General features: G+C 70.9%; 195 protein-coding genes, 10 tRNA genes, 3 pseudogenes and 2 riboswitches (1 of these 210 cut by a window edge). Of the genes and pseudogenes, 114 read left to right on the top strand and 94 right to left on the bottom strand.

The genetic code is table 11. The annotated features are described in order from the left end of the window. Positions 1-827, bottom strand: partial view of a protein kinase domain-containing protein gene (locus JK363_RS05705; protein WP_201872063.1) — the 5' portion only. Its footprint begins 826 nt before the window's first position; 827 of the gene's 1653 nt are visible here — the first part of the coding sequence; it begins with the start codon at positions 825-827; its stop codon lies off the left edge, out of view. A 311-nt stretch (positions 828-1138) separates the two neighbouring features. Between JK363_RS05705 and JK363_RS05700 the strand changes: the two genes are divergently transcribed. Further along, positions 1139-2725 (top strand): protein kinase domain-containing protein, encoded by a 1587-nt coding sequence (locus tag JK363_RS05700; RefSeq protein ID WP_201872061.1) that lies wholly within the window; start codon positions 1139-1141, stop codon positions 2723-2725. Positions 2726-2845: 120 nt separating this feature from the next. Here the strand turns inward: JK363_RS05700 and JK363_RS05695 are convergent, their stop codons facing one another. Next, a complete protein-coding gene (locus JK363_RS05695; RefSeq protein WP_201872060.1) occupies positions 2846-3886 on the bottom strand; it encodes a phosphotransferase in 1041 nt (346 codons plus the stop codon). A 108-nt stretch (positions 3887-3994) separates the two neighbouring features. Then, complete coding sequence (locus JK363_RS05690; protein WP_201872058.1) at positions 3995-4657, bottom strand: response regulator; 663 nt, start codon at positions 4655-4657, stop codon at positions 3995-3997. Between the two features lie 324 nt (positions 4658-4981). Here JK363_RS05690 and pdhA point away from each other — a divergent pair, with 324 nt between their 5' ends. From pdhA to JK363_RS05665, 5 genes are all read left to right on the top strand, one after another. Further along, positions 4982-6145, top strand: coding sequence for a pyruvate dehydrogenase (acetyl-transferring) E1 component subunit alpha (gene pdhA / locus JK363_RS05685; RefSeq protein WP_201872056.1), 1164 nt, complete (start codon positions 4982-4984; stop codon positions 6143-6145). 1 nt (position 6146) lies between these two features. Next, positions 6147-7127 carry an alpha-ketoacid dehydrogenase subunit beta gene (locus tag JK363_RS05680; protein WP_201872055.1) on the top strand — a complete coding sequence of 327 codons (981 nt, stop codon included), beginning with the start codon at positions 6147-6149 and terminating at the stop codon, positions 7125-7127. A 22-nt stretch (positions 7128-7149) separates the two neighbouring features. Continuing rightward, the gene (locus tag JK363_RS05675; protein WP_201872054.1) at positions 7150-8568 is read left to right on the top strand and encodes a dihydrolipoamide acetyltransferase family protein; all 1419 of its coding nucleotides are present in this window, start codon (positions 7150-7152) and stop codon (positions 8566-8568) included. Between the two features lie 111 nt (positions 8569-8679). Beyond that, on the top strand, positions 8680-9339 hold the full coding sequence (locus JK363_RS05670; RefSeq protein WP_201872053.1) for a GntR family transcriptional regulator: 660 nt from the start codon (positions 8680-8682) through the stop codon (positions 9337-9339). After that, positions 9336-10631 (top strand): MFS transporter, encoded by a 1296-nt coding sequence (locus tag JK363_RS05665; RefSeq protein ID WP_201872052.1) that lies wholly within the window; start codon positions 9336-9338, stop codon positions 10629-10631. Before JK363_RS05670 ends, JK363_RS05665 begins: the two co-directional genes overlap by 4 nt. 67 nt (positions 10632-10698) lie before the next feature. On the opposite strand, the gene JK363_RS05660 is transcribed toward JK363_RS05665, so the two are convergent. Further along, complete coding sequence (locus JK363_RS05660; protein ID WP_201872050.1) at positions 10699-11523, bottom strand: maleylpyruvate isomerase family mycothiol-dependent enzyme; 825 nt, start codon at positions 11521-11523, stop codon at positions 10699-10701. A gap of 140 nt (positions 11524-11663) precedes the next feature. On the opposite strand from JK363_RS05660, the gene JK363_RS05655 reads away from it, so the two are divergent. Both JK363_RS05655 and JK363_RS05650 read left to right on the top strand, forming a co-directional pair. After that, a complete protein-coding gene (locus JK363_RS05655; RefSeq protein WP_201872048.1) occupies positions 11664-12488 on the top strand; it encodes a carbon-nitrogen family hydrolase in 825 nt (274 codons plus the stop codon). Between the two features lie 14 nt (positions 12489-12502). Continuing rightward, positions 12503-14323, top strand: coding sequence for an NHL domain-containing thioredoxin family protein (locus JK363_RS05650; protein ID WP_201872046.1), 1821 nt, complete (start codon positions 12503-12505; stop codon positions 14321-14323). Positions 14324-14360: 37 nt separating this feature from the next. On the opposite strand, the gene JK363_RS05645 is transcribed toward JK363_RS05650, so the two are convergent. The 5 genes from JK363_RS05645 to JK363_RS05625 form a co-directional block, all read right to left on the bottom strand. Continuing rightward, positions 14361-15143 carry an XRE family transcriptional regulator gene (locus tag JK363_RS05645; RefSeq protein ID WP_307821622.1) on the bottom strand — a complete coding sequence of 261 codons (783 nt, stop codon included), beginning with the start codon at positions 15141-15143 and terminating at the stop codon, positions 14361-14363. Positions 15144-15355: 212 nt separating this feature from the next. Then, the gene (locus tag JK363_RS05640) at positions 15356-15943 is read right to left on the bottom strand and encodes a hypothetical protein (RefSeq protein WP_201872041.1); all 588 of its coding nucleotides are present in this window, start codon (positions 15941-15943) and stop codon (positions 15356-15358) included. A 317-nt stretch (positions 15944-16260) separates the two neighbouring features. Beyond that, positions 16261-16974 (bottom strand): DUF4232 domain-containing protein, encoded by a 714-nt coding sequence (locus JK363_RS05635; protein ID WP_201872038.1) that lies wholly within the window; start codon positions 16972-16974, stop codon positions 16261-16263. Between the two features lie 174 nt (positions 16975-17148). Continuing rightward, the gene (locus JK363_RS05630; protein ID WP_201872036.1) at positions 17149-19095 is read right to left on the bottom strand and encodes an AfsR/SARP family transcriptional regulator; all 1947 of its coding nucleotides are present in this window, start codon (positions 19093-19095) and stop codon (positions 17149-17151) included. A 1-nt stretch (position 19096) separates the two neighbouring features. After that, on the bottom strand, positions 19097-20389 hold the full coding sequence (locus JK363_RS05625; protein ID WP_201872029.1) for a M18 family aminopeptidase: 1293 nt from the start codon (positions 20387-20389) through the stop codon (positions 19097-19099). Between the two features lie 180 nt (positions 20390-20569). Between JK363_RS05625 and JK363_RS05620 the strand changes: the two genes are divergently transcribed. Both JK363_RS05620 and JK363_RS05615 read left to right on the top strand, forming a co-directional pair. After that, positions 20570-21319: a TNT domain-containing protein gene (locus JK363_RS05620; protein WP_201872027.1), complete on the top strand. Its 750-nt coding sequence runs from the start codon at positions 20570-20572 to the stop codon at positions 21317-21319. Positions 21320-21337: 18 nt separating this feature from the next. After that, positions 21338-21700 (top strand): hypothetical protein, encoded by a 363-nt coding sequence (locus JK363_RS05615; RefSeq protein WP_201872026.1) that lies wholly within the window; start codon positions 21338-21340, stop codon positions 21698-21700. 142 nt (positions 21701-21842) lie between these two features. On the opposite strand, the gene JK363_RS05610 is transcribed toward JK363_RS05615, so the two are convergent. Further along, positions 21843-23669: an acyl-CoA dehydrogenase gene (locus JK363_RS05610; RefSeq protein ID WP_201872025.1), complete on the bottom strand. Its 1827-nt coding sequence runs from the start codon at positions 23667-23669 to the stop codon at positions 21843-21845. A gap of 140 nt (positions 23670-23809) precedes the next feature. Here JK363_RS05610 and JK363_RS05605 point away from each other — a divergent pair, with 140 nt between their 5' ends. Then, positions 23810-24307: an SseB family protein gene (locus tag JK363_RS05605; RefSeq protein WP_176181725.1), complete on the top strand. Its 498-nt coding sequence runs from the start codon at positions 23810-23812 to the stop codon at positions 24305-24307. Between the two features lie 94 nt (positions 24308-24401). Further along, complete coding sequence (locus JK363_RS05600; RefSeq protein WP_201872024.1) at positions 24402-25355, top strand: pirin family protein; 954 nt, start codon at positions 24402-24404, stop codon at positions 25353-25355. 32 nt (positions 25356-25387) lie between these two features. Here the strand turns inward: JK363_RS05600 and JK363_RS05595 are convergent, their stop codons facing one another. Continuing rightward, entirely contained in the window at positions 25388-27541 is a 2154-nt protein-coding gene (locus JK363_RS05595; protein WP_201872023.1) for an ATP-binding SpoIIE family protein phosphatase, read from the bottom strand. Between the two features lie 117 nt (positions 27542-27658). Between JK363_RS05595 and aspS the strand changes: the two genes are divergently transcribed. Beyond that, positions 27659-29479, top strand: coding sequence for an aspartate--tRNA ligase (gene aspS, locus JK363_RS05590; RefSeq protein ID WP_201872562.1), 1821 nt, complete (start codon positions 27659-27661; stop codon positions 29477-29479). Between the two features lie 51 nt (positions 29480-29530). Next, complete coding sequence (locus tag JK363_RS05585) at positions 29531-30430, top strand: hypothetical protein (protein ID WP_307821621.1); 900 nt, start codon at positions 29531-29533, stop codon at positions 30428-30430. Between the two features lie 156 nt (positions 30431-30586). Here JK363_RS05585 and JK363_RS05580 read toward each other — a convergent pair whose 3' ends face one another. From JK363_RS05580 to JK363_RS05570, 3 genes are all read right to left on the bottom strand, one after another. Continuing rightward, entirely contained in the window at positions 30587-30991 is a 405-nt protein-coding gene (locus JK363_RS05580) for a DNA-binding response regulator (RefSeq protein ID WP_201872021.1), read from the bottom strand. Between the two features lie 116 nt (positions 30992-31107). Further along, complete coding sequence (metG, locus tag JK363_RS05575) at positions 31108-32844, bottom strand: methionine--tRNA ligase (protein ID WP_201872020.1); 1737 nt, start codon at positions 32842-32844, stop codon at positions 31108-31110. A 141-nt stretch (positions 32845-32985) separates the two neighbouring features. Then, the gene (locus JK363_RS05570; RefSeq protein WP_201872019.1) at positions 32986-34932 is read right to left on the bottom strand and encodes a VWA domain-containing protein; all 1947 of its coding nucleotides are present in this window, start codon (positions 34930-34932) and stop codon (positions 32986-32988) included. Between the two features lie 258 nt (positions 34933-35190). Here JK363_RS05570 and JK363_RS05565 point away from each other — a divergent pair, with 258 nt between their 5' ends. Next, positions 35191-37266, top strand: a complete 2076-nt coding sequence (locus JK363_RS05565; RefSeq protein ID WP_201872018.1) for a PhoX family protein — start codon at positions 35191-35193, stop codon at positions 37264-37266. Between the two features lie 142 nt (positions 37267-37408). Here the strand turns inward: JK363_RS05565 and JK363_RS05560 are convergent, their stop codons facing one another. Further along, a complete protein-coding gene (locus JK363_RS05560; RefSeq protein ID WP_201872016.1) occupies positions 37409-37804 on the bottom strand; it encodes a hypothetical protein in 396 nt (131 codons plus the stop codon). Between the two features lie 310 nt (positions 37805-38114). Between JK363_RS05560 and JK363_RS05555 the strand changes: the two genes are divergently transcribed. Then, the gene (locus tag JK363_RS05555; protein WP_236075582.1) at positions 38115-39164 is read left to right on the top strand and encodes a LysR family transcriptional regulator; all 1050 of its coding nucleotides are present in this window, start codon (positions 38115-38117) and stop codon (positions 39162-39164) included. Positions 39165-39178: 14 nt separating this feature from the next. Here the strand turns inward: JK363_RS05555 and JK363_RS05550 are convergent, their stop codons facing one another. Beyond that, positions 39179-40216 carry an endonuclease/exonuclease/phosphatase family protein gene (locus JK363_RS05550; RefSeq protein ID WP_201872014.1) on the bottom strand — a complete coding sequence of 346 codons (1038 nt, stop codon included), beginning with the start codon at positions 40214-40216 and terminating at the stop codon, positions 39179-39181. Between the two features lie 207 nt (positions 40217-40423). Continuing rightward, a riboswitch (FMN riboswitch) is annotated at positions 40424-40554 on the top strand. A gap of 128 nt (positions 40555-40682) precedes the next feature. Here JK363_RS05550 and JK363_RS05545 point away from each other — a divergent pair. Then, complete coding sequence (locus JK363_RS05545) at positions 40683-41336, top strand: 3,4-dihydroxy-2-butanone-4-phosphate synthase (protein WP_215910546.1); 654 nt, start codon at positions 40683-40685, stop codon at positions 41334-41336. Between the two features lie 20 nt (positions 41337-41356). Here the strand turns inward: JK363_RS05545 and JK363_RS05540 are convergent, their stop codons facing one another. Beyond that, on the bottom strand, positions 41357-42904 hold the full coding sequence (locus JK363_RS05540; RefSeq protein WP_201872012.1) for an ATP-dependent DNA ligase: 1548 nt from the start codon (positions 42902-42904) through the stop codon (positions 41357-41359). A gap of 106 nt (positions 42905-43010) precedes the next feature. Between JK363_RS05540 and JK363_RS05535 the strand changes: the two genes are divergently transcribed. Further along, positions 43011-44270: a PP2C family protein-serine/threonine phosphatase gene (locus tag JK363_RS05535; protein ID WP_307821620.1), complete on the top strand. Its 1260-nt coding sequence runs from the start codon at positions 43011-43013 to the stop codon at positions 44268-44270. A 42-nt stretch (positions 44271-44312) separates the two neighbouring features. Here the strand turns inward: JK363_RS05535 and JK363_RS05530 are convergent, their stop codons facing one another. After that, entirely contained in the window at positions 44313-44735 is a 423-nt protein-coding gene (locus JK363_RS05530) for a DUF7144 family membrane protein (RefSeq protein WP_201872008.1), read from the bottom strand. Positions 44736-44965: 230 nt separating this feature from the next. Here JK363_RS05530 and JK363_RS05525 point away from each other — a divergent pair, with 230 nt between their 5' ends. The 6 genes from JK363_RS05525 (at position 44966) to JK363_RS05500 (ending at position 52298) form a co-directional block, all read left to right on the top strand. Beyond that, complete coding sequence (locus tag JK363_RS05525) at positions 44966-47719, top strand: SpoIIE family protein phosphatase (RefSeq protein WP_372444715.1); 2754 nt, start codon at positions 44966-44968, stop codon at positions 47717-47719. A gap of 324 nt (positions 47720-48043) precedes the next feature. Further along, positions 48044-49609 carry an ATP-binding protein gene (locus tag JK363_RS05520; protein ID WP_201872004.1) on the top strand — a complete coding sequence of 522 codons (1566 nt, stop codon included), beginning with the start codon at positions 48044-48046 and terminating at the stop codon, positions 49607-49609. Positions 49610-49623: 14 nt separating this feature from the next. Continuing rightward, a complete protein-coding gene (locus JK363_RS05515; RefSeq protein ID WP_201872003.1) occupies positions 49624-50049 on the top strand; it encodes a roadblock/LC7 domain-containing protein in 426 nt (141 codons plus the stop codon). After that, positions 50046-50405: a DUF742 domain-containing protein gene (locus JK363_RS05510; protein ID WP_201872001.1), complete on the top strand. Its 360-nt coding sequence runs from the start codon at positions 50046-50048 to the stop codon at positions 50403-50405. Before JK363_RS05515 ends, JK363_RS05510 begins: the two co-directional genes overlap by 4 nt. Further along, positions 50386-51000 carry a GTP-binding protein gene (locus tag JK363_RS05505; RefSeq protein ID WP_201871999.1) on the top strand — a complete coding sequence of 205 codons (615 nt, stop codon included), beginning with the start codon at positions 50386-50388 and terminating at the stop codon, positions 50998-51000. The genes JK363_RS05510 and JK363_RS05505 overlap by 20 nt, the downstream gene beginning before the upstream one ends. Continuing rightward, positions 50997-52298, top strand: coding sequence for a cytochrome P450 (locus JK363_RS05500; RefSeq protein ID WP_201871997.1), 1302 nt, complete (start codon positions 50997-50999; stop codon positions 52296-52298). Before JK363_RS05505 ends, JK363_RS05500 begins: the two co-directional genes overlap by 4 nt. An 83-nt stretch (positions 52299-52381) precedes the next feature. Here JK363_RS05500 and JK363_RS05495 read toward each other — a convergent pair whose 3' ends face one another. The 4 genes from JK363_RS05495 to JK363_RS05480 form a co-directional block, all read right to left on the bottom strand. Then, positions 52382-53113, bottom strand: coding sequence for a DUF305 domain-containing protein (locus JK363_RS05495; RefSeq protein WP_201871995.1), 732 nt, complete (start codon positions 53111-53113; stop codon positions 52382-52384). Then, positions 53110-53778 (bottom strand): thioredoxin-like domain-containing protein, encoded by a 669-nt coding sequence (locus JK363_RS05490; protein WP_201871993.1) that lies wholly within the window; start codon positions 53776-53778, stop codon positions 53110-53112. The genes JK363_RS05495 and JK363_RS05490 overlap by 4 nt, the downstream gene beginning before the upstream one ends. A gap of 66 nt (positions 53779-53844) precedes the next feature. After that, positions 53845-54321, bottom strand: a complete 477-nt coding sequence (locus tag JK363_RS05485; RefSeq protein WP_201871991.1) for a hypothetical protein — start codon at positions 54319-54321, stop codon at positions 53845-53847. A 70-nt stretch (positions 54322-54391) separates the two neighbouring features. Next, positions 54392-54751 carry an ArsR/SmtB family transcription factor gene (locus tag JK363_RS05480; RefSeq protein ID WP_201871989.1) on the bottom strand — a complete coding sequence of 120 codons (360 nt, stop codon included), beginning with the start codon at positions 54749-54751 and terminating at the stop codon, positions 54392-54394. Between the two features lie 73 nt (positions 54752-54824). On the opposite strand from JK363_RS05480, the gene JK363_RS05475 reads away from it, so the two are divergent. From JK363_RS05475 to JK363_RS05455, 5 genes are all read left to right on the top strand, one after another. Beyond that, positions 54825-55937, top strand: coding sequence for a cation diffusion facilitator family transporter (locus tag JK363_RS05475; RefSeq protein ID WP_201871987.1), 1113 nt, complete (start codon positions 54825-54827; stop codon positions 55935-55937). A 44-nt stretch (positions 55938-55981) separates the two neighbouring features. Further along, positions 55982-56704 carry a response regulator transcription factor gene (locus tag JK363_RS05470; RefSeq protein WP_201871985.1) on the top strand — a complete coding sequence of 241 codons (723 nt, stop codon included), beginning with the start codon at positions 55982-55984 and terminating at the stop codon, positions 56702-56704. Beyond that, the gene (locus tag JK363_RS05465; RefSeq protein ID WP_201871983.1) at positions 56701-58239 is read left to right on the top strand and encodes a sensor histidine kinase; all 1539 of its coding nucleotides are present in this window, start codon (positions 56701-56703) and stop codon (positions 58237-58239) included. The genes JK363_RS05470 and JK363_RS05465 overlap by 4 nt, the downstream gene beginning before the upstream one ends. A gap of 207 nt (positions 58240-58446) precedes the next feature. Continuing rightward, positions 58447-58959 carry a hypothetical protein gene (locus JK363_RS05460; RefSeq protein WP_201871981.1) on the top strand — a complete coding sequence of 171 codons (513 nt, stop codon included), beginning with the start codon at positions 58447-58449 and terminating at the stop codon, positions 58957-58959. Continuing rightward, positions 58956-59186 carry a hypothetical protein gene (locus tag JK363_RS05455; protein ID WP_201871980.1) on the top strand — a complete coding sequence of 77 codons (231 nt, stop codon included), beginning with the start codon at positions 58956-58958 and terminating at the stop codon, positions 59184-59186. The genes JK363_RS05460 and JK363_RS05455 overlap by 4 nt, the downstream gene beginning before the upstream one ends. Before the next feature lie 75 nt (positions 59187-59261). Here the strand turns inward: JK363_RS05455 and JK363_RS05450 are convergent, their stop codons facing one another. The 3 genes from JK363_RS05450 to JK363_RS05440 all read right to left on the bottom strand — a co-directional run bounded on the left by JK363_RS05450 (position 59262) and on the right by JK363_RS05440 (position 62376). Then, the gene (locus JK363_RS05450) at positions 59262-59606 is read right to left on the bottom strand and encodes a hypothetical protein (RefSeq protein WP_201871978.1); all 345 of its coding nucleotides are present in this window, start codon (positions 59604-59606) and stop codon (positions 59262-59264) included. A 161-nt stretch (positions 59607-59767) separates the two neighbouring features. Beyond that, positions 59768-61390 carry a cellulose-binding domain-containing protein gene (locus JK363_RS05445; protein WP_201871976.1) on the bottom strand — a complete coding sequence of 541 codons (1623 nt, stop codon included), beginning with the start codon at positions 61388-61390 and terminating at the stop codon, positions 59768-59770. A gap of 494 nt (positions 61391-61884) precedes the next feature. Then, positions 61885-62376: a hypothetical protein gene (locus JK363_RS05440; RefSeq protein ID WP_201871974.1), complete on the bottom strand. Its 492-nt coding sequence runs from the start codon at positions 62374-62376 to the stop codon at positions 61885-61887. Between the two features lie 262 nt (positions 62377-62638). Here JK363_RS05440 and JK363_RS05435 point away from each other — a divergent pair, with 262 nt between their 5' ends. From JK363_RS05435 to JK363_RS42145, 4 genes are all read left to right on the top strand, one after another. Beyond that, complete coding sequence (locus JK363_RS05435; protein ID WP_201871972.1) at positions 62639-63028, top strand: TOBE domain-containing protein; 390 nt, start codon at positions 62639-62641, stop codon at positions 63026-63028. 63 nt (positions 63029-63091) lie between these two features. Beyond that, complete coding sequence (gene modA / locus JK363_RS05430) at positions 63092-63910, top strand: molybdate ABC transporter substrate-binding protein (RefSeq protein ID WP_201871970.1); 819 nt, start codon at positions 63092-63094, stop codon at positions 63908-63910. After that, the gene (locus JK363_RS42150; RefSeq protein WP_201871969.1) at positions 63907-64767 is read left to right on the top strand and encodes an ABC transporter permease; all 861 of its coding nucleotides are present in this window, start codon (positions 63907-63909) and stop codon (positions 64765-64767) included. Before modA ends, JK363_RS42150 begins: the two co-directional genes overlap by 4 nt. After that, positions 64764-65867 (top strand): ABC transporter ATP-binding protein, encoded by a 1104-nt coding sequence (locus tag JK363_RS42145; RefSeq protein WP_201871967.1) that lies wholly within the window; start codon positions 64764-64766, stop codon positions 65865-65867. Before JK363_RS42150 ends, JK363_RS42145 begins: the two co-directional genes overlap by 4 nt. Before the next feature lie 327 nt (positions 65868-66194). Here the strand turns inward: JK363_RS42145 and JK363_RS05415 are convergent, their stop codons facing one another. Continuing rightward, a complete protein-coding gene (locus JK363_RS05415) occupies positions 66195-67079 on the bottom strand; it encodes a PhzF family phenazine biosynthesis protein (protein ID WP_201871966.1) in 885 nt (294 codons plus the stop codon). Positions 67080-67154: 75 nt separating this feature from the next. On the opposite strand from JK363_RS05415, the pseudogene JK363_RS05410 reads away from it, so the two are divergent. Next, a pseudogene (locus JK363_RS05410) lies at positions 67155-68055 on the top strand (LysR family transcriptional regulator). Between the two features lie 33 nt (positions 68056-68088). On the opposite strand, the gene JK363_RS05405 reads toward JK363_RS05410, so the two are convergent. The 6 genes from JK363_RS05405 to JK363_RS05380 form a co-directional block, all read right to left on the bottom strand. Further along, positions 68089-69681 (bottom strand): sensor histidine kinase, encoded by a 1593-nt coding sequence (locus JK363_RS05405; RefSeq protein ID WP_201871958.1) that lies wholly within the window; start codon positions 69679-69681, stop codon positions 68089-68091. Between the two features lie 154 nt (positions 69682-69835). Continuing rightward, positions 69836-70492 (bottom strand): response regulator, encoded by a 657-nt coding sequence (locus JK363_RS05400; RefSeq protein ID WP_201872554.1) that lies wholly within the window; start codon positions 70490-70492, stop codon positions 69836-69838. Between the two features lie 63 nt (positions 70493-70555). Beyond that, entirely contained in the window at positions 70556-71137 is a 582-nt protein-coding gene (locus JK363_RS05395) for a sigma-70 family RNA polymerase sigma factor (protein ID WP_201871957.1), read from the bottom strand. A gap of 246 nt (positions 71138-71383) precedes the next feature. Next, a complete protein-coding gene (locus JK363_RS05390) occupies positions 71384-72049 on the bottom strand; it encodes a hypothetical protein (RefSeq protein ID WP_236075580.1) in 666 nt (221 codons plus the stop codon). Positions 72050-72251: 202 nt separating this feature from the next. Next, entirely contained in the window at positions 72252-72884 is a 633-nt protein-coding gene (locus tag JK363_RS05385) for a hypothetical protein (RefSeq protein ID WP_307821619.1), read from the bottom strand. 93 nt (positions 72885-72977) lie between these two features. Further along, entirely contained in the window at positions 72978-73427 is a 450-nt protein-coding gene (locus JK363_RS05380) for a hypothetical protein (RefSeq protein ID WP_201871956.1), read from the bottom strand. Between the two features lie 61 nt (positions 73428-73488). On the opposite strand from JK363_RS05380, the gene JK363_RS05375 reads away from it, so the two are divergent. Both JK363_RS05375 and JK363_RS05370 read left to right on the top strand, forming a co-directional pair. Further along, the gene (locus JK363_RS05375) at positions 73489-74937 is read left to right on the top strand and encodes an FG-GAP-like repeat-containing protein (RefSeq protein WP_201871955.1); all 1449 of its coding nucleotides are present in this window, start codon (positions 73489-73491) and stop codon (positions 74935-74937) included. 131 nt (positions 74938-75068) lie between these two features. Continuing rightward, a complete protein-coding gene (locus tag JK363_RS05370; RefSeq protein ID WP_201871952.1) occupies positions 75069-75512 on the top strand; it encodes a hypothetical protein in 444 nt (147 codons plus the stop codon). A gap of 82 nt (positions 75513-75594) precedes the next feature. On the opposite strand, the gene JK363_RS05365 is transcribed toward JK363_RS05370, so the two are convergent. Further along, a complete protein-coding gene (locus JK363_RS05365) occupies positions 75595-76986 on the bottom strand; it encodes a DUF1996 domain-containing protein (RefSeq protein WP_236075579.1) in 1392 nt (463 codons plus the stop codon). Positions 76987-77256: 270 nt separating this feature from the next. Continuing rightward, on the bottom strand, positions 77257-77745 hold the full coding sequence (locus JK363_RS05360; RefSeq protein ID WP_201871950.1) for a hypothetical protein: 489 nt from the start codon (positions 77743-77745) through the stop codon (positions 77257-77259). Positions 77746-77926: 181 nt separating this feature from the next. Here JK363_RS05360 and JK363_RS05355 point away from each other — a divergent pair, with 181 nt between their 5' ends. After that, positions 77927-79054 (top strand): PP2C family protein-serine/threonine phosphatase, encoded by a 1128-nt coding sequence (locus tag JK363_RS05355; RefSeq protein ID WP_201871949.1) that lies wholly within the window; start codon positions 77927-77929, stop codon positions 79052-79054. A 38-nt stretch (positions 79055-79092) separates the two neighbouring features. Here the strand turns inward: JK363_RS05355 and JK363_RS05350 are convergent, their stop codons facing one another. After that, positions 79093-79770, bottom strand: a complete 678-nt coding sequence (locus JK363_RS05350; RefSeq protein WP_201871947.1) for an SgcJ/EcaC family oxidoreductase — start codon at positions 79768-79770, stop codon at positions 79093-79095. A gap of 92 nt (positions 79771-79862) precedes the next feature. On the opposite strand from JK363_RS05350, the gene JK363_RS05345 reads away from it, so the two are divergent. The 3 genes from JK363_RS05345 (at position 79863) to JK363_RS05335 (ending at position 81721) form a co-directional block, all read left to right on the top strand. Further along, entirely contained in the window at positions 79863-80312 is a 450-nt protein-coding gene (locus JK363_RS05345; protein WP_201871939.1) for a MarR family winged helix-turn-helix transcriptional regulator, read from the top strand. 122 nt (positions 80313-80434) lie between these two features. Further along, positions 80435-81160 carry a DUF899 domain-containing protein gene (locus JK363_RS05340; RefSeq protein ID WP_201871937.1) on the top strand — a complete coding sequence of 242 codons (726 nt, stop codon included), beginning with the start codon at positions 80435-80437 and terminating at the stop codon, positions 81158-81160. A gap of 93 nt (positions 81161-81253) precedes the next feature. Further along, positions 81254-81721 (top strand): hypothetical protein, encoded by a 468-nt coding sequence (locus tag JK363_RS05335; RefSeq protein ID WP_201871934.1) that lies wholly within the window; start codon positions 81254-81256, stop codon positions 81719-81721. Between the two features lie 34 nt (positions 81722-81755). Here the strand turns inward: JK363_RS05335 and JK363_RS05330 are convergent, their stop codons facing one another. After that, on the bottom strand, positions 81756-82805 hold the full coding sequence (locus JK363_RS05330; protein ID WP_201871932.1) for a right-handed parallel beta-helix repeat-containing protein: 1050 nt from the start codon (positions 82803-82805) through the stop codon (positions 81756-81758). A gap of 371 nt (positions 82806-83176) precedes the next feature. Between JK363_RS05330 and JK363_RS05325 the strand changes: the two genes are divergently transcribed. From JK363_RS05325 to JK363_RS05310, 4 genes are read left to right on the top strand one after another with little or no spacing between them, the layout of a single operon-like run. Continuing rightward, positions 83177-84307: a hypothetical protein gene (locus tag JK363_RS05325; protein WP_201871930.1), complete on the top strand. Its 1131-nt coding sequence runs from the start codon at positions 83177-83179 to the stop codon at positions 84305-84307. A 22-nt stretch (positions 84308-84329) separates the two neighbouring features. Continuing rightward, positions 84330-85358, top strand: a complete 1029-nt coding sequence (locus JK363_RS05320; protein ID WP_201871928.1) for a polyphosphate kinase 2 family protein — start codon at positions 84330-84332, stop codon at positions 85356-85358. A gap of 44 nt (positions 85359-85402) precedes the next feature. Next, entirely contained in the window at positions 85403-85636 is a 234-nt protein-coding gene (locus tag JK363_RS05315; RefSeq protein ID WP_236075578.1) for a hypothetical protein, read from the top strand. After that, complete coding sequence (locus tag JK363_RS05310; protein WP_201871926.1) at positions 85633-87357, top strand: SulP family inorganic anion transporter; 1725 nt, start codon at positions 85633-85635, stop codon at positions 87355-87357. Before JK363_RS05315 ends, JK363_RS05310 begins: the two co-directional genes overlap by 4 nt. A 28-nt stretch (positions 87358-87385) precedes the next feature. Here the strand turns inward: JK363_RS05310 and JK363_RS05305 are convergent, their stop codons facing one another. The 3 genes from JK363_RS05305 to JK363_RS05295 all read right to left on the bottom strand — a co-directional run bounded on the left by JK363_RS05305 (position 87386) and on the right by JK363_RS05295 (position 90053). Further along, positions 87386-88081 (bottom strand): response regulator, encoded by a 696-nt coding sequence (locus tag JK363_RS05305; protein WP_201871924.1) that lies wholly within the window; start codon positions 88079-88081, stop codon positions 87386-87388. A gap of 2 nt (positions 88082-88083) precedes the next feature. Beyond that, the gene (locus tag JK363_RS05300; RefSeq protein ID WP_201872538.1) at positions 88084-89334 is read right to left on the bottom strand and encodes a sensor histidine kinase; all 1251 of its coding nucleotides are present in this window, start codon (positions 89332-89334) and stop codon (positions 88084-88086) included. A 74-nt stretch (positions 89335-89408) separates the two neighbouring features. Then, a complete protein-coding gene (locus tag JK363_RS05295; RefSeq protein WP_307821618.1) occupies positions 89409-90053 on the bottom strand; it encodes a DUF3159 domain-containing protein in 645 nt (214 codons plus the stop codon). Positions 90054-90783: 730 nt separating this feature from the next. Here JK363_RS05295 and JK363_RS05290 point away from each other — a divergent pair. Then, positions 90784-91194, top strand: a complete 411-nt coding sequence (locus JK363_RS05290; RefSeq protein WP_201871923.1) for a YbbD-related protein — start codon at positions 90784-90786, stop codon at positions 91192-91194. Between the two features lie 12 nt (positions 91195-91206). Here the strand turns inward: JK363_RS05290 and JK363_RS44585 are convergent, their stop codons facing one another. The 4 genes from JK363_RS44585 to JK363_RS05270 form a co-directional block, all read right to left on the bottom strand. After that, positions 91207-91464 carry a hypothetical protein gene (locus tag JK363_RS44585; protein ID WP_372444723.1) on the bottom strand — a complete coding sequence of 86 codons (258 nt, stop codon included), beginning with the start codon at positions 91462-91464 and terminating at the stop codon, positions 91207-91209. 179 nt (positions 91465-91643) lie between these two features. Continuing rightward, the gene (locus JK363_RS05280) at positions 91644-91865 is read right to left on the bottom strand and encodes a hypothetical protein (RefSeq protein ID WP_201871922.1); all 222 of its coding nucleotides are present in this window, start codon (positions 91863-91865) and stop codon (positions 91644-91646) included. Between the two features lie 625 nt (positions 91866-92490). Next, positions 92491-93237 (bottom strand): FG-GAP repeat domain-containing protein, encoded by a 747-nt coding sequence (locus tag JK363_RS05275; RefSeq protein ID WP_201871921.1) that lies wholly within the window; start codon positions 93235-93237, stop codon positions 92491-92493. Between the two features lie 319 nt (positions 93238-93556). After that, positions 93557-94252, bottom strand: coding sequence for a DUF4232 domain-containing protein (locus JK363_RS05270; protein ID WP_372444713.1), 696 nt, complete (start codon positions 94250-94252; stop codon positions 93557-93559). 887 nt (positions 94253-95139) lie between these two features. Here JK363_RS05270 and JK363_RS05265 point away from each other — a divergent pair. After that, positions 95140-95643, top strand: coding sequence for a hypothetical protein (locus JK363_RS05265; RefSeq protein ID WP_201871920.1), 504 nt, complete (start codon positions 95140-95142; stop codon positions 95641-95643). Between the two features lie 257 nt (positions 95644-95900). Here the strand turns inward: JK363_RS05265 and JK363_RS05260 are convergent, their stop codons facing one another. Both JK363_RS05260 and JK363_RS05255 read right to left on the bottom strand, forming a co-directional pair. Beyond that, entirely contained in the window at positions 95901-96191 is a 291-nt protein-coding gene (locus JK363_RS05260) for a hypothetical protein (protein ID WP_201871918.1), read from the bottom strand. Beyond that, positions 96188-96616 carry an ATP-binding protein gene (locus JK363_RS05255; protein WP_201871916.1) on the bottom strand — a complete coding sequence of 143 codons (429 nt, stop codon included), beginning with the start codon at positions 96614-96616 and terminating at the stop codon, positions 96188-96190. The genes JK363_RS05260 and JK363_RS05255 overlap by 4 nt, the downstream gene beginning before the upstream one ends. A 331-nt stretch (positions 96617-96947) precedes the next feature. Between JK363_RS05255 and JK363_RS05250 the strand changes: the two genes are divergently transcribed. Genes JK363_RS05250 through JK363_RS05240 form a run of 3 tightly spaced genes read left to right on the top strand, consistent with a single transcriptional unit; the run spans position 96948 to position 99291 of the window. Then, positions 96948-98228, top strand: coding sequence for a helix-turn-helix domain-containing protein (locus JK363_RS05250; protein ID WP_201871915.1), 1281 nt, complete (start codon positions 96948-96950; stop codon positions 98226-98228). After that, positions 98225-98758, top strand: a complete 534-nt coding sequence (locus tag JK363_RS05245; protein WP_201871914.1) for a flavoprotein — start codon at positions 98225-98227, stop codon at positions 98756-98758. The genes JK363_RS05250 and JK363_RS05245 overlap by 4 nt, the downstream gene beginning before the upstream one ends. Beyond that, on the top strand, positions 98755-99291 hold the full coding sequence (locus tag JK363_RS05240) for a GNAT family N-acetyltransferase (protein WP_201871913.1): 537 nt from the start codon (positions 98755-98757) through the stop codon (positions 99289-99291). Before JK363_RS05245 ends, JK363_RS05240 begins: the two co-directional genes overlap by 4 nt. A gap of 52 nt (positions 99292-99343) precedes the next feature. Here JK363_RS05240 and JK363_RS05235 read toward each other — a convergent pair whose 3' ends face one another. The 3 genes from JK363_RS05235 to JK363_RS05225 all read right to left on the bottom strand — a co-directional run bounded on the left by JK363_RS05235 (position 99344) and on the right by JK363_RS05225 (position 100265). Beyond that, positions 99344-99607: a hypothetical protein gene (locus JK363_RS05235; protein ID WP_201871911.1), complete on the bottom strand. Its 264-nt coding sequence runs from the start codon at positions 99605-99607 to the stop codon at positions 99344-99346. Continuing rightward, positions 99604-99957 (bottom strand): DUF6247 family protein, encoded by a 354-nt coding sequence (locus JK363_RS05230; RefSeq protein WP_201871910.1) that lies wholly within the window; start codon positions 99955-99957, stop codon positions 99604-99606. Before JK363_RS05230 ends, JK363_RS05235 begins: the two co-directional genes overlap by 4 nt. A gap of 234 nt (positions 99958-100191) precedes the next feature. Beyond that, positions 100192-100265, bottom strand: a tRNA-Gly gene (locus JK363_RS05225). 279 nt (positions 100266-100544) lie between these two features. On the opposite strand from JK363_RS05225, the gene JK363_RS43700 reads away from it, so the two are divergent. The 3 genes from JK363_RS43700 to JK363_RS05215 all read left to right on the top strand — a co-directional run bounded on the left by JK363_RS43700 (position 100545) and on the right by JK363_RS05215 (position 101894). After that, positions 100545-100673, top strand: coding sequence for a hypothetical protein (locus JK363_RS43700; RefSeq protein ID WP_268981012.1), 129 nt, complete (start codon positions 100545-100547; stop codon positions 100671-100673). A gap of 124 nt (positions 100674-100797) precedes the next feature. After that, the gene (gene dcd, locus JK363_RS05220; protein ID WP_201871908.1) at positions 100798-101373 is read left to right on the top strand and encodes a dCTP deaminase; all 576 of its coding nucleotides are present in this window, start codon (positions 100798-100800) and stop codon (positions 101371-101373) included. Positions 101374-101390: 17 nt separating this feature from the next. Further along, positions 101391-101894, top strand: coding sequence for a phosphoribosyltransferase (locus JK363_RS05215; RefSeq protein WP_201871906.1), 504 nt, complete (start codon positions 101391-101393; stop codon positions 101892-101894). Between the two features lie 81 nt (positions 101895-101975). Here JK363_RS05215 and JK363_RS05210 read toward each other — a convergent pair whose 3' ends face one another. The 3 genes from JK363_RS05210 to JK363_RS05200 all read right to left on the bottom strand — a co-directional run bounded on the left by JK363_RS05210 (position 101976) and on the right by JK363_RS05200 (position 106295). Then, positions 101976-102926 (bottom strand): Yip1 family protein, encoded by a 951-nt coding sequence (locus tag JK363_RS05210; RefSeq protein WP_201871904.1) that lies wholly within the window; start codon positions 102924-102926, stop codon positions 101976-101978. 154 nt (positions 102927-103080) lie between these two features. Then, a complete protein-coding gene (locus JK363_RS43695; protein ID WP_201871902.1) occupies positions 103081-104595 on the bottom strand; it encodes an FG-GAP repeat protein in 1515 nt (504 codons plus the stop codon). Positions 104596-104780: 185 nt separating this feature from the next. Continuing rightward, on the bottom strand, positions 104781-106295 hold the full coding sequence (locus JK363_RS05200) for an FG-GAP and VCBS repeat-containing protein (RefSeq protein ID WP_307821617.1): 1515 nt from the start codon (positions 106293-106295) through the stop codon (positions 104781-104783). 1225 nt (positions 106296-107520) lie between these two features. Here JK363_RS05200 and JK363_RS42130 point away from each other — a divergent pair. Beyond that, entirely contained in the window at positions 107521-110412 is a 2892-nt protein-coding gene (locus tag JK363_RS42130; protein ID WP_372444712.1) for a SpoIIE family protein phosphatase, read from the top strand. Between the two features lie 90 nt (positions 110413-110502). Here the strand turns inward: JK363_RS42130 and JK363_RS05185 are convergent, their stop codons facing one another. Further along, positions 110503-112767, bottom strand: a complete 2265-nt coding sequence (locus JK363_RS05185; RefSeq protein WP_201871900.1) for a (Fe-S)-binding protein — start codon at positions 112765-112767, stop codon at positions 110503-110505. Between the two features lie 306 nt (positions 112768-113073). Here JK363_RS05185 and dnaK point away from each other — a divergent pair, with 306 nt between their 5' ends. The 6 genes from dnaK to JK363_RS05155 all read left to right on the top strand — a co-directional run bounded on the left by dnaK (position 113074) and on the right by JK363_RS05155 (position 118692). Next, entirely contained in the window at positions 113074-114936 is a 1863-nt protein-coding gene (gene dnaK, locus JK363_RS05180; protein WP_201871898.1) for a molecular chaperone DnaK, read from the top strand. Beyond that, positions 114933-115589 carry a nucleotide exchange factor GrpE gene (grpE, locus tag JK363_RS05175; RefSeq protein WP_201871896.1) on the top strand — a complete coding sequence of 219 codons (657 nt, stop codon included), beginning with the start codon at positions 114933-114935 and terminating at the stop codon, positions 115587-115589. The genes dnaK and grpE overlap by 4 nt, the downstream gene beginning before the upstream one ends. A gap of 45 nt (positions 115590-115634) precedes the next feature. Continuing rightward, the gene (dnaJ, locus tag JK363_RS05170; RefSeq protein ID WP_201871894.1) at positions 115635-116816 is read left to right on the top strand and encodes a molecular chaperone DnaJ; all 1182 of its coding nucleotides are present in this window, start codon (positions 115635-115637) and stop codon (positions 116814-116816) included. 5 nt (positions 116817-116821) lie between these two features. Next, positions 116822-117301: a heat shock protein transcriptional repressor HspR gene (locus tag JK363_RS05165; protein ID WP_201871892.1), complete on the top strand. Its 480-nt coding sequence runs from the start codon at positions 116822-116824 to the stop codon at positions 117299-117301. Positions 117302-117528: 227 nt separating this feature from the next. Then, positions 117529-118086, top strand: a complete 558-nt coding sequence (locus JK363_RS05160) for a hypothetical protein (RefSeq protein WP_201871891.1) — start codon at positions 117529-117531, stop codon at positions 118084-118086. A 228-nt stretch (positions 118087-118314) separates the two neighbouring features. After that, entirely contained in the window at positions 118315-118692 is a 378-nt protein-coding gene (locus JK363_RS05155; protein ID WP_201871889.1) for a cupin domain-containing protein, read from the top strand. A gap of 68 nt (positions 118693-118760) precedes the next feature. Here JK363_RS05155 and JK363_RS05150 read toward each other — a convergent pair whose 3' ends face one another. Then, on the bottom strand, positions 118761-119165 hold the full coding sequence (locus JK363_RS05150) for a pyridoxamine 5'-phosphate oxidase family protein (protein ID WP_201871887.1): 405 nt from the start codon (positions 119163-119165) through the stop codon (positions 118761-118763). Between the two features lie 155 nt (positions 119166-119320). On the opposite strand from JK363_RS05150, the gene clpB reads away from it, so the two are divergent. Further along, entirely contained in the window at positions 119321-121915 is a 2595-nt protein-coding gene (clpB, locus tag JK363_RS05145; protein ID WP_201871885.1) for an ATP-dependent chaperone ClpB, read from the top strand. A 116-nt stretch (positions 121916-122031) separates the two neighbouring features. Continuing rightward, positions 122032-122568: a YbjN domain-containing protein gene (locus tag JK363_RS05140; RefSeq protein WP_176181634.1), complete on the top strand. Its 537-nt coding sequence runs from the start codon at positions 122032-122034 to the stop codon at positions 122566-122568. A 142-nt stretch (positions 122569-122710) separates the two neighbouring features. On the opposite strand, the gene JK363_RS05135 is transcribed toward JK363_RS05140, so the two are convergent. After that, the gene (locus JK363_RS05135) at positions 122711-123880 is read right to left on the bottom strand and encodes a pyridoxal phosphate-dependent aminotransferase (protein WP_201871883.1); all 1170 of its coding nucleotides are present in this window, start codon (positions 123878-123880) and stop codon (positions 122711-122713) included. Positions 123881-124009: 129 nt separating this feature from the next. Here JK363_RS05135 and JK363_RS05130 point away from each other — a divergent pair, with 129 nt between their 5' ends. The 15 genes from JK363_RS05130 (at position 124010) to JK363_RS05060 (ending at position 139760) form a co-directional block, all read left to right on the top strand. After that, a complete protein-coding gene (locus JK363_RS05130; RefSeq protein WP_201871881.1) occupies positions 124010-124276 on the top strand; it encodes a hypothetical protein in 267 nt (88 codons plus the stop codon). A gap of 345 nt (positions 124277-124621) precedes the next feature. Then, positions 124622-125185: a DUF2617 family protein gene (locus JK363_RS05125; RefSeq protein WP_201871879.1), complete on the top strand. Its 564-nt coding sequence runs from the start codon at positions 124622-124624 to the stop codon at positions 125183-125185. Between the two features lie 107 nt (positions 125186-125292). Continuing rightward, entirely contained in the window at positions 125293-126903 is a 1611-nt protein-coding gene (locus JK363_RS05120) for a polyamine aminopropyltransferase (protein ID WP_201871877.1), read from the top strand. 232 nt (positions 126904-127135) lie between these two features. Further along, on the top strand, positions 127136-128083 hold the full coding sequence (locus tag JK363_RS05115; protein WP_201871876.1) for an SRPBCC family protein: 948 nt from the start codon (positions 127136-127138) through the stop codon (positions 128081-128083). 66 nt (positions 128084-128149) lie between these two features. Beyond that, positions 128150-128965, top strand: coding sequence for an aldose epimerase family protein (locus tag JK363_RS05110; protein ID WP_201871875.1), 816 nt, complete (start codon positions 128150-128152; stop codon positions 128963-128965). 55 nt (positions 128966-129020) lie between these two features. Continuing rightward, positions 129021-129560 carry an orotate phosphoribosyltransferase gene (pyrE, locus tag JK363_RS05105; protein WP_201871874.1) on the top strand — a complete coding sequence of 180 codons (540 nt, stop codon included), beginning with the start codon at positions 129021-129023 and terminating at the stop codon, positions 129558-129560. Between the two features lie 209 nt (positions 129561-129769). Then, positions 129770-130795: a class II fructose-bisphosphate aldolase gene (gene fbaA, locus JK363_RS05100; RefSeq protein ID WP_201871873.1), complete on the top strand. Its 1026-nt coding sequence runs from the start codon at positions 129770-129772 to the stop codon at positions 130793-130795. A gap of 137 nt (positions 130796-130932) precedes the next feature. Continuing rightward, the gene (locus tag JK363_RS05095) at positions 130933-132552 is read left to right on the top strand and encodes an MFS transporter (RefSeq protein WP_201871872.1); all 1620 of its coding nucleotides are present in this window, start codon (positions 130933-130935) and stop codon (positions 132550-132552) included. Positions 132553-132726: 174 nt separating this feature from the next. Next, a complete protein-coding gene (locus JK363_RS05090) occupies positions 132727-133140 on the top strand; it encodes a DUF3151 domain-containing protein (RefSeq protein ID WP_078642619.1) in 414 nt (137 codons plus the stop codon). A gap of 213 nt (positions 133141-133353) precedes the next feature. Continuing rightward, positions 133354-134247, top strand: coding sequence for a tryptophan 2,3-dioxygenase family protein (locus JK363_RS05085; RefSeq protein ID WP_201871870.1), 894 nt, complete (start codon positions 133354-133356; stop codon positions 134245-134247). Further along, positions 134240-135511: a kynureninase gene (gene kynU, locus JK363_RS05080; RefSeq protein ID WP_201871868.1), complete on the top strand. Its 1272-nt coding sequence runs from the start codon at positions 134240-134242 to the stop codon at positions 135509-135511. The genes JK363_RS05085 and kynU overlap by 8 nt, the downstream gene beginning before the upstream one ends. Beyond that, positions 135508-136413: an alpha/beta hydrolase family protein gene (locus tag JK363_RS05075; RefSeq protein ID WP_201871867.1), complete on the top strand. Its 906-nt coding sequence runs from the start codon at positions 135508-135510 to the stop codon at positions 136411-136413. The genes kynU and JK363_RS05075 overlap by 4 nt, the downstream gene beginning before the upstream one ends. A 92-nt stretch (positions 136414-136505) precedes the next feature. Then, entirely contained in the window at positions 136506-137822 is a 1317-nt protein-coding gene (locus tag JK363_RS05070) for a sensor histidine kinase (RefSeq protein ID WP_201871866.1), read from the top strand. Further along, on the top strand, positions 137819-138511 hold the full coding sequence (locus tag JK363_RS05065; RefSeq protein ID WP_201871865.1) for a response regulator: 693 nt from the start codon (positions 137819-137821) through the stop codon (positions 138509-138511). Before JK363_RS05070 ends, JK363_RS05065 begins: the two co-directional genes overlap by 4 nt. Before the next feature lie 25 nt (positions 138512-138536). Beyond that, positions 138537-139760, top strand: a complete 1224-nt coding sequence (locus JK363_RS05060) for a cytochrome P450 (protein ID WP_201871864.1) — start codon at positions 138537-138539, stop codon at positions 139758-139760. Between the two features lie 120 nt (positions 139761-139880). Here the strand turns inward: JK363_RS05060 and JK363_RS05055 are convergent, their stop codons facing one another. Further along, positions 139881-141530, bottom strand: a complete 1650-nt coding sequence (locus JK363_RS05055; RefSeq protein WP_201871863.1) for an ABC transporter permease — start codon at positions 141528-141530, stop codon at positions 139881-139883. Further along, positions 141527-142444, bottom strand: coding sequence for an ABC transporter ATP-binding protein (locus tag JK363_RS05050; RefSeq protein WP_201871861.1), 918 nt, complete (start codon positions 142442-142444; stop codon positions 141527-141529). Before JK363_RS05050 ends, JK363_RS05055 begins: the two co-directional genes overlap by 4 nt. Positions 142445-142563: 119 nt before the next feature. On the opposite strand from JK363_RS05050, the gene JK363_RS05045 reads away from it, so the two are divergent. Beyond that, positions 142564-143058 (top strand): GbsR/MarR family transcriptional regulator, encoded by a 495-nt coding sequence (locus JK363_RS05045; RefSeq protein WP_201872528.1) that lies wholly within the window; start codon positions 142564-142566, stop codon positions 143056-143058. A gap of 432 nt (positions 143059-143490) precedes the next feature. Here the strand turns inward: JK363_RS05045 and JK363_RS05040 are convergent, their stop codons facing one another. Continuing rightward, entirely contained in the window at positions 143491-144564 is a 1074-nt protein-coding gene (locus JK363_RS05040) for a diacylglycerol kinase family protein (protein WP_307821616.1), read from the bottom strand. Between the two features lie 154 nt (positions 144565-144718). Between JK363_RS05040 and JK363_RS05035 the strand changes: the two genes are divergently transcribed. Next, on the top strand, positions 144719-146002 hold the full coding sequence (locus JK363_RS05035; protein WP_201871860.1) for an adenylosuccinate synthase: 1284 nt from the start codon (positions 144719-144721) through the stop codon (positions 146000-146002). Positions 146003-146093: 91 nt separating this feature from the next. Here JK363_RS05035 and JK363_RS05030 read toward each other — a convergent pair whose 3' ends face one another. The 4 genes from JK363_RS05030 to JK363_RS05015 all read right to left on the bottom strand — a co-directional run bounded on the left by JK363_RS05030 (position 146094) and on the right by JK363_RS05015 (position 151771). Next, positions 146094-147929, bottom strand: a complete 1836-nt coding sequence (locus JK363_RS05030) for a protein kinase domain-containing protein (RefSeq protein WP_201871858.1) — start codon at positions 147927-147929, stop codon at positions 146094-146096. A 51-nt stretch (positions 147930-147980) separates the two neighbouring features. Then, positions 147981-150518: a serine/threonine protein kinase gene (locus JK363_RS43690; RefSeq protein ID WP_268981008.1), complete on the bottom strand. Its 2538-nt coding sequence runs from the start codon at positions 150516-150518 to the stop codon at positions 147981-147983. A gap of 135 nt (positions 150519-150653) precedes the next feature. Then, a complete protein-coding gene (locus JK363_RS05020) occupies positions 150654-151142 on the bottom strand; it encodes a MarR family winged helix-turn-helix transcriptional regulator (protein WP_201871856.1) in 489 nt (162 codons plus the stop codon). After that, a complete protein-coding gene (locus JK363_RS05015) occupies positions 151139-151771 on the bottom strand; it encodes a DJ-1/PfpI family protein (RefSeq protein ID WP_201871854.1) in 633 nt (210 codons plus the stop codon). The genes JK363_RS05020 and JK363_RS05015 overlap by 4 nt, the downstream gene beginning before the upstream one ends. Before the next feature lie 236 nt (positions 151772-152007). On the opposite strand from JK363_RS05015, the gene JK363_RS05010 reads away from it, so the two are divergent. The 4 genes and pseudogenes from JK363_RS05010 (at position 152008) to JK363_RS04995 (ending at position 157084) form a co-directional block, all read left to right on the top strand. Beyond that, entirely contained in the window at positions 152008-153369 is a 1362-nt protein-coding gene (locus JK363_RS05010; protein WP_201871846.1) for an aspartate aminotransferase family protein, read from the top strand. Between the two features lie 232 nt (positions 153370-153601). After that, positions 153602-154294 (top strand): GntR family transcriptional regulator, encoded by a 693-nt coding sequence (locus JK363_RS05005; RefSeq protein WP_201871844.1) that lies wholly within the window; start codon positions 153602-153604, stop codon positions 154292-154294. A 157-nt stretch (positions 154295-154451) separates the two neighbouring features. Then, a pseudogene (locus JK363_RS05000) lies at positions 154452-156065 on the top strand (glycosyltransferase); the annotation flags it as partial. A gap of 368 nt (positions 156066-156433) precedes the next feature. Then, positions 156434-157084, top strand: a complete 651-nt coding sequence (locus tag JK363_RS04995) for a putative DNA-mimic protein (protein WP_201871835.1) — start codon at positions 156434-156436, stop codon at positions 157082-157084. A gap of 181 nt (positions 157085-157265) precedes the next feature. On the opposite strand, the gene JK363_RS04990 is transcribed toward JK363_RS04995, so the two are convergent. Further along, on the bottom strand, positions 157266-157997 hold the full coding sequence (locus tag JK363_RS04990) for an SLATT domain-containing protein (protein ID WP_307821615.1): 732 nt from the start codon (positions 157995-157997) through the stop codon (positions 157266-157268). Between the two features lie 420 nt (positions 157998-158417). Between JK363_RS04990 and purD the strand changes: the two genes are divergently transcribed. The 4 genes from purD (at position 158418) to JK363_RS04970 (ending at position 164729) form a co-directional block, all read left to right on the top strand. Continuing rightward, positions 158418-159686 (top strand): phosphoribosylamine--glycine ligase, encoded by a 1269-nt coding sequence (gene purD, locus JK363_RS04985; protein WP_201871833.1) that lies wholly within the window; start codon positions 158418-158420, stop codon positions 159684-159686. A gap of 331 nt (positions 159687-160017) precedes the next feature. Beyond that, positions 160018-161946, top strand: coding sequence for a hypothetical protein (locus tag JK363_RS04980; RefSeq protein WP_201871831.1), 1929 nt, complete (start codon positions 160018-160020; stop codon positions 161944-161946). 273 nt (positions 161947-162219) lie between these two features. Further along, entirely contained in the window at positions 162220-163731 is a 1512-nt protein-coding gene (locus JK363_RS04975) for a N,N-dimethylformamidase beta subunit family domain-containing protein (protein ID WP_201871827.1), read from the top strand. Between the two features lie 77 nt (positions 163732-163808). Next, positions 163809-164729, top strand: a complete 921-nt coding sequence (locus JK363_RS04970; protein ID WP_201871826.1) for a phosphoribosylaminoimidazolesuccinocarboxamide synthase — start codon at positions 163809-163811, stop codon at positions 164727-164729. 109 nt (positions 164730-164838) lie between these two features. On the opposite strand, the gene JK363_RS04965 is transcribed toward JK363_RS04970, so the two are convergent. The 5 genes from JK363_RS04965 to JK363_RS04945 all read right to left on the bottom strand — a co-directional run bounded on the left by JK363_RS04965 (position 164839) and on the right by JK363_RS04945 (position 165939). After that, positions 164839-164911 (bottom strand) — tRNA-Gly (locus tag JK363_RS04965). 78 nt (positions 164912-164989) lie between these two features. Beyond that, positions 164990-165133: a hypothetical protein gene (locus tag JK363_RS04960; RefSeq protein ID WP_201871825.1), complete on the bottom strand. Its 144-nt coding sequence runs from the start codon at positions 165131-165133 to the stop codon at positions 164990-164992. A gap of 159 nt (positions 165134-165292) precedes the next feature. Next, positions 165293-165368, bottom strand: a tRNA-Gly gene (locus tag JK363_RS04955). 78 nt (positions 165369-165446) lie between these two features. Continuing rightward, positions 165447-165518: transfer RNA gene (locus JK363_RS04950), tRNA-Gly, on the bottom strand. A 103-nt stretch (positions 165519-165621) separates the two neighbouring features. Next, the gene (locus JK363_RS04945; protein ID WP_201871823.1) at positions 165622-165939 is read right to left on the bottom strand and encodes a histone-like nucleoid-structuring protein Lsr2; all 318 of its coding nucleotides are present in this window, start codon (positions 165937-165939) and stop codon (positions 165622-165624) included. A 315-nt stretch (positions 165940-166254) separates the two neighbouring features. On the opposite strand from JK363_RS04945, the gene purS reads away from it, so the two are divergent. From purS to purL, 3 genes are read left to right on the top strand one after another with little or no spacing between them, the layout of a single operon-like run. Beyond that, the gene (purS, locus tag JK363_RS04940; RefSeq protein ID WP_201871821.1) at positions 166255-166539 is read left to right on the top strand and encodes a phosphoribosylformylglycinamidine synthase subunit PurS; all 285 of its coding nucleotides are present in this window, start codon (positions 166255-166257) and stop codon (positions 166537-166539) included. Then, entirely contained in the window at positions 166536-167216 is a 681-nt protein-coding gene (purQ, locus tag JK363_RS04935) for a phosphoribosylformylglycinamidine synthase subunit PurQ (RefSeq protein WP_201871815.1), read from the top strand. The genes purS and purQ overlap by 4 nt, the downstream gene beginning before the upstream one ends. Beyond that, entirely contained in the window at positions 167213-169462 is a 2250-nt protein-coding gene (gene purL / locus JK363_RS04930) for a phosphoribosylformylglycinamidine synthase subunit PurL (RefSeq protein WP_201871813.1), read from the top strand. The genes purQ and purL overlap by 4 nt, the downstream gene beginning before the upstream one ends. Before the next feature lie 78 nt (positions 169463-169540). Here purL and JK363_RS04925 read toward each other — a convergent pair whose 3' ends face one another. Then, entirely contained in the window at positions 169541-169945 is a 405-nt protein-coding gene (locus JK363_RS04925; RefSeq protein WP_201871811.1) for a nuclear transport factor 2 family protein, read from the bottom strand. A gap of 103 nt (positions 169946-170048) precedes the next feature. Here JK363_RS04925 and JK363_RS04920 point away from each other — a divergent pair, with 103 nt between their 5' ends. From JK363_RS04920 to purM, 3 genes are all read left to right on the top strand, one after another. After that, complete coding sequence (locus JK363_RS04920) at positions 170049-170843, top strand: maleylpyruvate isomerase family mycothiol-dependent enzyme (RefSeq protein ID WP_201871809.1); 795 nt, start codon at positions 170049-170051, stop codon at positions 170841-170843. 205 nt (positions 170844-171048) lie between these two features. Continuing rightward, positions 171049-172608 carry an amidophosphoribosyltransferase gene (purF, locus tag JK363_RS04915; protein WP_201871807.1) on the top strand — a complete coding sequence of 520 codons (1560 nt, stop codon included), beginning with the start codon at positions 171049-171051 and terminating at the stop codon, positions 172606-172608. Positions 172609-172650: 42 nt separating this feature from the next. Further along, positions 172651-173718, top strand: a complete 1068-nt coding sequence (gene purM, locus JK363_RS04910; protein ID WP_201871805.1) for a phosphoribosylformylglycinamidine cyclo-ligase — start codon at positions 172651-172653, stop codon at positions 173716-173718. Between the two features lie 102 nt (positions 173719-173820). Here purM and JK363_RS04905 read toward each other — a convergent pair whose 3' ends face one another. Both JK363_RS04905 and JK363_RS04900 read right to left on the bottom strand, forming a co-directional pair. Beyond that, on the bottom strand, positions 173821-174075 hold the full coding sequence (locus JK363_RS04905; RefSeq protein ID WP_176181587.1) for a DUF3073 domain-containing protein: 255 nt from the start codon (positions 174073-174075) through the stop codon (positions 173821-173823). Positions 174076-174440: 365 nt separating this feature from the next. After that, entirely contained in the window at positions 174441-175598 is a 1158-nt protein-coding gene (locus JK363_RS04900; RefSeq protein WP_236075575.1) for a Leu/Phe/Val dehydrogenase, read from the bottom strand. Between the two features lie 175 nt (positions 175599-175773). Between JK363_RS04900 and JK363_RS04895 the strand changes: the two genes are divergently transcribed. Together JK363_RS04895 and bldC are read left to right on the top strand one after the other, a co-directional pair. Further along, the gene (locus JK363_RS04895; protein ID WP_201871800.1) at positions 175774-176610 is read left to right on the top strand and encodes a DUF8083 family protein; all 837 of its coding nucleotides are present in this window, start codon (positions 175774-175776) and stop codon (positions 176608-176610) included. A 459-nt stretch (positions 176611-177069) separates the two neighbouring features. Beyond that, on the top strand, positions 177070-177276 hold the full coding sequence (gene bldC / locus JK363_RS04890) for a developmental transcriptional regulator BldC (protein WP_003949541.1): 207 nt from the start codon (positions 177070-177072) through the stop codon (positions 177274-177276). Positions 177277-177728: 452 nt separating this feature from the next. On the opposite strand, the gene JK363_RS04885 is transcribed toward bldC, so the two are convergent. From JK363_RS04885 to hrpA, 3 genes are all read right to left on the bottom strand, one after another. Next, positions 177729-177974 carry a DUF6274 family protein gene (locus tag JK363_RS04885; RefSeq protein ID WP_201871798.1) on the bottom strand — a complete coding sequence of 82 codons (246 nt, stop codon included), beginning with the start codon at positions 177972-177974 and terminating at the stop codon, positions 177729-177731. A gap of 118 nt (positions 177975-178092) precedes the next feature. After that, positions 178093-178167, bottom strand: a tRNA-Asp gene (locus JK363_RS04880). A gap of 159 nt (positions 178168-178326) precedes the next feature. Next, entirely contained in the window at positions 178327-182262 is a 3936-nt protein-coding gene (hrpA, locus tag JK363_RS04875; RefSeq protein ID WP_201871796.1) for an ATP-dependent RNA helicase HrpA, read from the bottom strand. Positions 182263-182362: 100 nt separating this feature from the next. Here hrpA and JK363_RS04870 point away from each other — a divergent pair, with 100 nt between their 5' ends. Beyond that, on the top strand, positions 182363-183415 hold the full coding sequence (locus JK363_RS04870; RefSeq protein ID WP_201871788.1) for an ABC-2 transporter permease: 1053 nt from the start codon (positions 182363-182365) through the stop codon (positions 183413-183415). Positions 183416-183470: 55 nt separating this feature from the next. On the opposite strand, the gene JK363_RS04865 is transcribed toward JK363_RS04870, so the two are convergent. Beyond that, a tRNA-OTHER gene (locus JK363_RS04865) sits at positions 183471-183542 on the bottom strand. A 93-nt stretch (positions 183543-183635) separates the two neighbouring features. Beyond that, the gene (locus JK363_RS04860) at positions 183636-184742 is read right to left on the bottom strand and encodes a DUF1152 domain-containing protein (protein WP_307821614.1); all 1107 of its coding nucleotides are present in this window, start codon (positions 184740-184742) and stop codon (positions 183636-183638) included. 41 nt (positions 184743-184783) lie between these two features. Between JK363_RS04860 and JK363_RS43685 the strand changes: the two genes are divergently transcribed. Next, positions 184784-184915: a hypothetical protein gene (locus tag JK363_RS43685; RefSeq protein ID WP_268981007.1), complete on the top strand. Its 132-nt coding sequence runs from the start codon at positions 184784-184786 to the stop codon at positions 184913-184915. A gap of 218 nt (positions 184916-185133) precedes the next feature. Beyond that, the gene (locus JK363_RS04855; protein ID WP_201871786.1) at positions 185134-185526 is read left to right on the top strand and encodes a hypothetical protein; all 393 of its coding nucleotides are present in this window, start codon (positions 185134-185136) and stop codon (positions 185524-185526) included. A gap of 195 nt (positions 185527-185721) precedes the next feature. Here JK363_RS04855 and JK363_RS04850 read toward each other — a convergent pair. The 4 genes from JK363_RS04850 to JK363_RS04835 all read right to left on the bottom strand — a co-directional run bounded on the left by JK363_RS04850 (position 185722) and on the right by JK363_RS04835 (position 188014). Continuing rightward, positions 185722-185795 (bottom strand) — tRNA-Phe (locus JK363_RS04850). A 4-nt stretch (positions 185796-185799) separates the two neighbouring features. After that, positions 185800-185874 (bottom strand) — tRNA-Asp (locus JK363_RS04845). Between the two features lie 354 nt (positions 185875-186228). Next, positions 186229-186301: transfer RNA gene (locus JK363_RS04840), tRNA-Glu, on the bottom strand. A gap of 81 nt (positions 186302-186382) precedes the next feature. Next, positions 186383-188014 carry a metallophosphoesterase family protein gene (locus JK363_RS04835; RefSeq protein ID WP_201871785.1) on the bottom strand — a complete coding sequence of 544 codons (1632 nt, stop codon included), beginning with the start codon at positions 188012-188014 and terminating at the stop codon, positions 186383-186385. Positions 188015-188176: 162 nt separating this feature from the next. On the opposite strand from JK363_RS04835, the gene JK363_RS04830 reads away from it, so the two are divergent. From JK363_RS04830 to JK363_RS04805, 6 genes are all read left to right on the top strand, one after another. Beyond that, entirely contained in the window at positions 188177-188527 is a 351-nt protein-coding gene (locus tag JK363_RS04830) for a metallopeptidase family protein (RefSeq protein WP_201871784.1), read from the top strand. A gap of 328 nt (positions 188528-188855) precedes the next feature. After that, the gene (locus JK363_RS04825; RefSeq protein WP_236075574.1) at positions 188856-189290 is read left to right on the top strand and encodes a hypothetical protein; all 435 of its coding nucleotides are present in this window, start codon (positions 188856-188858) and stop codon (positions 189288-189290) included. 301 nt (positions 189291-189591) lie between these two features. Beyond that, positions 189592-191760 carry a DEAD/DEAH box helicase gene (locus JK363_RS04820; RefSeq protein ID WP_201871782.1) on the top strand — a complete coding sequence of 723 codons (2169 nt, stop codon included), beginning with the start codon at positions 189592-189594 and terminating at the stop codon, positions 191758-191760. 133 nt (positions 191761-191893) lie between these two features. Continuing rightward, positions 191894-191966: transfer RNA gene (locus JK363_RS04815), tRNA-Lys, on the top strand. 91 nt (positions 191967-192057) lie between these two features. Continuing rightward, on the top strand, positions 192058-192357 hold the full coding sequence (locus JK363_RS04810) for a hypothetical protein (RefSeq protein ID WP_201871776.1): 300 nt from the start codon (positions 192058-192060) through the stop codon (positions 192355-192357). Positions 192358-192735: 378 nt separating this feature from the next. Beyond that, positions 192736-193854: a right-handed parallel beta-helix repeat-containing protein gene (locus tag JK363_RS04805; RefSeq protein WP_201871774.1), complete on the top strand. Its 1119-nt coding sequence runs from the start codon at positions 192736-192738 to the stop codon at positions 193852-193854. 103 nt (positions 193855-193957) lie between these two features. Here JK363_RS04805 and JK363_RS04800 read toward each other — a convergent pair whose 3' ends face one another. The 3 genes from JK363_RS04800 to JK363_RS04790 form a co-directional block, all read right to left on the bottom strand. Beyond that, positions 193958-194476 (bottom strand): hypothetical protein, encoded by a 519-nt coding sequence (locus tag JK363_RS04800; RefSeq protein WP_201871772.1) that lies wholly within the window; start codon positions 194474-194476, stop codon positions 193958-193960. Between the two features lie 279 nt (positions 194477-194755). Then, complete coding sequence (locus JK363_RS04795) at positions 194756-195280, bottom strand: hypothetical protein (protein WP_201871770.1); 525 nt, start codon at positions 195278-195280, stop codon at positions 194756-194758. A 185-nt stretch (positions 195281-195465) separates the two neighbouring features. Then, a complete protein-coding gene (locus tag JK363_RS04790) occupies positions 195466-195825 on the bottom strand; it encodes a hypothetical protein (RefSeq protein WP_201871768.1) in 360 nt (119 codons plus the stop codon). Positions 195826-196318: 493 nt separating this feature from the next. On the opposite strand from JK363_RS04790, the gene JK363_RS04785 reads away from it, so the two are divergent. The 4 genes and pseudogenes from JK363_RS04785 to JK363_RS04770 all read left to right on the top strand — a co-directional run bounded on the left by JK363_RS04785 (position 196319) and on the right by JK363_RS04770 (position 201545). Beyond that, entirely contained in the window at positions 196319-197089 is a 771-nt protein-coding gene (locus JK363_RS04785; RefSeq protein WP_201871766.1) for a DUF6227 family protein, read from the top strand. Positions 197090-197655: 566 nt separating this feature from the next. After that, positions 197656-198809: pseudogene (locus tag JK363_RS04780) on the top strand (PP2C family protein-serine/threonine phosphatase). 272 nt (positions 198810-199081) lie between these two features. Beyond that, a riboswitch (cyclic di-AMP (ydaO/yuaA leader) is annotated at positions 199082-199207 on the top strand. 11 nt (positions 199208-199218) lie between these two features. After that, entirely contained in the window at positions 199219-200445 is a 1227-nt protein-coding gene (locus JK363_RS04775) for a M23 family metallopeptidase (protein WP_201871764.1), read from the top strand. A 155-nt stretch (positions 200446-200600) separates the two neighbouring features. Beyond that, positions 200601-201545: an aldo/keto reductase gene (locus JK363_RS04770; protein WP_201871762.1), complete on the top strand. Its 945-nt coding sequence runs from the start codon at positions 200601-200603 to the stop codon at positions 201543-201545. A 53-nt stretch (positions 201546-201598) separates the two neighbouring features. Here the strand turns inward: JK363_RS04770 and JK363_RS04765 are convergent, their stop codons facing one another. The 3 genes from JK363_RS04765 to JK363_RS04755 all read right to left on the bottom strand — a co-directional run bounded on the left by JK363_RS04765 (position 201599) and on the right by JK363_RS04755 (position 203040). Further along, on the bottom strand, positions 201599-201901 hold the full coding sequence (locus JK363_RS04765) for a hypothetical protein (RefSeq protein WP_201871760.1): 303 nt from the start codon (positions 201899-201901) through the stop codon (positions 201599-201601). 94 nt (positions 201902-201995) lie between these two features. Next, positions 201996-202175, bottom strand: coding sequence for a DUF397 domain-containing protein (locus JK363_RS04760; RefSeq protein WP_307821613.1), 180 nt, complete (start codon positions 202173-202175; stop codon positions 201996-201998). A gap of 31 nt (positions 202176-202206) precedes the next feature. Next, complete coding sequence (locus tag JK363_RS04755) at positions 202207-203040, bottom strand: helix-turn-helix domain-containing protein (protein ID WP_201871758.1); 834 nt, start codon at positions 203038-203040, stop codon at positions 202207-202209. A 198-nt stretch (positions 203041-203238) separates the two neighbouring features. On the opposite strand from JK363_RS04755, the gene JK363_RS04750 reads away from it, so the two are divergent. Continuing rightward, positions 203239-203886, top strand: a complete 648-nt coding sequence (locus JK363_RS04750; protein ID WP_201871757.1) for an ATP-binding protein — start codon at positions 203239-203241, stop codon at positions 203884-203886. 13 nt (positions 203887-203899) lie between these two features. Here JK363_RS04750 and JK363_RS04745 read toward each other — a convergent pair whose 3' ends face one another. Then, entirely contained in the window at positions 203900-207040 is a 3141-nt protein-coding gene (locus tag JK363_RS04745) for a DEAD/DEAH box helicase (RefSeq protein WP_201871756.1), read from the bottom strand. Positions 207041-207197: 157 nt separating this feature from the next. On the opposite strand from JK363_RS04745, the gene JK363_RS04740 reads away from it, so the two are divergent. Then, on the top strand, positions 207198-208298 hold the full coding sequence (locus tag JK363_RS04740; protein WP_201871755.1) for an MrcB family domain-containing protein: 1101 nt from the start codon (positions 207198-207200) through the stop codon (positions 208296-208298). 71 nt (positions 208299-208369) lie between these two features. Here the strand turns inward: JK363_RS04740 and JK363_RS04735 are convergent, their stop codons facing one another. The 6 genes from JK363_RS04735 to JK363_RS04710 all read right to left on the bottom strand — a co-directional run bounded on the left by JK363_RS04735 (position 208370) and on the right by JK363_RS04710 (position 216218). After that, complete coding sequence (locus tag JK363_RS04735) at positions 208370-209554, bottom strand: L,D-transpeptidase (RefSeq protein WP_201871753.1); 1185 nt, start codon at positions 209552-209554, stop codon at positions 208370-208372. A gap of 144 nt (positions 209555-209698) precedes the next feature. After that, positions 209699-210340: a hypothetical protein gene (locus tag JK363_RS04730; protein ID WP_201871747.1), complete on the bottom strand. Its 642-nt coding sequence runs from the start codon at positions 210338-210340 to the stop codon at positions 209699-209701. A gap of 66 nt (positions 210341-210406) precedes the next feature. After that, complete coding sequence (locus JK363_RS04725; RefSeq protein ID WP_201871746.1) at positions 210407-212146, bottom strand: PrsW family intramembrane metalloprotease; 1740 nt, start codon at positions 212144-212146, stop codon at positions 210407-210409. A gap of 64 nt (positions 212147-212210) precedes the next feature. After that, on the bottom strand, positions 212211-213023 hold the full coding sequence (gene trmB / locus JK363_RS04720) for a tRNA (guanosine(46)-N7)-methyltransferase TrmB (protein WP_215910562.1): 813 nt from the start codon (positions 213021-213023) through the stop codon (positions 212211-212213). Between the two features lie 417 nt (positions 213024-213440). Further along, a complete protein-coding gene (gene lhgD / locus JK363_RS04715; RefSeq protein ID WP_201871734.1) occupies positions 213441-214655 on the bottom strand; it encodes an L-2-hydroxyglutarate dehydrogenase in 1215 nt (404 codons plus the stop codon). Positions 214656-214766: 111 nt separating this feature from the next. Beyond that, positions 214767-216218, bottom strand: coding sequence for an NsdA family TPR-like regulatory protein (locus tag JK363_RS04710; protein ID WP_201871733.1), 1452 nt, complete (start codon positions 216216-216218; stop codon positions 214767-214769). A gap of 1012 nt (positions 216219-217230) precedes the next feature. On the opposite strand from JK363_RS04710, the gene JK363_RS04705 reads away from it, so the two are divergent. Both JK363_RS04705 and JK363_RS04700 read left to right on the top strand, forming a co-directional pair. Further along, a complete protein-coding gene (locus JK363_RS04705) occupies positions 217231-219315 on the top strand; it encodes an asparagine synthase-related protein (protein ID WP_201871732.1) in 2085 nt (694 codons plus the stop codon). A gap of 352 nt (positions 219316-219667) precedes the next feature. Further along, positions 219668-223384, top strand: coding sequence for an AfsR/SARP family transcriptional regulator (locus tag JK363_RS04700; protein WP_307821640.1), 3717 nt, complete (start codon positions 219668-219670; stop codon positions 223382-223384). Between the two features lie 423 nt (positions 223385-223807). Here the strand turns inward: JK363_RS04700 and JK363_RS04695 are convergent, their stop codons facing one another. Then, a complete protein-coding gene (locus JK363_RS04695) occupies positions 223808-224560 on the bottom strand; it encodes a TetR/AcrR family transcriptional regulator (RefSeq protein ID WP_201871730.1) in 753 nt (250 codons plus the stop codon). A 369-nt stretch (positions 224561-224929) separates the two neighbouring features. On the opposite strand from JK363_RS04695, the gene JK363_RS04690 reads away from it, so the two are divergent. Together JK363_RS04690 and JK363_RS04685 are read left to right on the top strand one after the other, a co-directional pair. Then, positions 224930-226237, top strand: a complete 1308-nt coding sequence (locus JK363_RS04690; RefSeq protein WP_236075597.1) for an NAD(P)/FAD-dependent oxidoreductase — start codon at positions 224930-224932, stop codon at positions 226235-226237. A 234-nt stretch (positions 226238-226471) separates the two neighbouring features. After that, positions 226472-228388: an ATP-binding SpoIIE family protein phosphatase gene (locus tag JK363_RS04685; RefSeq protein ID WP_201871726.1), complete on the top strand. Its 1917-nt coding sequence runs from the start codon at positions 226472-226474 to the stop codon at positions 228386-228388. A gap of 81 nt (positions 228389-228469) precedes the next feature. On the opposite strand, the gene JK363_RS04680 is transcribed toward JK363_RS04685, so the two are convergent. Beyond that, the gene (locus JK363_RS04680) at positions 228470-229795 is read right to left on the bottom strand and encodes an MFS transporter (protein WP_201872514.1); all 1326 of its coding nucleotides are present in this window, start codon (positions 229793-229795) and stop codon (positions 228470-228472) included. A 168-nt stretch (positions 229796-229963) separates the two neighbouring features. On the opposite strand from JK363_RS04680, the gene JK363_RS04675 reads away from it, so the two are divergent. After that, entirely contained in the window at positions 229964-230515 is a 552-nt protein-coding gene (locus JK363_RS04675) for a MarR family winged helix-turn-helix transcriptional regulator (protein WP_201871724.1), read from the top strand. Positions 230516-230686: the final 171 nt, after the last annotated feature.

The following is a 230686-nucleotide window of genomic DNA, read 5'->3' as shown; positions in this document are numbered from 1 at the left end:
AAGCGCTCGTTCGGGTTCTTCTTCAGCGCGCGGGCGACCAGCGCGTCCACCGCCGGGGGGATGGACTGGTTGATCGTGGACGGCGCGACCGGCTCCTCCTGGACATGCGCGTAGGCGATGGCCAGCGGGGAGTCCGCGTCGAAGGGCAGCCGCCCGGTCAGCAGCTCGAAGAGCATGATGCCGACCGAGTACAGGTCGCTGCGGGCGTCCACGCCGCGGCCGAGCGCCTGCTCGGGGGAGAGGTACTGCGGGGTGCCCACGACCATGCCGGTCTGGGTCATGGAGGTCACACCGGACTGCATGGCGCGGGCGATGCCGAAGTCCATGACTTTGACCACATTACGCTTGGTCATCATCACGTTACCGGGCTTGATGTCCCGGTGGACCAGGCCCATTTCGTGGCTGATCTCCAGGGCCGCCAGGACATCGGCGGTGATTTTGAGTGCCTTTTCGGTCGGCATCGCGCCGTATTGGTGGACATCGGCGTCCAGAACCGAGCGCAACGGGTGGCCCTCGACGTACTCCATGACGATGTACGGCATCAGCGAGCCGTCGATGGAGTCCTCGCCCGTATCGAATACCGAGACGATGTTGGTGTGCGTGAGCTTCGCAACAGACTGCGCCTCGCGGCGAAAACGCTCCCTGAAGGACTGCTCGCGCCCCAGCTCGGTGTGGAGGGTCTTGATGGCGACCTGACGGTCCAGCACCGTGTCGTAGGCCAGGTGCACGGAGGCCATGCCGCCTTCGCCCAGCAGGTCACGGAGTTCGTAGCGGCCGTTCGCCAGGGACTGTCCCTGGTACCGGCCTGGTGCGCCCTGCTGGCTCATTTCCTACATCCCCCTTGGCGCACTCACTGCTCTGACGCGCACGTTTCAACGCATTGATCTTCAAGTTCTGGATATCGTGGCCAAGTCTGCCCCAGGCCACGGACACGTCAAGCCGCGTGCCCGTTCCGTAACCGGATGCGCAAGAACCCGTCACGCGATTTGCATCGCTTCATCGTCAACGGGTTTGATGGCCGGTCCATCACCAACCGATGCGCGGCTCGAAGGCTGTAGCGTGCCTAGCAGGAACCGTACCGCCCGCGGGCGGGGCGATGTCGACCAGACCCCCACCGAGAACGAGACGGCGAGGACCGATGGCACAGACCCAGAGCGCCCAGGGGCCTTCCGAGCCTGATGCCAGCGGGGCCGGAATGTCCGACTCGCCGGAGATGTGGGGTAATAGCGGCCTTGTTGGCGATGGCCGATATCGCCTTACCCGCCGCCTCGGCCGCGGTGGTATGGCCGAGGTGTTCGGCGCCGAGGACCTCCGGCTCGGCCGGACGGTCGCGGTGAAGCTGCTCCGCGCCGACCTGGCCGAGGACCCCGTCTCCAAGGCCCGCTTCACCCGTGAGGCGCAGTCGGTCGCCGGGCTGAACCACCACGCGGTGGTCGCGGTCTACGACTCCGGCGAGGACGTCGTCGGCCAGAGCACCGTGCCGTACATCGTCATGGAGCTGGTCGAGGGCCGGACCATCCGCGATCTGCTGCTCAACGCCGAGGCACCGCCGCCCGACCAGGCGCTGATCATCGTCTCCGGGGTGCTGGAGGCGCTCGCCTACAGCCATCAGCACGGCATCGTGCACCGGGACATCAAGCCCGCGAACGTGATCATCACCCACAGCGGCGCCGTCAAGGTGATGGACTTCGGCATCGCCCGCGCGCTGCACGGCGCGCAGTCCACGATGACCCAGACCGGCATGGTCATGGGCACCCCGCAGTACCTCTCCCCGGAGCAGGCCCTCGGCAAGGCCGTGGACCACCGCTCCGATCTGTACGCCACCGGCTGTCTGCTCTATGAGCTGCTGGCGCTGCGCCCGCCCTTCACCGGCGAGACTCCGCTGTCCGTCGTCTATCAGCACGTCCAGGACACCCCGGTGCCGCCGTCGGAGGTCTCCGGCGGTACGGTGCCGCCGGAGCTCGACGGCCTGGTGATGCGCTCCCTCGCCAAGGACCCGGACGACCGGTTCCAGAGCGCCGAGGAGATGCGCGGGCTGGTGCAGTACGCGCTCCAGATGCTGCACGAGGCCGGCGGCCACAGCGGGATGTGGAACACCGGCCCGGTCACCCAGCACCTGGGCGGCTCCACCCCCGCCATGGGCATGCCCGGCGTCGCGGGAACCACCGCACTGCCGCACCCCGGCCACGGCGACACCTCCCAGCAGCCGATCATCCCCACCCGTGGAGGCGGTGACGACGACGGCTACGGCGGTGGTTACGACAACGGCTCCGGCGGACGCCGCAAGGGCCGCGGCAAGGTGTGGCTGATCGCCGCGCTCGCGGTGATCGCCATCCTGGCCGGTGTCGCCTTCGCCCTCCAGGCCGGGAAGAAGGGCGGCGGGGACGGGCCGGACAAGGCCCCGGCGACCGAGCAGCAGAAGGAGACCTCGCGCCCGAGCGACAAGCCGACCAAGGAGACGACCGACCCCACGCCGTCCGACGAGAACACCGAGGACCAGGACCAGGACTTGCCTCCGAGTCAGCAGCCGACGCCCTCGTACTCGGACGACTACCCCACGGACAGGCCGACCGGGGAGCCGACGGAGGAGCCCACCGGCGAGCCGACCGACGGGGAGACCACGCCCGGTGACGAGGAGACCACTCCGCCGACGGAGGAGCCCACCGAGGAGCCGACCACGCCGGACGTGCCGACGGACGACCCCACCGGCGCGGCGGGGGGCTGATCCGCTCACGGGACATCACGGACGGCCGGGGCCCGGTGCCCCGGCCGTCCGCTGTGTCCGGCCCGGTGCCGGCGGCCCGTCGGTCGGCCCGGTGTCAGTCGGCCCCGTCGGTCGGCCCCGTCAGTCGCAGAAGGCGTCCCGGACCGCTTCGTACTCCCGGGTCCACCACACCACCAGCGCCGCGGCGGCCGGGAACTGGTGATCGGCGCGCCGGTCCCCGCGCTGATAGCGCCAGCGCAGCATCCAGAAGTCATTGAGCCGCTCCCACCACACCCGGTGGACCGCCGCGGCCATCTCGGCGGCCCCCGCGCCCGCCGTGCAGCGGTAGGCCCGCGCATAGGAGCGGATCTTGGGGAGCTCCAGGGTGCCCCCGGGGCGCACAAAGAAGATCGCGGCGGCGCGCACCGCCTCCTCGGCGCGCGGCTGCACCCCTAAGCGGTCCCAGTCGACGATGGCCGCCGGTTCCGTATCGCGGTAGAGCAGATTCAGCGGGTGGAAGTCGCCATGGACCCAGCCCGTGGCCGGTACCGCGTCCGCCTCCGGCCGCCGGTGGGCGTACCGCTCGACCAGGGTCCGCCGCTCGGCCAGCCGGTGTTCGGCGAGCTCGTCGAAGGTGTCGCGCGGGCGATGGCCGCGGACCAGCGCCAGCAGTTCGTCGATGACGAAAAGGGTGTCCTCGGGAGCGGCCGAGGGGTCCTCCGGGGGCTGCCGGTCGTGCGTACGCGCCCGCATCACCCGCTCCAGACCGGTGTGCACCACCCCGAGCAGTCCGCCCAGCCGCCAGCACTGGGGGGCGGTCAGCTCACCGCCGTCCCGGTGCCGCCCGTCCACCCAGGGGTGCAGGGCGTAGCAGCGCCCGCCGATGACCGCGACGGTGCGCCCGTGGGCGTCGGGGACGGGCGGGGCGACGGGCAGCCCGAGCGCCTCCAGCCGCTGGGTCGCCCGGTGCTGGCGGGTGATGGCGGCGCGGTCGCCGTCGAGGTGGTGCTTGAGGAAGAACCGGCCGCGGGTGGTGGCCAGGTGGTAGCCGCGGTTGAGCAGTCCCTGGGTGAGCGGGCGGCAGGACAGCGCCTCACCGGTGCAGTCGTAGCGGCGGAGCAGGGCGCTCAGGGTTTCCCCGTCGGGAGCGGCCTCGGCGGAGGGGACATGTGAGCGCGGCACTTGCCAGATGTTAGATCACGCGGCGTCACCGACCGGGCGCGCGGTGGTGCGCGGGGGCGGGTCGGTGCGGTGGGGGGTGGGCGGGGAGCCCGGTGCCTCCGGGGCGCCTCAGTGCTTCTGGGTCTCGGCCTGCATCCGGGCCACATACGCCGCGGCCTGCGAGCGGCGCTCCATGCCCAGCTTGGAGAGCAGACTGGAGACATAGTTCTTGATCGTCTTCTCGGCGAGATGGAGCCGCTCGCCGATCGCCCGGTTGGTCAGCCCCTCCCCTATCAGCAGCAGGATCCGGCGCTCCTGTTCGGTGAGCGAGGCCAGCCGGGGGTCGGGTTTGGCGACACCGCCGCGCAGCCGGTCCAGGACCCGGGCGGCGGCCACCGGGTCCAGCAGGGAGCGGCCCGCCGCCACGTCGCGCACCGCGGCGAGCAGTTCACCGCCCCGGATGTCCTTCAGCACATAGCCCGAGGCGCCCGCCATGATGGCGTCGAAGAGCGCCTCGTCGTCGGCGAAGGAGGTGAGCATCATGCAGTGGACGGACTCGTCGCGCGAGCGGATCTCCCGGCAGACCTCGACCCCGCTGCGGTCCGGCAGGCGAACGTCGAGCACGGCGACATCGGGACGGGTGGCCGTGATCCGGGCCAGCGCGTCGGCCGCGGTGCCCGCCTCGCCGACCACTTCCATGTCCGGCTCGCTCGCGAGGAGCTCTCGGACACCGCGCCGTACGACTTCATGGTCGTCGAGTAGGAAAATCCTGATTTTTCCTTCATCGCGCACGGATCTAGTCTCACACACCAACTCTTCCCGTGCCTTTGTCCAGCGGGATACCGTGCGCTTGTCCGGCGGACTGCGGGGCTGTGACCAGTGGATGTGTCCCCATCGGCGCGATTTACTTGGAAATCCAAGCAAAATTGCAGGTCAAGTGGGGTTTCGCAGACATGCGACGCACTGGGTAACGTGCCTTTTGCAGGGCCAGCCGCCGGGAAACCTGTCACGCCCGGCCGGGCTTCGACGCACCCACCCCGTGCGCCGTCGCCCTGGACGGGCGAGCCGCAACTGGCCGCCGGCGGATCCCGGAGGCCGGACAGACGGAGGAGCAACGTGACCGTGGAGAGCACTGCCGCGCGCAAGCCGCGCCGCAGCGGAGCCAAGCGCACGAGCGCGGGGAACGCCAAGAAGCAGGCGGCGGGCCAGACCGATCTCGTACAGCTGCTGACCCCCGAGGGCGAGCGGGTGGAGCACCCCGAGTACTCGATCGACCCCACCCCCGACGAGCTGCGTGGCCTGTACCGCGACATGGTGCTCACGCGCCGGTTCGACGGCGAGGCCACCACCCTCCAGCGCCAGGGCGAGCTGGGCCTGTGGGCCTCGCTGCTGGGCCAGGAGGCGGCGCAGATCGGTTCCGGCCGTGCGCTCCAGGACTCCGACTACGTCTTTCCCACGTATCGCGAACACGGTGTGGCCTGGTGCCGGGGTGTCGACCCGACCAATCTGCTGGGGATGTTCCGCGGGGTGAACCACGGCGGATGGGATCCCAACAGCAACAATTTCCACCTCTACACCATTGTCATCGGCTCGCAGACGCTGCACGCCACCGGCTATGCGATGGGTGTCGCCAAGGACGGCGCGGACACCGCGGTGATCGCCTACTTCGGTGACGGCGCCTCCAGCCAGGGCGATGTCGCCGAATCCTTCACCTTTTCCGCGGTCTACAACGCTCCGGTCGTCTTCTTCTGCCAGAACAACCAGTGGGCCATCTCCGAGCCCACCGAGCGCCAGACCCGGGTGCCGCTCTACCAGCGCGCCCAGGGCTTCGGCTTCCCCGGTGTCCGGGTGGACGGCAATGACGTACTGGCCTGCCTCGCCGTTACCAAGGCCGCGCTGGAGCGGGCGCGCACCGGCCAGGGCCCGATGCTCATCGAGGCGTTCACCTACCGCATGGGTGCCCACACCACCTCCGACGACCCGACGCGCTACCGCTCGGCCGAGGAGCGCGAACTGTGGGAGACCAAGGACCCGATCCTGCGGCTGCGCACCTATCTGACCAAGCAGGGGCTGGCCGACGAGGAGTTCTTCGCCGGCCTCGAGCGGGAGAGCGACGCGCTGGCCAAGCGGGTCCGTGACGCCGTACGGGCCATGCCCGACCCCGAGGACATGGCGCTGTTCGAGCACATCTACGCCGACGGCCACGCCCTCGTCGACGAGGAGCGAGCCCAGTTCGCCGCGTACCAGGCTTCGTTCGTCACCGCTGAGGAAGGCATCTGACATGGCAGCCGAGAAGATGTCGCTCTCCAAGGCGATCAACGCGTCGCTGCGCACGGCGCTCGAGAACGACCCCAAGGTCCTCATCATGGGTGAGGACGTCGGCAAGCTGGGAGGCGTCTTCCGGGTCACCGACGGGCTCCAGAAGGACTTCGGCGACGACCGGGTGATCGACACCCCGCTCGCCGAGTCCGGCATCGTGGGCACCGCGATCGGGCTGGCGCTGCGCGGCTACCGCCCGGTGGTGGAGATCCAGTTCGACGGCTTCGTCTTCCCCGCCTACGACCAGATCGTCACCCAGCTCGCCAAGATGCACGCGCGTTCGCTCGGCAAGGTCAAGCTGCCGGTGGTCATCCGCATTCCGTACGGCGGCGGCATCGGCGCGGTGGAGCACCACAGCGAGTCGCCCGAGGCGCTGTTCGCCCATGTCGCCGGGTTGAAGGTGATCTCGCCGTCCAACGCCTCCGACGCCTACTGGATGCTCCAGCAGGCCATCGGCAGCGACGACCCGGTGATCTACTTCGAGCCCAAGCGCCGCTACCACGACAAGTCCGAGGTCGACACCTCGGCGATCCCCGCCCCCCTGCACGCCGCCCGGGTGGCGCGGCCGGGCACCGACCTCACCTTGGCGGCCTACGGCCCGATGGTGAAGGTGTGCCTGGACGCCGCCGCGGCCGCCGCCGAGGAGGGCAAGTCGGTCGAGGTCGTGGATCTGCGGTCGATGTCCCCGATCGACTTCGACACCCTCCAGGGCTGTGTCGAGCGGACCGGCCGGCTGGTCGTGGTCCATGAGGCACCGGTCTTTCTGGGCACTGGCTCGGAGATCGCAGCACGGATCACCGAGAGGTGCTTCTATCACCTTGAGGCCCCGGTGTTGCGGGTCGGCGGCTTCCACGCGCCGTACCCGCCGTCGCGGCTCGAGGACGAGTACCTGCCGGGGCTTGACCGGGTGCTCGACGCCGTAGACCGTGCGTTGGCGTACTGAAGGGCTTGAGGAGATCGTGACGATGACCGCAGTCGAACAGCGCTTCCGTGAGTTCAAGATGCCCGACGTGGGCGAGGGGCTCACCGAGGCCGAGATCCTCAAGTGGTTCGTGGCCCCGGGTGACACCGTCAGCGACGGCCAGGTGGTGTGCGAGGTCGAGACCGCCAAGGCCGCCGTCGAGCTGCCCATCCCCTTCGACGGGGTGGTGCACGAGCTGCGCTTCGGCGAGGGCACCACGGTGGACGTGGGCACGGTGATCATCTCGGTGGACACCCAGCCGGGCGCCGGTGACGCGCCCGCACCCGCCGCCGCGCCCAAGGCTCCCGAGGCCGCCCCCGAACCCGCCGAGCCCGAGGGCCGCCAGGCCAACCTGGTCGGCTACGGCGCGGCGCCCTCCTCCACCAAGCGCCGTCCGCGCAAGCCGGTGCCGGGCCAGCAGCCGCCGCGCACCGCGCCCGCCCCCGCCGCGCCCAGGGCCGAGGCCCCCGCGCCCGCCCCGGTGGAGACCGGACCCGAGCTCAACGGCCACGGCCCGCGCCCCGGTGCGGCCCGTCCGCTGGCCAAGCCCCCGGTCCGCAAGCTGGCCAAGGACCTGGGCATCGACCTGGCCACGGTCACCCCGACCGGCCCGGACGGGATCATCACCCGCGAGGACGTCCACGCGGCGGCCGAGGCCGTGCCCGCGGCCGAGGCGCCCGCCGTCGTACCCGCGCCCGCCGCCGAGGCCATGCCCCCGGCGGCCCGGGAGCGCCGGGTGCCCATCAAGGGCGTCCGGAAGGCCACCGCGCAGGCCATGGTCAGCAGCGCCTTCACCGCGCCGCATGTGACGGAGTTCGTGACCGTCGACGTCACCCGCACCATGAAGCTGGTCGCCGACCTCAAGCAGGACCCGGACATGGCCGGGGTGCGGGTCAACCCGCTGCTGCTGGTGGCCAAGGCCCTGCTGGTGGCCATCAAGCGCAACCCGGACATCAACGCCTCCTGGGACGAGCGGAACCAGGAGATCGTCTACAAGGACTACGTCAACCTGGGCATCGCGGCGGCCACACCGCGCGGTCTGATCGTCCCGAACATCAAGGACGCGGACGCCAAGACCCTGCCCGAACTGGCGTCCGCCCTCGGCGAGCTGGTCGCCACCGCCCGCGAGGGCAAGACCAGCCCGGCGGCGATGTCCGGCGGTACGGTGACCATCACCAACGTCGGCGTCTTCGGCGTGGACACCGGCACCCCGATCCTCAACCCCGGGGAGTCCGCGATCCTCGCGTTCGGCGCCGTCAAGCTCCAGCCGTGGGTCCACAAGGGCGAGGTGAAGCCGCGCCAGGTGACCACCCTCGCGCTCTCCTTCGACCACCGCCTGGTCGACGGCGAGCTCGGCTCCCGGGTGCTCGCGGATGTCGCGGCGATCCTGGAGCGCCCCAAGCGCCTCATCACCTGGGGCTGATCCCCGCTTTCCGGTCACGGCCCGCCTGCCCCGCGCAGGCGGGCCGTGGCGCGTCCGCATCGCGGACGGGGGATCCTTGTGAATACCTGATGTATCTATGATGTGCTCATCATGAGTCCCACCGATACGGCCACCAAGCCGCCCGCTGCCGCCGAACGCGTCTACACCCATGTCAAGCAGGCTGTTCTCGACCGCCGTTACGAGGGCGGCACCCTGCTGAGCGAGGGCGAACTGGCCGAGGCCGTCGGGGTCTCCCGCACTCCGGTGCGGGAGGCGCTGCTGCGGCTGGAGGCCGAGGGGCTGCTCAAGCTCTATCCCAAGAAGGGCGCCCTGGTGCTGCCCGTCTCCGCCCAGGAGATCGCGGATGTGGTCGAGACCCGGCTGCTGGTCGAGCAGCACGCGGTCGCCAAGGTGGTCCCTGCCGCGGAGCCGCTGCTGCTCCGGCTGGAAGAACTGCTGGAGGAGCAGAAGGGACATGCGGCGGCCGGGGACCTCGCCGCGTTCGCCGTCGCCGACCGCTGCTTCCACGTAGCGATCGTCCGGGCCGCCGGGAACGGCATCCTGGCCCAGCTGTACGACCAGCTGCGGGACCGGCAGCTGCGGATGGGGGTCGCCACCATGCACGCCGAACCGGACCGTATCGCCAAGAACATCACCGAGCACGCCGAGATCCTGACCGCCCTGCGCGCCGGGGACGCGCGCTCGGCCTCCGCCACCGTGCAGCGCCACATCAGCTGGGTCAACAACCTGGCCCGGGGTGAGGCCCGATGACCACCGCCCGATTGCCCGGGGATCCACCCGGAGGGCGCCGCGCCGTCGCCGTCTGGGGCCTCGGCGTCGGCGTCTACTTCATCGCCATCACCTATCGCACCAGCCTCGGGGTGGCGGGCATCGACGCCGCCGAGCGCTTCCACATCAACGCCTCGGCGCTGTCCAGCTTCTCCATCCTCCAGCTGCTGGTCTACGCCGGGATGCAGATACCCGTCGGGCTGCTGGTGGACCGGCTCGGCACCCGGACCGTGCTGGCCCTCGGCGCCACGCTGTTCACCACCGGACAGTTCGCCTTCGCGCTCTCCCACTCGTATCCGATGGCGCTCGCGGCCCGGGCGCTGCTCGGCTGCGGGGACGCGATGACCTTCATCAGCGTGCTGCGGCTGGGGTCGCGCTGGTTCCCCGCCCGCCGCGGGCCGTTGATCGGCCAGATCGCCGCGCTGATCGGCATGGCCGGAAACCTGATCTCCACCCTGGTGATCGCCCAGGCCCTGCACAGCGCGGGCTGGACCCCGACCTTCGCGGGCAGCGCGGTCGGCGGGGTGGTCGTACTCGTCCTGGTGCTGGTGTTCCTCAAGGACCACCCCGAGGGGTACGAGCCCGTCGCCGCGCCGCGCGGCGGCAAGGGCTTCGTCCGCCGTCAGATCGCCACCGCCTGGCGGGAGCCCGGCACCCGGCTGGGCATGTGGGTCCACTTCACGACCCAGTTCCCCGCCATGGTCTTCCTGCTGCTGTGGGGGATGCCGTTCCTGGTCGAGGCCGAGGGGCTGTCCCGCGCCACGGCGGGTGAGCTGCTGACCCTCGTGGTGCTCTCCAACATGGTGATCGGCCTGATCTACGGTCAGGTCATCGCCCGCCACCACGCGGCCCGCGCCCCGCTCGCCCTCGGTACGGTCGGCGCCACCGCCCTGCTGTGGGGCACCGTGCTGGCCTGGCCGTCCGCCCACGCCCCGCTGTGGCTGCTGATCACCCTGTGCGTGGTGCTCGGCTCCTGCGGACCGGCCTCGATGATCGGCTTCGACTTCGCCCGCCCCGCCAATCCGCCCGAGCGGATCGGGACCGCCTCCGGCATCGTCAACATGGGCGGCTTCACGGCCTCCATGACCACGCTGCTGGCCGTCGGGGTGCTGCTCGACCTGACCGGTGACAACTACCGGATCGCCTTCGCCTCGGTCTTCGTCCTCCAGACGCTGGGCGTCTCCCAGGTGCTGCGGCTGCGCGGGCGCGCGCACCGCCGGGAGCGCGAACGCGTCGTCGCGAGCCGCGTCGAGGCGGTGCACGTACCGGCGTGAACCCCGCCGTCCGCTGTGTACGGCGTGACGGTTGTGTACGGCGTGACGGTTACGGTGTGACGGCTCCTTACGGTGTGACGGCGAAGTGGTCGAGGATCGCCTCGGCCAGCTGCTGGTCGCCCTCGACCTTCAGCCGCTCGCCGACCGCCTCGGGCCGCACCCGCCCGCAGGCCAGCCGCAGATAGGTCTCCCAGTCCAGGGTGAGCGTCACGGTCGGGCCGAGCGAGACGCTGCCGTCGATGGTGCCCTTGCCGTCCGCGTCCACCCGGACGGTCCGCATGAACTCCAGCGGGCCGTGCACATCGAAGACCACCGCCGAATGGGGCGCCGCGCCCGCGTCCTTGGCGACCACCTTCGGCAGCGCCGACAGCAGGGTGTCGCGGGCGATGAGGGCGCCCGGGGAGTCCAGATTGCCGGGCTTGTTCAGCGCCCGGCGCAGATCCTGCTCATGCACCCAGACGTCGAACGCCCGCCGTGCCAGGGCGGCTTCGAGGGACATCTCGATGCCGCCGGGGACGCGCACCACGGTGTCCGGCGACCGCTTCTCGTTCCGCAGCTGACGGGACCGCCGGATGACGGTGTACTCCAGCTCGGAGGTCATCTCGGGTGCCGTGTGGCAGCGCCGGACATCGACCTGGACCTCCATGTACCGCGACAACTCGTTGGTGACGTGGAACAGGTCGCGCGGCAGCGTGTGGATGGGGCGGGGATCGCCGAGCATCTCGCACTCGATTCCGATCACATGCGAGACGACGTCCCGCACCGACCATCCCGGGCACTCGGTACGGCGGTTCCATTCGTTCTCGACGAGCGGATTGACCAACTCCGATATAGCGTCGATGGAATGGGTCCAGGCGTCGATGGAGGTCTGAAGGCTGGGATGGACGGTCACGGGACCCCTCGGGCGGTTGGTGCGCGGGCTGGGTGCTGGTGTGTGGCTTCAAGTTACGCTGCCCATGAGCGCCAGGGCAGTGGTTTCGGGTCCGATCGTAGGCCCGGTTGACGGTCTCCAACGCTGAGAGCGGTGGTAGTGTGCGCGCCTCTTTGGTCCAGATCGATGTAGACCCGGACGAGTCCCCCGAAAGCCGCCGCGGCCGCGCCGCCGCCATCGTCCGCACCCAGAGCGGCTCCGATCTGGTGGTACTGCCCGAACTGTGGACGCTCGGGGCATTCGCCTACGACTCCTTCGTCAGCGGCGCCGAGCCGCTGGACGGCCCCACCGCCCGCGCCATGGCCGCCGCCGCCCGGGACGCCGGGGTCTGGCTCCACGCGGGCTCCATCGTCGAGCGTGCCCCCGACGGCACCCTCTACAACACCGCGCTGGTCTTCTCCCCCGACGGCGCCCTCGCGAGCTCCTACCGCAAGATCCACCGCTTCGGCTTCGACGAGGGCGAGGCCGTGATGATGGGCGCGGGCGAGGAGGTCGTCACCACCGGTCCGCCGGACGCCACTCTGGGCCTCGCCATCTGCTACGACCTCCGCTTCCCCGAGCTCTTCCGGCTGCTGACCGAGGCCGGGGCCAAGGTGCTGGTGATCCCGGCCGGATGGCCCGCCCGCCGCCGCGAGCACTGGCGGCTGCTGGCCCGCGCCCGTGCCGTGGAGAGCCAGGCGTACGTCCTGGGCTGCTGCTCCACCGGCACCCACGCCGGGGTGGAGCAGGCCGGGCACAGCATCGTCGTGGACCCGTGGGGCGAGGTGCTCGCCGAGGCGGGCACCGCCGAGGAGGTGCTCACCGTCGAGCTGGACCTGGACCGGGTCACCCAGGTCCGCACCGACCTCCCGGTGCTCCGCGACCGCATGCTGGGCCTGCCCGAGCCCGCCGCCCGAACCCGGGGGAATGCCACGGCCGGGGGCTGATGTTTGATGGGGATATGGCTCCACGTGCACGCGTCCGCGCCCCCGAACTGACCGGCAAGGGCGGCTGGCTCAACACCGGAGGCAACGACCTCACCCTCGCGGATCTGCGGGGGCGCATCGTGATCCTGGACTTCTGGACGTTCTGCTGTGTGAACTGCCTGCACGTCCTGGACGAGCTGCGCGAGCTGGAGGAGAAGCACCGCGACACCGTCGTGATCGTCGGGGTGCACTCGCCGAAGTTCGTCCACGAGGCCGACCACCAGGCCGTCGTGGACGCCGCCGAGCGCTACGGAGTGCACCACCCGGTCCTCGACGACCCCGAGCTCGCCACCTGGAAGCAGTACGCGGTACGCGCCTGGCCCACCCTCGTGGTCATCGACCCCGAGGGCTATGTGGTCGCCCAGCACGCGGGCGAGGGGCACGCCCATGCCATCGAGACCCTGGTGGGAGAGCTGGAGGCGGAACACTCCGCCAAGGGCACGCTGCGCCGCGGCGACGGGCCCTACGTACCTCCCGAGCCGGTCCCCACCGAGCTGCGCTTCCCCGGCAAGGCCGTGTCGCTGCCCGGCGGCACCTTCCTGGTCTCCGACACCACCCGGCACCAGCTGGTGGAGCTCGCCGCGGACGGCGAGACCGTGGTGCGCCGGATCGGTGACGGCACGCGCGGGCTGGCCGACGGCGCCCCGGAGCGGGCCCGGTTCAGCGAGCCGCAGGGACTCGCGCCGCTGCCCGACGGCTCGGTCGCCGTCGCCGACACCGTCAACCACGCGCTGCGCCGCTTCGACCCCGCCACCGGTGAGACCACCACCCTCGCCGGGACCGGCCGCCAGTGGTGGCAGGGCTCGCCCGCCGAGGGGCCCGCCCGCGAGGTGGATCTGTCCTCGCCGTGGGACCTGGCCTGGTTCGCCGGCCGGCTGTGGATCGCCATGGCCGGTGTCCACCAGCTGTGGACGTACGACCCGGAGGCCGGGACGGTCCGGGCCGCCGCCGGGACCACCAACGAGGGCCTGGTCGACGGGCCCGCCGAGGAGGCGTGGTTCGCCCAGCCCTCCGGGCTGGCCGCGGCCGGGGACCGGCTGTGGATCGCCGACTCCGAGACCTCCGCGGTCCGCTGGGTCGAGCGGGACGGCGACGGCTTCGCGGTCCGCACGGCGGTGGGCACCGGACTCTTCGACTTCGGCCACCGGGACGGCGACGCCGGACAGGCCCTGCTCCAGCACCCGCTGGGCGTCACCGCGCTGCCCGACGGCTCGGTCGCGATCGCCGACACCTACAACCACGCGCTGCGCCGCTACGACCCGGCCACCGGTGAGGTCACCACCCTCGCCACCGATCTGCGCGAGCCGTCCGGCGCGGTGCTGGCGGACCGGGACATCGTGGTGGTGGAGTCGGCCCGGCACCGGCTGACCCGGCTGCGGCTGCCCGAGGAGGCCGTACGGGTCGAGGCGCTGGCGCACCGCACCCAGCGCGCGGCCACGGAGATCGCCCCGGGCACGCTCCGGCTGGACGTGGTCTTCCAGGCGCCCGCCGGGCAGAAGCTGGACACCCGCTACGGCCCCTCCACCCGGCTGCTGGTCTCCGCCACCCCACCCGGCCTGCTGGCCGAAGGGGACGGCGCGGGCACCGAGCTGAGCCGGGATCTGGTGCTGGCGGACGGAGTGACCGAGGGCGTGCTGCATGTCTCGGCGATGGCCGCGTCCTGCGACGACGACCCGCGGAACGAGTACCCCGCCTGCCATGTGCACCAGCAGGACTGGGGCGTCCCGGTCCGGGTCGCCGAGGGCGGCGCGGTACGGCTGCCGCTGGTGCTCGCCGGGATGGACGAGCCCTCCTGACGCGCCGGCCCGGCAAGCCCTCCTGACGGCCCTCCGGTCAGTCGGGGCAGTTGGGCAGCTTGGTGTACTGCACCTGGTCGGCGCGGATGCGGATGGCCGGGACCCAGACCCGTTTGCCGCCCTGGCCGACCCGGAACCACATGCTGCTGTGTCCGCCCGCCTCGTCGGTGACCGTGACCCCGTTGGCGATCCGGCAGTCGGCGCGCAGCACATCGCCGTGCCAGGCCCGGCCCACGATGTTCGACGGGCGGTAGGCCAGATACGGATCCTCGGCCAGGCCCAGCGAGCAGTAGCGGGTGCGTTTGGTCCGGCAGTCGCGCTCGGCGTTGTAGACGGTGATCCGGGCGTTGCCCAGGGCCGCGGAGGACGCGGCCGGTGCGCCCGCGGACGGCTTGTCGCCGGAGGAGTTGTCGCCGGACGAGCGCAGGGCGAGGGTGGTGACCGTGGCCCCGGCGATGACCACGACGGTGCCGACCGTGGCGAGGACCAGCCGCAGCCGTCGGCGGGACGACCCGTCCGGCGGGGGCGGCCGGCCGGCCATGGCGGCCGCGGGGGCGATATCGGCCGATGCGGTCTCATCGGCCGGGGCGGCTGCCTCCGCCGAGGCGGCCTCGTTGGCCCGGTGCAGCAGTTCCACCAGTTCGGGCAGCCGGTCCTCGGCGGTGAAGGAGAGCTTGCCCCATTGGACCAGGAGCCGTTCGTCGGGCAGGCTCTGACCGCGCAGATAGCGGGAGAGGGAAGAGCGGCTGGCGGGCAGCCTGCTCTCCAATTCCGTCAGGCTCAGTCCCAGTTCGCCGTGCATATGGCGCAGTGCGGTCACGAATTCTCTCACCGGGCCGGAGAGTTGGCCGGGGAGCGGGGCGAGCGGCTTTCGTCGTGGGTTCTCGGGGCGATGCGGATGCGCTGGCACGCTCACCATTGGAGCATGTGGATCATGAGCATGACGAGCGGCACGTCCACACCCCTGCGGTGGACGTGCCGCTCCCGGGTGCCGCCGTTGGCCGTGAGCCAGGTGGCGGCGCGCTGGAGGGCCTAGCAGCGGGTGCCGCCGGTCTGCGGGGGCTTCGGCGGCTGATCGCCGTTCTGCACCGGGACGTCGGGCAGCGAGTCCTGCGAGATGTCCACCGCGACCACGCTCAGGAAGCCGTTGACCGGCTTGGTGAGGTGAGCCATGTAGGTCGAGCAGGCCCCGTCCTCGCACACCTTGTGCCCGGTGTCGACCTGGTAGTCGGCGGCGATGCGGTCCTGGCCCGCAGCGCGCTGGTTGATCATCCCGGTCGAGGCCGAGTGGGTGTCCGGGGTCTGGTGGACCACCCAACGCGTGCCCCAGGTGGGGAAGTCGGCGGCGGCCGCGGCCTTGGTGCCGAACTCACCGCTGGTGGTCTTCAGCTTCAGGCCCGGATCCTTGTCCTTGACCTTGGTGTCACGGCTGAGGGCGCTCTTTCCGGCGGCCGTGTCCGCCGCGGCTCCGGCCTTGTCCGCCGTGCCGTCATGGCCGCCGCTGTCGCTGCCGCCGGAGCAGCCGACGAGCCCGGCGGCGCCGATGCTCGCCGCGACGATCGTGGGAAGGACCTTGCGCAGCAGGGTCCGTCGCGGACCCTGCACGGTGGAGTGCGTCATCTCGGAATCCCCCCTTCGATGGGCGCCGACGGTCCGCCGGTGCCTGTCGGTTGAGCCGCCGGGGCGTTCCGCCGCGGCGACGGGATCCACTCTCAACCGCATCGAAGGGGACTTCGGGGGTGCTGACGTCCCATGGGACGTCTCGTCCCCGCCCACCGCTGTGACCTGCTGGGACATGCCGCCGGACGGCCAGAGGCGGGACAGCGACGGCGGTGGGGCGGGACATGACGGGACGGCCCCCGCGGGGGAGTCGGGGGCCGTCGGTCGTCGCGCAGCCGCAGGGGAGTCGGCTGCCGGGGATGTTCAGGTGGCGGGTGTCACCAGTTGAGCGCGTCGGAGCTGTCGCTCTGCCAGTAGCTGACCTGCGCGTTGTCGTCGAGGTACACCGAGCCGCCGGGCAGCGGGACGGAGGTGGCGGCGTCGGAGCCCTTGAGGTACACCTCCAGCTTGGTGACCTTGGTGCCGTTCGTGCCCGAGCCGTCGGCGCTGGACGTGAGGATGCCCGCGTAGCCGCTCTCGCCGGGCGCGAGGCTGACGACGGCCTGCGGCTTGGTCTCCTCGGCGATCGGGGTGGCCGCCTGCCCGTCGTCGAACCGCAGCGCGGGGGCCTCCGGGAGGTTGCAGGTGACACCGGACTTGTTGGTGGCCTGGAGCAACAGGTGGTTGACCGGCCGGGGAGCCTTGGTGACGCTCATCGACAGCTTGCTCGGGTCACAGGTGCCGATCTTGGAGCCGGAGCCGCCCGTCGTGCCGCCGCTCTTGCCGCTGCCGGGGGCCTTCCCGTCACCGCCTGCCTGGGCGCCGCCCTGGGCACCGGCGTCGGCGCCGCCTCCCGCGTTCGTGTCCTGCTTGCCGCCGCCCTTGGAGTCGGAGCCCGGGGTGGCGGCGGCCGAACTCTCCGCGGAGCCGGACCGCTTGACCCCCTCCGCGTCGTCGTTGTTGCAGGCGGCCAGGGTGAGAGCGGCGGCCATGAGGGTCACGCTGGCGACGGCGGTGCGGATGGTGCGGGCGTTGGTGGCGGTGATCGACATGGTGGTTCCCCCCAGTGGGATGTGGTCGTCTTGCGGTACGTCTCAAGACTGTCCGGCCCCGCTGGCGTACGGCTGCTGTACCGCTGCCGCACCGCTAACGTCTCACTAACGCCCCCGGCTGACGTCCCCTCCCGGTGTCATCCCGCCAACGCCCCGGGCGAACGCGCCGTTCCCTCAGTGGGGTTGGCCACCGCCGGTGGGCCCGCCCGCGGTCCCGTCCGCGCTGCCGTCGCCCTGGGCGAAGAGCTTCACCAGATCGCTCATCACGTAGCGATTGGTGGCCTCCTCGTCCAGCAGATGCATCTCGGCGAGCCGGTCCAGGGCGTCCTGGATCAGCTCCGGGTCCGCCCCGGACAGCGCCGCCGCCTCCGCCGTGTTGACCTCCCGGGCGAAGCCGGTGCCCAGGGTGCGCAGCAGCGCGGCGTCGTCCGCGGAGAGCCGGGCCACCGAGTTGCGCAGCGCGGCGGCCACCCCGGCGTCCTCCGCCGACAGCAGGGCGAGCCTGCGCCGCTCGTCGCGCAGGGCGGTGGCCAGCCGGGCCAGCCGCCAGCGGGGCCGGGCCATCAGCTGGGCGGAGGCGGCGCGCAGCGCCAGCGGCAGTCCGTCGCACAGCGCAACCAACTCCCGTGCGGCGGCGGGGTCCTCGGCGACCCGCTCCGGGCCGAGCAGCGTGCCGAGCAGCGAGATGCTGTCCTCGGGGCCGAGCGCGTGCAGCCGCAGCGGACGGGCGGCATCGGTGGCGATCAGCCCGTCGAGCCTGCTGCGGCTGGTGACCAGCGTGGCGCAGTGCGGGCCGCCGGGCAGCAGCGGCCGCACTTGGGCGGAGCTGCTCGCGTTGTCCAGCACCACCAGCAGCCGCCGGCGGGCGACCAGCGAGCGGTAGAGCGCGGAGGCCGCCTGGGGCGAGGACGGTATCTGCTCGGCCGGGGTGCCCATGGTGAACAGGAACTCGCGCAGCACCTCCAGCGGCGCCGCCTCCTCACCGCCGCTGAAGCCGCGCAGATCCGCGAAGAGCCGTCCGTCGGGGAAGGCGCCCGCGTAGGCGTGACCCCAGTGCACCGCGAGGCCCGTCTTGCCGACCCCGGCGGGTCCGCTGACGAGCGTGATGCCGCCCTCGGACGGGAAGCCGCCGGGGGCGCCGCCGTAGCCGCGGTCCGGTTCGGCGGGCAGCGTCAGCCGGGTCAGCTCCGCCAGCTCCGCGGTCCGCCCGAGGAACCCGGCCGGGGGCCGGGGGAGCAGCTCGGGCACCGGCGCTCCGGTGGCCGCGGCGGGGGCGGGGGCGGCGACGGGGTGCGCCGGGGTGGCGGGCACCGGCTGGACCCCGGGGTGGCTCGCGCCGTCGGTGCCGCCGCGTCCCGCGTCCGCCCCCGGCCCGGCCCGCAGGATCTCCTGGTACGCGCCGGTCAGCCGCTCCCCCGGGTCGACGCCCAGATCGTCGGCGAGCAGCTCCCGGGTGCGGTGGAACCAGGCGATCGCGTCGGACTGCCGCCCGGTGCGGTACAGCGCCAGCATCAGATCCGCGATCAGCCCTTCGCGCAGCGGCTGGGCGAGGGCGGCGGGGTGCAGCACACCCGCGGCCCTGTCGTGTTCGCCGAGCGCTCCGTACGCGCGTGCCAGTGCCTCCACGGCGGTCAGCCGTCGTTCCTCCAGGGCGTGAGCCGCGGCCGCGAACGGCGGGCTGGCCACCGTCCCCGTCAGCGCCGGGCCGTGCCACAGCCCGAGCGCCTGGCTCAGCAGCTGGACGGCGTCGGCCGGGGCGGCCTCGGGCTGGGCGCTGGAGACCAGATGGTCGAAGCGCTGGGCGTCGACCATTCCGTCGGGCAGCCGCAGCAGATAGGCGGAGCCGTGGGTGGCGAGTTCGACGCCCAGGTCACCGGCGCCGTGCTCGGCGAGGACCGCGCGCAGCCGGGAGACATGGCCCTGGATGACGGTCTTGGCGTGGGCGGGCGGCTCGTCCTCCCACAGGCTGGCGGTCAACTGATCCACGGAGACGGTCGAGTTGGGCCGCAGCAGCAGCATGGCGAGCACACTGCGCCGTTTGGCCGCCCCCAGCGGTAGCTCGACGGCCGCTGCCGGGGGGCCGGTGGTCACCGTCACGGGGCCCAGCAGGGAGAAGCGCAACTCAGCCCTCCAGAAATGCGGTCAGCGCTTTGGCGAGCAGCCGGGGGTCCTGCGCCCCGCACAGCTCGCGCGCCGAGTGCATGGACAGGATCGCCACACCGATGTCGACGGTGGAGATGCCGTGGCGGGCGGCGGTGATCGGACCGATCGTGGTGCCGCACGGCATCGCGTTGTGGGAGACGAAGCTCTGCCAGGGCACCCCGGCGCGCTCGCAGGCGGCGGCGAAGACGGCCCGCCCGGAGCCGTCGGTCGCATAGCGCTGGTTGACGTTGACCTTGAGGATGGGGCCGCCGTTGGGACGTGGGTGGTGGCCGGGCTCATGGCGCTCGGCGTAGTTGGGGTGGATGGCGTGCCCGGTGTCGGAGGAGAGGCAGAAGCTGCCCGCGAAGGCGCGCGCCTTGTCCTCGTGGCCGCCGCCGCGGGCGTGGACCGATCGCTCCAGGACATTGCCGAGCAGCGGGCCGTCGGCGCCGGTGTCGGACTGGCTGCCGTTCTCCTCGTGGTCGAAGGCGGCGAACACGGGGATGGCGTCGAGGCCGGTGCGGGCGGCGGCGGCCACCAGCGCGGCCGTACCGGCGTGCACGGACAGCAGATTGTCCATCCGGGGACCGGCCACCAGTTCGCGGTCACGCCCGAGGTAGGCGGGCGGTTCGACGCTGTGCACCATCAGGTCCCAGCCGCCGATCTCGTCGGCCGCGACGCCGGTCTCGTCGGCGACGAAGCGGATCAGATCGCCTTCCTCGACCTCGCCCAGACCCCAGATCGGCGTCATATGGCGCTGCTTGTCCAGCTTGAGGCCCTCGCTGTTGACGGACCGGTCCAGGTGCACGGCGAGCTGGGGCACCCGCAGCAGCGGGCGGTCGACGGTGACCAGCCGGTGCGAGCCGTCTCTGAGGGTGATCCGGCCGGAGAGGCCGAGGTCGCGGTCGAGCCAGGTGTTGAGGAGGGCGCCGCCGTAGATCTCGACGGCGATCTGGCGCCAGCCGTGCGCTCCGGTATCGGGAATCGGCTTGACCCGCAGATTGGGAGAGTCGGTGTGAGCGCCCACAATTCGGTACGGAGTGGACGGGCTCGCCCCCTCCGGCACGTACCACGCGATGATCGCTCCACCCCGCAGCACATACCGCCCGCCCGCCTCTCCATCCCAGGCGGCGGTCTCCTCGACCTGCCGGAAACCCGCGTTTTCCAGGCGCTGAGCGGCGTTTCCTACTGCGTGGTAGGGCGATGGGCTGGCGCGGAGGAACGCCATGAGGTCATCGGTGTGGCCGCGGTCGATGCCGGGGTGTGCGCTCATGTGCTCAGCATAGATTCGGACCGGCCCGGCGACCGGCGAGTGGCGGGTGGATCCATCCGTGGGGTCGTGTTGCGCCGATCTGATGAAAGCACGTCAGCTAACGCTATGAGTCCGGCAAATCCGCCCATATTCCCCGTGACCGCTCCCTCGTACTGAGTCGCACGCAAGGGGATACACCGGATGCGCGTTCTACGACACGTCCTCGTCGTCCTGGGGTCGCTGCTGCTGCTGTGCAGCGCTGGTTCGGCCGTGGCGCAGCCCGCCGCCGGGTTTGTCGCCATGGGACTGGTTCCCTCGGCCGCCGAGGCCGGTACGCAGGACCCGCGCTCCCCGGACAGCCGCCCGGACGACGGGTACGGCCGCCCGGTGCCCTGTCCCACGAGGGACCGGGTCGGCGGGACGAACGCCGCGCCCAATCCCCCGCTACAGCGGTACTTCGAGGGCGACTGGCGGCTGGGCCCGGCCTCTCTGCCCCGCAACGGCGCGATCGGCCGGATGCTGGAGGGCTACCAGCGGCTGGACGGCTACCGCTCCTCCGCCGCCTTCCTGGACTGCTACTGGAACGAGCAGACCAACGGCTGGTGGTACCCGTACCCGGACGGCTGGACGCTGCTCAACGGTGAGCCCCTGAAGACCACCATCACCCTGAAGGCCGGGCAGCGGGTCGACCTCTTCGGCAGCGGCTTCGGCCACTTCCTCGCCCCGGCCGGTACGCCCTTCACCGAGCGCGCGCTGCCGCCGAGCAACCTCAACACCCTCGACCCGGCCTACCCGTTCGGCTACCACCTCTACAAGGTCACCAAGCCCTTCCTGGTGGAGGCCGGTCCGATCCGGCCCTGGTTCGGCCAGCCGGGACAGGGGCTCCAGTATCTGACCGGACCCTCGATCCCCCAGCTTGTCGCCGCCGGGAACCTCACCCCGCTCAACTGACGGCGGATGCTGGTTGTCGTGGACCGATGGGAACTGATCCGCGTCCTCCATGAGGAGCAGGTGCCGGACGCGCTGTACGACATCCCGGGAGCGCATGACATCCCGGTCCAGCCGGACGCCTACTACTTCCTGCGCCCCGCGCCGGACGGCGGCTGGACGACCGGGCTGCGGGAGCGCTCGGTGGACCGGGACCTGAGCCGGTTCGCCACCGAGGACGAAGCGTGCCGGGATCTGCTGGCCAAGCTGAGGGCGCGGCCCCGGCCGCCCGGCGGCGGGAGCGCGTCGGTCGAGGAACTCCTCGCCGAGGGAGAGGAGATCCGCCGCCAGGCGTGGGAAGAGGTGGAACGGGCGCTGCGCGAGCGGCCGCCCGACAAGGACTGATAGCGAGCGGCGGCAGCGGGGAGCGGCAACGCACGGAGCGGTCACAGCACGGAAGCCGGCCCGCCCCGGTCAGGGGGCCGGCCGGCTTCCACCGCCGCTGGACGGCTTCGCTCAGGCTGTGTGAGCCGGTGTCACCGAGGGATCAGAACGCGGACTCGTCCAGGTCCATCAGGCCCTTGTCGACCGACTCGGCCAGCGCGCGCTGGACGGAGACGCCCGGCAGGACCTCGTGCGCGAAGAACTTCGCGGCCGCGATCTTGCCCCGGTAGAAGGAGGTGTCCTTCGCGGAGGCGGTGCCGACCTTCTCGGTGGCGACCGCGGCGCCCTTGAGCAGCAGGTAGCCGATGATGACGTCACCGGAGGCCATCAGCAGCCGGGTGGAGTTCAGGCCGACCTTGTAGATCGACGTGACGTCCTGCTCGGTGGCGGCCAGGTCGGTGAGCATGGTGCCGACTATCGCCTCCAGGTCCACCGCGGCCTGGGCGAGCTGGTCGCGGGCCGGGGCCAGCTCCTCGCCGCCGACGGCCTCGGCCAGGAACTTCTTGATCTCCTCGGAGATGATGGTCAGCGACTTGCCCTGGTCCCGGACGATCTTGCGGAAGAAGTAGTCCTGGCCCTGGATCGCCGTGGTGCCCTCGTAGAGCGTGTCGATCTTGGCGTCCCGGATGTACTGCTCCAGGGGGTACTCCTGGAGGTAGCCGGAGCCGCCGATGGTCTGGAGCGACTGCGCCAGCTGCTCGTACGCCTTCTCCGAGCCGTAGCCCTTGACGATGGGCAGCAGCAGGTCGTTGAGACCGTGGACGTCGGAGGCGTCCTCGCCCGCGGCCTCCTTGACCAGGATGTCGTCCTGGACGGAGGCGGTGTAGAGGACGAGGGAGCGCAGGCCCTCGGCGTACGCCTTCTGCGTCATCAGCGAGCGGCGCACGTCCGGGTGGTGGGTGATGGTGACGCGCGGGGCCGCCTTGTCGGTGAAGGCCGCCAGGTCGGCGCCCTGCACCCGCTCCTTGGCGTACTCCAGCGCGTTCAGGTAGCCGGTGGAGAGGGTGGCCATGGCCTTCGTGCCGACCATCATCCGCGCGAACTCGATGATCTTGAACATCTGGCGGATGCCTTCGTGCTTCTCGCCCAGCAGCCAGCCCTTGGCCGGGCCGTTGGCGCCGAAGGTGAGCTCACAGGTGTTGGACACCCGCAGACCCATCTTGTGCTCGACGTTGGTGGCGTAGACGCCGTTGCGCTCGCCGAGCTCGCCGGTCTCCCAGTCGAAGTCGTACTTGGGGACGACGAACAGCGAAAGACCCTTGGTGCCGGGCCCCGCGCCCTCGGGACGGGCCAGCACGAAGTGGATGATGTTCTCGGAGAGGTCGTGCTCACCGGAGGTGATGAAGCGCTTCACCCCGTCGATGTGCCAGGTGCCGTCCTCCTGCTGGACCGCCTTGGCGCGGCCGGCGCCCACGTCGGAGCCCGCGTCCGGCTCGGTCAGCACCATGGTGGAGCCCCACTGCTTGTCCACCATCAGCTGAGCGATCTTCAACTGCTCCTCGGTGCCCTCGTCGTGGAGCACAGCGGCGAAGGCCGGGCCGGAAGCGTACATCCAGATCGGGGTGTTGGACCCGAGGATGGTCTCGGCCGAGCCCCACAGCAGCGAGCGCGGGCAGGAGGTGCCGCCCAGCGACTCCGGTATGCCCAGGCGCCACCACTCGGCGTCCATGTACGCCTGGTAGCTCTTCCTGAACGACTCGGGTACCGGCGCGGTGTTGGTGGCCGGGTCGAAGACCGGCGGGTTGCGGTCCGAGTCGGCGTAGGAGTCGGCCAGCTCGTTCTCGGCGAGCCGGGATATCTCGGCGAGCACGCTCTTCGCGGTCTCGACGTCCATCTCCGCGAACGGACCGGTGCCGTACAGCTTGTCGCGGCCGAGCACCTCGAAGAGGTTGAACTCGATGTCGCGGAGATTCGACTTGTAGTGCCCCATGGCGACGGCTCCGTAAGGCTCGGGAGGCAGGGACCTCTGATGTAACGCGTATCGATGCGATCTCAGTCGCCATGATGCTACCCGTGGGTAATAAAGGGCAACCCTCAAACGGTCAACTGTGACTCAGTACGCTTCGGTGCATGTACGGCTACGACCAGAACGCGAGCGCAGGGCAGGGTTACGCCGCTCCGCCACCTCCGCCGCAACAGCAGCCGCCGCTGTCGCACCACCCCCAGCCGGGTGCCGGCTACGGCGAGCAGCCGCTGTACCCCGAGCCGTCGCCGCCGTCGCTGGCCGACGCGGTGCGGGCCTTCACCACCGGCTCGATGTCGGCGGAGGACTTCCAGCAGATCTTCGCGAGCTCCAAGGTCTACTGCCCGCGCGGTGACAACCCCGGCTTCCTCGCCCTGCACAACACCCAGCAGCCGGTGATCCCCATGTTCACCTCGCTCAAGGAGCTGCGGCGGTACGCGGGCAAGGAGTCCAAGTACTTCGTCATCACCGGCGCCGAGGTGATCGATCTGCTGCCCACCGGCTACGGCTTCGTCCTCGACATGGAGGGCGAGCACCGGATGGTCTTCGACGCCAAGGCGGTCGAACAGATGGTCGATTTCGCGATGCGGCGCATGTACGGCTAGCGCGGCCGGATGCCGCTCATGCGGCGATAAAGGCACTCTTGCGGGTTGTTCACCCTTCAATTAAGTTGAACGGTGAACGACCGAGGAGGCCGTCATGCCCGCAGTGACCGTGGACAACCCGCTGACCCTGCCCCGTATCGCGGCACCGGCCGGGGCACGGCACCGCTCCGCGCTCGCCGTCAGCACCGCGCCCGGCGGTTTCGAGGGGGAGGGTTTCCCGGTGCGGCGCGCCTTCGCGGGCATCGACTACCAGCACCTGGACCCGTTCATCATGATGGACCAGATGGGCGAGGTGGAGTACGCGCCCGGCGAGGCCAAGGGCACTCCCTGGCACCCCCACCGCGGCTTCGAGACCGTCACCTACCTGATCGACGGCACCTTTGTGCACCACGACTCCCACGGCGGCGGGGGAACGATCAACGGCGGCGACACCCAGTGGATGACCGCGGGCTCCGGGCTGCTGCACATCGAGGCCCCGCCGGAGTCGCTGGTGATGAGCGGCGGACTGTTCCACGGACTCCAGCTGTGGGTGAACCTCCCGGCCAAGGACAAGATGATGCCGCCGCGCTACCAGGACATCGGCGGCGGCAAGGTCAGACTGCTGACCTCCTCCGACGGCGGCGCCCTGCTGCGGCTGATCGCGGGCGAGATCGACGGTCACCGGGGCCCGGGTATCACCCACACCCCGATCACCATGCTGCATGTCTCGCTCAACCCGGGCGCCGAGCTGACCCTGCCGTGGAACCCCGGCTTCAATGCCCTCGCCTACGGGCTGGCCGGCCGCGGCACCGCAGGTCCTGAGGGGCGGCCGTTCCGCACCGGCCGGACGGTGGTCTTCGGCGGCGGTGACGCGCTGACCGTACGGGCCGACGCCGTCCAGGAGCCGAGCAGCCCCAACTTCGAGCTGGTGCTGCTCGGTGGGCAGCCGATCCGCGAACCGATGATGCACTACGGCCCGTTCGTGATGAACACCCGCGCGGAGCTGGCCCAGGCCGTCGAGGACTTCCAGGCCGGACGGCTCGGCTGCATACCCGCCGACGAGAGCTGACGAGGGCCGACGCGACCCGCGGCCCCGGCGCGCTACCCGGCGGGGAGCCCCTCCGGGGCCTTCTCGTGCAGCTCGAACCAGATGCACTTGCCGTCGCCCCGGGGATCGACCCCCCAGGCGTCGGCCAGCATCTCCATCAGCAGCAGCCCGCGCCCCGACGAGGCCAGCTCACCCGGGCGGCGGCGGTGCGGCAGCTCGTCGCTGCCGTCGGCGACGTCGAGGCGCAGCCGCCGGGTCCCGTGCCGCCCGCTGACCTCGGCGACCAGCAGGGCGTCGCCGTCGGTGTGCAGCAGCACATTGGTGACCATCTCGCTGAGCAGCAGCACCGCCGACTCCACCTGGTCCCGGTCCGTCCAGTCGTGCAGCATGTCGCGCAGCTGCTGCCGGGCACCGGCTATCCGCTCCGGCTCGGCCTGCGCCACGGTGACCGCGGTCCGCCGCACCGGCGCCGAGCCCGGCCCGACCAGGCACACCTCGGCCTCGCGCCGGATCAGCAGCAGGGCTATGTCGTCCTCGCGGCGGTCGGCGAGCGGGCCGGTGGAGCAGTGGGACGGCGGCCCGTGCACCGCCTGCACCAGGGCCTCGGCCAGCGATTCGAGATCGTCCCCGCCGCCGGTCCCGCCGGGCTCACCGGTCTGGGGGGTGGGCCGCTCGAAGACCTCCCGGATCCGGTCCCAGCCGGTCTCCAGGTCGTGCCCACCGGTCTCGATCAGTCCGTCGGTGCACATCAGCAGCGTCTCGCCGGGCTCCAGCACCACCCGGGTGGTGGGGTAGTCGCTGTCCGGGTCGATCCCCAGCGGCAGTCCGCCCGCCGTCGGGCGGACCACCATCGTGCCGTCCGCCAGCCGTACCGCCGGATCGTGATGACCGGCTCGGGCGATGTCGAGGGTGCCCGCGACCGGATCCACCTCCATGTACAGACAGGTCGCGAACCGCGGGTCCCAGCCCTCGTCGGCGCCCGCCCAGCCGGTGTCGCCGAGCCCGGCGAGAAAGCGGGAGGCGCGCGAGAGCACCGCGTCCGGGTGGTGCCCCTCGGAGGCGTAGGCGCGCACCGCGATCCTGAGCTGCCCCATGATCCCGGCGGCCCGCACATCGTGACCCTGCACATCGCCGATCACCAGCGCGGTGCGGCCCGAGGGCAGCGCGATCACGTCGTACCAGTCGCCGCCGACCTGGAGCCCGCCGCCGGTGGGCACATAGCGCGCGGCCACCGCGAGACCGGGGATATCGGGCTTGCGGGCGGGCAGCATCGAGCGCTGGAGCCCGTCCGCGAGCTCGCGCTCGGTCTCCTGGAGGGCGGTACGGGACAGCGCCTGGGCGAGCATCCGGGCGATCGTGGTCAGCACCGAACGCTCATCGGGCGAGAACGACACCGGATGAGCGAACCCGGCCATCCAGGCGCCGATGGTCCGCCCCGCGACGATCAGCGGCAGATAGGCCCAGGAGTGGCGGCGGCGGGACCGGGCCAGCGGCCAGGCGGTGGGGAAGCGCTCGCGGTAGTGGTCCGGCGAGGGCAGATAGACCGCCCGCCCGGTGCGGACCACCTCGGCGGCGGGAGCGTCGTGGTCCATGGGTACGTCACCGGACGCGTGCTCGGCGGCCGCTCGGGGCCCCTGCCGTCCGATCACCGAGATCCGGTCGCCCGCGACCCCGAAGACCGCAAGACCGTCCGGTGAGAAACCGGGCATCGACAGCCCCGCCGCCACGCGCAGCACGTCGGCGGTGGACATCGCCTCGGCCAGCGCCCGCCCCGCGTCCAGCAGGAACGCCTCGCGGTTGCGCCGCCAGTCGCCGGTGACCGGCGTGCCCTTCGCGGCGGTGCCGGGCAGCGGCTCGGGAACCTCCTGGAGGGTGCCGAGCAGGTAGTAGCCGTCCTCGCTGCCGCCGCGGGACAGCGGCCGGGCCCGGCAGCGCACGGTCCGCAGCACCGTGCCCTTCTCGTCCACCACCCGCAGCAGGGCCTCGGAGAGGCTGCCCTCGGCCAGCGCCAGCAGCACGGTGGCCTTGACCTCCAGCCAGTCCGCGGGGTGGAAGCAGGCGCGGGCGGCGGCCTGGGAAAGGGTGACGGCCTCGGCGGGCAGTCCCACCAGCCGGGCCGCTTCGGCGTCGTAGGCGACGGCGCCCGAGACACTGTCCCAGCGCCATAGACCGGTCGCCATGGCGGCCAGCAGGTCCTCGGTGCGCATTGCACTACCTTATGGGGATTTTCCGAGCGCTTACCAGTGAGCGTCCGGGCGCCGGTAGGCTTGCCCAGAAGCTCCCGAGGGTACGTACGCCTCCCGATCACACGACTTGGATGAATGATGCATCGGTACCGGTCCCACACCTGTGGTCAGCTCCGCGCCGCTGACGTCGGCACCGACGTCCGGCTCTCCGGCTGGCTCCACAATCGACGGAACCTGGGCGGCATCCTCTTCATCGATCTCCGTGACCACCACGGCCTGGTCCAGCTGGTGGTCCGCCCCGACACCCCGGCCAACGAGGCGCTCAGCTCCCTCACCAAGGAGACCGTCGTCCGGGTGGACGGCCGGGTGATCGCGCGCGGTGCGGAGAACGTCAACCCCGAGCTGCCGACCGGTGAGATCGAGGTCGAGGTCACCGATGTCGAGGTGCTCGGCGCCGCCGACCCGCTGCCCTTCACCGTCTTCCCCGAGGACGGGGTGAACGAGGAGCGGCGGCTGGAGTACCGCTTCCTGGACCTGCGTCGTGAGCGGATGCACCGCAACATCATGCTGCGCTCCGCCGTGATCGCCGCGATCCGGCAGAAGATGACCGCCCAGGGCTTCAACGAGATGGCGACCCCGATCCTGTCCGCCACCTCCCCCGAGGGCGCGCGCGACTTCCTGGTCCCGTCCCGGCTGCACGCCGGCAAGTTCTACGCGCTGCCGCAGGCCCCGCAGCAGTTCAAGCAGTTGCTGATGATCGCGGGCTTCGACCGCTACTTCCAGATCGCGCCCTGCTTCCGCGACGAGGACGCCCGCGCCGACCGCTCGCCGGGCGAGTTCTACCAGCTCGACGTCGAGATGAGCTTCGTCGAGCAGGAGGACGTCTTCGAGGTCATCGAGAAGGTCATGACCGAGCTCTTCGAGGAGTTCGGCAACGGCCGCCATGTCACCTCGCCGTTCCTGCGGATCCCGTTCCGCGAGGCGATGCTGAAGTACGGCTCCGACAAGCCGGACCTGCGGGCCAAGTTGGAGCTGAAGGACGTCAGCCATGTCTTCGCGGGCTCCGGCTTCAAGGCGTTCGCCGACAAGCACGTCCGGGCCCTGGCCGTACCGGACACCGCCGACCAGCCGCGGAAGTTCTTCGACCAGATGGGCGAGTTCGCGGTGCTGCACGGCGCCAAGGGGCTGGCCTGGGTCCGGATCGGCGAGGACTCCAAGCTGACCGGCCCGATCGCCAAGTTCCTCACCGACGAGGACGTCGAGAAGCTGATCGCCGAGGTCGAGGGCAAGCCCGGCACCTCGGTCTTCTTCGGCGCGGGCGACTACGACGAGGTCTCCAAGATCATGGGCGCGGTGCGGGTCGAGGCCGCCAAGCGCACCGGTCACTTCGAGGAAGACGTCTTCCGCTTCTGCTGGATCGTGGACTTCCCGATGTTCGAGCGGAACGAGGACACCGGGCAGATCGAGTTCTCCCACAACCCGTTCTCCATGCCGCAGGGCGGTTTGGAGGCGCTGGAGACCAAGGACCCGCTCGACATTCTGGCCTGGCAGTACGACATCGTCTGCAATGGCACCGAGCTGTCCTCGGGCGCCATCCGGAATCATGAGCCGGAGGTCATGTTCAAGGCGTTCGGGATCGCGGGCTACTCCCGCGAGGAGGTCGAGCGCGAGTTCGGCGGAATGCTCCGCGCGTTCCACTTCGGCGCTCCGCCGCACGGTGGTATCGCCCCCGGCGTCGACCGCATCGTCATGCTGCTGGCCGATGAGCCCAGCATCCGCGAGACCATCGCCTTCCCGCTCAACGGCAACGCCCAGGACCTGCTGATGGGCGCGCCCAGCGAGGTGGACGAGGCCCGGCTGCGCGAGCTGCATCTGTCGATCCGCAAGCCGCAGATCAAGCAGGCCGTGAAGAAGGACGGGCAGTCGGCCGAGAGCCAGGCGGAGCAGCCCGCGGAGTAACGAGGCAACCACTCCGGTACCCCAGCCGGTTCTTCGAGTGTGAAGAAATCTGTGAGGGTACGGACGCGGACCGGACGGAGGGCCGCGGGCGCGCTGACCGCCGCCGCCCTCCTCCTGTCGGCGTTGTCGCTGACCGGATGCGAGGCGGACGGCAGCCACAAAGCATCCCCCGGCCGCCCCGGCGCACCGGACTCGTTCACGGACGGCGCGCCGTCCGGACGTGGGGCGGCCCTTGAGCCCGCGAACGCGCACCACCCCGGGCGGGGCGGCCCGGTCCGCCAGGCGGCCCGTCCCGACCCCGCACCCGAGCTGAGCCGCGAGCTGCCCGGACTCGGGCCGCGGACCCGGGCCGAACTGCCGGACGACTCCGACCAGGTCGTGATCGTCACCGGCACCGGCCGGAACTCCTCCACCTCCACCGCGGTGCTCTACGAGCGGGTGGAGGCGGACGAGGAGAGCCACGGCACCAGCCGCGGTACGGGCGACGCGGGCGCGGTCTGGCGGGCCGGAGCCTCCTGGATGGCCCACAACGGGCTGCGCGGCTGGACGGACCGTCACCACCAGGGCGATCTGCGCTCCCCGATCGGTGTCTTCGGCCTCACCGACTCGGGCGGGCGGCGCAAGGACCCCGGCACCCTGCTCCCCTACGACCACACCCGGCCGGGCTTCACCATCCATGGCTCCGGCTCCGAGGGCGAGCCGCTGTCCGGGTCCTTCGGCTATGTGGTGGCCATCAACTACAACCGGCGGGCGGGCACCTCACCCCTGCACACGGCGCGCCCGATGGGCTGGAACCGGGGTGGTGGCATCTGGTTGCACGTGGACCACGGCGGGCCCACCCAGGGCTGTATCAGCCTCTCCCGGAAGAACATGAAGAACCTGCTGCTGACGCTGGACCCGCAACGCCACCCGGTGGTGGTGATGGGCGACTCCGCGTCCCTCGCCCGCTGAGGGCGCTGAGTGCGCCGCGGGAAGTGCCGCGAGGTGCCGTCATGCGTCTGCGGCTGCGTCGTGGCTGATCGCGCCCACGCGGCGGAGCCGCACATCGACATAGCCCCGCGCCCCTGCGGGGCGCATCCGAACCGCACCGGACTTCAGCAAGGCCGCTCAGCTGTGGATACCGGGCTCGGACAGCCGCCGGTCCACCCCGCACGGCTCGCCCCGCTCCTGCGTACGCGCCGCCCGGAGCACCGCGCGCAACAGCCGCCCGGGCGTGGTGCGGTGCTGCCACAGCACCGCCCGCACGCCGTACTCCATCACCGCCATCAGCTCGGTCTCCGGCAGCTCGCCCGCGACCAGCACCACCCGCTGCGCACCGCCGCGCACCAGTCGGCGCAGCTCGGCCCCGGCCGCGTCGTCGAGCCGCTCGGCGAGCATGACGGCCACGGTGGCGGGGGACTCCTCGCCGGCGATCAGCTCGACGGTGGGCTGATGCTGGAGATGGCGGACGACCCCCGCCCGCGAGAGCGGGTCGGGACCGTGGACCGTCACCGTGACCCGTGCGTCCGGCACTGTTTTCCTCGATTTCCCCGTGGTGTGGACTCACAGGGTCATCGGCAGGACTAAACGAACGGTTGCCGGGCGCTCAACGGGCCCGCGCGCCCCCGCCGGGGCTCGCCGCCGGGGGATTACGCCGTCGGCTCCTCCACGCCGCCGAACCGCTCCCGGTAGGACTCCAGGTCATCCTCGGTGATCTTCGCGAAGAGCACCGGCGGCACGGTGAAGGCGGTGCCCGCCGGGACCGATGCCAGTGCCCTGGCCTCCTCCTGGCTCACCCACGGCGCGGTGTCGTCCGTCAGCGCGAACGCCGACCGCATGGCCCGCGCGGACGCCGGGATGAACGGCTCCGAGACGATCGCGTAGAGGTGGATCAGGTTCATCGCGGTGCGCAGGGTGAGAGCCGCCGCCTCCTGGTCGGTCTTGATCTCCAGCCAGGGGGCCTTCTCCTCCAGATAGGAGTTGCCCGCGCTCCACAGGGCGCGCAGCGCCGCCGCCGCCTTGCGGAACTGGAGCGCGTCCATGTGCTCCTCGTACTCCGCGAGCAGCCGCGCGATCTCCTCACCGAGCCGCTCCTCGGCCGCACCGGCGGGCTTGCCCGCCGGGACCTCGTCGCCGAACCGCTTGCGGGAGAAGGACAGCACCCGGTTGACGAAGTTGCCCAGGGTGTCGGCCAGGTCCTTGTTGACCGTGGCCGAGAAGTGCTCCCAGGTGAACGAGGTGTCGTCGGACTCCGGGGCGTTGGCGATCAGGAAGTAGCGCCAGTAGTCGGCGGGCAGCAGCTCCAGCGCCGCGTCGGTGAACACACCGCGCTTCTGCGAGGTGGAGAACTTGCCGCCGTAGTACGTCAGCCAGTTGAACGCCTTGACGTAGTCGACCTTCTTCCAGACGTCCCGGGTGCCCAGGAGCGTCGCCGGGAACATCACCGTGTGGAACGGGACGTTGTCCTTCGCCATGAACTCGGTGTAGCGGACCGTCTCGTCCACGTCGTACCACCACGACTTCCAGTCGCGGTGCGCCGGGTCTGTGTCTCGCGCGGCGTCTGCCCACTCCTTGGTGGCGCCGATGTACTCGATCGGGGCGTCGAACCAGACGTAGAAGACCTTGCCCTCGGCCGCCAGGTCCGGCCAGGTGTCGGCCGGGACCGGTACGCCCCAGTCCAGGTCACGGGTGATCGCCCGGTCCTGGAGCCCCTCGGTCAGCCACTTGCGGGCGATCGACGACGCCAGCGTCGGCCAGTCCTTGCCGTGCTTCTCGACCCAGGCGCCGACCTCCTCGGCCAGCTTGGACTGGAGCAGGAACAGATGCTTGGTCTCCCGCACCTCGAGATCGCTGCTGCCGCTGATCGCCGAGCGCGCGTCGATCAGATCGGTAGGGTCCAGTACCCGGGTGCAGTTCTCGCACTGGTCGCCGCGGGCCTTGTCGTAGCCGCAGTGCGGACAGGTGCCCTCGATATAGCGGTCGGGGAGGAAGCGGCCGTCGGCGTTGGAGTACACCTGACGGATCGAGCGCTCCTCGATGAAGCCGTTCGCCTTCAGCTCGCGGGCGATGGTCTGGGTGATCTGCACGTTCTGCTCGGAGGAGCTGCGGCCGAAGTAGTCGAACGCGAGCCCGAAGCCGTCGTAGATCGCCTTCTGCGCGTCATGCTGCTGGGCGCAGAACTCGTCCACCGGCAGCCCCGCCTCCTTGGCGGCCAGCTCGGCCGGGGTGCCGTGCTCATCGGTCGCACAGATGTAGAGCACGTCATGGCCGCGCTGGCGCATATAGCGGGAGTAGACATCGGCCGGGAGCATGGACCCCACCATGTTGCCCAGGTGCTTGATCCCGTTGATGTAGGGAAGGGCGCTGGTGATGAGGTGTCGAGCCATTGCAGGCTGCTCCCGAGTCGATACTGTGGGTGACTTTTTCCTGATGTGAGCTGCCCATATCGTATCCGAGCGCAGGGGGCCACCCGCGCGGGTATTTCCCCGCCGCGGATGGCCCCCTGGTGCCGTCAGCCCTTGACGGTGTCAGCCCTTGACGGCGCCGGCCGTCCGCGCCTCCTCCAGCCAGCCCGGGAACTTCCCGACCAGCTGCTGGAACACCTCCGCGTCCGCCACCGCGCGGGGGTCCAGCCCGGCGTGGAAGAAGCCCGTGTTGTCCACGGCGCGCTTCTCCGGTACGGCGAGCGCGGGGGAGGTGTCCAGCTTGCGGAGGAAGTCGAAGCCCTTGGCCTCCGGGTCGCCGAACGCGATGAACTGCCAGAACAACGGCAGCCTGGCCGCCGCGCACAGCGCCTTCTCCGCGGCGGGCTTCCCGGTGGGCGCACCGTCGGTCTGGAAGATCACCAGTGCGGGGTCGGTGGTGCCGGACTCCTTGTAGTGGTCGATGACCGCGTCGATCGCCGTGTGGTAGTTCGTCCGCCCCATGTGGCCGAGCGCCCCGTGCAACTCCGCGACGCGGCCGGAGTGGTTGGCGAGGTCGATCTCGGCGGTGCCGTCGATGTCGGTGGAGAAGAAGACGACGGGGACGGTGCCGGTGCCGCTGCCGAGGTGGGTGGCGAGGGCCACGGCCTGGTCGGCGAGGTGCTGGACGGTGCCGTCCTTGTAGTAGTTCCGCATCGACCCGGACCGGTCGAGAACGAGATAGACGACGGCGCGCGTACCGGTCATCCCCTGCTTCTCGATCGCCTCCGCGGCAGCGGTGTACAACCCGACCAGTGCGGGAGCCTTCTCCTGAACCTCAGCGGCCCCCACGGCCGAGGTGTCCGCCGTCGCCTTGGCGGCCTTGGCCTCGGCCTTCGTCTCCGCCGCGGGGGCGGGAGCCTCGTCGGCCGTCGGGGCGGGGGTCTCGTCTGCCTGCGCCTTGGCGGGCTCGGTCTCGGCGGTGGCCTCGGCTTCGTCAGCCTTCGGCGTCGGTTCGTCCGCGGCGTCGTCGGCCATGGCTTCCGGGGCGTCGTCCTCTGCCTCTGCCTCTGCCTTGGCGGGCTCCGCGTCTGCTTCCGCCTCGGCCTCCACGGCGGCCTTGGGCTCAGCGGCGGCGGTGTCGTTCTCGGCAGCCTCCGCCGCCGGGGCGGGTGCTTCGACGGCCGTCGCCTCGTTGGCCTTGGCGGCGGCGTCCTCCTCGGTCTCGGCCTTGACGGCGATGTCGGCCTGGGGCTCGGCCGTCGGGGCGGGGGTCTCGTCGGCCTCTGCCTTGGCGGGCTCGGGCTCCGCCATGGCCTCCGGCTTCGCCTCAGCCGACGCGTCGTCGGCCGTGGCTTCCGGGGCGTCCTCCGCCTCGGCCTCGACGGCGGCCTTGGGCTCGCGGGCGGTGGGGTCGTGCTCGGCGGCCGCAGCTGCCGGGGTGGGCGCCTCGGTGGTCGTCGCTTCGTTGGCCGTCGCGGCGGCGTTGTCCTCGGTCTCGGCCTTGGCGGCGATGTCGGCCTGGGGCTCGGCTGCCGGGGCCGGGGTCTCGTCGGCCTGTGCCTTGGCGGGCTCGGGCTTCGTTGCCGTCTCCGCCTCCGCCTCCGTGGCGGTCTCGGCGGGCTCCTCGGCGGCTTCCGGTTCTTCCGCCGTGTGGGCGGCGGACGCGTCGTCGGCCGACGCCTCGGCAGGGGCCTCTGCTGCCGAGATGTCCGCCTTTGCCTCGGGGGCGGGCGAGCCGAGGATTTCGTCCAGCGTCTTCAGGGGTTCGGCCAGGGCCGGGTCCGGCGGGGTGTCGTCGTTGGCGGACCGCGGGGCCGGGGGCCTGGGCGCGGACTCGGGCTCGGGCTCGGGCGCGGACTCAGGCTCGGGCGCGGACTCGGGCTCCTCCACCGCTACGGCCGCATCCACTGCCTCGGCGGTGGATGCGGTCTCGGCGGCCTCAGCCGTGACGGCCCCCGTTTCCCCGGGCTGGGGGTCCGCGACAACTGCGGCCTCCGGCGTGGCGGAGTCGTCCGCCGTCGTGGCCCGGGAGCGTCCGAAAACTTTGCGCAGTAGGTCCCGTATGCCCATGGGAGATACCTCTCACGTGATCGTGTGCGGTGCATGGCGGTGCATGACCGTGGTGCCGAAAGGCTAGCGGGCCGCTCGGCCGCCCTCTTCCGCCGATTCCGGTCGCCCGTCGTTCACGCATGGTTCATGATCCAGACGCCGCACGGAGGTTCGACGCCCATAGCTTCGCACCGAATGAGGATTCCGACGCCATGTCGGTGCGGGCCGCGCGAGCGGGTCCCCAGAAGCCTTACGTGACACCCTTACGGAGGGGAAGACGTGCGCAAGCTGCTGCCGCTCATCAGCGCGCATCCGGGCGGTCGTTCGGCGCTGACCTGCCGGTACCGCTGTGGTGACGCCTGTTTCCACGAGGTGCCCAACACGAGTGACAACGAGTACGTGGGCGACGTCATCGCCCGTTCCGCGTCGCGCCGTTCGCTGCTGCGGGCGAGCGCCGTGGTGACCGTGGCCGCCGCGACCGGGGCCACGGCGTTCGGCCGGGCGCCGCAGGCGTCGGCCGCCGAGGGCGCCGCCGCGCCGACGGCCGCCGCGGCGGACAAGGGCCGGGCGGCACGAGGTCTGCGCTTCACGCCCGTCGCGCCGAACACCAAGGACACGGTGGTCGTCACCGAGGGCCATGACCAGAATATCGTCATCCGCTGGGGCGACCCGATTCTGCGCGGTGCGCCCGCCTTCGACGCGGACAACCAGTCGGCCAAGGCGCAGGCGGGGCAGTTCGGTTACAACAACGACTACATGGCCGTCCTCGACCTTCCGTACGAGGGGGACCGGCAGCTGCTCGTGGTCAACCACGAGTACACCGACGAGGTGCTGATGTTCGCGGGGTACGACGCGAACAACCCCACCCGCGAGCAGGCCGAGATCGGCTGGGCCGCACACGGGCTGTCCGTGGTGGTGGCGCAGGAGGACAGCAAGCTCGGCAAGCTGACCGCGGTGACCCGCCACCGCCTCAACCGCCGGATCACCGGCACCACGCCGTTCGAGGTCACCGGCCCGGCGGCGGGCAGCAAGCTGCTGCGCACCTCGGCCGACCCGACCGGCAAGCGGATCCTGGGCACGCTGAACAACTGCGGCGGCGGTATCACCCCGTGGGGCACGGTGCTGTCGGGTGAGGAGAACTTCAACCAGTACTTCGCCAACGGCGGCTCGGTGACCGATCCGACGACGGCCGCGCGCCTCAAGCGCTACGGCCTCACCGGGGCCGCTTCCGAGCGCAAGTGGGAGCGTTTCGACAAGCGCTTCGACGTGGCGCAGGAGCCCAACGAGTCCAACCGCTTCGGCTGGGTCATCGAGATCGACCCGTTCGACCCGGACTCCACCCCGCGCAAGCTGACCGCGCTGGGCCGCTTCAAGCACGAGGCCGCCGAGCCCCGGCTGACCGAGGACGGCCGCCCGGTCCTCTACATGGGCGACGACGAGAAGTTCGACTACTTCTACAAGTTCGTCTCGTCCAAGCGCATGATGAAGGGCACCAGCCGGGCCGCGCGCGAGCACAACCGCACCCTGCTGGACGAGGGCACGCTGTACGTCGCCAAGTTCACCGGCGACAGCCCGGCCTCCGAGATCGACGGCAGCGGGAAGCTCCCGGAGGACGGGGAGTTCGACGGCAGTGGCCGCTGGATCCCGCTGGCGAGCGGCAACACCTCCTACGTCGAGGGCATGACCGCCGAGGAGGTGTACGTCTTCACGCGGATCGCCGCCGACAAGGCGGGCGCGACGAAGATGGACCGCCCCGAGGACGTCGAGCCGAGCCCGCGCACCGGCCGGGTGTACATCGCGCTGACGAACAACAGCGACCGGGGCAAGGACGGCAAGCCGCCCGTCGACGAGGCGAACCCGCGCAAGAGCAACAAGCACGGCCAGATCCTTGAGCTGACCGAGCACCACGACGACCCGGCCTCCCAGCGCTTCAGCTGGCGGCTGTTCCTGGTCTGCGGTGACCCGGCGGACCCGGCCACCTACTTCGGCGGCTTCCCGAAGGACCAGGTCAGCCCGATCTCCTGCCCGGACAACCTGACCTTCGACTCCTACGGCAACCTGTGGATCTCGACGGACGGCAACGCCCTGGGCAACCACGACGGACTGTTCGGGGTGGCCACCGCGGGCAGCCGCCGCGGTGAGGTCAAGCAGTTCCTGACCGTGCCGAACGGTGCCGAGACCTGCGGTCCGATCGTCCAGGACCGGCGGGTGCTGGTGGCCGTGCAGCACCCGGGTGAGATGGACGGGGCAAGTGTGGAGAACCCCAAGTCCACCTGGCCGGACGGACCGGGCAAGCTGGTCCGTCCGTCGGTGATCAGCGTATGGCGGCGCGACGGCGGGAACATCGGCGTCTGACCGCAGCCGCCGCTTCCGCGCGGCGCGCGGTGAACGACCCCTGGTGCCCATGGCACCAGGGGTCGTTCCTGTCGCCCGGGGTCACCGCGCGGTTCCGAGGAAAACCGGAAGATTCACTTCCTATTTGGCGATCCCTTAGTGATCACTTGTTGATTCCGGAACCGTCCGCGTTGCACCAGACGGTGTCTCCGGCACCCTTCGACGTCGCCTTCTGCTTCACTTTGCCGTCGACCGAGATCGTGCACGTCACCGTGGATTCGCCGCTCACCGTAAGGCTGAGACCGTCGAGCTCGGTCACCTCCACGGTCTTGGTCCACTTACCGTGCGCCGGGCCGAGCTCCTTGGGGTCGAACTCCTTCTTCACACTGTCCTCGAAGTTCTGCGTCCCCGGCTTGTCGTACTCCACTTCGAACGGTTGTGAGCCGGTCGCCGCGTATGTCACCTTGTGTTTCTCCTCGCTGTCGTCGGAACACCCCGTCAGGAGTGCCGCTGTCACCGCAAGGCCGGTGGCGAGGAGAAATGGGCGCATTTCCTTCATTCTTTTTCCTTGTGCTGATCTGGTGAATATGCGGCCTTACCGGCCGGACCGGGCGTCGCTCCGGAGTGCGAAGTTGTCCGATGGAGGCGGCAGTAGCCTGTCATTCGCGGGGACAGTAAATCCACCCTTATCCGAAATCATCTCCGGATGATTTTTATTGACCTGTCGATCAGTTGGGGCGGCGCTAAACTCATGGGTCCATAAAACGGGCAGACTTGGAAAGCGAGAGGGATACATGGCTAGATCCGGGCCGGTCGGATCTCCGTCGGCCACCGGACGGAGCAGGCTTCTCCAGAGCCCGCTCGCGTTGATGGACACCACTATGGACCAGCTCCGCACACTGATCGTGGTCTACGAGACCGGAACGGCCCTGGGCGCGGCCCGGGTTCTGGGGCGGGAGCAGTCGAGTGTGCAGAAGCAGCTCGACACCATGAACCGCAACTTCCGTGAGCTGTGCGGCGAACCGCTGGTGCTCAAGCAGGGGCGCGGCAAGGACGTGCTGTTCACCGGCACCGGGGAAACCCTCGTGGAACTGGCGCGCGGCACGCTGGACGACTGGCTGGAGGGCATCCACGAGTCGCGCCGGCGGCTCGGCAGAACGCTGATGGTGGGCACCACCCGCTTCACGCTCGGCTATCTGGCGGGCGCCGGGGAGCGGGTGGCGGAGGAGTTCCGGCAGCGCGGTATCGAGCTCAAGGTCGGCCATGTCCGCACCCGCGACGTGCTGGCCAAACTGCGCGCCAAGGAGGTGGATCTGGTCTGCGGCAGTGTGGTGACCAGGCCGGACGGCGACCATGAACTCGACGCCTTCGATGTGATGGAGTGGCGCCGCAACGGTGTTTCGCTGCTGACCAATCTGCCCGAGGCGGAGCTGCCCGGTCCGACGATCGAGGCGGAGGCGCTGCGCACCCTCCCCCTGGTGATCTCCGCGAGCGGGCTGATGAACGGGGTGCTGCACACCTGGTTCGGCGCCGACTACCGCGGCAAGCTGCGGATCGCCGCCGAGATCGACACCGTCAACTACGGCTTCGAGCTGCTGCGTTCGGGGCTGCTGCGCGGCTGCATGCTGGTCACCACGGGGGTCGCGGACGCGGCGGGCGATCCGCGGATCGCCCAGGGGCGGGAGTTGCGCGCCGTGGAGCTGGTCAATGACACCGGGCCCCGGCTCGAGGTGCTGCTCGGCGCCTTCACCCGGCGCGGGGAACGGGCCCACTACGACGCCTCCCATCCGCTCAACCAGCTGTGGAACGCGCTGGCGCTGGAGAACGAGCGGTGGCGGAGCGAGCAGCGCTGGCCGACGGCGGGTCTGGAGCCCGATCCGTTCGAGCTGGCCAACTCCTACGACCCGAGCGAGAGTTGAGGGCGGCCGGGACCCTACGCCGTGACGCGGTGCAGATCCAGCTCGACCAGCAGGGCCCGGTGGTCGGTGTCGGGCAGATCCAGGAAGCGGGCCGTACGCGGCCGCAGCGCGTTGCTGACCAGGACGTGGTCGATCTGTGTGCCCAGCACCGGGGTGGTGTCGCTCGGCCAGCTGGGTGTGCGTGACAGACCCGCGTCCCGTGCGCTGTCCCGCATCCCGGTGTCGAGGATGGCCCGGAAGGCGGCGTGGTCCTGGGAGGCGTTGAAGTCCCCGGCGATCAGGGTGGGTTCGGGGCTCCGGCCTGCGGCGTACCCGCGCAGCCGGCCCAGCTCGGTGCGCCAGATGTCCAGCTGCCCCGGCATCGGCGGCATCGGATGCGCGACCTGCACATGCAGCCGTTCGCCCGCGATCCGCGCCACCGACCCGGGCATGGCCAGCTCACCGCGCAGCCCGCGTTCGTGCGTCAGGGGGAACCTGCTGAGGATCGCCGAGCCCTCGGCGGGCCTGCCGGTGATGATGTTCCGGTACGGATACGCCTCACGGACGGCCGCCGAGCCGAGCGCGTCCGCACAGCGCACATCGCACTCCTGCACGGACACCACATCCGGCCGCTCCCGGCGCAGCGCGCTCAGCAGTCCGTCGGTGGCCCCGCCGAACTCCAGGTTGGCGGTCAGCACCCGCAGTTGGGCGATCACCGGGCCGCGCGGCGCGGGGGCGGGCCCGCTGTCGTAGGGCTGGACGAACCAGCCGGTGACCGCGGCCGCGGCCAGTGCCCAGCCGCACCCCAGCGGCCAGCGCGCGACCACGCTGAGCAGCAGTCCGAGCGCGACCGGGACCAGCAGCCAGGGCAGGAAGGCCAGCAGTTGGGGGATCGGGGTGATGCCGTCGGCGTCGGCGGACCGGCAGCCCACCACCACGCTCACCACGGCCAGCGGGAGCGCCGCGCACCAGGCCGCCGCCCGCCGCCCGCGCCCGTCGGGGAGCCATAGCAGACGGCGGGCGGCGCTCCGGGTGGGTGCGGCGGCTCGGTCCTCCGCGACAGTCGTCTGCACGCTGGGCCTCTCGATCGGAGCGGGAGCCGGGAGCCCACATTCTCTCCCGCCCCGGAATGCCCGGCCGGGGTGCCCGTCCCGCTGTCCCGTCCCTGAAGCCCAACGGTCCAGTACGGACATGATCTTGCGTAATCGTCAGCGTACGGCGTGTGAGGATTGACACTTCGTCAGGGGATGAGGGTGTGCCAAAATGCTCTCCAGCGATTTTCGCGTGCTCCGGGGTCGGTGAAACTCCGAACCGGCGGTGACAGTCCGCGACCCGGCCGAACCCATCGGCCGGCCGATCCGGTGGAACTCCGGGACCGACGGTGACAGTCCGGATGGGAGGAGGTACGCGGCGGCACCTCGTGCCGCACGGTGGCGCCCGCCGGACGGCCGGGCAGCCCGGACCGTGCACCGCGCCGCTGCTGCCCGCGTCTCCCCGGAATCGACCCGCAGGGAACAGGGCACAGGAGGGCCACAGCCCATGGCAGTGATGGAGCAACCGGTCGAGACGGAACGTCTGCTGGCCGTGGAGCAGGCGAGCGAGGCGTTCGCCGAGGGCGGCTTCGTGGTCGTCTTCGACGACGCGTCGCGGGGGCGGGAGGGCCATCTTGTGCTCGCCGCGGAGCACACCCATGAAGGCGCCCTGCGCCAGATGCTGGACCATACCTCCGGCGTGGTGTGTGTGGCCCTGCCGCACGACCGCGCCGCCCGGCTGTCACTGCCGCAGATGGTGGAGGAGAACACCGGACTCCAGTCGACCGCCTTCACCGTCTCCGTCGATCTCCTCGGGCCCACCACCACCGGCGGCTCCGCCTTCGACCGCTCGCAGACCATCCAGGCCCTCGCCGATCCGCGCACCGCCCCCGAGCAACTGGGCCGCCCCGGCCATGTCTTCCCGGTGCGCGCGGTGCCCGGCGGTGTGCTGGAGCGGGCCGGATACCCCGAGGCCGCCGTCGATCTGTCCCTGCTGGCCGGGCTCTCCGGCGTCACCACGATGTGCGAGGTCGTCCGCGCGGACTGGAACACCGCATGCCACGGCGACCTCAGCAGACTGGCCGCGAGCCGTCTGATGCCGATGATCTCGGTGACCGACCTGGCCGCGTACCGGCTGGCCGCGCGGGCGCTGGGCCGCTGAGCCCTTCGTTTCCGCGCCCCTCAACTCCCGCTGTCGCGCCGCAGCGCCAGCACCGTTTCGACGGTGTCCGCCTGGTCCGCCGGTTTGTCCTCCCGGTAGCGCAGCACCCGGGCGAACCGCAGGGTGACCCCCATCGGATAGCGCGAGGAGCGCTGGAGACCGTCGAAGGCCACCTCCACCACCAGCTCCGGCCGCACCCGCACCACCCAGCCGTCGTCGCTGACGGCGATCGCGAGCAGCGCCTCGGTCTGCCACGACAGCAGCGCGTCGGTGAGCCCCTTGAACGTCTTGCCGAGCATCGCGAACGTGCCGTCCGGCCGCCGCGCGCCCAGATGGAGGTTGGACAGCTTCCCGGTGCGGCGGCCGTGCCCCCACTCCGCCGCCAGCACCACCAGATCGAGGGTGTGCACCGGTTTGACCTTCAGCCAGGAGGCACCGCGCCGGCCCGCGCCGTACGCCGACTCCAGCCCCTTGACCAGGACCCCCTCATGCCCCCGGGCCAGGACGTCGGCGGCGAACTCCCGGGCCGCGCGCCGGGTTTCGGGATCCTCCGGGTCCTCGGCCACCAGCCGTCGCACCCGCCGGGGCTCGGGCGTCACCCGGGCCAGTTCGCCGTGGCGCTCCCGGGCCGGGAGCGCCAGCAGATCGCGGTCGTCCACGGCGAGCAGATCGAAGAAGACCGGGGACAGCGGCAGCGCGGCCGAGGCCCCGGCCACGTCCAGCCGGGAGCCGACCCGGGCGGAGGTCTCCTGGAACGGCCGCGGCCGCCCCTCGGCGTCCAGGGAGATCACCTCCCCGTCCAGGACCGCACGCTGCACCGCCAGCTCCCGCGCCGCCGCGACCACCTCCGGCAGCCGCTCGGTGATCTCGTCGAGGGTGCGGGTGTAGATCCGTACGTCGTCCCCGTCCCGGTGCACCTGGACCCGGATGCCGTCGAGCTTCTCCTCGACCGCGCAGGGGCCGAGCCGGTCCATGGCCTCGTCGAGGTCCTTGGCGCTCTGCGCGAGCATCGGCAGCACCGGCCGCCCCACCTCCAGCCGGAAGTCGGCCAGCGCCTCGGAGCCGCGCCCCAGCAGGGCTTCGGCGACCGCGCCGAGTGAGCCGCCCAGCATCACCGCCCGGCGCACCTCCGCGGGCGGCGCACCGGCCGCCGCCGCGAGCCCCTCCACCGCCAGCGCCTCCAGCGCGCCCTGCCGCAGCTCCCCGCCCAGCAGCCCGAGCAGAAAGCGCTGCTCGTCCTCGGTCGCGGCGGACATCAGCTCGCCCACCAGACGCTTGCGCACCGCGGCGGCGCCGGTGCCGGAGACCGCCGCGATCCGGTCCAGGGCGTGGTGCACCTCCAGCACCGTGAGCCGCGGCTCGGCGGCGGGCTCGTACCGCTCCCGCAGGGTGGACCAGCCCACTCCGGTGCGCCGCTGCGGCAGCCTGCCCGAGAGATAGGTGATCACCACCGGGGCCTCGGCCGGCTCCGTGCGGCGGAACAGCCCGGCCAGGGCGGCGGTCTTCTCCGAGCGGGAGGAGGTGGCCGCGACCTGCCGGGAGGTCCGGGCGACAGCTGCCAGCAGCATGGGTTCAGCGTGCCCCGCCCGGCGCCCGGCCGCACGCGGGCCGCGAGGACCCGCCGGGGAGCCGGGGCGGCGGAAGCGGCATACATTGGCAGAGGGGGCCGGGCGGGTGCGACGCAGGGAGCACGCCACGGGACAGCAGATCGACTACGAGGCCCTCTTCGAGGCCATCCCGACCCCGGTGCTGGTCCTGGGACGCGACCTGGTCATCGTCGCGGCCAATGACGCCTATCTGCGGGACACCCAGCGCACCCGCGAGGAACTGGTCGGGATGTACGTCTTTGACGCCTTCCCCGACAACCCCGACGACGCGGAGCACAACGCCACCGGCAGGCTGGAGTCCTCGCTGCGCCGGGTGCTGCGCACCGGGGAGCGGGACACCATGGGGATGGTGAAGTACGACATCCCGGTGGCGGGGGAAGGGGGGTTCGAGGAGCGGTACTGGAGCCCGATCAACACCCCCGTACTGGACCGGGAGGGCCGGGTCGCGCTGATCATCCACCGGGTCGAGGATGTGACCGAGTTCGTCCGGGGGCGTGAGCAGGGGGCGCAGACGCCCCAGAGCGCGCGGGCCGCGGACGTGAACGCCGACCTCTTTACCCGGACCCGTGAGCTCCAGGAGCTGAACGAGCGGCTGCGGCAGGCGCACGCCCGGGAGCGGGAGACCGCGCTCGCGCTCCAGCGGGCGATGCTGCCCACGAGCTCACCGGAGCAGTATCCGTACGCGGCGGTGCGCTACCGCCCCGCCGTGGGCTCGCTCAATGTGTGCGGCGACTGGTACGAGCTGACCGAGCTGCCGGAGGACCGGATCGCCGTCGCGGTGGGGGACGTGGTGGGGCAGGGGCTGGAGGCGGCCTGTGTGATGGGGCAGCTGCGCAGCGCGCTCTCCGCCGCGACCCGGGTGGTGGACGGACCCGCACGGGCCCTGGAGGTGCTCGGGTTCTACGCGCGCTTCGTCGAGGGGGCGCTCGCCGCGACCGCCGTACAGGTGGTGATCGACTCCCGGGCGCACACCGTCGTCTACAGCTGCGCGGGCCATCCGCCGCCCGCGCTGCTCCGGGCCGACGGCCGGGTGGAGCTGCTGGACGAGGCCACCGATCCGCCGTTGGGCGCCCGGACCGAGCAGGTGCCCCGACCGCAGGCCGAGGTCCGCTACGAGACCGGAGCCACCCTCGTCCTCTACACCGACGGGCTGATCGAGCGCCGGGACGAGGACATCGACGTCGGTCTCGGCCGGCTCACCGCCAGCCTCGCCCGGCACAGCGGACTCAATCCGGCGGAGCTGGCCGACGCCGTGCTGGTGGACCTCGGTGTCACCGGCGGCCCGGCCGCCGATGACACCGCGCTGGTCGTCATCGGGTTGTCGTAGGGGTCTTCGGGTGGTGCCTCCCGGTTCCGGCCGAAGCGGCGCTCAGGCGGTACTGCGGCTCGGTCCGGCGCACAGCGCCCAGATGACGAAGCCGTCGACGATGAGCAGCACCATGGCCCACACCGGGTAGTACGGCAGCCACAGGAAGTTGGCGATCAGTCCGAGCCCGGCGAGCACCACGCCGGTGACCCGTGCCCACATCGCCCCGGTGAACACGGCGAGGCCGGTCACGATGAGGACGATGCCGAGGATCATATGGATCCAGCCCCAGCCGCTCAGGTCGAACTGGAAGATGTAGTTCTGTGTGGCGACGAAGACCTGGTCATTGGTGACGGCCGCGATGCCCTGGAACAAGGTCATAAGACCGCCGAAGATCATCATGACCGCCGCGAAGACGAGCCATCCGCTCACCTCGGGGCGAGGGGTGGCGGCTCCTGTCTGAACTCCACCGGCGTGACTGGCCATTTCGGGCTCCTTCATCAGGTGCCATCGAAGACCACATGGTCCCGATGAGGGGCAATTCAGGTGAATTGTCCCGACTTCAGGTTTACACAAACCGCTCGGCTCGGCACCCCGCGTGGCGAGGATCGTGAAGGTGATGGAAAGTCACTGATCCAGCACGGAGCGTGCGCGTGGTGGCCGCTGTCCGGGTGCGGAACTCGCCTTCCAGGGGTCTCCGGTGTAGATGTAGGGGTATGGCCCGGTTTATGGGTCGATCGTGGGCTGCCCGTATGTTCCCCGGTCGGCAGCCACGGAGTCAGCGGGGTGAGCGCCCGGAGACGGCGGGGCGCTCACGGTCGCGCCTGAGCGTCCGCAGCGTGGCCGGTCAGGTCCTGGTTCTGCAACTGGTGATCGTGCTGCTGCTCGGCGCCGCGGCCACCGTGGCGCTGCTGCTCCAGGTGCGCCGTGACTCCACCGAGGAGGCGAGGGGGCGTTCGCTGGCCGTCGCGGAGTCCTTCGCCGCCTCCCCCGGGATCGTCAAGGCGTTGCAGGGCTCTGATCCGACCGCGCACCTCCAGCCGAAGGCCGAGGACGTCCGCAAGAAGTCCAATCTCGACTTCGTCGTGGTCACCGACAACAAGGGGATCCGGATCACCCACCCCAGGCCCCACCTCATCGGCAAGCACTTCGTCGGCACCATCAAGCCCGCGCTGGCAGGAGGCCGGGTGACCGAGATCGTCAACGGCCCCGGTGGCGAGGTGAGCCAGGCGGTCGTCCCGGTCTTCAACGGCCGGCACCATGTGATCGGCCTGGTGAGCGCCGGGATCCTGGTCAAGAAGGTGAGCGGTCTCGTCGATCGCCAGCTGCCCCTGCTCGTCGGCGCCGTCGTCGCCTCGCTCGCCCTCGCCACCGGCGGTACCGCCCTGGTCACCGGACGGCTCAGACGGCAGACCCGCGGGCTGGACCCGATCGAGATGACCCAGATGTACGAGCACCATGACGCGGTGCTGCACTCGGTGCGCGAGGGGGTGCTCATCGTCGGCGCCGACGGCAGGCTGGTGCTCGCCAACGACGAGGCGTCCCGGCTGCTGGACCTGCCGCCCCGGCCCGAGGGGCGCCCGGTCGAGGACCTGGGTCTTGAGCCGCATATCGCGGATCTGCTGGTCTCCCGGCGGGTGGTCACCGACGAGGTGCTGGTGGCCGGTGAACGGCTGCTGGCCGTGAACAACCGGCTCACCGACCGCGTCGGCGGCCCGCCCGGCAGCGTCGCCACCCTGCGCGACTCCACCGAGCTGCGCGCTCTCTCCGGCCGCGCCGATGTGGCGCAGAAGCGGCTGAAGCTGCTGTTCGACGCCAGTGTGGAGATCGGTACCACCCTCGATGTGAGCCGGACCGCCGAGGAACTGGCTCAGGTGGCGGTGGAGCGGTTCGCCGACTTCGTCACCGTCGACCTGGCGGAGCCGGTGCTACGGGGCGAGGAGCCGCTGCCGGTGAGCGGGGTGGAGATGGTGCGGGCCGCGGTCCACGGCGTCCGCCACGACCACCCCTTCTACTCGGTCGGCAAGCACTTCGCGTTCGTCGCCTCCACCCCCCAGGCATGGGGCTATGGCAGCGGGCGGCCGGTGGTGGAGACCGATCTCGCCGAGGCCACCGGATGGCAGGCCCAGGACCCCGAACAGACCGCCAAGGTCGTCGAGTACGGCGTCCGTTCGCTGGTCACCGTCCCGCTGCGGGCCCGGGGCGTGCTGCTGGGAATGGTCAACTTCTGGCGGTTGAAGGAGCGGGAGCCCTTCGAGGACGAAGAGGTGTCCCTCGCCGAGGAACTGGCCTCCCACGCGGCGGTGTGCATCGACAACGCCCGCCGCTACACCCGCGAGCACACCATGGCCGTGACCCTCCAGCACAGCCTGCTGCCGCGCGCCCTGCCCGCCCAGAGCGCCCTGGACGTCGCCTTCCGCTATCTGCCGGCGGAGTCGGGGGTGGGGGGTGACTGGTTCGATGTGATTCCGCTGCCGGGTGCGCGGGTGGCGCTGGTGGTGGGGGATGTGGTGGGGCATGGTCTGCATGCGGCGGCGACGATGGGCCGGTTGCGGACGGCGGTGCACAACTTCTCCACGCTGGATCTGCCGCCGGACGAGATCCTGTCCCATCTGGACGATCTGATCGCCCGGATCGACCAGGACGAGAGCCCCGGCTCCCGGGACCGGATCGAGGGCCTGGAGGCCGCGGGCGAATCGATCATCGGTGCCACCTGTCTGTACGCGATCTACGACCCGGTGACCCTGCGCTGCACCATGGCGCGCGCGGGCCATCCGCCGCCCGCCGTGGTCAGCCCGGACGGTTCGGTGGAGTTCCCCGATCTGCCCGCGGGACCCCCACTGGGCCTGGGCGGGCTGCCGTTCGAGACCGCCGAGCTGGAACTGCCCGAGAACAGCCATCTGGTGCTCTACACCGACGGGCTGATCGAGGACCGCCGCCGCGAGATCGACACCGGTCTGGAGCTGCTGCGCAACGCACTCTCCCACCCCGGCCGGACGCCCGAGGAGATCTGCACCCACGTCCTGGACGAGATGCTGCCCACCACCCCCAGCGATGACATCGCGCTCATCGCCGCCCGCACCCGGGTGCTGGGCCCGGACCGGGTGGTGTCCTGGGAGGTGGCCTCCGATCCGGCGGTGGTGGCCGGGGCGCGCGCCGGTGTGCTGCGGCAGCTGGAGGAATGGGGCCTGGGCGAGTGCGCGTTCACCGCCGAGCTGGTGCTGAGCGAGCTGATCACCAACGCCATCCGCCATGCCACCGGCCCGATCCGGGTGCAGGTGCTCCGTGGCGACCGCGAGCTGATCTGCGAGGTGTCCGACACCAGCAGCACCTCACCGCATCTGCGCTATGCGGCGACCACCGACGAAGGCGGCCGGGGGCTGTTCCTGGTGGCGCAGTTCGCCGAGCGCTGGGGCACCCGGTACACCGCGTCCGGCAAGGTCATCTGGGCCGAACTGGCGATTCCGTAGCGGAGCGCGGGCGCGGTTACCGCGACGTTCACGTTTGCGGAGGTCGTGTAAGGGTTCCTGCGCTACTGGATCCGTTGTCTCCGATCACGGGGCCGAATTCCGGCCTTTCCCCGGAGGGATACGTGACATCACCTCAGAACTGTTCACCTTTGTCCCGGTGAGCGGCGCGTGGAGGTCCTCCGAGGACTGATGCGCCGTCATGGTCCGCGTACTGAGCGGTACCGGTCAAAACCGCGTGAGCGGTACTAGCATGTGCCGCCCACGGCTTGATGTCCGCGTGGTCCAGTCTCCACCCACACGAACGCGCCCATGAGGACCTGATTGATGTCAGCACACATATCCAGCCACCCCTACAAAGGCCCCTCGCTGACCCGGCAGGCTCTGATCGTTCCGTTGCTGGCAGCCGTCGTCGCCGGTGGTGCGGGGCTGTGGGTGACGGCCGAGGTGCCCCCCGCCGACCGCACCGCGGTCGCCGTCTTCAGCGGGGCGGCCGCCGTTCTGCTGGCGGCGACCCTGGTGGTCGCCGCCTTCCGGTCGCGGTCCATCAGCCGCCTCCAGGACCGGATCACCACGCTGGAGCGGGAGGCCGCGGCGAAGGAGCTGGAGGCCTCCAGACTCGCTGACGAAACCATTCCCGCCGCGGTGAAGCGGCTGCGGGACGGGGGGTCGGCGGACACCGTGCTGACCCAGGTGACGCGTCCGGTCAGCGCCGCCCACCAGCGGCTGCTGCGGGTGCTGGTGCAGGAGATCGGCACCGGTGAGCGGATGCGCGCCTCCGCGATGGCCGCATGCGCCAACGCCGCGGGCCGGGTCCAGGCGCTGGCCACCACGATGCTCGCCGATCTGCGCGAGATGGAGAACCGGTACGACGAGAACGTCCTGGGCGACCTGCTGAAACTGGATCACACCACCGCCCAGGCGGGCCGGATCGCGGACTCCATCGCCGTGCTCACCGGTGCCCGGTCCGGCCGCCGCTGGACCAAGCCCATCGTGATGGAGTCCGTGCTACGCGGCGCGATCGGCCGGATCAGCGCCTTCCAGCGGGTGCGGGTCCACTCGGCCAGCAACGCCGCGGTGGCCGGTTACGCCGCCGAGGGCGTCATGCACGCGCTCGCCGAGTTGATGGACAACGCCGCCAGCTTCTCGCCTCCCACCGAGGAGGTGCATGTGTACGTCGAGGAGACGCACACCGGCGTGGTGGTCACCGTCGAGGACGGCGGGCTGGTCATGGGCCAGGCCGCACTGGCCCGCGCCCAGAAGGCGGTGTCCTCCGAGGCGCTGGATCTGACGACGCTGTCCGGCACCCGGCTCGGGCTCGCGGTCGTCGGCTGTCTGGCCCGCAAGCACGATCTCACCGTCTCCTTCCGGCCGTCCGCCCGTGGCGGCACCGGCGTCGTGGTGCTGATCCCGCAGCAGCTGATCACGCACATCAACCAGGACGCCGTACTCGAACCGCCTGCCCGCGCCCGCGCCGTGGAGGCGTCCCGGCAGGCGTCCGCCACCCCGTCCGCGCGGGTGGCCGAACGCGCCGACAGCGCCCCGGCCAAGGCCCCGGCGCCCGCGGAGTCCCCGGACCCGGCGGTGTCCCCGGTACCGGGACCCGGCGCGCCGTCCTCCGCCGCACAGCCCTCGCGTTCGGTCAACGGGCTGCCCAAGCGGCGCCGGGGCGAGACGCTGGCGGCGGCCACCCGGTCCGCGCCCGCCGTCCCGCCGGAGGAGCGCAAGGCGAAGACCAGCCGTCCGCGTCCCGAGGAGGCCGGAGCGCGTTTCGGCGCGTTCCGCGAGGCAACCCGTAAGGGCTCCGCCACCGGCGCGGCGCGTAACGCCGAGTCGGCGGCGTCCGCAGAGCACACCGAGTCCGCCGAGCCTGCTGAGAACGACCAGCCGTGACAGAAGGAACGCCGATGAACACCACAGACCGCAGCCTGGACTGGCTGCTGGAGAATCTCCTGGAGAAGACCCCGGGTTCACGGCACGCCCTGGTGCTGTCCCGGGACGGTCTCAAGCTGTGCCTCACCTCCGGGCTGTCCGTGGACCAGGCCGACCAGCTGGCGGCCATCGCGTCGGGCATCCAGAGCCTGGCCCACGGCGCGTCCATCGAGTTCGGCGACGGCAGCGGCGGGGTCCGGCAGTCGATGACGGAGTTCCACGGGGGAATTCTGTTCATCGTCGAGGCCGGCGAGGGCGCCCATCTGGCCGTTGTGGCCCATGACGACGCCGATGTCGGCGTGATCGGGCACAACATGAACGAGCTGGTCGAGCAGATCGGCGACCATCTGCGGGCCGCGCCGCGGGTGGCCGCGGGCGGCGCCGCCGGGGCCAACGCATGATCCGAGGGGCGCTCGACAACGAGGACCCGGACCGGCTGTACACCATCACCAGTGGCCGAAGCCGCGCCGACGAGAGCGTCTTCGACATGGTCACGCTGATCGTCAGCGAATGCGAGCCGGTGCCGGGCATGCAGTCCGAGCACATCAAGATCCTCCGGATGTGCCGCAGTCCGCTGTCGGTCGTGGAGATCTCCTCGTATCTGGACCTGCCCGTCAGCGTCGTCAAGATCCTGCTGTGCGATCTGCTCGACACCGGCCGGATCACCGCGCGCCATCCGCATGCGGCCCGCCCGGGCGGGCGGCTGCCGGAGCCCGAAACCCTGAAGAAGGTGCTCGTTGCACTCCAGAACCTCTGACAGCGCCGGACGCGCCCCGCTGCGGGAGAGCGCGAGCGACGGCCTCAAGATCGTGATCGTGGGCGGGTTCGGCGTCGGCAAGACCACGATGGTCCAGTCGGTCAGCGAGATCCGCCCGCTCAGCACCGAGGAGACGATGACGCAGGCGGGCATCGGGATCGACGACGCCTCCTTCGTCCGGAACAAGACCACCACCACGGTCGCCTTCGACTTCGGCCGGATCAGCCTCGACGAGCAGATGGTGCTCTATCTGTTCGGCGCCCCCGGCCAGGAGCGGTTCTGGTTCCTGTGGGACCGGCTGTTCTCCGGGACCCTCGGCGCGGTCGTGCTGGTGGACACCAACCGGCTGGCCGACTCCTGGTACGCGCTGGACCGCCTGGAGCACCACGGCACCCCGTTCATCGTGGCGCGCAACAACTTCACCGAGCCGCAGCACTCGTTGGAGGACGTGCGGGAGGCCCTCGATCTGCCGCCCGAGGTCCCGGTGATCGACTGCGATGCCCGCAAGCGCGACTCCAGCAAGACCGTGCTGGTCACCTTGGCCCGCCATCTCTACTCCCTGTCCGCCACCTCCGCCGTGGGGAGCACCGCGTGACGACCCCCGACCCCGCCCTCCCGGCCGAACCGCTCGCCCCACCCGTTCCGGCGGCCGCCCCCGCGCCCGCAACACCCGCCCCGGGGTGCCCCTTTCACTCCGACGCGGTGCCCACGCCCACCGCACGCTTCCAGGACGATCCGGACGAGCTGTACCGGCAGCTCCGCCGGGACCACGGCCCCGTCGCGCCCGTCCTGCTCGACGGCGACGTCCCCGCCTGGCTGGTCCTCGGCTACCGGGAGCTGCACCGCGTCACCTCCGACCCCAAGATCTTCGCCCGCGACTCGCGCCGCTGGCACGCCTGGGACCGCATCCCGGCCGACTGGCCGCTGATGAACTTCGTCGGCTACCGCCCGACGATGCTGTTCACCGAGGGCGCCGAGCACCAGCGCCGCTCCCAGGCGATGTTCGACGCGCTGTCCTCGGTGGACCAGTTCGAGCTGCGGGCGAGCTGTGAACGGGTCGCCGACGAGCTGATCGACACCTTCGCGGGCAGTGGACGCGCCGATCTGATGGCCGAGTACGCCGACCAGCTCCCGCTGCGCGTGGTGACCCGGCTGTACGGCCTGGACGCGTCCGAATCGGCCGCCCTCCAGCGCGACATGCTCGACCTCGCCAACGGCAGCGACGACACCGTCGGTGCGTTCCAGCGGATGTACGACCGGATGGCGGCGCTGGTGGCCAAGGTCCGCGTCCACCCGGCGCCCGGCGTCCCCGAGCGGCTGACCGCGCACCCCGCGGGCCTGACCGACGAGGAGATCGTCAACGATCTGATCGGCACGGTCTACGCCAGCCACCAGCCCACCGCGGACTGGATCGGCAACGCGCTGCGGCTGATGCTCACCGACGAACGCTTCGCGGTCACCATGGCGGGGGGCCGCCGCAGTGTCGGCCAGGCGCTCAACGAGGTGCTGTGGGAGGACACTCCGGTCCCCAACTTCATCGGCCGCTGGGCCGCCGAGGACACCACGCTCGGCGGACAGCACATCAGGAAGGGCGACTGTCTGGTCCTCGGGCTCGCCGCTGCCAACGCCGATCCCCATGTCCGCCCGGACTTCCGCGCCGGCGCGTCGGGCAACCAGGCCCATATGGCCTTCAGCCACGGTGAGCACGGCTGCCCGGAGCCCGGGCGGGACCTGGCCGAGGTCATCGCGATGACGGCGATCGAGGTGCTGATCGACCGGCTTCCGGATGTGACGCTGACCGTGGCGCCGGAGGAGCTCCAGTGGCGCTCCTCCGTCCTGACGCGCGGAGTGGCCGCCATGCCGGTCACCTTCGCCCCGGCGCCGCTGGGCTGAGGTGCCCGTCGCGAGCTGCCGGACAGCGGACGCCCCGGCCGCGGGGGCCGGGGCGTCGGGCTTACGGATGCGCGACGGATCGGCTACGACGGAGCGCGGGCGCCACGCGCCTTGAGCAGGTCGGCCATCAGCGCGATCTCCGACTGCTGCCCCTGGACCATCGTCCTGGCCAGCCGCTTCACGGTGGAGTCCGTGGCCAGCTCGACCGCGCCCCGGGCCATCGCTATACCGCCCTTGTGATGGGCGGTCATCAGCTTCAGATAGAGCACCTCGGCCTTCTTGCCCTTGGCCGAACGCAGCGTGTCCAGCTCGGTGTTGGTGGCCATGCCCGGCATCAGCGACCCGTCGTGCGGGGTGTACCGCCCGCCGTCGCCCATGCCTTCCATGCCCTCCATCCCCTCGTGGTCCGTCGAGCCATGGCTCTTCGAGCCGTGCTTCATCCACGTCATCGGGGGGTCCTCGGAGGTCGCGTCGAGCCCCCACAGATCCAGCCAGCCGAGCATCATCCCGCGCTGGTTGGCCTGGGTGTTGATGATGTCGTACGCAAGCCTGCGCACCTCTTCGTCATCGGTGCGGTCGCGCACGATGAACGACATCTCCACCGCCTGCTGATGGTGGACGGCCATGTCCCGGGCGAACCCCGCCTCGGCGGAGGTGTCCGACGGGGCGCCGGTGCCGGTGCTGCCCTCCGAGCGGTCCGTCATGAGCCACAGCAGCCCCACCGCGACCAGGGTCACGACGGCGAGCGCGGCGGCGACGCCCGCCACCAGGGGCTGGCGCGAGGCACGGCCGAGCCCGGCCCGGACACCGGTCATGAAGGCTTCCCGCCGGTGCAGGCGGCGCCCGGCTCAGGGGTCTGGTCGCCCTGCACGAACTTCTTGAAGAACTCGGCCACCCGCGGATCCGACGCCTTGTCGATCTTCAGCTGATGGCCCCATGCGTTCAGCATGAGTGGGGACTTCTGGTCCGGGTAGGGGCTCATCAGCGAGTACTGGGTCTTCTCCACCCGTGCCTTGAGCGCGGCCACGTCCTTCGCCGGCGCCTTGTCGGTGTAGGTCACCCACACCGCGCCGTGCTCCAGCGAGTGCACCGCGTGCTCGTTCTCCAGCGGCTTGTTGTACACATCGCCGGAGCAGTTCTGCCAGACCTGGTTGTGGTCCCCGCCCACCGGCGGCGACATGGCGTACTTGACCTTGCCCTGGACGTGGGTCTGGGTCAGTCCCTTCCACGAGGTCATGCCCTTGAACGTGCCGCTGCGCACGGTCTGGGAGGTGACCTTGGTCTGCTTCTTCTCGTTCTTGTCCCCGGCGTCCACCAGGAAGTAGCCGCCGACGGCCAGACCGGCGACGATCACCGTGACGGAGGTGATGGTCAGGATCCGGTAGCGCCGCTCGCGGGCCTTCTCCTTGCGGCGCAGTTCTTCTATCTTCGCGCGGCGCTCTGCGGCCGTGCCCTTCGTCTTCGAGCCCTTGGAACCCATGGCTGTTGTCAGTCCTCGCTGTTCGCGCACTGGATGGGGGAGTGATCGCGGGTACCGGCCGCCGGTCTAGGTCCGCAGGACCTGGAGCTGATGGAGGCCGAGGGCGTGGACGGTGCGGTCGGGCGGTGCCCGGATGGAGTCCGCGGTCCGCGGTCCGCCGGGTGGCGGCACCTCGGTGCGCAGGGGCGGGGGGACGGGGGTGGGCACCAGCGCCGGACCCGTGACGCGGGAGCCCGCGACACAGTTGTCGCCGTCCCCCGGATCCCGATCGGACGGCCGGTCCTGGTCCGCGCGGACCGGCTGGTCGCCGAGGGCGAGCAGATCGGGCGCGGTCGTGGTGGCGCGGTGGGTGCACCCCGCCGACGGCGCGGTGTGGTGCGCGGCGGGGTGGACGCACAACGGCATCACCCAGAACACCGCGGCCAGCAGCAGAGCGGCGCGCCACAGCCCGAGGAGCGTGGTGTCGCGCACCACGCTCCTGGCTATGCCGCCGTCTGCCTCCCGCCGTCTTCCCATCGCGCCCAGATCGTAACCAGTGGGCATGCCGCGGCTGAATGGCCACACAGCCGGATCACGCCGATCAGGCCGATGCGATCCGCCGGGGCACTCCGGGTCAGTCGTGCCGGGGAAGGCCGGACAGCTCGTGGTCCGCGTGGCTGAGGGCCTCGGCGACCAGCCGGGCGAGATGTCCGTCCTGGAGCGCGTAGACCACCCGGCGGCCGTCCTTGCGGGAGCTGACCAGACCGGCCAGCCGCAGCTTGGCGAGGTGCTGGCTGACGGCCGGGCGGGCGGCGCCGCAGGCGGCGGTCAGGGCGGTGACATCGGCCTCACCCGCGGTGAGCGTGTGCAGCAGCGCCAGCCGGGTGCGGTCGGCGAGCAGGCCGAGGACACGGGCCGCGGCGTCGAACTGCGCGGCGCTCGGTGCTCGCTGGTGCGCATGGTGCGCAGCTGATAGGTGCATGCGTGCGCTCATGCGCACATAATGGCCTTACCCGGGAGCCCATGTCCAGCGCATCGGGCCGGCCAGTGAACGGAAGGGGAACGTCGTGGACGACCGGCACGGACACCACGGACACCACGGACATCACGAACACCACGAACGGCACGGGGACCACGAGGGCCACCGCCACCCGCACAGCGGCAGCGGCCGGTGGGCCCGGCTGCGCCACCGGGCCGGGCATCTGCTGCGGCCCCACTCCCACGACTCCGCCGACCGCACCGACCACGCCCTGGAGTCCTCCGCGCGGGGCATGCGCGCCCTGTGGCTCTCCCTCGCGGTGCTGGGCACCACGGCCCTGGCCCAGGCCGTGGTCGTGGCGCTGTCCGGATCGGTCGCGCTGCTCGGCGACACCGTGCACAACGCGGCGGACGCCCTGACCGCGCTGCCGCTCGCCGTCGCCTTCGTGCTCGGCCGCCGCGCCTCGACCCGCCGCTTCACCTACGGCTACGGACGCGCCGAGGACCTGGCCGGGATCGCGATCGTGCTCACCATCGCGGCCTCCGCCGCGTTCGCCGCCTGGACCGCCGTCGACCGGCTGCTGCACCCACAGGAGATCAGCCATCTGCCCGCCGTGGCCGTGGCCGCCGTCATCGGCTGCGTCGGCAATGAATGGGTGGCCCGCTACCGCATCCGCGTCGGCCGGGAGATCGGTTCGGCCGCGCTGGTCGCCGACGGCCTGCACGCCCGCACCGACGGCTTCACCTCGCTCGCCGTCCTGGTGGGCGCGGGTGGCGCGGCCCTCGGCTGGCGGTCGGCCGACCCGCTGGTGGGGCTGGCCATCACCGCCGCCATCCTGCTGGTGCTCCGCGACGCCGCCCGCGAGGTGTTCCGCCGGGTGATGGACGCCGTGGACCCGGAGCTGGTCGACGCGGCCGAGCGCGCGGTGACGGCCGTCCCCGGGGTGCGGGGCGTGGGTGAGCTGCGGCTGCGCTGGATCGGCCACCGGCTGCGGGCGGAGGTCGCGGTGGTGGTCGACGGGGGCCTGCGCGTACGGGAGGCCCACCGGGTCGCCGTCGAGGCCGAACACGCCCTGCTGCACGCGGTGCCACGGCTGACCGCCGCCCTGATCCACGCCGATCCGGCACCGGTGCCCGGCGCCCCCGATCCGCACGCCCCGCTCGCCCACCACGCCGTCCCGGACACCGCTCGGGCGGTGTGAGCCGGATCCCCGGCCCGTACCATCGCGGGCCGGAGGTGGTGCCGATGGAGACCACGGGTGGCGGACGGGTGCTGGTGACCGACGACGACGCGGCCATCCGGCGCTCCCTGGAGCGCGGACTGCGGCTCAACGGCTTCGCCGTGTCCCTCGCCGACGGCGGCCGGGCCGCCCTCGCCGCGGTGCGCGACCACACCCCCGACGTGGTGGTCCTGGACATCTCCATGCCGGACCTGAGCGGTATCGAGGTGTGCCGGGCGCTGCGCGGGGACGGCAACGACATCCCCGTACTGATGCTCTCCGCCCTCGACGAGGTGTCCGACCGGGTCGCCGGACTCCAGGCCGGGGGCGACGACTACCTCGTCAAACCCTTCGCACTCCAGGAGCTGGTGCTGCGGCTGCACGCCCTGCTGCGGCGCCGCCCGCCCGCCCCCACCGACCGGGTGCGGGTCGGCCCGCTGGAGATCGCCCCCGAGGCGCGCGAAGCACGGCTGGACGGGGCGCCGCTGCGGCTCACCCGGCGCGAGTTCGAACTGCTGGAGGTGCTCGCCCGCAACACCGGGCTCGTGCTCACCCGCGACCAGCTGCTGGACCGGGTCTGGGGCTACGACTTCGAGGTGCGCACCGACGCCGTGGACACCTTCGTCAGCTATCTGCGGCGCAAACTGGAGGCCGGCGGACGGCCCCGCATGCTGCACACCGTCCGCGGAGTGGGCTTTGTACTGCGCACCCCCGACGGCCCCAACGGCCCCGGTGGGGACAGGTCATGAGGCTGGCCACCCGGATCGCGCTCGCCGTGGGCGTCGCCGTCCCCGTCCTCGTCCTCGCCTCCGGCTGGGTGCTGCTGCGGCTGGTCGCGTCCGATCTGCACCATGAACAGGACGCCCGGCTGCGGCGCGGGGCCAACGCCGTGGCACCTGACGCGCGGGCGCTGCTGCGCGCCACCGCGTCCGGCCGCACCCAGGCCCAGCAGAACCGCGAACGGCAGCTGCTGGGCTCGGCTCTGGACATGGGCATCCGGCTGCGCGGTCCCCAGGGCACCGTCGCCGCGGGCCCCCGGCCGAAGGACTCCGTGGCCCTGCCGGAGGTGACCGGACGGCCCGTCACGGTGCGCACGGACGACGCGAGCTGGCGGGCGCTGTCCCTCCCGGTGTCGATCGGCCCGCGACAGGGCAGGCCCGCGGCGCGAGGCACCCTGTGGCTGTTCTCCCCGAACGCCACCAGCGAGGCCGAACTCTCCCTCGTACGGCGCCGCGTGGTGACCGTGGCGCTGCTGGCCGCGCCGGTCGCCGGTGCCCTGGCCTGGGCCGCCGCCTCGGGCACGGTCCGGCCGCTGCGCCGCCTCCAGCGCCGTACCAGCGGGCTCGATCCGCGCACCAGCCCGGCCCGGCTGGAGCACCGGCGCACCGGGATCGCCGAGGTCGACGATCTGGAGGCCACTCTGCGGACCGTGCTGGACCGCTACGACCAGCAGGCCGCCCGCACCGCGGAGGCGCTGGAGACCGCGCGCTCCTTCGCGGCGGCCGCCTCGCACGAACTGCGCACCCCGTTGATGAGCATGCGCACCAACCTCGACATCCTCGCCGAGTACCCCGAACTGCCCGCCACCGACCGCACCGAGGTGCTGGCCGACCTCGGCCATGAGCACGAGCGGCTGCTGCGGCTGCTGGTGATGCTCCGGGCGCTGGCCCACGGCGATCTGGTGGAGGCGGACGCCTTCGAACCCGTCGACCTCGCCGACGTGGTGGAGGCGTCGGCGGCCGATCTGCGCCGCCGCCACCCCGAGGCCGAGGTGCGGGTGAACACCGTGCCGGGGCTGTGGGTGCACGGCTGGGAACAGGGGCTGCGCTCGGTGGTGGACAACCTGCTCACCAACGCGCTGACACACGGCACCGCAGACGGCCAACCGGCCCGGATCGACGTGGTGTTGGGCCCGGGGCAGACCCCGGAGGGGCCGGTCGCGGTGCTGACGGTCGACGACCGGGGGCCGGGCATCCCGCCCGACCGCCGCGAGGAGATCTTCCAGCGGTTCCACCGCCGCCCGGACAGCCCCGGCTCGGGACTCGGACTCACCCTGATCGCCCAGCAGATCGCGCTGCACCGCGGCACGGTCGCGGTGGCGGACCGGCCCGACGGGCTGTCGGGGGCCCGGATCGGGATCCGGCTGCCGCTGCCGGCCGACGGATCCGGGGCGGCCACCGGGTCGGGGGAGGCCACCCTGCCGCTGCTGCGCCGGGACTGGTACTCCGGGCCCGTCCCGCGCGCGGGGACCGGTCCACAGGAATTCCACAAAGAGCGTCCCTAGGGTCCGGCTTCACAGGGGGCGTCCGGCCGCGAGCGGCGTCTGGTGCGGTAGATCGCAAGGCGGAGGATCGCACTCGTACTGGGCGTACTCGGGCGACTCCGACAACGCGGCGAGGTGCCGTGCCAGGCGTCGGGAGCAGGGCGGCCCCTGTGAAGCCGGGCCCTAGTCCGGCCGGCAGGCAGGTACAGCCCACGGAAGGAAGACACCATGCACCGCGGAAAGAGCGCGGCCCTGGCCCTCGCGGCCACCGCCGCCCTGCTCGGCACGGCGGGTCTCGCCCAGGCGGACGGCAGCGCCCCGGCGCCGAGCCCGTCGGCCACCCCGAGCGCGGGGGACCAGGACACCGGCGGCAAGGACAGCAAGGACGGCAAGGACGGCAAGGACGGCAACGACGGCCACGGCAAGCGTGCGAAGGGCAAGCGCGGCAAGGTGACCGGGGACGGCGCCGAGGCCCTGTGCAAGCGCGCCCCGAAGATCGACAAGCGGCTGGCACGGGCGTTGAAGCGGCTGCGCGGCCCGGAGACCCGGCGCGGCTCGATCGCCCGCGTCAAGAAGCGGATCGAGTACGCGAAGAAGGAGGGCCACACCGAGATCGCCACCTTCCTCAACGACCGGCTGAAGTTCCGCAACTCCCTCCTCCCCACGCTGGAGAAGCGCCAGAAGGACCTGGCCAAGGTCAAGGAGTGGTGCACCGCGCACAGCAACGGGTCCACCACGTGACCCGCCGTACGGCAGGGGCGGCCGCCGCCGCGGCGGTGCTCTGCGCCGCGCTGGTCACCGGCTGCGGTGGTGGCGGCTCGGACGACTCCGGGACGTCGTCGGGCAGCACCCCCTCGGCCACCACTCCGGCACCGTCGTCCTCCGAACTCGCCGAGCTGAACCGGCTGGTGGACGACGCCGAATCGGCCGCGAGGTCGGCCGAGTCCGACGCCGCCACGAACGGATGACGGCGGGCGCGGGGCGGACCGGCGGCCCGCCCCGCCTCCGCCCGTTCGCCCACCGCCCTTCCCCGCTCGGCCGGTTCAGACCTTGCTGACCGGTGCGATCAGCCCCGCGACGGAACCGGCCGGCACCGGGTTGGCCTGGGCGCTCACCAGATCGCCGCGCTCCAGGAACCCGGTGCCGCTGACGTCCACGTGGACCCGCAGCCCGTAGGCGTCCCCCGGGACCAGTTCACCGGGCACCTTGATGCTGAAGGGGACATGGCCTCCCGGGCTCAGCGGCACATCGGTGAGCACCTGCGCGCCCACCACCGACGAGGGCATGTCCGCGCGGGACACATTGCGGACCTCCACCACCACCCGGGCCGCCAGCCCCGCCGGGGCGTCGGCGGGCAGGGACACGATGCCGCTCAGGACGGTGCTCATGCCGGGCCGCCGCTCATCGCTCACCTCACCGTGGGGGAAGGAGGGCCTCTCCGCATTCCGCCACAGGTTCGCCCGGGGCCGGAGGTCTGGTACGCCCATCCGGGTGGCTCACTGCTCAGGGAGCGGCCCTGTGCCGATGTCTCCGGGCCGGAGGCGTCGGCTCAGCTTGAGCAGGGGCTGCCGCCGAGGGAGAGGCTCCGGGGCGCTCCGGCTCCGGCCTCCGTATCGGCGGTGAAGCCGAAGGAGATCGTGCCGCCCGCCTTCACCCGCGCGTTGTAGCCCTTCGGGGTCACGGTCACCTCGTCGCCGTGCTGGCTGAACTTACCGTCCCAGAGATGGCTGATCTCCTGGGAGCCGGGGAACGTCCAGCTGACCCGCCAGGTGTCCAGCGCCTTGTGGGAGGTGACGTCGACCTCGGCCTCGAAGCCACCGGGCCAGGAGTGGACCACCTCGAACTCCGCCGTGCAGGACGGACGGGCGGCCGGCTCCGGCAGATCCTCGGGCTGGTGGCCCGAGTTGTATCCGCTGTCGTTCCCGGGCGACGACGGATGCCGGGAGCGCGAAGGGTCCGGCTTCTTGTGGTCCTTGTCCTCCCCGTCCTTGTCCTTCCCCTCCTTGTTGTCCTCGGGCGGCTCGGCGGTGGCGGACCCCGGCACCGTGCCCGGGGGCACTCCGGCCGGCAGGGAGGCGGCCGGTTCCCGCGGTGCCGCGCCGCCCCGGTCGTGGGAGGTACCCGTACTGGTCAGCGCCACCACCCCGGCGAGCAGCACCACGGCGGCCGCCGACAGCGCCACCGTGGTCCGGGTCCGGGCCCGTCTGCGGGCGGCGCGAGCGCTGTGGGCGCCGCCCCCGCGGCGGAGCCGTCTGAGCCACGGTAGGTCGAACCGGTCCAGCAGCCGTTGCCATAAGCGCGGCCTGACGGCGTCCGGGGTCGCCGTCGAGCGGGTCTGCTGGGCGTCGGGGGTCTGGGCGGCGAGCATGCGGCGCCGTTCGAGATACGGATATCCGCCCCAGCCGAGCACCCCGCCCGCCAGCGCACCGGGCAGTCCCCCGCCGTCCAGATAGAGACAGGCGGACGCCTCCCGGCACCGTACGCACCCCGCCAGGTGGTCCCACAGATCGGTGGGCGAGGGGGCGTCGGGCGAACGGGTCGCCGCGTCCAGCAACTTGGCGTAGGCGACGCACTCCGCGTCGGTCAGCGACTCCACATGGTTGCGCCGGCAGCGCTCCCGGTAGGCGTGGCGGACCCGGTCGATCTCCTCGGCCGCGGTCAGGGTGTCGCAGCCCAGTTCCCGGGCGACCCCCTCCACGGACCGCGACTCCACCTCGACCGACCACAGCAACGCGCCGTCCGCCTCCGGCAGATCCCGCAGCCCGCGCAGTGCGAGCGGCTGCTCCCGGCGCGGGACGGCGTAACGCGCGGCCTGGGCCGAGCCCAGCCAGAGCCGCAGATCGGGGTTGAGCCGGTCGCCGTGGCGGTGGACGTGCCAGTCGGCCGCGGTCTTCCGTACGGCGGCCAGCAGCAGCGGCAGCCAGGGGAGTCGCCGCCAGCCGCGGGTGCGGAGGCTGCGGCTCTGCCGGATTCCGCGCCGGAACGCCTCGGTGGCCAGCCGCATCCCGTTCTCGGGGCTGGTGGTGCACAGTTCCGCGTAGTCGGCGACCGCGTCCCAGTAGGCATTGAGCAGGGCGGTCGGTGAGACGTCGCCGTCGGGTCCCTCGAAGGGAGGGGCGGCGTGACCGAGCGGCACGTTCGCGCCGTCCCGGAGAGATGAGTGGTGGGGCATGGACGGGATTCCTCACTCATGAACAGCGGCGCCCCCGCCGGGGCGCAACCCTCTCACATCAGGGCCGGGGGGGAGGGCGGGCAGCCGACAGCGCCGTTCTGCCTCGGAATTGGGGATTCCCCTTGTGTGGTCGCGACGAGCCTTTCACGGGGGTGAGCAGGCTGACAAGAAGATCGAGGAGTCCCCATGGGGGCGGAGTGGCCCCATTTGACGGGCTATTTGAGTCGAGGTTAACTCCGGCCGATCGGGACCGAAACCCCTGTGCGGCGACCCGGTACGGGGGAGGCCGGGTCGCCGCGAGGGGAGCGGCGGGGGACCGGCTGGGAATCGCCGAGCGCCGCGTCCGGCGGTGGATCAGAGGGCCGACTCGACGGCGGAGTGGCCTTGGTGCCCCACCCTACGCCGAAATGTTTGCACCTACCACCAGTCGCCCAGGGCAATGAAGAATGATCCGGTCAGAGGGAGAGCCGTCCGCCCACGGCCGAACGAGGCGATCAACTCACGTGGCGGGACGCGCCGTCCGGCCATACGACGTCGACCGGGACGCCCGCCTTGCGCGCCTCGTGCACCACGTCCGCCGTGCCGCCACCCTTACCGGTGGGCGGCTGGCCGTTCCATACCGCCACGAGACGGTCAGCCCGCCTCAGCAGTGCGGCGTTCGCCGCCTCGTACGCCTGACGGTTTGCCGTGGCATGTGGCATCACCAGCACCTCGTCCGCCGTCTCCACGAGCCGGTCGAAGGTTGCCGCATGGCCTGGCTTCACCTTGGCCTGCCGGTAGTCCTCCGAAGGGATCACCACAACCAAGCGCCCGCCCGCAGCCAAGACAGCGTCCGCGAACAGGCTGTCACTGCCCTTCGCGATGCACGACATGCCCACCAGGCTTGACGGCTCATAGGCGGCGAGGAGCTTGTCCAGCTCTCCTCGCACCAGGGGCACCGAGTCGCTGGTGATGTCCATGTGCCCGGTCACAGCGATCGTCGTCATCGTGCCTCCCTCGTCAGGTGGTCAGCAGGCTCCGGATGCTACCGCGCACCGCGGTCACGGCCCGGGGCATGCCGTCCCCCACCGTGCACGGACGGGTAGAGCTGCGCGAGCTGGGCGCGCACGGACCGCCTGCGGGGTCGATAGGGGTGCGCGAGCCCGGGTGGTACACCTCCGTATATGCGAGGATCACGGCCCGAATCGTTGCGCTTATGCGATCCAGCAAAAGACTTCACCCTCGCATATGCGCCACTATGATGGCCGGATGCACATGTACCGGATCGGCGAGGCGGCGGCCCTGCTGGGGGTCAGCGCTGACACCCTGCGGCGTTGGGTCGACAGCGGGCGGCTGGCGGCGGAGCGGGATGAGCAGGGGCGGCGGATGGTGCCGGGGCCCGCGCTCGCCGCGTTCGCGCGGGAGGTCGCCCGGGGCGCGGAGCGGGAGAACCCCGGCTCCTCGGCCCGCAATCGCTTCGCGGGGATCGTCACCGAAGTGATCCTCGGCGATGTGTCCGCCCAAGTGGAGATCCAGGCGGGGCCGTTCCGGGTGGTGTCCATGATCAGCCGGGAGTCGGCGGAGGAGTTGAAGCTGGAGCCGGGCGTTCCCGCGGTGGCTGTGATCAAGTCGACCAACGTGGTCGTGGAACGACCGTGAACCCGCGCGCCGTGGCCGGACGGTGACTGTCCGCGCCCGGTGCGGCAGAGAGGGAGAGACCCTGTGACCACCCGTTCCGCATCCCGTCGTGCCCTGCGCGTGGTCGGCGGCCTCGCCGTGGCGGCCCTGACGCTCAGCGCCTGTTCCTCGGACGACTCCGATGACAGCTCGAAGAAGGCGCACTCCGGCTCCTCGTCCGAGAAGCTGTCCGGCACGGTGACGGTCTTCGCGGCGGCCTCGCTGAAGGAGAGCTTTCACACGCTCGGCAAGACCTTCGAGGAGCGGCACCCCGGCACCAAGGTGACGTTCAACTTCGGTGGCAGCGACGCCCTCGCGGCGAGCATCACCTCCGGCGCGCCCGCCGATGTGTTCGCCGCCGCGAGCCCGAAGACGATGAAGATCGTCACCGATCACCAGGACGCCAAGGGCGCTCCGGCCACCTTCGTCCGCAACCAGTTGGAGATCGCGACCCTTCCGGGCAACCCGGACAAGATCAAGAGCCTGAAGGACCTCACCCGGTCCGGGACGAAGGTGGCGCTGTGCGCCAAGGAGGTGCCGTGCGGCGCCGCCGCGCAGAAGGCACTGGACGCCGCCCACCTCAAGCTCACCCCCGTCTCCTACGAGCAGGACGTCAAAGGCGCCCTGACCAAGGTGGAGTTGAAGGAGGTGGACGCCTCCGTGGTCTACAAGACCGATGTGAAGGCCGCGAGCGGCAAGGTGGCCGGGGTGGAGTTCCCGGAGTCGGCGAAGGCGATCAACGACTACCCGATCGTGCTGCTGAAGAACGCGCCGAACGCCAAGACGGCCAGTGCCTTCATCGACCTGGTGAAGTCCGCGCAGGGCCAGAAGGTGCTGGGCGAGGCGGGCTTCCTCAAGCCGTGACCGCCACGGGAACCACCGACGAGGCCGCCGAGCGGCTCAGCGGCGGGCCGCGGCCCCGGCGTACGGTCCGCCGTACCCGGGGCGGGGTCCCGGTGCCGCTGCTGCTGCCCGCGCTCGGCGGCCTCGCCTTCCTGGTGCTGCCGCTGGTGGCACTGCTGCTCCGGGCGCCCTGGCGGGATCTGCCCGAGCAGCTGACCAGCGCCGCGGTCTGGGAGGCGCTGCGGTTGTCGCTGATCAGCGCCACCGCCGCGACCGCCGTGGCGCTGGTCCTGGGCGTCCCCCTGGCCTGGGTGCTGGCCCGTGTCCGCTTCCCCGGCCGCGGTCTGGTGCGCGCGCTGGTGACGCTGCCGCTGGTGCTGCCGCCCGTCGTCGGCGGTGTGGCGCTGCTGCTGGCGCTGGGCCGCAACGGCGTCGTCGGCCGCTGGCTGGACTCCGCGTTCGGCGTCACCCTGCCGTTCACCACCACCGGGGTGGTGGTCGCCGAGGCGTTCGTGGCGATGCCGTTCCTCGTCATCAGCGTCGAGGGCACCCTGCGCGCCGCCGACCCCCGCTACGAGGAGGCCGCCACCACCCTCGGCGCCTCCCGTTTCACCGCCTTCCGGCGCGTCACCCTGCCGCTGATCGCGCCGGGCGTGGCAGCCGGGGCCGTACTCGCCTGGGCGCGGGCGCTCGGCGAGTTCGGTGCCACCATCACCTTCGCGGGCAACTTCCCCGGGCGTACGCAGACGATGCCGCTGTCGGTCTATCTCGCGCTCCAGAGCGACCCGGCCGCGGCCATCGCGCTCAGCCTGGTGCTGCTCGCCGTCTCCATTGCCGTCCTGGCCGGGCTGCGCGACCGCTGGATGGCCGCCTCATGAGCACCCGGCCCACCCATACCCCGCCCGCCGTGCGGCAGACCACCGCCGAAGGGCTCGACGCCCATCTCGTCGTCGCCCGCGGCGACTTCCGGCTGGATCTGCGGCTGGCCGCCGCCCCCGGTGAGGTGGTGGCCCTGCTCGGCCCCAACGGCGCGGGCAAGACCACCGCGCTGCGCGCCCTCGCCGGGCTCACCCCGCTCACCGCCGGATCGCTGCGGCTGGACGGCCGGGCGCTGGAGGATCCGGAGCGGCGGATCGCCACCCCGCCCGAAGTCCGCCCGGTAGGTGTGGTCTTCCAGGACTATCTGCTCTTCCCGCATCTCACCGCACTCGACAACGTGGCCTTCGGCCCCCGCTGCCACGGTCTGTCCAAGGCTGAGGCCCGCGCCGAGGCCGCCGACTGGCTGGCCCGGATGGGCCTGGAGGCGCACACCGGCGCCAAACCCCGCAGACTCTCCGGCGGCCAGGCCCAACGGGTCGCGCTCGCCCGCGCGCTGGCCACCCGGCCCCGGCTGCTGCTCCTCGACGAACCGCTGGCCGCGCTGGACGCCCGGACCCGCCTCGGCATCCGCGCCCAGCTCCGTCGCCATCTCGCCGACTTCGAGGCGGTGGCGGTCCTGGTCACCCATGACCCGCTGGACGCCATGGTGCTCGCCGACCGGCTGGTGGTCGTCGAACACGGGCGCGTGGTGCAGGAGGGCACCCCGGCGGAGGTCTCCCGCCGTCCGCGCACCGACTACATCGCCAGCCTGGTCGGGCTCAACCTCTACCAGGGGCGGGCCGACGGCCACACCGTGACGCTGGACGGCGGTACGGCCATCACCACCACCGAGGACCTCACCGGACCGGTCTTCGTCGCCTTCCCGCCCTCGGCCGTCACCCTGCACCGCGACCGCCCCGACACCAGCGCGCGCAACGTCTGGCGGGCCGAGGTCACCGGTCTGGAGTCGCACGGCGACCAGATCCGGGTGGAGCTCACCGGTGAACTGCCGCTGCTCGCCGATCTGACCACCGTGGCCGTCGCCGAACTCGGCCTCCAGCCGGGCCGTACCGTCTGGGCCACCCTCAAGGCCGCCCAGACCCACGCCTATCCGGCCTGAGCGCCTTCTCCGCGCCCCGCCGCGCGATGGCGGAAGACCTGGCGGTAGGAGTGCGGGGAGACCCCGGTCGTCCGGACGAAGTGGTGGCGGAGATCGGCCGCCGAACCGAAGCCGGCTGCCGCGCCGCAGCAAGGGGCGTACAGCGGCGTTCGCGGCGATCGTCGGGGTGGTGTTCCTGCTGGTGATGTCCGGCCGGTATCTGCTGTGGCCGCTGGTGGTGACGGCTGCCGCGCTGCTGTACGTACGCGGGGCCGCGCGGCGGCGGGGGCGGGGCTGGGGGAGCCCGTTTGACGACGGGTCCTGGTCCCCGTCCGGCCCTGCCGTCGCTCAGGAGGGGATCGGGACGGCCCGGCCGCTGACACGGACCCGGGCGTCGTCGGGCGCGACCTCGACGAGCAGGTCGCTGGGGCGGCCCATGTCCTCGCCCTGGCGGATCCGCACCCGCGTCTCCTCCGTGATCAGGCCCAGCGTCCGCAGATACCCGCCGAAGGCGGCGGCCGCGGCACCGGTGGCCGGGTCCTCGACCACCCCGCCCACCGGGAACGGATCGCGGGCGTGGAAGTCGAAGCGGTCCGGGCCCTCCCGCCACACCAGGTGCACAGTGGTCCAGCCGCGCCGGGTCATCAGCTCCTCCAGGGCGGCGAAGTCGTAGTCGAGAGCGGCCAGTCGCTCCCGGGTGGCGACCGCGAGGACGAGGTGGTCGTTGCCCGCGAAGGAGACGTGCGGGGGCAGCGCCGGGTCGAGGTCGGCCCGGGACCAGCCCAGGGCCGTCAGGGCTTCCTCCAGCTCGGTGTCCTCGGCCGGGCGGGACCGGGTGGGCACGCTGGTGAGGGTGGCGCGCGGCGGTCCGTCGCCGTCCGTCGCCGTGTGCACCCGGATCTCCCCCGAGGCCGTGTCGAAGACCAGCTCGCCGGGGCCGTCGCGCTCGGCGAGGGCCACGGACGTGGCCACGGTGGCATGGCCGCAGAACGCCACCTCCGCGCGCGGGCTGAAGAACCGCAGCCGGTAGCGGCGCGCGGCCTCGTCCCGCTCGGTGAGGAACGCGGTCTCGGAGTAGCCGAGCCGGGCGGCGACAGCGGTCATCTCGGCGTCGTCGAGCGCGCGGGCGTCGAGGACCACCCCGGCGGGGTTGCCGCCCGAGGGGTCGGTGGTGAAGGCGGAGTAGCGCAGCACATCGGTGTCGTTCAGCGGTGCGGTCGTCATGGGAACCATGGTCGCGCCCCACCTCCATCGCGTCCAACGATTCCTTTCGCTGACTGCCATCGAAAATCCCGATAGCCTGGATCCGTGGACACCCGACTCCTGCGGACGTTCGCGGCCCTGGCGAGGACCGGGAGCTTCACCGCCACCGCCGCCGAACTCCATCTCGCCCAGTCCACCGTGACGGTCCAGATCCGCACGCTGGAGCGGGAGTTGGGCACCCGTCTCTTCGACCGGCTGCCCTCCGGAACCCTTCCGACCAGCACCGGCCGCCGTCTGCTCGAGGAGGCCGAGGAGGTCCTCGAGGCCGAGGCCCGGCTGCGGGCGGTCGCCGCGGCCGGGAGCGACGCCGCCGCGGACGGCGCGGTGGAGGGCCGGGTCGCCCTGGGCGCGGGCGAGTCCCTGTGCGCGTCCCGGCTCCCCGGGGTCATCGCCGCACTGCGCCGCGGTCACCCCGGGATCGACCTCGAACTCCACGCGGTGGGCACCAACGCGGCCGTGGAGGGGCTGCGCTCGGGGCGGCTGGACCTTGGTGCTGCTGCTGGAGCCGGAGGTGACCGACCCCGAGCTCACCGCCCGCCCGATCACCCGCGAACCCCTGGTCTGTCTGGCCGCCCCGGATCATCCACTGGCCGGGCGCGAGGTGGGCTGGGAGGAACTGGCCGGGGAGAGCTTCTTCGTCCATGAGCAGGGGTGTTCCTACAGCGACCAGCTCGTCCGCACCCTGATGGCGCTGCCCGGCCCGGCGCCCCGGCTCACCCGCTTCGGCAGTATCGAGGCCGCGCGCTCCTGTGTGGCCGCCGGTCTCGGGCTGACCCTCCTGCCCCGCGCCACGGTTGAACGGCAGCTCGCCGAGGGCGCGTTGGCCGAGGTCCACGCACCCGTCGTACCGCCGGTCCCGGTACAGCTCACCCGGCACCGCCGCCGCTGGACCAGCCCGGCGGCGCGGGCGGTGGCGGAGGAGCTGACGCGGCTGATGGCCGGCTGAGCGCTCGGCGCGGCGCCCCGTCGTGGGCGCCGCTCACGACTCGCTCTTCACCACGGTCTTGGACACCAGCCGGTCCCCGGCGAAGCACAGCCGGTAGGCGTCGCCGGACATCAGCCGGGTGCTGTAGTAGGCGCAGTCCTGGCCCCGGGGCGGGGCCGGGGAGTCGTCGGGCGGCCCGTCCCGGGTGAACAGCGGCAGCCGCGGCGTGACATCGTCGCGCGGGGTGCCCACCGCGAGCCGGTCATACGTGCTCCGGTCCATGACCGAGAGGTACGAACTCACCACGCTGACCGGGAACGTCAGCAGCAGGATCCCGGCCAGCGCCGCCACCGGTGCCACCACGGCCTGGGTGAGCTGGCGCCGCACCCGGCGCCGGGCTCGCGTCAACTCCCGCCCGGAGGTGGTGAGCTGGGAGGCGTCGGTCGCGGCGCGCGGCGTCGGCGCGGCCGTGGCCGGGAGCTCGGCGGCCAGCTCGAAGCCGCCGTCCGGGACCGGTCCCGCGCGCAGCACACCGCCCGCGAGCCGTACCCGCTCGTCCAGCCCCACCAGGCCAGAACCGCCGGAGTCCACACCCGGCAGCGGTGCCGCGGCGGCGGGGGAGTTGACGATGGTCAGGGCGACGGCCGGAGGGTCCTCGGTGCGCACGAGACGGACCCGGACCGCCGCGCCCGGCGCGTGCTTGGCGGCGTTCGTCAGCCCCTCCTGGAGCACCCGGTGCACGGCGAGTCCGGCCATCGGCGGCAACCCGGCCGGTTCGCCCCGGCGTTCCAGGGTGACATCGAGCCCGGCGGCACGAGCCCGCTCCACCAGGGTCTCGGCGCTCTCCCCGGACGGGGCGGTGGCGGGCCGGTCCCCCTCCTCCTCGTCCGCGCGCAGCACCCCGATGATCTCCCGCAGCCGCGCGGTCGCCGTGCCCGCGGCCTCCCGCAGCTCCCCGGCCGCACGCTGCTGGTGCGGGGCGAGCGTGGCGTCGACCTCCAGAGCCGCCGCCCGCACCGCGATCAGCGTCAGCTCGTGGCCGAGCGAATCGTGCATATCGCCCGCGATCCGGGCCCGTTCGCGCGAGCGGGTGCGCTCGGCGACGACCCGCTGTTCCCGCTCCATCCGGTCGGCCAGCCGCCAGCCCAGCCGCACCAGTTCGGCGTACTGGCGGCGGTAGCGGCCCAGCAGCCACGGCAGTCCGGCGGCGCCCAGCAGGGTCAGCAGCAGACCCGTCCACGCCCACAGATCCCGTACGACCACCACACACAGCGGAATTCCGGCCACCGCCACCGAGCCGAGGAACCACAGCACGGGACGCGCCGCGGCCGTCCGGCATCCGGCGAGGAAGCCGAACACGGCCAGCGCGGGCCAGTACAGCGGGGTGTACATCGTCGCGCTCAGGGCCAGGCTGAGCGCCACCGGGGCCCCGAGCGCCGTCAGCGGCCACCGGCGGCCCACCGCCACCGCCGCCGCCAGCAGCGGCGCCGCCGCGGCCGCCACCACCTTGGCCCGGCCGTACGGGGAGAGCGCCGCCTCGGAGGCGGGCGGCAGCCACAGCGCCAGCCACAGCGCGGCGTCGAGGAGCCGGGAGACCCACCCCCGCCCCCGCGCCCGTACGAGCCGTCGGAACCCCCTGCGCAGCATGGGCCCAGCATCGCCGATCGGCCCCGCGGAGCGCTCCCGACGAAAGTAAGGTCCTTGCGGGTTCTCCGGGTTCTCCGGGTTCTCCGGGTTCTCCGGGTTCTCCGGGTTCTCCGGGTCCGCCGCGCCCGGTGCGGGGTGCAGCGCTCGGTGCGGGTCACTCCTCGGGGACGAGACCCGCCTCGTACGCCAGGATCGCGGCCTGCACCCGGTTCTTCACCCCGAGCCGGGCGAGGACCTGGCTGACGTACGCCTTCACCGTGCCCTCGACCAGATGCAGCCGCCGGGCGATCTCCGCGTTGGACAGCCCGGAGCCGACCAGGGCGAGCACTTCGCGCTCGCGCCCGGTCAGCTCCCTGGTCCGGGCGCGGGCGGTGGCTCGCCTGCCCAACTGCCCGGTCCCCAGATGGCTGATGACCCGCCGCGCCACGGAGGGGGAGAGATACGCCCCGCCCTCGGCCACCGCCCGCACCCCGGAGATCAGCTCGCGCGGATCGCCGGACTTGAGCACAAAACCGGCCGCGCCGGAGCCGAGCGCGCTCGCGATGTACTCGTCCTCCGAGAAGGTCGTGAGCATCACGACGGCGGATTCGGGCACCATCCGGCCGAGTTCGGCCGCCGCCCGGAGCCCGTCGAGCCGGGGCATCCGGATGTCGAGGAGACAGAGATCCGGGCGGTGCTTCAGGGCGAGTTCCACGGCCTCGTGGCCGTCCCCGGCCTCGGCGACCACATGGATGTCCCCGGCCGCGCCGAGGATGGCCGCCACCCCGGCGCGGATCATCGGCTCGTCGTCCGCGAGCAGCACTCGGATCATCGGCTCGCTCCCTCCCCCGGTCATGAAGCCACGCTACCGGGGCCCGGCCCACCGGGCCCGGTCTCAGGCCGCGGACGCCAGCAGCGCGGTCATCTGCTCCCGGGCGCGGGCCACTCGGGAGCGCACGGTGCCGATGGGGCAGCCGGTCGCCTCGGCGGCGTCCGCGTACGGCAGCCCCAGCAACTGCGTCAGCAGGAACATCTCGCGCCGCGCCGGGTCGAGTTCGGCCAGCAGATCGAGCAGCGCCACCCCTTCGTCGAAGCCGGGGAGCCCCACCGGCTGGGCCCGTTCGGCCACCTCCTGCCAGTTGTCGGTGTCCAGCAGCCGGGGGCGGGCGGCGGCGTTGCGGTAGCGGTCGACGACCACGCGGCGGGCGATCGACAGCAGCCAGGTACGGGCGGACGAACGCCCGGCGAACGACGGCAGTCCGGTCAGCGCTCTCAAGTACGTCTCCTGGGTGAGGTCGTCGGCGGCGTGCGGATCGGCGCCGAGCCGGATCACGAAGCGGCGCACATCGTGGCGGGTGGCGCGGACGAACCGCTCCACGGCGTCGGGGTCACCGTCGCGGGCGGCCAGGGCCCAGGCGGTGACCCGCTGGTTGTTGTCCTCGACGGCGTCGACGCCGTCGGTCGGGGCAGCGGGCATCGTCAAACGTCCTTCCGGTGGCGGTGGACGGTCCGCGGGCATGCGGGGGCGGTGCCCGGCTCCCAGGAGTCCCGCGCGAACGCGCGGACGGCAGCCGGGAGGTGCACGGAGCCCGCGGTACCGGGGCATCGGTCCGGCGCCGGGACGGGCGCCGGTACTCCGCCCCTCAACGGCGCTCCGGAGACTCAGCGGCGCACCGGAAGACTCAACGGCGCTCCGGGAGAAGGGCGCGCGGAGGAAGGGCGGTCAGTGGCAGAGGAGCGGATGCCCCGGTGGCCCTCTGCGGCGGATCACATGCCACAGCAGCGCGCCCCGCAACCGGCGTGCGGCGGTGGGTCGGGAAGGCCACGCGGGCGGTTCGGCCGCCCCCGCGCCCAGCATCCGCAGGGCGATGCGCAGCGGTACGAACACGGCGGCCGCGAGCGCCCGGCCCAGCCGGAACGCGGCGGTCTCACCGCGCCACAGCCACACTCCGCTGATGAGCGTGGCGAGCAGATGGGCGAGGGCCATACCGGCTCCGCCGTGCCAGGGCCAGTCCAGCCCCAGCGGCCCCGCCGAACCCGCCGAGCCCATCGAGCCCATCGGGTCCGCGCCATGGTGCATGGGCGCGGGCATCGGCAGGGAGTGGTGCATGCTGCCGTGAGCGGGGGCCGCGCCCACCGTCTCCGAGAGCAGGAACAGGAGGTGCAGCCCGCATTGGGCGAGCACCGTCGAACCGGTCACGGCCAGCGCCCCGCGCTCCCGTCCGGCGAGCCACCAGGCGATCGCCATCGTCCCGGCGAACGCGCAGACCACCGACCACACCGGCAGTGTGCCGCCGGACATCAGCGCATGTCCGAGAGCCGTGACCACCACGCACACCGCCGCGAACACGGCGGCTCGCGCGAGGCGGAGGATCGACCCGGTGGCCATGGCCGTCATCGTGCCAGCGGCCACCGCGGAGGTCAGGAGCCACCGGCGAATCTTCGTCACCGCATGACAAACGTGAGCGATGTGCTCCAGCTCACACACAGCATTCCGGAACTCGACAGGGCCACGGCGCGGGGTCGGGATCCATGCCGGGGCCCGGCAGCGGAAGGGTGAGCGGGCGCGGGGCCCGGTGGGGCCCCGCCCGTCACTTCTCGCCGTCGTCGGCCGCGGCCTTCCCGGCGTCCGCCGTGGCGTCGGATTCGGTGTCCGGCTTGGCGTCGTCGAAGTAGGCGTCCAGCACCGCGTCGAGCTCTTCGGTCCACGTCTTCAGCAGACTTCGGGACGACGGCTGGACCTCGGCCTCGTACCAGCGGCGGTTGGTGGCGTAGACGGTGACGGAGAGCCGCTTCTTGAACCGGGGGGTGTCGACCTCGACCGCGCCGATCTCGTCCCAGCCGAACTGGCACTCCTCGCCGTCCATGCGGAGGGTGACCCCGGCGCGGCGCGCGACGATGCCACCGCGGTGGTCGGACGCCTCGAAGACCGGCCCGTCGCCGTCGTCCTCCTCGGCGTCCTCGGCCTCGTCCTCCGCCGCGTCGTCCTCGGCGTGCGCGTCGGCGTCCTCCTCGGCGTCGTCGGCGTCGGTGGCCTCCTCGTCCTCGGCGTCCGTCTCGGTGTCCTCCTCGACGACGTCCTCGGATGTCCGCTCAGCCGTGTCCTTCGGGGTTTCCTCCTCCCCGTCGGCAGGGCGCGGGGACGTGAGCCCGGGGATGTACCCCGGGTCGGTCCCGGCGGCGGTGTGCATGGGCGGGATGATCGGTCCTGTGCTCTGCTCCACGGCGGGCAGTATTCCCGATGAACCTGTGCGGGCGACAGGCCATTCCCCCGCCGTTCGCCGTTCCGCCGTCCGAAGGCCCCGATCGGACACCGCTCAACCGGAGGGGACGTGGCGGTACGACGGGTCCTGGTCCGGGCGTACCGGCCCCTCCTCGCGCGCGAAGAAATGGCTGAACTCCACGGCCTCCTCGAACCGTACGGCCCACAGCGGCGTCCGCCCGGCCCCGGGCGGCGTCTCCGGGCCGAGGGTGTAGGCGGTGTCCGTCGTGCCGTCCACGGGGCCGCCGGAGTCCACCGAGGCGAAGCTCCAGTCCTCCTCGCCGGGTGCCCAGACGCCGCTGGTCAGCCACTCCTCCCGGAGGACAAGACGGCCGGGGGCCGGGCAGCGCCACCGGAACCGGGTCACACTCAGCTCCCCACTGACACTGGCGAAGACGCTCCAGCCCCGCCCGTCGGGCAGGAACCCCAGCTCGCTGGATTCCATCGCGCCGTAGTCGAAAGGCGCGCTGTTCCAGCGGCCCACCAGTCCGTCGTCCCCGTGCATGCCACAACCCTTCGCGCTCCCCGTGTGTCCCACTGTGCGACACACACGGGAAAGGACACATATGCCGAGGCACATCCTGCCGCTCGGTGGCGTGGTGGCCGTGGTGACGGGAGTCGCTCTCGCCGCCACCTCCTCGTACGCCACCGCCTCGCCCACCGCCACGAAGGCCCCCGCCCCGGCCGCCGGGAAGGCCACCCCCGCCGACATGGACGGCGACGGGTACGACGACCTCGCCACCGGTGCGCCCGGCGCGGCCGTCAAGGGCCACTCCAAGGCCGGATATGTGGCGCTGACCTTCGGCTCCGCCTCCGGGATCACGGTGGCGCGCCATCAGGGGCTCACCCAGTCCCACGCCGGTGTGCCCGGCACGCCGGAGGCCGGGGACAGGTTCGGCTCGGCGCTGGCGATGGGCGACGTGGACGGCGACGGCCACGCCGATCTGATCGTCGGGGCGAGCGGTGAGGCCATCGGGGCGGTGAAGGGCGCCGGTTCGGTGACGATCGTCTTCGGCTCCTCGACCGGGCTGTCCGACAAGGCCATCGCCTACCACTCGCCGACCGTCACCGCGGGGCGTGGCTTCGGCGGACGGCTGGCCGTGGGGGACTTCAACCACGACGGTCTCCAGGACGTGGCCACCGTCGACGGCGCCGAGGTGGCCGTGGTCAACGGGGCGAAGAACCTGCGCTCCACCCCGTCACCGGCCGTCAAGCGGATCACCCCGCCCGGCGGCGGCGCGGGCACCCAGGGCATCGCCAGTGGTGACATCAACGGCGACGGCTATGCCGACCTGGCCACCGTCGCGTACTTCGACGACCCGGCCGACGAGGGCACCCTCGGTGTGCTGCCCGGCTCCCGCGCCGGACTTTCGAGCACCCCGCTGGGACGCAACGTCGGTCTGCCGTTCGCGGGTTACCGCGCGGTGGTCGGGGATGTGAACGGCGACGGCAAGGACGACGTGGTCATCGACACCGGCTTCGAGGACGGGCCCGACGACTACAAGCTGCGCACCTTCCCCGGCACCGCGAGCGGACTCGACGCGGCCGGTGCCGTGGCCTGGTCCGGTGCGAAGCAGGGCGGCACCGCGGCGAAGCTGGCCGACATCGACGGCGACGGCTTCGAGGACCTGCTGATCGGCGACCCCGGGGCGGTGGACAGCGACGGCTTCCAGAACGCCGGTGCCCTCACCGTGCTGCGCGGCAGCAAGAGCTGGCTGACCGCCGAGGGCGCCCAGACCGTCTCCCTGGACACCAAGGGCGTGGTCGGTGTCGCCGAGACCGGCGATCTGTTCGGCTCCACGCTCGCCCCCGCCGACTACAACGGCGACGGCAAGGCCGATCTCGCCACCGGGGTACGCGGCAAGTGGCAGAGCACGGGCGCGGTGAGCATGACCTACGGCAGCGACAGCGGGCTGACCGGCAAGGGCTCCATCCTCTTCGGCCCCGGTTCGTTCGGCTACGCCACGGACAAGGCGGGCTTCGGCTCGGCCCTCTCCACACCCCCGTCCCCCTGACGGGCCGCCTGACGGACCGCGTACTGACATGTGTCATGGCGAGGTGGTGACGGCCGGTTCTGCCCCCGACCCGTCACCACCCGACAGGATCGAGGCATCAGGAAGGAAGCGCGAACCACCAGGGGGCGGATATGACCGGCACCGGCACCATCACCGAGCAGCGGGAACGGACGCACGGCCGTGCGGACATCAAGCCGCTGCCGGTGTGGTTCTTCGCCTTCGAAGGCGTCTGCGGCGGCGCCTACGACCTGTGCCGGGTGTGGGGCACCGCATGGCTGGTCATCGTTGTGCTCGGGCTGGTCAACCTGGTGGTGGGGCTCACCGTGCTGCGCCGCAGGATCAAGCTGGTGCGGGCCATGCTGAAGGGCTCACGCACCCGGAAGATCGCCTTCGGTCTGATCGGTGTGCGGCTGGGGCTGCATGTGGTCCTGGGCGCACTCGGTGCCCAGACCACCTCGGTGGCGGGTCATCTGGCCATCGCCACCACGATGTCGGTGGCCACGGTGGCCCTGCTCTACGTCGACCAGCGGATCACCTTCAAGGCGCTGGGCCTGCGTCCCGCGCCCGCCGCCTGAACCGCTCACGCGCTCAACCGATGCCCCGGCGGACGTCCCCTGTCCGCCGGGGCATCGGAGTCGTTCGGCACCGGCACGCGGCTCAGCCGCACCTGCTGCCGTCGTTGATACAGCGCACCGCCTTCGCCATCAGCCGCGACGACATCACATTGATGAAGTCGCCGTGGTCCGTCACCGGTTTGTGCAGCTGCTCGGGGAAGCTGTCGACGGCGAACACCGAACCGGGCACGACCTTGTAGGTGATCCGCTGGACCAGCTGCGGAATCGCCTGGAACCCTTGCGGACATGAGCCGTTGGCCTGGGCGAACGCCACATGGGCGCGGTGGTTGGCGCTGTCGATGTTCTTCCCGTCCCAGCAGCTCTGGAAGTTGAACGTACGCACCACATTGCTGCCGCTCGGGCACAGCGGGTACTTGTCCTTCAGCTGCCGGTTCTCGAATCCGGTGCAGCTCCACGAGGCGTTGGCGTTGGTCGTGCCGTTGGTGAACGACTTGGCGTCACCGGTGATGATGCGCAGGAACTTCGGCATCGCCGTGACCTTGGAGACGGGGCTGCCGCGGAAGGTGAGTTTCACCGAGGCGGGCTGGAGGATGCGCCCGACATTGGCGTCCTTTCCTCCTCCGTCCGCGTTCACGTCCTTCTCATTGCTGCCGTCGCGCAGCCGCAGGACCGGCCAGTAGTGGGTCGAGCGATCGCCGTTGGTGCAGGTGGTCCCGGCGGTGGCGAGATCCTGGTCGCTGGAGAACGCGTCGGTCGCGAGGTTGCCGACGTAGTCGTGCATATGGTGCGCGCCATTGCTCACCCCGGGAGCCACGATCACGTTGTCCGGGTTGAAGTGCTTGTTCCCGTTGCGGCCGCAGCGCGTGATGAAGGTGCCCTTGGACGCGTCGCCGTTCAGCGCCGGCTTGCTGACGTTGGGCCGCACACCGCGGATGTCCACGAAGTCCGCCTTCTGCGGCCCGCTCTGCGGCGGCTGTTGCTGCTGGCCGTCCGCGGCCGGAGTGGCACCAGCCGGGGTGGGGGCGGCGCCGCCCGGGGTGGGGGTGGCGGCCCCGGCGTTCGCCGTGGAGTCCCGCTGCACCGTGCACGACGCCAGTGAGGTCAGCCCCTGCGGCCGGGACGCGACCTTGTCGATCGCCGCGGTGATGCGGATGATCGCGGAGCGGCGCTGTGTCGACAGCGGTTCGAGCACCCGCGTCTTCACCCAGTCCTCGTCCGCACCGGCTCCCCGTGCGGTCAACTGCTGGTATGCCGTGGCGACCTGGCTGTCCATCCGCGCCAGCTCGTCGTCGACCGTGGGTTGCGCCTGCTCCGGCACCCGCGTCAAACGGATCGAGATGTCCGGGCACTTGATGGTCAGTGTCTCCCGCGCGGACGCCTGCTGTTCGCCGGACTGCCCGGCCGAGGCATCGTTGTCGGTCATCAGAAGGGCACCAGCCCCGACACCCATCGCGGCCACACCGGCGACGGTCATGACGAGCAGTCGAGACCGTCTGTGTTTCTTTTTATTCACATGTCCACCCTTCATGGATGTGGTCGTCGGAGATACGGCAACCGCGGCGATAGTTCTCAATGCCCGCCGAAATTTCTCCATGTCGGACACAACCGGCCCGGACCTCGCACATCACCGCGCGACAACCGCTGGCCAACCCCGGTGATCATTCACACCGGTTGCAGGGCCCGAGCGCCGGGTTTCAGATCCGGTACCCGCCGGGCACACCCCTGGCCACATACCGTCGTCTGCTCACGTCCGGACACCCGTCCCTGGCCGGGCACCTGTCCGGAGCCGCGCTCCCTCCAACTCCCCCCGCGCCGCCTCCATGAAGGCGTGCCGCCGCTCCCGCTTCCCCGTCGGCCGCCCGTCCGGCGGGCTGTTGCGGATGAGCGTGTGCAGCACGGTGGTGAACTCGTGTGCCGCCTGCGCCACTTCCCAGGAACACACCAGCTCCACGGCCTTCTGCGCCAGCCACAGATCGTGCAGCTTCTCGTCCTCGGGGTCATCGGGGGACGGCAGCCCGAGCTTTCTGCGGTCGAGTATCAACTCCACCCGCTGCGCGGCGGTCAGGAACTCGACGATGGCGTCCTTGCGTTCGGCCCGCTCGGTGTCGGCGCGCTGCCGGTGGTCCCGCTGGACCTCGACCCGCGTGGTCAGATGCTGTCCGATGAGGGTGCCCGCGGTCCCCAGGAAGACGCCGAGCAGGGCGAGAACCGTTCCTCCAGTGATCCCATCCACGCCCGACAGCCTGTCACTTGATGATCTTCGTGGGTACTGCGGGCATGTCAATGAGACGATACGTCTTGCGGGCTTGAGGGGAGCGTGATCCTTTGACCGTGTGAGACGGCCCCGTACCAGCACGTACCACCTGTATCAGGAAAGGGTGGAACCTTCTGCTCCGACGGGGCAGGCTGGATCCATGGGGTCGCTCGTCCGTTCACCACCGGCACCGGGGGCGGACGATCACGGCCGGTTCGTGATCACACTCGAGCAGTGTGTGCCCTTCGTGATCGCACTGCTCGTGCTGGCCATCGAGCTCACCCCCGCCCACTTCCTGTACACCGGACCGTTCCTCACCGCGACCCCGGCGCTGGCCGCGTTGACGATGGGCCCCAGGGGCACGATGGCGACCGCGGGCGTCGCCCTGACCGTCAGCGTGATCACTGCCACCTACAACGAGGCATGGGGCAGTGACCAGGTCTACAGCAATCTTGCGGGGCTTCTCCTGGTGTCCGCGGCCAGTATCACCACGAGTAATGCCGTGCGTACGCGCAGACAGAGCGAACTCGACCAGATCCGCCGTATCGCCTCGGCGGCACAAGAGGTCATCCTGCGTCCCGTACCCGCCAGGCTGGGCCCCCTGCGGGCGGCCAGCACCTATCTCGCGGCCGAGACGGGCGCCCGGATCGGCGGTGATCTCTACGAGGCCGTGTACACCCGGTACGGGGTCCGGCTGATCGTGGGGGACGTACGGGGCAAGGGGCTGCACGCCGTCCGCGCGGCCGCCGCCGTGCTCAGCGCGTTCCGCGAAGCCGTGCACTACGAGGACGACCTGGTGGAAGTGGTCGACCACTGCGCGGCCGCCCTGCGGCGGGAGGGCGCCGTGACGGGCGCGGTGGACGAGGACGACCAGGTGGAGGAGTTTGTCACCGTCCTGGTCGCTCAGGTCCCGGACACCCCCGTGGTCCAACTGGTCAACCGAGGCCATCCACCCCCACTGGTGCTGAGCCACGGCAAGGTCCACCCCCTGCTCCCCACCTCACCCCTGCCGCCCCTCGGCCTGGAGGGCTTCTTCTCCGGCCCTCCCGCCAAAGCCGAGAGCTATCCCTTCGCCCCCGGCGACCGCCTCCTGCTGTACACCGACGGCGTGATCGAAGCCCGCAACCGCGACAACGGCTTCTTCCCCCTGCCCGAAGCGATGGAGGCGGTGCACCCGTGCACCCCGCCGGAGTTTCTGCACGACCTGCACGGTCGATTGATGCACCACACGGAGGGATGGCTGGCGGACGATGTGGCGATGGTCGTGATCGACCGCATCGACACGTAGCGGCGTGGTCGGGGCGGTCACGGCCGGGCCGGGGTTGGCTACTCGGCGGGTGCCGTTCGGGGCTGGAACATGAAGGAGATCGCTTCCATGAGGCGGTTGTGCTTGGTCTTCTGGACGGCGGCGATGCGCCAGGTGCCGTCGGCGTCACGGACGAGGGTGTAGGTGGCGCGTTTGCCCAGGCGTTTGGGGGGCTTCTTGGCGACCTCGCCGCGGGTGACGACGATGGCGGCGTCCGGGGTGAGGAAGCGGGTCTCGATGACCTCCAGGTGGAGGCGGGTGCCCTTGAGGAAGCTGTCGAAGAGTGCTTGGTGGGCGCGGCCGATGTCATCGGCGCCGCGGTAGACGGTGCCGACGAAGGTGACGTCGGTGGCGTCGGGGGTGAAGCAGGCGCCGTAGGCGGCGCCGTCGCCGCGGCCCCAGGCGTCGGTCATCGCGCTCAGCGTCGCGCAGACGGCCCGGTGGGCTTCGGCCTGGCCGCCGGCGGGGGTGCCGGTCGGGGTGACGGTGGCGCAGTCGGGATTTCCGGCGGCCTTGACGTCTGCGGTGGAGTCGAGCCAGAAGTAGCCGCCGGCGACCGCCGCGCCGAGCGTGAGTGCGGTGACGCCGAGCGCCCGCTTGACGGTGCGGCGGCGGTTTCGCGGCTGGGCGGTGTCGGTGCCGGTGGGGGTGTTGCTGCTGGTCTCGCTGGTTTCGGCGGGGGCGTGGATGGTGGCCATGGCAGTGCCCTTCCCCTAAACTCTTCCTTAGAGAGCTTTCTTCGCTAAAGAAGTCTCTTCGTTGAGGAAGAGATTAGGAAGTGGGTGACCGGATGTCAACGCCTGCGGAGGCCACACGCGTCTACCGGCGGTACCTGGGCGCGGTGATGCTGCACGGCCATGCGAGCGCCAAAGCCTGCGGGCTCGGCGCGACGGACCTGTACGCGCTCAACACCCTCGAACTGGCCGGACCCATGACCCCCGGCGAGCTCGGCACCCGCACCGGGCTGACCACTGGGCCCACCACCCGGCTGATCGACCGGCTGGAACAAGCCGGCTACGTCCGCCGCGCCGCCGATCCAGCGGACCGCCGCAAAGTGATCGTCGAGCCCATCGGCAAGCCGGCCGAACTCGACGAGGTCATGGCCCCGGCCCGCGAGCAGATCGCCGAGATCCTCCGCGGCTACACCCCCGACCAGCTGAAAGTCCTCTTCGACTACTTCAACCGCGCGGCCGACGCCTACCAGCACACAGCCGAACAGCTACGCACCACGCAGCCATGACAGGCATGGCGCTCAGTCTTCCGTGCGGATCGGCGTGCGCCCGTGCCGGTGGCGGCTGATCCTGGACACAGGGGCCTGTCGAGGGCCCGGAGCCGCGGACCGAACGGAAGGTGAACGTCACCATGAAGACACCCCCGATCGTTTCGCCGCAGGAGTGGGAGGCGGCGCGCGAGCAGCTGCTTGCGGAAGAGAAGCAGTTGACTCGCGCCCGTGACGCACTGGCCGCCAAGCGTCGGCGGATGCCATGGGTGGCGGTGGACAAGGACTATGAGTTCGACGGCCCCGAGGGCAAGGCGAGTCTGCTCGACCTGTTCCAGGGGCGTCGGCAGCTGATCGTCTACCGCGCCTTCTTCGAGCCCGGCGTATTCGGCTGGCCCGACCACGCGTGCCGCGGCTGCTCCATGGTGGCCGACCACGTTGGCGACCTCGCTCATCTGCAGGCCCGCGACACCACACTCGTCTTCGCCTCGCGCGCGCCGCAGCCGGAGATCGAGCGGGTGAAAGCGCGCATGGGCTGGACGATGCCCTGGTACACGATCACCGACGATTTCGACGCCGACTTCGACGTGGACGAGTGGCACGGCACCAACGCGTTCATCCGCGATGGCGACACCATCTTCCGCACCTACTTCATCAACGCCCGCGGTGACGAGGCGTTGGGCAGCACCTGGAGCTACCTCGACATGACCGCGCTCGGGCGGCAGGAGACATGGGAGGACTCCCCCGAGGGCTATCCCCAAACCCCGCCGTACGAATGGTGGAATTGGCACGACGCATACGGCGAAACCGAGTCGGCCCCGGAGTGGCTGGCCCAAACCCGCCGCGGCCCCCGCGGTCAGCCTGCCTGAACCATCATCCGGCGGCCGAGCGGTGCTGACATGCGGAGTGAAGGAGCGGCTGGCCCATGCTCAGGCCACCGCGCGGGCGGGGGCAGGAGTGGCATGGCCGGAGAGCGGAATCCCCACGAACGGGAGAGCCCGTTGTGGAAGTGGCTGTCTCTCGGAATCATCGCCCTGCTTCTGGGCGGCGCCCTGTGGCTGGTCCTGTCCGTCGTCCTGGACGATCCGCTCGACAACACCGCCGAGACGTCGTGCTCGGGTGCCATGTCCTTCGCGGGCGGGGAGTTGCCCGAGGGCGTGACGGACGAGCACTGCACCGAACGAAGCTGGCAGGACGTGACCATGGAAGGCTCGTTCCGCATGCCGCGCGCCGACGTGGCCGGATGGCTCGACTCCTCCTTCCCCGGCAGCCGCGAGCGCGCCTCGTCGTCTTCCGCATCCTGCGACGGCGACCTGTGTCTGCACATCGAGCCCCTGCCGATGGATGCGGAGGCGGCCGCGGCGGACATCACGGTGGTGTACGAGGGCGGGGACACCGCCCTCGTACACTTCAGCGCGTTCACCGTGTGACGCGCCAAGGCCGCGTTTCAGCCCAGGCAACGGCTCACTCGCGGACTTTGATGTCGTCGGAGGGCGGGGACTGTCGCACGGTCGACGGGGTGTTGCGTTTGGTGGGGTTGGTGCATCCAGGGACGCTGCCCTCGGGTGCGCAGTTGTCCGGGGTGTTGCGGATGACCCTGGTGTCAGTGAGCGTGACCTCTCCGCCGCCCTCATTGAGGATGCCACCACCGGTGGAACTCGCCGTGTTACGCGTGACCAGGCTTCGGACCAATGTGGCGGGACCGATGTTGTTGGAAAGGCCCCCGCCTGACTCAGCCGTGTTCTCCCTGACAGTGGTCGACGTCAGGAGCAGGGTGGAGCCATTGGTGTTGCGGATGCCGCCACCCAGAAGGGCGGAGGTGTTGCCCTTGACCGATGCGTACTCCAGAGACGCGGTACCCAGAATGTTCTCCAAGCCGCCACCATTGTCGCCGGCTGCCTCGTTCTTGAGCAGGGACCCGCGCTTCATCGTCAGCGTGCCGTTACCGTCGTTGAGGATTCCGCCGCCGAAGCGGGCTGCGGTATTGCGCACGACGTTGCTGCGGTCGAGGTTGAGCTGTCCAGCGAAGTTGGAGAGACCGCCACCCGTATCAGCACGATTGCCCTTGATGACCGTGTGGTTCAGGTTCAGCGTGCCCTCCCGGACCGCGATGCCGCCACCGGTGTCGCTGTCAAGGCTGCCGCCGCTGACCGTGAGCGATTTCAGGGTGAGGGTGCCACTGGGCAGGACGCGCAAGATGCGGAAGCTCTCCGTCGAGTCCGGGTCACGTCGAATGGTGGTGTCACGGCCGGAGATGGTCACATCCCCGGTGATCTCCGGAAGCCCATTGTCCGTGTTGTCGGGCGCGGTCAGCGTGTAGGTGCAGTGGGGCGCGAGGACGATGCGACCACCGCTGGTGTTGGCTTCGTTGATCGCATCTATCAGGCCGGTGATGTCGTTGCACGGCACCTGAGTTCCCCCGGCCGCACTGGCCGATCCGGCCGGCAGGACCGCAAGGGACAGTCCCATACCGACCGCGACTATGACACCGCCGGATCGCAGAATGATCTTCATTGCTACGCCTTTCTCAGCGTTGGAGTGACGTGGCACATCAACCGGCACCGAGCGGCCATGCTGGTCAGCCGGGATGACGAGATAACGCTTCATTTCTAACGGCAGGTGATCGCGGCCTCACCCGCTGTACCGCCAAACGGCTCCGGCTCGTGCGGACGCCCGTCCGATGCCAAGACTCTGGTGGACGATTCGAGATGTTGCCCTGTTTGGCCGCATTTAGGGTGTGTGTCATGGGTCGACTACTGGGTCGCACACACAAGATCGTCCCGTTACTGACGGTCGTCGTCTTCGTGTTACTGCACGTCTTCGCCTATCCAGCCACGCGCTTCGCCAACGACTCATACCGCTACGCTCGCTCAACATACGAGTTCTTGGGCGATCCCTACCGGAAAGCCCAGGACAAAGCGTTGCGGGCCTACTGCGCGGACACCGCGGCCATGCTTCAGCGGACCCGCATGCTGCATCAGATCCAGTTCCGGGCCCCGGTGCGCCGCAATGAGTTCCAGGACTGCCTGACTCAGTATGCGAATGGCCTCAACCCCAGCAATCCGCGGTACGAGGCGCTCTTTCACGCGCGTCCCGCCTATCCACTGCTGGCCGCACCGTTCGTCTGGCTCTTGGGGGCCAAGGCGGGGCTGACGGCCGTTGCACTGGGTTTCACGGCGCTCGGAGGGCTGTTGGTCCTGGTGCTCCTGCGCGCGCTGCGTGCACCGCCTCCGGTGGCATGGCTCGGTCAGTGCCTGTACTACGTCACGCCCATTGGGCTGTGGGGCAGTCGGCCCCTGACGGAAGGTCCGGTGCTTGCCCTCTTGGTGGCCATGCTGCTCGGCGCGGTGTGGCTGTGCCAGGGGCGGTGGGTGCCGGGGGTTCTGCTGTCCGTGGGGGCCTGCGCGCTGGGTTTCGCGGTCAAGTACTCGAGCTTCGTCCTGGTGGGGCCATGCCTGGTGGCGGCGAGTGCCATGGCGCTGATGTTCGTCCCACAGGCCCGGCACAAGGGCATGCGCTGCCTGCTCTTCGTCTCGCTCGTCGAGTCCCTGGTCGCCTTTGCGATGAGCAGGGCGCTCCGGCTGCCCGGGTTGGAGGCTTCGCTCCAGGACACCTTCTCCCTCCACTGGACGTATTCCGAAGTCGCCAACCCATGGCGGCTGCTGGTCCGGCTCGATGTCAACTACTGGTGGCAGTGGCTACAGACAGAGGCATTGGCTCCCTCTCTGCTCTTCCTCTTGGTGTTGGGCGTCTGGGGCGCGATGAGCCGCTCGGTGCCCATCGCGCTGTGCCTGATCGCCGTGGGCGGTACGGGCCTGCTGACGGCCGCGGCCCACCCGTTGGCGATGGAGGGCGACAGGCTCTACGTGCAGGTGTGGTTGATAGTCGTCGTCGGGCTGCCCCTCTTGGTCGAGCGGCTGAGAAGCCACAGGCCCGGGGACCGAGGTGACGTGGGCGCTGCCCCGGCTGCCCAGGTGGTAGTGGCGGAGGACCAGGACGCGCCCCGCTCACCGTGACCGGAGAGAAGGCTGATCGGTGATGGCGGACGAGAGAGCCGGACGCATCGCGGAGTTCATCGGGCCGCTGCGAGTGAAACCGGGATCGAAGGTGGACCTCGGCCGGGATTTCGATCCTCGCTACAAGGCCGGTCTGAAGAAGCGGGAGGGGGCCGAGCTGCTGCGGACCGGGGTGTCTCTGCTGGCCGAGTACCAGCAGCGGCTGGCCGCGCAGTCCACCTACGGCGTACTGCTGTGTCTCCAGGCGCTCGACGCCGGGGGCAAGGACGGGACGATCCGCCACGTCATGAGCGGCGTCAATCCTCAGGGTGTGCGGGTCAGCAGCTTCAAGGTGCCCTCTGCCGAGGAACTCGACCACGACTACCTGTGGCGTTACGCCCACCGGCTGCCCGCGCGCGGAGAGATCGCGATCTTCAATCGCTCGCACTACGAGGAGGTTCTCGTCGTGCGGGTGCACCCCGAGAACCTGGTCCGGCAGCAGCTGCCGGACCCTGCGCGCGGGCCAGGGGTATGGGACCGGCGCTACCAGGAGATCAACAACTGGGAGCGCTACCTCACGGACAACGGGTTCAAGGTGGTGAAGATCTTCCTGAACCTGTCCAAGGAGGAGCAGCGCCTCCGCTTCATGAAGCGGATCGACCTGCCGGAGAAGAACTGGAAGTTCTCCGCGGCCGACGTCCGGGAGCGGCGCTGGTGGGACGACTACCAGCAGGCGTTCTCCGAGATGCTGTCGGCCACGAGTACGACGTGGGCGCCCTGGTACGTCGTGCCGGCGGACCGCAAGTGGTTCGCGCGGATCTGCGCGGCGGCGGTGCTTGGGCACACCCTGATGGACATCGATCCCCAGTACCCCGACGTGGGGGAGCAGGCGAGGAATGATCTGCTGGCCGCCAAGCGGGAGTTGGAGCAGGAGGCCCCCGCGGGGGCCCCGGCCGATCCGTATGCCGCCCGTCACCCGGCGACCGCCCGGGCCGCCGAAGGGAAAGACACGCCGACGGGAGGCGGGCGCGCGTCCGGCGCCGGGCGGCAGGAGAAGAGGAAGCGCGGCTAGGACCCGGTGGAGCGGCGTGGACGGCCCGGATCGGAGGCACGACGATGACGGTGCAGTCGGACCCCAGGGGTGAGCCGCCCCCGGCTCCGGAGGGCGGCGCACTGGCCCAGTTCGTGCTTGCGGTGCTGGTGACCCAGATGGACGGGTTCCGCCGCATTCTCGGGACGACCGAGATCAACGCGCGGCAGTTCGGCTGGGCGCTGCTGGCCGCCCTCGCGCTCCTGCTCGGGTGGGAACCGGGCACGTTCCTGGCCCGCCGGTCGAGGGGCGGCGGGTGAGCCGGCGCTTCTCCGTCCCCCATGCGTCCGGTCTCACCCTCCTCAAGGGATACCGGCGCGGCTGGCTGCGGGGCGACCTCGTCGCCGGGATCACCGTCGCGGCCTATCTCGTGCCGCAGGTCATGGCGTACGCGAGCGTCGCCGGTCTGCCACCGGTCGTGGGACTGTGGGCGATCCTGCCGGCCATCGCTCTGTACGCCGTCTTCGGCTCGTCACGCCTGCTCTCGGTCGGTCCCGAATCGACGATCGCCCTGATGACCGCCACGGTGGTGGCGCCGCTCGCCGCGGGCGATCCCGCGCGGTACGCCGTCCTGGCCTCGGCGCTCGCCGTTGCGGTCGGTCTGATGAGCCTGGTGGCGTGGGCCGCGCGGCTCGGCTTCGTGGCCGATCTGTTCTCGCGGCCCGTCCTGATCGGCTACCTCGCCGGCGTCGCACTGATCATGATCGTCGACCAGCTGACCAAGCTCACCGGTGTCCCGACGGAGGGCTCCGGCTTCTTCCCGCAACTGCTGTCCTTCGTCCAGAACCTGGGGAGGGCGCATGGGGTGACGGTGATCTTCAGCGCTGTGACGCTGCTCTTTCTCTTTCTGACGGCCTGCCGTTCCCCCGCCGTCCCCGGTCCGCTGCTGGCCGTCGTGCTCGGTACGGCGGCGGTGGCTGCGTTCGACCTGGAAGACCACGGCCTCCCGGTGATCGGGGAGATCCCGGTCGGGCTGCCGGGCCCGCAGCTCCCGGCCTGGGCCGACCTGCCCCAGCTGCTGCTGCCCGCGGTCGGTGTCCTGCTCGTCGGCTACACCGACGTCATCCTCACCGCGCGAGCCTTCGCCACCGACGGCAGCGGGCCGCGCCTGGACGCGAACCAGGAACTCCTCGCCCTGGGCGCCGCGAACCTCGGTGCCGGCGCGCTCCAGGGATTCCCGGTGAGCAGCAGCGCCAGCCGGACCGCGCTCGCGAAGTCGGCCGGCGGACACACCCAGGGGTATGCCTTCGTCGCCGGTGTGGCCGTCCTGGCCGTCCTCCTGTTCCTCAGCCCGCTGCTCTCCAGCACACCCACGGCCGTACTGGGCGCACTGGTCGTCTACGCCGCCGTACGGTTGGTCGACCTGTCGGGCTTCCGGCGGCTGGCCTCCTTCCGGCGCAGGGAACTCCTGCTGGCTCACGGCTGTCTCATCGGTGTCCTCGCCCTGAACATCCTCTACGGGGTGCTGGTGGCCGTGGTCCTGTCGGTGGTCGAGCTGCTGAGCAGGGTGGCGCGACCGCACGACGCCGTCCAGGGCCTGGTGCCCGGCCTGGCCGGCATGCACGACGTCGACGACTACCCGCAGGCGCGGATCATCCCCGGGCTGCTGGTCTACCGCTACGACTCCCCGCTGTTCTTCGCCAACGCCGAGGACTTCCGACGCCGTGCCCTGGCCGCGGTGGCCGAGCAGAAGAGCCCCGTCAGGTGGTTCGTCCTCAACGCGGAGGCCAATGTGGAGGTGGACAGCACCGCGCTGGACGCCCTGGACGCACTGCGACGGGAACTGACCGGACGCGGCATCGAGTTCGCCATGGCACGCGTCAAACAGGACTTGCGCGACCAACTGGACGCGTACGGGCTCACCAGGTCCGTGGGAGAGGACCGCATCTTTCCCACCCTGCCCACGGCGGTGGCCGCGTACCGCGCCTGGTGCGGGGAGAACGAGAACGGTGACAGCGGCGGGGACGAAGCCGGTGGCTGACATGGGGCCGCGAGGCCGCGGCCGGAGGTCATGGCCCATCGGGACGGACCAGTCCCGACTGGTAGGCGATGACCACGAGTTGGGCCCGGTCCCGGGCGCCCAGCTTGGTCATCGCGCGGTTCGCGTGCGTCTTGGCGGTGAGCGGGGTGACGAAGAGGCGTTCGCCGATCTCGTCGTTGGACAGGCCGGCGGCGACCAGGGTGACCACCTCGCGCTCCCGCGGGGTGAGCGCGGCCAGCTGCGGTGACGCGCCCCGTCCGGGGGATGACGCGGCCCGTCCAGGGGGTGGTGCGGACTGGGCCAGGAAGCGGGCGATCAGGGCCTTGGTCGCGGTTGGCGAGAGCAGGGAGTCGCCGGCTGCCACCACGCGCATGGCGTCGAGGAGTTCGTCCGGGTTGATGCCCTTGCCGAGAAAGCCGCTCGCCCCGGCGCGTAGTGCCTCCGCGACGTGCTCGTCGTTCTCGAAGGTCGTCAGCACCAGGACCTTCACGCCTGCGAGGTTCTCGTCTTCGCTGATCAGCCTGGTCGCGGCGAGGCCGTCGAGGTCGGGCATCCGGATGTCCATCAGCACCAGGTCGGCGCGGTGGCTGCGGGTCAGTTCGACGGCTTCGCGGCCCGTTGCGGCCTCCGCGACGACCTCCATGTCGGGGGCCGAGTCGATGAGCATCCGGAAGGTGCCGCGGAGGAGTGCCTGATCGTCGGCGAGCAGCACACGGATGGTCATGGTCAGCCCTTTCGGCCGGTGCGCAGCGGCAGTTCGGCTTCGATACGGAAGCCCCCGTCGGGGCGCGGTCCGGCGGCGAGGGTACCTCCGGCGGACTTGGCCCGCTCCCCCATACCGATCATGCCGTGGCCGGTACCGGCCCCATGGAGTCCGTCGCCGTCTGTGCCGGCGGGGCTGTCCCCCCAACCGCTTCCCGCGGTAGCACGGCCGTCGTCCTCGACGGCTATCCGCAGGACAGCGGTGCGGAAGTCCAGGCGGACCCACGCCGATGCCGGGCCGGCGTGCTTGTGCGTGTTGGTCAGGGCCTCCTGGATGATCCGGTAGGCCGTCAGATCGGTGATCGGCGACAGCTCGCCTGGTTGCCCGGTCCGCTCCAGCGTGACGTTGAGGCCGGAGTGGCGGAAGGAGTCCAGCAAACTGCCGAGATCGGCGAGTCCGGGTGCCGGTTCGCGGGGCTCGACCGGGTCCTCGCCGTACCGGAGCAGTCCTACGGTGGCACGCAGTTCGTCCAGCGCCCCCCGGCTGGTGTCCCGGATCCGTTCGAGCGCCTGGTAGGCGTGCTCGGGGTTGGTGCGCATGAGGTGGTGGGCGACGCCCGCCTGGGCGTTGACCAGGGTGATGTGGTGGGCCACGACATCGTGCAACTCCCGGGCGATCCGGAGGCGTTCCGCTGTGACCCGGCGGCGGGCTTCTTCCTCCTTGGTGTGCTCGGCCCACTCGGCTCGCTCCACGGCGGCGGCGAGCACTTCGCGGCGGCTGCGGACGGCGTCACCGACGGCCACCGGCATGAGCGTCCAGGCAATCAGGGCAAGGGACGCCGGGATCCTTTCCGCCAGGGCAAGGGACTGCGGGAGCTCCGCAACGTCCCGGCGGAAGAGCAGCGCTCCGGTGATGAGCGCGACGGCCGCGAGTGCGCCGGCGCACCAGGCCCTGCGCCGACCGGTGCGGATCGCCACCGTATAGAGAGCGACGGCCGTGGCGGCGGGCGTCGGCTTGGGGAGCTGGAGCAGGGCGAATTGGGCCAGATACACGGCCAGGGTCACCGCGACGACGGTAAGCGGCCAGCGGCGTCGGGCGAGCAGCGGCACACAGGAGGTCGCGAGGGCGGTGAGGGACCAGGCGATCGGAGCGTGGTCGACGTAGGCGAAGGCAATGGCCAGCGGGGAGGCCAGGACGAAGCAGCCCAGCGCGACAGCCAGGTCGACCACGGGTGGCCGGGCCGCCCGCCGCCACGCGCCGAGCCGGTCGATCATCTGCACTCCCCCACGGTACGCAGCCCCGGCCGGACCAGCGATGACGGCGGTCCGGCCCTCCGGTGCGCGCGGCTTCACCGGACGAGGTGGACCGTGCAGCGGTGGTCGCCGACGGCGCGCCGGTAGACGCGCCAGCCGAGCCATGTGCTGAGCGCGAGGACGGGGGGCCCGCAGGCATCGGCCACGCCGAGGGCGACCGCCTGGCCGGACAGGTACAGCGTCAGCTGGATCGACAGCATCACGACACTCCCGGTGAGGATGACCAGGTTGCCCTTCATGAACGCCCGTCGCCGCACCGTGCACCGGCGCCAGCCGGCCCCCTCCTTCGTGATCAGCGCCACGACCACGCCCATCAGCGGCCGACCGAGCAGCATCATCACGGCGTTCGCCAAGGCGACCACGCTGTGCATCACCAGGTTCGGCAGGAAGAAGTCGGTGGCCTGTCCGGTCTTTGCGGACAGCGCCCCCTGAACGCACACGAACCCGAGGACCGCGAGCGCGCGCCACACCGATTCCCCGCGCACCACCCGGTAGACGCAGACCCCGGCCGCTGCCGTCAGGGCGAATACCAGCGCGACGGTGAGCCGGTGAGTGAGGGCGTAGCTCACGGTGAATCCGAAGATGGGCGCGATGTCGATCACTGCCGCGCGCAGTCGGTTGCGAACGGCGGCCCGGGCGGCGTCCTCGCCGTCGGTCAAAGGGTCTGCGGTGGGGTTCACGGCTGCTCCAGGTTCCTCGACAGACGGTGTGCGTCTCGCCTCTTGCGGCCCTGTTCACGATGCCGCCCCGCCCCGATGCCGTCGTCGTGCGTCCGCAGACACTTGACCTGCCGCCATCGCAGTACGACGGTGCGGCGCCTACCACGAGCGCAGGCGCCCCGCTGTGTGCCGCCGGGCCCGGCAAGGGTGCCGCTGCATCGGGGGCGTTGGCGCAGGCTGAGCGCCGTGGTCGCCCCCGCCGCCATGGACAACCCCACCGCCCATGGACAACCGGCCTACCTGGCCCGGCCCTTGGCGTCCGCCTCGTACCTGCCGACGGCGCTCCACACACCGCCACCCGGCCTGGGTCGGGCTCGGCCGTATCGCGACGGCCCGCGTCTGCGGAAAGCCGGCCGCAACCGGTCATCAACGAGAGGTCTGTTTCCGGTGATCGGGCGGATACTTCATCGCGCTGTTCGGGGCGGCGCCGCGCCGCCGCCCAGCGTCTGGGCCCTGGACGGGGTGGCCGGCAACAAACAAGGCCCAGGCATCCCGCGACTTGGGAGGTACATCGTCGGCGACCAAATGCGCCTTGAGACGTATCCGAATCATCCTGCGGCATGTTGTGCCATTCCCGCCCGGAGAGCAATATAAATGCCCGGAGCGGATAGCGCGTTGCTTTCCGCTACCAGCAGTTCACCGACGACACAAAGTCAGAGATTGCGACACAGAAAGGAAACGGGCTCGCACCATGCGGATCAATAAATGGGCGGTCGCAGTCATTGGGGTGGCCGCCATGACCCTGACCGCTTGCTCGGACGAAACTACCGACGTGAGATACAAGACCCACGCGGATGCGGCCAAGGAAGTCCAGCACGGCTGGCTGCCGGGCTGGGTGCCCAAGGACGTCACCAATATTCGCATGCGCTACAACGTCGGCAACAACGCCACATCCATCCGTTTCACCCTCGGACAGCAGGAGTTGCCATCGGCATGCCACAAGGCGCAAGGAAAGTCTGTCAAGGCGCCCACCGAGGGGCAACCGGATTGGTGGCCCGAAAACTTCGACGGCTACACCTTCTATCGATGCTCCGATGACGGAGAGGACACGAAGGCCGCGGTACATGACGGCACAGCCTATGTGTGGAGTGAGGCCTCCTGAATCGAGGTTTGGTTACGGCGGAACGTGAACTGGTGAGTAGCTGCTTCTGATCCCCGGTTCCGAGCAGCCTTTGGGCCCTACGCCGGCGTGGTGCCAAGGGCACCGGGTGGGGTGGGGCCGGGGAGAGGAACTGTCGGGCTTGTGGCGAAGAGTTGAGGCCGGAGGCACGGCCGTGAGGACGGAGGGCGCAAGGGCCTGTTCTGGCGACCCGAGCGCGGCCATGCTGATGGCGGTGCGCAGCCAGGCGAGGTGGGTGCGTGCATTGGCCAGGTGGTCGCGGGCGCGGCTGCCGTGTTCGGCGTGGCCGGGTGTTCCTTTGCCCGCTGCCAGGTCGGGCTTGCCGGTGTGTAAAACATCGTGGGCCCCGGAACACAGTTCCGGGACCCATGGCCACCCTTGGAATTCGGATGGGCAGTAATGCAGACCAAGGAGAACCTGGTGCAGCTACGTCAGATACCGACGCCGCCGGAAAAACCAGCCTCGCCGGAGGCAGGGCCTGCCTGACCGCTCAGGCCACCCGAAACCGCGCCGCCCAGAGCGGGCGGGGTGGGCAGGGTGGGCAGCGTACCACCCGTCAGGTTTTCGGTCCCGAGGATTCCACCGGAGATGTTTTCCAGCTCGCTGTCGGCGATCTCGCGAGTGTCGTTCTTGGGCATGGCGTCCTTACGCATGACGGGCCTTCCCTTTCGCTTTTGTGGTGATGCTGGGCCGTGTCGAGCGACGTGCTGACAAGCTGATCCAGCCAGCGTGACGATCGTTCGACACCCGGAAGCGGATGCGCAACTTCCGAGTGGCGTGGATCAAACCACGTCTATGGCGACCCAGCCACCCCGACCCGTCGGAAATTTCCTCAGACGTTTCGGTATCGCGGCATGTCATCAAGCGGGATGTGCGACCGGATGGTGACAACTTCTTCACCTGCCTGCGGTAGCCGAGCTCAGTGGAAGGGCTGGCATGGGCACCCGAAGGACATATCAATCCTTGAATATGGCGTTTGCCCTCCACGAAGGCGCGATCCAGCGACGAGAGTGTGCCGTTTCTGTGCAGATGATGCGCGGGTTCACCGAGCCTGAGTGCTATGGCATTGTGTCGCCGGATTTCAGATTCATCTGATGTGTCGTGTTCGGAGGGACTCCCTCTCGGATTGCACCGCTCGAGGTGATTTCGCCACCGCAGTTCATGGCAACGGCCACGTCGCTCAGCACCGTGTCAGACCCCGCAGCGTGGGGGAGACCCTCATGCACCGGGCCGCCCGGCGCCGCCGGTGTCCGGCGGATCGGCGGCGCCGGGTTGAAGTCAGGAGCAGGGCTTGTAGAACTGCTTCCAACCGTCGCCGGGCATGGCCGGCGGCTCGCCCGTGGTCCCGAACTCCCCGTACTTCACCTGCAGCTCGTAGTCGAAGTCCCCCGGGCCGCCGCTCGGCGTCGACAGACGCACGTCCCGATCCAGCGCCCCATCCCCGGAGTTGTTGAGAATCGCGAGGTCCGGATACGCGTCGTCGCCGTAGTTGGCGATCCGAAGCTGCTGGACCTCGCCGTGGTCGCCGATGTCGGAGTGCCGGGAGTGGGCGGAGCTCAGGTTCGACCGCTTGAGCGGGCCGGGGCGGTATTCCGCGACGCGCGCCGTCGAGGGGTCGTCCCCATCGGCCGGCGTGACGAGGTTGACGACCATGTCCAGGGTGCCGTCGTTCCGGAAGTCGGCGACCGCGGCGGACGCGACTTCCCCCTTCTTCGCGCCGAGAAGTTCGCTGATGGCGTGCCTCTCGCCGAACGAACCGCCCGCGGCCCCCCACTGGATCGTCATCTTGGTTCCGGTGTGCCCCGGATTCGCGATCTTGTCCGGGCGGCCGTCACCGTCGAGATCGCCGACCAGCGTCGTGGCGCCGGCCAGGCACGGGGCCGTCGCCTCGGTGGCCTTGCCGGACCATCCTGCGCCGCCCAAGGGCGACGACTCGGCCGCACTGGCCTGGTAACCGGCGACAGTCAGGGTTAAGGCGACAGCCGCGATCGGCGCGGCGATCAGACGTGAGCGCTTGCGAAGCATCTACGAACTCCTCAGGTCGTTGCTGCGAGGCGAGATATGGGTAACGCCCCGCGAGTGCATGCCGAAATTGCTGTCATACGCAGCCGTGACGTACAAACGGGAAAGCGCCGCGCTCGCCCTCCCCGTTCAGCTGGGGCTCTCCTCGTGCCGCTGTGGGCGTCAGCGGTGGCTGACCGCCTGGAGCACCCTTCGGAGTGGTCCAGAGAACAGGCCCTGGCCTCTGACCCGGACCTTCGCTGTAGAGGGGGCCATCGCCTTCGCGCGGCGCAGAGCCCCTCTTACGGCAGCCGCCTTCGCGGGACGTCGGCGGCCCGGCGAGTTACTGGTCCGTTCCGCCGTCGAAGGGAACGGCATCCGCTGCGGAGGTGTGCCAGTTGGTGACGATGGGCTTGTCGACGGTGATGGTGTCGACTGGCAGGGAGACCGGGTTGGGGTCGTCAGCACCGACGCCGACGATGATGCTGTTCAGTTCCTTGCCACCGTTTTCCTTGGTGGTCTTCGGGTTCACCCCGGCGTAGGCGGTAGTTCCCTTGCCCAGCGTGATCGCCTGTCCCACGGCCTGCTCCGCGGGACCCGCCTCGGTGCCGTCCGACCCGAAGGCCACCGTGGGAAGCGCGGCGGGCAGGACACAGGTGATCCCCGGCTTGGCCTTCGCGATGACCAGGATGTATCCGCCGGCCTGCGACTCGGCCCTGGTGCTCCAGGAAATGTCGTTGGCCCCGCACTCCTGCCTGACCTGGGCCCTCTCGCCGTTGCCGACGTCGGCGCCGGAGCCGACGCCATCCTGGGTTCCCTTGCCCTTTGTGTCGGAGGACTTGGCGTTGCTGTGGCTGTTGCCTGCGGCCGATGAGCCAGAGGTGGTGTCCTTGTCGTCCGCGGCCGCGGCGGAGAAAGAGGAGTCACCGGACTGACCACTCGCGTCGTCCGAGGACTGGCAAGCGGTGGCGAGCATCGCGGCAGTCACCAGCAGACCGGCACCGGCGAACATACGGACTCGGGGACGGGCGATCAGCACGGGAAGACCTTCTTCGGCATCAGCGGAGTAGTACGCCCGGCGACGTTTCGCCCGGTGTGCTATTCACCCTGCCGGTGGCGCCTACCGTTCGATTAACGCGCCACTAACGAAGCGTTGGCGCGATCACAACCGGCCTGCCTGCATGGTCACGAAGGCTCCCGCGTAGGTCGACTCGGCCACGACGGTGGCACCGGCCTCGGCCTCGCCATCGCCCGAGGAATCGCCCACGCCCACCGGGGCACCCTCACGGCACATCCCAGCCCTCTCGGCGGCACACACGCATGCTGCTGCGGCTGCCTCGCCGTCTCGACAGCTCCCACGAGCCGGCCCGTCGGACGGCCCGGACGGCGGCCTCTGCCTGATTGTGGGTAGCGGGTCGGCGGCACATCGACGCTGACCTTGCCAGGGTGGCCCGTCGTTCAGGGCAGTGACGCAGCAGTGACGCAGCCGGTGCGGGTCCGGCTGTGCCACGGGCCGTCAGCTGAGTTGTTCGCCGAGGCTGGTCAGGGCGGTGTTCGACCGGGACGCGCCCACCGGCGCCGGCCTTCGGCGCTGGGAGAGGCCGGCGGCCCCGGGCAACAAAGAAGCCCCGGGTCGCTGACCTGGGGCCTTGTGCTGGGGCGGGTGACGGGAATCGAACCCGCGCTCTGAGCTTGGGAAGCACGAGTCGATCACGGCTGATAGCCCCGCTGCGCTGCGCAAACGGTGCCTGAACCGATCTTGAGCACCGGCCAGGGTTAGCTCGTATTGACCGTGGTTTACCGTTCGTCTGGCACACATCTGCCACGGCCGCCTCTGGCGGTGACCACCGGTGGATGTCAGGCGTCCCTCGATGCGAACGCAAGGCGCAGCGGAAGAGGGTATCTGGCCGCCGGTAGCTTGCCACCATGGTCACTCAGGTCATCACCCTAATTGGCGTCCTCATCGGTGCCCTCGCCTCCTTCCTGGCGACGGCCATGGCGGAGCGGGCCAAGTTCAGACGGGAGATAGCGACACGATGGGATGAGCGCAAGCTGGACGCATACGTTCAGTACACATCTTGCATCAAAGAGGTACTGAGGGCGGCCCGGACCGTATTCGCGGCTTGGGAAGCTGACCAGGACCCGGCCGATGGGCTCGCTGCCATGGAGTCGGCAGAGGCCAAGCGATCGGTCCATTTCGAGGGGTTAGTGTTGCTGGCCGATGAGGACGCGGCGGAAGTTGCCAAGCGTGTCAACGAGCGGACGTGGGCCGTTCTCCGCCTGGCGCGTGACCCCGGAGGTGGACACGGGGCGCCCGAAGAAGTAGGTCTTGCCGTTATTGAGGCGCTCAATGACTTCCACAAAGCAGCTAAGGCGGATCTGCTGATAGGACGCGGCTACAGAGCCACTTCGCCCCAGCGGCGTATGTAGCGGCTGGATGGATATGTCGGTGGAGCGGGTTTGGGCGGTGGCCTGCCCGGTCTGGGGCCGTACGCTCGTTGGCAACTCGGGCAGGCTTTGGACTGCCCGCAATTAGCACGAGTGGCCCCCTGGCCTTGACCGACGCGGGACCCGGACCGGGGAGGTGCCTAAAGCGTGGAGCCGAGCCCCAGCCACGATGGCGCTCTTCTCCTCGGCCAAGGCGCCGCGCTTGCGTGGCGCCTTGAACCCGTAGAGAAGGTTGTAACTCACCTCTTGCGTTTGGCGCGTTCGTGCTCGGCGATGGTGATGATGTGCTCGACACCGTCGATCTGGTGACGGAGCTTGTTGAGCACGTCGGTGCGGGCCGACTTGATGAGGTGGTCTGTGGTCGGCTGGGTGCCGGTGACGGTTCCGCTGGGGACCCAGAATGTCTTGTGGTTGCACTCGCGGACGATGTCCTGGCAGGTGCGGATCACCCAGTTCATCGCGATCGTGATCTCGGCGCGGTGCAGCTGGTCCAGGTCCCAACCTTCGTTGGTCTCGGGTCGGGATGTCATTGGTCCGCCTTCTGAGGCGCTACGAGCTGGGCGGTGACGGTGCGGCCGTGTTTGCTGCCGGTGATGTCCAAGCGGCAGGCCAGTGCCATGACGATGCTCAATCCGCGGCCGTGGGTGTCGTACGGATCAGCCTCGGTGAGGCGGGGCTCGGGTCGTCCGCCGTCGTCGCTGACGGAGATCGCGACCGTCTGAGGTGACAGCGACAGCGTGAGGTGGAAAGCGCCGAAGTCACCGCCGCTCGCGGTGTGGGTGACGGCGTTGCTTCCCAGTTCGCTGACGATCAACTCCGCATCATCCACGCAGGGGTGGCCGCTCAAGATGTCGCGGGCCCAGCGGCGGGCGCGAGACACTTCCTCCCGGGAGCCTGGGCACATCAAACCCCATGTCCGGGGGCTGTTTGGCTGAGGTGCAGCGGCGGTCTTCATGAGGCGAGTTCCCACGTGCCGTTGTCCCACCGCTGGAGCAGCGGTGCTCGGGCCGCACCTCGGACCGCGCCATTGAGGATGGCCACTGCTACTCCCAGGCACGGGCCCGCACGATGCCTTCCTCTGCTGATGAAACTGAGCTGCCGCATTTCCATGAGTGCCTCCGGGGTCGAGTGGGACCGTCACACCCAACGGCCAGGCACCACCCGGCGACCACCCCTGCCCGCCCCACGGCATGCCTTATGCACGATCCGCATATGGGCGAATCCAGGCTCCTCTACGCTCGGTTGGACAGGCAGTATCGGTGGCGGCAGAAAGGGCCGTGACAGCGATGGCCGATGGGCAGGACCAGGGGAGACCTCTCGGCGAGGTCATCCGCCGAGCACGCGTACTCCAACAGCGCTCCCAAGCCGACGTTGCCGCCTCGCTGGGCTATCACCAGTCCAAGCTGAGCCGATTAGAGAACGGACACGGCACCGAGGACACCCGCGTACTGCGTGCGGTGGCCGCGGAATTGGCCGTCCCGCTCCATCACCTCGGCCTCGCCCCACCCACGACTCCCCCTACCGCAGACCATGAGGCAGAGGACATGCGCCGCCGGACCTTCCTCGCTGGGAGCGCCGCCTCCCTGGCGGCGCCCTCCGCACCACCCGCTCAGCATCACCGAGAACTCGTACGTGCCCTGCTCCCCGGGTTGCCTTCTGCACCCTCGGACCACGTGCCGAGCCTGCCACAGCTGAGCGCTCGGGTGTCCACCGCACGACGCCTGTTCTGCACCTGCGACTACGCTGAGTTGGGGCGGATCCTGCCTCCGCTCATCGACGATCTGCGGCAGGCGGCGAGGGCGGCCGACTCCGCCCCGGCGGGCACCGTCACCGGACTGCTCGCCACCGCCTACCAGACCTTGACCGGCCTGCTGCTCAAGCTCGGCGACGGCGGAAGCGCCTGGATGGCGGTCGGACGGGCGATGGCGGAGGGGGAGCGTAGCGGCGACCCCGTGGTCCTCGCCTCCAGCGTCCGCGTACAAGCACATGCTCTCGCCCGGGGTAAGCACAGCTCCCATGCCATCGCCCTCGTACGCCACACCGCCGACCAGATGACCGGCGCCTACGATCGTCGGTCCCCGCGCTACCTGGCGGCCCTCGGACTGATGCTGCTGCGCGGGGTCACGGCTGCGAGCGGGGCGGGAGACCGGGCGGCCACGCAGGAGTTCCTCGGGGAGGCGAGCGAGGTCGCCCGCCATGTGGCACTCGACCGGCCCGACGCCTGGGCCAACTTCAGCCCCACCAATGTCCAGCTGCACGCCGTCAGCGCTGCTGTCGCCCTCGGCGACACCGGGGTCGCACTGGAGACGGCCCAGCCGCTGATGGGCCGGCGGATCCCCGTCCCTGAACGTCGCTCCGCTCTGTGGGTCGAAGCCGCCCGTGCGTACAGTCAGCAGGGCAGGCTCGCCGACGGCTACCGGGCGGTGCGGATCGCCGAGAGCTGCGCCGCCCAGGACATCCGGCGTCCGGCCGTACGCGAACTGGTCGCCGACATGGCTGCCCGCGACCGCCGTCGAGCCCTGCCCGAGCTTCACCACTTCAGCAGACAACTGGGAGTCCCTGCGTGAGCGAGTGGAAGAGGCCGTTTCTGTACGTCGTCGTGTGTGCCGCCGGAATCGCCGACGACGTCGGGAAGTTGATCACCCTGGCCCAGAAACAGGAGTGGGACGTCGGGGTGATCGCCACCCCGCAGGGGCTGGGGTTCATCGACGCACCGGCCGTCGAGGCGCAGACCGGCTATCCGATCCGTTCCGCTTGGCGTTCCCCCGGCGCTCCGCGGCCGCTTCCACCGCCGGATGCCATCGCGGTCGCCCCGGCCACCTTCAACACGATCAACAAGTGGGCCGCGGGGATCTCGGACACCCTGGCCCTGGGGATCCTCAACGAGGCGTACGGGCTCGGCGTCCCGACCGTTGTCCTTCCCTACCTGAACGCCGCCCAGGCGGCACATCCCGCCTATCAGCAGAGCCTGGAGCGATTGCGTGGGATGGGTGTGCTGATCGGCGAGTACGAGGCGCACCGCCCGAAGGCCGGCGGTGGCCGCGAGAACTTCCGCTGGGAGCAGGCTCTGGAACTGCTCGGGCTGGTGTCGCGATGAGCCGGAACACACAGGATTCCGACATCGAGCTCCGCTTCCACGGCCGTGAGGGCGCGGCCGATCTGCGGCAGCTCCTCATCGACGTTCCCGCCGACGCCTACGCGGACAGTGAGCTCGCCTTCGACAGCCGTAAGCGGTTCGCGTGGTTCGTGGACCACTGGTCCGGGCTGGATGGCTTCGTGTGCGTGGTCGGCTACGACGAGGGTGAGCCGGTCGGGTTCGCCTACGGTGCACCGCTGGTGGCCGGGCGGGAGTGGTGGCAGGGACATCTGGAGCCCGCACCGCGGGGTCGCACCTTCGGTCTCTCGGAGCTGCTCGTCCAGCCGAGGTGGCGTGAGGGCGGTTTCGCGCGGCGGCTCCACGACAGCCTCATCGACGGCCGGCCGGAGGAACTCGCGGTCCTGCTGGTCGACCGCGAGCATCCCAAGGTGCAAGGGCTGTACGAGTCCTGGGCGTACGAGAAGGTCGGCGAGCGTCAACCTTTCAACGACTCACCGACGTACGCGGTGATGGTGCGGACACTCCAGCCCTAAGGGCAAGCCGCGGTGCCACCGGCCGCATTCCGCGCACGCATGGGCTCGCCGGTCAGCCGAGCCAGGTGACGCGTGTGATCACCACGAGCTGGAGTCGTTCGAGCGCCAGGAACATGAAGAAGCCACGCCCGCCGAACATGTCCTGTGTTCTGAGCCCTCCGCCGTGCGGCTTTCCACGTCCGACGTCAGCCGCATCGCGCCCCAGGACGGCGAGTTGACCGGCCAGGCGCTCCACCTCGGCTACGACATCGTGTGGGAGGCCGCCCACCACATGGTCGGCGTCGGGGTCGTACTCCCATGCCCAGCGGTCGCTCACGTGGTGATCTCGGCGTGGGCCCGGTCGGTGATCTGTCGGATCTCGGCGAGTGCGGTGCGAACGGTGTCCCGGTCGGTGGCCCCTTCCGCCACAGCCTCCAGCTCGCGCAGGCGCGCGGCGCGAGAGGGGTAGCGCTGGATGGCCACGAACTCGCCCCACCACTGGAGGAAAGCGCGCAGCGGGGCGATGGTGCTCTGAGCGGCGGCCTGTTCGACGGCACGGTCGAGATGCTCAGCAAAGGACGGCAGCTGGGCCGGGGCGATGTCGGCGACCGCCGCACGGAGTGCGGCCGGGGTCAGGGCCGGCATCGGAATCACCGGCCCGTCCGGGGCGGTGGGCTGCTCGGTCATCGGAACGTCTCCTGGGCGGCGGTCTGCGCGCGGTTGTCATGGCCTGGCCGTTGGTGCGGACGCTGGGCCCGAGCCTACGCCCGTGTCCCGTCCGCCACACAACGCCTGGCACGTCCCGATCGTTCTGCGATAACGGATGATCGAAGCCGGTCCCGAGCGACACACCGCGATGGCGCATCCAGGTGCCCCCCCGGGAACAACAAAGCCCCGGGCCGCTGGCCTGGGGCTTCTGTCTGGAGCGGGTGACGGGAATCGAACCCGCGCTCTGAGCTTGGGAAGCTCATGTTCTACCATTAAACTACACCCGCGAGGGCGCCCGATTGGCTTGGCGCCGCATCGTCGCTCACTGTACCTCATGGCTGACCCCCGGCGCATTTGTCGTGGGGTCTTCTTGCTGTTCGGGGTGGGTCGGTCGGGGGGAAGCGGTTGTTGGGGTGCGGGAGTTGGGGCGTACCGTGGGGGTGCGGAGTGCCGCGTGGAGTGGTGTGCGGTTGATCCCCTAATGTGGCTTTTGTCGTCCACGTCGTCCACGTTCTTGGGGAAGGGACTCAATGGAGCGCACCGTCGTCCGTTGTGCTGAAGGGCACGTGTTCAGTACCGCCTCGTTCCCGATGCAGCACCTCACCGTCGACCGGATCGGCCCCGGGCGGCTGCTGCGGTGTCCGCGCTGTGCGCGGCTGCGGCATGCGGTGCCCGTGGGGCATCAGAAGCGGTGACCGATAGCGGTAACCGATGAGGTCAGGGGTGAGGGCCCGGTCCGGTGGGGCCGGGCCCGTTGCCGTGGGGCCCGTGCCGTAGGGCCGGTCCGTAGGGGTCACTCCGTTTGCGTATCCTCATGGGGTGCTTCTCTCAGACAAGGACATCCGGAGCGAGATCGACGCCGGGCGGGTCCGGATCGATCCGTATGACCCGACGATGGTGCAGCCCTCGAGTATTGACGTCAGGCTGGACCGGTTCTTCCGGGTGTTCGAGAACCACCGCTACCCCCATATCGACCCGGCGGTGGAGCAGTCCGATCTGACGCGGCTGGTGGAGCCCGAGGGCGACGACGCGTTCATCCTGCACCCCGGGGAGTTCGTGCTGGCGTCGACCTACGAGGTGGTCAGCCTTCCGGATGACATCGCCTCCCGGCTGGAGGGAAAATCGAGTCTGGGGCGGCTGGGGCTGCTGACGCACTCGACGGCCGGATTCATCGACCCGGGGTTCTCCGGGCATGTGACGCTCGAGCTGTCGAATGTCGCAACGTTGCCGATCAAGCTATGGCCGGGGATGAAGATCGGGCAGCTGTGTATGTTCCGGCTGACCTCTCCCGCCGAGCACCCCTACGGCTCGGCGCGCTACGGCTCCCGCTACCAGGGGCAGCGCGGACCGACGCCCTCGCGGTCGTTCCAGAACTTCCATCGGACGGAGGTGTGACCGGGGTGGGCGAAGGCGTGAGCGGGAGCGAGCAGCGGGAGAACCTGAGCTACGAGCGGTTCGGCGTCGCCGTCCGCGAGCTGGCGCAGACGATCGCGGACGACGGCTACGAGCCGGACATCGTGCTCTCGATAGCCCGCGGCGGGGTCTTTGTCGCGGGCGGGCTCGCGTACGCGCTGGACTGCAAGAACATCCACCTGGTCAACGTGGAGTTCTACACCGGTGTCGGGACCACCCTCGAGATGCCGGTCATGCTCGCCCCGGTCCCCAACGTGATCGACTTCTCCGACAAGAAGGTGCTGATCGCGGACGATGTCGCGGACACCGGCAAGACGCTGAAGCTGGTGCGCGACTTCTGCCTCGGCACGGTCGCCGAGGTGCGCAGCGCGGTGATCTACGAGAAGTCGCAGTCGCTGGTGAAGTGCGAGTACGTCTGGAAGCGCACCGACGAGTGGATCAACTTCCCGTGGAGTGTCGAGCCGCCCGTCGTACGGCGTGCGGGACAGGTGCTCGACGCCTGAGTGACGCCTGAGCGGACAGGCGCGAGGACGCTGTGTCGTGGGGCCCGCTGACGCGGGCCCCTCTCGTGTTGTCGCAGCCGGTTACAGCGTGCCCAGCTTCAACAGGCTCAGCAGCGCGATCAGCTGGATCGCCGACGCGCCCAGCGCCTTGGGCCACGGCAGGTCGTGCGACTTGCTCACCATCGAGGTGAAGAGCGCGCCCGCCGCCAGCCAGGTCGCCCAGCCCAGCACCTGCACCAGCGAGCTGTCACCGCCCAGGAAGAGCGCGAACAGCAGCCGCGGTGCGTCCGTGAGCGACATGATCAGCATCGACAGGCCGATCGTGGGCGCCCACGTCCCGTCGCCGCCCAGCTGCCGGGCGAGCGTATGCGTGACCGCCCCCAGCACCAGACCGCTGAGCACCATCGCGACGCCGGTGCACAGCACCCACGGGATGCTGTTGGACATCGGGGCGTTGAGGACGTCCTCGCGGGCCTGACCGAAGCCGAACACCGCCAGCATGCCGTAGACGAAGGTCACGACCAGGGCGGGGCCCCAGACCGTGTAGTCCCGCATCTGCCAGAAAGTGGCCGCCGGGCGCAGCACGATGCCGCTCAGCAGCTGCTTCCAGTGCAGACGGGGGCCTGCGGGCGGTGCGGTGGAGGAGCCGGCGCGGTAGGTGTTGGCGTATCCGTCGTCGTACGGGTCGTAGGCGTCGGGCGCCTCGCCGATGCTGAACGCCTGCGTATGGCCTGCGTTGTTGTCGGAGTACCCGCCGGGGCCGGAGCCGTGCCCGGGGCCGTACGGGTCCTGGCCCGGCCCCGGGCCGTAGCCTCTGGGGTCCTGGCCCGGTCCGTGTCCGGGGCCGTAGTACGGGTCCTGGTCGCCGCCGAAGTACTCCGGCTCTCCCTGTGAAGAGGGCTGCTGCCACTGCGGCGGCTGCTGGCCGTACGGGTCCTGCTGCCCGTACGGCTGCTGCTGCGGTCGCTGCTGCTGCCCTTGTCGCGCGGAGTGGGAGTCCCGTCCGCGTCCGATCCTGAATCCAGCCACCATTCGAACGTACCCGGTCGTAGGGATCGCAGTGCCGGAGCGGTGGGACAGGCGGGGCATTGCGGCCGACCTGTGACATCCCTTAGGGGGACCCGGAGGGGCTGTCCCCCCTGCGGACAGTGGAGTTCACCCCACTCGAGGGCTCGGGCGTCAGCCGTCAGTTGTCGTCCGCGTACGGGGCGCTGGTGAACGCCGTCACATCCTTCCGGCCGTCCGTGATCCACCAGCGCTCGGGGTGCTCGCCGTACCGCGAGAAGGTGAGTCCGCGGCCCCAGGCGAGGACCACCTCGTCCTTCCCGTCGTGGTCGAAGTCGGCGACCCGATAGAGCCGGGCCGCGCGCTCGCCCTTGCGGACCTTCTTGCCGTCCACCCGGGCCGGGACGGCACGGGTCAGGGTGCGGCGGTCGGCGACCCTGTCCGGGGAGCCGGGGCGGAGGGTCAGCAGCTCGACGCCGCCCGCGCCGAGCGAGACGGCCAGCTCGTCGGTGTGGTCGCCATCGGTGTCGGCCGCGGCCAGGACGCCGGACATCTTCGGCACCTTGATCGGGCGCGGGGTGTGGTCCCCGGCGTCCCCGGCCCGGCTCGACGCGTGCGGATAGACGCTGACCGTCTCGCCGACGTCCGGCCGCTCGGTCTCGTAGCCGGGCTCGTCGTTGCGGCTTCCGCTGTCGCCGACCGCGACGTCCCGCTTGCCGTCCCCGTCGAAGTCGCCGAAGGCCACGGAGTTGCCCTTGCGCAGCGTGCGGCCGGTGGGCCGGAGGCCGTCGGAGCCCGCGGCCATGAGCGTCGAGCCGGACTGCTCCTCGTCGTTGAGCGCGTGCACCACCAGGTCGGTGGGCCGGTCGCCGTCGATCGTGTCGGCGATGAGATCGCCGATCTCGCCGTGGTCGCCGTGCTCGTCCAGGGGGCTGGCGTACGGCACGCTCCTGGCGGCCTTGCCCGCCCTGTTGAACGGCCCGTACATCACCAGCAGCGAACGGCGGTCGGCGCGGATCAGCGCCAGGTCGTGGTGGCCGTCGCCGTCGAAGTCGCCCACCGTCGGGCGCTGGGTGTCCACGCTGTCCTCGGGGCCGGTCAGCTGCACGCGGGCGGCGGCCCGGGTCTTCCGCGGACCGCCCGCAGAGCCCCAGGAGATGTAGGGGACGGTACGGACGGTGGCGTGGGTGCGCTCGGCCTCGCGCTTGCTGAGCCGCTCGCCCGCCGTGGTGGTGACATCGGCGAAGCCGTCGTCGTCGAGGTCGGCCGTGGTCACCTCGCTCGCGCCCGCGACGGTGACGTCGGCGGCGGGCAGACCGAGGTCCTGGCGCCGGAGGACGGTGCGGGTGGCGGGGTTCAGCCCCTTGGCGGAGCCGTAGACGAAGCCGGTGCGGGTCGGCAGCCCCTCCTTGCGGGAGGGGACGGGGAGTTGGAGGTCCGGATAGCCGTCGCCGTTGAGGTCGTCCGGCAGCCGGCTGCCCTTGCCGTGGGGGGCGGGGGCGGACGCGGTGGGGGTGATGACGGCCCCGGAGGCGGCGTCGGAGCGGTCCGGTGAGTCCTTGCTGTCACCGCCGAGCCCGCACGCGGTCAGCAGCAGCGCGAGCGCCGCCGCGCAGGCGGCTCCGGCGGTGGTGCGGTACGGGGAGCCCGGGACGCGTCCGGGCGGTGGTGCGGTGGGGGGCGGCGCAGGCGTCATCGAGCCACCTCAACCCATCGGGGGCGGCCTGTGCTATGGCATGGGTCACTTCGTTACGAGGGTGATGCCGGGCGAGAGCCATCCGGGGGTGCCGGGTGGGCGCCCGTGTGGCAGGGCCGCACGGGTGTGCGGGGCGGGTGTGGGGGGTTACGGGCGGGTCCCGCCTCACGGGCGCGCCGTCGGTCTCAGTGGTTCAGGACCGACGCGAACTCCTTGTCCCGGTACGTGAAGGCGAACTTCGGGGCGCTGAAAGAGGTCGCGGCCTCGGTCGTGAGGCCCGAGGCGGAGCCGCGGAGGACCCAGGCCGCGCCGTCCGCCGTGGCGCCCGCGGTGAAGTCCTCGCCCTTGGCGCTCGCGGCCAGGTCGGTGCGGCCGTCGCCGTTGACGTCGGCGAGGCGGACGGCGGAGCCGAAGTGGTCCTGCTTCTCGCCGACGCCCGGGACGCCCGCCGTGTCCTGGTGGAGGGCCTGGGCGCCGGTGCCGGTCAGGCCCTTCGCGCTGCCCTTGAGGAGGACGACGGAACCGGTGGCGGCCTGGCCGCCGACCGCCTCGCCGGGGACGCCGACGGCCACGTCCGCGTAGCCGTCGCCGGTCGCGTCGCCGACGGAGACGGAGGTGCCGAAGTGGTCCACCCACTCGTTCACCCCGGGCACACCCGGGGTGTCCTGGTGGAAGAGCGCACGGCGGCGGCCGGTGCCGAGGCCGTCCTCGTTGCCGTAGTACACGGTGATCAGGCCGGCGGAGGCGGACGGGTCGTCCACGGAGTCCTCGCAGCAGGTGGTGCCCGAGCCGGTGACCAGGTCGGCGAAGCCGTCCTTGTCGAGGTCGCCGACCCCGGCCGTCTGCGGGACGGCCGAGACGCCGTCGGTGAGCTCGCGCTGATAGGCGATGCCGCCCGGACCGCCGGTGTAGACGGCCGCCCAGGCGCCGTTGGTCTCGTCCGCGTCCTGGACGCCGTAGACGACGATGCCGTTGCTGCCCGAGCCGGTGAAGTCACCGGTGGCCAGGCCCGCGGGCTCCTCCGCGAAGCCGTCGGTGACGAGCGAGGCGGCGGAGGGGTGGGTGCGGGTGAAGCCGTCGGCGTAGGTCCACATGCCGTCGCCGCCGAGCACGACGAGGTTCTCGCCCTCGTCGCCGTCGAGGTCGGCCATGGCGACGTCCGTGCCGAAGGGATGCCCGCCGGGCGACTCCTGGGTGGGTACGGCGGTGCCGCCGCCTGTGAGGCCGCGTGCGCCGCCCCAGACCACCGTGACGGAGCCGGTGCGGTCGCTGCCGTCGTCCGCCTTCTCGCCCGTCGCGGCGACCACGAGGTCGTCGTAGCCGTCGCCGTCCAGATCGCCACTGGTGACCTGGGCGCCGAAGGCGTCGTCGGCCTCGGCGGTGCCGGGGACGTTGCCCGCGCCCTGGGTGATCGTGGTGGAGCGGGAGGGGGAGACGCCGTTCGCCGAGCCGTAGACCACCACGACCTGGCCCGCGTTCGCCTTGCCGCCGACGGGGGCCTTGGGGGTCGCGGTGACGAGGTCCGCGTAGCCGTCGCCGTTGAAGTCGTCGCGCAGCGTGGCGCTGGTGGGCCGCTGCGGGGACGGGCTCGCCACGGGCCGCTTGTCGTCGGTGAGGGCGGCGTGGACCACCGGGACGCCGATGGTCCCGATCGCGACGGCTGTGACAGCGGTGGCGATGGCGACGTTCCGTATACGCACGGGAGCTCCCGGAGGTCGGCGGATGAGGGGCGATGAGGGGCCGAGGAGAGGACGGGGAGAGGACTGGCCGAGAGGGGAGGGCGGAAATTGGCAGATATATGACAGGCGCAAGAGGTGTGGGCGCCGGAGCCAGGCGCTTCGGCGCCCGGTGTGACTCACCGGGGGTACGGATGGTTGTGCCCGGGGGTGTGGGGGTGCCGTGCGGGTGGCGTGAAGGTGAACGCACCGGGACGCGGCCGAACATGGCCGGATTCCGGCGGACGCGGCCGGGGCGGGACCGGGCGGTGGGGTGGGCGGGCCTGGCTGCGCCGATCCGTGCGGCGGTGGTCATCGGCGGGCGGAGCGGGGCATCGCCGCCGCCGCTGACCTGCCGCTGCGCTTCCGCTGCCCCCGGCGAACGGCCTTTGCCCCAGGCGCCGATCGATCGTCGATCGGCTGCTGATCGACGATCGATCGCACCGGGATCGGGCCTGGATCGCGCCTGGATCTGACTCGTATCGGACCCGCATCGGATCCGCATCGGACCCCGTTCGCGCCTGGATCGAGACCTGGTGGAACCGTCAACTACCGTCCACGAACGTGGCACTTGCGCCTTTACCAGAGAATCACGGACTGTTCCGTCTGCTTGGCGGTAAAGATGACCTTTGGAGCACAAGGTCTGTCCAGGACATTTACCAATGGGTGGTTGGGGCATGATCCTGTAGAGATTCGCAACGTTGTTGTGAGAAGGGATACTTCACGGCCAGGATCGGTACATGTTCGAAGCGGGCAAGCGGGGGCAGCCATGTGCGTATCGCACGGAGTGCGGGTTAACGGTGAGGCGGCGAGACCGGTGAAGGAGGACGCGGGCGGGGTGTAAGTCGCGATGTCGGACGCGAGTGGCCGGTCGGCAGCGGCGGATGCCGCTCGCCCGCCGCGGGACGAGGGTGCTAGAAATAACGACATGGCCGGACTTTTCGGTCGATCACGGGTTCCGTTGGCCCGCACGATGACCGACTGGCGCCCACGAGGTCGGCGTGACGGGCCGCGCTCGGCGCGTGAGCGGCCCGAGCGCCGTAAGCAGCGGGATCAGCTGGACCGGCGGGATTCCCGGTCCTGGGATCCGCGGGGTCCGAGGGGTCCGCGGGATCCCGGTGAGTGGTGGGCGGAAGGCGGGCGCGGGACCGCTCCCGCGGGACCGCGCGGCCCCGGAGGGCCACGGCGCCGCCGCGGCCCGGTGCGCGCTGTGCGCACGGTCGCGGGCCAGGTGTTCGTCCTCCAGGTGGGGGTTGTGCTGCTGCTGGTCGTCGCCGCCGTGGTCGCGCTCGTCCTCCAGTCCCGCTACGACAGCGAGCGTGAGGCGCGCAACCGCTCGATGGCCGTCGCCGAGAGCTTCGCCAGCGCCCCGGGCATCGCCGCCGCGATGCGCGGCCCCGACCCGACCGCCGAGCTCCAGCCGCTCGCCGAGCGGGCCCGTAAGGGCTCCGGGGTCGACTTCATCGTCGCCATGTCGCCGGACGGCATCCGCTACACCCACCCCAATCCGAACCGGATCGGGAAGCACTTCATGGGCAGCATCGGGCCCGCGGTGGAGGGCCGGAGCCTCACCGAGACCTTCACCGGCACCCTCGGCCTCTCCGTACGGTCCGTGGTGCCCGTCTTCGACAACCGCGGGAAGGTCGTCGGCCTGGTCTCGGCCGGGATCACGATCAAGAAGGTCAGCGGTGCGGCCGATCATCAGCTGCCCCTGCTCTTCGGCGCCGCCGCGGCCGCGCTCGCCCTGGCCACGGCCGGTACGGCGCTGGTCAGCAGGCGGCTGCGGCGCCAGACCCATGGGCTGGACCCGGCCGAGATGACGCGGATGTACGAGCACCACGACGCGGTGCTGCACGCGGTGCGGGAAGGTGTGCTGATCGTCGGCGGCGACGGCCGTCTGGTGCTCGCCAACGACGAGGCGCGGCGGCTGTTCGACCTGCCGCCGGACGCCGAGGGACGTCCGGTCGCCGAGCTCGGCTTCGATCCGCACACGGCCGCGCTGCTGACCTCCGGCCGCCCGGCCACCGACGAGGTGCACACCGCCGGTGAGCGACTGCTGTCCGTCAGCCACCGCCCGACGGACCGCAACGGCGGCCCGCCCGGCAGCGTCGCGACCCTGCGGGACACCACCGAGCTGCGCGCCCTGTCCGGCAAGGTCGACCTCGCGCGCAAGCGGCTGAAGCTGCTGTACGACGCGGGCGTGTCCATCGGCACCACCCTGGATGTGGTGCGCACCGCACAGGAGCTCGCGGAGTACGCGGTCGCGCGGTTCGCCGACTATGTCTCGGTGGACCTGGCTGACTCGGTGCTGCGGGGCGAGGAGCCGCAGGAGAGCGACACCGGCACGAGCATGGGCACGAGCACCGGCACGGGCGTGGCTCTGGGGCTGCCCGTCCCGGGCGGCCGAACGATCCCCGGTGACGGAACGATCCGGGGTGCCGGAACGATCCTGAGCGCGGGCACGATCCCCGGCGCCCACGGCGCGGGCACCACCCAGGGCACCGGCGTGATCCAGGGTGTGGTCCTGCCCCATCAGCCCGCCCCGGCGGGCGCGGTGCAGGCCAACGCCGCCGGGCGGCCCACCGCGCTGCGCCGTGCGGCCCTCAGCGGCATCACTGACGACGTGCCGCTCTTCCCCGTCGGCATGCTGATCCAGTTCGGCCCGAGCGCTCCCCAGGCCAGGGGATTCCGCACCGGAGCGGTGACGGTCGAGGCGGTGCTGAGCGACTTCGGAGGGTGGCAGGAGCAGGATCCCGAGCACGCCCAGCGGATCGTCGACTACGGCATCCACTCGATGATCACGGTCCCGCTGCGGGCCCGGGGCGTGGTGCTCGGTGTGGCCAGCTTCATGCGCTCGGAGAAGCCCGAGCCGTTCGAGGAGGACGATGTCTCCCTCGCCGAGGAGCTGGTCACCCGCGCCGCCGTCAGCATCGACAACGCCCGCCGCTACACCCGCGAGCACACCATGGCGGTCACGCTCCAGCGCAGTCTGCTGCCCCGGGTGCTGCCCGAGCAGGACGCCCTGGACGTGGCGTACCGCTATCTGCCGGCGGAGTCGGGGGTGGGGGGTGACTGGTTCGATGTGATTCCGCTGCCGGGTGCGCGGGTGGCGCTGGTGGTGGGCGATGTGGTGGGGCATGGTCTGCATGCGGCGGCGACGATGGGCCGGCTGCGGACGGCGGTGCACAACTTCTCCACGCTGGATCTGCCGCCGGACGAGATCCTTTCCCATCTGGACGATCTGATCGCCCGGATCGACCAGGACGAGCGCGGTGGAGGCGCGGAGAGCGCCGATGCCGGGGCCGAAGTGATCACTGGTGCCACCTGTCTGTACGCGATCTACGACCCGGTGACCCGGCGCTGCACCATGGCGCGCGCGGGCCATCCGCCGCCCGCCGTGGTGAGCCCGGACGGTTCGGTGGAGTTCCCGGAACTGCCCGCGGGACCGCCGCTGGGCCTGGGCGGGCTGCCGTTCGAGACCACGGAGCTCGAGCTGCCGGAGGGCAGTCATCTGGTGCTCTACACGGACGGGTTGATCGAGAAGCGCGACCGGGACATCGACATCGGCCTGGAGCTGCTGAGCGATGCCCTCTCCCAGCCCGGCCGAACCCCGGAGGAGTCCTGTACGGCGGTGCTGGACGCGCTGCTTCCCGACCGCCCCAGCGATGACATCGCGCTGATCGTGGCGCGTACCCGGGTGCTGGAGCCGGGCCGGATCGCCGACTGCGAGGTGCCCTCCGACCCGGCGCATGTCGCCGAGGTACGGGCGTCGGTGGCCCGCAAGCTGGCCGAATGGGATCTGGGGGACGTCGCGTTCACCACCGAGCTGATCCTCAGCGAGCTGATCACCAACGCGATCCGCTACGCCACCGGGCCGATCCGGGTGCGGCTGCTGTGCGACCGCAGTCTGATCTGTGAGGTCTCGGACACCAGCAGCACCTCACCGCATCTGCGGTACGCGGCCACGACGGACGAGGGCGGCCGCGGGCTGTTCCTGGTCTCGCAGTTCGCGGACCGCTGGGGCACCCGGTACACCGCGGACGGCAAGGTCATCTGGGCCGAGCTGGCGCTGCCCCAGCAGAAGAACGGCAAACGGTACTGACGACCCCGTACGACCTCGGTACGACCACGGGGCCCGTCCGCGCATCGCGCGAACGGGCCCCGTATCCGTTGAACCCGGGTGCCGCGGGCCCTACTTCACCGGCTCGGGCTCCGGCTCCTCGGCCGACTCGCCGTCGCCCTCGGGGTCGGCGGGCGTCTTCACCGAGTCGAGCAGCAGCTGCGAGACATCCACGACCTGGAGCGCCTCGTTCGCCTTGCCCTCGTTCTTCTTGCCGTTGACCGAGTCCGTCAGCATCACCAGGCAGAACGGGCAGGCGGTGGAGACGATGTCGGGGTTGAGCGACAGCGCCTCGTCCACCCGCTCGTTGTTGATGCGCTTGCCGATCCGCTCCTCCATCCACATCCGGGCGCCGCCCGCGCCACAGCAGAAGCCGCGCTCCTTGTGGCGGTGCATCTCCTCGTTGCGGAGCCCCGGCACCTTGGCGATGATCTCGCGCGGCGGGGTGTAGACCTTGTTGTGACGGCCCAGGTAGCAGGGGTCGTGATAGGTGATCAGACCCTCGACCGGGGTGACCGGGATCAGCTTGCCCTCGTCGATGAGGTGCTGGAGCAGCTGGGTGTGGTGGATGACCTCGAAGTCGCCGCCCAGCTGCGGGTATTCATTGGCGATGGTGTTGAAGCAGTGCGGGCAGGTCGCGACGATCTTCTTCTTGGACTTCTCGACGACCACGCCTTCCTCAGCATCTTCGCCGAAGGCCATGTTCAGCATCTCGACGTTCTGCTGGCCGAGCTGCTGGAACAGGAACTCGTTGCCCAGGCGGCGGGCCGAGTCACCGGTGCACGCCTCGTCGCCGCCCATGATCGCGAACTTGACGCCCGCGATGTGCAGCAGCTCCGCGAAGGCCTTGGTGGTCTTCTTGGCGCGGTCCTCCAGGGCACCGGCGCAGCCGACCCAGTAGAGGTAGTCGACCTCGGTGAGGTCCTCGATGTCCTTGCCGACGACCGGCACCTCGAAGTCGACTTCCTTGGTCCATGCCAGCCGCTGCTTCTTGGCCAGACCCCAGGGGTTGCCCTTCTTCTCCAGGTTCTTGAGCATCGTGCCCGCCTCGCTGGGGAAGCTGGACTCGATCATCACCTGGTAGCGGCGCATGTCCACGATGTGGTCGACGTGCTCGATGTCCACCGGGCACTGCTCGACGCAGGCGCCGCAGGTGGTGCAGGACCACAGCACATCGGGGTCGATGACGCCGTTCTCCTCCAGCGTCCCGATCAGCGGGCGCTCGGCCTCCGCGAGGGCGGCCGCGGGTACGTCCTTCAGCTGCTCCTCGGTGGCCTTCTCCTCGCCCTCCATGGTCTTGCCGCCGCCCGCGAGCAGATACGGGGCCTTGGCGTGCGAGTGGTCGCGCAGCGCCATGATCAGCAGCTTGGGGGAGAGCGGCTTGCCGGTGTTCCAGGCCGGGCACTGCGACTGGCAGCGGCCGCACTCGGTGCAGGTGGAGAAGTCGAGGAGGCCCTTCCAGGAGAAGTGCTCGATCTGGGAGACGCCGAACTGGTCGTCCTCGCCCGGGTCCTCGAAGTCGATCGGCTTGCCCTCGCTGGTCATCGGCAGCAGCGCGCCGAGGGCGACCTCGCCCTTCGCGTTCCGCTTGAACCAGATGTTGGGGAAGGCGAGGAAGCGGTGCCAGGCGATGCTCATGTCGATGTTCAGCGAGACGGTGATCATCCAGATGAACGAGGTGGCGATCTTGACCATCGCGACGAAGTAGGTGAGGTTCTGGAGCGTGGTCAGGCTCAGCCCCTTGAAGGCCACGACCAGCGGGTACGAGAACAGATACCCCACCTCGTAGCTGTCCACGTGGTGCAGGGCGCCCTCGAGGCCGCGCAGCGTCACGATGCAGACGCCGACGATGAGGATGACGTACTCGACGAAGTACGCCTGCCAGGCGGTCGAACCCGCGAAGCGGGATTTGCGTCCCGCGCGGGACGGCAGGTTCAGCAGGCGGATGACGATGAGGGTGAGGATGCCCACGGTCGTCCCCAGCCCCATCACCTCGACCAGCAGCTCCCACGGCAGCCAGTCACCGATGATCGGCAGCAGCCAGTCGGCCTGGAAGAGCTGGCCGAAGGCGTTGGCGATGGTGAGGAGCAGGGTGAGGAAGCCGACCGCGACGAGCCAGTGGGCGACGCCGACGATGCCCCACTTGTTCATCCGGGTATGCCCGACGAACTCCCGGACCACCGTCACACTCCGCTGCCACGGATTGTCGGTCCTCAGGCCCGCTGGGATCGGCGCGCCGAGCATGAAGAAACGTACGAACTGCACGACGGCGCGACCGAGCAGGGCGACGCCGACCGCAATGAGGACCAGCGACACGATGATCGCGGCGAGTTGCATGGTGGGGCTCCTCGAACCAGCGAGAGCGATGATTACTAAGCAGTAACTTAATTCGTCTTGACCGACATTACCCGCCGGAGAGCGACCTCATGTAGTCGACCGGCCGGTGATCTGCGTCGCTCAGGGTCCCCTCCCCTGGGGTGCGTTGGGGCTTGTGCGGCGGGCGTTGTGCCTCCTTGGTCATAAGGGTCATATAAAAGTTGAGTCGGGCCGACTCAGCTCTGTTGACAGGGTGGAGCCGGTCATGCACGCTTGAGCCTGTTCCACTCAATGCTGTACTCGAAGCGGTAGCTGGAGGATTGCGAAATGGCTCGTGCGGTCGGCATCGACCTGGGTACGACGAACTCCGTCGTCAGTGTTCTCGAAGGCGGTGAGCCCACCGTCATCACCAACGCCGAGGGCGCCAGGACCACGCCGTCCGTCGTCGCGTTCGCGAAGAACGGCGAGGTGTTGGTCGGTGAGGTGGCCAAGCGCCAGGCGGTGACCAACGTGGACCGGACCGTTCGCTCGGTCAAGCGCCACATGGGCACCGGTTGGAAGATCAACCTTGACGGCAAGGACTTCAACCCCCAGCAGATGAGCGCCTTCATCCTGCAGAAGCTCAAGCGGGATGCGGAGTCGTACCTGGGCGAGAAGGTCACGGACGCGGTCATCACCGTCCCGGCGTACTTCAACGACGCCGAGCGCCAGGCGACCAAGGAAGCCGGTGAGATCGCGGGCCTCAACGTCCTGCGTATCGTCAACGAGCCTACCGCCGCCGCGCTCGCCTACGGCCTGGAGAAGGACGACCAGACCATCCTGGTCTTCGACCTCGGCGGCGGCACCTTCGACGTCTCGCTGCTGGAGATCGGTGACGGCGTGGTCGAGGTCAAGGCCACCAACGGTGACAACCACCTCGGTGGTGACGACTGGGACCAGCGCGTCGTCGACTACCTGGTCAAGCAGTTCAACAACGGCCACGGCGTGGACCTGTCCAAGGACAAGATGGCGCTCCAGCGCCTCCGCGAGGCCGCCGAGAAGGCGAAGATCGAGCTCTCCAGCTCGTCCGAGACCACGATCAACCTGCCCTACATCACGGCCTCGGCCGAGGGCCCGCTGCACCTGGACGAGAAGCTCACCCGCGCCCAGTTCCAGCAGCTCACCTCCGACCTGCTGGAGCGCTGCAAGACCCCGTTCCACAACGTGATCAAGGACGCGGGCATCTCGCTGTCCGAGATCGACCACGTGGTCCTGGTCGGCGGCTCCACCCGGATGCCCGCCGTCGCCGAGCTCGTCAAGGAGCTGACCGGCGGCAAGGAGGCCAACAAGGGTGTGAACCCGGACGAGGTCGTCGCCATCGGCGCGTCCCTCCAGGCCGGTGTGCTCAAGGGTGAGGTCAAGGACGTCCTGCTGCTGGACGTCACCCCGCTGTCCCTCGGTATCGAGACCAAGGGCGGCATCATGACCAAGCTGATCGAGCGCAACACCACGATCCCGACCAAGCGCTCGGAGATCTTCACCACGGCCGAGGACAACCAGCCGTCCGTGCAGATCCAGGTCTACCAGGGCGAGCGCGAGATCGCGGCGTACAACAAGAAGCTCGGGATGTTCGAGCTGACCGGTCTGCCGCCGGCCCCGCGCGGGGTGCCGCAGATCGAGGTCACCTTCGACATCGACGCCAACGGCATCATGCACGTCGGCGCGAAGGACCTGGGCACCGGCAAGGAGCAGAAGATGACCGTCACCGGTGGCTCCGCGCTGCCGAAGGACGACATCGACCGCATGATGCGCGAGGCCGAGCAGTACGCGGAGGAGGACCACAAGCGCCGCGAGGCCGCCGAGACCCGCAACCAGGCCGAGCAGCTCGTCTACCAGACGGACAAGTTCCTGAAGGACAACGAGGACAAGGTCCCCGGCGACGTCAAGACCGAGGTCGAGGAGGCGCTCACCGAGCTCAAGGCGAAGCTCGAGGGCGACGACACGGCCGAGATCCGCACCGCTACCGAGAAGGTCGCCGCGGTCAGCCAGAAGCTGGGCCAGGCCATGTACGCGCAGGGCGAGGGCGCGGCCGCCGGTGCCGCCGCCGGTGAGCCGGGCGCCGAGGGCCAGGCCAAGGCCGAGGACGACGTGGTGGACGCCGAGATCGTCGACGACGAGAAGGCCGACAAGGGTCAGGGTGGTGCCGCGTGACGGAGGAGACCCCGGGCTTCGAGGAGCAGCCCGACGTCCCCTCCGAAGCCGCGCAGACCCCTGACGACGCGGCGAAGGGCGCCGGGTCCGCCGACAAGGCGGGTCCGGCCCCCGCAGGGGACCTCGAGCAGGTGGCCCTTCAGGCGCAGCTGGATCAGGTCCGAACCGCGCTCAACGAGCGGACGGCCGACCTCCAGCGGCTCCAGGCCGAGTACCAGAACTACCGGCGCCGGGTCGAGCGGGACCGGGTTTCGGTCAAGGAGATCGCCGTGGCGAACCTCCTGACCGAGCTGCTGCCCGTGCTCGACGACATCGGCCGCGCCCGTGAGCACGGCGAGCTCGTCGGTGGCTTCAAGTCCGTCGGCGAATCGGTGGAGACGGTGGCGGCGAAGCTGGGCCTCCAGCAGTTCGGCAAGGAGGGCGAGCCCTTCGACCCGCTGGTGCACGAGGCCTTGATGCACTCGTACGCGCCCGATGTCACCGAGACGACGTGCGTGCAGATTCTTCAGCCGGGGTATCGAATCGGCGAGCGAACGATCCGACCGGCTCGGGTCGCGGTCGCCGAGCCCCAGCCGGGCGCCACCCCCGCCAAGGGTGGCGAGGGCGAGGGACCGGCCGCGGAAGAGGAGAGCGGTGGCCCGGACGAGGGCTGACGCGACGGTGACGACGGATACCGCAGGAGAGGAGGGACGTCGGGGATGAGCACCAAGGACTTCGTCGAGAAGGACTACTACAAGGTCCTCGGCGTCCCCAAGGACGCGACCGAGGCGGAGATCAAGAAGGCGTACCGGAAGCTCGCGCGCGAGTTCCATCCGGACGCCAACAAGGGTGATGCCAAGGCGGAGGAGCGCTTCAAGGAGATCTCCGAGGCCAATGACATCCTCGGTGATCCCAAGCGGCGCAAGGAGTACGACGAGGCCCGCTCGCTGTTCGGGAACGGCGGCTTCCGCCCCGGTCCCGGCGGTCCGGGCGGCACCGGCAGCTTCAACTTCGACCTGGGCGACCTCTTCGGCGGCGGCCAGGGCGGCGGTGGTGGCGGCGCGGGCGGCTTCGGCGGCGGTCTGGGGGACGTCTTCGGCGGCCTCTTCAACCGCGGCGGCGGCGCCCGCACCCAGCCGAGGCGCGGTCAGGACATCGAGTCCGAGGTGACGCTGAGCTTCACCGAGGCGGTGGAGGGGGCCACGGTCCCCTTGCGGATGTCCAGCCAGGCCCCGTGCAAGGAGTGTTCCGGCACCGGCGACAAGAACGGCACCCCCAGGGTCTGCCCGACCTGCGTCGGCACCGGACAGGTCAGCCGCGGCGGCGGGGGCGGCTTCTCGCTCACCGACCCGTGCGTGGAGTGCCGGGGCCGCGGGCTGATCGCGCAGAACCCGTGCGACACCTGCAAGGGCAGCGGACGAGCCCGTTCCGCCCGCACCATGCAGGTCCGGATCCCCGCGGGCGTCAGCGACGGCCAGCGGATCCGGCTGCGCGGCAAGGGCGCCCCGGGCGAGACCGGCGGTCCGGCCGGTGACCTCTACGTCATCGTCCATGTGGACGCGCATCCGGTCTTCGGCCGCAAGGGAGACAACCTGACCGTCACCGTGCCCGTCTCCCTCCCGGAGGCGGCGCTCGGCGGCGAGATCAAGGTGCCCACGCTGGGCGGCCCGCCGGTCACCCTGAAGCTGCCGGCCGGTACGCCGGGCGGCCGGACGATGCGTGCCCGCGGCAAGGGCGCGGTGCGCAAGGACGGCACCCGGGGCGATCTGCTGGTCACCGTCGAGGTCACGGTGCCGAAGGACCTCAGCGACTCGGCGCGCGAGGCGCTGGAGTCGTATCGCGAGGCGACCGCGGGCGAGGACCCGCGGGCGGAGCTGTTCAAGGCCGCGAAGGGAGCGTGACCCCAATGGAGGCGCACGGCCGAGGAGGAATCGGAGGCAGGGGCGCGGGCCGGCCCCGCAATCCCTACGAACTGACCGACGAGTCGCCGGTGTACGTCATCTCGGTCGCCGCTCAGCTCTCCGGTCTGCATCCGCAGACCCTGCGTCAGTACGACCGCCTCGGCCTGGTCTCCCCCGACCGCACCGCCGGCCGCGGCCGGCGGTACTCCGCGCGTGACATCGAGCTGCTCCGTCAGGTGCAGCAGCTGTCCCAGGACGAGGGCATCAACCTCGCCGGGATCAAGCGCATCATCGAACTGGAGAACCAGGTCGCGGCCCTCCAGGCCCGTGTGTCCGAACTCCAGTCCGCGGTCGAGGGTGCCGCGGCGGCCATGCAGCAGCGCGAGGCCCAGGTCCACGCCTCCTACCGCCGCGACCTGGTCCGCTACCAGGACGTCCAGCAGACCAGCGCGCTGGTCGTCTGGCGACCCAAGCGCTCGGAGTAGCACCTCTGTTCATGCGATCGAGTGGCCCGGTGACCGAGTTTCGGTCACCGGGCCTTGAACATGGCGGTGTGCGCGTCCGTGTGCACGTACGACTCGGCTGAGCAGCCGAGCGTGACCAGCCCCCCGGAACCGTTTCCGTGCGTGAGCAAAGCCTTGCAGGATGCCACCCGCGTCCTGGTCCATCGCCGCCCTCCGCTCTGGTGCCCCTATCGCTATACCGTGCCGCCATGTCCGCGTTCATACAGCAACTGCCCGCCCTAGTCGGCGTGATCATCGGTGCCCTCGGCTCCTATCTGGCGATCACCAAGGGCGATCAGGCCCGCTTCCGCCGCGAACAGCGAGCACGCTGGGAGGAACGCCGGCTGACGGTTTACGCCGACTACGCGACGGCGCTGAAGCGCAGCGTCACCCTGGCTTACCGGATCGCCTCCCATCTGGGGGTCGATCCGCATCCGCATCCGCTGTCCCCCGAGGAGGCGTCGACCGGCCTGGCCGCGGCAACCGACGCCCGGGATCCGGCGGGGGAGGCGCTGCTGATGCTGGGCACCCCCGAGGTGGTGGAGCGGGCGCGGGCCTGGGTGGTCGCGGTGGTCGAGATGGAGCAGTTCCTGCGGGAGCCGGACCATACCCGGGAAGCCTGGTCCGCGCTGCTCGCCCGCCAGCGCACCGCGCGCGAGGCCTACTACGCGGCCGTCCGCCGCGACTTGGCCCTCCCACCCGGCCACTCCGGCCACTGGACCCTCCACTGGCGCCCCTCAGCCGGGCAGCGGGACCAGCCTCGCTGAGAGCTGAACGAGCGGCCCGGTGACCGATCTTCGGCACCGGGCCTCCGTATGTCTGGTGGGGGGCGTTGCCCGCGCCGCTACGACGGAGGGGTGACTGGCTCGGTCCGAGGGGCCCGCGAAGGGATGCGTGATCGGCGAGGAGATCACGGGCCCGCGCCGGGCGTAGTCGACGGGCGCGACGGCCGGGCGTGCGAGGGGCACCATGGAGGTACGGCAGGAGGTACCGCCATGTTGGAAGTCAAGACGATCGAGAAGCCCGATGAGCGGCGTGACTTTCCCGGGGGCCACCTCGACACCGTGCATCTGACGGGGCTGGATTTCGCCGTGGGCGTCTTCGATCCGGGCTGGCGCTGGAAGGAGTCGGTGCGGCCGATCGCCGGGACGTATCTGTGCGAGGTCCACCACACGGGGTTCGTGGCCAAGGGGCGGATGCGGCTGCGGATGGCGGACGGTGCGGAGACCGAGGTGGGGCCGGGGGACGTCTTCGTCTGCCCGCCGGGGCACGACGCGTGGGTGGTCGGCGATGAGCAGGTCGTGGTGTACGACTTCGCCGGTGGGATGGCCGAGATCTACGCGAGGGCGGAGCAGGCGCAGGCCGAGGACTGAGGGTGTGCCGCCGTGAGCGGCTGAGCGGCCGGGTGCCGGACCCGGGTGTGTACGGCGCGGAGCGCGGCCTACGTCCGGCCCATGGCGCGGGTGACGGTGATCTCGATCAGGACCCGGTGGGGGTTGGGGCGCGGGGTGCGCTGGTAGCGCTCGGTGTAGCGGGCCTCCGCGTCCGCGATCAGCTCGGGCTCGTCGCGGACCACCGCGAGCCCCTCCAGGGTGGCCCACCGTCTGCCCGCCAGCTGACAGACGGCGACCCGCGCCCCGCCGTCGCCCGCCGCCCGGACATGGGCGACCTTGCGGCTGTGGCCGCTGGCGATGACGCGGGCGAGCCCGGCCTCGGGGTCGTAGGTGACCCCGACCGGGACGACATGCGGGGTGCCGTCCGGGCGCGGCGTGGTGAGGGTGCACAGATGGCGCTCCTGCCAGAAGGCGAGATAGCCGGGGTCCGGGTTGCGAGGATCGATGGCCATGGCGCAGAACCTATGGCCGGAAGTGGTGGCGCAGCACACTTGAGTGGAATAGACTCAAGTTTACGGAGGTTAGTCAGGGCAGGATTGACTGTCATCAGAAGCAGAAGCAGGTCGAAGCAGAAGCAGGTCATGGACGCGAGGAGGAGCACCGGGACGTGGATGCCGAGCTGACCAACAAGAGCCGGGCGGCGCTGAGCGCCGCCAATGACCGCGCGGTGACCGCCGGACACGCGGACATGACGCCCGCGCATCTGCTGCTCGCCCTGCTCCAGGGGCAGGACAACGAGAATGTGATGGACCTGCTGGTCGCCGTCGAAGCCGACGCGGCCCAGGTGCGCGGCGGCGCGGAGCGGCTGCTCGCGGCGCTGCCCAGCGTCCAGGGCTCCACCGTGGCCCCGCCGCAGGCGAGCCGGGAGCTGCTGGCCGTCATCGCCGACGCCGCCCAGCGGGCCAAGGAGCTCGGGGACGACTATGTCTCCACCGAGCACCTCCTCGTCGGTATCGCCGCCAAGGGCGGCCAGGCCGGGGAGCTGCTCGACCAGCAGGGGGCGAGTGCCAAGAAGCTGCTCGCCGCGTTCGAGAACGTCAGGGGTGGACAGCGGGTGACGACGCCCGACCCGGAGGGCACCTACAAGGCCCTGGAGAAGTTCGGCACCGACTTCACCGCCGCCGCGCGCGAGGGCAGGCTCGACCCGGTCATCGGCCGGGACCAGGAGATCCGGCGGGTGGTGCAGGTGCTCTCGCGCCGTACCAAGAACAACCCGGTGCTGATCGGTGAGCCGGGCGTCGGCAAGACGGCCGTCGTCGAAGGGCTCGCCCAGCGGATCGTCAAGGGCGACGTCCCCGAGAGCCTGCGGAACAAGCGCCTGGTCGCGCTGGACCTCGGGGCGATGGTCGCGGGGGCCAAGTACCGGGGCGAGTTCGAGGAGCGGCTGAAGACGGTCCTGGCCGAGATCAAGTCCAGCGACGGCCAGATCATCACCTTCATCGACGAACTGCACACCGTCGTCGGCGCGGGCGCCGGCGGCGACTCCTCGATGGACGCGGGCAATATGCTCAAGCCGATGCTCGCCCGCGGTGAGCTGCGCATGGTCGGCGCCACCACCCTCGACGAGTACCGCGAGCGGATCGAGAAGGACGCCGCGCTGGAGCGCCGCTTCCAGCAGGTCCTGGTCTCCGAGCCGACCGTCGAGGACACCGTCGCCATCCTGCGCGGGCTCAAGGGCCGCTACGAGGCCCACCACAAGGTGCAGATCGCGGACGGCGCGCTGGTGGCCGCCGCCGCCCTCTCCGACCGGTACATCACCTCCCGCTTCCTGCCCGACAAGGCCATCGACCTGGTCGACGAGGCCGCCTCCCGGCTCCGGATGGAGATCGACTCCTCACCCGTGGAGATCGACGAACTCCAGCGCTCGGTGGACCGGATGAAGATGGAGGAGATGGCGCTCGCCCGGGAGACCGACGAGGCCAGCAAGCAGCGCTTGGACAAGCTCCGCCGCGACCTCGCCGACAAGGAGGAGGAGCTGCGCGGGCTGACCGCCCGCTGGGAGAAGGAGAAGCAGGGCCTCAACCGCGTCGGTGAGCTCAAGGAGAAGATCGACGAGCTGCACGGCCAGGCCGAGCGCGCCCAGCGGGACGGCGACTTCGACACCGCCTCCAAGCTGCTGTACGGGGAGATCCCGGCGGTCGAGCGCGAGCTCGCCGAGGCGTCCGCGGCCGAGGAGGAGGTGCAGCGGGAGGACCGCGGCACCATGGTCAAGGAGCAGGTCGGCCCGGACGATGTGGCCGATGTGGTCGCCTCCTGGACCGGTATCCCGGCCGGCCGCCTGCTGGAGGGCGAGACCCAGAAGCTGCTGCGCATGGAGGATGAGCTCGGCAAGCGGCTGATCGGCCAGACCGAGGCCGTCCGCGCCGTCTCGGACGCGGTGCGCAGGACCCGCGCCGGGATCGCCGATCCCGACCGCCCCACCGGCTCCTTCCTCTTCCTCGGCCCCACCGGCGTCGGCAAGACCGAGCTGGCCAAGGCGCTCGCGGACTTCCTCTTCGACGACGAGCGAGCCATGGTCCGCATCGACATGAGCGAGTACGGCGAGAAGCACAGCGTGGCCCGGCTGGTCGGCGCCCCGCCCGGCTACGTCGGCTACGAGGAGGGCGGCCAGCTCACCGAGGCCGTGCGCCGCCGCCCGTACAGCGTGGTGCTGCTGGACGAGGTGGAGAAGGCTCACCCCGAGGTCTTCGACATCCTGCTCCAGGTCCTCGACGACGGACGGCTGACCGACGGCCAGGGCCGCACGGTGGACTTCCGCAACACCATTCTTGTGCTCACCTCCAACCTCGGCAGCCAGTACCTGATGGATCCGCTCCTGGGCGAGGAGGAGAAGAAGCAGAGCGTGCTGGAGACCGTGCGGATCTCCTTCAAGCCCGAGTTCCTCAACCGCCTGGACGACCTGGTGGTCTTCTCCACGCTCAGCCAGCAGGAACTGGCCCGGATCGCCGAGCTCCAGATCGGCGCGCTGGCCCGGCGGCTCGCCGAGCGGCGGCTCACCCTCGATGTCACCCCGGCGGCCCTGGCCTGGCTCGCCGAGGAGGGCAACGACCCGGCGTACGGGGCCCGCCCGCTCCGCCGGCTGGTGCAGACCGCGATCGGCGACCGGCTGGCCAAGGAGATCCTGTCCGGCGAGGTCAGGGACGGCGACACGGTCCGGGTGGACCGGGTCGGCGACGATCTCCTGGTGGGTCCGGCCCAGTAGCGCGCCTGTCCCGGCCCCGCGGACCCCGCGGTGGATCATGCAAAACACGGCCGGGGTTGCACCGCGGGGGCGGGTGTGAGGGAGGATGGCGGTATCCAGACGAAGGGAAATCCACGGTGAGCATCGACCCGTCCTCGATTCCGAATTTCGGGGGCCAGCCCGAGCCCGAACCGGCGGGTCCGAGTGGCCCTGTGCTGCCCGACCAGGACCTGGTCAAGCAGCTCCTGGAGCAGATGGAGCTGAAGTACGTCGTCGACGAGGAGGGGGACCTCGCCGCGCCGTGGGAGCAGTTCCGCACCTACTTCATGTTCCGCGGTGAGGAGGAGCAGCAGGTCTTCTCCGTCCGGACGTTCTACGACCGGCCGCACGGCATCGACGAGAAGCCGCGGCTGCTCGAGGCGATCGACGACTGGAACCGCCGTACGTTGTGGCCGAAGGTCTACACCCACACCAACGACGACGGCACGGTCCGGCTGATCGGTGAGGCGCAGATGCTGACAGGCACCGGCGTCAGCCTGGAGCACTTCGTGTCCAGCACAGTCAGCTGGGTGCGGGCTTCCATCGAGTTCGACAAGTGGCTGGTCGAGCAGCTCGGCCTGGAGGCCGACATCGAGTCCGACGGCGACGAGAAGCCGGGCGACGACGAGAGCTGAGCCCCCCGGGCCCGCAGGACACAGCGGAGCCCGGCCGATGCACCGCCGCTGAGGCGGCCGGTGCACGGTCGGGCTCGCGCTTTTTTATCCGGGCTCGCGCTTTTTCACCTCGCTTTTTCACGGAGCCCGTGGGGCTGTTGGCTCAGCGCGCCAGGCCCTTGAGCCGTGTGACCGCCTCGGTGAGCACATGGGTGCGCTTGCAGAAGGCGAAGCGTACGAAGGGTGCGCCCTGGTCCTGGTGGTCGTAGAAGACCGCGTTCGGCACGGCCACCACCCCGCAGCGCTCGGGCAGCGAGCGGCAGAAGGCGAAGCCGTCGCTCTCGCCGAGCGGGCGGATGTCGGTGGTGATGAAGTACGTGCCCGAGGGGCGGAAGACGGTGAAGCCCGCGTCGGTCAGCCCTTCGGCCAGCAGATCGCGCTTGGCGCGCAGATCCTCGCGGATGTCGTGGAAATAGTCGTCCGGGAGCCGCAGCGCCTCGGCGACCGCGTACTGGAAGGGCCCGGCGGAGACGAAGGTCAGATACTGCTTGGCCGAGCGGACCGCCGTGACCAGCTCCGGGGAGCCGGTCACCCAGCCGACCTTCCAGCCGGTGAAGGAGAAGGTCTTGCCCGCGCTGCCGATGGTCACCGTGCGCTCGCGCATCCCGGGGAAGGAGACCAGCGGGGTGTGGCCGGTGTCGAAGACGAGGTGCTCATAGACCTCGTCCGTCACCACCAGCAGATCGCGCTCCACGGCCAGCTCGGCGACGGCGGCCAGCTCATCGGGGGTGAGCACGGTGCCGGTGGGGTTGTGCGGGGTGTTGAGCAGGATGAGGCGGGTGCGGTCGGTGACGGCGGCCCGCAGCTCGTCCAGGTCGAGGCCGAAACCGTTGCCTTGCGGCCGGAGGGTGACCGGGACCCGGGTGCCGCCCGCCATCGCGATACTGGCGGCGTAGGAGTCGTAGTACGGCTCCAGCGCGATCACCTCGTCGCCCGGTTCCACCAGCGCCAGCAGCGAGGCCGCGATGGCCTCGGTGGCACCCGCGGTGACCAGCACCTCACGGTCCGGGTCGAAGGTGAGCCCGTACCAGCGCAGCTGGTGCTCGGCGACCGCGCTGCGCAGCTCGGGGATGCCGGGGCCGGGCGGGTACTGGTTGCCGCGGCCCTCCCGCAGCGCGCGCACCGCCGCCTCCCGCACCTCCTCCGGGCCGTCGGTGTCGGGAAATCCCTGGCCCAGATTGATCGCGCCGGTGCGTACGGCGAGGGCGGACATCTCGGCGAAGATCGTGGTACCGAATGCGGCCAGTCGGCGATTGAGCAGCGGTCGTCCCATGCCGCTATCCTCCGCCGAACCTCTGGACTTCCTCAACTTCGCTTTCGGCCGTGGCGGCGCCGGGCATGAGCGGGTCAGGTACGACGCGGTACCTCGCTGTACGGGGGCTTGGAAGGAGAGTGAGGACGCATGACTTCTGTTGTTGTTTTTGTGGTGGTGGCCTTCACGGTCGCGGCGCTGGCCGCGGTGGGGGCGAGCCGGTCCGGGGGGCACACCGCGCGGCCCCGGCGGCGCTCCGGCGGCAGTTCCTCGAGTAGCTGGTGGGCCGGTGGCGGCAGCGCCGGCGGCTCGTCCTGCGGGGGCGGTTCCTCCTGCGGCGGTGGCTCGTCGTGCGGCGGCGGTGGTGGCGGCGGTGGGGGTGGCTGCGGCGGCGGCGGCGGTGGCGGTGGCTGCTGACGGCCGCCCGGACGTTTCCGCCCGGTCCCGCATCGTCCCCCTATGCGCCGGTTCACCTGCGCACACAGCGAACTGACGGCCCGTAAAACCCCTATTCCACGCCCGGCGCGCCAACGTGCGCCGGGCGTGAGGTTGTTGAACACTTGATCTGGTGGGCGCCCTAGGGGGTGGAAACCCGGTGAAGGTGGGTAAAAACGATGTGGCGCCGAGCATTTCATGATTCCGTATACCACCACCGACCCAACGGACCCCACGTGGGCACGAGCCGGCGTATGCGTATACCCCTGGTCCACCGCGGGGCGAGCCGGCCCATCTTTTTCCACTGCGTGCTTGCGGAGCCGACCCATGCTCACGACCCTCAAGACTGCTTACACCGATACCCGCGCCGCTGATCTCGCCTGGTGCCTGGGACGGGAACCGCTTCCAGCCCTGGCCGTACTCGATCTCCAACTCCACGGCCACGTCATGCAGTTGAGGCTGCTCGGCGCCTCTCATCAGGTCCTCCTCGACGGGGAGGGCGGCCACTGCTCGGAGACCGTGGCCTGTATGTCCGGCAGCAGCACCCCGCTTCCGCTGGGGGTCTCCACCCTTGTCGACGGCCGCGAGTACGAATTCGCGGCGCGTGTCGAGGAGTTGTCGGCAGGGTCCTTCGCCGGGCGCGCCCAGGAGTTGCTGGCTCTGGTCGCCGACCATCCGCACGGTCTCGCGGGCACGTTCCCGGGCAGTCCGCACGCGTTCACCGCGCTGCTCGCGCAGTGGCATGAGGGCACCGTGGGCTGGCGGACCTGGCACGCCTACCCCCAGGAGGGGCGGTTGGTGACCACCCGCACCTGTGTGGGGGCCCGGCGTCCGGCCGGGCAGCGGCCGCCGGGTGCGGACGGTGTCCCGGCTCAAGTTCCGTGTGGCTGACGGGCGATGAGTCTGGGGGTGGGGTGGAGCGAGGCACGGATGAGCGGCCGTCAATGCACCCGTGTGGGTGACGAACAGTAAGCATTATGTGACGTAACGTTCCCTTTGTGATCGAAGCGCCGACGCCCGCCGTCTCGGATGCGCCGTCACCGGAGCCCGAGCCTCCGGTGCGGCTGCCCGTCCGGGCCGGGCTCGGCCGCTTCCTCGTCCTCCTCACCGTCTTCGTCTGCGCGGCCTGCGGCCTGGTCTACGAACTCGAACTGGTCGCCCTCGCCTCCTATTTGGCCGGTGACTCGGTCACCCAGGCATCCGTGGTGCTGTCGGTGATGGTCTTCGCGATGGGCCTCGGCTCACTGCTGGCCAAGCGGCTGCGCTGCCGGGCCGCCGTCGGCTTCGGCGCGGTCGAGGCGGTGCTCGCGCTGGTGGGCGGCTGCTCGGCGATGGCGCTGTACGCGAGTTTCGCGTGGTGCGGCCACTCCCGCCCCGCGCTCGTCGCCTTCTCGCTCGTCATCGGCGCCCTCATCGGCGCCGAGGTGCCGCTGCTGATGACCCTCATCCAGCGGGTGCGGCGGCAGGACGCGGGCGGCGCGGTCGCCGATCTGTTCGCGGCGGACTATGTGGGCGCGCTGGTCGGCGGGCTGGCCTTCCCCTTTCTGCTGCTGCCCGCCTTCGGGCAGTTGACCGGCGCGCTGGTCACCGGCGCGGTCAACGCCGTGGCGGGCTCGGCGCTGGTGCTGTGGCTGTTCCGCCGCGATCTGAGCGGCCGGGCGCGCTGGGCACTGATCGTCACCAATGTGACGGTGCTGACCGTGCTGGCCGCGGGCGTCGCGCTCACCCCCTCCTTCGAGCGTGCCGCCCGGCAGGCCGTCTACGGCCCGGGGGTCCGCGTCGCGCTGCGGACCGGCGTCCAGGAGGTGGTGCTCACGGGCGGCGGGGGCAGCGGACGCCCGCTGGCGCTCTTCCTGGACGGGCGGCTGCGGGTCTCCGGGCGTGACGAGGTCCGCTACCACGACGCGCTGATCCACCCGGCGATGGCCGCCGGTCCGCATGCCCGTGTCCTGGTGCTGGGCGGCGGCGACGGGCTCGCGACCCGCGAGGTCCTGCGGTACGCCGGGGTCCGGTCGGTCACCGTCGTCGAGCGCGATCCGGCGGTGGTGCGGCTGGCCCGCCGCGACCCCGGTCTCTCCGCGCTCAACGCCCGCTCCTACCGCGACCCCCGGGTGCGGGTGGTCACCGCGGACGCCTTCGACTGGCTGCGCCGGCGTGCCTCGTACGACGTGGTGGTCAGCGATCTGCCGGACCCCCGGCTCACCTCCGGCACCAAGTTCTACTCGCAGGAGTTCTACGGGCTGGCCCAGCGGGTGCTGGCGCCCGGCGGGCGGCTGGTGGTGCACGCGGGCGCGGTGCACCCCCGGCCGCACACGTACTGGACGGTGGAGGCCACGATGCGGTCCGCCGGGCTGTGGACCGTGCCGTATGTGATCGGCGCCCGGCGCCCGGTGTTCTCCGTGCCCGGCACCGACAGGGCGCCCCGCGACTGGGGCTTTCTGCTCGCGTCCCGCGCCCCGGTCCCGCTGCGGCTGTCCCCCCGCGGCCCGCGCCCGCACTCCCTGACCCCCGGCGGCCTGCGCGCCGCCGCCCACGCGGCCGAGCGCCGTCGCGAGCTCGGGCTGCCCGCCTCCACCCTGATGCATCCGCGCTACGGATACGGAGATTAGGCTCTGCCCGGTGGACCTGATCGGGCCCGCGACGCCCGGCACCGCGCCCCCGGCTACCGCCGGCAGGTGCTCCCTGCACCAGATGCCGCGGGCTGCTCCCCAAAGATCCACCGGACCGGGCCCAGGGCCCTGTCCGGTCTTCGTGGCGCGGGTCGCCAATTCGCGGGAGCCAGGAGCGAAAGTTGCGCGGGAACGGGTCTCACGGAACGCACGATGGGTAGTGTTTTGAGCTATGGAGCATGAGGTGTTCGTTCCGTTTCCCGTCGACACCGTCCGGTCGGCACTCGCGGAACCCGATCGCATCGCCCGCTGCGTCCCCGGGCTCCAGCAGGACGCCGACGAGGCGGCGGGGCCGCTGGCGGGTCGGCTGCGGCTGCGTATCGGCGGATCCACCATCACCTACCGCGGGGCCCTGCGCATCGGTGAGCGCGACGGCTCCTTCGAGGTCGAGGGCGAGGGCACCGAGGCGCGCGGCAGCGGCTCGGTCAAGCTCACGCTGACCGTCACACCGCGGCCCGCCGAAGGCGGCACCACGCTGGTCTGCTCCGGGACGGTCCGCGGCGAAGGACGGCTCGCGGAGTTCGGCGACGAGGCCGCGGGCACGGCCGCCCGCCGGCTGCTGGACCGCTTCGCCGCGGCGCTGGCGTCCGGGCTGGAGGCGTCCCCGATCACCCCGGCCGCCCCGGCGGCGCCCGATGCGTCGGAGGCGCAGGACGAGGCGCAGGATGAGGCCGATACCGAGCCGCGGTCGGTCTTCGACACCGATATCCCGCCGTCGTCCCTCGACCCCCGCGCGGATCTCGACGATGACGAGGCGGCCTTCGAGGCCGCGGCCGCCGCAGACGCCGACGCCATCGACGGCGACATCGACGAGCTGGACGAGGTCGGTGATCTCGACGATGTCGACGAGGTGGCAGGCGTCGGGTCGATGGACGAGGCCAGCGGCCTGGGCGAGGTCGAGGATGAGCCCCCGGCCGAGGCCGCCCATGCCCGCCGCACGATGATCGGCCGCTCCACCGAGGAGGTCGACCACGCCCCGCCCCGCGGCCGCTACGCCCCCGTCCCCGCGCCGGAGACCGCGTCCACCAGCGTCGCGCTGCGCTGGGCCGCGCCCGCCGCGGCCGTGGTGCTCGCCTCCGCCGTCGTGCTCGGCCGCCGGGTCCTCCGACGGCGTCGTTGAGCGGCCGTCGTCGAGCCGTGGCCGGTGAGCGACCGCCGGTGAGCCGCTGCACATAGGCTCGTGGGCGTGACCACCGAAGAGACAACGGATACCAAGGGCGTACGGCTGACCGCCGGTGACGCCGAGCTGACCGTTTCGCCCGACAACGGCTGCCGTATCGGCTCGCTGCGCATCGGCGGCACGGAGGTACTGCGCCAGGGTCCGCGGTACGGCGCCTTCCCGATGGTGCCGTGGTGCGGCCGGGTCGAGCTCGGACGGTTCCGCAACGGCGGCCGGACCCATCAACTGCCCGTGAACGCACCGCCGCACGCGATCCACGGCACCGGCCGGGACGTCGCCTGGCGCCCGGCCGCCACCGGTCCGTCCTCCGCCGCCTTCACCTACGACCTCGCGGATCCGTGGCCGTACGAGGGCCGGGTCACCCAGACCTTCGAGCTGACCCCGGACGGTCTGACCGCGACCATGAGCGTGGAGACCGAGGGCGACTCCTTCCCGGCCCAGGCGGGCTGGCACCCGTGGTTCCTGCGCACCCTGGAGGACGGCGGTGAGGAGGTCCGGCTGGACTTCGACGCCGAGTGGCAGGAGGAGCGCGGTGCGGACCACCTCCCCACCGGCGACCGGATCCCGCTCCGCCCCGGCCCCTGGGACGACTGCTTCGGCATGCCCGCCGGGGTGGATGTCACGCTCACCTGGCCGCGGCGGCTGGAGCTGAAGGTCAGCAGCCGCAGTGAGTGGGTGGTGATCTACGACGAGCAGGCCGAGGCGGTGTGCGTCGAGCCGCAGTCCGGGCCGCCCAACGGTCTCAACACCCTGCCGCGCCTGGTCACGCCCATCGACCCGCTGGAGATGTCCATGACCTTCAGCTGGCGGAGCCTGGCGTAGGGGAGGTCCGGAGGGTGTCGTGGGGCGTCCCGGCGCACCGCATAAGCTCATCGGCATGAGCGATGCGCGTGACGCCCTGCTGCGGCAGATCAAGGACAAGGCCGTGGTCCACGGCAAGGTGACCCTCTCCTCCGGGCGGGAGGCCGACTACTACATCGATCTGCGCCGGATCACCCTGGACGCCGAGGCCGCGCCGCTGGTCGGGCAGGTCATGCTCGACACCACGGCCGACCTGGAGTACGACGCGGTGGGCGGGCTCACCCTCGGCGCCGACCCGGTGGCCACGTCCATGCTGCACGCGGCCGCCGCGCGGGGCCGCCGCCTCGACGCGTTTGTGGTCCGCAAGGCGCAGAAGACCCACGGTCTCCAGCGGCGGATCGAGGGCCCGGACATCGCGGGCCGCCGGGTGCTGGTGGTCGAGGACACCTCCACCACCGGCGGCTCTCCGCTGACCGCGGTCGAGGCGGCCCGCGAGGCGGGCGCCGAGGTCGTCGCGGTCGCCACGATCGTCGAGCGCGGCGCCGCACCGGCCATCGCGGACGCCGGGCTCCGCTATCTCCCGGCGTACTCGCTCGCCGACCTCGGCCTCAGCTGAGGCGGGAGCGGCACCGGAGCCGGGACCGCCGGCCCCCCGCGCATCGCTGACATGGTGGTTTCACGTGAAACCACCGGCCCCCTTCCGTGTCATCCCCGAGTGCGCCGGGTGGAGCAATCGGTGGAGTCTGGAAAGATGGCCGTGACGATGACGTCGCCCCTCTAGGTCAGGGCCCAGAACCTCACCCGCACATCACAAGGAGCGGACAGATGCCCATCGCATCCCCTGAGATCTACAACGAGATGCTCGACCGGGCGAAGGCAGGCAAGTTCGCCTACCCGGCGATCAACGTGACCTCGACCCAGACCCTGCACGCCGCACTGCGTGGCTTCGCCGAGGCGGAAAGCGACGGCATCGTCCAGATCTCCACCGGTGGTGCCGAGTTCCTGGGCGGTCAGTACAGCAAGGACATGGTGACGGGCGCGGTCGCGCTCGCCGAGTTCGCGCACGTCGTCGCCAAGAAGTACCCGGTCAACATCGCGCTGCACACCGACCACTGCCCCAAGGACAAGCTGGACGGCTATGTCCGTCCGCTGCTCAAGATCTCCCAGGAGCGGGTGGCGGACGGGCAGAACCCGCTGTTCCAGTCCCATATGTGGGACGGCTCCGCGGAGAAGCTGGACGACAACCTCGCCATCGCGCAGGAGCTGCTGGCCGAGGCCGTCAAGGCCAAGATCATCCTCGAGGTCGAGATCACCCCGACCGGTGGCGAGGAGGACGGCGTCTCGCACGAGATCAACGACGAGCTGTACACCACCGTCGCCGATGTCGAGCGCACCGCCGAGGCCCTGGGCCTGGGCGAGAAGGGCCGCTACCTGCTGGCCGCGTCCTTCGGCAACGTCCACGGCGTCTACAAGCCGGGCAATGTGGTGCTCCGCCCGGAGCTGCTGCGTCAGCTCCAGGACGGTATCGCCGCGAAGACCGGTCGGCAGGACCCGTTCGACTTCGTCTTCCACGGCGGCTCCGGCTCCACCGAGCAGGAGATCCTCACCGCGCTGGAGAACGGTGTCGTGAAGATGAACCTCGACACCGACACCCAGTACGCCTTCACCCGCCCGATCGCGGACCACATGTTCCGCAACTACGACGGTGTGCTCAAGGTCGACGGCGAGGTCGGCAACAAGAAGACCTACGACCCGCGCAGCTGGGGCAAGCTGGCCGAGAAGAGCATGGCCGAGCGCGTCACGCAGGCGTGCGCCAACCTGCGCTCCACGGGTACGAAGCTGAGCAAGTAACGCGGCCGCGCCTTTCGCGCACGCGTCGTTCCGGGCCCGGGGTCCCGCCATCACGGCGGAGTCCCGGGCCCGGTCCGTGTTGCCGCTGCGTGCGCCGTGGGCTGGCCCCGGGCGGGCGGCGCGAGGATGATCCAGGTATGAGCGAATCCTCGCCCCGGCCCGCTGCGGCACGCGGGGAGGCGGCGGGCGGCGGTCCGCCCGGCGCGAAGGGGCCGACACGGCTGCGGCTCTCCGAGCCCGCCGGGCGCTGGGTGGTGCTCACCACCGTGCTGGGGTCCGCGATGGCGCTGCTCGACAGCACCGTGGTCAATGTGGCGCTGCCCCGTATCGGGCTCGATCTCAACGCCGACCTGGCCGTTCTCCAGTGGACCGTCAACGCCTACATGCTCACCCTCGCCGGGCTGATCCTGCTCGGCGGGGCGCTCGGGGACCGCTTCGGACGGCGGCGGATCTTTGTGCTCGGAGTGGTGTGGTTCGCCCTGGCCTCACTGCTGTGCGGGCTGGCGCCGAACGCCGGAGTGCTGATCGCCGCCCGCGCCCTCCAGGGCATCGGCGGCGCGCTGCTCACCCCCGGCTCGCTCGCTCTGATCCAGTCCGTGATCCACCCCGACGACCGGGCGCGGGCGGTCGGGCTGTGGTCCGGCTTCGGCGGGGTCGGCGCGGCGATCGGCCCGTTCCTCGGCGGCTGGCTGGTGGACGGGCCCGGCTGGCGCTGGGTGTTCTTCCTCAATGTTCCGCTGGCGGCGGTGTGTGTCCCGGTCGCGCTGCGCCATGTCCCCGAGACCCGCGACCCGGCGGCGCACGGCCGGTTCGACGTCCTGGGCGCCGCGCTGGGCGCGCTCTCGCTGGGCCTGGTGACCTATGCGCTGATCGCCGCGCCGGGCGGGGGCGGATCGCCCGGTGTGGTGGTTCCGGCGGTGCTCGGGGTGCTGCTGGGGGTGGCCTTCGTCGCCGTGGAGCGGAGGCGGGCCGAGCCGATGCTGCCACTGTCGCTCTTCGCCTCGCGCCAGTTCACCGCCGTGAACACGGTGACACTGTGCGTGTACGCGGCCTTCGCCGGTTTCTTCTTCCTGTCCGTGCTGGAGCTTCAGGTGGTGGTGGGCTACTCCGCCCTGGGGGCGGGCACCGCGCTGCTGCCGACCACGGTGCTGATGCTGCTGCTGTCGGCCCGCTCGGGCGAGCTCGGCAAGCGGATCGGCCCCCGGATCCCGCTGACCGTGGGCCCGCTGCTGTGCGCGGTCGGGATGCTGCTGATGACCCGGGCGGGGGTGGGCGCGGTCTACTGGCGGGACATCCTGCCCGCGCTGCTGGTGATGGGGCTGGGCATGGTGGTGCTGGTCGCCCCGCTCACCGCGACCGTGCTGGCCTCGGTGGACGTCTCCCGGGCGGGCCTGGCCAGCGGTATCAACAACGCGGCTGCGCGGGCGGCGGGCCTGGTCGCGGTGGCGGCCCTGCCGCTGCTGGCGGGGATGAGCGAGGAGGCGTACCGGTCCGCGGACCGCTTCTCGGAGTCCTTCCGGCGGGCGATGCCGATCTGTGCGGTGGTGCTGGTGGTGGGTGCGGTCCTGGCCTGGACCACGGTCCGGTCGGATGTGCTGGAGACGCCGGAGACGCCGCGGGAGGAGGCCGGGGTCCCCGTGGAGGCGGCGGGCGCCGCAGGGCGCGAGGAGCGCCCCCGCGCCCCGTGTCGACCCCAATGCGCCTACCACTGCGGTGTCACCGCCCCACCCCTGGACCCCGGCGAACACCAGGGGTGAGCACACGCTCGCCGTCCGGGCGTGCGGCCATGCCATCGCGGGTGATCCGGTGTGCGCCCCGCCCCACCCACAGTGGTTCCCGCCGGAGGAGGGGCGCGCGGGAGCCCGGCGGGTGCCGGGGGAGACCCCGCGCCTCGTATCGGGGGCGGGGCCGGACCAGGCAGACTGGAACCCATGGCCATTCACGAGAACCTGCTCGGGGGACCGCCCCCGACCCATCTGCCCGACGACCCGGAGCCCCGGGAGCTGCTCGCCTCCGGCGCGGCCCCCTCCGAGGTCGCCGCGAAGTACCCGGCCTCCTCCCTGGCCTGGGCGCAGCTCGCCGACGAGGCGTTCGAGGCCGGCCGGGTGGTCGAGTCCTACGCGTACGCCCGCACCGGCTACCACCGCGGGCTGGACGCCCTGCGCCGCAGCGGCTGGAAGGGCCACGGCCCGGTGCCGTTCGAGCACGAGCCCAACCGCGGCTTCCTGCGTGCCCTGCACGCGCTCGCCCGCGCTGCCCAGTCCATCGGTGAGCAGGAGGAGTACGAGCGCTGCTCGACATTCCTCCGGGAGAGCTCCCCGACCGCGGCGGACACGCTCTCCTGAGCGCTCTGTTCTGAGCCCGGAGACCCGGGGCCTGTCGGCGGTGTTCCGTTCCGACGGGCCCCGATCCGTCGCTGATCCGTACTTGCCGAACACACCCATGACACGCATGATGCGGACAGGGCCTGTTGATGCGGGCCCTGAGGGGACCGGGGCCCAGAACCGAAAGGAAGGGGCGGACCGCTACCCGGTAGCGAGCAGTACTCAGGAGACGCGATGTCGCAGCAGCCTGCCCCGAACGCCACCGCCCCGCAGGACGTCCCCCCGCCGGAGTCCGCCACGCCGGACGCCGAGCCCGACGCCCCCCATCTCGACTTCCAGGGCACGACCCCGTACGAGGACTACGTCCGGGCCTCGGTTCTGACCCACCTCCAGCACCCGCTGTCCGACGACCCCGGCGAGATGGTCTTCCTGGTCACCACCCAGGTCATGGAGCTGTGGTTCACCGTCATCGTCCACGAGTGGCGCACCGCCGCCCAGGCGCTGCGCGAGGACGACCTGCCCACCGCGATGGCCGCGCTGAAGCGCTCCACCTGGGAGCTGGAGTCGCTGAACAGCTCCTGGAAGCCGCTCGCGCATCTCACCCCGGGTCAGTTCAACGCCTACCGCTCCGCGCTCGGCGACGGCTCCGGTTTCCAGTCCGCGATGTACCGGCGGATGGAGTTCCTGCTCGGCGAGAAGTCCGCGTCCATGCTGGTCCCCCACCGGGGCGCGCCGCGTGTCCACGCCGAGCTGGAGAAGGCGCTGACCGAGCCCAGCCTCTACGACGAGGTGCTGCGTTTCCTCGCCCGCCGCGGCTTCGCCGTTCCGGCCGCCGTACTGGACCGCGACCCTGCCCTGCGGTACGCACCCGACCCCGGCGTGGAGCGGGTGTGGCAGGAGATCTACTCCGGTCCCGGTCCGCGGGAGGACGAGCTGATCCGGCTCGGCGAGGCCCTCACCGAGGTCGCCGAGCTGGTGTGGCGCTGGCGCAACGACCATCTCGTGGCCACCCGGCGGGCGATGGGCGCCAAGACCGGCACCGGCGGTTCCGCGGGAGTCGCCTGGCTGGAGAAGCGCGCGACGAAGAACGTCTTCCCCGAGCTGTGGACGGCGCGCAGCCATGTCTGACACCACGATCTCCGGCGCCCCGGCACTGACCGACGAGGCCGCGCGGCTGGACGCGGCCGATGAACTGCGCGCCAAGCGCGATGCCTTCGCCCTCGACGACGCCGTCTATCTCGACGGCAATTCACTCGGCGCGCTCCCGCGCGGCGTCCCCGCCCGGCTGGCCGATGTCATCACCCGGGAATGGGGCAGTCTGCGCATCCGCTCCTGGGAGGAGAGCGGTTGGTGGACCGCGCCCGAGCGGATCGGCGACCGCGTCGGACATCTGGTCGGGGCGGCCCCCGGCCAGGTGGTCGTGGGCGACTCGACGAGCGTGAACGTCTTCAAGGCGGTGGTCGGCGCGGTGCGGATCGCCCAGGCGCGCGGCGCCCACCGCGACCAGATCCTCGTCGACGAGGCCACCTTCCCCACCGACGGCTATATCGCCGAGTCCGCGGCCCGGATGACCGGTTGCACGCTGCGGCCGGTGGCGGCGGCCGACGTCCCCACCGCGGTCGGCCCGCGTACCGCCGTGGCGCTGGTCAACCATGCCGACTACCGGACCGGTCGGCTCCACGATCTGCCCGGGACGACGGCCGCCGTGCACGCCGCGGGCGCGCTCGTCGTCTGGGACCTGTGCCACAGCGCGGGCGCGCTGCCGGTCGGGCTGGACGCGCACGGGGTCGACCTCGCCGTGGGCTGTACGTACAAGTACCTCAACGGCGGCCCCGGTTCGCCCGCGTATCTGTATGTGGCGCACGAACACCAGCCGCGCTTCGACTCCCCGCTCCCCGGCTGGAACTCGCACGCCGACCCGTTCGGCATGGAGCCCGCCTACGCCCCCGCCGACGGCGCGGTCCGCGGCCGGGTCGGTACCCCGGACATCCTCTCCATGCTGGCGCTGGAAGCCGCGCTGGAGGTGTGGGACGACGTCGCGATCGAGGCGGTGCGGGCCAAGAGCCTGGCGCTGACCGACTTCTTCCTGCGCTGCGTCGGGACCTACGTCCCGGCCGGCCGGGTCGCGTCGATCACCCCGGTCGAGCACGAGCGGCGCGGCAGCCAGGTCGCGCTGCGGTGCGCGGACGCGGGCGCGGTGATGGCGGAGCTGGTACGGCGCGGTGTGGTCGGCGACTTCCGCAACCCCGATGTGCTGCGCTTCGGCTTCACCCCGCTGTACACGGGGTTCGCGGATGTGGAGCGGGCGGCGCGGGTGCTGGCCGAGGTCCTGGCGGATGGTCCGGCGGACGGCCGGGCGGGGGAGCCGTCGGAGAGCGGCGTGGCCGGGTGACGGACCCACCGGACCCCGCCGGGGTCACGGCGGCCGAGGAGGCGTCCCTCTTCGGCCTCGCCCCGGTGGCGCCGGACGCGACCGCCGCGTACGGCGAACACCCGGACCAGGTGGTGGACTTCCACCTGCCGCCCGAGGGGGCGGCGGGTGGTGCCGCCCCGCTGGTCCTGCTCTTCCACGGCGGCGCCTGGCGCGCCCCCTACGACCGCCGCCATCTGTCCCCGTTCGCCACCCACCTCGCCGCCCGGGGCTTCGCGGTGGCCTTGGGCGAATACCGCCGGGGCGCACGGCCGTCCGCCCATGCCGCCGCCACCGGCCCGCCCCGCGCCGGGCGGTGGCCGGAGACGTTCGACGACATCGCCGCCGTCGTGGACGCCGTGCCGGGCCTGGTGCGGGAGTGCGCGCTGCCCGGTGTCGACACCGAACGGCTCGTGCTCGCCGGGCACTCCGCGGGCGGACATGCCGCGCTGTGGGCGGCGGCGCGGCACCGGCTGCCGCCGGGGGTGCCCTGGCGGCTGTCCGCGCCGCCGCGCGTCCGCGGGGTGGTGGCCCTCGCCCCCATCGCGGACCTCACCACCGCCCGCGCGCTGCACGTCTGCTCCGGCGCGGTGGACCAACTCCTCGGCACCGGCGACGAAGCGGCGGCCCGGCTGCCGTTCGCCGATCCCGCCGCGCTGCTGCCCACCGGTGTCCGCACCACGGTGGTGCAGGGCGGCACCGACGCCGATGTGCCACCGCAGGTCGCGGACTCCTTCGCGGCGGCGGCGGCCGTCGCCCGGCAGCCGCTGCGGGTCGTACGCATCGCCGGGGCCGGACACTTCCCGCTGATCGACCCCACGGCGCCCGCCGCGCGTACGGTTGTCGACGAGATCAGCAGGGCCGTCTCCGAAGACGTCCGGTGACCGTACGGGCCTGTGTAGTACTTGAGACGGACGCCCGGGAATCCGCACCGGTGGGGACGACGCCGACCTGCCCTTTCCTTACGGTGTGATGCGTGACCGAGACGATTCCGCGCACCGAACTCCGCCTGGCCCGCAGCGTGCTGTCCGGGCTGTGGGAAGACTTGATCAGAGACGCCTTCGCGTTCCGCCCGCTGCCGCCGCTCGGCACATCGCACCGTCTGATGCGGTGGTTGCCCGCGCGGGTGCGGCCGTATGCGAGTCGGCTGCCGCACGCGGCGATCACCGCGTGCGCCGGTTTCCTGGGGGCGCTCGGCTTCGGCCACAACTCCGGCGGAAACGTGCTGCTCGCAGCCTTCTGCGCGGTGCCGCTGGCGCTCTCGTTGCTCCGGCCCGTTGGGGCCTGGTGGCTGTCGTTCGCGGTGGGGATCGCGGCGGGTGCGGACGCCACCGGGTACGACTTCTACTTCTACGACACCTGGCCCTGGCCCGGGCCCCTGTTCGCCGCGCAGATCGCGGTGATGGCCGTGGTCGCGGCGCAGACCCGCCCCCGCACCGCCGTCCAGATGCTGGTGCTCACGGCCGCGTTCGGGGTGACCTGCGACGCCGTCAGCAGCCGCACCTCCGACACCCTCTCGATGGTGGTGGTCTCCTGTCTGGTCGTGGGCACGGTCGTCGCGACCCGCAGTCTGCTCGAGACCAGGCAGCAGGTCGCCGTGCAGGAGTCGGCCACCGTCGAGGAGCGGTCCCGCCGTACGCTCCTGGAGGAGCGCGCGACCATCGCCCGTGAACTGCACGACGTCGTCGCCCACCACATGTCCGTCATCGCCATCCAGGCGGAGGCCGCCCCCTACCGGGTGGAGAACCCGCCCGAGGAGCTGGCCAAGAGCTTCGCGACCATCCGGGAGAACGCCGTGGCCGCCCTCACCGAACTCCGCCGGGTCCTCGGGGTCGTACGCGCCGACAACCCCGACGCGTACGCCGACGCCGACCCGGAGGCGCCGCAGCCCACCCTTGCCACCCTGGACACGCTCTTCGCGGGGGTCCGGGCCGCGGGCCTGACGGTCGAGCACCTCACCACCGGCGCGGTGCGCCCGCTGCCGCCGGGCGTCGAGCTGTCCGCGTACCGGATCGTGCAGGAGGCGCTCAGCAACGCGCTGCGCCACGCCCCCGGCTCCACCGCCCGCGTCGAACTCGCCTATGTGCTCGGCGGCATCGGGCTGCGGATCGTCAACGGCCCGGCCACCCAGACCGTGCGCCCCTCGCCGGGGGTGGGCCACGGGCTGCTGGGCATGCGGGAGCGGGTGGCCATGCTGAACGGCGAGATGACGGCCGGGGCCGCGGAGGACGGCGGATACGAGGTCGCCGTCTACATCCCGGTGGACGCCGGGGCCGTGGAGGCGGCGGCATGACCGGGACCGACGGGGCGGCCGTCATCCGCGTCCTGATCGCCGACGACCAGGTCATGGTCCGGGAGGGCTTCTCCGTTCTGCTGAACGCCCAGCCCGATATCGAGGTGGCCGGTGAGGCGGTCGACGGCCGCCAGGCCATCGCGCAGGTCGCGAAGCTGCGACCCGACGTGGTGCTGATGGACATCCGGATGCCCGAGGTCAACGGACTGGAGGCGACCCGCGAGATCATCGCGGCGGACGCCGACGCCAAGGTGCTGGTGCTGACCACCTTCGACCTCGACGAGTACGTGTACCAGGCGCTGCGTGCGGGGGCGAGCGGCTTTCTGCTCAAGGACGCCTCCGCCCGTCAGCTCGGGGAGGCGGTGCGGGTGGTGGCCGCGGGCGAGGCGCTGCTGGCGCCCACCGTCACCAAGCGTCTGATCTCGACCTTCTCGCGGATCGGCGAGGCCACCGGGTTCGCACCGCCGCCTGCGGCCGAGCGGCTGGCCGAGCTGACCGAGCGGGAGAACGAGGTGCTGGTACAGGTCGCCCAGGGCCGGTCCAACGCCGAGATCGCCGAACATCTGGTGGTCGCCGAGTCCACGGTGAAGACCCATGTGAGCCGGATCCTGGTGAAGCTGGGGCTGCGGGACCGCACCCAGGCGGCGGTCTTCGCCTACGAGGCCCGGCTGGTGACCCCTGGAGGCTGAGCCTGCCGGGCGGTACCGTCCCGGCATGACCAGCACCGTGCCGCTTCCCGCCTTCGACCCGTGGCGGCCGTCGTTCGTCGCCGACCCGTACCCGGCCTACGCCGAGCTGCGCGAGAGCGGGCGGGCGCACTGGTTCGAGCCGTCCCGGCAGTGGCTGATCCCGCACTTCGACGACGCCCGCGCGCTGCTGGCCGACCGCCGGCTCGGCCGCACCTATCTGCACCGGTTCAGCCACGAGGAGTTCGGGCGTACCGCGCCGCCGCCCGAGCACGAGCCGTTCCACACCCTCAACGACCATGGGATGCTCGACCTGGAGGCGCCGGACCACACCCGGATCCGTCGGCTGGTCTCCAAGGCGTTCACCCCGCGGACGGTCGAGGCGCTGGTCCCGACGATCGAGCGGCTGGCGGGCGAACTGGTCGACTCCTTCCTCGCCGCCGGGGGCGGCGATCTCATCGCCTCGGTCGCCGAGCCGCTGCCGGTGGCCGTCATCGCGGAGATGCTCGGCATCCCGCCCGCCGACCGGGCTTCGCTGCGCCCGTGGTCGGCGGACATCTGCGGGATGTACGAGCTGAACCCGGGGGAGGAGACCGCGCGGCGGGCGGTGCGCGCCTCGCTGGAGTTCTCCGCCTATCTGCGGGAGTTGATCGCCGCCCGCCGCAAGGACCCGGGCGGGGATCTGATCAGCGCGCTGATCGCGGCGTACGACGAGGGCGACCGGCTCTCCGAGCAGGAGATGATCTCCACCTGTGTGCTGCTGCTCAACGCGGGCCACGAGGCGACGGTCAACTCCACCGGCAACGGCTGGTGGACCCTCTTCCGCCACCCCGACCAGCTGGCGGCACTCCGCGCGGACCCGGAGGCGCTGCTGCCCACCGCGGTGGACGAACTGCTGCGGTACGACACCCCGTTGCAGCTCTTCGAGCGCTGGGTGCTTGACGACATCGAGGTGGGCGGCACGGTCATTCCGCGCGGCAGAGAGGTGGCCCTCCTCTTCGGCTCGGCCAACCGCGACCCCGCGCGTTTCGACCGTCCCGACACCCTGGACCTCTCGCGCGCGGACAACCCCCATCTCAGCTTCGGCGCGGGCATCCACTACTGCCTGGGCGCCCCGCTGGCCCGCCGTGAACTCATGGCGTCCTTCGGCGCGCTGCTCCGCAAGGCGCCCCGACTGCGGCTGGTGAGGGAGCCGGAGTGGCGGCCGGGCTTTGTGATCCGGGGGCTGACGGAGCTGTTGGTCGAGAACTGACCGGCGCCCCGTCGTCCACAGCCTGTGGACGACGGGGGCGGCCCCGGACCGCACTCGGCGCCGGCCGCCACGGGGAGTGCGGGCCGGCGCCGAGGGGCCGGGGCGGTGGGCCGACGGGGGTCAGCCGCCGATGTCGCGACGGCGCAGTCCCACCAGACCTCCGGCGGTCAGAACGACCGAGATCAGCAGCGACCACAGGAAGGGCGCTGCTGTGACATCGTCGCCGGGCAGCTTGGGCAGATGAGTGAACGGCGAGGTGTCCATCACGGACTGGGGCATCTTGAGCGCCGGGCCCAACCAGCTCAGGGTCACCACCCAGCCGACCACGGCCCAGGCCGCGGCCGTGTACTTCGGCACCACACCGACCAGGAAGACGGCGGCGCTGGTGACCACCCACAGCGCGGGGGCCTGGGCGAGGGCGGCGCCCACGGCACGCGGGATCCCGCCCATGTCGTCGGCGGCCACGCCATAGCCCACGCCCAGCGCCAGACCGCCGACGGCGAGCACGACGACCGGGCCCAGATAGGCGAAGACCAGGTGGCTTCCGCCCCAGCGCAGCCGGCTGACCGCGTTGGCCAGCAGCGGCTCGGCGCGCTGGTCGGTCTCCTCACTGCGCAGCCGCAGCACGGCACTTGCGGTGTAGACGGTGAGGGTGGTGCCGAGGATGCCGACCATGGAGGCAAGGAACGCGTCGGTCAGCCCCTGGGCCCCGCCCATCCGCTGGATGATCTCGCGGGTCTGGTCGCTGTCGCCGAGGAACTCGTCGGCACCGTTCGAGATGGCACCGAAGATGGCACCGGTGAAGACGAAACCCGCGCTCCAGCCGAGCAGCGCACCGCGGTGGAGCCGCCAGCCCAGCCCATAGACACCCTTGAGACCCGCTCCGGCGGCCCGGGCCCCGGGTCGGGTCGCGTAGAAGCTGGCGCCGACGTCGCGACGGCCCACGAGGGAGTAGGCCAGGGCGGTGGAGGCGGCGGCGAGCACGGCGATCAGCAGCAACGGCCACCAGCGCTCGTCCGCGAACGGCCGCGCGTACTCCGCCCAGCCCAGTGGTGAGAGCCAGACCAGCAGATGGCCGGAGCCCTGGGAACCGTCCTCGGCGGCATCGCCCGCCATCCGCAGCACGAAGGCGATACCGACGGCCGCGGAGGTCAGCCCCCGGGCCAGCCGCGCGTTCTCGGTGAGCTGGGCGGCGACGGCGGCCAGACCGCCGAAGGCCATCCCGGTCAGACCGACGCTCAGACCCAGCGCAAGCGCGCCGGTGCCGCCCTGGCCCGCGAGACTGCCCGCGATCAGAACGGTGACCGCGGCATTGGCGATGCCCACGGCGAGCAGGGCCGAGGTCAGCCCCGCGCGGCGGCCGACCATACAGGCGGACAGCGCCTCCTGACGGCCGGTCTCCTCCTCCTCCCGGGTGTGCCGGATCACGATGAGCAGGCTCATGATCGCGGCGAACACGGTGAGGAACCCGCCCACCCGCCAGACGGTGAGCGCGCCGAGCGAATCGTCGAAGGCGGCACCGAACAGGGCTCTTGTCGAGCCGTTGCCATTCATGTCCACGACGAGGTCGGCGCGGGCCTTGGGGGTGTCGTACGCGCTCTTGAGGCGGCCGGTGGTGCTGCTCGCGGTCAGCCCGAGGCAGACCACCCACACCGGCATCATGATCCGGTCGCGGCGCAGCGCGAGCCGCAGCAGGGTGCCGGTGCCGGCCAGGTCCTTGGCCGATCCGCGGGTGCGGGGGGAGACCCGTGTGTCGGCTACGGCGGTCATCGGGCGACAGCCCCTTCTTCGGTGCGGGTGACGTCGTCCTGGTAGTGCCGGAGGAAGAGCTCCTCCAGCGTCGGCGGGGTGGAGATGAGGCTGCGCACCCCCGACTGGGTCAGCTGGCGCAGCACACCGTCCAGCTTGTCGGTGTCGACCTGGAGCTTGACGCGCCGGTCCCGGATGTCGACGTTGTGCACGCCGGGGAGGTCGGTCAGACCGTTGACCGGCTCGGCCAGCTCGGCGGTGACGGACGTACGGGTCAGATAGCGGAGCTGGGCGAGCGAACCCGACTCCACCCGCTTGCCTTTGCGGATGATGCTGACGCGGTCGCACAGCGCCTCGACCTCGCTGAGGATGTGGCTGGAGAGCAGCACCGTGCGGCCGCGGTCACGCTCCTCGGCCACGCACTCCCGGAAGACCTCCTCCATCAGCGGGTCGAGCCCGGAGGTGGGCTCGTCCAGGATCAGCAGCTCGAGCTCGGACGAGAACGCGGCGACCAGGGCGACCTTCTGGCGGTTGCCCTTGGAGTACGTGCGCCCCTTCTTGGTGGGGTCGAGCTCGAACCGGTCCAGCAGCTCGGCGCGCCGTGCCGTGTCCAGCCCGCCGCGCAGCCGCCCGTACAGGTCGATGACCTCGCCACCGCTGAGGTTGCGCCACAGGGTGACGTCCCCGGGGACGTACGCGATGTGCCGATGGAGGTCGACCGCATCGTGCCAGGGGTCCTTGCCGAGGAGCTGGACCGCACCGGCATCGGCTCGCAGCAGCCCCAGCAGGACCCGGATGGTGGTGGACTTCCCGGCGCCGTTGGGGCCGAGGAAGCCATGGACCTCACCTGCCTCGACTTCGAGGTCGAGGCCGTCCAACGCATGGGTCCGGCCGAAGGACTTGTGCAGGCCGGACGCGGAGATTGCCGTCTTCATATTTCCGAAGCTACGCTAGTTTCACAAATTTGTGAAGTTAAGGAACCATATAAACTTATGATGATGTGACGAAGAGGGGAGATGATGATCCGGTGAGTGAGACGACGCAAGCGGAAGACATGCCGACCGTCTCGCGGGACCCCGAGGCGGTGTCCCGGTTTGTCGAGCGGTTCGCGGCGGATCTGGCCGAGGCCGGGATGCAGCGGATGGGTGCAAGGGTCTTCGCGGCGCTGCTCGTCTCCGACTCCGGTCAGCTCACCTCGGCCGAGCTGGCCGAGCGGCTCCAGATCAGCCCCGCCGCGGTCTCGGGGGCGGTTCGCTACCTCACGCAGGTGGCCATGGTCGCGCGTGAGCGCGAGCCCGGTTCGCGCCGCGACCGCTACCGGCTGCACAACGAGGTCTGGTACGAAACCATCACCCGCCGCGATCAGCTCCTCGCGCGCTGGGAGGGCACCATGCGCGACGGCGCCAAGGTGCTCGGGCCCGACACCCCGGCGGGGCTGCGGGTCTCCGAGACCGCCGAGTTCTTCGAGTTCATGCAGAAGGAACTCCCCAAGATGCTCGACCGCTGGCGCGCCCACCAGGCGGCCCGCCGCGAGGACGCCGGCCGCTAGGGCGACGGGGGACCGGGCTCGGCCCCATGGCCTCTCCGCGCGTGGCGGGTTTTTTCGCTGTGCCGTGGCGGGTCTGGCCCCGGTGCGCGGTGGCCGGGCGTCCGAGGGGCAGGCGGCCCGGCGCGAGTCCGCTGGCCGGGCCCGGCGGCCGCGGGACACCGCCGCCCGGCGGCCAGGCTCGGAGGCCGCGTGACACCGCCGCCCGCCGGGGGCGCGGTTGCCGACCGTGCCCGGCGCGCACCCGCTGTGACCCGGCCCACGCCATCCGCGGTGGCCGGGCGCCGGTACCCGCGGGGTCCGGCCTACCCGCGCGGCCTGGCCCGCGCAGGCACGCGGCCATCGGACCGCACCAGGCATGGCGGGCCCCGGCTCGCGCCGAGTGCCCGCCGGCCGGTGTTGTCGCCGGGCGGTCGAGTGGGACTCCGGCGGGGATCAGGTGCGGTGGGGGAGGATCAGGGTCCACGCCTCCGTCAGGACGGTCCAGGTGCGGCTGCGGACCGGGCCGCGCACCAGGGCGTCCGCCCGGTAGCGGAAGTCCTGGCCGGAGACGGTGACCGCCCGCGCCAGCGCGCGCACCGGGCCGCCCGCCGCGTGCGGATGGACCACGACCTCGGCCAGTCCGCCGTCGTCCGGTCCGGCCGTGGAGACCGATACGCGGGTCACCGGGCGGTCCAGATCGGTCAGCAGCACCCCGTCCGCCTCGATCCGCAGCCGGTGCGGGGGCGGCGGGTGGACGCGGCGGCGGGAGCCGCTGGTCAGGCCGATGACCGGCAGGGACAGCAGCGTCAGGGCCGTGCGCGCGGTGCGCGCCGCCGGGGTCCACCACGGTTGGGAGCCGTCGCCGGGCGGGCTCGCACCCGGGTCCCGGCGGTCCCGGTGGCCGTTGGCGCCGCCGGGACCGGTGTCCGACCCGGTGCCGGACCCGGCCGACGGGACGGTGCCGGAGGGCGGTGCCGCCCCGGCGCCGTGCGGATCGTGCGGGTCGTGCGGATCGTGCGGTTCGTGGCCGCCGGGCCGTACCGGCGGGTCCGTCCGCGGGCCGGACGGGATCCGCAAGCCCCCGAGCACCACCCCGCCGCTGTCGTCCACCAGCAGGTCACGCGGGCGGGCGGCCCCGTCGAGGACCGTACGGGCCGCCGCAACCGGATCGGTCGGCACACCGAGGGACCGGGCCAGGGCCACCGTGGCGGGGCCGCCGACCGGGACCACCGACAAGGTGGCATCCGTCAGCTCCCGGCGGCGGTGGAGCAGCTCCACCACCCGCAGCAGCGCACGGTCGTCGCCGACCACCACCGGGCGGCGGGCGCCGCGGCGGGCGAGGGCCCGCTCGACTTCGTCCGGACCGTCCGGCAGGCAAATTTTTGTCTGTGCGCCCGCACACAGCACATCCTTCGCGATGCGCACCGACTCCCCGTCCGTTCGCCGGGCAGCGGGGTCGATGACCACAAGCAGGGGGCGCTCCCGGACGGTGTCCGGAGGAGAGTGCCAGGGATCTGGAGCCGACACCTCGGTCCTTCCTCAGGTAATCTCTCGGTGCAAGAGCCCCTGTCGCTGTTGCGCCAGGGGCTTCGTCTATCCGGGGCACCGGTTCGACGGCTCTGGTGGTGGCGCGCGCCACTACGCACGTTGGACATGCCCCGCCCGGAAGGGGTGTACGCCTGTGCCCGCACTTGTGCTGCTCGGTGCTCAGTGGGGTGACGAGGGCAAGGGAAAGGCCACCGACCTGCTCGGCGGCTCGGTTGACTATGTGGTGCGCTACCAGGGCGGCAACAACGCAGGCCACACGGTCGTCGTCGGCGACCAGAAGTACGCGCTGCACCTCCTCCCGTCCGGAATCCTCTCGCCCGGATGCACCCCGGTCATCGGCAACGGCGTTGTCGTCGACCCCGCGGTCCTGCTCTCCGAGCTGAGCGGGCTCAACGAGCGCGGTGTCGACACGTCCAAGCTGATGATCAGCGGTAATGCGCATCTGATCACGCCGTATCACACGACCCTCGACAAGGTGACCGAACGCTTCCTGGGGAAGCGCAAGATCGGCACCACCGGCCGGGGCATCGGACCGTCCTACGCGGACAAGATCAACCGCGTGGGCATCCGGGTCCAGGACATCTTCGACGAGTCCATCCTGCGGCAGAAGGTCGAAGCCGCTCTGGACTTCAAGAACCAGGTCCTGGCCAAGCTCTACAACCGGCGCGCCATCGCCGTCGACCAGGTGGTCGAGGAGCTGCTCGGCTACGCGGACGAGCTCAAGGGCTTTGTCGCGGACACCACCCTGGTGCTGAACAGCGCCATCGACGAGGGCAAGGTCGTGCTCTTCGAGGGCGGCCAGGGCACCCTGCTCGATGTCGACCACGGCACGTACCCCTTCGTCACCTCCTCCAACCCGACCGCGGGCGGTGCCTGCACCGGCGCGGGGGTCGGCCCGACGAAGATCAACCGCGTGATCGGCATCCTGAAGGCGTACACCACCCGCGTCGGCGCGGGCCCGTTCCCGACGGAGCTGCACGACGAGGACGGCGAGAAGCTGCGCACCATCGGCGGTGAGCGCGGTGTGACCACCGGGCGCGACCGCCGCTGCGGCTGGTTCGACGCGGTGATCGCGCGCTATGCGACCCGGGTCAACGGTCTCACCGACTTCTTCCTGACCAAGCTGGACGTGCTCACCGGCTGGGAGCAGATCCCGGTCTGTGTGGCGTACGAGATCGACGGCAAGCGGGTCGAGGAGCTGCCCTACAGCCAGACCGACTTCCACCACGCCAAGCCCGTCTACGAGATGCTGCCGGGCTGGACGGAGGACATCTCCAAGGCGAAGACCTTCGACGACCTGCCGAAGAACGCGCAGCGGTATGTCCAGGCGCTGGAGGAGATGTCGGGCGCGCCGATCTCGGCGATCGGCGTCGGCCCGGGGCGTGACGAGACGATCCAGATCAACTCGTTCCTCTGAGCCCAGGCTCGAAGACGACGAAGACAACGAAGACGACGAAGTCCCCGGCCGTTCCGTGAACGGCCGGGGACTTCTCGCGTGATCCATGGGGTCAGTGCGCCGCGGGCGGCCCGAACATCCCGGCGGGCGGCGCGGGCTGCTGTACGGCGGGCCGCCCGATCCGCTGGTCCTGCATCCTGGTGATGCGCAGCACCACCGCGATGGCCAGCACCGCGCACAGCAGCGAGACGATGTCGTCCACAATGAGGAATCCGGTGGCGACCCGCCGCTCGGTGTCGGTCTCGCAGCCGAGGTCGACGAGCCCGGCGATCGGCTCGATCCAGAACATCATCACGAACAGCGCCCACCACCAGTGCAGCACCGTGCGGGAGACCCGGCCGGGGCCCGGGGGCACGCTGGAGTTCCAGATGTCGTTGGCCATCTGCTTGGGCTGCCACAGCTGGGCGACCGGGATGAACCAGGCCCCGACGGCATAGCCGCTGCCGAACCGCTGCCGTCCCGGTGCCAGCACCGTGGCGTTGACATAGGCGCGCCGGAACCAGACCAGCCACACCACCATCACCGCCACCGCGGCGAAGAAGAGGAACATGTCCATCGGATCCACCGCGTCCTTGCGGTGATTGACCGCCTGGCTGGTACCGGTGCCGGCGAGGAGATCGCGGTAGGCGCCGAACAGCGACAGGTTCAGATACAGATGGATGACGGTCAGCACGATCCAGATGCCGAACGCCGTCAGCAGACCCGTGCACAGCCCTCGCGCCGACCGCAGCACCGCCGCCGCCCGGCCCTGGTACGGGAACGGCGCCTGATAGCCGCCCGGCCAGGGCTGACCGTGCTGGGGCGCGGGCCCGGTCACCGGATAGCCGGGCGACCCGGCGTGCGGCGGGTGGGCGTACGCGGAGGGTCCGGCGTACCCGGAATGCGGTGTGGGTGTCGACAGGGGGCCCGCGTAGGCGCTGGAGGGCTGCGGTCCCACCGGGCCCTGCTGGGCGTTCTCCGCCTCCACCTCCAGCAGTTGGAGGGCGTCGCGCCCCAGCCGGGCGAGCAGCCCGCTGGGCAGCCAGGTCTCGGGGTCCGGGCCGGTCCGCTCGCTGTCCGGGCCGGTCCGCTCGGTGTACGCGACCAGGTCCGCGACCGAAGGCCGCAGCGCGGGGTCCTTGTTGAGACAGGCGGAGACGAGGCCGTGCAGCCCTTCGGGCAGCCCGGTCAGATCGGGCTCCTCCTGGGCTATTCGGTACATCAGGGCGTGAATACCGCTGGCCACACTGCCGAACGGCTGCCGCCCGGTGGCCGCGAAGGCCAGCACCGAGCCGAGGCAGAACACATCGCTGGCCGCGGTGACCGGCTCGCCGCGCACCTGCTCGGGCGACATGAAACCGGGCGAGCCGACGACCGCGCCGGTCATCGTCAGATTGCCGCCCGTGGTGCTGTCGACCGCGTCCAGCGCACGGGCGATCCCGAAGTCGATGACCCGCGGGCCGTCGATGGTGATGAGGATGTTGGACGGTTTGAGGTCCCGGTGCACCAGCCCGGCGCCGTGGATGTCGCGCAGCGCCAGGGACAGACCGTGGGCCAGCACCCGCACCGAGTGCTCGGGCAGCGCCCCGAAGTCCTCGGCCACCACGTCGTGCAGTGACGGCCCGCCGATGTAGCCGGTGGCCACCCAGGGCACCTCGGCGTCGGTGTCGGTGTCCAGTACGGGCGCGGTCCACTGCCCGCCGACCCGGCTGGCCGCTTCCACCTCCCGTTTGAAACGGCTGCGGAAGTCGGCCTGGCGGGCGAGTTCGGCCTGTACGAGCTTGACGGCGACGGTACGGCCGCGGGCGGACCGGGCGAGGAAGACCTTGCCCATGCCCCCCTCGCCCAGCTTGCCGAGCAGCCGGTACTCGCCGATCCACCGCGGGTCCTGGGCCCCGAGGTTCTCCATCGCGGTGTGGCTCCTGTCCGTGTGCCGATGGTCCGTCTGCCGATCGGCCGATCAGTCGATTCTGGTGAACGTCTGTGTCATGGTCTCATCGCCGTAGTCGTTCGGGTCGTCATATTCGACCCGGAGTTTCTCCTTGCCGGAGGCGGTGAATGTCAGCGAATTGCCCGGTGTGCACAGATCTTTGGGGTTTCCGTCGGTGACCTTGGTCGGGCTGAGGACCAGCCCGTTGGAGACCGAGGCCAGGATCCGCTTGCCTTCGCAGTGGTACTTCTTGCTGTCCCCGGTCTCCTCGGCCACCGCGGTGCCGATCGCGCCCTGCTTGATGGTGATCTTGAGGGTGGCGTCGTCCTGCCCGAACGCGTCCTTGGCCAGCCAGCTGCCCTCGTAGGTGGCCGGGATCGGGTTGCCGCCGGACTTCGCGGGGCGCAGGGTGGCCTCGGAGGAGCCGTCGGTGGTGCTCCAGGTGATCGAGCCGTCGTCGCCCAGCCGCAGGGTCTGCTCGCCGACGGCGCTGCACGCGTCCTCGGGAACGCTGGTGGTGACGTCCTCGTCCTCGATCAGCAGCAGGCTGTCGGCCGACTTCAGGGTGGCCGAGTCCTGGCAGAACATGTCCTCGGTCGAGGTCAGGGTGTCGGCGACGGGTGCGCCGATCTGGCCCTGGGTGAGCACGATCCGGCGGATCTTGCCGGTGGGCTCGCCGCCCTCGGTGATCTGGCCCTCCCAGGCGCCCAGATACTCCTTGGGCACATCACCGGTGGAGCCCAGCTTGGTGGCGGACGGGCCGGGGGAGCCCGAACCGCCGGACGCGCCACCGGTGTCGGAGCCGCCGGGCCTGACGGGCGCGGTGTGGGTCGCCTTGTCGTAGTCGGGCTTGGCCGTGTCGCCCTTGGAGTCATTGCCCTTGATCACCACGATGGCGGCCACTCCGGCTATCAGCACGGTGGCGACGGCGGCCGAGGTGATGATGAGCGCCTTGCGGCGGCGGCGCTTGGGCGGCTGGGGCGTGGCCGGACCGCCGGGCCCACCGGGACCGCCCGGACCGCCCGGGCCCGCGGGACCGCCGAGGCCGGTGGAGCCGAGGGCATGCGGGGCGGCAGCGGGTCCGCCCTGCGGCGTGGTGTCGAAGGAGGTGACCGCCGGGGGCCCGAAAGCATGTGGCGGGGTGGCCGCGGCCGCCGGTTCCGGCGCGGGCTCGGCCTGCTGGGCGGGCGCCGCTTCGGGGGCGGACACGGGGGCCGCGTTCTGGCGGCGCGGGTCGGGCGTGGCCTGCGGGGCGGGCCGCGGAGTGGCCGACGGTGGCTCGGCGGCCGGGGTGCCAGGGGTGTCCTGCGCGTCGGCCGGTGGCTTCGCGGCCTCCGCGGCGGGTGCGTCGGCGTCCGCGGCGGGTGCGTCGGCGTCCGCGGCGGGTGCGTCCGCGGCCGGTGCCGGTGCCGGTGCCGGTGCGGGCTTCGGCGGTGCGGCCGGAGCCGGGGGCACGGGCGGCGCGGCGGGCGGTGCCGCGGGCTGCGCAGGCGTCGGCGGCTCCGCCGGAGCCAGCGGGAAGGAGGTGGCCCACGGCGGCGCGGCGGGGGGCGGCGGGGCCGCCGGCGGCGCCGGGACCGAGGGCCTGGCCGGTCCCGCGGTCGGTGGTGCGGACGGCGGCGCGGGCATCCCGGGGGCCAGGGGCGCCGCGGGCGTCTCGGCGTCGAGCAACTGCACCGCGTGGCGGCCCAGCTGGGCGACGAGGCTGCCGGGCAGCCAGGGCTCACCGGATCCGGCTCCGGCCCCGTCAGGCTCGTCTCCGCCGGTGCGCTCCAGCAGCGCGTCGAGGCCGGGCCGGTCCTCGGGGGTCTTCTTCAGACAGTCGGCGACCAGATCGCGCAAGCCCTCGGGCAGTCCGGTCAGATCCGGCTCCTCCTGCGCGATCCGGTACATCACCGCGTGCACGCCGCTGTCGGAGGTGCCGAACGGCTGGCGGCCGGTGGCCGCGAAGGCCAGCACCGAGCCCAGGCAGAACACATCGCTTGCGGGGGTGACCCGCTCACCGCGCACCTGCTCGGGCGACATGAAGCCGGGTGAGCCCACGACGGCGCCGCTGCGTGTGAGCAGACCGTCCGTCACGGTCTCCAGGGCGCGCGCGATGCCGAAGTCGATGACCCGCGGACCGTCGATGGTGACCAGGATGTTGGAGGGTTTCAGATCGCGGTGGACCAGCCCGGCGCCGTGGATGTCACGCAGCGCGCGAGTGAGGCCGTTGCCGAGGATGCGCACCGATCGTTCGGGCAGGGCACCCGATTCGGCGACGGTCGCGTGCAGCGAGGGTCCGGCGATATAGCCGGTGGCGACCCACGGAGTGGCGGCCTCGGTGTCGGCGTCGAGCACCGGCGCGGTCCACTCCCCGCCGACCCGCTGGGCGGCCCGTACCTCCTGCTTGAACCGCCGTCTGAATTCGGCCTGCTGAGCGAGCTCTGTCTGGACCAGCTTCACCGCCACCGTGCGGCCGCGCGAGGAATGGGCCAGGAAGACCCGGCCCATACCGCCCGCACCGAGCCGCCGCAGCAGCCGGTACTCGCCGATCCAGCGAGGGTCCTCGGCCCCCAGGTCTTCCATGCGTCGTTGTCCCTTCCCCTGATCCCCCTGATCAGCCCCCCGAGAGAATAAAGGCGGCTGGGAGCGAAGTGGACGACGCAGGGGATCCGTTATCGGTTCCGTATCTGCGCGGGACGGTCGCGCGATGGTGGCGGGTCAGCTCCCGGGGGTGTCCGCGGAGCTGGGCTCCAGGGCGTCGAGGGCCTCCGACAGACGGCTCAGGGCCTGCCTCACCTCCTTCAAACCGGCCGCCCCGCCCAGCTGTTCGGCCAGCTGTCCGGCGAACTCCCGGTGGCCGGGAATGATCGCCCGCACCGCGGCGACACCGGCCTCGGTGGGGGCGAGGAGTTTGGCCCGGCGATGCGCGGGGTTGGGGAGATATTCCGCGAGCCTTGCCTCGACGAGCAGATCCGCGACGCGCTGCACGCTCTGCCGGGTGATGCCCATGGCGCGGGCGATCCCGGCGACCGGCAGCGGTTCCTCGAGGACCGCGCCGAGCACCTGCCAGCGGGCGGCGGTCAGTCCGGCGGGACGGGACAGCCGCTCGGAGACGGCGAGGAACTGCCCGTTCAGCCGGAAGACCGACAGCGCCGTCCCGCTGAGCAGCGCGGGCAGCTCCTCGGCCGCCTCGGTGCCGTCCGTCATCGTGCGGCCGCCGCTTCCAGAACGCCGTACGCGGCCGCGTCGGACGCCGAGAACAGCCGGAACCAGGCGTCCAGCACCGCGGGTTCGAACACCTCCAGGCGGGCCAGGATCTCCCGCGCGAACGCGACGGGCTCGGTCGGCCCGGCCGTGATCAGACCGCTCGGGTCGGTGACCGCGTCCGCCTCACGGTAGTGATCGCCGCCCTGGTAACCGGTGGCGGCCAGGAACTCGGCCGCGGCGCTGGTGTGTTCGCGCTCGTCCAGTACCCCTTCGAGCGCGAGTCCCGCCGTGGCGCCGCAGATCGCCGCGACCGGTACGCCCGCCGCCAGGAACTCCCGTGCGGCGCGGGCGAAGCGCGGCATCTCCGGGTCGCTCGCCCAGGCGCTCGCGCCCGGCAGGATCAGCATCGCGCTGTCCTGCGGCCGCACGTCCTCCAGCGTCAGATCGGGCTCGATGCGCATTCCGCCCATCGTGGTCACCGTCCCGGGCCGGGCCGCCACATAGCGGATGGTGAAGCCCTCGCGGGGCGGGCGGTGGAAGGCGGTCTCGCGGAGGTGGGCGGTGGCGTGTCCGATCTCCCAGTCGGCGAGCGTGTCGTAGACGGCCACATGCACGGTCCGGCGTCCCATGGCTTCTCCTCGGTCCTGATCCGCGAGGTGCTCGGCTCGGCCCTCGTGAATGACAGTAGGCTGTCGTATCGACAGTGTGCTGTCAATGGGGTTTTCGGAAAAGCCGCGTGGCGAAAGACGCCCGGCAGTGTGTCGAGAGCCACGGAAAATGCCGGACAGCATGTCGGTGACGGGCCCGGAGGGTGGTCCGTACCCTGGTCGCACCCCCTCCCCGTGAGCGATCAGAGGTACCGAACGTGTCCGTGCAGCCCACTCCCGACCCCGTCGCCGGTGCCGCCGTCAAGGCCGCGGACCGCGCGCATGTCTTCCACTCGTGGTCCGCGCAGGGTCTGATCGACCCGCTCGCCGTCGCGGGCGCCGACGGCGCGTACTTCTGGGACTACGACGGCAACCGCTACCTCGACTTCTCCTGCCAGCTGGTGAACACCAACATCGGCCACCAGCACCCCAAGGTCGTGGCCGCGATCCAGGAGCAGGCCGGCAAGCTGTGCACCATCGCCCCGGGCTTCGCCGTGGACGTACGCTCCGAGGCGGCCCGGCTGATCGCCGAGCGCACCCCCGGTGACCTCGACAAGATCTTCTTCACCAACGGCGGTGCCGAGGCCGTGGAGAACGCGGTCCGGATGGCCCGGCTGCACACCGGCCGCCCCAAGGTGCTCTCCGCCTACCGCTCGTACCACGGCGCCACCTCCACCGCGATCAACCTGACCGGTGACCCGCGCCGCTGGCCCTCCGACTCCGCCTCGGCCGGAGTGGTGCACTTCTGGGCGCCGTTCCTCTACCGCTCGCCCTTCCACGCCGAGAACGAGGCCCAGGAGTGCGAGCGCGCCCTGCGCCACCTCGAGGACACCATCGCCTTCGAGGGCCCGCAGACCATCGCCGCGATCGTGCTGGAGACCATCCCCGGCACCGCCGGCATCATGGTCCCGCCGCCCGGCTATCTGCCCGGCGTCCGCGAGATCTGCGACCGCTACGGCATCGTCTTCGTCCTCGACGAGGTCATGGCGGGCTTCGGACGCACCGGCCGCTGGTTCGCCGCCGAACACTTCGACGTCGTCCCCGACCTGCTGACCTTCGCCAAGGGCGTCAACTCCGGCTATGTGCCGCTGGGCGGTGTCGCGATCTCCGCCGAGATCGCCGCCACCTTCGACCAGCGGCCCTACCCCGGCGGTCTCACCTACTCCGGCCACCCGCTGGCCTGCGCCTCCGCCGTCGCGACCATCAACACGATGGCCGAGGAGGGCATCGTGGAGAACGCCGCCGCCATCGGCGAGAACGTGATCGGCCCCGGGCTGCGCGAGATCGCCGAGCGCCATCCGTCGGTGGGCGAGGTGCGCGGTACGGGCGTCTTCTGGGCGCTGGACCTGGTGAAGAACAAGGAGACCCGCGAACCGCTGGTGCCGTACAACGCCAGTGGCCCGGCCAACCAGCCCATGGCCGACTTCGCGGCCGCCTGCAAGCGCGGCGGTCTGTGGCCCTTCGTGAACATGAACCGCACCCATGTGGTGCCGCCGTGCACCGTCACCGAGACCGAGGCCAAGGAGGGCCTGGCCGTCCTGGACGAGGCGCTGTCCGCGGCCGACGCCCACACCGGCTGAAGCGTCGTACCCACCCGGGCCCGGTGCCCGGTGCCCAGGGCCGCGGCGGACCGGCGTCCACCCGGTGTGACCACGGAAGACGCCCGACGGCCACGGAAAACGCCGACCGGGCACCCGGTGTAGAACACCGCCGCACTCCGCGTCACTGGGCGCGACGGCCCTCGCATATCGTGATGCGAGGGCCGTCCGCTTACCCGGTGATCACGACGGCCCCGGAAGGAGACGGTCCTCGATGCCCGTGCCCGGCACCAGCCCGGTCAAGCGGAACACCCTGCGCCAGCAGATCGCCGAAGCGCTCTGCGACGAGGTGCTCGCGGGCCGCCTCCCGGCCGGCCTTCAGTTCACCGTCAAGGAGATCGCCGACCAGTACGGCGTCTCCGCGACGCCCGTCCGCGAGGCCCTGCTCGACCTGTGCTCGCAGGGGCTGCTGGACGTCGAGGAACACCGTGGTTTCAAGGTCCACGAGTACACCATCGAGGACTTCCGGCACATGGTCGACGCCCGCACGATGGTCGTCGAGGGCGTGTTCCGCCACTCCGTCGACCGGACGCTGCGCTCGATGACACCGGCGGCGCTGGCCTCGGTGGGGCGGAGGGCCGAGGAGGCCGAGCGGGCCGCCCGCTCCGGCGATCTCGACATACTGATCGGCTACGACCTGCGCTTCTGGCGCGAGCTCTGCGGGCTGGTCGGCAACCCGTACATCCTGGACTTCCTCCAGCGGCTGCGGGCGCAGACCTGGGTGTTCACGGTCCCGTATCTGCGCCGGGTGCCCGATCTGCGCGGGCTGCTGTGGGCCGGGCACTGCGAGCTCACCGCGGCGGTGACCCGGGGCGACCCGGCCACCTCCGAGCGGCTGATCGGGGCGTACAACACCCACTTCCGCACCCTGATCGAGCGGCTGGTGGTGGAGTCGAAGGCGCGCTGATCCGGCGCCCGGCCGCGGCCGGGGCGGAGTGTGACACGGAACACGCAACGCCGCGGCGGCCCGAGGTGGTCCCCGACGTGTGCCGCCTTCTTCGCTCAGCCCCGCCGCGGGCCGCCGACCGGCGCCGACGCCGCCGCGCGCGCCGGACACCGTCGATCTGACGGTCGTCGTCCCCGCGTACAACGAGGAGCACCGGCTGCCCCGGACCCTCGACGCGATCTGCCGCCATCTGCGGTCCTCGCCCGGTCGCCACGCGGACTGGGAGGTCATCGTGGTCGACGACGGTTCCACGGACGCCACCGCCGCCACGGTCCGCGAGGCCGCTGCCGCCGAGCCCCGGATCCGGCTGCTGGGCCCGCCACCGGGCACCGCCCCCACGGCCCCGTTCGCCCGCAACCACGGCAAGGGCCACGCCGTACGGCTCGGTGTGCTCGCCTCGCGCGGCCGCCGGGTGCTGGTGACCGACGCCGATCTGGCCACCCCGATCGAGGAACTGGCCGCACTGCACGACCGGCTGGACGAGGGCTACGCCGCCGCCATCGGATCCCGCGCCCACCACCCGGCGTCCGCCGAGGCGGTGCGCCGCCCTCCGCTGCGGCGGCTGCTCGGCGAGGCGGGCAACCGGGTCATCCGGGCGGTGGCGGTGCCCGGGGTCCGCGACACCCAGTGCGGCTTCAAGCTCTTCGAGGGCGACCGGGCGCGCGCGGTCTTCGGCCGGTCCCGGCTCGACGGCTGGTGCATCGATGTGGAGATCCTGCGGATGTTCCACGGCGCGCGCTGGCCGGTCGCCGAGGTGCCGGTCCGCTGGGCCCATCAGCCCGGTTCCAAGGTCCGCGCGCCGGACTACGCCCGGGTGCTGCTGGAGCTGGTGCGGCTGCGGGCGGCGGGCGCCCTGGAGCGGGTCCGGGCCGCCGACCGGGCGGTGGCGGCGGGCTATCTGCTGCTGTCCGTGGTGCTCTTCCACGGGCTGTGGCGCGACCCCCGGCACCGCTATCTCATCGACGGCGGACAGGACCAGAACCAGTGGGAGTGGTTCTTCGCGGTCACCGCCGACAACGTCTTCGCCCTCCGCGATCCGTTCTTCACCACGCTCCAGAACGTCCCGTCCGGTGTGAACCTCATGGCGAACACCACCATGCTGGGCCTGTCCATACCGCTCGCCCCCGTCACCGCCGTGTTCGGCCCGGCCATGACCTGGGCGCTGGTGCTGACCGCCGGACTCGCCGCGACCGCCGTCGCCTGGTACTGGCTGCTGCTGCGGCGCTTTGTGACCTCCCGGCGGGCCGCGGCGCTCGGCGGCGCGCTGTGCGCGTTCGCCCCGGCGATGGTCTCCCACGCCAACGCCCACCCCAACTTCGCGGTGCTGTTCATGATGCCGCTGATCGTGGACCGGCTGCTGCGGCTGTGCGAACCGGGCGGCCGTACGGTACGCGACGGGGTGATCCTCGGGCTGTTCCTCACCTACCAGGTCTTCCTGGGCGAGGAGGCGCTGCTGCTGGCCGCCCTCGGGCTGCTGTTCTTCGCGGTGGGCTACGCGGTCCTGCGCCCCGATGTGGCCCGCGCCGTCGGCGGTCCGCTGCTGCGCGGGCTCGCGGTCGCCGCGGGCGTCGCGCTGGTGCTGCTCGGCTATCCGCTGTACCGGCAGTTCTTCGGCGCCCAGTCCTACGTCAGTGTGTTGCACGGCCCGGCGGGCAACCCGCCCGGCGCACTGGTGGAGTTCGCCGGCCGTTCGCTCGGCGGCGATCCGGCCACCGCGGACGGGCTGGCCGTACGCGTCCTGGCGGGCGACGGCGGAGCGCCGCCCGCGAACCGGGTGCCGGGCACCGGCGCGGCGACATCGGACCGGGGCCCGAGCGAGAGCCCGAGCGGGTCGCCCACGGCGTCGCCGTCCGAATCCTCCACGGAGCCGACGCCGACGGACACCTGGACGGAGGCCCCGACGGACACCCCGAGCGGCTCCTCCGGAGCCTCAAACTCCGACGGTTCGGACAGCTCCGGCCTCTCCACCTCCAACGCTCCCTCCAGCACGGGCTGAGACCGGGTGCGGCGGCAGCGCGGTGGGCAGCGCTCTTCGCGCGGCGTACGCGGGGCACTACGCTGGGCCGACCACCGACCGTACGGATACGAGAGAGAGATCGCGTGGCATGTGACCTCTGGCTGGTCCCGCTCGTCGATGTGTTGTGCCACAGCCCCGACAATCCCTTCGCCGAGGAGATCGCCGCGTACGACAAGGCACTCGGTGAAGCCGGTCTGCCGCCCGTGCCCGTCTTCGGCTATATGCCCGGTCTGTCGGGGGATGTTGCCCCGGTCGCGGGCTTCGACTACGACGCGCTGCACTTTCTGCGCCGCGCCCATATGTTGCAGCTGTGCGGGCTCGCGGTGACGCCGGTGGACGAACTCGGCGGGGACTACGAGCAGTTGCTCGAGATGTTCGAGTCCACCGCCCAGCAGTCGCATCTGGTGTGGCACTACGACCACGCCGGTGCCTATGTCCCCGTCGACTTCCCGAGCCCGCTGTCCAACGACGAACTCCTGGAGGGCGGTGGCCCGCTGGGCTCCAGCCACGGGCTGCTGCGCGAACTGGAGGCGGTCGCCCCGGCGCTGGGCATCGACGCCGCCAACCCCCCGCCCGCTCCGGCGCCGCCGTCCCGGCCCACCAGCCTGGAGGAACCGGCCGTCCCGGTTCCGTACGAGGACAGCCCGTTCGCGCGGGAACGCCATGTGTGGCTGGGACTGCACGCGGCGGCGACCCGCAGTCTGGGACAGGGCTCGATGATCGTGTTCAGCTGAGCGGCCTCGCTGAAGTCCAGTGCGGTTCGGGTTGCGCCCCGAAGGGGCGCGGGCCTGTGTCGAGGTGCGGCTCCGCCGCGTGGGCGCGGCCGGCCACGACGCAGCCGCGGACGCATGACGGCACCTCGCGGCACTTCCCGCGGAGCGCTTGGCTCCGGCCGGAGTCAGCCGCGCGAGGCGCTCACCGGGGCGGCTCGGGTGGCCGCTGCCGCGGCATATTGGGCCGGGTGCTGGGCGGCAGCGGAAAACGGCTGGCAGGGCTCCCGCTGTCCGGGCGGGAGCCCTGGCCCACCAGCGCCTGGCTGAACAGCGGTGCGGAACCGGAGCCGAAGTCCACCATCCAGCCCGAGGTCTCGGTGCGCACCAGCTCGGACACGTCCTCGCAGAACCGCCGCAGCACGGTGAGGCACCGCTCCACGGCCTCGCTCGCGGTGCCCTCGGTCGGACCCAGCACCTCCCGTACGCTCTCCGACGCCCAGTCGAACTGCAACGCCTCCAGCCGCCGCTGCACGGCTTGCGCCGTGGCCATGTCCCGCATCCAGCCCGAGGTCAGCCCGAAGAACCGGTCGGCGCCGACGCAGGCGACCGCCAGCAGCAGTGCGAAGGCGCCCCAACCGGCGCCACGGCCGAGCACCCCGGCCAGATCCAGCAGCGGCAGCGCCGCCCCCACCACCGCCCCGGCCACGGCCCCCACCCGCAAGCCCTGCGCGGTCCGCCGCTTCCACAGCCGGTCGGCGAGATACCACTCGGCCACCCGCAGCGCACCCTCCTCGACCCACTGGTACACCTCGTCGAGGCGCTCCGCGGGCTCGCCCCAGTCGCCGTGTGGGAAGGGCCGACCGAGCAGGTCCCCCTGCTTCCTCGCACCCTCCTGCCGAGGGAGCCCCTCGGGCTGCATCTCCGGCTGACTCACCCGTGCACTCCCTCTGCGGCGGCGTCATTCCTGTCGCGCGGCTGATGCGCGGCCACCATTCCTACCGCCGAACGGCTGGCCACGCGGACCCGACCGCAGGATTTCCGCCCATTAGTGGTGGCACATCGGATATAGGCACCCCCACCCCCTCACTCGAAAGAGTGTCCCCGTCCCCGGGCGCCGCCCCTCACCAAGCGCCGCCCGGCGCCCGGCACCTCCTGAAACCCCCGCATCCGCCGGGTCCGTGCCCGCCGGGCCCGGCTCAGCCGCGGACGGTGAGCCCTGGCCGCCCGTCCATTGCCGCCGAGTCGCCCCGGGGCCGCCTCTTCGCGGGCGGTTCGCCCGCGAGCCGTGATCGATGAAGGCGGTGTGCGCCCCCGCGCGGCGGGCACGGACTGCCTAGGCCGTAGGGTGCATACCGTGAAGGTCCTCGTCATCGGCGGCGGCGCCCGCGAACATGCCCTGTGCCGCGCACTCTCCCTCGACCCCGACGTCACCGCACTGCACTGCGCCCCCGGCAACGCCGGTATCGCCGAGGTCGCCGAGCTGCACGCCGTCGACGCCCTCGACGGCGGTGCCGTCGCCGACCTCGCCACCGCGCTGGAAGCGGACCTGGTGGTCATCGGCCCCGAGGCCCCGCTGGTCGCGGGCGTGGCCGACGCGGTGCGCGGGCGCGGTATCCCCGCCTTCGGGCCGTCCGCGGAGGCCGCGCGGCTGGAGGGCTCCAAGGCGTTCGCCAAGGACGTGATGGCGTCCGCGGGCGTTCCCACCGCCCGCTCCTACGTCTGCACCACCGCCGCCGAGGTCGACGAGGCCCTCGACGCCTTCGGTGCCCCCTATGTCGTCAAGGACGACGGCCTGGCCGCGGGCAAGGGCGTCGTGGTGACCAGTGATGTCCAGGCCGCCCGCGAGCATGCGCTGGCCTGCGGCCGCGTGGTGATCGAGGAGTTCCTCGACGGCCCCGAGGTCTCCCTCTTCGCGATCACCGACGGCGAGAGTGTCGTCCCGCTCCAGCCCGCCCAGGACTTCAAGCGCGCCCACGACGGTGACGAGGGCCCGAACACCGGGGGCATGGGCGCGTACTCCCCGCTGCCCTGGGCCGACCCCAAGCTGGTGGACGAGGTCATGGCCTCCGTCCTCCAGCCCACCGTGGACGAGCTGCGCCGCCGTGGCACGCCCTTCTCCGGGCTGCTGTACGCGGGCCTGGCGATCACCTCGCGCGGGGTGCGCGTGATCGAGTTCAACGCGCGCTTCGGCGACCCCGAGACCCAGGTCGTGCTGGCCCGGCTGAAGACCCCGCTGGCCAGGGTGCTGCTGGCCGCCGCCACCGGGCGGCTGGCCGCCGAGCCCGCGCTGCGCTGGAGCGACGGCGCGGCCGTGACGGTCGTCGTCGCCTCGCACAACTACCCGGGTACGCCGCGCACGGGTGACCCGATCACCGGACTGGCGGACATCGCGGAGCAGGACGGCCCCGAGGCGTATGTGCTGCACGCGGGCACCAAGCAGGACGCCGCCTCCGGCGCCGTGGTGAGCGCGGGCGGCCGGGTGCTGTCCGTCACCGCGACCGGATCCGACTTGGTCACCGCGCGGGAGCGGGCGTACCGGGCGCTGGGCCGGATCGGTCTCGACGGCTCCCACCACCGCAGCGACATCGCCGCGCGGGCGGCTTCGGACGCCACGTCCGGCTGAGCGCGAACGGCCCTCGCAAGGCTCTCGCGAGGCTCTCGCGAGGCTCTCGCGAGGCTCTCGCGAGGGCCTCGTCAGGCTCTCGGACAGGGCGATCACAGCACGATCGAATTCGCAATCGCGGGGTTCCCGGTTTTACCCAAGGCCATTCCATTGGGTGAGCGCTTCCGCATCCTGCTGACGCACGCCCGGGCCCCAACTAATGTGCCGCTCAGGCGAGGTGCGGCAACTGGCCCACCGACATTGCGGTGTCGACGGCCGGTGCGAAAGTGGGGGTTGAAAGACAACGCCGCCGTCGTCCGCCGTTCACAGACCGGCTGGACCGTAGGGGGTGATGAGAACAGTGGCAGGTCCCGAAGCAGGTGCACTGGCGGCACGCGCCCGTGCCCTCGCGGTACTGCGGATCCGGAGCACCGCGCTCGCGGTCGCGCTCCTCCCGGCGGCCGCGGCCGTCGTGCTGCTGGCCGGCAGTGCCACGGGCCGTATCGGCGCGTCGCACGACGACGGCTGGACCGCGTTGCGCTGGACCGTGGTCGGCGGCGCCCTGCTGGTCCTGCTGCTGGCGGCGGCGGTGGCGGCCGTGATCGTCAGGGCCAGGCCCGCGTTCACCCCCACGGTGCCCATCGCCGAGGAGACCGCCCCGGATCTGTACCGGCTGGTCCGCGATCTGGCCGAGCGCATGGAGGTGCCCGCGCCCTCGGCGATAGCGCTGACCCCGGACTGCGACAGCTGGCTGGAGGACCGTACGCACCCGGCGTACGCCTCCCGCCGGGGGCGGCGGGACCGCGGCTCCCTCTCGGCCGACGGGACCCGGGCCGCACCCGGGGCGGGCCTGCCCGGGGTGCCGGGTCCGGCGGGCGACGACCGGCTCACGGACCGCCGTGAGCGGCGCGCCCCGCAGGCCCCGGTGCTGGTCATCGGCTCGCCGTTCCTGTGGTGGATGCGCGTCGCCGAGCTGCGGGCGCTGCTCGCGCCCGTGGTGGCGGGCACCGGCCCGTCGGTGCATCCCGACATAGCCGCCGCGCGGCGCTTCGTCCGGGGCCTGGACGCCGCCGTGGCCGTCGCCACCCGCGGCGGAGACACCGCGCCCGCCACCCCGTACGGACCGGGGCCCGGCCCCGGCCACGGCCCGCGGTCGGGCGGATCCGCGCCCGCCGCCGCGGCGGCGCTCGGCCGGGCGGTGCGCCGTCCCGCGTTCGCCTTCGTCGGCTGGGTCGCCCGGCTGCTGCTGCGCGGCTGCCGGGACCACGCCGCCCAGATGGAGCGCGCGGTCGCCGCGGCCGCCTCCGAGCGCGCCCAGGCGGTCGACTACGGTCTGCGGATCGTCGCCCAGGAGCAGGTGGGGCTGGCCTACGCGGGCTGGGACCGGCTGCTCACCCGGGTCGCCCTGCCCGCCTGGCGGATGGGCCGCTGGCCCTCCAGGCTGGACGCGGGCGTGGTCTCCGCCCTCACCGAGCTCTCCCGCCGGGACCGGCTGGCCGAGGGGTTCGCCTCCCGGCTGAGCGAGCGGCCCGCCTGCGATCTGCTGGAGGAGCCGGGGCTGATCGACGAGGCCACCTCGCTGCTCGCGGCCCGGCTCTTCCACGGCGGACCGGCGGAGCCGGGCCCCGACTGGTCCCCGGTGGACTGGGGGCAGTACCCGGAGGAGGTCGTCGACCGCAAGTGGCGGCTGGAGGCCGCCCGGCTGCACCGGGTCCTGGACGAGCGGGCCGCACCCGTGGCCACTCCGGCGGGGCCCGTGGGCCCGCCCGCTCCGCCCACGCTCGCGCGGGTCATCGAGCGCCTCACCACCGGCGGTGGCGGCGGCCGGGGAGCCGAGCCGGGCGCGGGGGAGCGCGCGGCGGACAGCGGCCCGGAGCTGGCGGCCCGGCTCAGCGTGGAGCTCGCCCGGGAGGAGGCCGTCCAGCAGGAGGCCAGCCGGGCGCAGCTGGCCCGTACGGCGGCGGAGGGCACCGGAGCGGGCGGCGGCGACCCGTGGATCGACGGATTCGCCCCGCTGTTCCCGCTCCAGCCGCCGCGCACCGGCCGTGAGCTGCTCGCCGACCATGTCACCGCGATGGTCTGCTGCGCGGCCGTGGACACCGCGGGCGCCAGCCCGGGGCTGGACTGGCTGGACGGGCCCGCGCTCCTGGTGGGCGGACGGCGCAGCGCGGATCTGGCGACTCGGGTGCTGAGCCTGGTCGAGGACGGGGACGCCGAGCCGCTGCGCGCCTGGCTGGGCGAGGTGGGCGTGCGACCGGAGAAACCGGTCCGCCTGGTGTGACGGGTGAGGGCGGCTGTCCTGGTTCGGCCGTCCGTTCCGGTTCCCGTCATCCGTTCGGTTCTCGTTCCAGCAAATTAGCGACTATGGGTGACGGAGTGGGTGCGTAATGTGATGTGCTGGGACCGGTCGCTGTCACCCGGCCCAGCGGACCAGCCCACCGGCCGGTCACCGACCGGCCACGCAGCCCGGCCCACAAGGCCGGACCGCGGTGGCGCGGTGCGCGAGGACAGCGAGGCGAGCTGCCGCCGGGGTACGCAGGGAGGGGAGCAGGGGATGGGGACGGACCAGATCCGGCGCTGGGAGTCGGGCGCACTGGCCCACGCGGTGACGGATCCTTTCGGCCAGGGCCCGCTGCCCTGGCTGCGCGGCAGCGAGAACTACTTCGACGACACCGGCCATGTGGTCCCGTGGTACGTGGACCACGTCCACAGCCCCGGCGCCATCGACCGGGCGATCGACCGGACCGCGCCGCGGGCCCGCGACCGCCGCGCCGCCCGGGTCCCCGGCCCTCGTAGCGCCGATGATGTCCACCGGCAGATCAAGGGCTTCACCTCCGCCTCCGCCGCGGCCCCCGGCGAAGCCATCGACTTCCGCATCACGGTCGACCCGCCGCAGCAGTTCAGCGTGGACGTCTACCGGATCGGCCACTACGGCGGCGACGGCGCCTCGAAGATCACCACCAGCCCGCGGCTGTCCGGCATCGTCCAGCCCGCCCCGCTCACCGCCGACCGCACCGTCTCCTGCCACCACTGGTGGCTGTCCTGGCGGCTCCAGATCCCCACGTACTGGAAGCTGGGCGCCTATGTCGCGGTGCTCACCACCGCCGACGGCTACCGCAGCCACATCCCCTTCACCGTCCGCGACACCCACCCCGCCGACCTGCTGCTGGTCCTCCCGGACTTCACCTGGCAGGCGTACAACCTCTATCCGGAGGACGGCCGCACCGGCGCCAGCCTCTACCACGCCTGGGACGAGCGGGGGCGGCTGCTGGGCGAGTCCGAGGCCGCGGTCACGGTCTCCTTCGACCGGCCGTACGCGGGCGCGGGGCTGCCGCTCCATGTGGGCCACGCCTACGACTTCATCCGCTGGGCCGAGCGCTACGGCTACGACCTCGCGTACGCCGAGACCCGCGATCTCCACGCGGGCGCCATCGACCCCACCCGCTACCGCGGACTGGTCTTCCCCGGCCATGACGAGTACTGGTCGGCGCCGCTGCGCCGCACCGTCGAAGGGGCCCGCGACAGCGGCACCTCGCTGGTCTTCCTTTCCGCCAACACCATGTACTGGCAGGTCGATCTTGCCCCCTCGCCCTCCGGTCCGGACCGCCTGCTGACCTGCCGCAAGCGCCGTGGCCCCGGCCGCTCCGCGCTGTGGCGCGAAACGGCGCCCGAACAGCAGCTGATCGGCATCCAGTACGCGGGCCGGGTGCCCGAACCGCGTCCGATGGTCGTGCGCAACGCGGGCCACTGGCTGTGGGAGGCCACCGGCGCCGAGGAGGGCGACGAACTGCCCGGTCTGGTCGCGGGCGAGGCCGACCGCTACTTCCCGCGCACCTCGCTGCCCGAGCACGACGGCCGGATCCTGCTGGCCCACTCCCCGTACCAGGACGCCGAGGGGGCCACCCGGCACCAGGAGACCTCCCTCTACCGGGCCCCCAGCGGCGCCCTGGTCTTCGCCTCCGGCACCTTCGCGTGGTCACCGGCGCTGGACCGGCCGGGTCACCGGGACGAGCGGGTGCAGCGCGCCACGGCCAATCTGCTGGACCGCATCTGCAAGCGGGTGTGAGGGGCGGGCCGGGTCCGGACATGGCCGTGACGTGCGGCAGAATCGAGGTGGCTTGGACAAAACCACCAGGAGGCAGCGTGTCCGGATTCGTCGAGAAGCCCGAGCCGGTGGAGGTCCCGGGCCTTGAGCACCTGCACACCGGCAAGGTGCGCGACCTCTACCGGAACGAGCGGGGCGAGCTGGTGATGGTCGCCAGCGACCGGATCTCCGCCTACGACTGGGTGCTGCCCACCGAGATCCCGGACAAGGGCCGGGTGCTGACCCAGATGTCCCTGTGGTGGTTCGATGTGCTGGCCGATCTGGCCCCCAACCATGTGCTCTCCACCGAGCTGCCCGCCGGGGCCCCCGCCGACTGGGAGGGCCGCACCCTCGTCTGCCGGTCGCTGGAGATGGTCCCGGTCGAATGCGTGGCCCGCGGCTATCTGACCGGCTCCGGGCTGGCCGAGTACCGCGAGACCCGCACGGTCTGCGGCCTCGCCCTCCCCGAGGGGCTGAGCGACGGCTCCGAGCTGCCCACCCCGATCTTCACCCCGGCCACCAAGGCCGAGGTCGGCGAGCACGACGAGAACGTGGCGTACGAGGAGGTCGCGCACCGGATCGGTGCCGAGCCCGCCGCCCAGCTGCGCCAGGCCACCCTCGCGATCTACGCCCGCGCCCGCGACATTGCCCGCGAGCGGGGCATCATCCTCGCCGACACCAAGTTCGAGTTCGGCTACGCGCCGGCGACGCTGGGCGCGGCGGGCGCGGAACCGGTCCTCGCCGATGAGGTGCTGACCCCGGACTCCTCCCGCTTCTGGCCCGTCGACAGGTGGCAGCCCGGCCGCCCCCAGCCGTCCTTCGACAAGCAGTTCGTCCGCGACTGGCTCACCTCTCCGGCCTCCGGCTGGGACCGCCGCGGCGAGCAGCCGCCGCCCCCGCTGCCGGAGGAGGTCGTGGAGCGGACACGGGCGAAGTACATCGAGGCGTATGAGCGGCTGACCGACAACCGCTGGTCGTAGCCGCCGCACGGAGAGCGTGGCCCGCCCACCGGGCGGGCCACGCACCGGACGGCGTGACGTGGAACACAGAAGGAGCCCCGGTCATATCGACCGGGGCCCCTTCTCACGGAGCGGACGACGAGGCTCGAACTCGCGACCTCAACCTTGGCAAGGTTGCGCTCTACCAACTGAGCTACGTCCGCATGCGCCGTACATGCCGTACGGCGCGCCTCTACTATAACCAAACCCCCGGCGACGGAACTACCTCGCCTCCGACGTGCTCATTTCTTGTTCCTGGACACGCTCAGCGCGATGGCCGCCACGATCACGATGGCGACGACCCAGATGATCACGGATGAGGCCGTCATGGCTGTCTCCTCCTCCCGTGTGCGGACCACGGCGCGGAAGCGGTGCGCCGCGGCCACCTCCAGCCTTACAGCCGGCCGCGCTCCCGTGCCAGCGGCGCCGCCGCACGACGCCCCGTCCGCCGCCAGATCCGTACCGTCTCCGCGGCCGTCAACTCGCCCCGCGCCACCTCGAAAACAGGTCAGGCCCCGGTCGATTCGACCGGGGCCTGACCTGAATGGAGCGGACGACGAGATTCGAACTCGCGACCCTCACCTTGGCAAGGTGATGCTCTACCAACTGAGCCACGTCCGCATGCCTCCGACCGGCTCTCACCGATCGGCGCGTGCATCACTCTACCTGATCCACTCCGGTGGAGCGGTGAGTGATGAGAGCGGGTGACAGGGATCGCACACTGCGCCTCCCCCTTGGAAAGGGGGCGCTCTACTACTGAGCTACACCCGCATGGTGTTGTCCTCGGGGATTCGCCTTTCGGCTCGGCCCCTCGGCGTGCTCCAGACTCTAGCGGATCACCCGGGGTGCTGTGCAACTCGGCCGAACGGGTCGGTCAGCGCGCGGCGTTGAACGCCTCGTAGACCTTCTTGGGGATCCGGCCCCGCGGCGGCACCTCCATGCCGTGCGACCGCGCCCAGGCGCGCACCGCGGCCGGGTCCGGGGCGACGGCGGTGCGGCGGTAGGTCTTCCCGGAGCGTGCGCGCTTGCGGCCGGCCTCCATGTACGGGGCCAGCATGTCGCGCAGTTTCTCCGCATTGCCTGCGTTGAGGTCGATCTCGTACGACCTGCCGTCGAGCCCGAACGCGACCGTTTCCTCGGCGTCCCCGCCGTCGATGTCGTCAGAGAGCGTGACTACTACGCGCTGCGCCACGGATATCGGTCCTTTCGGGCTGCATCGTTGCGTTGACGTGCAAAGATGACAGCTGTCCAGTTGTAAGCGAACAATGCTTTTTCATTTGTACAGGGGGCGACAATGCATTGTGAAGCCCCGGTAATTCCGTCCGCGTGTCATGTCGCAATCGGGACCATACGTTTTCGTCGGTTCTTTCCCCAGCAGTTGCCCTCGACGATGCTTAAACGTGACCGAAGGGTTCCCTGGTTCGCGCTATCTACTCGCGTAGAATTTTCCTCGGGGTAGGCTTGGGCCACCGCCTTACGCACCAGCACCACACCACCGGGAGTGCCAGTGGCACGCGTCGTAGTCGACGTCATGCTCAAGCCGGAGATCCTCGACCCCCAGGGCCAGGCGGTGCAGCGAGCACTGCCCCGCCTCGGCTTCGAGGGGATCGCCGACGTCCGTCAGGGCAAGCGCTTTGAACTCGAGGTGGAGGGCCCGGTCGACGATGCCGCCCTCGCCCGTATCCATGAGATCGCCGGAACGTTCCTCGCGAACACCGTGATCGAGGACTTCTCCGTGAAGGTCGAGGTCGGCGAGGGTGCCGACACCGCCGCCGTGAAGGCGGAGTCGTGACCGCACGCGTCGGAGTCATCACCTTTCCCGGCACGCTCGACGACCGCGACACCCAGCGCGCGGTCCGCGCCGCCGGTCTGGAGGCGGTGCCGCTGTGGCACCGGGACAAGGATCTGAAGCAGGTCGACGCGGTGATCCTGCCGGGCGGCTTCTCCTATGGCGACTATCTCCGCGCCGGAGCGATCTCCCGCTTCTCCCCGGTAATGGAGTCGGTCATCGGCCAGGCGAAGGCCGGTATGCCCGTCCTTGGCATCTGCAATGGCTTCCAGGTTCTCACCGAGACCCATCTGCTGCCCGGTGCGATGCTGCGGAACAACCATCTGCACTTCATCTGCCGCGACCAGAAGTTGCGAGTGGAAAACGCGGAGACCGCCTGGACCCGCTCCTACGAGCAGGGCCAGGAGATCAACATCCCGCTGAAGAACATCGACGGCCGCTATGTCGCCGATGAGCGGGTCCTCGATGAACTCGAGGCCGAGGGCCGGGTCGTCTTCCGCTATCAGGAGATGAACCCCAACGGTTCCCTGCGCGACATCGCCGGTATCTCCAATGCCGCGGGCAATGTCGTCGGTCTGATGCCCCATCCCGAGCACGCCGTGGAGCCGCTGATCGGCACCGGTCGTACCGACGGTCTCGGATTCTTCACCTCGATCCTCAAGAGGCTGGTCAGCGCATGACCCTGGATACCACCAAGCACGCGGCGCAGACCCCGGACGCCGAGCAGCCCTGGGCCGAGCTCGGCCTCAAGCAGGACGAGTACGAGCGCATCCGCGCCATCCTCGACCGCCGTCCCACCGGTGCCGAGCTCGCCATGTACTCCGTCATGTGGTCCGAGCACTGCTCGTACAAGAGCAGCAAGGTCCATCTGCGGCAGTTCGGCGACAAGGCCCCGGAGAACGACGCCCTGCTCGTCGGCATCGGCGAGAACGCGGGCGTGGTCGACGTCGGCCAGGGCTACGCGGTCACCTTCAAGGTCGAGTCGCACAACCACCCCTCGTACATCGAGCCCTACCAGGGCGCGGCCACCGGCATCGGCGGCATCGTCCGCGACATCCTCGCCATGGGCGCCCGTCCGGTCGCCGTCATGGACCCGCTGCGCTTCGGCGCCGCCGACCACCCCGACACCAAGCGGGTGCTGCCCGGTGTGGTCGCGGGCATCGGCGGCTACGGCAACTGCCTGGGTCTGCCCAACATCGGCGGCGAGGTGGTCTTCGACTCCTGCTACCAGGGCAACCCACTGGTCAACGCACTGTGCGTGGGTGTGATGAAGCACGAGGACATCCACCTCGCCAAGGCGTCCGGCGCGGGCAACAAGGTCATCCTCTACGGCGCCCGCACCGGCGGCGACGGCATCGGCGGCGTCTCCGTGCTGGCCTCCGAGACCTTTGATGACTCGAAGCCCGCCAAGCGCCCCGCCGTCCAGGTCGGCGACCCCTTCCAGGAGAAGCTGCTCATCGAGTGCACCCTGGAGATCTTCAAGGAGAACCTGGTCGAGGGCATCCAGGACCTCGGCGGCGCCGGGCTCTCCTGCGCCACCAGCGAGCTGGCCTCGGCCGGTTCCGGCGGGATGCGGGTCGACCTGGACACCGTTCCGCTGCGCGACTCCTCGCTCTCCCCCGAGGAGATCCTGATGAGCGAGTCGCAGGAGCGCATGTGCGCGATCGTGAAGCCGGAGCAGGCGGACCGCTTCCTGGAGATCTGCGAGAAGTGGGACGTCATCGCCACCGTGATCGGTGAGGTCACCGACGGCGAGCGGCTGGAGATCTACTGGCACGGCGAGCAGATCGTCGACGTCCCGCCGCGCACCGTCGCCCACGAGGGCCCGGTCTACGAGCGTCCCTACGCCCGCCCCGCGTGGCAGGACGCGCTCCAGGCCGACGACGCGGCCAAGCTGCCGCGCCCGGCGACCCCGGAGGAGCTGCGGGCGCAGGTGCTCCGGGTGATCTCCTCGCCCAACCAGGCGTCCAAGTCCTGGGTCACCGACCAGTACGACCGCTTTGTGCAGGGCAACACGGTGCTGGCGCAGCCCGAGGACTCCGGCATGGTCCGGGTGGACGAGGAGACCGGTCTCGGTGTCGCCGTCGCCACGGACGGCAACGGCCGCTACGCCAAGCTGGACCCGTACGCCGGGGCGCAGCTCGCGCTCGCCGAGTCGTACCGCAATGTGGCCGCGTCCGGCGCCAGGCCGCTGGCGATCTCCAACTGCCTCAACTTCGGCTCGCCGGAGGACCCCGCGGTCATGTGGCAGTTCGCGGAGGCCACCCGCGGTCTCGCGGACGGCTGCCAGACCCTGGGCACCCCGGTGACCGGCGGCAATGTCTCGCTGTACAACCAGACCGGCGAGGTGGCCATCCATCCGACCCCGGTGGTCGCCGTCCTCGGTGTGATCGACGATGTGGCCCGCCGCACCCCGATCGCCTTCGCGGAGGAGGGCCAGCTGCTCTACCTCCTCGGCGACACCGCGGAGGAGCTGGGCGGTTCGGCCTGGTCGCAGGTGATCCACGAGCACCTCGGCGGGATGCCGCCGACGGTGGACCTGGAGCGTGAGCGGCTGCTCGCCGAGATCCTGATCTCGGCCTCGCGCGACGGCATGGTGGACGCGGCGCACGACCTGTCCGACGGCGGTCTGATCCAGGCGCTCGCCGAGTCGTGTCTGCGCGGCGGCAAGGGCGCCCGGATCGTGGTCCCCGACGGGACCGACCCGTTTGTGCTGCTCTTCTCGGAGTCCGCGGGCCGGGCGGTGGTCTCGGTGCCGCGCAGCGAGGAGGTCCGCTTCAACGACATGTGCGGCGCCCGCGGCCTTCCCGCGGTCCGGATCGGCGTGGTGGACGGCGACGCGATCGACGTCCAGGGGCAGTTCTCGCTCCCGCTGGCCGAGCTCCGGGACGCCTACGAGGCGACGATCCCGGGCCTGCTGGCCTGACGGATCCCGTCGCGGGGCCCGTAACTGCCGGTACGGCCCCGTCCTCCCCAGGGAGGGCGGGGCCGTACGTCCGGCCGGTCACCCCAGCCAGTACGCGTCGAAGGCGTCGAGGTCCTCGACGCACTCCTCGATGTCGGAGATCTTTCCGCCGATGACGGTGATGTACTGAGCGCCCTTCATGGCGAAGCTGCGGCTGCCGTCAGCTTTCCGCGCGGTGTAGCGGTAACCGAAGATCACATGCCCCTGGCCGTCGGCCGTCAGCAGCTCGGGCTCGATTCCCTTGGTACTGCCGTCCGGCCTGCCCCAGTCGCGGTACAGCCGGAGGACGTCCTCCACGCCCTTGTGAGTGCCGGACAGCGGGTTACTGCCGGGCACGTGGTGGACGACGTCCGTGGTCATCATCGTGGCCAGGGTGTTCAGGTCGCCCCGGGTGAACGTGTCGAAAGCCTTGCGCACCAGGGCACAGTCCGGATGCTCGCCCATGGTGATTCACACCTTTCCTACGGATAGAGTCCCTTTCTTCCGTTCTCTTCCATCGTCTGCCAGACCCGCCGGGCTGTCCACGGCGCTCGATAGGCTCGACGCCATGCCGCCTCGCACCCGTGCCCGAGCCCGCGTCTACGACTCCGCCACGATCCGCGCCGCCCTGACCGCGCAGCTGGGCCATATCCGCCAGGCCGTCGCGGAGCTGGACGAGGAGCGGCTGGGCGCCCCCACCCGGCTCGGCGACTGGACCGCCCGTGAGCTGCTGACACATGTGGCGGCGACCGTGGACTCCGTTGCCCGGCTGCTGGCGGCGCCCGCGCCGCCCGCCCAGGAGGCCGGGGTGAACGACTACGCGGCCGCCGTCGCCTCGTTCGCCGGGGCGGTCGACGAGCGCACCCGCGCGGCGGCGCGGGACACGGATCCGCGGGTGCTGCTGGAGCGCGCCGAGGTCCGGTTCACCGAGACGGCCGCCGCGGCGCCGGGGGACCGGCTGCTGGCGGTGCCGGTGGGCGCCATGCGGCTCGACGACTATCTGGTGACCCGCTGTGTGGAGCTGGTGGTCCACTCCGACGACCTGGCGGCCGCCACCGGCACCCCCGTCCCATACGACCGCCAGGCGATGGCCGCCGCCGTCCGGATGCTGGCCGACGCCCTCGCGGCGAAGGCGCCCGGCGGGTCGGTCGAGGTCCGGATCCCGCCGTACGCGGTGGTCCAGTGCGTCGAGGGGCCCCGGCACACCCGCGGCACCCCGCCGAACGTCGTGGAGACCGACCCGCTCACCTGGGTGCGGCTGGCCACCGGCCGCACCGGCTGGGCCGAGGCGCTGGAGGCCGCCGAGGTGTCGGCCGGCGGTGAGCGCGCAGACCTCGCCGCCCACCTCCCGGTTCTGGCGTAGGCCTCCGCGGCGGCACCCCGGCCGGGGCGGGCGGCCGGGTTCGCGCCAGATGTGATCCATGCCCCACTCGCCCCTGCCCTCCGCCGTTGTCCCCCTGGTGGGACCGGGGTCCGGCGCCCCGCGGGAGGCGCCGTGGCATGTGACATAGGCCGCGGGGCAGGTCCCTCGTTCGGACGTGCTCGGGAACTGGCCTAGACTCGATGCCGTGCCACGTGGTGACGGACGACTCAGCCACGACCTGCTCCCCGGTGAGAAGGGCCCCCAGGACGCTTGCGGCGTCTTCGGAGTCTGGGCACCGGGTGAAGAGGTCGCCAAACTCACCTATTTCGGGCTGTATGCGCTGCAGCACCGCGGACAGGAGTCCGCGGGCATCGCAGTGAGCAACGGCTCCCAGATTCTCGTCTTCAAGGACATGGGCCTGGTCTCACAGGTCTTCGACGAGACCTCCCTCGGCTCCCTGCTGGGCCATATCGCGGTGGGCCACGCCCGCTACTCCACCACCGGAGCGTCGGTGTGGGAGAACGCGCAGCCGACGTTCCGGGCGACCGCCCACGGCTCCATCGCGCTCGGTCACAACGGCAATCTGGTCAACACCGCCGAGCTGGCCGAGATGGTCGCGGCTCTGCCCAAGGACGGCGGCCGGGCCACCCAGGTCGCGGCGACCAACGACACCGACCTCGTCACGGCCCTCCTCGCGGGCCAGGTCGACGAGGACGGCAAGCCGCTGACCGTCGAGCAGGCCGCCCCCATCGTCCTTCCCCGCGTCAAGGGCGCATTCAGCCTCGTCTTCATGGACGAGCAGACGCTCTACGCCGCCCGTGACCCGCAGGGCATCCGCCCGCTGGTCCTCGGCCGCCTGGAGCGCGGCTGGGTGGTGGCGTCCGAGTCCGCCGCGCTGGACATCGTGGGTGCGTCCTTCATCCGGGAGATCGAGCCCGGCGAGATGGTCGCCATCGACGAGAACGGGCTGCGCTCCACCACCTTCGCCGCCGCCCGCCCCAAGGGCTGTGTCTTCGAGTACGTCTACCTGGCCCGCCCCGACACCGACATCGCCGGGCGGAACGTCTACCTCTCCCGGGTCGAGATGGGCCGCAAGCTGGCCGCCGAGGCCCCGGCCGACGCCGACCTGGTCATAGCGACGCCCGAGTCCGGCACCCCCGCCGCCGTCGGCTACGCCGAGGCCAGCGGCATTCCCTACGGCTCCGGGCTGGTCAAGAACAGCTATGTGGGCCGGACCTTCATCCAGCCCTCGCAGACCATCCGCCAGCTCGGTATCCGGCTCAAGCTGAACCCCCTCAAGGAGGTCATCCGCGGCAAGCGCCTGGTGGTCGTCGACGACTCGATCGTCCGCGGCAACACCCAGCGCGCCCTGGTGCGGATGCTGCGCGAGGCCGGGGCCGCCGAGGTGCACATCCGCATCTCGTCCCCGCCCATCAAGTGGCCGTGCTTCTTCGGCATCGACTTCGCCACCCGCGCCGAGCTGATCGCCAACGGACTGTCGGTCGAGGAGATCGGCAAGTCGCTGGGCGCCGACTCGCTGGCGTACATCTCCATCGACGGCATGATCGAGGCGACCACCATCGCCAAGCCGAATCTGTGCCGTGCCTGCTTCGACGGCGAGTACCCGATGGACCTGCCGGATCCCGAGCTGCTCGGCAAGCATCTGCTGGAGTCCGAGACACAGGCCCCCAGCAGCGCCGACGCCGACGGTGTGCGGACGCTGACCGCCGGGATCGGCGGCGCCGACGCGCTCCGCCGCCCGTAGGGCTGCCCGCCTGCCATCCCCGATACGAAAGATCTCAACGCCATGTCCGAGTCCGGGTCCACCTACGCCGCCGCGGGCGTCGACATCGAGGCGGGCGACCGCGCCGTCGAGCTGATGAAGGAGTGGGTGAAGAAGGCGTCCCGGCCCGAGGTCGTGGGCGGCCTCGGCGGTTTCGCCGGGCTCTTCGACGCCTCCGCGCTGGCCCGCTACGAGCGCCCGCTGCTCGCCTCCGCCACCGACGGCGTGGGCACCAAGGTGGACATCGCGCGCCGGATGGGCGTCTACGACACCATCGGCCACGACCTGGTCGGCATGGTCGTCGACGACCTCGTCGTCTGCGGCGCCGAGCCGCTGTTCATGACCGACTACATCTGCGTCGGCAAGGTCTACCCCGAGCGGGTCGCGGCCATCGTCAAGGGCATCGCCGAGGGCTGTGCGCTGGCCGGCTGCGCCCTGGTGGGCGGCGAGACCGCCGAACACCCGGGGCTGCTGGCCGCCGATGACTTCGATGTCGCCGGCGCCGGTACGGGCGTGGTCGAGGCCGACCGGGTGCTGGGCGCGGATCGCATCCGAACGGGCGACGCGGTCATCGCCATGAAGTCCTCCGGACTTCACTCGAACGGGTACTCACTCGTCCGTCATGTGCTCTTCGACAAGGCCGGCTGGACGCTGGACCGCGAGGTGCCGGAGCTCGGCCGGACCCTGGGCGCGGAGCTGCTGGAGCCCACCCGGATCTACGCGCTGGACTGCCTGGCCCTGACCCGTACCACCGAGGTGCACGCCTTCTCGCACATCACCGGCGGCGGGCTCGCCAGCAACCTGGCCCGGGTGATCCCGGACGGGCTGCGTGCGGTGGTCGACCGTTCGACCTGGACCCCCGGCCCGGTGTTCCGGCTGGTCGGAGAGGCCGGATCGGTGGAGCGGCGGGAGCTGGAGAAGACCCTCAACATGGGCGTCGGCATGATGGCCGTGGTCCCCGCCGAGTCGGTGGATGTGGCACTGGCCACACTCGCGGACCGCGGGGTGGACGCCTGGGTCAGCGGCGAGATCGTCGACCGCACGGCCGAGGACCCCGAAGCGGTGACGCTGACCGGTGACTACGCGAGCTGAGCCGGCCCCGCGCGGGGCGCGGGCAGCACAGAAGCCGGTCCGAGGCGAGGGCCCCGGACCGGCGGAGGTGCGGCGAAATGCCGGACGCCTGGAACGAGTGGTTCAGGCGCGGCGACGCTGCGGGGACGGATCCGACTGTTCGTCGTCCTCGTCCTCATCGTCGTTGTACAGATCCGCGTACTGTGCGTACGGGTCGTCGTCCAGCTCATCGTCCTCGAACGGCTCGCCATTCGGCGGCTGGCTCGATGTCGATGCGCCCAGCTCCTCGGCCAGGCGTGAGAGGTCCGTCCCACCGCTGTTGTACTTCAGCTGGCGGGCGACCTTCGTCTGCTTGGCCTTGGCCCGGCCGCGCCCCATGGCTCGACCCCCTCAACGACGGGGCTCGACGGCCCCAGAGTCTTGACACGCGTTCACGTTCATCACTTAGAGCGGACTCTCCTGAGAGAGACCGGTCCGTAGGGCTTCAACGGTACCTGCTTCTGTGGCCATACGGTACGTCGCCCGCACGAGGTGCCACACGGCAGGACCGACGGGGAGCCCCTTCCCCGCTGGTCAGCTGCGATTTTAGCGTGTCCTGTGCGCCGACCCGCCGACAGGCCGTGAGGGATCTCTCCTCGACGGCTCCGCCGGGGCTCTCACGGCCCCGCGCGAAGCCGCCCGCAGGGGACCCGCACGGCCTGTCGGGGCGGTTCTCAGCGGCTTCTCAGCGCCTTCCCGGACCGTCAGCCGTTCGCCCGGCCCTCCGCCATCCGGTGCTCCGCCAGACGGTCGGCGGCCGCGGCGGGCGGAATGCCGTCGGTCTTGGCACGATCGAATATGGCCAAAGTCGTATCGAAGATCTTGGCCGCCTTGGCCTTCGCCCGGTCGAAGTCGAAACCGTGCAGTTCGTCCGCGACCTGGATCACGCCACCCGCGTTCACCACGTAGTCCGGTGCGTAGAGGATCCCGCGGTCGGCGAGGTCCTTCTCCACACCCGGGTGGGCGAGCTGGTTGTTGGCCGCGCCGCACACCACCTTCGCGGTCAGGGCGGGCACCGTGTCGTCGTCGAGCGCGCCGCCGAGCGCGCACGGGGCGTACACGTCGAGGTCCGCGCGGATCAGCGCGTCGGTGTCCGGGACGGCCTGGACCCGGGGGTGGCGGGCCAGCACCCGGTCGACCGACTCGCCGCGCACATCGGTCACCACGACCTCGGCACCGTCCTCGAGGAGGTGCTCCACCAGGTGGTGGCCGACCTTGCCGACGCCCGCGATGCCGACCCGGCGGCCGCGCAGCGTGGGCGCGCCCCAGGACGCCTGGGCGCTGGCCCGCATGCCCTGGAAGACGCCGAAGGCGGTGAGTACGGAGGAGTCGCCGGCGCCGCCGTTCTCCGGGGAGCGGCCGGTGGTCCAGGGGCACTCACGGGCCACCACGTCCATGTCGGAGACATAGGTGCCGACGTCGCAGGCGGTCACGTACCGGCCGCCGAGGGACGCCACGAAACGGCCGTAGGCCAGCAGCAGGGCCTCGCTCTTGGCCTCATCCGGATCGCCGAGGATCACGGCCTTGCCGCCGCCGTGGTCGAGACCGGCCAGCGCGTTCTTGTAGGACATGCCGCGCGAGAGGTTGAGCGCGTCGAGGACCGCCGCCTCCTCGGGGTGCTCCTCGGAGCTGTAGGCATGGAAACGGGTGCCGCCGAGGGCCGGGCCCAGGGCGGTCGAGTGGATGGCGATGACGGCCTTCAGACCGCTCTCCCGGTCCTGGCACAGCAGGACCTGCTCATGTCCGCCCAGGTCGGACCGGAACAGTATTGAGAGCGGGGACAGAGGGTTCGGCACGCGACTTACCGTCGGACCGTCGGCGCTGACGGTGTGACGTACGTCGGTCACGGTGGTGACTCCCATAGGTCGGGTAGGCGCCCTCCTTGCTGGTGGGGAGGGCCGATGGGCAAGAGGGTAAGCCCTGGGCACCCGACGGATCGCTCACGTCCCCGACGAGTCCACATGGTGGGCGTGGGACGATGCGGTCAGCCGGGTGCAGACAACTCCTGGTGGTGGCCTCAGCCTTGAGGGAGCGCGAGTGACCTTGGCGTCTTCGGTGATTGTCCCGTACGCGGCGTATCTGCGGGTCTATGAACCACTGGCCGCTTTTCCCGAGCCGGAGCGGTCGCACTGGGCGCGTTATGCCAAGCGGGACGACCTCCCCGGCGCGCAGGACGAGCTGCGCCGCTCGCTGGCCGATCTGCTGCCGGTGCCCCCGGTGCCGGTGCCCGTACACGAGAGCGCGGACGCCTTCGTGGCGGTCGTGGACGGTGTCACCTGCGTCTGCCCCTGGCGGACGCGGCTGCGGGGCTGGCTGGCGCTGGAGGAGCTGTCCGAGCAGCTTCCCGGGCCGCTGCTGGACGCGGTGCTGCCCCCGGTGGTGCGGCGCCAGGCGGCCTCCGACTACGAGCAGTGGCTGGAGCGCAACCCGGACGCCCGGCCGTGGATCCGCTCCGCGACCTGGCATGTCCCGGTGCGCTGGTTCGTGCTGTTCGCGGACGAGGAGCGGGAGTACACCAAGGGTGACGACGGACCGTGCTTGCGGTATCGCACTCCAATGGTCCAGGCCAGGCGGAGGGTGGCGCGTGGCCTTAAAGTATTGAAGGAATCCCTCGGCGAGGGACCGCTGATCGACGGCCTGGTGGACGTCGGCCGGTGGCTCGAGGAATTCCATCCGCGGTCACTGGTCGAGCTGGACTACGGCGGTCTGGTGCACGCGGTACCCGCCGGGCATCTGGAGGACGACCGCTCGGCCGCCGATGTGGCCGAGGGGCTCGCCGCGCTGCGCGAGGGGGACGGGGAGCGGGCGGGAAGCGTCTATGAGCGGCTGACCGACCGGTGGAGCGATGTACGCGGACGGCAGCACGCGAGCTGATCCGGGGCGTACAGGGGACGTAGGTCCCGATCCGGGCCATTGCCTCAATCGTGACCTAAAGCACTGACTTCGGGCCTTGCGGCAATCCCCCACCCTCGTGTCAAAATAGGACAAGGAGTCCGGGAAGGGCTCCTTCCGCCCAAGTAAGGGCGGATTCATCGGTATTGCACTCCTTGATGGGTCTGATGCCCCCTGATCCTGTTGTGACTGATCGTCACGGACGCGTGACTGTCCGTTATGGCATGGTCCATCGGGTTCCGTCGAGGTTGAACACCTGAGAGGGCAATTCCATCGGTTTGGCCGACGGGGCTGGACAGATGGTGTAGTTGTAGTGCCGAGGACAAGCCGTTCGTCCTATAACCGACTCGGCCCGCGTCTGCCATTTCGGGCAACGCGGGTCAAGGTGCAGAATTTAGAGGAAAGAACCGTGATGGTTCGGTTCTCCCGAGGAGGCCGCTCATGACCGCTCGCACCCCTGATGCCGAGCCGCTGCTGACCCCGGCTGAGGTTGCCACGATGTTCCGCGTGGACCCGAAGACGGTCACGCGCTGGGCGAAGGCAGGCAAGCTCACGTCCATCCGCACGCTCGGAGGGCATCGGCGCTACCGCGAAGCGGAGGTCCGTGCACTTCTGGCGGGCATCCCGCAGCAGCGCAGCGAGGCCTGAACAACCGCATAACCGGGCATTTCCGGGCCCCCCAGCCCGGCTTTCGCCTGTAAGGCTCCACACGACGGGTGCCTGCCCCAACAGGCCAATCACCGCTCGACATGGGTGCGTCGTCGATCGCGCTGGACTCCGCCGGGTCCAGCGCGATCTTTTTTGTGTCCGCTTCCGCCCTCGGGGCGTGGTTGCGGACGGGGGGATGATGGCCTCCCGCGGGGTGTCGCCGAACGTCGCCGCACAGCCCCGAAGGGTCGTGATCCGGGCCGGTCATGGCGGTCTCGGAGGGGCTCCGGCGGTGGCTCGGACCAAGGGTGCAATTGCACATATTAAATTGACCCATTGTGAGCCGGGCATAAGTTCCACTGCTCGGGAAACCCATTCGGTGACTCCCGTCACACCATTGGGTACTTGTTTCCGCCCTAACGGCTGCGGTAAAGCGCAACTGTGGTAAGGGCTTACCGAGTTGAGGGCGGAGCAGAGGGCTCCGGCTCCCGGCCGGATTCCCGCGCCGCCGGCTCCGCCGACGCCGACGGCTCCTCCCGGACCGTATCCCGTCCCTCACCGGCCGCCGTCGGCTCCATCGCCAGCAGCAGCAGCCGATGGCAGATCGGACAGTGCCGGGTCAGATGGCGATAGCCCGTGGCGGCCGCCAAATGGGCGCGCAGCAGCGCCCTGGTCTCATGTTTCGCGGACATCCCCATGCGCCGCACCTCCCGCGCACCCCACCACACACCTTCTTGTCTGGGTACCTCCGGCCGCGGGTGGCCGTCAAGATGCCAAAAGGCCCGGATCCACTGGGAATCCGGGCCTTCTGCGATGCGGTCCTGACGGGATTTGAACCCGCGGCCTCCACCTTGACAGGGTGGCGAGCACTCCAAACTGCTCCACAGGACCAACAGTGACGCTTACGGACGAGCCGTCTGCGCCGCGCTGCTGTGCGCTTGCGTCCCAGACTCTACAGCAGGTCAGGGGGTGCGGTCGAACTCGCGCCCGGCGGCCCCCGAAGAGCCCTGGGACGCCCTCCGGGAAACCCCTGTGTGCCGCTGTGGCCGGCTACGGGGCCGCCGCGTCGATCGCCTTCACGATCCGCTTGTCGGAGACCGGATAGGCGGTGTCGAGCGCATGCGCGAAGTAGCTCACCCGCAGCTCCTCGATCATCCAGCGGATCTCCAGCGCCTCCTGGGGCACCGGACGCCCGGCCGGGAACTGCTCCAGCAGCCAGGCGTACTCGTCCTGCATCTCGCGGACCTTCGCCATCCGGGTGCGGTCCCGCTCGGCGTTGCCCGCGAGCTGCTGGAGGCGCCGGTCCACGGCCACCAGATAGCGCATGAGGTCCGGGAGGCGGCGTACCCCGTGGGCGGTCACGAAGCCCGGCGTGATCAGCTGGGCGAGCTGCTCGCGGATGTCCTGGAGGGACGACAGCAGCACGGGGCTCGTGGTGGCCTTCAGCCGCCGTTCGCACGACTGCCAGGCCGCCAGCACCTCCTGGACCTTGCGGACGGTGTCCAGCGTGGCGTCCACCAGGTCGGCGCGCACCGCGTCGAAGAGCTTGCGGAAGGACTCCTCGTCCCACGCGGGGCCGCCCCGCGCGGTGATCAGCCGGTCGGCCGCCGCGGCCACACAGTCCTCGAAGAGGGCCTGCACACTGCCGTGCGGACTCGCCGAGAGCGCCAGCTTGGCCTGGTTGGACAGCTTGCCCTGGACGAACTTGGCCGGGCTGGACGGCAGCTGGAGCAGGATCAGCCGGCGCGTTCCGCGCCACATCGCCTCCCGCTGCTCGGCCTCGGTGTCGAACAGCCGCACCGCCACCGACGCGCCCTCGTCCACCAGCGCCGGATACGCCTTGACCGGCTGGCCGCCGCGGCGGGTCTCGAAGGTGCGTGGCAGGGCCCCGATCGTCCACTGGGTCAGCCCGCTGCGCTGTTCTGTGCCCACCGCCTGCTTCGAGGTCTCGAACGCCTTGGAGATCGCGGCCCGGGTCCTGGGCTTGAGCCGCTGCTTCAGCGCCTCCAGGTCCTTGTCCTCGGCCAGCTTGCGGCGCCGCTCGTCGACCACCCGGAAGGTGATCTTGAGATGTTCGGGGACCTTGGACCAGTCCCAGTCCTCCGGCTCGATCCGTACGCCCACCATCCGCTGGAGCTCCCGGCCGAGGGTCGCGGTCAGCGGCTCCTGGACGGGGAGAGCGCTTTCCAGGAAGCGCTTCGCGTAGTTCGGCGCCGGTACGTAGTTGCGCCGCACCGGCTTGGGCAGGGACCGGATCAGCTCGGTGGTGAGGTCCTCGCGCAGCCCCGGGATCTGCCAGTCGAAACCCTCCGCGGTGACCTGGTTGAGCACCTGGAGCGGAATGTGGACGGTCACGCCGTCCGCGTCCGCGCCCGGCTCGAACTGGTACGTCACCCGGAACGTGAGCTTGCCCTGCCGCCAGGAGTCGGGATAGGCGTCCTTGGTGATGTCCTGCGCCCGCTCGTTGATGAGCATCGACTTCTCGAAGTTGAGAAGCTCCGGCGCAGCCCCTCCTTCACGACACTTGTGCTTCCACCACGAGTCGAAGTGCGCGCCCGACACCACATGCTCGGGGATCCGCTGCTCGTAGAAGTCGAAGAGGGTCTCGTCGTCCACCAGGATGTCGCGGCGCCGGGCCCGGTGCTCCAGCTCCTCCACCTCGCCCAGCAGCTTCCGGTTGTCGTGGAAGAACTGGTGGTGGGTGCGCCAGTCGCCCTCGACCAGGGCGTTGCGGATGAACAGATCGCGACAGGTCTCCGGGTCGATCCGGCCGTAGTTGACCTTCCGCTGGGCGACGATCGGCACCCCGTAGAGCGTGACCCGCTCGTACGCCATCACCGCCGCCTGCTTCTGCTCCCAGTGCGGCTCACTGTAGGTGCGCTTGACCAAGTGCTCGGCGAGCGGCTCGATCCACTCCGGCTCGATCTTCGCGTTGACCCGCGCCCACAGCCGGGAGGTCTCCACCAGCTCGGCCGACATCACCCAGCGTGGCGGCTTCTTGAACAGCGCGGAGCCGGGGAAGACCGCGAACTTGGCGCTGCGCGCGCCCACATACTCGTTCTTCTCGGCGTCCTTGAGTCCGATGTGCGACAGCAGCCCGGACAGCAGCGAGGTGTGCACCCGGTCCGGCGCCGCGTCGTCTTCGGACAGATGGATGTCCATGGTTTTGGCCACGGTGCGCAACTGGCTGTAGATGTCCTGCCATTCACGTATCCGCAGGTAGTTGAGGAACTCCTGGCGGCACATCCGGCGGAACGCGGACGAGGACAGTTCCCGCTGCCGCTCCCTGATGTACTTCCACAGATGGAGGAAGGCCAGGAAGTCGCTCGACTCGTCCTTGAAGCGAGCGTGCTGCTGATCGGCCTGCTGCTGTTTGTCGGAGGGGCGCTCGCGCGGGTCCTGGATGGACAGCGCGGCCGCGATCACCATGACCTCGCGCACACAGCCGTTGCGGTCCGCCTCCAGCACCATCCGGGCCAGCCGCGGGTCCACGGGCAGCTGGGCCAGCTTGCGGCCGACCTTCGTCAGCCGCTTGCGCGGATCCTTCTGTGCGCCGTCCAGCGCGTGCAGCTCTTCCAGAAGCTGGACGCCGTCCTTGATGTTGCGCCGGTCCGGCGGGTCGATGAACGGGAACTTCTCGATGTCGCCGAGTCCGGCGGCGGTCATCTGGAGGATGACGGAGGCGAGGTTGGTCCGCAGGATCTCGGCGTCGGTGAACTCCGGGCGGGTGAGGAAGTCGTCCTCGGAGTACAGCCGGATGCAGATGCCGTCGCTGGTACGGCCGCAGCGGCCCTTGCGCTGATTGGCGCTGGCCTGCGACACCGGCTCGATCGGCAGCCGCTGGACCTTGGTGCGATGGCTGTAGCGGGAGATCCGGGCGGTGCCCGGGTCGATCACATAGCGGATGCCGGGGACGGTCAGCGAGGTCTCGGCGACATTCGTCGCCAGCACGATCCGTCTGCCGGTGTGCCGCTGGAAGACCCGGTGCTGCTCGGCATGGGACAGCCGGGCGTACAGCGGCAGCACCTCGGTCGCCCGGAGCTGCTTCTTGTTCAGCGCGTCGGCCGTGTCCCGGATCTCCCGCTCACCGGAGAGGAAGACCAGGACATCGCCAGGCCCCTCGGCCTGGAGCTCGTCGACCGCGTCGCAGATCGCGGTGATCTGGTCGCGGTCGCTGTCCTCGCCGCCCTCCTCCAGCAACGGCCGGTACCGCACCTCCACCGGATAGGTACGCCCGCTGACCTCGACGATCGGCGCGTCGCCGAAGTGGCGGGAGAAGCGCTCGGGATCGATGGTCGCGGAGGTGATCACGATCTTGAGATCGGGGCGGCGGGGGAGCAGCTGGGCGAGATAGCCGAGCAGGAAGTCGATGTTGAGGCTGCGCTCATGGGCCTCGTCGATGATGATCGTGTCGTACTGGCGCAGCTCGCGGTCGGTCTGGATCTCGGCGAGCAGAATGCCGTCGGTCATCAGCTTGACGTGGGTGTCCGGGCTCACCTGATCGGTGAACCGGACCTTCCAGCCGACCGACTCGCCCAGCGGTGACCCGATCTCCTCGGCGATGCGCTCGGCGACGGTACGGGCGGCGATACGACGCGGCTGCGTATGGCCGATCAGCCCCTTCACCCCCCGCCCCAGCTCCAGACAGATCTTGGGGATCTGGGTGGTTTTGCCGGAGCCGGTCTCACCCGCGACGATCACCACCTGGTGATCGCGCACGGCCGCCAGGATGTCGTCCCTCTTCTGGCTGACCGGCAGTTCTTCCGGATAGGTCACGTCCGGCACGGCGGCCCGGCGGCCCGCGACGCGCAGTTCGGCGTGCTCGACCTCCTGGACGATGTCACCGAGGACGGCGGCACGGGCCTCGGGCTTACGGATCCGGCGCGCGCCGTCGAGCCGGCGACCCAGCCGCTGCTGGTCACGCAGCATGAGCTCGGGGAGCCGCGCCAGCAGGGCGGACAGGGCGGGGGCAGGCGTGATGGACATACGGACCCCAGGATCTCACCTCGGGAAAACGGCTGGCGAACCATTTCCGATCGGGCCGTGTTGCGCCTTATGTCCGTGATGCACGCTTTAGCGTGAGCGCATGGCGGATGACACGGCGGACAGGGCGCCATCGGTCTGGGAGCGGTTCAAGCACTCGGCGTACCTCCCGGCCACCGTCATCGTGCTGATCATCGCGGCCGGCGCCGGTCTCTTCGCGGGCTCGTACACCTACGCGTTCGCCAACCCCACCCCGCGCCAGATCCCCACCGCGGTGATCCTCGGCGACCGGGGCACCGCCCCGCGGACGGAGTTCATCAACGGTATGGAGAAGGCCCTGGACGCCTCGCTCCGGCTGCATGCGTACCCCTCGTTCGGTGCGGCCCGCTGGGTCGTCGAGGAGCAGAAGGTCTTCGCGGTGCTGCGGATGCGCGGCCGCGGCGTCGAACTGGACCTCTCCGCCGCGGCGGGCGCGACCGTCGCCCAGGTGCTCGCCTCGGCCGCCGGGAAGGTGGGCCGGGAGGTCGGCGTACCGGTCCGGGTCAGGGACCTCAAGCCGCTGCAAGCAGGCGACCCGCGCGGTCTCGCCGTCTTCTACATCACGCTCGCCGCCGTGATCATCGGCTTCCTGGGCGCGATCCAGCTGAGTGTGAACGCCGCGGGGCTCGAACCGGCGGCCCGGATCGGCTTCATGATCGCGTACGCCGTGCTCGGCGGCTTCACCATCGCGGCGATCGTGGACTGGGGGTTGGGCACGCTGGACCTCCCGTTCGTGGAGTCCTGGGCGATCCTGGCCCTGACGATGTTCACCTCGGGCCTGGTCTTCTCGATGTTCAACGTCCTCTTCGGACGCTGGGCGCTCATCCCGACCTGGGGACTGATGGTGCTGCTGGGCAACCCCTCCTCGGGCGGCGCGGTCTCCTGGCCCCTGCTCCCGTCCCTCCTGGGCCGCATCGGCCGCTGGCTCCCGCCGGGCGCCTCGGTGAACGCCCAGCACACGGCCATCTACTTCGGCGACCACCAGCACGCGTTCCCGTTCCTGGTGCTGGCGGGGTGGTGTGTGCTCTCCGCGGCGATCTTCTGGGTCTGGCGCCATGGCCACCCGGGCAGTCGGCCGCCGAGGGCGACACCGGAGCATCCGACGCGGACGGCGTGACCAGCGGACGGCATGACAAAAAGATCCCCCTCTGCTGTCAGAGGGGGATCTTCACTGGAGCGCCGAGCAGGCCTTGCACCTACATCTCTCGTTTGGAGACGAGCATCTTTCCTTAGACGACCGACGCATCAAACCCCGCCCGCTGGGGCGGCGTTGCGAGATCAACTCTACCCCAACCTGATCATCGGAGGAAACTGGCGGGGAGAACCGATGCGGGCGGTCACAAATGCCACAGGGGCGCGGCGTACCGCTCGGGATGGGCGCCGATCAGCAGGGAGCGCAGGGCGGTGCGGTGATCACCGGGGACGCCGAGGGCTTCGGTGAGCCGGCGGAAGGTGGTGTGGGTGACCCCGCGGGCACGGGCCTCGTCCTCGAAGGATGCCAGCCGCCGCAGCGCCTCGTCGCGGTCGAGCGGCGCGGCGCCGCCTTCCCCGCCCAGCCGGGCGGCCTTGTCACGCTCGTAGTCGATCTCGGAGTAACCGAAGAGCTCCCGGCTGTACCGCTCGGCCTCGTCGAGGCTGGTGGTGGTCACGATGGCCTGGGCGAGCCGGTTGCGGCCGAAGGCGGCGTCGAGATCGGCCTCGTGGACGGCGGGGGACGCATCGGTGAGCGGCACCGCGAGACCGGCGTCCCGGATCTCGCAGAGCCCCCGTTCGCCCCGGGCGGCGGCCACGAGCATGGCGGTGGCCTCCGACGGATGCCACTCCATGACCGCGCGGACGGGGGAGACCTCCTCGGCCCCCAGGGTGTGGACCACCGGCCCCAGCCGCTCCCGCAGCACGGCCGGCGGAATCTCCCCGTCCAGCCCCGGCCCGGCGACCAGCAGCCGGATCCCGGCGTTGACCTGGGCACAGGCGGCGAGCGACAGCGCATCGCCGAGCGGACTCTGCAACGTCGGTTCGTCACCCCGCGCCAGGACGTCGCCGCCCACGTCCAGCAGATCGATGGAGTCCGGGGCCAGTTGCTCCACCAGCTCCTCGAGCTGCCGGATCATTCCCTCGACCCCGTGGTGCGGATCGATGAGGGCGAAGGTGTACGGAAGCTCCCGGGCGAGCCGCGGCAGCGTGGAACCGCCCGGCGGCGCGGGCACCGCCTCGGCGGGTACGGCGTACACACTCGGCGTCAGGCGCCGCAGCCCGGCGAAGTGGGCGGCGCCGCGCGGCCCGGGGAAGGGGTCGACGATCAGCCGGTCCCAGGAGTAGGTGAGGATCACGGCCGGTTCGCTGCCGGTGCGGTCCGTCCCGTCCGCCCCGTACAGCACGCTGTCGATCACGGCAGCGGCGACCGCGTCCCCGCCACCTCCGCCTGCCACCATCAGCCGCGTCACGCGGCCAGCGTACGGCGCGGCGCTCGATAGCGTCGTCCCCCGTGACCGCCGCCTCCCCGCCCTCCACCCGCCCGCACCAGCGCCCCAGCCGGACGGGAACGGTGATCACGTCCCTGATCCTGTGCCTGGGCCATACGGTGACCGGCTACCTGGAGCCGGGCCCGCATATCTGACGCCATGTCACCGTCATATCCGCGGGGCCGACTTCGGGGGCGAAAGGGTCTGATGGGGGCTCAGTACTCGGCTCTGGTTCCGGGTTGCACCCGTACGCTCCGCACGCTTCCCTCGTTCGTAGGATGCACATACTTTTATGCCTATTTTTCCGTGTGTCTGGTCACTCTTGTCACGGTATCGGTCCCGTCTGGGGACCCGTGACGAAAGGAAGACACACATGCGTGGAAGGCTCGTCATCGCTGTCGGCGCATTGACCATGGCTCTGACGTCGGGCGTCGCGTGGGGAGCACAGGACGACGGCGGCCAGGCGACCGGTTCCCACCGCACCAAGCCGCCCGTTTCCCACAAACACCCCCGCGCCCACGAGGGAGTGCCCGGATACCAGCGGGTCACGCTGCCCAACGCCAATGTCCCGAACTTCCAGCGGCGCACGGTGCACTGCCCCCCGGGGAAGAAGGTGCTCGGCGGCGGCGCCGAGGCGCGGGGCGACACGGCCATCCTCGTCGGCAGCTTCCCCACCGACGACGGAACCGGCTGGATCGGACTGGGGCGGCAGACCGCCACCGACAACGTGGGCATCAGCGTTTTCGTCATCTGCGCCAACGTCTGATCGACACGGCGTAACGGGCGCGGCGCACTGTTCCAGGGCCATGCCGGATCGCGCCGGTCACCGCCCGTATCGGGACGCCTCCGGGGTGCCCGTCGCTGCTTGCCGATGTCGGCGTACGGGGCACAGGTGGCACAGCGAGCACGCAAAAGACCCCGACAGATGATCCTGTCGGGGTCTCTCGCTGTTCTGCGGCAGTGGCTGGGGCCGGGGTCGAACCGGCGACCTTCCGCTTTTCAGGCGGACGCTCGTACCAACTGAGCTACCCAGCCGCAGCGGTCCTGACGGGATTTGAACCCGCGGCCTCCACCTTGACAGGGTGGCGAGCACTCCAAACTGCTCCACAGGACCTTGCGTGTACGAGCACGAGTCTCGCACAGGATGGCGTGCGCTCCCAACGGGATTTCTCTCGGTGGATTCGCATTCCCCGCGACCTTCGCATGAGGGGCTCTTTCGGGCTCCGCCGCGTCGATGTCGCTGGATCAGCGTATCAGACCTCGGGGCGTGTTCTGACCGCTCACAGCGTTGGGCGGGGGAGGGGCCGGAAAGGGTGTCCGAAGCGTGGATCAAGGCGGTCAGGGCGGATCATCGGGGCGGATCAGGGTGGATCAGGGGGGGAAACTCAGGGAAACACCAGGGTCGGAAACGCAAAAGCCGCAGGCCACCCCGCTAAGGGGTCTGACCTGCGGCGATATAGAGAATCTGTGCCCCCAACGGGATTCGAACCCGTGCTACCGCCTTGAAAGGGCGGCGTCCTGGGCCACTAGACGATGAGGGCCGATGGCTCACCTGGGCGCCTGGTGGCGCTTTCGGGGACGCGAGAAGCATATGGGATGCCGGGGAAGTTCGCCAAAACGGTTTACCCGGTGGCGGGTGGCGACGTCGCGCCCGGTGCGTTCTCGGCCGGGAGATGGCGGCTGACCTCAGCCTTCGACAGGCCGAGACCGCCGAGGTCGATCTCGTCCCACGCCTGGAGCCGATGGGTGTCCCGGTCCAGGTAGAGGACCGACGCCTGGACCTTGTCGGGGTCCCCGTCGTCCACCGCGCGCAGTCCGCTGCCGCCCGTGGAGCCCTCCGTCATCAGGCGGGTGCCACCCGGGAGGACCTCCGTACCGCGGTGGTGGAGATGGCCGGCGAGGGCGAGCGGGACGGTGCCGTCGGTCTCCCGGGCCGCGGCCGGGTTGTGGGTGAGGGCGATGTCCACGGGTGGGTCGCCCGCGGCCTTCCGGGCCCGGATCGCGTCGGCCAGCCGCCGGCCCGCGCGGTGCTCGGCCGGGTCACCGGAGGCGACGACCGAGCGGTCGGGGGTGAACTGGGGGTCGCCGATGCCCGCGATCCGCAGTCCGCCGACGGTGACCACCTTGCCGTCGTCGACGACATGAACCCCCTTGCGCTTGGCGATGTAGCGCTGGGTCGTCGCCGAGTCGTGGTTGCCGCGCACCCACACATAGGGCGCTCCGAGGGTCGCGATCGGGTCCAGGAACCCGTTCTCGGCGGCGGTGCCGTGATCCATCGTGTCGCCTGTGTCGACGATCACGTTGATCCTGTACTGCCGGACCAGCGACTCCACGATGTGCCAGGCGGCCGGGTTCAGATGGACGTCCGAAATATGCAGTACCCGCATGGTCGTCGGGTCGGGCTGGTACGCGGGAAGGGTCGAGGTGGCCTCGTACAGCTGCGTGACATTGGTCACCAGCCTGGCCAACTCCCGCTGGTAGACATCGAATTCCGTGACGATGCTGCGCGCGTTGCCGACCACCGACGGCGCGCTGGAGAGCAGCCCGGAGTAGCGCGGCTCCAGCACCGACTTCGGGTTCCAGGTGGCGTACGCGGCGGCGCCCGACGCGGCGAGCAGGGAGAGCGCGAGGCCCCCGGCGGCCAGCGCCCTGCGTGGCCGGCGGTAGACGGCCAGGCCCAGTGCGGTGGCGCCGAGGACAACGGCGACGCAGGAGCGCACCGCGAGGTCCAGGGTGCCCTGGGCGACATCGCTCGCCACTTCCTCCTGGAGGCCGGAGAGCCGTTCGGGGTGGTCGACGAGCGCCTCGGAACGGACCGGATCGAGCCGGTCCACATCGACGTCCAGCCGGACCGGGGCCTGATGGCTGTCGAGCTCGAGGGCGCCGAGCGGGGGCACATTGATCTTGGTGCCGCCGACGAGGGACGGCCGCAGCGCCATACGCGTGTCCATGGGGCCCACGGAGATGTGGACGCTGCCGACGACGAGCAGCCCCATCCACGCCCCGACGACGGTCACGACGGCCAGTCCAACGGCCCTGACCAGCGGCCGGGGGCGGGTCGCGGCGCCGCCGTCGTCCAGCCGTATGGAGCGGCTGGGGCGCTTGGGCCGGATGGGGCGTATGGAAGCGGATGAAGCGGTTGAACCGGAAGGGGACGGGGACGGTCGGCTGCGGTGGCGGCGGAAGGGGGAGGCGGCCGCAGCCCGTGCACGCTGAGCGGTGGCACGGAGCAGCCGGAGCGGTTCGCGGGCCATGGGGCCCGTATGCCCTGCCGCCCCGCGCCGCATTCCTGGACCGGTCCCCGTCCGGTTCCCGGGCCCGTTCCTGGGCCCGCTCCTGGAGCCGGAAGGTTTGCCGTTCGACGAAGTGGGCCATACACCGCGCCTTTCCGGGCCCGGCTGCCCGACAATGGCCACGTGTTGGAGATGACGCGCGAGGAGTTCGAGGAACTGGTCGCCGAGGCGCTGGACCGGATCCCGCCGGAGCTGACGCGGCTGATGGACAACGTCGCCGTGTTCGTGGAGGACGAGCCGGCGGCCGACGACCCCGAGCTGCTCGGGTTGTACGAGGGGACGCCGCTCACGGACCGGGGCGAGTGGTACGCGGGCGTACTGCCGGACCGGATCACCGTCTACCGGGGGCCGACGCTGCGTATGAGCGAGACACGGGAGGACGTGGTCCAGGAGACGGAGGTGACCGTCGTCCACGAGATCGCCCACCACTTCGGGATCGACGACGAACGGCTGCACGCTCTCGGCTACGGGTGATCTCCCACGAGCCGTGGGGCGCCCCTGGCCGTCGGCGCGGGCCCGCGTGCACCGCGTGCCACTCGCGTACCAGCCGTCTCGGACGCGTGTCCTGGGCGGGGCGGGGCCAGTTGGGCAGTGCGTCACAGCCCTGCGGCCTGGAGGTGTCCCGCGCATGCCCGGATCCCCCGCTCCACGCACCGACGACCCGTCCGCCCGGTCCCCCCGGACCCACCGTCCGGCGCGCGCCCGACATGGTGCGTCCCACGCCGGGCGTGCGCCGCGCTTGACGGCGCGCTGCGCGGCGGTGGTGAGCCTTGTGGTGGCGGCGATGACCCTGGGCGGTTGCATGAGCATCTCGGACGACCCCGAGCGGCCGGACAAGCACCGCAGCTCCCAGGAGAAGGGCGGGACGGACGAGTCCGGCGGCTCGGTGGTGCGCTCGGACGGCAAGGGTCACCTGTATCCGGACCGCGAGCGGGACGGGAAGGGGAAGAAGAAGGGCGAGAAGAAGGGCAAGAAGCGGAAGGGCGACGCGAGCGGGACGCCGTCGGCCGGCGCGTCGGACCCCGAGGAGTCGGCCACACCGGCGTCCAGGAAGAAGCACCGCTCGTCCCAGGACCGCCCGGACCCGTCCCCGCCGCCGCAGCCGGGCGGTGATGTGCCCTCCGGCCCGGCCCCGGAGCCCCACCCCACCACGGCGCCGCCGACCGCCTCGGACCCCAAGCCCACTCAGCCCGAGCCCACGTCCCCGCCCGCCTCCACGGACGCGCCCACGAGCTGATCCGGTGGGCCCTGGGCCGGGCCCGCGCCGCTGGAGCACCGGAGCGGCCCTGGGGATCCGGTGCAGAGCACACATGATGGGCGGTGGAGGGCAGATCGATCACAGGTGGAGCGAATTTGCTCTTGAGGGGTGGGAGTGCGTATGGTGGTAGATCGTTTGATCCCATTTGCCCGGCGCCTCATTGAAGTGCGCCGCGAGGCGCGTTCCTTCCCATCCTGTGGCTGACCGCATAGAGGCGGTTGTTTGCGACTCACACGGAGTTTGGGCGCGTGCCGAGACTCCGGAAGGTTTCGCATTTCGCATGTCCGTTTCCACTGATCACGCCGTCATGCCTGCCCACGACGAGCAGCCCGAGCAGCCCGTCCAGGCCGAGCAGGACCAGCCGCAGGACGAGAAGACCCCCGACATCACCTTCGCCGACCTCGGGCTCCCCGAGCAGATCGTCCGCAAGCTGGCCCAGAACGGTGTGACCACGCCCTTCCCGATCCAGGCCGCGACCATCCCCGACGCCATGGCCGGAAGCGACATCCTCGGCCGCGGCCGTACCGGCTCCGGCAAGACCCTCTCCTTCGGCCTTCCGCTGCTGACCACGCTGGCCGGCGGCCACACCGAGAAGAAGCGCCCGCGCGGTCTGATCCTCACCCCCACGCGCGAGCTCGCGATGCAGGTGAGCGACGCGCTCCAGCCGTACGGCGATGTCCTCGGCCTCCGGCTCAAGGTCGTCTGCGGCGGCACCTCGATGGGCAATCAGATCACCGCGCTGGAGCGCGGTGTCGACATCCTCGTCGCCACCCCGGGCCGACTGCGCGACATCATCGACCGCGGCGCCGCCTCTCTCGACAAGATCCAGGTCGCGGTTCTCGACGAGGCCGACCAGATGGCCGACATGGGCTTCCTGCCCGAGGTCACCGAGATCCTCGACCTGGTGCCCCAGGGCGGCCAGCGGCTGCTGTTCTCCGCGACGCTCGAGAACGAGATCGACACGCTGGTCAAGCGCTACCTGGTCAACCCGATCACCCACGAGGTCGACCCGTCCGCGGGCGCCGTCTCGACCATGACCCACCACGTGCTGGTGGTGAAGCCGAAGGACAAGGCCCCGGTCACCGCCGCCATCGCCGCGCGCAAGGGCCGCACCATCATCTTCGTCCGGACCCAGCTCGGCGCCGACCGCGTCGCCGAGCAGCTGTGCGACGCGGGCGTACGAGCCGACGCGCTGCACGGCGGTATGACCCAGGGCGCCCGCACCCGCACCCTGGCCGACTTCAAGGACGGGTACGTCAACGTCCTCGTCGCGACCGACGTGGCCGCGCGAGGCATCCACGTGGACGGCATCGACCTGGTGCTGAACGTGGACCCGGCCGGTGACCACAAGGACTATCTCCACCGCTCCGGCCGTACGGCCCGCGCGGGCCAGAGCGGCACGGTCGTGTCGCTCGCCCTGCCGCACCAGCGCCGCCAGATCTTCCGGCTGATGGAGGACGCGGGCGTGGACGCCTCCCGCCACATCGTGGGCGGGGCGGGCGCTTTCGACGAGGACGTGGCCCGGATCACCGGCGCCCGCTCGCTCACCGAGGTGCAGGCCGAAGCGGCCGCGAACTCCGCCAAGCAGGCCGAGCGCGAGGTCCAGGACCTCACCCGGCAGCTGGAGCGGGTCCAGCGGCGGGCGGCCGAGCTGCGCGAGGACGCCGACCGGCTGGCCGCGCGCGCGGCACGCGAACGCGGCGAGACCGTCGCCCCCGCGGCCACGGCCGGCGCCGAGACAGCCGAGGCGGCTGAGACAGCTCAGTCGGCTGGAGAGGCCGTGGAGGTCACCGCGACGGTTCCGGCGCAGCGCACGGCCGAGCCCGTGACCGTCCCGGCCGCCGAGGCCGCCGGTGCGGACGACACGCCGCGCCGGCCCTCGTACGACCGCCGTGACGACCGGGGCAACTTCGAGCGCCGGGACCGCCGTGACGACCGTGGTGGCCGGTCCTTCGAGCGCCGTGACGACCGTGGCGGCTTCGGCCGCGACCGGCGCGACGACCGCGGTGGCTTCAACCGCCGTGACGACCGTGGCGACCGGGGCGACCGTGGTTTCGGCCGGGACCGCCGTGACGACCGTGGTGGCCGGTCCTTCGAGCGGCGTGACGAGCGTGGTGGCCGGTCCTTCGAGCGGCGTGACGACCGTGGCGGCTTCGGCCGGGACCGCCGTGACGAGCGTGGCGGTTTCAACCGCCGTGACGACCGTGGTGGCCGCTCCTTCGAGCGCCGTGACGACCGGGGTGGCTTCAACCGGCGCGACGACCGCCGTGACGACCGTCCGGGCCGTCCCTTCGAGCGCCGGGACCACGCCCACCGCGGCGGGGACCGTCCGTTCAACCGGGACCGCCGTGACGAGCGCCCGGCGCGCCGTGACGATCACCGCGGCGGCACCGGCAGCCGGTCGTTCGACCGCCGCGCCGACAAGCCGCGCTGGAAGCGCAACGGCTGATCGGAACGGCTGACCCGGGCGCTCACCCGGAGCGGATGAGGGCCGTGCAACACCGTGCTGTTGCACGGCCCTTCGCTCCTGGACGGTATTGGCTCGGGTCTTGGCCCCCGGCCAAGCTATGCTGCGGGGGTGCGGGTCATTAGCTCAATTGGCAGAGCAGTGGACTTTTAATCCATTGGTTCAGGGTTCGAGCCCCTGATGACCCACTGACGAGGCCCGTGCCGGAGTATTCCGGCGCGGGCTTCAGCCGTGCCCGGCACCGTGCCGAGGGCGGAGACAGAAGCAGGGGGCCGAGCCGTGATGCCACCGATCTGCGCGGTGTGCCGGTCGCGGCCGGAGCGCGACAGCACCCGTTGGGGCGGATTCGACGTGGTGTATTTCCGCCCGACCGTGGAGTACCCCGACGACTGGGCCGGTCATCCGGAGAACGCCGAGTGGTTCTGTCCCACACATCTGCCCCTCACGGAGGGGCTGACGGATCTGACGGCCAACGAGGCACTGAAGCGGATCATGGCCCGTGCCTCGTCCCGGAGCGACGAGCAGACCCACGACGTGCAGACCCACGGCGCTCAGCCCCACGGCGATCAGCCCCGCTGAAGACGCCCCGCCGTACGCCTCCTTGGCCTCCTCGCGCGACCATCCCCCCGCCAAGAGCGCACAACTGACGGAATGTTCCCTGGTGCCCCCACGATCGGCCTATCGCGGACGTGCGAATTTCTGAAGGTCGTTCCGGACATCTGACGATCCATCCGGAAGGTCCTGAGATCTAGCCAGTGACCTGCGGTTTTGTCGCACTTCACAGGAGAGGCGGACAGGCTCCCGATGGCCGCTCCGGGCCCGTGGGCCCGCCGTTACCGCAGGTCGTGACCGCTCGTCCCGCGTCCGCGCGGATGCCGAACGCGGTGCCTCCCCACAGTCTGATGCTGCTGATCTCTGCTTGCTCGGCTTGCTCGGAACGCTTAAAGGAGACACCTCGTGCGACTCGTGACAACGACCCGCGGTTTCATCCCCGTCATCGCACTGGCGGTATCGGCGTGGGCGCTTTCCGTCCCCGCCTCCGCCGAGGAGAACCGGGGTGGGGGAGGGGGAGGCGGCAACGGATCGAGTCAGGTCCCCGTCTCCTGTGGGGACGTGGCGGCGCTGGTCGCCGCGGTGACCGCCGCCAACAACCAGCCGTCGGGCGGCACCGTCACCCTGGCCACGGGGTGCGTGTACACGCTGACGTCCGCGGCCACGACCGGTGCCAACGGCCCCGACGGACTGCCCATCATCACCGGGGACGTGACCATCACCGGCCTCGGGGCGACCATCCGGCGCAGCGCGTCGGCTCCGGACTTCCGTATCGCCGAGGTGGCCGCCGGGGGCAGCCTCACCGTCAGCGGCATCACGCTGGCCAACGGCCGTGCCGACGCGGGAGGCACCGCGGACGGCGGAGGCATCCTCGACCTCGGCAGGCTGACGACGAACCGGGCGACCATCACCGGTAGCACCGCGAGCGGTCTCGGCGGAGGTATCGAAGTCGCCTCGGGTGCCATCGCGAGACTCTCGGCCACGGATGTGACGCACAATACGGGCGGAGACGGCGGCGGTATTCACATCAATACCCAGGCCAACGCCACTATCGCCAGCGGAAACATTTCCGACAACACCGCGGTGAACACCGGTGGCGGTGTCGCGAACTACGGCCAGACGCTGATCAGCAGTGTCGCTGTGAAGAGAAACCGGACGACCAACTTCGAAGGCGGCGGAATCGCCACTGATGCTGGTCCCCTCACCATCAGCGGGAGCACGATTCAGCAGAACACCGCCGGGAGCTTCGGCGGTGGAATCGCCAATCTCGGCAGCACGCTGAACGTGTTGGGCACCACGGTGTCCAACAACACCGCCACCCTGAACGGTGGCGGGCTGTTCAATCACGCGGGTTCCGCCCAGCTGACCGGGGACTCCATCACGGGGAACACGGCCAATGGCGGCCCGGGCAACAACGGCGGTGGCATCTTCGTCGACGGCGGTACGGTGACGCTCAACGCGACCACCGTGACCGGCAACAACCCCGCGAACTGCCAGCCGTCCATCGGTACGTGCACGACCTGACCCACGGCCACGACCTGACCCACAGGAAAGTCCCCCGAAAGCCCAGGCGACCCTGGAAGCGATGCTTCCAGGGTCGCGGTGCGCTCGAGGGGAGAGCGGAAGGTCAGTGCTTGACCTTGTGGTTCTTGACCTTGGACTTGACCGTGACCTTGCCCTTGACGTGCTTCTTGCCCTTGCAGTCCTTCTTGGTCTTGTGGTCCTTCTTGCTCTTGTGGTCCTTGGTCTTGTGGTGCTTCTTGTCCTTGTGGTGCTTCTTTTCCTTGTGCTCCACCGGGGGCTCGACCGCGATGTTGGCGCAGTTGGGGCCGAGGTCGACGTCGCCGTTCGGGGCGAGCTCGGGGAGGCTGACCTCGGGGCCGATGTTGGAATCGCAGTCGTTGCTCTGCGACACGTTGTGGCGGTTGGTGAAGTTGACACAGTCCGCGTTGGGGTCGAAGTCCCCGCTGCTCTCGAGCAGGTCGAGATCGACATCGGGGCCGATGTTGGTGTCGCACTTGTTCGACTGGGTGACCCCGTCGTGGTGCGGGAACGGACCGTACGCACTCGCGCTACCTGCGCCACCGACGACAATCGTGCCCGCGGCCGCCGCGGCCATGAGAGCTACCTTCTTGCTGATCTGCATTGTGCTGGTGCCTCCATATCAGGTTCTCCGCGAATGATCCGCAGACACCTGATCAACGAGGTTTCCACGCAATAGGATCCGGGGTATAGGGGAGCGTCACCCATGCGCCACAGTAAAGGTATATTCAGTCGATGGAGGCCATGGAAATTCACATTTCCCGTTTCCTGCGCAGAAATGCGTGAACGCGACCCCCGGGACAAAGTAATCCCGGAGGTCGCGTTCATGACGAGAAGGCAGATCCGAAGAAGCGAGGACCGGAGAGGGCCGAGGGCTTCTCTGTCAACGGCTCTGTGTGCCGCCCGCCGTCTTCGCGGTGCTCGCCTTGTGCTTGGCTTTCCCGTTCGCGGAGTCGGTCCCGGCGAGGTTGGTGCAGTTCGTCTCTTGGGTGACCTCTCCGGCTCCGATCGTGATCGGGCCGAGGACCGAGGTCGTCTTGCAGTCGTTGGACTGCTTGGTCACGCCACCCGACTTACTGACGTTGACGCAATTGGTCCGCTGTGTGACATCGGATCCGGTCAGGTTGACCGTAACGGGGCCGATGACGGAGTGGGTCCGGCAGTGATTGCTCTGCTCGGAGACGCCGGACTCGCTGTAGTTGACACAATTGGTCTCGGTCGTGATGTCCGACGTCGCCAGCGTGACCCCGCCGATGACGGAACTCGTGTCACAGCGGTTCTTCTGGCTTCCTCCGCCGTTGGGGGCGGCGCGGTGGGCGGCGCTGTCGTCGGCAGCATCGGCTCCCCCCGCGCCGCCGATGAGCAGCACCCCCATGGCCGCTACAAGAAGTGCCGTCCTCTTGCGCATGTGCATAAAGAGCCTCCGAGTGGATTCTTGGCTGATCTCAGCGAACATCCGACAAACGACGGCGGTCGCTGAAAGCCATTTACGTGGCAGCGGCCCTGGAAGGGGAGTTTCCAGGGCCGCAGATCCCAACGGGGTACCCCGCAGTGTTCCCGCGGGGGCGGGAACACTGCGAGATGGTCAACGACTCAGTGACGGGTCGAGTCGTCGTCGATGGCGATGTTGGCGCACTTGCTGCCGATGTTGGTGTCACCCTCGGGAGCCAGGTCCGCGCCGCCGCCGATGTCGAGCGCCGTGCTCGTGTCGCAGTCGTTGCTCTGGGTAACCGACCCGCCGGCGTTGGTGAAGTTGATGCAGTCGGAGCCGATGTTGATGTCGCCCGTGGGAGCAAGGTCGAGACCGCCCGCGGCCTCGAGGCCGGTGCTCGTGTCGCACTTGTTGCTCTGAGTGACAGAGTCGCCGTTGTGGGCCATGGCACCGCCCGCACCGCCGATGACCAGGGCGCCGGCAGCAGCGGTCAGGAGAATTGCCTTCTTGCCGATGTTCACTTAATTCCTCCGTCTGGGGTTGCTCCGCGAATTCACGGACGTCTGACACAACGAAGCTCATCAGTTAAGGCTTCGGCTCACCACTCAGCTTCACCCGTCCGGCATAGTGCGACTTCTGTGGCGCGTGTTCCCCGTGATTCCCGCAATCGATACCGGGAGAAGCGGCATTTGGAGCAGTGTGGAGCTCCGGTGCCTCCTTATAAGGAAAGGCGGAGGCGGGCGGCCAGAGGAGCCGGAGGAGGGGAGTTCGGGGCGGGGCCGGACGGTTCGGCGTCCGGGGCCGGAGGGATCACGGGCGCGGTCCGCCGGTGCGACGCCCGGCACGGACGAGTGATACATCCGGGTCCGCGGACGCAGGGGTATGTGAGGCACAGTCACATCGACGGCTTCGCCGAACCGCAGCGCGGCCCGTGTTCGTGCCGCTACGCTAAGTGCGCGAAGCAGTCGCCCGGGGGCGCGGCGCATCCAAGGCCGGGAGGCGGGAGGACGGGACATGGGGCACTTACGAGCGGGCGGGACCCCCGCCGAGCTGATGGACGGGCTTCTCGCCCGCGCGCAGAACGGGTTCGAGATCGACGATGCGGTGCCGGCTCAGGCGCGCAGCGCCCAGATGCACCAGTCCGAGCTGCGTTCCTGCCGTCAGTGCAATGACCCCTCCGGTCCGCTGGGCTACAGCACGTACCGCCATGTCTTCCTGCTCCCCGACGGCAGCAGTCTGCTGTTGTGGGAGCTGGAGCACAGCTCCGGCCCGGACGACGGCCCCCATCACGAGCTCTACGCCGACGAGGATGCCCTCGCGCTGGCCGAGCGCCGTGTGCACGAGCGCATCGGCGGTGCCCGCTGGGAGGCGCTCGACGGGTTACCCCTCTGGCCGGAGCAGTTGCTGCACCAGGCGGCCGAGCCCCTGGAATCCCCCCGCACCTATGTGGCCGACAATTCGGCCGACCACGCCCGCCGTGTACTGCGCCGCGCCGAGAACCCCGACCGGCCGGGCGAGGAGACCGAGCGGCTGCTGGCGACCGCGTTCGCCCACGACATCGCCCTGGCTCCCAAGCCGCGCCGTCGCTCCGGCGGCCCCGACACCACCTGGTGCCGCTTCTACGAGCACGCCTTTCTGCTGGCCGGAGGGGACGAGATCGTGCTGTGGGAGCTGGAGCACAATCTGACCCACGACGGCCGGCTGGTGTGCGAGGTGTATCTCGACGAGGTGTCGGCGGAGCTGGCGGCGGACCGCCATGCCCGGGCGCTCGGCGTCGATCTCTGACCCTCGCTCCGCACCCCTGCCCTCCGGTCCGGACGTCCGCCCCTGGCCAAGCGGCCTCGCTGAAGTCCGGTGCGGTTCGGGTGCGCCCCGCAGGGGCGCGGGGCTGTGTCGATGTGCGGCTCCGCCGCGTGGGCGCGACCGGCCACGACGCAGCCGCGGACGCATGACGGCACCTCGCGGCACTTCCCGCGGAGCGCTGAGCAGGCCCGCCCCGGCCCCGGTCGTCGCCCGGCCTTCGCCCGGACCCGCGGAGGGAAGCCGCCCGGACCGCGTGCCGCCCGGACCGCGTAAGGAAGCCGCACGGAGCCGCCTGACGTCCGTAGCACGCCCCCGCCGCCCGCCCACCCACATGGACGACACCGATTCGCCTGGCGGCCCGTCAGCCGGAAGCCTGGAGTGACGGACGGCGGCCGCGAGGACCGGGCGCTCCGGCTGCGGACCAGGGAAAGCGGGAGAGACCGGTGCGGGTGCGAGGGAACGGGGCTCGTACGAGCGCCCGTACGGAGCGGGGTACGACCTGGGCGCGCCTGGCCCGGTCCCGTACGCGCCCCCGGACCCGCCTCCATATGCTCGTCGACACCCACGCCGCAAACGGACCCGCCGGGGCCACCGCGGGCACCGGGCCGGCCGACGAGTCGCCCAAGGGGACGTCAGGACGGCGGCTGGTGCGCTGGATCCCCGCGCTGCTGATCGTCGGCGGGGTCGTCTTCGACCTCAGTACCCCGGCCACCTACACGGCGGGCCCCTTCCTCGCCGCCGCCCCGCTCGTCGCCGCTCCGCTCTTCCGGCGCTCCTCATCAACCACCTCGTACGCCGCAGCGACCGGCGGCTGGCCTCGGCGCGCGGTGTCGCGGAGGCGGCCCAGCGCGCCGTCCTGCCCGTACCGCCCGCCCGGCTGGCCGGGCTGGACGTCGCGGCGCGTTATGTGGCCGCGGAGAAGTACGCCGCCATCGGCGGTGACCTGTACGCGGTGCAGGACACTCCGCACGGCGTACGTCTGGTCGTCGGCGACGTACGCGGCAAGGGGCTCCAGGCCGTGGAGTCGGTCGCGATCCTCATCGGCTCCTTCCGGGAGGCGGCGGAGCAGGAGACGACGCTGGAGGGGCTGGCGGGGCGGCTGGAGCGGGCGTTGCAGCGCGAGGGCGCGCGGCGGGCCGACCTCGAGGGGTTCGAAGGGTTCACCACGGCCGTGCTGGCCGAGATCCCGCGCGGCGACTCGACGCTTCGGGTGATCAATCGCGGCCATCCGCCACCGCTGCTCCTGGAGGACGGGGAGGGCGGCGAGGACGTCCGGCGCGGTCGGCCGGGCCAGGGCGGCCAGGGCGGCGGCTGCACGGTGCGCCGGGTGGAGCCGGCGGCATCGGCGCTGCCGCTGGGGATGGGGGAGCTGGGCGGCTGGCCGGACCGGGTGACGGAGCTGCGGTTCGCCGAGGGCGCGACCCTGCTGCTCTTCACGGACGGGGTGACGGAGGCGCGTGACCAGGAGGGTGTGTTCTACGACCCGGAGGACCGGCTGCGCGGTCAGCGCTTCGGCGGCCCGGGGGAACTGCTGGACGCGTTGGTGGCGGATGTCGAGCGGCACACGGGCGGCGGGACGTCGGACGACATGGCGCTGCTCGCGCTCCGCCGCCGCCCCACGGGTCCGGGCCGGGGGACCGGTAACGGCCAGGGCAAAGGCAATGGTGAGGGACTCGTGAAGGGCCCTGGCCACGCTCCGTAGCCGTGCATGCCCGCTGCGCATAACAATTGATGCACGATCAGCACTTCCAGGGTTTTGCTCATCACACCCTGGGGGGTTGACTCGCCCCCATCTGTCCGGTCTTGGTCGCTAAGTTCATGGCAAAGCTGCGTCGATTCCTCAGAACAGCTTGGAATCACATAGCGCTCTCTATTAACGTTCGATAACGCAGCGCGGTCGTCACAACCGTCGCCAGGACGGCACCGTGCGCCGTCGCCGAATCCCGTAACGCACTGCGGCAGCAGCACCACTGCACCACAAAAGCACCAAGGGAACCGGGGAACCACCACCTTGGGGTGAATCGGGTCGAACCTGACCCGTAGGAGACCTTCCTGCTCCGAACCCGTCAGCTAACCCGGTAGGCGAGAGGGAAGGAAAGGAGTGCGCCCCCGTGGCGTCCAACAGGTCTGTCCTGGACGAGGCTCCATACCGTGCGTCGGGCTTCGGTCCCGGCTCCGCCACCGCCTATGGCCCCGGGTTCGATGCCAGGGGAGGCACGAGGCCCGGTGGCGGATTCGCCACCGAGGGGGACTTCGCCGCCGACGGTGACGGCGAGGAGTACGCGGTGGACGACGTCTACGGCCCGGCGGGTCCGGATTTCGACGACGAGACCTGGGAGGAGTGGAACCCCACCGAGGAGTCCATCTCCCTGCGCGGCCGGCATCGCGTGGTGAAGCAGCGGGGCGGGACCATGGCGCGCAGCGGCGCCGTCCTCGGCGTCGGTGTCATCGCGGCGGTCGGCGCGGGCGGGATGGCGAGCGCCAAGGACCGTCCGGCGGCCCCCATATCCATGCCCGACCTCGCCCATGTCGCCAACGCGGTCGAGGACAAGCTCCCGGACGCCAAGGACATTCCCGGCATCGGTTCGCTGGTCTCCGACGACGACGATTCCGCGACCACCAGCGCGGCCCCCCTCTCTCAGGCCGGACTGACCTCCCAGGACGAGGCGAGCGGCACCACCGACGCCGGTGAGGCGCTGCGCGCCCGCATCCTCCAGCAGGCCGAGAACCAGCAGACCGCCGCCGACGAGGACGAGCGGACCGCCGCCGCGAAGGCCGCCGCCGCGAAGGCCAAGGCCGCCGCCCAGCAGGCCGCGGACAAGGCCGCCGAGGAGGCGGCGGAGCGGAAGGCCAAGGCCGCGGCGGCGAAGAAGGAAGCCGAGCGCAAGGCCAGGGAGGCCGCCGAGCGCAAGGCCGAGGCCGAGCGCCGCGCCAAGCTGGCCGCCGCGTACACCCTCCCCGTCGCCTCCTACACCCTCACCGCGGGTTTCGGCCAGGCCGGCGACATGTGGTCCGCCGACCACACCGGCCAGGACTTCGCCGCCCCGACCGGCACTCCCGCCAAGGCGGTGCACAGCGGCACCATCACCCAGGCGGGCTGGGCCGGTTCGTACGGCTACCGCATCGTGCTCAAGCTCGATGACGGCACCGAGATCTGGTACTGCCACCTGTCGTCCATGGTGGTCACCTCGGGCAAAGTGAGCACCGGTGATGTGATCGGCCGTGTCGGCGCCACCGGCAATGTGACCGGTCCGCACCTCCACCTCGAGGTGCGCCCCGGCGGCGGCTCCCCGATCGACCCGATGCCCTGGCTGCGCGACCACGGCATAAACCCCTGATACGCCTGCTCCCCTGATACTCCGGCGGCCCTGGCGCTCTCTCCCCCCTTGACGCCAGGGCCGCCGGTTGTGCGAGGAACGCGGGGGAGCGCCCCGGAACCCCCGGCACCTCCGCCCCCGGAACAAGGCCACCCGTAAGGGCGTTGAGGTAACGCATGGCTGACAACAAGCAGAAGATCGGTGACCTTTCCGTCTCCCCGCTCTCCCTCGGCGGGAACGTCTTCGGCTGGACCGCGGACGAGGCCGAGTCCTTCACGGTGCTCGACGCCTACGCCGCGGCGGGCGGCAACTTCATCGACACGGCCGATGTCTACTCGGTCTGGGCGCCCGGCAATCAGGGCGGCGAGTCCGAGACCATCCTCGGCAACTGGTTCGCCTCCCGCGGCAACCGCTCCGACATCGTCCTCGCCACCAAGGTCGGCGGCGGCCGCCCGGAGCCCCGCGGACTGTCCCCGGCCGCCATCAGGTCCGGTATCGAGGACTCCCTCCGGCGTTTGCGCACCGACTACATCGACCTCTACTACACCCACTACGACGACCCGTCGGTGTCGGTGGAGGAGATCGCCACCACCCTGGACGCACTGGTCCGGGAGGGCAAGGTCCGTGAGATCGGGGCCTCCAACGTCAGCGCCGAGCGGCTCGACTCCTTCCTGACCTTCTCCACCCAGGAGGGCCTGGCCCGTTACGCCGCCCTCCAGCCCCACTACAACCTGGTCTCACGCGACACCTTCGAGGGCGCGCTCGCCGATGTGGTCACCCGCCACGGTGTGGCGACCGTCCCTTATTACGCGCTCGCCACCGGTTTCCTCACCGGCAAGTACCGCCCCGGCAGCGCGGTCGACAGCTCGCGCTCCGCGGGCGCGGCCAAGCACCTGGAGACGGAGCGCGGGAAGAAGGTCCTCGCCGCCCTCGACGAGGTCGCCGCGCACCACGGCGCCGAGCTCGCCACGGTCGCCCTCGCCTGGCTCGCCGCCCAGCCCACGGTCGCCGCCCCGATCGCCAGCGCCCGCACCCTCACCCAACTCCCGCCCCTGTTGGCAGCGGCGGACCTCGACCTGACCCAGCAGGAGCTGGACCTGCTGACGACGGCTTCGGCCTGAGCCGAGCGCGGCGGGCGGAAACCGACTCCGCCCGCCGCGACCGAACGGGGACCCTACGAACGCCGGTCGGCGAGCGCCCAGGACGCGAGGGCGACCCCACCGGCGACGGCGAACACCGACGGCCAGGCCCCGACCTTCTTGGCAAGAGGGTGCGACCCGGCGAACGCGGCGACGTACATCCCGCTCAGCGCGGCCGCCGTCCCGTTCCCGGCCTTCTCCCGCCACCCCCGGGCGGCCACCACCCCAGCCGCCGCCAGCGCCACCCCACCCAGGGGCCGCTTCTTGGTCCACCGGGCCACCCCGTACCCACCGACCAACCCACCCGCGGCCACCACGCCCGCCGGAACTCCAGCCATCTCCAACCTCCACTCCGAGCTTCCTGAGCCCGACCCTACGCAGCCCTCACCCGCAACCGACCCGCACTCCACAATGACCGCGGTGAACTACACCTCAGCCCAGACGCCCGCCTCGCATGGCGGCGAGAAAGTCCCCCCAGGCCCGGTGCGAGAACGCCAGCACGGGTCCGCCCCGATCTTTGGAGTCCCGCACAGCCGTCTGTTCGTCCTCGAGACGCGCAGTCTCTACACAGTTGCCGCCAGCACCATTGCTGTAGCTGCTCTTGTGCCACATGAGAGGTGGTATCTCAGTCATCGGTCAGCCCTTACGTCGCCTGTCTGATCAGATCGGCCGATCGCTGAGGACTCAAGGACAAGGCACGGAGGTTGTCAAACGCCTTTGTGTATCGAGCAATGTCTTCCGGACGCTCAAGATACACAGCGTCCGTCAAGCCATCGCGGTACACGACATCGGGATCGCCCTGCTCTGGGAACTCCAAGATGGTGAACGCTCCGGCAGCGGGGTAGCTTCCAGCATCGAACGGCAGTACCTGGATGGTGATGTTCTTCAGCTCCCCCATCTTCAGGAGGAGCTCGAACTGGCCGCGCATGACCTTCGGGCTGCCGATCACATGTCGCAGCACACTTTCGTGCACGATGGCCCACAGGTCGGGCGGTGTGGTGCTGGTGAGCAGTTCTTGCCGCTCCAGCCGTACGCTGATCAAGCGCTCAACCTCGTCTGCATCTGAAGGAGGCGTGGCGAGGTGGAGTTCACGAGCATAGTCAGCCGTTTGAAGCAGACCGGGGACGAACTCGCACTCGTACGTCCGTAGCCCCGAGGCCGCCTGTTCGAGCCCAACGTAGACCGAGAACCAGTCGGGGACGGCATTGCCATAAGCATGCCACCAACCACGCATCTTCGATTGCTTGGCGAGGTCCTTGAGGAGTTCGCGAAGTTCATCCGACGTTCCGTAGAAGCGACAGAGTGCATCAACGTCCGATGGCTGTACACGACCCTGACCGGTCTCGAGGCGGTTGACCTTCGAACCGCTCCAGTCCAGTGCCTTGCCCACTTGATTGCACGTGAGCTGATGCTCCTCGCGGAGCTTCCTGAGCTCGATCGCCAGGCGGCGTCGTCGAGCGGTGGGTGATCCAGGCACGCGAACTCCTCCAGTTGTCAGGGTCGTTCAGTCTTGCGGGCGGCTGGGCCCTCGTCAGTCACTCGATCGAGCGAATCCGTATATGCACATTGCATGGAGGGATGTGCACTGCCATGCTTTCACATGGAGTAACTAAGCGCCATCGATTCATTGCAATCGGTGATCGAGTGATGGTCGAACAGCAAGGGGCTGACGCGCATGATGATCAAACAGTGCATGTCACGGAAGGCGTGGGACCTTCCCTTCCTCGCGGTACCCGGTGAAGTCGCTGCCCTGCGACGGATCGTGCGAACACACCTGGAGTTATGGGGGCTTTCTGATCACGTCGGTGCGGCACAGATCTGCGTGACCGAACTCGTCGCCAACGTCATCAGGCACGTAGGTGTCGGCACTCCGACGACCCTGGCTGTTGCCATGAACGACACTGACCTGCGTATCGAGGTTCACGACCCCGACAGGAGCGCGTTGCCCACGCTGCTGAGCGTGCCCAAGACGGCTGAGTCCGGTCGGGGGCTGACCTTGGTCACAGCGGTATCGGATCGATGGGGGGTGATCCCGACCGAGACCGGTAAGACCACCTGGTGCGAGCTTGGCACTGATCTCAGCCACACAGATGGCCATGTCGATAGCCCTCAAGTCCACCGTGCAGAGGCAGTACTTACGCTCTACGGCCAGGCAGGCTCCAGTGCGGCAGCGACGCGACTGGAGTTGGTAGGGGTCGAGGAGGCCGCGATCACTCTCATCGCGGACCTCCTCCACTGGTTCCGTGCGCATGGGCGGGACCCTGACACCGCATTGGACCGTGCACAGATGCATTTCGAGTCACGGGGCGATGCGGTCGGTTGAGCGAACGGGGAAGTTACCCCGCTGCGATGGCCGAGTAGGTCCAGACGTCGGCAGGCAGTTCTTGCTGTAGCCGCCAGACGATCCCCATGGGCTTACTGCCTTCGTGAGACTCGTACTCGGCGGGGCCGAGCAACATCCACGGCTGTGGGCCACCTATGTCTGTCTTCTTGTAGCGCCGGACGAAGAGCAGGACATGTGATCCGCGCTCCTTGTGATGCTGATAGCGCTGGCCCGTGGGTGACGCTTCCGACGTCTGGTTCTGTGACTCCCAGTGGAACCGCGCCGGGCTCATGGCGTAGTCCTTGTAGCGGGTCTGCGGTGAGAAGTCCTTGTCGTCCTTCTCCAGAGTGATCAGCAGTGCATCGGTTTGCACGTCCTCACACCACTTCACCCCCTCGCGAAAGTGTCCCGGTAGGAAGCCGTTGACGTCTGCCTGGCGAAGAGCGGGCAGGATCTCTTCGCGGCTATACGAAGCGTGGATGGTGAGTGGCACCCCACTGTGCTCGCCGAGGAGCGGAATGGGGTAGTGGTCGGTGTGCTCCGCGTTGCAGGCGAGGACTTGTCGCAGCTCGCTTCGGAATGCGCTCTGCTTGCGCAGGGAATCAAATCCATCCGCGTAGGTGGAGAATCCACCCCCGAGGGGCCAGATCGAGAAGAAGAGCATACGTGCGTACGCTTGCTCCGTCGCATTGAGTTCGTCGTAGTCAGGTGCATTGTCAGCCAGGATGCGCCGATACGCATGCACCCGCTGTGGGTCGTCCACGTGGAGAAATGCTGACACGCGCTTGAGGAGTTGCTCCTCGCCCTCGGGAGCATCTTGAGTGAGGAGGTTGGCCCGCCTCAGGAGGCGGGTCCATGAGTTGTTGGCACGGTAGAGCTCCTTCAACTCTCGGCGACTCTCTCGCAGATATGCGTCAAGACGCGGCTCAGCGTAGGCAGCGACCTCTTGGGTCAACTGCCGTACGTTGACGTTGATCTGGCTCCTGATGTTGTCCAGGATCCGCTGCTTCGATTTGCGGTCCAGGATGATCTGGCAGCCAGAAGGGAGCTGTGGGAAGTCACGCTCCATATGCTCGGTAAGCCGGTTGCGCGTGAAGTTGGTCAGCGCGCGGAACTGCTCTTCGAAGCGGAATTCCTTGCGGTGTTGGCCGATGAAGTCAAGGACCGTGAGCACGGCCTTGTCCGGTGTGCGGCGTAGGCCACGGCCAAGTTGCTGGAGGAACACGGTGGCGCTGGACGTGGGCCGCAGCAGGAGGAGCGTGTCCACATCGGGAATGTCAAGACCTTCGTTGAAGAGGTCAACGGAAAAGAGGATCTGCACCCGCCCATCGCGGAGTTCTGCAAGGGCCTGGGCGCGCTCTGTGGTGGGGGTGGACCCATCGAGGGCTTTGGCTTTGATGCCGGCCTGACAGAAGAAGTCCGCCATGAAGTGGGCGTGCGCCACAGTGACGCAGAACCCGAGTGCCCGCATGGCCCCAGGGTCCGTCACCTTCTCGGCCACGGCCCTCACGATGAGCCGGGCGCGGGCGTGGTTCCCCGTGTAGAGCTCGTTGAGCTCGCTTATGACATAGGACCCCTGCTTCCAGGTGAGTCCATCGAGGTCGGTGTTGTCGGCAATCCCGAAATAGTGGAAGGGGCTTAGGAGTTCGTTCTCCAATGCCTCCCAGAGTCGCATCTCCGCAGCGATATGGCCGTCGAAAAACTCATCTTGGACGTTTTTGCCGTCCATGCGCTCGGGTGTGGCGGTCAGGCCGAGGAGTTCGGTCGGCTTGAAGTGATCAATGATGCGTCGGTAGGTCGGTGAGACCCCATGATGAAACTCATCAATGACCACAATGTCGAAGTGATCGGGAGCGAAATGCTCTGGGGAGCGGGCATTGAGGGATTGGACGCTAGCGAAGACATGTGTCCAGTCATCGGGGACTTCGCCGCCCACCATGAGCTCGCCGAAATTCGCATCGTTCAGCACATGCTGGTACGTACGCAGTGACTGCTTCAGTATCTCCTGACGATGGGCCACGAAGAGAAGGCTTGGGCGCCGACCTCGGTTAGCTCTGACGAGAGACTGGTAGTCAAGGGCTGCCATGACCGTCTTGCCGGTGCCGGTTGCGGCGACGAGCAGGTTCCGGTGACGACCGTGGATCTCACGCTCGATGGCAAGTCGTTCGAGCATGTCTTGTTGGTGAGGATATGGGCGTACCTCAAGCCCGGCAAGACTGATGGTCTGGGTGTCGTTCTGCCGTTTCCCGCTAGCTAGTGAGAGGGCCTCGAGAAGCCGGGCGCCGTCGCTATCCGGGTCATATGCTTCAAAGGTGGGGTCACTCCAGTAGGAGTCAAACGTTGCCTCAAACTTCTTCATCACGGCGGGAGTCGCTATCGAGGAGAGTCGTACGTTCCATTCCAATCCATCGAGGAGAGCAGCCTTCGAAAGGTTGGAACTCCCCACATATGCGGTGTCATAGCCGCTGTTGCGACGGAAGAGCCATGCCTTCGCGTGGAGACGCGTGGACCGCACTTCGTAGTTGACCTTGACCTCGGCATGGAAATCCCTGACCAGCCGATCTAGCGCACGACGTTCGGTCGCCCCGATGTAGGTGGTGGTGATGACGCGGATCGGCACCCCTCGATCGCGAGCGGCCTTGAGTGGCTCTTCCAGAACACGGAGGCCATGCCATTTCACAAACGCGCACAGCAGATCCACGCGGTCAGCGGTGGCCAACTCGGCCCGTAGCTCAAAGCCGAGGTTGGGATCTTCGGGGGAGTTGGTGATGAGGGCCGTCTCGGAGAGCGGCGTTGCAGGGCGCACGCTGTAGACGCCGGGTGCCTCTTGCGCGGCGATGGCGATCAACTGCCGGGGTCCGTCCGCGATGAGGTCAACCCACTGCTTGGCTCCGGCCAGGGTGCTGATCGATTCGAGGATGCGGTTCGCAGCGATGAGTTGCTCATCGTGTGGCAGGGCCGTGAAGACCTGCTGGACGGTCTCTGCGATGTGTCGAGCCAACACATGGGGCGAGGAGTGCTCGCCGACCCCTTGCTCGATGATCTTCCAGCCGTCGGGATCTAACGCCTTGAGTTGGTGCTCGATGCGATCGGTAATGAGTCGCTCATAGAGGCCCGGTACGGGACTTGCGGGGTCTGTGAAGGCATCGGCCATGCAGCAGCTCCTCGTTCACTCATTCATGTGTCGTTCTATCAGCGATGTCCGACAGTCCTCAGGTAGATCGATGGGAGATCCTGTCGGGTGTGCACCCACCATGACCGTATGTGATCACTCAAGTTGCTGTCCGACCGTTCATGCATAGTTCTTGAGCATGGACATACGTGGTCTGCTCCTTGAGATTGCCCTCACCTATGACGCAGGGAAGGGGACGTCCTCAGGGGTGCGCGCGCAGGATCTGCTGCGTGCCGCAGGGGCTGAGTGGAAGCCCCTCCTGCCAGGAGGTTTTGAGGCGGAAGGCAACGGGGGAAGCGGCGGCGCTAGCCGGACACCCTGGATCGGCGTCTATGACCCGGCCATTACCCGGGACCCGAAGCAGGGGCTCTACCTTGCCTACATCTTTGCGGCCGACCTTGCGACGGTGACGCTGACTCTCCAACAGGGCGTGACGTCACTCAAGGGCAAGCTCGGCGAGGGGGAGAAGCGCCGCACCTATCTGCGGAGCAGGGCCGAGACATTGCAGCAGGGGCTCCCGAAGGGCCTGAGAGCAGGGTGGGAGGACTGCCCCGAGTTCAGGTGCAAGCTATCGCGGGCGCTGTCCTATGAAGCGGGAAGCGTGGCAGCTCGGACCTACAGCACGACCGCCATGCCGACGGAGACCAGTCTCCGTGAGGACCTGTGGTACATGGCCGAGCTCCTTCAGCACGCTGCCTCGGTAGAGAAGTTGCTCAAGGACGAGGAGACGTCGAAGGGGCTTCGTACGACCGGCTTTGTCTCTGATCCCGGTGCTGAGTTCGAGGGACTCGACGGCTTTCGTCCCAAGGACGGCGGTGACTATGTAGCGCATATCGCTCAGCGAACGATCACGGTCACGCGGGACCACGAGAACCTGATCGATGGCTTCGGTCGATACATCGAGCCGCGGGGATTCGTTCCGATCACCGAGAAGATGCACCCCAAGGACCTTGTGCTCCGGCGAGGCGGTACGGAGTGGCTGGTGGAGGCCAAGACCGTCAAGCGCGGCAACCCCACCAGGGCCGTGCGTGAGGCGCTGAGCCAGCTCTTTGAGTACAGGCATTTTCTCTACGCCCAGCAGGAGCGCCCAGAGCCATACCTGCTGGGGCTCTTCACCGAGGACATCGAGGCGTATGCGCCCTACCTCGAACAGCGCGGTATCGCGTCCATCTGGAAGACCGTGGAGGGATGGGCGGGTTCGCCCATGGCGGTGGGATGGGGAATGGTCGACGTGCAGTAACGATCCGTCGCACAACGGACTGTGGGCAGCTACCTTCGCCCGGAAGTAGCTGCCCACAGACGTCAGAGAACTCAACGCAGGGCGCTGAGCTTCTGCCAGGCCGCGTAGGAGAGGTTCCAGTCGCCGATGCCGTTGCCGGTGGCGACCGTTGCGCGGGTGGAGCCGGTGACCTCGACGAGGTCGCCGCGGGTGGCGCGGTCGTAGAACCACTTGCCGTCGGCTTCGGACATGCCGACGCAGCCGTGGGACTGGTTGGAGCGGCCGAAGTAGCCGCGGCCCTCGTTCCACGGGGCGGCGTGGGCGTAGGTGCCGGAGGTGGTGAGGTGGACGGCCCAGGGGACGTCCTTGTTGTAGGGGTCGGCTATGTCGACGGATTCGCTGGTCATACGGACCATGGGGGCCTTGTCGAGGACGACCATCTTGCCGTTCCAGGTGGGGTAGGCGGGCTGGCCACCGGAGATCGGGATGGACTTCTGCTGCTTGCCGTCCTCGAAGACGGTCATGGTGTGCTTGTTGAGGTCGACCTTGGAGACACGGGCCGTGCCGATGGTGAAGGTGCTGTTGACATCGCGGCGGAGATAACGGGAGTTGCCGGTGTCCACGCCGCTGAGGCGGGCGCGGAGGGTGACCTTGGTGCCCTTGTTCCAGTAGGTCTTGGGGCGCCAGTCGACGCGCTCGGTGCCGGTGAGCGGGTCCTTGGTCCAGCCCCAGGAGCCCTCGGTCTTGGGTGAGGTGGAGACGGAGAGCTGGCGCTCGACCGCGGCCTTGTCGGTGACCGGGTGGTCGAAGGCCACGGAGACCGGCTGGCCGACGCCGACGGTGGTGTTGTTGGAGGGGGTGACGGTGACGCCGTTGACCTGCTGGGCGGCGCGGGTGCGGAAGGTGGAGCGCTGGGTGGCGGTGCGGCCCGCGGCGTTGGTGGCGGTGGCCTCGACGGTGTAGGTGGTGCCCGGTGTCATGGGCCGGTTGGAGCGCCAGCTGTCCTTGCCGGAGGAGAGCGAGCCGGTCACCGAGACGGCCTGGGAGCCCGCACCGTCGGGGGTGATGCGGACCTTGGTGAGGGTGCCGTGGGAGGCGGTCACCTTGACCTTGGCGTTGGGGGCTATCGCGTCGGAGTCGCTGTTCGGGGTGATGGATATCCGGGCGGGCTTGGCCTTGGCCGGGTCCACCTTGTCGGACGAGCCGGAGCAGGCGGCGAGGAGGGCGACGGCGAGCGAGGGCACCGCGACGATGCGGAGTGAGCGTACGGAGATCAAAGCAAACCTCTTGTGGGTGTGGTGGGAAGTGTGAGTCGGCAACGCCGCTGCGCTTCGTCGCGGTTGTGCTCATGGGGACGGGGAGAAGCGGCGGATGCTGAGGGGGCGTGGCCTGGAGAACGGCGACCGCGGCGCCCGAGGGCGTCAGGGCGACCTGCGCGTGCTGCTGTGCGGCGCTGGAGTGCCGGGTGTGCGTGGCCACGGTCCGCCGGACGGAGATGTGCCCGGCGGGCCCGTGCTCGCCTTGAGACCGCGCCGGACGCACTGCTTCGTGAGCGTCTTCTCCGGAGCGGTGAAGACCTCCGTGGTCTGGCGCTCGCTCGTACCGGCGTTGGTCGTGTGGCGGGTGCCGCAGCCATGACGGCTCGACCGCTGCGAGCCGTGGGCACGGCTGCGCCGGGTCAGGGGCTTCGGGCCGTCCGGACGGCAGCCGGGCGAGAGGTCGAGCAGGGGGATCCGGCCCTGGTCGGTGGAGCCGACGGGCTTCCCGCGGCGCAGGGCATGGATCAGCGCCGCCCCGTCGGGGGCGAGATCGGGGAGATCGGCGGGCGGACCGTGCCGGAAAGTGGCCCGCATCCGGTTACGGGCGCGGGGCCAGGAGTTGATGGCAGGACGCAGGTCGCCTTCGGCGGTCAGCCGGTCCCAGCGCTGCCGGGCAGGAGCATCTCCGCTCGCCGCCGCATGGACCGCGGGCGCCGGCCGCTTCGCCGGGGCCGCGTAGAACTGGTCGACATCCGGATGCGCCGGTGGATGTGACGGTTGTGATCGATGTGTTGGTGCCCACATGTGTTCCCCGCGCCCCCCGCGTGCTCCCCGCTTCTACTAAGGAGCACGTTGAAAACGGGCGGAAGGTTACACATGACTTTGCGGACCCCCGGATCCATAGGGAAATGACCAGGTCGGACGCGCCTGCGGAACATACGGCGGAGGGGCGGTCTGCGGTGCGCCCGGCGGCGTTTGCCCGCTGTGCGGCGTCTGTCCGCTCTGCGGCTGCTGTGCCCCCGGAGGCTGCCCGCCGGGCTGCGCCCCGTACGGGGACTGGGCCCCGTACGCCGCCTGGGCTCCGTACGCCGCCTGCCCCGCGTACGTCTGCTGCCCCCCGTACCCGTATCCGTAGCTGGCAGCCCCGTACCCGCCCGCTCCGTACCCGCCGTACGGCGCCGTGGGCCAGAACGCCGGGGGCACCGCCCCCGGCACCGGCCGGGGGACCGGGCGCGGTCGTCGGATCGGCACCGCCAGAGCCGCGTGCGCCAGCGCCGGCTGTGCCGCCTCCCGCCGCTCCCAGAGGCGGTCCAGCAGTTGCTTCTCCTGGGCGGTGAAGTCCGGCCCCGCCATGCCCCGGTGGGCGCGCCGCCGCAGGAAGGCCAGGGAGGTCGCGTAGGCGGTGTACTCGGCGACCGTGCGGGCCGCCGCCGTGCCACCGGTGCGCCGTGCGAGGTCACGGGCTATGCCGCGGGCCCGTATCGACCCCAGGGCGACCGGCTCGGGCGGGGTGAGCCAGCCCGCCGCCTGATACGCGCTGAGCTGTTCCTGTATGGCGCGCAGTTCCTTGCCGCGGGACCAGATCGTGAGCCAGGTCAGCAGCCCGAAGACCGGGACCATGAACAGGAGGTAGACGGTGATGAAGCCGTACCCCCCGAGCGTCGCCGAGCCGTTCCACACGCCGTGCAGCACCATCGCCGCCAGCAGCGCCGCGATCGGCACCAGGGCGCGGCGGGCGCGCTGATGGCGGGCCGCCGCCGCGGCTATGCCGAAGCCCACACCGGTCATGGCGGTGAAGAGCGGATGCGCGAAGGGGGACACCACGCCGCGGATGAAGAAGGTCGCCGCGGTGGTGGACCGTATCCCGGAGTAGCCGAACTCCTGGTCACTGACGAAGGCCGAGCCGAGATAGAGGATGTTCTCGGTGAAGGCGAAGCCGGTGGCGGTGATTCCGGCGACGACGACACCGTCCATGATCCCGTTGAAGTCGCGGCGGCGGAAGAGGAAGAGCAGCAGCACGGCGGCCGCCTTGGCGCTCTCCTCCACGAACGGGGCGACGAGGGTGGCGCCCCAGGTGTTCGCGTCGGTCCGGCGGGAGGCGGACGAGGAATCGATGGTGGTCATCAGCCACTCGGTCGCGAAGCCGTTGGCGATCAGCGCGACCAGCGTCGCGGCGCATGCCCCCCAGGCGAACGCGAAGAGGAGGTTCCGCCAGGGTTTCGGCTCGACGCGGTCCACCCAGCGGAACGCCGCGATGATCAGCGGTACGGGCAGTACGGCGAGGCCGAGCCCCACCAGGAACCCCTTGGTGCCGGTCTGCTCGCGCACCAGCGCCAGGATGACCAGGCCGGAGACCGAGAGCAGCAGCACCAGCGCGGTGGCGCGCAGCGACTTGTTGTCCCAGAGGGTGCCGAGGCGGCCGTGCCTGCCCCACAGACGGCGGCGCGGTGGATGCGGCCAGCCCGCCGGGGCGGTCGCTCCGTCGAACCACGGCTGCTGACCGTACGGCGCGTCGTAGGCCGGGCCGTACGGCCTGTCGGCCGGCGCCGTCGGCGGCGCGGCCGGCGGCGGTCCGGGCGGCTGCTGAGGGGGCTGGGACTGATGATGCACTCAACCGACCCTAACGAAAGGGGGCGTGGCGGACTGGGGGATTATGCCCATCCCCTCGGGGTCGCTATGTGTCGTTGCGGCGGAAGATCAGGTCGTGGACCCGATGCCCCTTGTCCAGCCCCTGGCCTTCGAACTTGGTTCGCGGACGGAAGTCCGGGCGGGGGCTGTAGCCGCCGTCGGGCTGGGTGTTGTCGAAGGCGGGGCTCGCGGTGAGGACCTCGAGCATCTGCTCGGCGTACGGCTCCCAGTCGGTCGCGCAGTGCAGCAGCGCACCGGGCTTCAGCCGGGTGGCGGCGAGTTCGATGAACTCGGGCTGGACCAGTCGGCGCTTGTGGTGCCGCTTCTTCGGCCAGGGGTCGGGGAAGAAGATCCGCAGCCCGGAGAGGGCGGCGGGCGCCAGCATCTCGCGCAGCAGGATGATCGCGTCGCCGTTCGCGACCCGGATGTTGGTCAGGCCGTTCCGCTCGGCGAGCGCGAGCAGATTGCCCTGGCCGGGGGTGTGGACGTCGGCGGCGAGGATGCCGGTGCCGGGGTCGGCGGCGGCCATCTGCGCGGTGGCCTCGCCCATGCCGAAGCCGATCTCCAGCACGACGGGGAGGTCGGGGCGCGGCGCCCCCGCGGCGCCCTCGGACCCTTCGGCACCCGCGCTGCCCTCGGCGCCCCCGGTCGCTTTGGGGCTTCCGGTCCCCTCGGTGCGGAACAGCTCACCGAGGTCGATACGGCGCATTCCGTCGATGTCCAAGCCCCACTGCGGCCACAGGCGGCGCAGCGCCTCGCCCTGGCCGAGGGTGACACGGCCGCGACGGGGGCGGAAGGAACGGATCCGGCGCTCGTGGTGCGAGCCCGCGGGATCGGCGACGGGACCGCCGGGGAACATCGGCTCGCCGCGGTCGCGCGGCGTCGGCAGGGTGCGTGGCTGCGCGGGGGATTCGGGGGCAGTGGAGTTCTCGGACACAGTGCTTCCGATTCTACGGGCGGGGTACGACGGGGGTGGGGCTCGCGAGGACCGGCCCCCTGGGGCAGGTAGGTACCGCGCGGCCCCCTGCCGGCAGCCGCCGGGCGGCCCCTTTGGCAGACACCGCGCGGCCTCCAACGACAGGCGCCGGGGCACCGGGGCCGTTCAGCCATGGGGTCGGGGCGCGGCGAGTACCCCTCACGGGCCGGAACGGCACGTGTGCGCACCGCGCCTGAACGGCATGTGCGCGTCATCACATCGCCCCGGCCGTGGGGAAGCCCACAGCCCGTCGTCCCTCCGGGAGTGACGGCGGCACTCGGTCCCGTTACGTCACTACGGTCACCCCGCCCGCAGCGTGTCCAGCACCCGTCGGGCCACCTCGCGTCCGATCGGCAGTGAGGCCGTCGCCGCCGGGGAGGGGGCGTTGAGCACATGGACGACGCGGGGTGACTCCGAGATCAGGAAGTCGTCCACCAGGGTGCCGTCACGCAGCACCGCCTGGGCGCGCACTCCCGCCGGGGCCTCCGTCAGGTCGTCGGCGGTCACATCCGGCAGCAGCCGGCGGACGGCGTCGGTGAAGGCGCGCTTGGACAGCGAGCGGTGCAGCTCACCCGCTCCGTACCGCCAGTGGCGACGGGCTATCCGCCAGGAGCCCGGATAGGCCAGGGTGCCCGCCAGCTCCGCCGGGCGCACCGTGTGCCAGGCGTAGCCCTCCCGGGCGAGCGCGGGCACCGCGTTGGGCCCGATGTGGATGCCGCCGTCGATGCCGCGGGTGAGATGGACGCCGAGGAACGGGAACGCCGGGTCGGGTACGGGGTACACCAGGCCGTTGACCAGGGACGCGCGGTCGGGCACCAGCTCGTAGTACTCACCGCGGAAGGGCACGATCCGCATCCCGGGGTCGTCACCGGCCAGCCGGGCGACCCGGTCGCAGTGCAGCCCCGCGCAGTTGACCAGGGCGCGGGCGCGCAGCACCGTGCCGTCCGCCGTGCGCACCGCGACCGCCGAGGGGCGCCGCCCGATGGTGCGCACCTCGGCTCCGTACCGCACCGAGGCGCCCGCGTCCCGCGCGAGGCGGGCCAGCCGGGCCGCGACCGCCGCGAAGTCGCACACGCCCGTGGTGCCCACATGGATCGCCGCCAGACCGCGCACCCACGGCTCGTACTCCGTGATCTGGGCGGGGCCCAGCTCGCGCACCGGAATGCCGTTCTCCCGGCCGCGCTGGACCAGGGCGTGCAGCCGGGGCAGCTCCGACCGCTCGGTGGCGACGATCAGCTTGCCGGTCACCTCATGGGCGATGCCGTGCTCGGCGCAGAACTTCACCATCTCCGCCGCGCCGCGCACCGCGAACCGCGCCTTCAGCGAGTCCGGCCGGTAGTAGATCCCGCTGTGGATCACGCCGCTGTTCCGCCCGGTCTGGTGGCGAGCCGGACCGGCCTCCTTCTCCAGCACGGTCACCCGCGTGCCGGGCGCGGCACGCGTGAGCGCATACGCCGTCGACAGGCCGACGATGCCGCCCCCGATCACCAGTACGTCGCAGTCCAACGCCGTCACGTCATGCACCTCCCCAGACGCCGCACCGTCCAGTCACCCGACCGTCGATCCCTATCATGACCTGCGCCACCGACATCGGCCGGAAACCCCTGTCAGGGCCCCGGCCACGGCTCACGCCGGAGCCACCAGCAGCGGCCGGGCCTGCTCGCGCAGCTCGGCGACGCGTGGTTCGTCCCGAAATGCCTCGAGGCGGTTCATCAGGTCGCGTACGTACTCCGTGGTGCGGGCGGAGGAGATGCGGTTGGCGACCTCCACCGCGCGGGCGCCGGCGGCGCAGGCCGCGTCCAGGTTCCCGGACTCCAGTTCGGCCACGGCGGAGACGACGAGCCGCAGCCCGTGGGAGCGTACGAACTCCTCCGTCGGCCGGGCGAGTGCCTGCTCGGTGAAGCGCCGCACCTGGCGGGGCAGCCGGAGGTCGCGGTAGCACTCGGCGGCGTCGGCGGCGAACCGCTCCGCGCTGTAGAAGTCGAGCCAGGAGGGGTCGGGGTCGCCCGCCCGCGCCCGCTCCAGCCAGCCCTCGGCGGACTTCAGCGCCGCGCCGCAGGCGGGGCCGTCGCCGGACTTGGCCTGGGCACGGGCCTCGACGAGGCGGAAGAAGCTCATGGTGCGGGCGGTGGCCAGACCGCGATTGCGCTCCAGGGCGGCCTGGGCGAGGTCCACACCCTCGTCGGCGAAGCCCCTGTAGGTGGCCTGGAGGCTCATGGACGCCAGGACATACCCGCCCAGGGGGACATCGGCGGCGGCGCGCGCCAGGCGCAGCGCCTGGATGTAGTACCGCTGCGCGGCCTCCTGCTGGCCGGTGTCGAAGGCCATCCACCCGGCGAGCCGGGTCAGTTCGGCGGTGGCGCCGAAGAGCGAGCGGCCGACCTCGTCGCTGTACGAGCCGAGCAGCAGCGGCGCCGCGTCCACCCGCAGGCACTCGGGGACCATGGACGAACGCCAGTCACCACCGCCGTACTTGGAGTCCCAGCGGCGCGCGTCCTCGGCGGCCTCGCGCAGTTTGGTGACATCACTGTGGCCGACACGCTGCGGTAATGCCTCGGTGCTCGCGCCGTTGGTGGTGCTTGTCGCGGGTTCGGCGTCCTCGGGCTCGCGCGCCACCGAGCTGTCGGCGGGAGATATGAGCCAGCGGGACGCGGGTGTGGCGTATGCGCTGACGGCGAAGGAACCGGCCAGACTCTGCCAGATACCGACACCTCCGCGCCGACCCGCGAGATCCAGCCGGTACAACTCGGTCGCGGAGCGGACGGCCTGGCCGATGTCGCGCGGGAAGGCGAGCCCCACTTCGGGAGCCGGATCGGCATCGGCGAGACCGATCTCGTGCAGGGGGACGGGGCGGCCGAGTTTGCTGCCGATCGCAGCAGCAATCAGATGGGGCGCGGCGCCCTGGGGGACCATGCCCTTGGACACCCACCGCGCCACGGACGTCTTGTCGTAGCGAAGCGTCAGGCCACGCTGGGCGCCGAGGTCGTTGACTCTGCGCGCGAGCCCGGCATTGCTGATCCCAGCGAGGGCGAGAACGGTGCCGAGCTTTTCGTTCGGCCCGCGTGGCTCCCTGGACATGCGCACCCCTCGACAGCACCGACGGCCGCCCCGGCATAAGCACGGGGCATTCGTAAACCCAGCGTAGTTCGCCGCATCCCGACCGTTAAGAGGTGGTGTCCCGGATGGCGAGATTCTTGTACGAACGGGCGTGCAGGGCGGTTCGCGTGCTCCGGCTGTGTGTGGCTGTGCGCCCGTGTGTGCGCTCTGTCTCAGTCGCGGCCAGGACGTTTCGATGGGTCCTGCGTGGGTCGGCCCGCTGTACTGGATCCAGTGGGCTGGGGGACGCCGCCGCCTCATTCCCCGCGGGTGGCGGATTGGTCCGGGAGGCGAACAGCGCCTCCCGGACTGTCGTGTTGACCGACGGCGGGACGGGCGAGTGGAGGGTGAGCGACGAAGGACCGGGTCAGTACAGGGCATCCGCAAGGGCGTTGAGAGAGCCATCGCAACTTTGGCTGAATAGCGCCCATCGATGCCCACCGGTGTTCATCAGCAGCACCCGCCACGGTCCGTCATCGCGCGCCAACACCCGTCCCCGTCAACGACGTCCACCACGGACCGGGTTTCCCGTGTCGGGCCGCGGAGGGGGAGGCCCGACGCGGGACGGCCCTGTCCCGCACCGACCCGCATACCGGAAGCTGCTTTCCGTGGACGGCAGTTGAGGCCGCGATTGACTCCAGGGGCGCGCTCGTCACCGCACCGGGTCCGCGCTCGCGCTCGCGTGCCTTCGCACACTCGTCGGCGTCCTTGCGCTCTTGTACGGCTCAACCGTGGCAGCATGGGCCACGGCGGAACGGTGCGTCGCGACCGGCGGTGTTCCCTCATGGACTCCTCAGGGATGCCGGGGGAGGCCCTGACATGGGAAGCACACCGCGCGTGATCAACCCTGGTGATTCCTGCGGTCATCCGTGGTCACTGGACATCCAGGAGATCCGCGTAGTTGTCCGGTTCGATGCCGAAACCGTCAACATGCTGTGCATGATGGCACCTACTTCTTGGTTGCCCTGGATGCCCACAGCCTGTGGAGGCGGCGATGCGGTGGTTGGTGGGGTGGAGCAGTACCGCATCCGGCCCGGTCCCCCCGGAAGGCCGTGCGATCCAACCGGTCGGCGCCCACCTGCTGTGGGCCGACCCCGATCCGCTGTGGGCGGTCGGCGACTGGCGCCCCGACGAGGTGCGCGTCGTCCAGGCCGACCCCTTCACCCGGCTCGCCGTCTTCGGCTGCTGCGGCGCCTCCGACGAGGAGCTGCGGGTGGGCCTGTTCGCCGCCCGCGGCGGCGCCCTGCGCCATCTCACCGCCTGGCCCGGCAGTTACACCGCCGTCGCCCAGGTCGGCCGCCGCGTCACCATCGCCGGTGATCTGGCGGGCGCCCGGCCCGTCTTCCATACCGACTGGGCGGGCGGCACCGCCTACGCCACCGCCGCCCTCCCGCTCGCCGACCTCATCGAGGCGCAGCTCGACGTCAGTCACCTCGGCGCGCTCCTGGCCTGCCCCGACTCCCCGGAGGCTGTCGGCGAGAGCACGCCCTACAGAGGCGTCAGACGCGTCCCCCCGGGCCATGCGCTGATCCTGCGTGACGGCGCCCGCGACGTCACCGGCTACGAACCCACCGCCTCGCTCGCCGTCGCCGCGCCCCAACTCGACCAGGACAAGGCCGTGGACGGCGTCCGGGACGCCCTGGTGGAGGCGGTACGGGCCCGGCTCACCGCACCCCGCCACGCCCCCGAGACCGGCGGCCTCGACCCCGGCCCCGTCCCCGGCATGGGCCCGGCCGAACGCCGTGCCGCACGCGGCGGCCCGGCCCCCGGCATCGGCGCCGATCTGTCCGGAGGCAGTGCCTCCGCAACCCTCGCCCTGCTCGCCGCCGGACTCCCCGGGATGCCCGGCACTCTGCTCGGACACGGCACCGAGGCGGGCGAACGCCTCCTGGCCGTCACCTTCAACGACCTCGCCACGGCAGGCGGGGCCCGCGTCCGTGAGGCGGAGTTGGAGCGCGCCGGAACCATCGCCGCCAACCCGCGGCTGCACCATGTGGTCGTCGCCGCGGGCGAGGAAGCCCTGCCCTACGCCGCGCTCGACAGCGGCGCGCTCACCGACGAGCCCGGTCCCTCCCTCGTCATCGCCGAACGCCACCGGCGCCGGCTCGCCGCGGGCAGCGCCGACCATTTTGTCGGCCATGGTGCCCGCCAAGTGCTCGACGCCCACCCCGCGCGCCTCGCCGACCTGCTGCTCGACCGCCGCAGACGCCATCTGTTGCGTCCGGCGACCGCGCTCGCCAAGGCCGACGGGCCCTCGGCCCACTCCTTCTTCGTCCCGTTCACCGTGTACCGCGCGGCGCGCAGGCTGGCCCGTACGTCCTATAGGGAGGGCGTCGAGGAAGCCGCCGCGCGACTGCTGGAGCGCCGCTTCACCGATGACCAGGTGCCCGGTGGCCCCGGCGCCGTCTCCGCCTCCCTCGCCGCCCTCACCTGGTGCCGCCCCGGCCCCGCGGCCCGTTGGCTGACCGGAGAGGCACTGGCGGAAGTCTCTGTCCGGCTGGTGGAAGCGGCCGTGCGCCCCGTCCTGCTGCGCCGCCCGGGGGAGCGCCGCGCCGACGCCGCTCTCGCCCGCTACGCCGCGGATCACCGCGTCTTCGAGCAGGCGGCGGAGGTCCGCAGCCAGCGTCTGCACGCGCCCTTCCTCGACAACCAGGTCGTACGGGCCTGCCGCGCGCTCCCCGAAGCGCTTCGAGTGCAACCGGGGGCGCGCGCCGCCGTCCTGCGCGCGGTCCTCGACGGAACCGGCATCCGGGACCTCCCCACCGGGTGGGGCGCCACCTCCCACGCCGCCCACACCGCCGCCGTACGCACCGGTATGCGCACCTGGGTCGGCGATCTGCTGGCCCTCTTCGACGCGCCGCTGCTGGCCGACGCGGGCCTGATCGAGGCCCGCGTCGTCCGCAAGGCGCTGCGCGCCGCGTCCCAGGGCGAGCGGCTGCCCCTGGACGGCCTGGCCGAACTCGTCTCCACCGAGGTGTGGTTGCGGCGGCTGGTCTCCCGCCGCGGCACCTGCTGGACGGGCACGGCGGCCCCGCGACAGCGCGCGGTGGCGGGCGGAGTGCCGCGACCGAGCCTGTGACGGGCGGCGGGCGCCGCCCTCGGCAACCCCGGCCCTCGGCAACCCCGGCCCGCGGTGTCCTGGGGCAAGGGCCCGGCCCACGGCGTTCCGGCTGCCGATGCCGCCCGCCCTGCGGGTAATTGGGGTGCGGGGTCGGGGACCGGGGGTGTTGGGTGGGTGGTTTGGGTGCGAGGTGCGGGCACGGGTGGTGCGGGCGGTCCGGGCGGCCTTGCGGTTGAGCGGCTCAGCGGCCGTCGCGGCGTTCCCGTCCGGGCAACGGGCGGCTGCGACGCTGTGGCCCACCCCACATCGCCCGCGCACGCTCCCGCCCGTCATCCCGCTCCGCGATCGGCAACCTAGGAGAATGGCCCCCGTGCGGTATCTGATCCTCGGCACCAGCGAAGCGCGCGACGCACAGGGGAACACCCTGCCCCTCGGCGGTCCGCGGATCCGCGCGCTGCTCGCCGCGCTCGCCCTCCGCGCCGCACGCTCCGCACCGGTCCCGGTCGACGTCCTCATCGACGAGGTGTGGGCCGACGAACCCCCGCACGACGCGCCCGCCGCGCTCCAGGCGCTCGTCGGCCGGCTCCGCCGAGCCATCGGCAAGGACGCCGTCGCCTCCTCGCCCGGGGGCTATCGCCTCGTCACGGCCACCCCCCACGACGACGTCGACCTGCTGCGCTTCGAGCGGCTGACCCAGGACGGCGGACGTGCCCTGGACGCCGACGACTCCGGTACGGCCGCCACCGCCCTCCGTCAGGCGCTCGCCCTGTGGCGCGGCCCCGCCCTCGCGGACCTCCCGGACCGGGACGCGGTCGCCGCCCGTCCCGAGGCGCTCCGGCTGACCGCCCTGCGCCGCCGGATCGACGCCGACCTCGCGCTCGGCCATGCCGTGGACCTGATACCCGAGCTGCGGGAACTGGTCGCGGACCACCCGCTGGACGAAACGTTCCACGCGCAGCTGATCCGGGCACTGCGCGCGGGCGGTCACCATGCCGACGCCCTCACGGCGTACGAGCAGGTGCGCCGGGTCCTCGCCGACCGGCTCGGCACGGACCCGGGCGCGGAGCTGAAGGAGCTCCACCGGCAGTTGCTGCTCACGGACGGCAGACCCGGCGCCCGGCAATCCCGTGTCACGAGCAACGCCGAGCACGCACCGGGCGCCGACCGGCAGACCGAGGTCCCGCTGCCCGCCACACCCCCGCTGCCCGCCTCACCCCCGCGGTCGGCCCCATCCCCCGGCCACACCGCCCCGACGCCCCCGCAGAGCAACATCCGGGCCCGTCTCACCAGCTTTGTCGGCCGCGAGAGCGAGATCGGCGCCCTGCGCCAGGACCTGGGCGCCGCACGGCTTGTCACCCTCACCGGCCCCGGCGGGTCCGGTAAGACCCGGCTGTCCGAGGAGATCGCCGCGTCCACGGCGCACGGCTACCCGGACGGTGTGTGGGCGGCCGAACTCGCTCCCCTCGACCACCCCGCGGCCGTCCCCGGCGCCGTGCTGAGCGCGGTCGGCCGCCGTGAGACGGCGCTGCTCGCCTCCGGTCTGGAGGGCCGCACGAGCAGTCCGGACGGAACGGATCCCACCGGCCGCCTCGTCGAGTACTGCGCCGATCGCACCCTGCTGCTCCTGCTCGACAACTGCGAGCACGTCATCGACACCGCGGCGCGGCTCACCGAGACCCTGCTCGCGCACTGCCCGGGCGTGACCGTGCTCGCCACCAGCCGTGAGCCGCTGGGTGTGCCCGGCGAGGTCGTACGGCCCCTGGAACCGCTGCCTCCGATCCCCGCCCACCAGTTGTTCGTGGAACGCGCCGGAAGCGTACGTCCCGGATTCGACCCGGCGGCGGACCCGGCGACGGCGGAGGCGGTCGCCGAGATCTGCCGCCGCCTGGACGGACTGCCGCTCGCGATCGAACTGGCCGCGGCGCGGCTGCGGCTGCTCACCCCGCGCCAGATCGCCGACCGGCTCGATGACCGCTTCCGTCTGCTCACCAGCGGCAGCAGAACCGTCCTGCCGCGTCAGCAGACCCTCAGAGCGGTCGTCGACTGGTCCTGGGAGCTTCTGGATGAGCGGGAACGCACCGTGCTGCGCCGTGCCTCGGTCTTCGCGGGCGGATGGAGTCTGGCGGCGGCGGAGGCGGTGTGCGCGGACGCGCCGCCCGGCGCCGCCGAGCACGACACCGGCGCCGACGCCGTCGGCCACGACGCCGACACCGGCCTGGGCTCCGAGATCGGCGCGTACGCCGACGCACACGCCCCCTCGCGCTCCCATACACACCCCCGCGCAAAGATCGCGCCCCACGACGTTCTGGAACTGCTCGGGGCGCTGGCCGACAAGTCCCTTCTGGTCGTCGACCACCCCACGCACCCGACGGCCACCGATCCGTCCGTCCCGGCGGGCGAGACCCGCTACCGCATGCTGGAGACGATCCACGAATACGCGGCTGAGCGGGGTGTCGAGGACCCGGCAGCCCGCGCCGACCACGCCGCTGCCCTCACCCGTCACACCGCCTGGTTCCGGGACTTCGTCAGCGCCGCCGAGCCACGTCTGCGCTCGGCCGAACAACTGCCATGGCTGCGCCATGTCGAGACCGATCTCGACAACATCCGGGCTGCTCTTCAGCGTTCTCTGACCGCGCGCGACGAGGACAGTCTCTTCGCGATCCTTTTTGCCCTGGGCTGGTTCTGGTGGCTGCGCAACTACCGTGACGAGGGCGCTGCCTGGGCCTATGCCGCCCTGACCCTGGAGAACCTCCCGGACGGCGCGGACTTCCCGGACGGCGCGGACTTCCCGGGCGAGCGGAACGCCGCGGACGAACCGGCTCCGGACGGGGGCCCGAGCCCCGTCCCCGTCGCTGTCCCCGACGGCACGGACGGCATCGACGCGGCAGCCACCCGCTACTGGCAGTTCATGGACCTGCGGCTGCTCTACTTCTTCCTGCTCTCCGAGTACCGCGGACCGGAGATGCACGACGACGAGGCACGGCTCGGAGCCGAGCGGATCCGCGACGCCTACAGCGCCCACCCCGGCCCCCGGACCGCCCGTTTCCCTGGGATGCTGTGGCCGTTTGCCGGTTTTGTCCTCAATGGCCACGCCGCGGTGATGCCGCTGATGGACGACGTGGTGTCCAACTGCCGGGCGTACGGAGACGACTGGGCACTCGGTGTGACGCTCATGTTCCGCACCCATGTGGCGATCGATCTGCCCGGCGGTCTCGAGAACGCCGATGACTACTGGGCCGAGCTGCGCGAACTGAGCGCCCGCGTCGGCGACCGCTGGATGCTCGCCCAGGTGAAGGGCGCATTCGGTGAGATGGCCGGCATCCGCGGCCGGTTCGCCGAGGCACGAGCCGCCTACGAGGAGGCCCAGCGGCTCGCCCGTGAGATCGGCGCGCATACCGAGGTGCCGTTCCTCTACACCCGCCGCGCCGACCTCGCCGTGCAGGAGGGAGACCTCGACGGCGCGATCAAGCTGATCGACCGCTCCGAGGAGGAGGCGGAGCGCTGCGGCTCGGTGGATGTGCGGTCCTTCAACCACCTGCTGCGTGGCATCACGCACCTGATCCTCGGCGATGTGGCCGCGGCCAGGACCTGCTACGACAAGGCGATGCACTGGGCCGAGCGCGGCACTCCGCCACCGCAGTACTGGGTTGTCGCCGGTGGTCTGGGCGGCCGTATCCGCGCGGAGGAGGGTGATCTGCCCGGCGGACTGCGTACGCTGCGCGACGCCCTGGTCCGCGGTGCCGAGGCGCATTGCACGGAGGGGCTGATGGCCCAGCAGACCGAGCACGCGGCGGATGTCCTGACCGGCTGCGGACAGGAACGACTCGCCGCACGGCTGCTGGGAGCGGCCGACAGCTGGCGCGGCCGGCTGCCGCGCTCACCGCAGGGACGGGAGGAGACCGGCCGGACCGCGGCACGGGCCGCCGCGACGCTGGGCACGGAGACGGTGGAGGAACTGCGCGCGGATGGCGCGGCTCTGTCCGCCGAGCAGGTCGTCGCCCTGCTCGACGATGCCCTGGGCCACCTCGGCCACCCCGTGGACACCAGCCCTTCCGACGCCCCGGGCCGGGCCCCGGTCACCGGCTGAGGCGCACTTCGGCCACCGGCCGGGAACACCATCGGCCGCCGGGTCCGGGCGCGGCGGAATTTCCCGGTCGGCGCAGGCTTACGTTCACCCGTACGGGGAAGGCGTGGCGCACGAACCCGAAACCTATGGGCGAACGCGAGACCGTGCGGGCCCCCGACCGCCGGAACCGCCTCGCTCCCGCCGGACGCGGTGACCACACCGCGCACGGCAGTCGGCATTTCCACGGCAGACAGAGCAGACAGCAGACCCCACGCGGGGACCCCAACGCGAACGACCCCGCATCGCGCCGCCCCGTATGACGGCCGGGCACCGGTCGCCCGGCCGTCATACGCCTGAAGCACCGCCTGATGGACGCATCGCGTGGACCCCTCGCGGCCCTGCCGCGCCGCCGCTCCGTGTACCCGAGGCGGCCATGGCGTCACATCACCCGGCAGGGCGCGACCGCAGTCCGTCCAGCAGGATGTCCAGCAGCCGCGCCGACGCCGCGGCCTGGTGCGCCGCGTCCGGCAGCGAGGGCGCCGCCGTGGCGATGACCAGCAGCACATCCGCGACCGTCACATCCGGGCGCAGCTCGCCCGCGGCCCGCGCCCGCTCCACCAGCTGACCGACGACCTCGAGCAGCGCCGCCGCCCCCGCGTCGTCCGGCTCGCCCCGCGGTGCGGGTGGCTGCTCGACCAGCCGCAGCTCCGGCTGCGCGGTGGTGGCCGTGGTGGCCGTGGTGGCCGTGGTGGCTAAGGCCGCCTGCCGCTGCTGCGGCACCCGGATCTCGGTCTCCACATCGACCCCGACCCGCAGCACCTGCGGCGGCAGCAGCCGGCCCGCGCCGGACGCCACCGAGGTGCGCAGGAACCGGGCCAGCGCGGACCACGGCTCGTTCTCCTGCCCCAGCGCCGAGCGCGCCTGATCGGTCAGCCGGGCCGTCTCCTCCTCGGCTATCCGACGCACCAGCACGTCCTTGCTGGGGAACCGCCGGTAGACGGTCCCCACCCCGACCCGGGCCCGCCGCGCCACGTCCTCCATGGGAGCCCCGTATCCCAGCTCCCCGAAGACCTCGCGCGCCGCGCGTAGAACATGCTCGAGATTGCGCTGCGCATCCACGCGCAGCGGAGTGCTCCGGCCCCCGTTCCCGTCCGAAGAAGCGACGGCTGTGGACCATGACGAACCCTGAAGGTGCATAAGTGATCCCCCGGTAATGATGTCTCCCCCCGGAGACTCCCCGCCCAGTCTGCCGGGGCAGTCACAACCCCGACGAAGTACGAACATAGTTGAGCCCCGGTCAAGAAAGAAGGGGGTAGGTCCGGACAGACCGCCCCCCGGTCGGAGCAGCGAACCGCCATTTCCTGCCACTTCGCCCGCGCCCCGCCCCGCGCCCCTGTGCTGACCTGCGTACCTTTCGCACGCCCAGCCGAATTCCGGCCTCCGGTTGCATCCCGCCCTCCGGTCACACAATTCGTCGGGGCTGTGGACAAACTGCGGTTGTGCGTGCCTCATGGGAGGGTGAAGGAACCTGCGCGCATTCTCGTTGTCGGCGGTGGCTACGTCGGGATGTACACCGCGCTGCGCCTCCAGCGGAAGCTGAAGCGAGAGCTGAGGCAAGGCGACGTACAGGTCATCGTGGTCGACCCCGAGCCGTATATGACCTATCAGCCGTTCCTCCCCGAAGCGGCGGCCGGGTCCATCTCTCCGCGCCATGTTGTGGTGCCCCTGCGGCGTGTCCTGCCCGAGTGCAAGGTCGTCATCGGCGAGGCCACCGCGATCCACCACGGCAAACGCGTCGCGACCGTCAGAACCCTCGCCACCGAGGAGGAGGGCACCGGCTCGATCGAGATCCACTACGACGAGCTGGTTCTGGCCCCCGGATCCGTCTCCCGCGCCCTCCCGGTCCCCGGCCTCGCCGAGTTCGGCATCGGCTTCAAGACCGTCGAGGAGGCCATCGGCCTGCGCAACCATGTGCTGGAACAGCTGGACATCGCCTCCTCGACCCGGGATCCCGACGTCCGCGACGCGGCGCTGACCTTCGTGTTCGTCGGCGGCGGATACGCGGGCGTCGAGGCGCTCGGCGAGCTGGAGGACATGGCCCGGTTCGCCGTCCGCTACTACCACAACATCGCGCCCGAGGATCTGAAGTGGATCCTCGTGGAGGCCACCGGAAGGATCCTCCCCGAGGTCGGCGAGGAGATGGGCCAGTACGCGGTCCGCGAGCTGCGCAGCCGCAACATCGACGTACGCCTGGAGACCCGGCTCGACTCGTGCGAGAACCGTGTCGCCGTCCTGAGCGACGGCGCACGCTTCCCCACCCGCACCCTGGTGTGGACCGCGGGTGTCAAACCGCATCCGATCCTGGCCTCCACCGATCTGCCGCGGAACATGCGCGGCCGCCTCACCTGCACCGCGACACTCCAGGTGGACGGTGTGGACCATGCATGGGCGGCCGGGGACGCGGCGGCCGTCCCGGACCGTACGGCGGAGCAGCCCGGCACCGAGTGCGCCCCCAACGCGCAGCACGCCGTACGCCAGGCCAAGGTCCTGGCCGAGAACCTGATCGCCGCCATGCGGGGCCGGCCGCTCCAGGACTACGAGCACAAGTACGTCGGCTCGGTGGCGTCCCTGGGTCTCCACAGAGGTGTCGCGCATGTCTACGGGCGGAAGCTGAAGGGCTATCCGGCCTGGTTCATGCACCGCGTCTACCACCTCAGCCGGGTGCCGACCTTCAACCGTAAGGCACGCGTCCTGGCCGAGTGGATCCTGTCGGGGCTGTTCAAACGGGAGATCGTCTCGCTCGGGTCGCTGGAGAACCCGCGTGCCGAGTTCAAACTCGCCGCGGACACCGGTCGCCATCCCGAAGCCAGTTGATCCCTGCGAGCGGAGCCGGGAACTCCCCTCCCACGATCGGAGTCTGACGGATGTCAGTCCGGTCGGCCACACTGGACGTGTGACCATGGGTGGGCTCGTATCTGCAAAGAGTGACAATCGCGAGGATTCGGAAGTTTGCTGCATTCCCCCGGGGGCCGTCCCCCGTATCCGCACCCATCTCCCCGATCCCGCGCCGGCGCGCTGCTCAGCCACCACCCCGCGAGGTAATCCGCAGTGAACTTCACGCGCTGGAGCGCCCGGCTCCCCCGAACCCAGCGACGCACCGGGTCGCGCGCCGACCGCGGCGCGCGGCGCCCGCAGCCCGCGCCCACGCCGGGCGGCGGCTCCGTCCCCGCGGCCCGGGGCGAACGCGCCGAGCCCGCGGGGCGCGGCGAAGCGTCCCCCGCGGCGGTGGCCGCCCCGCAGGCCGAGGCCCCCGCCGCCGTCCCGACCCTCGACGGACTGTCCGTCCACGACATGCTCGGCCAGGTCCCGGCCCTGGTCGCGGTCGTCTACGGCCCCGACCACCGCATCGCCTACACCAACGACGCCTATGCCGACCTCTTCGGCCGCCGCACGCTCGGCGCGCCTGCCCGCCAGGCCCTGCCCGAGCTGAGGGAGCTGGGTCTGCTGACGCTCATGGACCAGGTCCTGCGCAGCGGCAAGCCCCGTACGGTCAAGTCCCGTCGGGTGCCCGCTGCCGAGTCCGGCGCCGCGCCGGGCTCCGAGCCGGAGGCGGCCGGCGGCGGGCGGTCGCGCCACGGCTACTACACCTTCACCTGCTCCCCGATCGAGATGGCGCTCCCGGCCACCACCGCCCCCGACCGGGCGCCGGTCGCCCAGCCGACCGGGGCCGCACCAGCCGACGGCACACCGGCGGTGGTCCGGACCGGCTCCGACACCACCACCCCGGAGGAGACCACCGCTCCCGAGGAGACCACCGCCCCGGCGACCCCCGTCCGCGGTGTCCTCGTCTTCGGCGCGGACGTCACCGACCAAGTCGAGGCCGCGGAGCGGCTGCGCGCCAGCGAGCGGCTCCAGCGCGAGGCCGCCGTCACTCTCCAGCGCAGCCTGCTCCCCCAGGAGCTGGAGCAGCCCGACGACCTCAGGATCGCCGCCACCTATCAGCCGGGCGGCACGGAAGCCGCCGTGGGCGGCGACTGGTACGACGTCATCACCCTCGGCGCCGGGCGCACCGCGCTGGTCATCGGCGATGTCATGGGCCGCGGTGTGCGAGCCGCCGCCGTCATGGGCCAGCTGCGCACCGCCGTCCGGGCGTACGCCCGGCTGGACCTGCCCCCGCACGAGGTGCTGCAACTCCTCGACGGCCTCGCCGCCGAGATCGACGCCAACCAGATCGCCACCTGCGTCTACGCCGTCCACGACCCCAATGAGGGCCGTCTCGTCTACGCCTCCGCGGGCCATCTGCCGATCCTGGTCCGCGACCCGGACGGCACCGTGCGCCGCGCCGCCGAGCCGACCGGCCCACCGCTCGGCACCGGAGGCTGGCTGCACACCTCCGGCTCCGTCCCGTTCGGCCCCGGAGCCGGCGCCGTCCTCTACACCGACGGTCTGGTCGAGCGCCGCGACAAGGACATCTACGACGGTGTCGCCGCGCTCGAGCGGGTCTTCGCGGGGGCGACCGGCACACCCCAGGTGACGTGCGACCGCCTGATCCGGGCGCTGGGTATCACCGCGGAGCACGACGACGACGTGGCGGTGCTGGTCCTCCAGCACCCCGCCCGCACCGGCCATGACGCGGAGCTCTTCCACAACGCGGCGCTGGAGCTGCTCGGCGGGGTGGAAGCCGCACCGCGCGCCCGCGCCTTCGCCTCCGGCGTCCTGGCCAGCTGGCGCTTCCCCACCGAATTGCGCGATCTGGGCGTGCTGGCCGTCAGCGAGCTGGTCGCCAACTCCCTCCAGCACGGCACCCCTCCGATGCGGCTGCGGCTGCGCCGCACCGACCGCCGCCTGATCATCGAGGTGACGGACGGGGATGATCATCTGCCGCGCCGCCGCCGGGCCGAACCGGTGGACGAGGCCGGGCGTGGGATCTCGATCGTCGCCACCATCGCCTCGTCCTGGGGCTGCCGCCGCACACTGGGCGGCGGCAAGGCGGTGTGGTGCGAATTCGCCCTTCCGACGGGTTAGCGCGAGGGACGGCGGACGAGAAGCGCCCTGGTGGGGAGCTCCCCACCAGGGCGCTGTCGAGGCCGTGGCCCGGCCGGAGCATCAGGCCGCGGCGGCCACCGTCTCGGACGGCTCCTTCGACTCGGTCGACTCCTTACGGGGCGCGGGCACCGCGGCACCGGCGACGATCCGCAGCGGATTGTCCTGCCGGGCGGAGAGCGCGCGGCCCAGCCGCACACCCAGCACCGTGACGCCGAGCGAGCAGAGGATCAGCGACGCGATATACGTCCCGTACAGACCGGCACCGGCCATCAGCCCGCCGACCGCCGGGCCGACCGCCAGCGCAAGCTGCTTCACCAGCGAGAACGCTGAGTTGTACTGCCCGAGCAGGGACGGCGGCGCCAGATCCGCGACCAGCGGAGCGACGGTGGGCGACAGCATCGACTCACCGAGCCCGAAGAGCGCGAACGCCGAGACGATCGCGGCGGTGCCCAGCACCTGGCTCCCCGGGACCAGCCCGGCGGCTCCGGCGACGACCCACGCGGCCGTCCACACCAGGCCGACCAGCGCGATCACCCGGCTGCGCCGCCGCCGCTCGACCAGCTTGAGCACGACGAACTGCGCCAGCACGATGACCGCCGTGTTCGCGGCCAGGGCGACACCCAGCATCGCCGGTGAGACATGGGCGACCTCCACCGCGAACGCCGCCAGCCCGGACTCGAACTGCCCGTAGCAGGCGAAGAACATCACAAACCCCAGCGCACACAGCTGCACCATGGCGCGGTCGCGGAGCAGGGCGCGCCAGCCGCCCTTGGCGTCCACGCTCTCGTCCGTCGGCACCGCGTCCTCGAAGACCGGCGCCTTCGCCAGCCGCACTGTGGCGACCGCCGCACCCAGCACCAGGAACATCAGCGCGTCGATCGCGAAGAGCCGCACAAAGCTGGACGGGGCGGAGGTGTCCACCAGCAGCCCGCCGAACAGCCCGCCGACGCCGAGGCCGAGGTTGCTGAGGAAGAACTGCATGGCGAACGCGCGCGAGCGGGTGACCGTCGTGGAGCACCACACGATCAGCGTGGCCAGGGCGGGCTGAATCACCGCCATACCCGCGCCGAGCACTCCGGCCGCGGCGAGGACCAGCGGCTCACTCGCGGCCAGCCCGAGCCCCATCGATCCGACGGCGGCGGCGACCGCACCCACGACGGCAACAGGCAGCGGTCCCCGCCGGTCGATCACCCGACCGGTGAAGGGCAGCACGACAAGCGCGGCCACCGCGAACGTGGCGAGCACCAGGCCCGCCGTATTCGCACCAAGATCCCGCACCTGCGCCACATAGACGAAGAGGAACGGAACTGTGAAGCCGTTGCCGAACGCGCTCAGCGCGTTGCCCAGCTGGATCCGGCGCAGCGCTGCGCCCATCGCGGTGGTCACACTCACCTACCTAGGTCGAAAAAGGGCCCACGGGGCCCAGGGATGTCGGATGAACAGGGATGAAGCACGGACAGTCGAAGCGTGAAGACTTCGAAGCTAAACTTCAATGCTTAAGAGTACACATCGAAGGACTTCAGCGCCAATGAGTTTCGTGCCATACTGCCCGGCATGCCTGAGACCCCCGAGCCGGACGACCTGCTGAGCCTCGAGGAGCAGATCGCGGTCTACCAGCGCGAATTCCAGGACCTGGACCCCCAGGTGGAGCAGGTGGTCAGCGCCCTCAGCCGACTCAACCGGCGGATGAACGTGGCCTACGGCCGCCAGTCCGCGACCCTCGGCATCAGCAACGCCGAGTGGGAGGTCCTCAAGGCCCTTGTCCTCTCCGGCCCCCCGTACCAGCTCGGCCCCGGCGACCTGGCCAAGCGGCTCGGGCTCACCCCCGCCGCCATGACCCACCGGATCGACCGCATGGTGAACGAGGGGCTTGTCACCCGTGAGCGTGATGAGAGCAATCGGGTCCGGGTCATCGTCGAGCTGACCGCCGACGGCCGGGAGAAGTGGCTGGAGGCAATGCGCCGGGCATCGGTCTTCGAGGAGGACCTGCTCCAGGACCTCTCGAGCGAGGAGAGGGGCGCTCTCGGCGAGATGCTCACCCGGGTGCTGCGCCGGGTGGAGGAGGCCCAACCCGACGCCGGCGGACGGCTGAACGACCTCGACTGAGGCAAACGGCCGACACGGGTTGACACTGCCCAGGCCGATCCGTAATGTTCTCCGAGCTGCCACGGAGCCGTAACGGTTCTCCGGTACGCACTCGAGCCGCACCGGCGGCAAACCACTACTGCACGGCCCCTCATCGGGATGGATTTCGGCATGCCGAAATTCGGATCGAAT

Source organism: Streptomyces coffeae, from assembly GCF_016741875.1.
Lineage (GTDB): Bacteria > Actinomycetota > Actinomycetes > Streptomycetales > Streptomycetaceae > Streptomyces > Streptomyces coffeae.
Note: the sequence above shows the minus strand (reverse complement) of the source record. Positions and strands in the feature narration are given on the sequence as shown.

Excerpts from the sequence above, each read along its gene's own strand:
- JK363_RS04705 (WP_201871732.1), top strand. The coding sequence starts at position 217,231 with ATGCGGTGGTTGGTGGGGTGGAGCAGTACCGCATCCGGCCCGGTCCCC.
- JK363_RS04740 (WP_201871755.1), top strand. The coding sequence starts at position 207,198 with ATGGACATACGTGGTCTGCTCCTTGAGATTGCCCTCACCTATGACGCA.
- JK363_RS05115 (WP_201871876.1), top strand. The coding sequence starts at position 127,136 with ATGGAGCATGAGGTGTTCGTTCCGTTTCCCGTCGACACCGTCCGGTCG.
- JK363_RS05620 (WP_201872027.1), top strand. The coding sequence starts at position 20,570 with ATGCGCGTTCTACGACACGTCCTCGTCGTCCTGGGGTCGCTGCTGCTG.
- JK363_RS05560 (WP_201872016.1), bottom strand. The coding sequence starts at position 37,804 with ATGAAGGAAATGCGCCCATTTCTCCTCGCCACCGGCCTTGCGGTGACA.
- JK363_RS04820 (WP_201871782.1), top strand. The coding sequence starts at position 189,592 with ATGTCCGTTTCCACTGATCACGCCGTCATGCCTGCCCACGACGAGCAG.
- JK363_RS05130 (WP_201871881.1), top strand. The coding sequence starts at position 124,010 with ATGACTTCTGTTGTTGTTTTTGTGGTGGTGGCCTTCACGGTCGCGGCG.
- JK363_RS05465 (WP_201871983.1), top strand. The coding sequence starts at position 56,701 with ATGAGGCTGGCCACCCGGATCGCGCTCGCCGTGGGCGTCGCCGTCCCC.
- JK363_RS05020 (WP_201871856.1), bottom strand. The coding sequence starts at position 151,142 with ATGACGGACGGCACCGAGGCGGCCGAGGAGCTGCCCGCGCTGCTCAGC.
- JK363_RS04770 (WP_201871762.1), top strand. The coding sequence starts at position 200,601 with ATGGCTGACAACAAGCAGAAGATCGGTGACCTTTCCGTCTCCCCGCTC.
- JK363_RS05305 (WP_201871924.1), bottom strand. The coding sequence starts at position 88,081 with ATGACCATCCGTGTGCTGCTCGCCGACGATCAGGCACTCCTCCGCGGC.
- JK363_RS05400 (WP_201872554.1), bottom strand. The coding sequence starts at position 70,492 with ATGATCCGAGTGCTGCTCGCGGACGACGAGCCGATGATCCGCGCCGGG.
- JK363_RS05650 (WP_201872046.1), top strand. The coding sequence starts at position 12,503 with ATGGCTCCACGTGCACGCGTCCGCGCCCCCGAACTGACCGGCAAGGGC.
- JK363_RS05330 (WP_201871932.1), bottom strand. The coding sequence starts at position 82,805 with ATGAAGATCATTCTGCGATCCGGCGGTGTCATAGTCGCGGTCGGTATG.
- JK363_RS05485 (WP_201871991.1), bottom strand. The coding sequence starts at position 54,321 with ATGCCCACTGGTTACGATCTGGGCGCGATGGGAAGACGGCGGGAGGCA.
- dnaK (WP_201871898.1), top strand. The coding sequence starts at position 113,074 with ATGGCTCGTGCGGTCGGCATCGACCTGGGTACGACGAACTCCGTCGTC.
- JK363_RS05640 (WP_201872041.1), bottom strand. The coding sequence starts at position 15,943 with ATGACGCACTCCACCGTGCAGGGTCCGCGACGGACCCTGCTGCGCAAG.
- JK363_RS04885 (WP_201871798.1), bottom strand. The coding sequence starts at position 177,974 with ATGGGGATGTCCGCGAAACATGAGACCAGGGCGCTGCTGCGCGCCCAT.
- JK363_RS04750 (WP_201871757.1), top strand. The coding sequence starts at position 203,239 with ATGATGATCAAACAGTGCATGTCACGGAAGGCGTGGGACCTTCCCTTC.
- JK363_RS05440 (WP_201871974.1), bottom strand. The coding sequence starts at position 62,376 with ATGACGACGATCGCTGTGACCGGGCACATGGACATCACCAGCGACTCG.
- JK363_RS05150 (WP_201871887.1), bottom strand. The coding sequence starts at position 119,165 with ATGGCCATCGATCCTCGCAACCCGGACCCCGGCTATCTCGCCTTCTGG.
- JK363_RS04795 (WP_201871770.1), bottom strand. The coding sequence starts at position 195,280 with ATGCGCAAGAGGACGGCACTTCTTGTAGCGGCCATGGGGGTGCTGCTC.
- JK363_RS05135 (WP_201871883.1), bottom strand. The coding sequence starts at position 123,880 with ATGGGACGACCGCTGCTCAATCGCCGACTGGCCGCATTCGGTACCACG.
- JK363_RS05265 (WP_201871920.1), top strand. The coding sequence starts at position 95,140 with ATGGTCACTCAGGTCATCACCCTAATTGGCGTCCTCATCGGTGCCCTC.
- JK363_RS05160 (WP_201871891.1), top strand. The coding sequence starts at position 117,529 with ATGTCCGCGTTCATACAGCAACTGCCCGCCCTAGTCGGCGTGATCATC.
- JK363_RS05340 (WP_201871937.1), top strand. The coding sequence starts at position 80,435 with ATGAAGACACCCCCGATCGTTTCGCCGCAGGAGTGGGAGGCGGCGCGC.
- JK363_RS05055 (WP_201871863.1), bottom strand. The coding sequence starts at position 141,530 with ATGACCGCCGTAGCCGACACACGGGTCTCCCCCCGCACCCGCGGATCG.
- JK363_RS05165 (WP_201871892.1), top strand. The coding sequence starts at position 116,822 with ATGGAGGCGCACGGCCGAGGAGGAATCGGAGGCAGGGGCGCGGGCCGG.
- JK363_RS05065 (WP_201871865.1), top strand. The coding sequence starts at position 137,819 with ATGACCGGGACCGACGGGGCGGCCGTCATCCGCGTCCTGATCGCCGAC.
- JK363_RS05030 (WP_201871858.1), bottom strand. The coding sequence starts at position 147,929 with ATGGAGAACCTCGGGGCCCAGGACCCGCGGTGGATCGGCGAGTACCGG.
- JK363_RS04800 (WP_201871772.1), bottom strand. The coding sequence starts at position 194,476 with ATGCAGATCAGCAAGAAGGTAGCTCTCATGGCCGCGGCGGCCGCGGGC.
- trmB (WP_215910562.1), bottom strand. The coding sequence starts at position 213,023 with ATGTTCCCCGGCGGTCCCGTCGCCGATCCCGCGGGCTCGCACCACGAG.
- JK363_RS05335 (WP_201871934.1), top strand. The coding sequence starts at position 81,254 with ATGGCCGGAGAGCGGAATCCCCACGAACGGGAGAGCCCGTTGTGGAAG.
- JK363_RS43695 (WP_201871902.1), bottom strand. The coding sequence starts at position 104,595 with ATGACGCCTGCGCCGCCCCCCACCGCACCACCGCCCGGACGCGTCCCG.
- JK363_RS04870 (WP_201871788.1), top strand. The coding sequence starts at position 182,363 with ATGGCGGATGACACGGCGGACAGGGCGCCATCGGTCTGGGAGCGGTTC.
- JK363_RS05275 (WP_201871921.1), bottom strand. The coding sequence starts at position 93,237 with ATGCTTCGCAAGCGCTCACGTCTGATCGCCGCGCCGATCGCGGCTGTC.
- JK363_RS04695 (WP_201871730.1), bottom strand. The coding sequence starts at position 224,560 with ATGCACCTTCAGGGTTCGTCATGGTCCACAGCCGTCGCTTCTTCGGAC.
- JK363_RS05240 (WP_201871913.1), top strand. The coding sequence starts at position 98,755 with ATGAGCCGGAACACACAGGATTCCGACATCGAGCTCCGCTTCCACGGC.
- fbaA (WP_201871873.1), top strand. The coding sequence starts at position 129,770 with ATGCCCATCGCATCCCCTGAGATCTACAACGAGATGCTCGACCGGGCG.
- JK363_RS05515 (WP_201872003.1), top strand. The coding sequence starts at position 49,624 with ATGAACACCACAGACCGCAGCCTGGACTGGCTGCTGGAGAATCTCCTG.
- JK363_RS05405 (WP_201871958.1), bottom strand. The coding sequence starts at position 69,681 with ATGCTGCGCAGGGGGTTCCGACGGCTCGTACGGGCGCGGGGGCGGGGG.
- JK363_RS05665 (WP_201872052.1), top strand. The coding sequence starts at position 9,336 with ATGACCACCGCCCGATTGCCCGGGGATCCACCCGGAGGGCGCCGCGCC.
- JK363_RS05510 (WP_201872001.1), top strand. The coding sequence starts at position 50,046 with ATGATCCGAGGGGCGCTCGACAACGAGGACCCGGACCGGCTGTACACC.
- JK363_RS04730 (WP_201871747.1), bottom strand. The coding sequence starts at position 210,340 with ATGTGGGCACCAACACATCGATCACAACCGTCACATCCACCGGCGCAT.
- JK363_RS05435 (WP_201871972.1), top strand. The coding sequence starts at position 62,639 with ATGCACATGTACCGGATCGGCGAGGCGGCGGCCCTGCTGGGGGTCAGC.
- JK363_RS05625 (WP_201872029.1), bottom strand. The coding sequence starts at position 20,389 with ATGAGCGCACACCCCGGCATCGACCGCGGCCACACCGATGACCTCATG.
- JK363_RS05670 (WP_201872053.1), top strand. The coding sequence starts at position 8,680 with ATGAGTCCCACCGATACGGCCACCAAGCCGCCCGCTGCCGCCGAACGC.
- dnaJ (WP_201871894.1), top strand. The coding sequence starts at position 115,635 with ATGAGCACCAAGGACTTCGTCGAGAAGGACTACTACAAGGTCCTCGGC.
- JK363_RS05210 (WP_201871904.1), bottom strand. The coding sequence starts at position 102,926 with ATGGTGGCTGGATTCAGGATCGGACGCGGACGGGACTCCCACTCCGCG.
- JK363_RS05460 (WP_201871981.1), top strand. The coding sequence starts at position 58,447 with ATGCACCGCGGAAAGAGCGCGGCCCTGGCCCTCGCGGCCACCGCCGCC.
- JK363_RS05300 (WP_201872538.1), bottom strand. The coding sequence starts at position 89,334 with ATGATCGACCGGCTCGGCGCGTGGCGGCGGGCGGCCCGGCCACCCGTG.
- metG (WP_201872020.1), bottom strand. The coding sequence starts at position 32,844 with ATGGCTCGACACCTCATCACCAGCGCCCTTCCCTACATCAACGGGATC.
- JK363_RS05525 (WP_372444715.1), top strand. The coding sequence starts at position 44,966 with ATGGCCCGGTTTATGGGTCGATCGTGGGCTGCCCGTATGTTCCCCGGT.
- JK363_RS42145 (WP_201871967.1), top strand. The coding sequence starts at position 64,764 with ATGAGCACCCGGCCCACCCATACCCCGCCCGCCGTGCGGCAGACCACC.
- JK363_RS04905 (WP_176181587.1), bottom strand. The coding sequence starts at position 174,075 with ATGGGGCGCGGCCGGGCCAAGGCCAAGCAGACGAAGGTCGCCCGCCAG.
- JK363_RS05495 (WP_201871995.1), bottom strand. The coding sequence starts at position 53,113 with ATGACCGGTGTCCGGGCCGGGCTCGGCCGTGCCTCGCGCCAGCCCCTG.
- JK363_RS05595 (WP_201872023.1), bottom strand. The coding sequence starts at position 27,541 with ATGCGCACCGAGGACCTGCTGGCCGCCATGGCGACCGGTCTATGGCGC.
- JK363_RS04710 (WP_201871733.1), bottom strand. The coding sequence starts at position 216,218 with ATGTCCAGGGAGCCACGCGGGCCGAACGAAAAGCTCGGCACCGTTCTC.
- JK363_RS04825 (WP_236075574.1), top strand. The coding sequence starts at position 188,856 with ATGAGCATCTCGGACGACCCCGAGCGGCCGGACAAGCACCGCAGCTCC.
- JK363_RS05370 (WP_201871952.1), top strand. The coding sequence starts at position 75,069 with ATGACCGGCACCGGCACCATCACCGAGCAGCGGGAACGGACGCACGGC.
- pyrE (WP_201871874.1), top strand. The coding sequence starts at position 129,021 with ATGAGCGATGCGCGTGACGCCCTGCTGCGGCAGATCAAGGACAAGGCC.
- JK363_RS05415 (WP_201871966.1), bottom strand. The coding sequence starts at position 67,079 with ATGGTTCCCATGACGACCGCACCGCTGAACGACACCGATGTGCTGCGC.
- JK363_RS05090 (WP_078642619.1), top strand. The coding sequence starts at position 132,727 with ATGGCCATTCACGAGAACCTGCTCGGGGGACCGCCCCCGACCCATCTG.
- JK363_RS04835 (WP_201871785.1), bottom strand. The coding sequence starts at position 188,014 with ATGGCCCGCGAACCGCTCCGGCTGCTCCGTGCCACCGCTCAGCGTGCA.
- JK363_RS05555 (WP_236075582.1), top strand. The coding sequence starts at position 38,115 with ATGGACACCACTATGGACCAGCTCCGCACACTGATCGTGGTCTACGAG.
- JK363_RS05675 (WP_201872054.1), top strand. The coding sequence starts at position 7,150 with ATGACCGCAGTCGAACAGCGCTTCCGTGAGTTCAAGATGCCCGACGTG.
- JK363_RS05365 (WP_236075579.1), bottom strand. The coding sequence starts at position 76,986 with ATGACCGTCGCCGGTGTGGCCGCGATGGGTGTCGGGGCTGGTGCCCTT.
- kynU (WP_201871868.1), top strand. The coding sequence starts at position 134,240 with ATGTCTGACACCACGATCTCCGGCGCCCCGGCACTGACCGACGAGGCC.
- JK363_RS04690 (WP_236075597.1), top strand. The coding sequence starts at position 224,930 with ATGTACACCGCGCTGCGCCTCCAGCGGAAGCTGAAGCGAGAGCTGAGG.
- JK363_RS05480 (WP_201871989.1), bottom strand. The coding sequence starts at position 54,751 with ATGAGCGCACGCATGCACCTATCAGCTGCGCACCATGCGCACCAGCGA.
- JK363_RS04675 (WP_201871724.1), top strand. The coding sequence starts at position 229,964 with ATGCCTGAGACCCCCGAGCCGGACGACCTGCTGAGCCTCGAGGAGCAG.
- JK363_RS04785 (WP_201871766.1), top strand. The coding sequence starts at position 196,319 with ATGGGGCACTTACGAGCGGGCGGGACCCCCGCCGAGCTGATGGACGGG.
- JK363_RS05085 (WP_201871870.1), top strand. The coding sequence starts at position 133,354 with ATGTCGCAGCAGCCTGCCCCGAACGCCACCGCCCCGCAGGACGTCCCC.
- JK363_RS05445 (WP_201871976.1), bottom strand. The coding sequence starts at position 61,390 with ATGCCCCACCACTCATCTCTCCGGGACGGCGCGAACGTGCCGCTCGGT.
- JK363_RS05045 (WP_201872528.1), top strand. The coding sequence starts at position 142,564 with ATGCCGACCGTCTCGCGGGACCCCGAGGCGGTGTCCCGGTTTGTCGAG.
- purM (WP_201871805.1), top strand. The coding sequence starts at position 172,651 with ATGTCCGAGTCCGGGTCCACCTACGCCGCCGCGGGCGTCGACATCGAG.
- JK363_RS05530 (WP_201872008.1), bottom strand. The coding sequence starts at position 44,735 with ATGGCCAGTCACGCCGGTGGAGTTCAGACAGGAGCCGCCACCCCTCGC.
- JK363_RS05570 (WP_201872019.1), bottom strand. The coding sequence starts at position 34,932 with ATGGGCATACGGGACCTACTGCGCAAAGTTTTCGGACGCTCCCGGGCC.
- JK363_RS04975 (WP_201871827.1), top strand. The coding sequence starts at position 162,220 with ATGGGGACGGACCAGATCCGGCGCTGGGAGTCGGGCGCACTGGCCCAC.
- JK363_RS05005 (WP_201871844.1), top strand. The coding sequence starts at position 153,602 with ATGCCCGTGCCCGGCACCAGCCCGGTCAAGCGGAACACCCTGCGCCAG.
- JK363_RS05060 (WP_201871864.1), top strand. The coding sequence starts at position 138,537 with ATGACCAGCACCGTGCCGCTTCCCGCCTTCGACCCGTGGCGGCCGTCG.
- JK363_RS04765 (WP_201871760.1), bottom strand. The coding sequence starts at position 201,901 with ATGGCTGGAGTTCCGGCGGGCGTGGTGGCCGCGGGTGGGTTGGTCGGT.
- JK363_RS04980 (WP_201871831.1), top strand. The coding sequence starts at position 160,018 with ATGAGAACAGTGGCAGGTCCCGAAGCAGGTGCACTGGCGGCACGCGCC.
- JK363_RS05390 (WP_236075580.1), bottom strand. The coding sequence starts at position 72,049 with ATGGCCACCGGGTCGATCCTCCGCCTCGCGCGAGCCGCCGTGTTCGCG.
- purL (WP_201871813.1), top strand. The coding sequence starts at position 167,213 with ATGACCCTGGATACCACCAAGCACGCGGCGCAGACCCCGGACGCCGAG.
- JK363_RS05250 (WP_201871915.1), top strand. The coding sequence starts at position 96,948 with ATGGCCGATGGGCAGGACCAGGGGAGACCTCTCGGCGAGGTCATCCGC.
- JK363_RS04760 (WP_307821613.1), bottom strand. The coding sequence starts at position 202,175 with ATGTGGCACAAGAGCAGCTACAGCAATGGTGCTGGCGGCAACTGTGTA.
- JK363_RS05255 (WP_201871916.1), bottom strand. The coding sequence starts at position 96,616 with ATGAAGACCGCCGCTGCACCTCAGCCAAACAGCCCCCGGACATGGGGT.
- JK363_RS04900 (WP_236075575.1), bottom strand. The coding sequence starts at position 175,598 with ATGGGAGTCACCACCGTGACCGACGTACGTCACACCGTCAGCGCCGAC.
- JK363_RS05700 (WP_201872061.1), top strand. The coding sequence starts at position 1,139 with ATGGCACAGACCCAGAGCGCCCAGGGGCCTTCCGAGCCTGATGCCAGC.
- JK363_RS05610 (WP_201872025.1), bottom strand. The coding sequence starts at position 23,669 with ATGGGGCACTACAAGTCGAATCTCCGCGACATCGAGTTCAACCTCTTC.
- JK363_RS05155 (WP_201871889.1), top strand. The coding sequence starts at position 118,315 with ATGTTGGAAGTCAAGACGATCGAGAAGCCCGATGAGCGGCGTGACTTT.
- JK363_RS05050 (WP_201871861.1), bottom strand. The coding sequence starts at position 142,444 with ATGAAGACGGCAATCTCCGCGTCCGGCCTGCACAAGTCCTTCGGCCGG.
- JK363_RS05450 (WP_201871978.1), bottom strand. The coding sequence starts at position 59,606 with ATGAGCACCGTCCTGAGCGGCATCGTGTCCCTGCCCGCCGACGCCCCG.
- JK363_RS05315 (WP_236075578.1), top strand. The coding sequence starts at position 85,403 with ATGACGGTGCAGTCGGACCCCAGGGGTGAGCCGCCCCCGGCTCCGGAG.
- JK363_RS05680 (WP_201872055.1), top strand. The coding sequence starts at position 6,147 with ATGGCAGCCGAGAAGATGTCGCTCTCCAAGGCGATCAACGCGTCGCTG.
- JK363_RS05125 (WP_201871879.1), top strand. The coding sequence starts at position 124,622 with ATGCTCACGACCCTCAAGACTGCTTACACCGATACCCGCGCCGCTGAT.
- JK363_RS05520 (WP_201872004.1), top strand. The coding sequence starts at position 48,044 with ATGTCAGCACACATATCCAGCCACCCCTACAAAGGCCCCTCGCTGACC.
- JK363_RS05545 (WP_215910546.1), top strand. The coding sequence starts at position 40,683 with ATGGCAGTGATGGAGCAACCGGTCGAGACGGAACGTCTGCTGGCCGTG.
- JK363_RS05605 (WP_176181725.1), top strand. The coding sequence starts at position 23,810 with ATGTACGGCTACGACCAGAACGCGAGCGCAGGGCAGGGTTACGCCGCT.
- JK363_RS05600 (WP_201872024.1), top strand. The coding sequence starts at position 24,402 with ATGCCCGCAGTGACCGTGGACAACCCGCTGACCCTGCCCCGTATCGCG.
- JK363_RS05470 (WP_201871985.1), top strand. The coding sequence starts at position 55,982 with ATGGAGACCACGGGTGGCGGACGGGTGCTGGTGACCGACGACGACGCG.
- JK363_RS04925 (WP_201871811.1), bottom strand. The coding sequence starts at position 169,945 with ATGGGCGAGCATCCGGACTGTGCCCTGGTGCGCAAGGCTTTCGACACG.
- JK363_RS05260 (WP_201871918.1), bottom strand. The coding sequence starts at position 96,191 with ATGACATCCCGACCCGAGACCAACGAAGGTTGGGACCTGGACCAGCTG.
- JK363_RS05185 (WP_201871900.1), bottom strand. The coding sequence starts at position 112,767 with ATGCAACTCGCCGCGATCATCGTGTCGCTGGTCCTCATTGCGGTCGGC.
- JK363_RS05395 (WP_201871957.1), bottom strand. The coding sequence starts at position 71,137 with ATGCCCGCTGCCCCGACCGACGGCGTCGACGCCGTCGAGGACAACAAC.
- JK363_RS43690 (WP_268981008.1), bottom strand. The coding sequence starts at position 150,518 with ATGGAAGACCTGGGGGCCGAGGACCCTCGCTGGATCGGCGAGTACCGG.
- JK363_RS05540 (WP_201872012.1), bottom strand. The coding sequence starts at position 42,904 with ATGCTGCTGGCAGCTGTCGCCCGGACCTCCCGGCAGGTCGCGGCCACC.
- JK363_RS05345 (WP_201871939.1), top strand. The coding sequence starts at position 79,863 with ATGTCAACGCCTGCGGAGGCCACACGCGTCTACCGGCGGTACCTGGGC.
- JK363_RS05490 (WP_201871993.1), bottom strand. The coding sequence starts at position 53,778 with ATGGGTTCCAAGGGCTCGAAGACGAAGGGCACGGCCGCAGAGCGCCGC.
- JK363_RS04745 (WP_201871756.1), bottom strand. The coding sequence starts at position 207,040 with ATGGCCGATGCCTTCACAGACCCCGCAAGTCCCGTACCGGGCCTCTAT.
- JK363_RS05320 (WP_201871928.1), top strand. The coding sequence starts at position 84,330 with ATGGCGGACGAGAGAGCCGGACGCATCGCGGAGTTCATCGGGCCGCTG.
- JK363_RS05290 (WP_201871923.1), top strand. The coding sequence starts at position 90,784 with ATGCGGATCAATAAATGGGCGGTCGCAGTCATTGGGGTGGCCGCCATG.
- hrpA (WP_201871796.1), bottom strand. The coding sequence starts at position 182,262 with ATGTCCATCACGCCTGCCCCCGCCCTGTCCGCCCTGCTGGCGCGGCTC.
- bldC (WP_003949541.1), top strand. The coding sequence starts at position 177,070 with ATGACCGCTCGCACCCCTGATGCCGAGCCGCTGCTGACCCCGGCTGAG.
- JK363_RS05350 (WP_201871947.1), bottom strand. The coding sequence starts at position 79,770 with ATGGCCACCATCCACGCCCCCGCCGAAACCAGCGAGACCAGCAGCAAC.
- JK363_RS05280 (WP_201871922.1), bottom strand. The coding sequence starts at position 91,865 with ATGCGTAAGGACGCCATGCCCAAGAACGACACTCGCGAGATCGCCGAC.
- JK363_RS05095 (WP_201871872.1), top strand. The coding sequence starts at position 130,933 with ATGAGCGAATCCTCGCCCCGGCCCGCTGCGGCACGCGGGGAGGCGGCG.
- JK363_RS05230 (WP_201871910.1), bottom strand. The coding sequence starts at position 99,957 with ATGACCGAGCAGCCCACCGCCCCGGACGGGCCGGTGATTCCGATGCCG.
- JK363_RS05355 (WP_201871949.1), top strand. The coding sequence starts at position 77,927 with ATGGGGTCGCTCGTCCGTTCACCACCGGCACCGGGGGCGGACGATCAC.
- JK363_RS05015 (WP_201871854.1), bottom strand. The coding sequence starts at position 151,771 with ATGGGACGCCGGACCGTGCATGTGGCCGTCTACGACACGCTCGCCGAC.
- JK363_RS05380 (WP_201871956.1), bottom strand. The coding sequence starts at position 73,427 with ATGCACGGGGACGACGGACTGGTGGGCCGCTGGAACAGCGCGCCTTTC.
- JK363_RS05635 (WP_201872038.1), bottom strand. The coding sequence starts at position 16,974 with ATGTCGATCACCGCCACCAACGCCCGCACCATCCGCACCGCCGTCGCC.
- JK363_RS04920 (WP_201871809.1), top strand. The coding sequence starts at position 170,049 with ATGCCGCCTCGCACCCGTGCCCGAGCCCGCGTCTACGACTCCGCCACG.
- JK363_RS05375 (WP_201871955.1), top strand. The coding sequence starts at position 73,489 with ATGCCGAGGCACATCCTGCCGCTCGGTGGCGTGGTGGCCGTGGTGACG.
- JK363_RS04855 (WP_201871786.1), top strand. The coding sequence starts at position 185,134 with ATGCGTGGAAGGCTCGTCATCGCTGTCGGCGCATTGACCATGGCTCTG.
- aspS (WP_201872562.1), top strand. The coding sequence starts at position 27,659 with ATGCATCGGTACCGGTCCCACACCTGTGGTCAGCTCCGCGCCGCTGAC.